Origin of the sequence: Streptomyces sp. NPDC085932 (genome assembly GCF_044540525.1) — a bacterium.
Classification (GTDB): domain Bacteria; phylum Actinomycetota; class Actinomycetes; order Streptomycetales; family Streptomycetaceae; genus Streptomyces; species Streptomyces levis.
In genome coordinates, this window is sequence record NZ_JBITSJ010000004.1 from 208,647 (window position 1) to 432,882 (window position 224,236).

Below are 224,236 nucleotides of genomic sequence, written 5' to 3' on the forward strand. Positions count from 1 at the left end.
CGCCGGTGCGCCCCGGCTCGCGCCCGGCACCGGCCCGGACCACCGTCGCGGCGCGCGCCGGATTGCCGAAGTCACCTGTTGACGGCCGCAGTTGCCGGAGTCACGACGGAACGGCGCTCCGCCCGGGTCGTCTTGTCCTACAGGCACGCGAATGTGCCCGAACACACGCGATTCGGTGCGACATCCGTACGACGGGTCCTCCGTACGGGAACCCCGGACAGCGGAACGCGGGGCCCGCCCCAGGTGCGGACCCCGCGCGCGGTGGTTGCGGCTTCCCCGTCGGGTGAGCGGCCGGCCCGGGTCGGTTCCCCGGGTCAGCTGCCCCCGCCGCCGCAGCCACCGCCCCCGCCGCAGGACGACCCGCCTCCGCAGGACGAGCCGCCGCCGCAGGAGCTTCCCCCGTGGTGGCTGTCGCCGCCGGACGAGCCGGAGTCGCCCCCGCCCGCCCACCAGCTCGCGCTGCCGCTGTCGCTGGACGACCTGCTGGACGCCCGCGCCCCGCTCCGCGTCGTCCCCACGGGACGGCGGGAACCGCCCCTGCGGGCGAGCGACACCAGCGCCCCCACGAACAGGACCCCGATCACCGCCAGGATGATGCCGAAGACCATGGCGCCACCCTCCTTCCGTTTCCCCCGAAGCGGCCCCCCGTGGGCGCCTCGCTCTAGCGTGACCGGGAGATTCCCGACCCCCGACCGCGCCAAAGCAGAGTTGAGGAACTCCAGAGCTTCGGCGCAGGATGAGCCGCATGACCTCCAGTGCGCGCCCCCTCCTCAACCGCCGGCTCGCCGAGTTCGGGACGACGATCTTCGCCGAGATGTCGGCCCTGGCCCTGAGCACCGGGGCCATCAACCTCGGGCAGGGCTTCCCCGACACCGACGGCCCCGAGGAGGTCAGGGAGGCGGCCGTACGGGCACTGCGGGACGGCCGCGGCAACCAGTACCCGCCGGGCCCGGGCGTGCCCGAGCTGCGCACCGCGATCGCCGCCCACCAGCAGCGCCGCTACGGACTGTCCTGGAACCCCGACACGGAGGTCCTGGTCACGGCCGGCGCCACCGAGGCCATCGCCGCCGCCCTGCTGGCACTGGTGGAGCCCGGCGACGAGGTGGTCGCCCTGGAGCCGTACTACGACTCCTACGCGGCGTGTGTCGCGATGGCGGGCGGGCGCCGGGTGCCGGTGACGCTGCGCGCCGACGTCGAGGAGGGCCGTTTCCGGCTGGACCTGGACGAGCTGCGGGACGCCGTCACCGACCGCACCCGCCTGCTGCTGATCAACACGCCGCACAACCCGACCGGCACGGTCCTCACCCGGGCGGAGCTGGCCGCGATCGCCGAGCTGGCGGTGGAGCGGGACCTGCTGGTGGTGACGGACGAGGTGTACGAGCACCTGGTCTTCGACGACGCGGAGCACGTGCCGCTGGCGACCCTCCCGGGGATGCGCGAACGCACGGTCACCATCTCCAGCAGCGGGAAGACGTTCTCGTTCACCGGCTGGAAGGTCGGCTGGGTGACGGCCGCCCCGGAGCTGATCACGGCGGTCCGCTCGGCGAAGCAGTACCTCACGTACGTCTCGGCGGGGCCCTTCCAGTACGCCGTCGCGGAGGCGCTCGCCCTGCCGGAGTCGTACTTCACGGACTTCCGCGCCGACATGCTGGCCAAGCGGAACCTGCTGGCGGCGGGCCTGCAGGACGCCGGGTTCCGGGTCTTCCGCCCCTCGGGCACGTACTTCGTCACCACCGACATCCGCCCGCTCGGGGAGAGCGACGGCACGGCCTTCTGCCGCGCCCTGCCGGAACGCGCGGGCGTCGTGGCCATCCCCAACGCGGTCTTCTACGACCACCGCGCGGAGGGCGCCCCGTTCGTGCGCTTCGCCTTCTGCAAGCGGACGGCGGTCCTGGAGGAGGCGGTGCGACGGCTCAAGGGCGTGGCGAGCGCCTGAGGAACGGAGCTGCCGGCGTAGGCGTGAGCCCGAACGGCGTGAAAAGGCAGACGGCGCGTGCGGCGCGCACCGTGTGCGTGCGCGCCGACGCGCCGTGAGAGGTCGCTCGGGGTCTACTCGTCGTCCTCGGGCTTCTCCGCCTCGTTGATCTCCTGCTCCAGGCCGAGCTGCTCGACGAGCCACTTGTCGAACTCGATCGCGGCGCGCACCCAGCTGACCGTCGAGGAGACGAAGTGCTCCAGGCTCACGCCCATGCCGATCAGCATCTGGGCCTCGCCGATGAGGCGGACCGTGCCGTCGTCGTGGGTGTGGCTGTAGACCTTGGGCCACAGGGTGCGGCGGTTCCAGTCGTCGATGGACTCCAGGATCTGCGGCTTGGCCTCGATCTCGTGGGGCCGGTCGTAGAACGTCCGCACGGAGAAGACCTGCTGGTCTCCCTCTCCACGGAACATGAAGTAGGTGCGGAACTGCTCCCACGGCGCCGCGAGGTCTCCCTCGTCGTCGACGACGTACTTGAGCTCCATCTGGTCGAGGAGCTGCTTCACGAGGTCCTGATCCGGGACGACGGGGCCCGCCGGTCCTTGCGGCTGCGGCTCGGGCTGGCCCCCGAAGTTCGGAATCGAGGACGGGTCGATGGTCACCGTGAATTTCCCTTCGTACGGATTCCGCCATCCTCCCCCATGCGGGGAGGGGGGTGGCAAGCCCCGACTGACCCTGTCAGCCCACGGCTGACACGATCCGGTCAACCGCAACCTCCGGGTGCCGCAGCCCGTCTCCCCCAAGGGTGGACGACAGGGGGCGGTGGCCGTGGTGGAAGCGGGGCGAGGACGTACCCGGTGGGGGCTGGTCCTGCCGTTCGTGGCGCTGCCGGTGCTCGTGCTCGGGTTCCTCGTCCTGGGCCTTTTCATGTGGGCCTGGTCGGACGAGAACGACGAGAACGGGGACGACCGCTCCGGCGCGGCGGCCGGCGTTCCCTGCGCGGAGGCCCTGGCGTTCGGCGGCGCCGCCCGTCCGGCCGGCGCCGAGGCGCGCGAGTGCACCGTGCAGCGGGGCATCGACACCGCGTACTCGGCGGTGCTGCGGATGCCCCGCGCGGACGTGCGCGGCTGGCTGCGTGCGACCTACCCGGACGCTCCGGCGCCGCGCACGGGGGGCGGCGACTGCGGGGCGCTCTGCCTCGACGTGACCCACGAGGACGGCCTGCCGGGCACCGCACGGGCGCACGTGGTGCAGGTGCGGGTGGAGCACGTGAACGCCGAGACGGCGCTGGTGCGCTTCTCGGCGTTCACGATGTGACCCTCGGGGCCGGGCCTCCTACAGCGTCTTGCCCGTGGCCGGGCCCACCAGGAGCCCGTCCTCGAAGCGGTCCACCCGGACCGTGTCGCCGTCCTTGATCTCCCCGGAGAGGATCTCCTTGGCGAGGCGGTCGCCGATGGCCGACTGGACGAGCCGCCGCAGCGGCCGGGCCCCGTAGGCCGGGTCCAGGCCCTCCTCGGCGAGCCAGGCCAGAGCCTCCGGCGTGATGTCGAGGGCCAGGCGCCGCTCCGCGAGGCGCTTGGCCAGACGGTCGATCTGGAGCTTGGCGATGCGCTCCAGCTCCGGCTTGGTCAGCGCCGCGAAGACGACCAGGTCGTCCAGGCGGTTGAGGAACTCCGGCTTGAAGGAGCTGCGCACCACCTCCAGCACCTGCTCCTTCTTCTCCTCCTCGCTGGTGATCGGGTCGACCAGGAACTGGCTGCCCAGGTTCGAGGTGAGCACCAGGATCGTGTTGCGGAAGTCGACCGTGCGGCCCTGCCCGTCGGTGAGGCGCCCGTCGTCCAGCACCTGCAGCAAGATGTCGAAGACCTCGGGGTGGGCCTTCTCGACCTCGTCCAGCAGGACGACGGAGTACGGCCGCCTGCGCACGGCCTCGGTGAGCTGGCCGCCCTCCTCGTAGCCGACGTATCCGGGCGGGGCGCCGACGAGGCGGGCCACGCTGTGCTTCTCGCTGTACTCCGACATGTCGATGCGGACCATGGCCCGCTCGTCGTCGAAGAGGAAGTCGGCGAGGGCCTTGGCGAGTTCGGTCTTGCCGACGCCGGTGGGGCCGAGGAAGAGGAAGGACCCGGTGGGCCGGTCGGGGTCGGCGATCCCGGCGCGCGAGCGGCGCACGGCGTCGGACACGGCCCGTACGGCCTCGCTCTGGCCGATGAGCCGCTTGCCCAGCTCGTCCTCCATGCGCAGCAGCTTCTGCGTCTCGCCCTCCATCAGCCGCCCGGCGGGGATGCCGGTCCAGGAGGCGACGACGTCGGCGATGTCGTCGGCGCCGACCTCCTCCTTGACCATGGTGTCCTTGGCGACCTCCTCCTCGGCCTGGGAGGCGGCCTCCAGGTCGCGCTCCAGGGCCGGGATCTCGCCGTACAGCAGCTTGGAGGCGGTGTCGAAGTCGCCGTCGCGCTGGGCGCGTTCGGCCTGCCCGCGCAGTTCGTCGAGGCGTTCCTTCAGCTCACCGACGCGGTTGAGGGACTGCTTCTCCTTCTCCCAGCGGGCGGTCAGGCCGCGCAGCTCCTCCTCCTTGTCGGCGAGGTCGCGGCGCAGCTTCTCCAGGCGCTCGCGGGAGGCCGCGTCGGTCTCCTTGCCGATCGCCAGCTCCTCCATCTTCAGCCGGTCCACCGCGCGCTGGAGCTCGTCGATCTCGACGGGCGAGGAGTCGATCTCCATGCGCAGCCGCGAGGCGGCCTCGTCGACGAGGTCGATCGCCTTGTCGGGCAGGAAACGGGAGGTGATGTACCGGTCGGACAGCGACGCGGCGGCGACGAGCGCGCTGTCGGCGATCTGCACCTTGTGGTGGGCCTCGTAGCGGCCCTTGAGTCCGCGCAGGATCGCGATGGAGTCCTCGACGGACGGCTCGGCGACCAGCACCTGCTGGAAGCGCCGCTCCAGGGCGGGGTCCTTCTCGATCCGCTCGCGGTACTCGTCGAGGGTCGTCGCGCCGACCATGCGCAGCTCGCCTCGGGCCAGCATCGGCTTGAGCATGTTGCCGGCGTCCATGGCGGAGTCGCCGCCGGCCCCGGCGCCCACGACGGTGTGCAGCTCGTCGATGAAGGTGATGATCTGGCCGTCGGAGTCCTTGATCTCGGCCAGGACGGTCTTCAGGCGCTCCTCGAACTCGCCGCGGTACTTGGCCCCGGCGACCATGGCGCCGAGGTCGAGCGCGACGAGCCGCTTGTCCTTGAGCGACTCGGGCACGTCGCCCTTGACGATCCGCTGGGCGAGCCCTTCTACGACGGCGGTCTTGCCGACGCCGGGCTCGCCGATCAGCACGGGGTTGTTCTTGGTGCGGCGGGACAGCACCTGCACCACGCGCCGGATCTCCTGGTCCCGGCCGATGACCGGGTCGAGCTTGCCCTCGCGGGCGGCGGCGGTGAAGTCGGTCCCGAACTTCTCCAGGGCCTTGTACTGGCCCTCGGGGTCGGCGGTGGTCACGCGGCGCTGTCCTCGCGTCTTCTGGAAGGCGGCCTGGAGCTTCCTGGCGTCGGCGCCCTGCTGGGAGAGCACCTCGCCGGCCGCGCCGCCCTTGGCGGCGATGCCGATGAGCAGATGCTCCGTGGAGAGGTACTCGTCGCCGAGGTCCTTGGCGCGGGTCTGTGCGTCGGCGACGACGGCGAGCATCTCGCGGTTGGGCTGGGGCGGCGCGACGGTCGACCCGGTCACGCTGGGCAGCCCGGCGAGCACGCGCTCGGCGCCGGAGCGCACGGCGGCCTGGTCGGCGTCGACCGCGGCGAGCAGGTCGGTGATGTTCTCGTTGTCCTGCCCCTGGAGCAGTGCGAGGAGCAGGTGGGCGGGGGTGAGGTCGGGGTGTCCCTCGGTCACGGCCCGGTTGCTGGCAGCGTTGATCGCGTCCCGGCTCCGGTTGGTCAGCTCGGCGTCCACGTTCGCGTTCTCCTCCTTGCACTGACCCGAACGACTTACACAAAGTTGAGTCTACTCCACTCAAGGCAGTACCGGGGAGGCGCAGGAGCTAAGTTCCGGACCATGGCGACCAAGTACTCCGTCGATCCGGGCGCCCCGGACCCGTCGTATCTCGGCTTCTGGCGGGAACGGCACCTGTGCACCCTGACGACGCTCCGCCCGGACGGCACTCCGCACGTGGTACCCGTCGGGGTGACATACGATCCCGCGGCCCGGCTCGCTCGGGTCATCACCAACAGGACGAGCGCGAAGGTGCGGCACGTGCTGGCCGCCGGGGACGCGGGGGCGGCGGTCGCCGTCTGCCAGCTGGAGGGCCGGCGCTGGGCGACACTGGAGGGCCGGGCCTTCGTCCGCACGGAACCGGAGCGGGTGGCCGAGGCGGAACGCCGCTACGCGGAGCGCTACGGGCGGACGCCCTCGCCGAATCCGTCACGGGTGGTCATCGAGATAGAGCTGACGCGCGCACTGGGGCGCGGTTGAGCGAAGTGAACATCCACACCGGTGATCGACTGGTTCCGGCCACACGGGAAGCGGGTGGATGCCCGGAAATGTCCCCACAAACTGCAGCGGCGTCACCGTGTTCAGGTCACGGTGACGCCGCTGCGGGGGGAAGCACCTGAGCGATCTGTTACGACGGGGGAATCGCGTCAGGCACTGCGGGGGGTGGCAGAGATGGTCCGCGGGACAGGGGAGTCGGCCTCCACCTGCTGATGGTCCCGCTGGTCCAGGTTCACAAAGATCATTCCGTACCGCACGGCGCATCGCACTGGCTGCGGCGCCCCCCGAGGCCGCCGCAGACACCGGTACGCCCGCACGTCTCCGTCCTCGTCCCGCGTGACGACGACCGGCTCACCGAACACGGTCACCATCAGCGAGTCACCGCTGTGGGGGATGGCGGTGACCAGGTCGATGAAGTGCCAGCCGGAGCGGTAGGCGGTGGCCATTTCACGGCGGAAGGAGCGGTCGTCGGGTGGAGTGGTCACGGTCAGCTCCCCGCTCCGTCGACCCCGGGGCTCGGCCACTGGGTGTTGTCAGCGACTGCCGCGTTCACAGCCACCGCCGGCCACTGCGTGTTCGCCCGGGTTCCGCTCTCCTCATCGGAGAAGCCGCTCAGTACACCGAGGGCCACGACGGCGGAGAAGGCGGCGACAAGCACCGAGCGAAGCATTTTGTTACGCATAGTCGGCTTCGTCCTCACTTGAAGGTCCCCTTTTCCCCCGTCGAGTACGACGATGGCTCATTCGGGCACGTCATGGCCACACAATCGATGCATCATGTTCCTGCATGTTCAGGACCCTGGGGGGTGGAGATTTGGCAACGAATCCGACAAGAGAGACACATCCCCATGCGATGACCGAGTGGTGCGAGGAGGGAGGCCGTCTGTACGCCTCCGCTCTGCGTACCGGACGCATCGCACGCGCGGAAGTGGAGTCGGCGCCTTGCCTGGTGGAGTTCGACCTCCTCCACCCCGACCCGGACGACCCCGACTGGCTGCGTCCGGTGCCCCCGGTCATCGCCCTGTCCCGGCAGCTGGGTCCGCTGGAGAGCGAGATCGCCCAGCGCAGGCGCCTGGCCGTCGACCTGGCGGAGACCTTCCAGCCTTTCATGGCCATGGGTACCCACACGGCGTCCAGCGACTCCATCACCGTCCTCGAAGGCGGTGAACGCATCAACGCCGCGCTCAACCTGGCCACCGCCCAGTGCCAGGCGGAGCTGCTGACGGTGCAGCCCAGCGACCGTGTCTCCGAGCGCAGCCTGCTGCGCAGTCTCGAACGCGACAAGCCCCTGATCGACCGCGGCGTCAAGGTGCGGAGTCTGTACCAGCACACCGCGCGGTACAACCCCGAGAAACTGGCCTACGTGGCGCGGCTGTCCGAGGGGAAGGTGGAGTACCGCACCATCGACGAACTCGTCGAGCGCCTGATCATCTGCGACGAGACCGTCGCCTTCATCCCCGCGCGCGACGACCAGCAGATCGCTCTGGAACTGCGCCATCCCGGGCTCGTGCGCTACCTCATCAAGGTCTTCGAGTACCTCTGGGACCGTGCCGTGCCCATGAGCACCGGCGCACCCTACGAGGCGGCGTCCGACGGCATCACCGAGATCCAGCACTCCATCGCCAAACTCCTGGTGGAGGGCCACGTGGACGAGGCCATCGCCCGCCGCCTCGGCATGAACGTGCGCACCTGCCGGGCCCACATAGCCAAGCTGGCCTCGGCCCTGGGCAGTGGCAGCCGGGCCCAGCTGGGCTATCTCATCGCCCAGTCGGGGATCCTGCAGCAGGACCACTGAACAGGAGGAAGCCCCGGGTGACTTCGGCACCACACCCCCCGCACGCCCCGGAGGACCTGTGCCGTGCCGGCACGGAACTGTACGAACGTGCCCTGCGTGAGGGCCGCGTGGACACCGGCGAGGCCCACGCCGCCCCCTGTCTGACGGACTTCGGCCTGCTGCAGCCCGCCGTCGACGATCCGCACCGGCTGGAGCCCGTCGCGCCGGCCGTGGCCCTGCACCGGCTGCTGCGGACCAGCGCCGAACGCATCGCCCGGGAACGGCGACGCGAGGAGCGGCTGGCCGAGACCTTCGAAGCCCTCATGACCGTCGAGGGGTACGGCACGGCCGCGGACACCACGCCGACGCTGCGGCTCCTCAGCGGAAAGGACACGATCAACAGGACACTCACCGAGGTGCTGACGCACGCGTCCCGCGAACTGCTGACCATCCAGCCACGCGCCGGTCTGCCGCCGCAGCGCGTCGAAGCGGCCTACGCCCTGGCCATCCGCCGCGACCAGACGCTGCTGGACCGGGGCGGACGCATCCGCACCCTCTACCCGCACACGCTCCGCCACTCCCCCACGACCGTCGCCTACCACGACCGGCTGGACGGCGACGTCGAGGCGCGCGCCCTGGACGAGATCACCGACCGGCTCATCCTCGTGGACCGGGAGGTCGCCTTCATCCCCGCCGACGGCAGCCGGGACCTCGCACTGGAGATCCGCCACCCGGCCATCGTCCGGTTCCTGGCCACCACGTTCGACCGCCTCTGGCGCCTGGCCACCCCGGTGTTCCCCGAAGCCGCCCCCCAGCCCTCCCGCGACGGCATCACCCCCCGCCAGCGCGCCATCGCCACCCTCCTCGTCGAAGGGCACACCGACGCCGTCATCGCCGACCGGCTCGGGATGAACATCCGCACCGCCCGCGTCCACATCGCCAAACTCGCCGCCACCCTGGGCAGTCAGAGCAGGGCCCAGCTCGGGTATCTCATCGGGCAGTCCGGGATTCTCGACCCGGAAGACTGACCTGCGGGGCGGCGGCGCCCTGTGGAGGCCCGTCCAGGCCCGCCTGGGCGATGCGCACGCCCAGCTGGGTACGGCTCGCCGCCCCCAGCGTCTCCGACAGCCGCGCGATGTGCGCCCGGCAGGTACGGACGCTGATCCCCAGGCGCTCCGCGATCACCGCGTCCTGGTGGCCCTCCGCCAGCAGCGCCGCGATGGACTGCTCCCGGTGGGAGATGCCCTCGATGCCGGTGTCGGGCAGCGGGGCCGTCAGCGGGATCGCCAGGCGCCACAGCCGCTCGAAGACCGTGACCAGATACTCGATCAGCGCGGGGTGGCGCAGCTCCAGCGCCATCGTCCGGTCGGTGTTGGCGGGGATGAACGCCACCGTCCGGTCGAACAGGATCAGCCGGTCGATGACCTCGTCCAGCGTGCGCGCCTCGACCGCGTCGCCCATCAGCTCCAGGTACGTCAGCAACCCCTGTCCGTGCCGGGCGACATGGGTGTACAGGTCCCGCATCCGTACCCCGCGGCCCCGCAGCGCCAGCGCCCGGTGCAGCCCTTCGGAGAGTTCCGCCTCGCGGCGGATGCCGCCCGGCTGCACCGTGAGCACCTCGGTCGTGCACGCCTGGGTCGCCTCGTCCATTGCCGCCTGGATCCGGGCGAGTCCGTCCAGGACCCGGATCGCGGGGCCCTCCGCGGCCGCGGCGGCCGGCTGTACCTGGCGGCCCAGCCCGGCGTACCGCTCGAACGCGGCCACGGCCGAACCCACCCGCCGCTGACTCGCGCTGACCTCGTCGTACATCCCGCGCAGCAGCCGGGTCATGACCTCCTGCGGAGAGGTCGGCACCAGCCAGTCCATGTCGTCCGGGTCGGGGTGCAGCAGGGCGAGTTCCAGCAGGCAGGGCACCGGCTCCGCGTCCCGGCGCGCGACCCGGCCCCGCCGTACGGCCCGGGAATACACGCGATCCCCGGCCTCGCACAGCCGGTCGGCACCGTGAGGATGCTCCTCCGCCCCGTGCCCGGCCATCGCCCGTTCCACCCCCGGTTACGCCGTCTTCCGCAGCGCAACTATGCGCGGCCGGGACCTGCTCCGCAACACGGCTCCCCCGGGCCGGAGTTCTCTCACGTGCCGTCAGGTCTGTGCCCCCGCTCGGTCCCACCTGGCTTGTTGCCGCACCAGGGGGTGCCGAACGCGCAGGCGATGTGCGACCTTTTGTGATCACGGGCCGGGCCCGCCTGCCCGGCGAGGGGGGAGAGATGAACGACCCGGGGCAACCGGCCGACCGCCGGCGGCTGCCCGCCGTGGACGCGCTGCGGGGCTTCGCCCTGCTGGGCATCCTGGTGGTCAACAGCGCGCAGATGATGAGCCCTTGGGAGGCGGAGGGGTTCCGCGACCCCGGCGCGACGCCCGTGGACCACGTCGCCGTCTGGCTGGTGACGGCGCTGGCGTCGAGCAAGTTCTACCTGCTGTTCTCGTTCCTGTTCGGTTACAGCTTCACGCTGCAGGCGGTCTCCGCCGAGCGGGACGGCGGGTCCGTCACCGCGCGCTTCCTGCGCCGGTCCCTGGGCCTGGTGCTGCTCGGCCTGGCACACGCCGTCCTGCTGTACACCGGCGACATCCTCATGACCTACGGCCTGCTGGGCCTGGTCCTGCTGTGGGCGCGGCGGATCGCACCGGCCACGGCCGTGAAGGCCGCCGCCTGGATCTACGGCGTGTTCGGCGTCGTCCTCGTCGCGCTGGGGGCACTCACGACGGCGGTGGACGAGGAGGAGCCCGTGCCGCACAGGACGATCGCCGACGCCGTGGCGGCCTACCGCGGCACCGCCGGCACGGTCGTACGGGAGAACCTCGACCGGCTGCCGCTCACCCTCGTCGCCGTGCTGCTGATGGCCCCGGGCGTGCTGGCTGCCTTCTTCCTCGGCCTGGCGGCGGGCAAGCGGGGTCTGCTCGCTCCCGGCGGGGTGGGCCGCGCCCGGCTGCGGCGGACCGCGGTCGCCGGACTGGCCGTCGGGATCCCGGGGGCGGTGTTCTTCGCCTCCGCCGCCCAGGGGCCGCTGGAGGACCGCTGGCACCTCCTGGGCGTCGGCGTGGGCACCCTGACGGCGCCGGCCCTGTCGGCCGCCTACGCGTGCCTGCTGCTGCTCCTGCTGGACTCCCCGCGGGGAGACCGGGTGCGGCGCCTCTTCGTCCCGGCGGGCCGCCTCGCGCTCACGAACTACCTCGGGCAGTCCCTGATCGTGATGTGCGCGGCGACGGCGTACGGCCTGTCCCTGTACGGGCGCCTGGGCGCGGCCGCCGTGCTGCTGCTCGCCCTCGCCGTGTACGCGCTCCAGCTGGCCCTGAGCACCGCGTGGCTGCGGCGCTTCCGGCACGGGCCCGCCGAATGGCTGCTCCGGGCGATCACCCTGGCGCGCCGCCCGGGACGGACCCGGGCCCCGCACGCACCGGAACCGGCTAGTTGAGACCGGCCGCCTGGCACGCCGCCTTGTACTTGGTGGTGCAGATGTCCGACACCTTGTAGATGTCGTCGGCCACGACCGTGTCCTCGATGTTCTCCTTGGTCAGCGCCACCACCGGCACGAGCTGGGCCGGAATGCCCTTGTGCGTGGGGCTGTCGACCTTGTCGCGGGTGAGCGCGGCGAACTGGATGTCGCGGCCCTGCACCTTGGCGACGGCCATCTCCGCGGCGTTCTCCGCCTCCTGCGGGTACGACTTGTAGACGCTCATGTACTGCTCGCCGGCGAGGATCCGCTGCACGGCCGCGAGTTCCGCGTCCTGGCCGGTGATGGGCGGCAGGTCGGTCACGCCCGCGGCCTCCAGGGCCTTGACGATGCCGCCGGCCATGCCGTCGTTGGCCGAGTAGACGGCCTTGATGTTGTCCTTGCCGATCTTCGCGATCGCCTCGGCCATGTTGGCCTCGGCGTTCTCCGGCTTCCAGTCCTTGGTGTCGAAGGACTGCGCGATCGTCACCTTGCCGTTCAGCTCGGACATCGCCCCGGCCTTGAACTGCTTGGCGTTGGGGTCCGTCGACGAGCCGTTCATCATGACGATCTTGTCGGACAGGCTCGCCTTCTCGCCGATGGCCTCCAGCAGCGAGCGCCCCTGGACCTCGCCGACCAGTTCGTTGTCGAACGAGATGTACGCCTCGATCGGCCCCTCGGCCAGCCGGTCGTAGGCGATGACCGGGATGCCGGCCTCCTTGGCCTTCTTCACGCCGTCGGCGATGGCGTGCGAGTCGACCGCGTCCAGCAGGATCACGTCGACCCGGTCGTCGATCATCTTCTGCATCTGGCTCGCCTGCTTGTCGGCGTCCGCCTCGGCGTTGGCGTACTCGACGCGGCCCTTGTCGTTGGTGAGCGACTCGACCTTCCGCTTGATGATCGGGTAGTCGAAGTTCTCGTAGCGCGTGTTCGCCTTCTCCGGCAGCAGCAGGCCCACCGTGATGTCGTTGCCCTTGGTCGGGCTCGCGTCGTCACTGCTCCCGGTCGCGTTGAGCACGCCGCAGCCGGCGAGCGTGGCGGAGATCGTGGCGGCGGCCACGGATATGGCGATACGACGACGCATGCGGAAGCTCACTTCGCGTGTGATTCGGACGTGGGCACAGCATTGCGGCCCATGTGTCTGAAAAGACAACGCGGACGCGCCCCCCACCGTCAAGCGGAACCACTTAACGAGATGACAACACCACGCTCCGCAGCAGTTGTGAAGACTCTGCGGAATCATCTTCAAGTCCCGCGCACGGCCCGGTCATCGAGAGGGAGGGGCGCGAAAACGCCCGCAACGCAGACAAGGCACGCGAAAGGGGCCGGGAGTCGACTCCCGGCCCCTTTCCGCGCGATGAGCGCGTCAGTCGGACTGCTGCTGCCGCTTCGGCCGCCACACCACCAGCGCGCTGGTCTGCTGCACCTCCTGGTACGGCACCAGGTCCCGGCGGTACGACGCGTGCACCGCCGCCTCGCGCTGGCGCATCGCCGCCGCGGCGCCGTCGAGCGCGTCCTCCAGCTCGGCCACCCGGGCCTGGAGGGCCGCGACCTGGTTCTCCAGTTCGATGATGCGCTTGATTCCGGCCAGGTTGATGCCCTCGTCCTGCGACAACTGCTGCACCTGGCGGAGCAGTTCGATGTCGCGGGCCGAGTAGCGCCGGCCCCGGCCGGCCGTGCGGTCCGGGGACACCAGGCCCAGACGGTCGTACTGGCGCAGGGTCTGCGGGTGCAGGCCGGACAGCTGGGCCGCCACCGAGATGACGTAGACCGGGGTCTCCTCGGTCAGTTCATACGGGTTGCGTCGACGACCGTCCATCTGACTCATGCTCCCTTCGCGGCCTGGAACAGCTCCGCCCGCGGGTCCTCACCCGCGGTCGCCTCGCGATACGCCTCGAGTGCGTCACGAGCCTTCCCCGTCAGGTCCTTCGGGACACTCACCTCGACGGTGACCAGGAGGTCGCCGCGGGTGCCGTCCTTGCGGACCGCGCCCTTGCCCCGGGCGCGCATCGTACGGCCGTTCGGCGTGCCGGGGGGCAGCTTCAGCGTGACGGGCGGGCCGCCGAGCGTCGGCACCCGGACCTCGCCGCCGAGGGCCGCCTCGGTGAAGGTGACCGGGACGGTGACCGTGAGGTTGTCGTCCTTGCGGCCGAACACCGGGTGGGAGTCGACGTGCACGACCACGTACAGGTCGCCCGCCGGGCCGCCGCGCTCGCCCGGCGCGCCCTTGCCCCGCAGCCGGATCCGCTGGCCGTCGCTGACGCCGGCCGGGATGCGCACCTGCATGGTCCGCGAGGACTTGGCCCGGCCGCTGCCCTTGCAGACGTCGCAGGGGGTCTCGGCGATCAGGCCGCGGCCCTTGCAGTCGGGGCAGGGGTCGGTGAGCGAGAAGCCGCCGCCGCTGCCCCGGGCGACCTGCCCGGTGCCGACGCAGGTCGGGCACACGCGCGGCGTGCCGTTCTTGTCGCCGGTGCCCGAACAGGCCTTGCAGGGCGACTGCGAGGACATCCGCAGCGGGACGGTCGCGCCCTCGATGGCCTCCGTGAAGCTGAGCGTGACCTCGGACTCGATGTCCTGGCCGCGCCGGGGCTGGGTCCGCGTGCCCGGGCCGGCACCGCCGCGGTTGAACAGGCCCCCGAAGACGTCACCGAGGCCGCCGCCGAAGCCGCCGGCGCCCTGGCCCCCCTGGCCGCCCCCGAAGAGGTCGCCCAGGTCGAAGTTGAAGGAGCCGCCCGCGCCGCCGGGCCCCGGGCGGAAGCCGCCGTTGCCGAAGAGGGCGCGCGCCTCGTCGTACTCCTTGCGCTTCTTGGGGTCACCGAGGATGTCGTTGGCCTCGGAGATCTCCTTGAAGCGCTCCTCGGCCTTGACGTTTCCCTTGTTGGCGTCCGGGTGGAACTCGCGGGCGAGCTTCCGGTACGCCTTCTTGATCTCGGCCTCGGTGGCGTCCTTGGGGACGCCGAGGACCTTGTAGTAGTCCTTCTCGATGAAGTCCTTGGTGCTCATCCTCGACGCCCCTCCTTCCCTTCGTCCACGTCAGCCCTCGTCCGGGCCACCGCTCTCCTTGTCGTCGGCTTCGGCGGACTCCTCCGCCTTGACCGTCTGTGCCCCCGGCTGGGGTTCGGCCACCGCCACCCGCGCGGGGCGGATGGTGCGCTCGCCGATCCGGTACCCGGGCTGCAGAATCGCCACGCAGGTCGTCTCGGTGACGTCCGGTGCGTAGCTGTGCATCAGGGCTTCGTGGATCGTCGGGTCGAAGGGCTCGCCCTCCTTGCCGAACTGCTGCAGGCCCATCTTCGCCGCGGTGCTCTCCAGCGACTCGGCGACGGACTTGAAGCCGCCGACCAGTTCGCCGTGTTCGCGTGCGCGGCCGATGTCGTCGAGCACGGGCAGGAGCTCGGTCAGGAGGTTCGCGATGGCGATCTCCTTGACCGCGATCCGGTCGCGCTCGACCCGGCGGCGGTAGTTCTGGTACTCGGCCTGGAGGCGCTGGAGGTCCGCGGTGCGCTCACCGAGCGCGGTGCGTACCTGGTCCAGCTGGGCCACCAGACCGGCGTCCTGGCCCGTGTCCCCGGCCGGGGCCGCCTTCTCCTCCGGGGAGGAGGAGGCGGCCTTCGGCTCGGCGTCGTCGGAGGTGGCGCCGGAAGGGACGTCGGGCTGCTGCTCGTCGAAGCCCGGGGTCTCCTCCGTCACGCGGCACCGTCCTTCCGGTCCTCGTCGACGATCTCGGCGTCGACGACGTCGTCGTCGGCCTTGGCGTCACCGGCACCCGCGCCGGCTCCGGCGGAGGCACCGCCGGCGGCCTGGGCGCCCTGGGCGTCGGCGTACATGGCCTGGCCCAGCTTCTGGGAGACGGCGGCGACCTTCTCCGTGGCGGTGCGGATCTCGGCCGTGTCCTCGCCCTTGAGCTTCTCCTTCAGCTCGGCGACGGCCTCCTCGACCTCGGTCTTGATCTCGCCCGGGACCTTGTCCTCGTTGTCCTTGAGGAACTTCTCGGTCTGGTAGACGAGCTGCTCGCCCTGGTTGCGGGACTCGGCGGCCTCGCGGCGCTTGTGGTCCTCCTCCGCGTAGCGCTCGGCCTCCTCGCGCATGCGGTCGACCTCGTCCTTCGGCAGCGAGGAGCCGCCGGTGACGGTCATCTTCTGCTCCTTGCCCGTGCCCAGGTCCTTCGCGGTCACGTGCATGATGCCGTTGGCGTCGATGTCGAAGGACACCTCGATCTGCGGGACGCCGCGGGGCGCCGGGGGCAGACCGGTCAGCTCGAACATCCCGAGCTTCTTGTTGTACGCCGCGATCTCGCGCTCGCCCTGGTAGACCTGGATCTGCACGGACGGCTGGTTGTCCTCGGCGGTGGTGAAGATCTCGGACCGCTTGGTCGGGATCGTCGTGTTCCGCTCGATGAGCTTGGTCATGATGCCGCCCTTGGTCTCGATGCCGAGGGACAGCGGGGTGACGTCGAGGAGCAGGACGTCCTTGACCTCGCCCTTGAGGACACCGGCCTGCAGGGCGGCGCCGATGGCGACGACCTCGTCCGGGTTGACGCCCTTGTTGGCGTCCTTGCCGCCGGTCAGCTCCTTGACGAGCTCGGCGACGGCGGGCATGCGGGTCGAGCCGCCGACCAGGACGACGTGGTCGATCTCGCTGATGGAGATGCCGGCGTCCTTGATGACGTTGTGGAACGGCGTCTTGCAGCGCTCCAGCAGGTCCGCGGTCAGCTGCTGGAACTGGGCGCGGGTGAGCTTCTCGTCGAGGTGCAGGGGGCCCTCGGCGGAGGCGGTGATGTAGGGCAGGTTGATCGAGGTCTCGGTGGACGAGGACAGCTCGATCTTCGCCTTCTCGGCGGCCTCGCGCAGACGCTGCAGGGCCATCTTGTCCTTGCCCAGGTCCACGCCGTGGCCGGACTGGAACTGCTGGACCAGGTAGTCGACGATGCGCTGGTCCCAGTCGTCACCACCGAGGTGGTTGTCACCATTGGTGGCCTTCACCTCGACGACGCCGTCGCCGATCTCCAGCAGCGAGACGTCGAACGTACCGCCACCGAGGTCGAAGACCAGGATGGTCTGGTCGTCCTTGTCGAGGCCGTACGCCAGCGCGGCGGCGGTCGGCTCGTTGACGATGCGCAGCACGTTCAGACCGGCGATCTCGCCGGCCTCCTTCGTGGCCTGGCGCTCGGAGTCGTTGAAGTACGCCGGGACGGTGATGACCGCGTCGGTCACCTTCTCGCCCAGGTAGGCCTCGGCGTCCCGCTTCAGCTTCTGCAGCACGAACGCGCTGATCTGCTGCGGGTTGAAGGGCTTCCCGTCGAGCTCGATCTTCCAGTCCGTGCCCATGTGGCGCTTGACGGAGCGGATGGTCCGGTCCACGTTCGTGACCGCCTGGCGCTTGGCGACCTCGCCGACGAGCACCTCACCGTTCTTCGCGAAGGCGACGACGGACGGCGTGGTCCTGGCGCCCTCGGCGTTGGTGATGACGGTGGGCTCGCCGCCCTCCAGAACGCTGACGACGGAGTTAGTCGTGCCCAGGTCGATGCCGACCGCACGTGCCATGGTTGATTCCTCCAGCTGACTTGAGTGGAACGGACTCAAGTGTGCACGACGGCTCCCCACCGGTCAACAGAGCTGAGTCGACCGGGCTCAACTCTTATCCGTTCCTTACACGCAATGGCGCTCCGACCTGCGGCGATACTGAGCGTCGAGCGGCGTACACGGGCACACGGGAGAGGGACAACACCACCAGCAGTGCCCCGCCCCCCACCCACCACAGCGCGTCGCTCCCGACCCGCTCGGCGTGCGCGAGTACCCCGACGAGCGCGCCGGACAACGCCGCGAGGCCCAGCAGCAGGGTGATGCCCGGCACGGTCAGCCCGAGCCGCCGCAGCCGGTGGGCGAGATGGTCGGGGGCGCCGCGGGCGGCGGGCCGCCCGCCCAGCCGCCGGGTCAGCAGCACCAGCACGGCGTCGGCGCTGGCCAGGGCGGTCAGCGCGAAGAGGACCCCCGCGCTCTCCGCGAGCCCGAACCCGGCCCGGACATGCACCAGGGCGAGGGCGATCACGAACCCCGCGGACATGGACCCGCAGCTGCCCAGGCCCGCGCGCGCGGGGTGCCAGTTGTGCAGCAGGAAGCCGGTCAGCGCGGCGGCCAGCATGCTCATCAGCCCGGCGACCCCGTCCATGACGTCGACCGCCGCACAGGCCGCCGCCCCGAAGGCGCCGACCACCCCGGCCGTCCCGGCGAGCCCGTCGGCGTGGTCCAGCCCCCGGAAGGCGAGGGTCACCCCCACGGCCCAGACGACGGCGAGCAGCCCGGGCAACACGCCCGTCTCCCCGTACGGCACGACGCAGGCGGCGGCCACGGCCGTGCCGCCGGCCAGCACCCGCCGCCGCAGCCGCCACACGTCGTCGACCAGCCCGAGCAGGGCGACGAAGCCGCCGGCGACGAGCAGCCCGCCGATCCCGCTCCCGGCCGCGCCGCCCCACTCCTCGACCCCGGCCACCGCCCCGGTGACGGCCACGACGGCCACGCCGCCGGACAACGGCACCTCCCGCTGCCGCCGCCGCTCGACCAGCCGCAGCCGCAGGGCGGGGATCCGCAGGGCGGCCGCGAGCAGGGCGGTGAGGAGGAGGGCGGTGGCGGCGGCAGCGATCCCGTAGAGCACGGATATAAGTTAGGCGTCACTATGACAATTCGGTACGAATAACACGACGGGATCGCGGCCGGATTCCGCAGCGCTTCTGAGGCAACCCTCAGCGATTCAGATCACTGCCCACCCGGCTACAGTGCGGCGGAAGATAGGGGTAGTCTCAGACGGACTGCATAAGTTACCGCTTAGTAATTTCGGGGAACCCTCGGAGACGACAGGTCACCCCGACGAAACCCCTCGCAGGCCCGAGGAGCCCCCATGCAACTCGCCGCGATCATCGTGTCGCTGGTACTGACCGTGGTCGGCGTCGCGCTGCTCGCACGCGCGATCGGCCAGTTCGTCCGGTACTTCAAGCTGGGCCAGCCCGTGCCCGCCGGTACCCGGACCGACAACCCCTACCAGCGCAGCGTCACGCTGGTGAAGGAGTTCCTCGGCCATACGCGCATGAACCGGTGGGGCATCGTCGGCATCGCGCACTGGTTCGTGGCGATCGGCTTCCTGACGCTGCCGCCGACGATCATCACCGCGTACGGCCAGCTGTTCCAGGCCGACTGGATCCTGCCGGTGCTCGGCGGCTTCCTCCCGTACGAGCTCTACATCGAGTTCATCGCGGCCATGACGACCCTCGGCATCGCCACGCTGATGGTGATCCGCCTGCTGAACCTGCCGTCGCGCCCGGGCCGCAAGTCCCGTTTCGCCGGCTCGAAGATGGGCCAGGCGTACTTCGTCGAGTACGTCATCCTCACCATCGGCCTGGCGATCTACGTGCTGCGGGGCCTGGAGGGCGCGCTGCACCACGTGGACCACTACGAGGCCGCGTACTTCGCCTCGTACCCGCTGGTCCTGGCCTTCAAGGGCCTGAGCGTCGCGGCGCTGCAGAACCTCGTCTACTTCTTCGCGATGATCAAGCTGGGCACGACCATGATCTGGATGATCACGGTCAGCCTGAACACCAACATGGGCGTGGCCTGGCACCGCTTCCTGGCGTTCCCGAACATCTGGTTCAAGCGCAACGCCGACGGCTCCACCGCGCTGGGCGCCCTGCAGCCGATGACGTCCGGCGGCAAGCCGATCGACTTCACCGACCCGGGCGACGACGACGTCTTCGGCGTCTCCCAGGTCGAGCAGTTCTCCTGGAAGGGCCTGCTGGACTTCTCCACGTGCACCGAGTGCGGCCGCTGCCAGTCGCAGTGCCCCGCCTGGAACACGGGCAAGCCCCTCTCCCCGAAGCTGCTGATCATGTCGCTGCGCGACCACGCGCACGCCAAGGCGCCGTACCTGCTGGCCGGCGGCGGCAAGACGATGGAGGGCGAGGAGAAGGCGTCCGAGGAGCAGCTGGCGGGTGTGCCCGCCGCCGCCCTGGCGGAGGCCGAGCGTCCGCTGGTGGGCACGCTGGAGGAGAACGGCGTCATCGACCCGGACGTCCTGTGGTCCTGCACCACCTGCGGCGCGTGCGTCGAGCAGTGCCCGGTCGACATCGAGCACGTCGACCACATCGTCGACATGCGCCGCTACCAGGTGATGATCGAGTCCGCGTTCCCGTCCGAGGCGGGCACGATGCTCAAGAACCTGGAGAAGAAGGGCAACCCCTGGGGCCTGGCGAAGAAGCAGCGCCTGGAGTGGCTCAAGGAGGTCGACTTCGAGGTCCCGGTCGTCGGCAAGGACATCGAGGACCTGTCCGAGGTCGAGTACCTCTACTGGGTCGGCTGCGCCGGCGCCCTGGAGGACCGCGCCAAGAAGACCACGAAGGCCTTCGCGGAGCTGCTGCACATCGCGGGCGTCAAGTTCGCGATCATGGGCGGCGACGAGAAGTGCACCGGTGACTCCGCCCGCCGCCTGGGCAACGAGCCCCTGTTCCAGGAGCTCGGCATGGAGAACGTCATGGCGCTGAACATGGCGTTCGGCGAGGAGATGGACGACGACGGCAAGGTGACGCCCGAGTCGGCGAAGCCCAGGTCGGCCAAGAAGATCGTCGCCACCTGCCCGCACTGCCTCAACACGCTCGGCAACGAGTACCCGCAGCTCGGCGGCGACTACGAGGTCATCCACCACACACAGCTGCTGCAGCACCTGGTGGACGAGGGCAAGCTCATCCCGGTCACGCCGGTCGAGGGCATCATCACGTACCACGACCCGTGCTACCTGGGCCGCCACAACAAGATCTACACGCCGCCGCGCGAGATCATCGCCGCCGTCCCCGGCGTCCGCAACGAGGAGATGCACCGCCACAAGGAGCGGGGCTTCTGCTGTGGCGCGGGTGGCGCGCGGATGTGGATGGAAGAGCGCATCGGCAAGCGCATCAACAACGAGCGCGTGGACGAGGCCCTGTCGGTCAACCCCGACATCGTCTCGACGGCCTGCCCGTTCTGCCTGGTCATGCTCACGGACTCGGTGAACGGCAAGAAGAACGAGGGCAAGGCGAAGGAGTCCATCACCGTCGTGGACGTCGCCCAGCTCCTGCTGGACTCGGTGAAGACCCCGGTCCCGGCGGAGCCGGAGGACACCGACGGCGACGACGAGCCCCCGGCGGGCACGGCGGACTCGGAGAACGCGCCGGAGCCGGAGCCGGTGAAGTAGCCGGTTCCCCCGAGCACTTCAGCCGAGTACGACGCCCTCCGCCCGAGTCATCGGGCGGAGGGCGTCGGCGTTGTCGCCGGACCGTCGGCGTGGAGGTGGCGGTGTCAGGCCCCCGCGGAGGGAGACCCCGCCCTCCCCAGCAGGCGCTGCCCGAGAGTCCTGCCGGTGGGGTGGATGAGCACGCGGCCGTGGGTCTTCTGGCCGGTCAGTTCCACGCGTAGCGTCATCGGCGTGGCGGACGGTGCCGGAGGTTGCCGGTGCTTGATCCTGCTGTGCGTCAGTTGCAGGCCGTCCGTGTCGACCACGATGCCCGGTCTCGTGATCAGGGTCAGGGTCTTGCCCGTCATCGCCACCTCGATCCGCAGCGTGTCGTGCGTGAGCACCGCTTCGGTGAAGTCGAGCGTCACCTTGCAGAACGTCACCGCGAGCTCCAGCCGCCGCGGCACCACCCAGCGCCCCGCACGCACGATCGGGCCGCTGTGGACCTGCTCGATGCGGACGACGTCCTTGGCCTCGGTGCCGGCCGCCAGGGCGGGTGGGAGGTCCGCGGTGAGCGGCGCGAGTTCCCGCAGGGTGCGCGCCGACAGGGCCGTCTCCAGGCGCTCGTCCAGCTCCTCCGCGGTCAGCAGGCCGTCCCCCGCCGCGATGCGCAGGACGTCCACCACCCGGTCCCGGTCGGCGTGCGAGGCGCGCAGGTCGGGCGTGGCGCCGGGGCCGGACCGGCTCCCGAAGGGCGAGATCTCTCCCGGCATGCTTCCGTCCTGCTTCCGTCCTGATCGGGGTGAACGTCGACGCGCGACGCGAACAGCGGCACCCATCATGCCGAGGCCCGGGCGGGTCAACAACCACGTGACAGCGGGCCCTCGCGGCAGGGTCGCGCGGAGAGGGGCTCGCCCTCCCGTCCCGCTGACCCTGAACCTAGAATCGAACGCATGAACGATCCAGAGTCGCGGCTCGCGCTGCTCCGTTTCCTGGAGCGCGTGCAGGAGCGCGACCTGGCACGCACCCGTCGGTGGATCGCGGACGAGGAGCGCCGCCAGGCGGAGCGGCGGCACGGCCTCCTGGCCCGGCCGCCCGCGCCCGACTGGCTGATCGAGCGCGGGCTGTCCGGCCAGGAGGCCGTGTACGTGCACGTCGGCGGCTGCTGGAACGCCGGGCAGCGCAGCCGGGGCGTCGACCGCGATCACGCCCGGCGGGCCCTGGCCGAGGGCGTCAAGGCCTGCCCGCAGTGCCGGCCGGACACGGCCCTGGGCTTCGTGGACGGGTAGCGGGTCCCCGCCGGGCGCCTCGGATGCCCGGCGAGGTCACCGCGCCCCGCGCGCCCCTCAGCGCCCGCCCCATCCGCACCTGCCTGCCTCAGCGCCCCACCCGCACCACCTGGGACGTGGCGCCGCGGAACGACTCCGTCTCCTCGAAGCGCGCCCGGTACGAGCCCCGCCCCGCGTCCGGCAGGTCCGCCGAGAAGGCGTACCCCTCACCGGACCACTGGGCCTCCACCGTGCGCAGGTCCGTCCAGCGCTTGCCGTCCCGGGAGTACTCGACGTGCACCGGGACGGTGCCCGGCGTCCAGCCGTCGGGGAAGTCCATGGCGCCCTCGACGTGCACGCCGCCGCCCTGCGCACGGCCGGCCGAGAAGGACGTGAAGACCGAGGCGCGCAGGACCTTGATCTCCGCGCTGTTCCTGGAGGCCGGCGCGATGAACGGGTCGTCGCTGTGGGAGGCCACCCGGAACGTGCCGGTCTCCCAGGGGGCGTGGGTGAAGCTGATCCTGCCGTCCGCCCCGGTGGTGAAGTAGCCGACGCTCGCGAACTGCCCTCCGGCCGACGGCTCGAACAGCACACCGCCGCTCTGGCCCTCGAACGGCACCCAGCCCTGCGGCGTCTCACGCTCCAGCGTCGCCGTGATCGTGACCTCCTCGCCGAGGTCGATCGTCCGGGCCGCCGCCGGGGCCTCGATCGTCCAGCGGGTGGCCACCTGCCGGATGCCGATCTGCGTGGGCGAGGACTCGCCGTGGAGGACGTACGGGTTGGCGTTGTCGTGCCGGTAGACCGCCTGGACCGGGACGGCGTCGTTCACGGTGACCGTGCCGGAGAAGTGGCCCTGCGCGTCGGTGCGGACGGTGCTCTCCGTCCAGTGGTCGACGTCGAGGTCGACCCGGTGGCCGGCCAGCGGTTTCAGCTCGCGGGTCCCCGGCCAGCGTCCCTTCAGCGTGCCGTCGATCCGCACCTGGCGGTCGTCCGTGTCGATCTCCGTGCGGTCGGTGCGCACGTCCTCGAACACGGCCGCGACGTAGTAGGCGAGCGTGCCGGCGGAGTTGTCCACGGTGCGGTCGCCGTCGGCGTCCGTGGCCTCGACGCGGACGTCGTAGGTGCCGAGGGCGGGCAGGTCGAGCGGCTGCCTCGTGTGCCACACGCCGTCGTCCGCCGTGCCGTGGGCCAGGGTGAATTCGTCGAAGTCGACGACGGCGACCTCCTGCTGCGTGGCCGCCGAGACGAGGTGGGCCCGGATGCCCGTGACGGCGCTGTCGGAGCGGATGCCGATCTGCAGCGTGCCGAGGTCACCCGAGACGCTGTTCGCGTAGCGGATGTCCGGCGCCTGCCCCTCCGCCCCCTCCGCCGCGTACGCCGTCGGCCCCCCGGTCAGCAGGAGCGCGGCGGCCGTACCGATGGCAGCACAGGCCGCCCGAGTTCTGAACAAGGTCCCCCCACAGGAACGCGTCGAAGGCCGCCCCGCCAGGTCGGGCGCGGCCGAACGCCCTTTCTACCGCAGGGTGGTGACAACGGTCCTCCGGGTTTCCCGGCCATGACCCCGGTTGGCCCCCCGGACCCGACCCGAAAACAACCGAACCCACGTACAACCCTTACGTCCCCCCGCAGGTCTCCTGATCGCCGACCGCCCATGAACGCCCGGACAACTCCCGGCGAACGAGGACGACCCCGGCGCCTCATCGACCGTGGATGCCCGCCAGGCACCCGCACGCCGCAGGAGACCCGCATGAACCAGCCGCCCCGGCCGTACGGCCGCCCGCGCAGCGCACCGCGCGCCCGCCCGCGCACCGCACCGCGCGCCACACCACCCAGCGGCACACCCCACCGGGCCTCCACACCAGCCTCCACACCCACGCCCCCGGCCGGCCACGGCACCCCCGCCGCCTGAGCCCTTCCGCCCCACCCCCGACCCGGAGCCCCGCCTTGCGCAAGCGCACCCTCGTCCTGGCCGCCGCCCTCACCACCGGCCTGCTCACCGCCTCCCCCGCCGCCACGGCCGCACCCTCCGGCCTCTCCGGCGACTTCAACGGCGACGGCTACCGCGACGTCGCCATCGGCGCGTTCGCCGCCGACGTCGGCTCGGTGCACGGCGCCGGTGCCGTCGTCGTGCTGTACGGCTCGTCGTCCGGCGTGTCCGCGGCCCGCAGGACCGTCATCACGCAGGACTCCGCCGGTGTCCCTGGCGCCGCCGAGGAGGACGACCGTTTCGGCTCCAGCCTCGCCGCCGGCGACCTCGACCGCGACGGCTACTCCGACCTGGTCGTGGGCGCCCAGTACGAGGACATCGGCGACCGGGACGGCGTCGGCTCCGCCACCGTCCTCTGGGGCGGCAAGTCCGGCCTGTCCGGCGGCAAGGGCCTGTCCCAGCCGTCCGACCTCACCGAGTGGGGCGGCTTCTCCTCCGGCGTCGCCACCGGCGACTTCGACGGGGACGGCGCGACGGACGTGACGATCACCGGCCAGTCCCGCACCCGCCTCTACAAGGGCCCCTTCACCCGCACGAGCGGCCCCGCGAGCCACACCAGCCTCGGCACGTTCGGCTCGACGTACGAAGTGTTCGCCGGCGACCTCAACCGGGACGGCGACGCCGAGCGCGTCTACCCCTTCCTCGTCGACGGCGACCCGGGCGGCGACATCGCCTTCCACGGCTGGACCGGCACCAAGTACGCCGCCACCGACCTGCCGGACGCCGACGGCGAGCAGGGCACCATCGCCGACGTCAACGGCGACGGCTACGGCGACCTCGTCCTCGGCGACTACCAGGACCCTCGGCCGGAGAAGCCCGGCGGACACCAGGGCGGCCGGATCACCGTCTGGTACGGCGGCCCGTCCGGCCCCGACCCGGCGCAGAAGCCGACCGTGATCCACCAGGACACCGCGGGCGTGCCCGGCGCGGGCGAGACCGGCGACCTGTTCGGCTCGGCACTGTCCGCCGGGGACGTCAACGGCGACGGCTACGCCGACATCGCGGTCGGCGCCTGGGGCGAGGACATCGGCTCGGTGGAGGACGCAGGCTCGGTCACCCTGCTGTTCGGCTCCGCCGGCGGCCTCACCGGCACCGGCGCGAAGTCCTGGTCGCAGGACACCGCCGGCGTCCCCGGCAGCAACGAGACCATGGACGCCTTCGGCATGACGGTGCGCCTGGTCGACCTCGACAAGAACGGCAAGGCCGACCTGGTCACCGGTGCCGGCTACGAGAACGGCTACGGCGCGGTCACCGTCCTGCGCGGCTCCGTCTCCGGCCTGACCACCTCCGGGTCGCTGTTCGTGTCGGCCCGCGACGTCTCCCTCAAGGGCGGCGCCGCCTTCGCCTGGGCCATCGCCCAGTGACCCACCCACGACTCCCCAGCGAGGCACCCACCCCCATGCGGACCCGCATCACCGCCGTCCTGCTCGCGGCGGCCCTGACCCCGCTCACCCTGACCGTCTCGGCCCACGCCGCCACCGCCGCCGCCCCCTGGGACTTCAACGGCGACGGCCGCACCGACCTCGCGATCGGCGCACCCGGTGCCACCGTCTCCGGCAAGGCGAAGGCGGGCGCGGTCTCCGTCGTCTACGGCAGCGCCGGCGGGCCGAAGACCTCCACGCGCACGCTCCTCACCCAGGACACGGCCGGCCTGCCCGGCGCCGCCGAGGCCGACGACGCCTTCGGCTCCGCCCTGGCCTCCGCCGACCTCAACCGGGACGGCTACGCCGACCTGCTGATCGGCGTGCCCGGCGAGGACGCGTACGACACCAACAACGGCACCGTCACCCTCGTCTGGGGCTCCGCGTCGGGCCTGAGCGGCGCCCGCTCGCTCCACAGCCCCTTCGACCGGGACTACGACCGCTACGGCCAGACCCTCGCCGCAGGCGACTTCGACCACGACGGCGACCCCGACGTGGCGGTCGGCTCCACCGGCCCGGTCACCCTCACCCTCGTCAACGGCCCCGTCACGAAGACCGGTTCGCCGAACGGTGCCTCGGGCTCCCGCAACGACTGGTGGTCCTCCGCCACCGGCGTCACCCACCTCTCCTCCGGCGACGTCACCGGCGACGGCCACCCCCACGTCGTCCTGCACGGCCGCGCCGCGCACAACGGCGCCGCCACCACCGCCCTGGCCGACATGGAGATCGGCAACTACAACGACTGGCTGCAGAACCTGCCCGGCGGGTTCGTCTCGGCCGTCGGCGACATCGACGACGACGGCCACGACGACATCGCCGTCGGCAACGACCGGGAGGCCTCCGCCGACCCCGGGGGCGCCCTCGGCGGCAAGGTCTCCGTCGTCTACGGCGGACCCGCGGGCCTCGACCCGGACCGCGCCCCGCTCGTCCTCACCCAGGACACCGCCGGGGTGCCCGGCGCCGCCGAGAAGGGCGACCGCTTCGGCAGCGGCGTCGCGCTCGGCGACGTCAACGGCGACGGCTTCGCCGACCTGGCGATCGGCACCGCGGGCGAGAACTCCGCCTCGGGGGCCGTCACCGTGCTGTACGGCTCGGCGTCGGGCCTGACCACCAAGGGCGCGGTGTCCTACACCCAGAACACGGCGGGCGTGCCCGGCGCCTCGGAGAACGGCGACCGGTTCGGTGAGCGCGTCACCCTCAGCGACCACACCGGGGACCGCCGCGCCGACCTGTCCGTCTCCGCGCCGGGCGAGAACGCCGGCGACGGCGCCGTCTGGTCGCTGCGCGCCACGGCCACCGGCCCGACGACGTCCGGCGCGACGAGCTTCGGCCCGGGCACCACGGGCGTCTCCACGGCGGGCACGCCGGGCTACGGCACCGCCCTCACCTCCTGATCACCGACGCTCGCACCACGTCCTCGCGGCCGACCCCGCACCCGCCCCACACCCCCCACCTGGAGGTTCCCCTCATGCGCAGGCAGACCGCGGCCGCACTCGCCGCCGCCCTGCTCACCGCCGGTCTCGCCCCGCTGACCCTGGCGGCCCCGGCGTCGGCGGCGCCCGCGAAGCACGCCGACGACTTCAACGGCGACGGCTACCGCGACCTGGCCACCGCGGCGCCCTACACGCCGGTCGCCGGCAAGACCGACGCGGGCGCCGTCGTCGTCACCTACGGCTCCGCGAACGGCATCGCCGCGGCCCGCCGTACCGTCCTCACCCAGGACAGCGCCGGCATCCCCGGCACCGCCGAGCAGGGCGACCGCTTCGGCAAGGCCCTCGCCTCCGGCGACCTGAACGCCGACGGGTACGCCGACCTGGTCGTCGGCAGCGTCGGCGAGGACGTCGGCTCCGACGCCGACGGCGGCTCCGTCACGGTCGTCTGGGGCGGCAAGAACGGCCTGTCCGGCGGCAAGGGCGTCGCCGACCCGGCCGTCTCCGCCCACGACGAGTACGGCATGTCCCTCGCGGTCGCCGACTTCGACGGGGACGGCCGCCCCGACCTCGCCGTCGGCAGCACCGGCAGCGACGTCTGGATCCACCGGTACTTCACCAAGACCAACGGCTCGACGTCCCGCTCCGAGCTCGCCACCGGCCTGCGGGGCGGCGCGGGTCTGGCCGGCGCCCAGAGCCTCGCCGCCGGTGACATCGACGGTGACGGCACCGACGACCTGGTCGCCACCGGCAGCCAGGCGTCGGACTACGAGGACGGTGCCATGGTCTTCCTCGGCGCCGCCTCCGGCCTCACCCGCCAGACGTTCCTCAAGAGCGGCGGCTGGGAGCTGGCCACCGTCGGCGACCTGAACGACGACGGCCACGACGACGTCGTCACGGCCGACTACGGCGGCGACGCCAAGAGCCTCGGCGGCTCGGTCAGCGTGTACCCGGGCGGCCCCGACGGAGCCCGCACCAGCCCCCAGGTCACGATCGACCAGGACACCCCCGGCGTCCCCGGCGCGGACGAGGACGGCGACTGGTTCGGCAACGACCTGTCGATCGCGGACGCCGACGGCGACGGCTACGGCGACCTGGCCGTCGGCACGATCCACGAGGACGTCGGCACGGCGAACATCGCCGGCGGTGTCACGGTCCTGCGCGGCTCGGCCACCGGTCTGACCACCACCGGCGCCCGCTCGTTCACCCAGAACACGGCCGGTGTCCCCGGCACCGCCGAGAGCGCCGACCGCTTCGGCGCCTCGGTGCGCCTGTCCGACCTCACCGGCGACGGCAAGGCGGACCTGTCGATCGGCGCCGACGGCGAGAACCACCCCTCGGGCGCCCTCTACAGCCTGCGCGGTTCGGCCTCGGGCATCACCACGAAGAACGCGGTCAGCTTCGGCCCCGGCTCGCTCGGCATGTCGACCACCGGCTACCTCAGGCTCGGCCAGGACATGCTCTAGCCACCGCCCCGGCCACACCACCGGTACCTCGCCGGCACCTCACGGCGAGGCCCGTACGGCCGAACCCTGACGGCTCACGGACACCCAAGGGCCCTGCCCCTTAAGGGATGTCACAGCTCGGCCGCAAAGCCGGGCCCGGATGCCCGGGCCCGGCACGCCACCGCCCGGGACCAGGTACGTTCGAAGACGTGGCTGGATTCAGGATCGGACGCGGCCGGAACAACGGCGCTCCTCAGACGCGACCGCAACACCCTCCGTACGGGCAGCAGACGCCGCAGGGGCCGTCGTACGGCTACCCGCCGGCGCCGCAGCCGTACCCGCAGCAGCAGCCGTACGGCAACGGCGGCGGCCCCACCTGGCCGCAGTCGAACGCCGGCCCCGGCGGCAACCACGGCGGCCACGGCGAGCCGGAGTACTTCGGCGACGGCGCGTACCCGCCCGGCCCCCAGGGCCCGCACGACCCGTACGCGGCGAACAACCCGGGCCACACCCAGGCCTTCTCGGTGGGCGAGGACCCCTACACCCAGGGCGACACCTACCGCGCCGGCTCGGCGGCCCCGCCGCCCGGCCCGGTCGGCCCGCGCCTGCACTGGAAGGCCCTGCTGAGGGGGATCGTCCTCGCCCCGAACCAGACGTTCCTCCAGATGCGGGACTACACGATGTGGGGCCCGGCCCTGATCGTCACGTTCCTCTACGGCCTGCTCGCCGTCTTCGGCTTCGACGGCGCCCGCGCGGATGCGATAAACGCCACACTGTCGAACGCGGTGCCGATCGTCCTGACGACGGCCGTCGCGATGGTACTGAGCGCGTTCGTCCTGGGCGTGGTCACCCACACCCTGGCCCGCCAGCTCGGTGGCGACGGCGCCTGGCAGCCCACGGTCGGCCTGTCCATGCTGATCATGTCCCTCACGGACGCGCCGCGCCTGGTCGTCGCGATGTTCGCCGGCGGCGACGCGACGTTCGTGCAGCTGCTGGGCTGGGCGACCTGGATCGCGGGCGGCGCGCTGCTGACCCTGATGGTCAGCCGCTCCCACGACCTGCCCTGGCCGAAGGCCCTGGGCGCGTCGGCGATCCAGCTGATCGCCCTGCTGTCGATCGTGAAGCTGGGCACGGTCTGAGAGACCGCGCGGACGACGAAGGGGCTCCCCGCCGGGGAGCCCCTCTTCTCATGACGGCACCGGACGTCAGGCGTCGAGCACCTGCCCGGCCCGCCGCACCACGGGCGGTTCCACGCTCCACGGGAAGTTGATCCACTCGTCGGTCCGCTTCCACACGTACTCGCACTTCACGAGCGAGTGCGACTTCTCGTAGACGACGGCGCTGCGCACCTCGGCGACGGTGTCGAGGCAGAAGTCGCGCACCAGCTTCAGCGTCTTGCCGGTGTCGGCGACGTCGTCGGTGATCAGCACCTTCTTGCGGGAGAAGTCGATCACGTTCGGCACCGGGGCGAGCATGACGGGCATCTCCAGCGTGGTCCCCACACCGGTGTAGAACTCCACGTTCACGAGGTGGATGTTCTTGCAGTCCAGGGCGTAGGCCAGACCACCGGCCACGAAGACACCGCCGCGGGCGATGCTGAGCACGATGTCGGGCTCGTAGCCGTCGTCGGCGATCGTCTGCGCGAGCTCGCGCACGGCGAGGCCGAACTGCTCGTAGGTGAGGTTCTCCCGCACAGGGCTCATGCTGCTGTCGCTCATACCTGGGTCCGATGGAAGTTGAGGAAGGACCGGGAGGCGGTGGGCCCCCGCTGTCCCTGGTACCGCGATCCGTACCGCTCACTCCCGTACGGGAAGTCGGCGGGCGACGTCAGCCGGAACATGCACAGCTGCCCGATCTTCATGCCCGGCCACAGCTTGATCGGCAGCGTGGCGAGGTTGGACAGCTCCAGCGTGACGTGCCCGCTGAACCCGGGGTCGATGAAACCGGCGGTGGAGTGCGTGACCAGCCCCAGCCGCCCCAGCGAGCTCTTCCCCTCCAGCCGGGAGGCGAGATCGTCGGGCAGCGTGATGACCTCGTAGGTGCTGGCCAGCACGAACTCGCCGGGGTGCAGGATGAACGGCTCGTCGCCCTCCGGCTCCACGAGCCGGGTCAGATCGCTCTGCTCGATGGCCGGGTCGATGTGCGGGTACCGGTGATTCTCGAACACCCGGAAGTAGCGGTCGAGACGCACGTCGATGCTCGACGGCTGCACCATCGCGTCGTCATACGGATCGATGCGTACCCGTCCGGCGTCGATCTCGGCCCGGATGTCCTTGTCTGAGAGAAGCACGCCCCGAGGATACGCAAGGCGCGCGGAGCGCCCGCAACCGGACACCACCGCGCGCCTGCACTGCCGCTACCTGCTACCTGCTACTGCTCGCTGTGTCCGCTGCTACTGCTTCTGATAGCTGACGGGCACCACGCTCCGGAGCCGCGCGCATCGCGGGCACCGAACCAGGCGCCCGGGGCCGAGCCGCTCGGCCTGCTGCATCGGGAACGAAGCGGTGGTGAACACGTGCCCATCGGCACAACGGACGACGGTGCGCTCCATCAAGTCCAAGAGTCCCTTCCCCAAGAGCCGCGTCCGGCTGCTGCTCGCCTGACGACAAAAGCCACAGTACGGGATCAAAGGGACGGCCCTCCAGGCGGCACTCCGATCCCGCCCGGCCCCTCCTCGACGCCCACACGGTACGCCCCAACTCCGTTCCCCCGCAGCCGCATCTCATCCCTGAAAGACCATCAGGCCCCACGGTGCGGACACCGGGAGCCTGGCATGAGGTAGAGTGGGCGAGCATTCGGACACCGACTCCGGTCGGCGTCTTACGCGGGTGTAGTTTAATGGTAGAACATCAGCTTCCCAAGCTGAGAGCGCGAGTTCGATTCTCGTCACCCGCTCCACGTGAACCCCTAGGTCAGAGGCCTAGGGGTTTTTTTGTGCGGTGCATCAACCCCAGCCCCACACGCAGCTTGCTTTCACCACAACAACTGGCGCCTAGCCCCTCGTCGGCGAACGAGCAAGGTCGGTGCCCCCAAGCGCACTATGGAGTCAGCAGCAGAGGGAGGGCGCGTCATGAGCAGGAAGCACCGCGCTCCGGACCCTCAGTCGTGGGGTCCACGCCATCCGCAAGAGCCAGTGCCACCGCCAGGGGCTTGGCCGGGACCTGAGGGCTCAGGTCCGCCTCAGCACCCGCACCAGAGAAGAACGGCACCCCCACCAAGAAGACGGCGCCGGGTCTTCCTGTGGATCTTCCTCGCCGTGCAGATCCTGTTCTTGATCTGGGTGATCGCGGGCGCCGCGATCACCAGCGGCACACCCGAAGAATGCCACGGCCTGACGGGCGACAATCTTGAGCTGTGCGAGGACGCGCATGACCTCGGGACCACCATCGGTGTGGGCCTGATCGTCGCATTTTGGGTGGCCACCGACTTCATCCTGGCTCTGACGTACGCCATTTACCGACTGGCCAGCAGGCCACGACAGGACTGAGGTCCACACGCCACCCCGCCTATGGACCGAGCCGGCGCGGAGTCCTTCGCGATCAGCAGATGAGGCGAATCCGACCAAGCGGCTCACGGCAGTGCAGAAGCGACCCCGCCTTCGGGCCAGGCATCGGCCACCAGGAAGGAGACGACGGTTCCGCCGAACCGGCTCGGTGCGGCGTGCCACGACTCGGCCAGCGAATCGACCAGGAGAAGTCCACGCCCGTGGGAGTCGTTGGCGTCGGGATGCCTCAGCCGCACGTTCGCCGGAAAGCCGGGGTTGTGCACGTCGACTCGGAGCGAGGTCCCCTCACGGAACCACTCAACCCGTACGAGCCAGGGTTCGTCCGACCGGCCGTAAGCGATGGCGTTGGTGACCAGCTCCGAGATCATCAGCACGCAGTCGTCGACGGAGCAGGCCGGGTTGTACGGGGCGATGAACTTGCGGAACCAGCGCCGAGCCCGCGGTACGGACTCAGCGACAGGGTGCAAGGTCATCGCACCGAGACGCGGTGACTCCTCAGACGGGTAGCGGTCGATCATGTAGGCCATGGGTGCTCACTTCCTGCCGCTGCCGTCGCAGTCGAGGCAGCGCCGCTTCGATGTGGCGCGGGCGCGGTCGGCAGCGGTGGCAAGCGCCAGGGTCGTACGCAGCCGACGCGCTTCCAACCGCGCCCCCGGCAACCCAGGCAAAGTAAGTGCGTGCCCTGATCCGGCCGCTGACTCGTCACACCGCGCCTCCTCCCAGTGAAGTGGCCTTAGCCACTTGCTGGATAGTGGCATTAGCCACTTAGGAGGCGCAAGCGATTCGCCGCAACTGGCCCCCTCAGGTGAGGGGGTAGCCCTGCTCGAACGCCCAGCGATGCGGCGGGTAGGTGGCCTCAGCGAACTCCAACGGCCGGTCCTGGAGGTCGAAGACGACATGGTGCACGATCAGCACAGCCGAGCCGGCCGCAAGCTGAAGGTCCTCGGCCTCCTCCTCCGTCGCCTCCCGCGCACACACGCGGTCTTCCGCGTAACTCCCCTGCCGTCCGGTCATGTTCTCGACGTACAGCAGCGTCCCCTCTTGGATCCGCTCCGGCTCCAGAAGCTTCGGCGCCCGTTGACCGACATCCGGAGCGAACCACGAGGTGGACAGCGTGATCGGCCCGTCCTGGTTGTTGGTCACCCGCCGCCGGTGCACCGCCCGACGATCCTTGACCAGGCCCAGCGCCTCAGCCACATGGTCCGGAGCTTCCAGCCAACCGGCAGAGGTGATCACGGCGTACTCCCCGGGCGTGTAGATCTTCCCGGTCTGCCGAGCGCGCCCGTACAACTCGCGGGCCCGCCGGTTGACTTCAAGGCTCCGCACATACGTGCCCGACCCCTGACGCTTCTCGACGAGCCCTTGATGGCTCAGCGCCTCCAACGACCGCGCGGCCGTGGGCCGCGACACCTTCCAGTCCGCTGCCAACTGCCGTTCGGACGGCACTTCGTCCCCCGGTCGCAGGTCACCCCGAAGAATCTGATCACGGATGTAGTGCGCGATCTGGAGATACTTCGGCTGAGCCTCCTCGATCTGCGGCATCAGTCCTCCTCACCCAAGGCGAGCCCCAGGCGAGTAGGCGGGTACCCCGCTACCGAGCTGAGGCCTGCTTCTCGACACAAGTGGCTATGGCCTCTAGCCACTATAGGGTGAGTGGTCAACCCCCTACCCCGTAGGCTGATCCGCATGACGCGGTTGATCGTCGCAGCAGGAGGAGGGGGCGACGCAGTCGCCGCCGCAATGATTCACGCCGCCCTCTACGGCGACGAGGACCAGGCGGTGATCCTCACGTACGCGTGGGACCGCCTCTTGGTCGACCCCGTACCGGGCCCCAGAGGACCAGACAACTTCACCGGTCTCCTGCCCCTCACCCCAGCAGTCTGGGCAGTGCCGGCCGAGGCCCGTCCGATCGCTCCGGCAGGCTCGACTCTCCCCCGACTTGCAGCAGAGCTCGGGCACACGTTCGCGCTGATCGATCCGCGCGACGGAGTCGAGGGCGTCACCCGCCAACTCGAAGAGCTCGTGGACCACTTGTCACCGGCCTCAATCGATCTCCTAGACGTAGGTGGCGACATCCTCGCCCGCGGCGATGAACCGACGCTGAAGAGCCCACTTGCCGATGCCATCACGCTCGCCGCGTGCTGCCAGGTGAACGCTCCTGTCCGCCTCCTGGTAGCGGGCCCCGGCCTCGATGGCGAACTCCCTCTCGACGAACTGCGCGGCATGCTCGGTCCGCTCCTCTACACCCTCGTCGCGAAGGACACCGAGCCGATCAGCTCGGTCCTGGAATGGCACCCCTCTGAGGCAACCGGGATGCTCGCAGCGACAGCCCGAGGCGTACGCGGCACCTGCGAAATGCGAGACGCCGGCCTTCCAGTCCCCCTCACCGATGAAGGCCCGACGGTCCATGAGGTCGACCTGGACGAGGCGCTCACCCGCAACCAGTTGGCACGCGCCATCCTGACGACCGCCACCCTGGACGAGGTCGAGACACACAGCCGCGAGATCTGCGGCTACTCGGAGATCGACTACGAGCGCAACAAGGCCACGTGGCTCAAGGACCAGCCACCGGTGCAGCTCGCCCCAGAGGCCGTACTGTCTCAACTCGACCAGTTCGAGGCCGAGGCCCACAGCCGCGGGGTCACACACACGACGTTCCGCCGCATCACTGAGGCCTTGAACCTCAACGGCTCCTTGCGCGAGGACCTGCGCCGGCTGCTCATCAACAGCCGTCCGAAGCAGTACGACGCGCCCTTGTGGCGCATCACAGCCGCTACTGAGTAACAACCTTCTTCACTGGTTCAAGGCGGCTCGCTCCGCTCCCCGCGCGCGGCCCGGCCCCCGGCCGGGCCTGCGCTCCTGTCTCCGCCCCGCTCCAGCCCGGCCGGCGACCGTGCTGCGCGCACAGCAGTCAGCCACCTGATGCCAGAGAAGGGGTACGTCGTGGCTGGGGCGGTCGGCTCCACGGCTTTAGGCAGCCACTTTGGCGCGAGCCTCGAAGATCATGGCCCCAACGTCGTGCTTTACCGGGCAGGTCCACAGACTGCCCGACGCGCCGGAAGCCTACGGGGCCATGATCACTCGCGCCAAAGCAGCTCCAGCCCAAAGCCGCTCCGCCGACCTGTCTCTCAGCCCGACCCGAGCAACCGCCGAAGGAATCGGGGCAACCCGCCTTCGGTAGGACAGAACCTGTGCTAAGAAACTGCCATGCGTGACTTTTCAGTGCTATCCGACGTCGAGTTCGAAGAGCTTGCCGGCGACTTGCTGGGAGCCGAAGTAGGCGTACCCGTGGAACGGTTCGCAGCCGGAGCCGACGGCGGCATCGACCTGAGGTGGAACGCAAGCGGTATAACTACCATTGCTCAGTGCAAGCACTACCTTAGATCTTCCTTCTCTCAACTATATGCCGCAGCTGAGAAGGAGGTCGAGAAAGTCAAAAAACTGAACCCTGGCGCTTATCACTTTATCACCACCCTCGACATCTCCGCGTCACAGAAAGAACGAATCTACGCTCTATTTTCGGAATGGATGTCCGGTCCTGAATACGTTCTAGGCGGAAGAGATATCGATGCCCTCATCACACGCTACCCGGATATAGAACGGCGCCACGCAAAACTTTGGGTTTCAACCGGAATGCAGCTGTTCTGGAACCTGCATTCCGATATCGCGAACCGCGCCGAAGCGCTGCGGCAGCGAATCGAAAAGTCGATGCCAAGGTACGTAGTCTCGTCATCATATGGGCCAGCTCGCCGCTTGCTCGATGAGCACAATGTCTGCCTGATTTCTGGCCCGCCCGGAATCGGAAAAACGACTCTGGCACAGATGCTTATCGCCGAGCATATTTCAGTCGGTTATGAGCCAATCGAAGTGTCTGCCGACATCAATGAAGCATGGGTGGCACTAAGTAGAGACACCAGCCAGATTTTCCTCTATGACGACTTCCTAGGGCAGATTACATTCTCGGAACGCCTGGCCAAGAATGAGGATAAACGCCTTTCCGACCTTATCGAGAAACTGTCTTCAGGGCATTCTTCGAAGAAGCTAATCTTGACCACTCGGGAATATATCCTACGGGACGCAAGACTAAGCTACGAGAGACTCGGCGAGCTCGACAGCAGGTACCAATTTGTCCTTGAATTGAAAGCGTACAGCAAAGCAGACAAGGCCCAAATTCTTTACAACCATCTATGGCACTCTGACGTGGCTGCATCGTGTCTGCGGGAAATCGCCAAGGGTGGGTACAAAGAGATTTTAAACCATCGATCTTATAACCCTCGCCTCGTTGAATACTGCACAGGGAAAGCGTTCGATACTCAATCACCTGGATATCTTTCCCGCTTCAAGGAAAGTCTTGATCATCCTGAGAGAATCTGGCGTGTCGCTTTTGAGGAGCACCTCACTGACGAACAGAGACTGCTTGTCTTGGTGCTGAGCACTCTTCCAAGGCGTGTCGCGATTGACGTTCTCCTGGAGGCTCACCAATCCCTTTGTAGTAATTTGGGAGTCCTGAGTACAGAATCCAGCTTTCGGAGAGCACTAGAAGTCCTAGAGGGCACATTTGTTGCAATTTCAAGAAATCGCGACAGTGATACGACAATTCAGCACGCCAATCCATCAGTGACTGAATTTGCGCTTTTCAGAGTTGCATCGGATCGAAAAGTGCTGGAAGCAATCGTTGCATCCGCCGTCTCTTTCGATCAGTTGACCGAGCTTTTCCTTTACGCGCGGGGCGGGTCCTTCATCTATCAGGGAAATCCCAAACTGATGACAGCCTTGAAGAATATGAAGGAGAAGTTCACAGCGGCCATGAGTGCGTCATTCGACTCACCGTCACTGCAGCAAGAGAAGGCATGGATCCCAGGTGTCGGAATAACGAGAGTTGATCCGACAGGAAAACTAGATGAAAGGGTTGGTATCTACCTCCAAGTCGACAAAGAATGGCACGTTGGAGATGAAGCAATCAGAGTGGTAGTGGAGCGACTTCTAGGTCAATGGCGCAATCACAAGGGGGATAAGGCAGAGGCCTCAAGTACATTCACTCTTCTGTCATCTCATCGCTCCGCAGACCATTACATGGGTGAAGCCCATGAGGTGTTTCACGACTGGCTTGGGTCTACTCTAGACACCGCCGAAGATTGGCGTCACTACATCGATCACCTTTCAGACCATGATCGGATTAACCTGCAAGATGAGTGGGACATCGCTGATCGTTTTGAGCGATTTATGGAAGACGAAATAGTATCGAGCGGCCCCCACCCGTCCAATCTAGATGACATGAAGTCAATTGCCGATGAATTCGGCCTACATGAGCTTTCGGAAAGAATTGACGAAGTCATCGCTGCGGAGGCCGAGCCGGACGATGATTACGAGCGTCCCGACGGTTTCAGAGAGGGTGGATACGTGACGGAGTCATATCTGGAAGGGCTCTTTGGTCGATTGGCCGAGTAACCCGTGCCGGCGGTCCGGGGCCTAGTTGCTAGCCGACCCGTCTCAGTTTCCGTCTCATTCAGCCCCGTTCACGGCCGTTCAGGGGTGACCCGGAAACGTCTGGGCGTCGGCAGACGGTCGCCCATGAACGTAGGCGAACGGCCCCGTCCGAGGCACACGAGCCCACCAACACAGTTGGAAAGAGTGTCGGCGCAACTCCTCACGAGTTCACATCCCGTGCCCTCCGCCACGGCTAGCCAGCCAAAACGAAGGTCCCGACCGTTGAGTGGTCGGCGCCTTTTTCGTTACTCAGTCGTACACGACTTCTTGTAGGTGCGGGTCGCTGACACCGGTCCACCCGTTGTAGCCGAAGCCTTCGCTGTCAGCCATGTGAACCAGGAGCTTGAGGCTTTCCTCCAGCAGCTCAGGGCTGCCATCAAAGAGCGTTTGGCGCATCTCGGCGTCGCGGGTGATAGCGACCAGTGCCGGCTCGGTGCGCTGCGTCATATACCGGGCGAAATTGGTATAAAAGTTACGGGTCGCCGCCTTGCCTGTTACTCCCATAACGACTAGCGCGCCAAGCGCGTCGAACTGGCACAGGCTGTTGAGCACGGCGTCGTCGTCAGGTGAGGCATCAGGATGAAGGGCTGGCACTTCCCGGACAGTGTTATGGGCCGCCGCGATCAATCCCGAGCTGTGCGAAGCACCGGAAGCAAGCAGACCGGCGCGGGAAGCCGTCGTCAAACCGTGTCGAAGCCAACTACCGAACCATTCGAAGCCCTGGTTAGTTCCACGTCGGTCCGCGAGTATGCGGACCGCTGGCCAGTCTTGGAGCCGAACAGCAAGACCGCCAAGCCCATAGACCCGCTCCAGCACGGACAACCACAGTCGCGGCCCACTGAGGGAATCTTGAGCAGACTCAGGAAGATCATTGCCAAGGTTGTAGATGGAGAGCAAGGAGTCCGTGCCCTTGGCGGCCCACTGCGCTCGCTCGTGGACGAGGCTCAAGGCAGTGAGACTGGCCACGCGGTTCAGGAGGGTGGGCAGATCTTCAGGCTTGTTGGTGAGAAGCTCGCGGGCCTGTGCCGGGGCAGATAGCAAGAACTGTCGAAGCGGGATGTCATCCTCGGCACGGAGGTACTCCAGCACCGCGGCCTCGAACACTTCCTGGTCCAGCTGCCAGGTGAGAGCCGAGACCGATCGTTGACGTACGCGCTGGGCAGCAGCTCCGATAGCTCCCTGTGCTTCCAGTTCCTGGCGCAGCTCCCGCCGCCAGGCCTCCTTACGAGACGCGATGGCCCGCTGCCACACGCCGACCACGTCACTCTGCTTCCACCGCTCACTGGAAGTGCCATGTCGCACGAAGACGTCACCAGCACGAAAGACAGTGACCTGCTTCTTGCCGTCCTGGTAGGTGCCTTCGACCTGGAAGACACAACACCCGTCCGCACTGGGGGCGACGTAGAGCAGAACGAGCCACTTACCGTCGAGACAGTGGGCAGCCGTGTGGAGCGTGAGCGTCGGGATGTACCTCTGCAACTTAGGTCGCAGCGTCGCCTCGTCGAAACTACGAGTCTGGTCCCCAGAGAGCCGACCAGTGGGGTTGCCGTGATCATCGGCGCCGATGACGAGGTATCCACCACTGGGCTCGGCCTGCATAGCTGCAACGTCCTTGGCGATGTCTACCAAGTCACGCCGCTCGGACAGGTTGAGCGCTTCTTTGTAGTCGAGAGCTCTCTGTTCCGCCCCTTCTGCCAACAGCTCCCGCAGCTTTTCCTCAGTCACCACAGGCTCTACGACCACAGCCACGCGCCAGCCCCCATCCGCACAGTCCAACTGCCGCATGTAGAAGGACTCATCTTAGGAGTACTACCGGGCTCGGAGTGTTCTTCGGTGGGCTTTCGACGAGTCGTCGTTGCCGCACCACAAGCGCACCAGATCGAGCGGGGAACTACGGGGAATCACGGTAAGCAGGCCGGCCTACGGAGGCTGCCCTCTAGCTGTACGCCCAGGTCAGCGCCCAAACCGTCCGCAAATGACCGCAGCTTCCCAGGCTGAGTGTTTGAGTTCTGCGCGCCTGGTTCGGCGTGTCGGCATCCGCTCACAGAGCCCTATCCCGGAGGCATGCGGGTGGTTTCGGCTCAGGTCACCGTCGGCTCCTGGGCCCGCCCCCACGCGTCGAGGATGAGTTTGCGGTCCAGGGTCGGGGCCCGGACCGCTACCGCCGAGCCCGGGGGGTCCTGGCACATCAGGACTCGGGCCGTGGGGAGGATCACTCCGCCTTCCAGGTCGCCGAGGAAGATCAGCTGGCGGTCGTGGAGTTGTCTGCGGTCGCCGGGGTGCATGATCCTGACCTCGCAGTGCTGGCGGGCGAAGGCCCTGATGTCGGCGGCCGTCCACGCCGTGTCGTTCTTGTTCTTGGCGACCAGCAGCCGCAGCGGTGTGCGGCAGGTGGCCCGTACGGCCGCGACGAAACGCAGGAGCGGCTCCGGCTTGACGGCCATGTAGCGGTCGACCCACACGGCCTCCGGGACTCCCGACAGGGGCCCGCAGAAGGTCTTCACGGACTCCTGCCAGGTGGCGGGCCAGGTGGGTGCCCGGCCGTCCAGTGTGGCGCGTGCCGCTTCCGAGTGCAGGGCGCGGACCACCCCGTAACGCCGCTCGTCCGCCGGGACCAGCAGCGGGGCCAGGGCCTCGACGGCGGAGTCGTCGCCGGGCAGGGCGGCCGGCCCCTCACGCACGACGCGTTTGATCCAGGTCGCCGCCTCCCACGGCACGTCCTCGACCCACTTGGGGGCGAGTGCCTCGGCACTGTCGCGCACCTGGTGGAGGGCGGCGCGTCCCAGGACCTGGACCACCTTCGCCAGCAGCGCCGTGTTCCCGCCGACGGCCTCCGCGGCCTGCGGCGAGCCCACGCAGTCCATCGCCTCGAAGTCCGCTTTCTCCGCGACCGGCAGCGCCACGACGCGGGCGCGGGCCACCAGCGGGGAGCCGGTGGAGACCAGGTGCATGCTGCGTCCCCACCGGCCGGTCAGGAGCGCGCCGACGTCCAGCGCGCCCTCGCCGTCGACCAGCAGGCGGAGCAACTGCCGCTGCAGCCGCAGGCCGTGGGTGTTGCGCAGCGCGTGGGGATAGTCGTCGAAGAGCAGATGGGCCGCGCCGTGCCGGTCCAGAGCCTTGCGGACGCCCTCCCGCAGAGCGGTGGTGCGTTCCTGCTGGTTGTCGTCGGTGAATTCGCGCCCCCGGGCGCACACGCTGGTCTCTCCCGGTTCGCGCGCCACCGCCTCCAGCAGGACGGTCTTGCCGGTGCCGGGGACGCCCCGGACGATGAGCGTCTCGCCGTCGATGAGGTACCCGCAGACCTGGTCGACCCAGCGGCGCTGGGTGGGTAAGAGCCGCATCAGGACCTCACTTCAGCACCAGGTCGCGCATGGCGTGGATCCGCGGGGCCCACTTCTCGTCGGTGATGCCGTACGACACCAGGTGCGCGGCCATCTCGGGCTCGCTCTCCGCCCAGTCGCGCGCGTCCCGCTGCTCCGCCGGGTCCTCCGACCACAGCAGGGGCAGCATGGCCGCCTCGTCGCCGAACCAGTCCGTGAAGGACTTCAGCACGTCGGCGACCTCGGAGCGCGGAGTGTTGGGCCCGCGCAGGTGCAGGGCGCCTTCCAGGTCCGCCACGGGAACGTGCCAGGGGATGACGTCGTCCGGGCGTCTGCGGGCCGCGGCGGAGCACGCCTTGCGCGTTAACAGGGGGTGTCCGCCGAACTCGCGGAAGAGGAAGTCGATGGTGGCGGGGTCCCGGTAGCGCAGCCCCATGCGCTTGCCGAGGCTGCGCACCATCTCCTGCATCTCGTCCTTCTTCATGGGGGACAGGAAGGAGAGGCGGACGAACTTGTAGAGGAGGTTGTCCCGCCCGTCGACCAGGGGGCGCTCGAAGATCGCGGGATCCACGCCGGCGCACACGATGCCGATGCCGTCCTTGTCCTCGGCCTCGCGGCGCTGGATGATCCCGCGCAGCTGGGTGAGGCAGCGCAGCAGCGCGCGCGCCTCGTCCACCTCCAGGTTGGAGCGGCCGGGCCAGGCCTGGTCGATCTCGTCGACGAACATCTCCAGGCGGTCGTCGAGGGCGTCCAGCAGGATGTCCAGGTCATTGATCCAGTGCGTGGCGAGGTTCGCGACGGGGTGCGGCCGGCCGTCGCGGGTCAGGGAGGTCAGGCGGGGCGCGATCCCCTTCCTGTTGCGCACCAGCTTGTGGCACTCCACCAGCAGACTGAGCTGGAACTGCTCGGCCGTCAGTCCGCTGATGTCCAGCCGGACGACGGGCTTGCCCTTCTCCGCGCGGTGCTTCTCCACGTAGTTGAGCAGCGAGGTCTTGCCGGCCTTGCGCAGCCCGAAGATGCCGACGGACTGGCCCCGGTCCAGGGCGAAGTCGAGTTCGCGCACTTCGGCGCGGCGCCCGTAGAACGCCGCCGGTTCGGTGATGGGCTTGGTCAGGTCGTAGTGGTCATGGGTGACCATGATCTGCGCGATGCGTTCGCGCAGGCTGATCAGACGCCCGTCGCCCAGGAGCTCGTTGGAGTCGATGGTGAGGATCGGCAGCTGGCCGCGGCGCCGGCGGACGAGTTTCTCCGCGCCGGCGTCCGGGGTGAGAAGGATCGCGAAGTCGGGATCCAGCCGGGCCTCTCCCTTGCGCAGGCGCTCGGCGATGGTGTCGAGGGTGCGCGGTTCGACCCTCTCGTACGAGGCGGACAGGCACAGGACTTCGAGGTGCAGGTCGAAGGTGTCCCGGACGTTCTCCGGCAGGGTGATGTAGATCCACCACCGTCGGCCGTCCTTCTGGTCCTCCACGAACCGGTAGGGCTCCGCGCCCATTTCATGGAGCAGCTTGTTGAATTCCCTCCCCCCGAGGACCCTTCGCTCGAACTTCGCCTTGTGCCCGGCGAGGACTTGCTGGTTGTGAGTGCTGGCCACATACGCCTCTCAGCGAGCCGACTTTCCCGGATCGTACGTCGCACAAAGGCACAAGGAGGCCTCTTCGGCGGTATCCGGTGACAAGGGCTGGATAGGTGACAAGAGCTGGCCGGATGGCCACGGCTGGACCGGGGCGGGCAAGCGTCTCGCGGTCACGGCCCGGCAGGAGCCGGGACTCCGGCTGCCGGCGCGTTCTCCGCCGCCTCGACCGCCGCGCCGGGTCGCTGGCCCGGGATGTGGTCGTCCACCACCGGCTTGCCCATCACCGCGGCGATGTGTTCCTGGAGCACCTTCCGCCGGGCCTCGAAGAAGGCGTCGAAGTCGTCGGCCCGCATCAGCCCGGGGTCCGCGAGGTGGGTCCTGACGCGTTGTTCGACGCCCTCCGGGCTGGTCTCGGCGGCCTTGGCGAGCCGCTGCAGGTATTCGGAGGGGGCGTGGCCGCCGATGATCCGGTTGGTGCGCGCCGTCAGCGGTGTCTTGTTGACGATGGAGTTGTAGACGGAGCGCTCGTACCCGTTCTTCTGGCACCACGTCTGGGGGAAGATGTGGTGGATGTCCATCGCCTCGTCGAAGTAGACGCTGACCTCGGCCTTTTCGCCGGTGCGCCAGTCCGCGGCACCCGCCTTGAGCAGGAGCGCGTAGATGCCCTTGTACGCGGCGCTCTGCCGGGTGCGCAGGGTGAGCAGGCGGCTGGCCGCGAACTGGGCCTGGGTGACCGTGCGAGGTTCCTGCGCAGAGCCGCGGATCCAGTCGACGACGTCGGGGAGGTCGAGGTTGAACCGGGTCTCGGTCGTTCCGCCGTACAGTTCGCCGAAGACTCCGCACCAGTACCAGCGGGCCAGTTTCTCCTGTGCGCCCGCGGTCTCCGCGTCCTTGCCGGCCAGGGCGAAGATCGCGGCCAGCGGGATCAGTTGCGTGCCGTACGGAAGGAACCGGGTGTCGAAGACGAACTGCTGGCGCAGGAACTTGGCGGCGGCCTTGAAACCGGCGACGACGCCGGGCGCGTAGCGCCGGTAGTCCTCCAGGCTCAGCACGAGCATGTCCTTGCGCTTGCAGCCGATGCGCGGCAGGCGCTCCTCCTCCGTCCCGGCCTCCTGCTCCCGGCGGCGTCGCTCGGCGGTGGCGAGGAGCGTGACCGCCTGGAGGAAGTCGGTGTTGGAGACGTCGCGCAGGATGGCGTACTCGGGTGCCTCCCAGGCGGAGCGGCACTCGTTCCAGTGGTGGCGCAGATCGAACTCGTCGGCGGCGTAGGTCGCCGTCAGCAACTCGAAGACGGTGAGGGTGACTCCGCCCGTGTTGACCTTCTCGAAGACCTGGCAGACGGCCTGGCGCGGGGTGCCCTTGCCGAGTTCGATGACCGGGAAGTGGTAGAGGTCGAAGGACCGGATGAAGCCGTCCCGGAAGCCGTACCAGAGCTCCATCGCCTCCGGTGCGAAGCCCCAGTGGCGGGCGAAGCCGTCGCCCCAGGAGTTGTCGAAGAGGGAGCGCATCGGGAAGACGCGGTGCCGGTACTCCGCCTCCCGTGTGGAGTAGTCCTCCAGGACCTCGCCCCGGAAGTTGACCACCTTGCGTGTGGGCGGGATGAAGCGGATCGCTTCCTCGCGGTCCTCGTTCTCGTCGAGTGCCTTGACCATGTCGACGTAGAACCAGCCGCTGACCCGGCGTTTGCGCTCGTCCTGGGTCTCCACGGGGCTGTCCATGGCGAGCGACTGGAAGAGGGAGGTGAGCCGTTGCTGGCCGTCGAGCACCAGCGACTCGGGCTGGACGTGGTCGCCGGGGGCCGCCCCCTCGATCGGCCGGTACTTGAACCGGACGTCTCCGCCGCCCTGGAGCAGCATCACGGTGCCGATGGGGTAGTTGAGGGAGACGGAGGCCAGCAGACTGGCGATGTTGGGCCAGGGCCAGACCCAGCCCCGCTGGAACTCGGGCAACTGGATCTTCCCCGCCTCGACCTGCCCCAGGAGATCCCGCAGGGGGCGCTTGTCGATGCTGAAGGTCTCGGTCGCCACATCTCCTCCTTGTGCAGGACGTACGTCCCATGGCTTGCCGTCCCTACACTGCCCGAGCCCCTGCCGTTCGGTCTCCTTCTTGGTCATTTCGGTGACTTCGGAGGCCCGGGGGACCACCGGTTGTCGACCTGGCGTTCGACCGGCTTGGTGATCGGCGGCTGCGGATCGCGGTACGGCGTCGCGGCGATCGGCTGCTCACGTCGCTGGACTGGGCCGGCGGACGGGTCCGGTGACCGAGGGCGGTCCGGTGACCGAGGGCGGTCCGGTGACCGAGGGCGGGTCCGGCGGCGGGCTCCGGCTCGGTTACCGGCCCCGCGGTCGCGCACGCCTGCTTGCCTGAAACGGCCATGCCCGCTTCAGAAGGGTCGCTGATGAACTGGTTCGCGAGGAGCAGGGTCGCCACTTCGGCGGGATCTTCGATCGGGGTGAGCGCGGTCGTGAGGGCAGCTGCCGAGGTGGACAGGCCAGAACAGCGGATCGTCGAGGTATGCCGTGCCCGGGACCAGGGGGCCGGCCCGGGACCAGGGGGCCGGCCCGGGACCAGGGGGCCGGCCCGGGACCAGGGGGCCGGCCCGGGACCAGGGGGCCGTCTTCGTATCCGGGGATCTTCAGCATCGGAGGATGGCGACAGACCCGCGCCTGGGCCTCCTGCGGTGTGAGACCCGGCCCGGTGGGAACCCCCAAGGGGAGGAGGGCCTGCACGGCCGTCGGCCGGCGAAGCAGTGAGCGCGACTCCGTCTGCGGTCCGGACTCATCGGCCCCGGGGCGGCGCCATCTTCCCTCCCGGAGAGAGTGTCACCATCATGACCAGCAACACCACGGTCCGCCCCCCACCCGCGCGAGCGTCCGGCAGTGACTTCGCCCGTCTGTCCCGGAAAATCGCCGATGCCGGGCTGATGGGGCGCCGTCCCGGCTACTACGCGCTGCGGATGACGATCGTGACCGGTCTCTACGCCGGCGGCTGGGCGGCCGTCGCGCTGCTCGGCGACAGTTGGTGGACCCTGGCGGTCGCCGCCTTCCTGGCCGTCGTGTTCGGCCAGGTCGCCCTGCTCGCGCACGACATGGCCCACCGCCAGGTGTTCCGCCGGCGCCGGGCCAGCGAGGTGTCCGGCCGGATGGCCGGTGCCGGTATCGGGATGGGCTACGGCTGGTGGCAGGACAAGCACACCCGCCACCACGCCAACCCCAACCACGAGGAACTCGACCCTGACCTCGACCCCGACCTGCTGGTCTGGTCCCAGGACCAGGCCCGGGCCGCCACCGGGCTTCCCCGCCTGATCGGCCGCTGGCAGGCGTTCCTGTTCTTCCCGCTCCTCACCCTGGAAGGCTTCAACCTCCACGTGTCGAGTGCGAGGGCGCTGGCCAATCGCTCGCTCAAGCACCGGGGGCTCGACGGGGCGCTGCTGTTCGGGCACTTCGCCGTCTATCTGGGCGTCCTGTTCTGGCTGCTGCCGCCCGGTATGGCGTTCGCCTTCCTCGCCGTCCACCAGTGCCTGTTCGGCGTCTACCTGGGCTCCCTCTTCGCGCCCAACCACAAGGGCATGCCGATCCTGAAGGGCGAGGACCGCCCGGACTTCCTGCGCCGCCAGGTGCTCACCTCGCGCAACGTCAGCGGCGGCCACCTCACCGACATCGCCCTGGGCGGGCTGAACCACCAGATCGAGCACCACCTGTTCCCCAGCATGCCCAGCCCCAACCTGCGCAAGGCCCGGACCATCGTCCGGCGCTACTGCGAGGAACTGGGGGTGGACTACGTGGAGACCGGACTGATCACCTCCTACCGGCTGGCCCTCGTCAGTCTCCATCAGGCGGGAGCACCGCTGCGTGACGGCGCCCGGGTCTCCTCGTAGGAGTTCCGCCGCGTGATGTCCGGGGTGCCTTCGCGGGCCCCGCCCCGGCCCTGGCGTGGTCACCCGCCCGCGGTGGTGGGGACCCGCGGGGGCCGGGGGCGGACCGCGTGGGTCTCATGGAGCACGGAGCCCGAGCCGGTGATCTCGATGATGCGGGTCAGGATCGGCGGCGGGTGGTGCAGTCGCAGGGTCGCTCCGTCCTCGGTGGCCAGCCATGACGCCGTGAGAAGGACGTTGAGTCCGCTGACGTCGCAGAAAGTGACGGCCGTGAGGTCGACGTCGGCGGTGCGGATGCCGTCGTGCAGGCACGCGGCGAGTGCCGTGAGCACGAGCGGGGCGGTGGTCCGGTCGATCTCGCCGGTGAGGATGACCCGCGCGCGGGTGGCCTGGTCCTGCCGGTGGACGTTCAGGCGTGGAAGGGGCATGGCTCCTCGGTTCGACGTGCGCAGCAGACGTCGGGGAGTGCGGCGTGGTGGGTGCCGGGTGGGCCGGTGCGGTCCGGGTCCGGCCCTCGGGCATGCCGCCGGTCCGCCGGCCGTCTGCCGCCGTTCCGCGTCGTGCGGTGGCGGTGGAGCGGCCGGTCGGACAACCGGGAGTGAGTGTCAGCGGGGACTGGGCGGTCGGCCGGGGCGGGGTCCGTCGTCGTGACGGTCGCGGTCGCCTGCGGGGGCGATCGCCGCGGCCCTGCCGTGGGCCTTCCGCGGAGCCGACGGGGCCGGACCGGGGGCAGGTATCCCGGAGCGGCCGTAGTGGAAGGCCGTGGCTCGGTCGCTGTGCTGCGCGTTGAGCAGGCGGATCAGGAGCGTCCCGAAGGCGATCAGTGCCAGGATCGCCACCACGGTCACGAAAGTCGCCATGGCCCTCACCTCCCCGTCGGAGGAGGCGCCACGGGGGCGGTGACGGCCGGGACCCCGCGACGAGCGGCCGGATCGCGGGCCTCATGGCCCCCTTCGGAGTCCCAGACCGCTTCCACGGCCCGGTCCGAGTCGGACGCCGTCCGCGCCACGCGCCGGTCGGTCACGGGCGCCGTCCGCGGGTGCGCCACCTCTGCCCTCGACGCCGCCTCATCCCCCGACGCCGCCCCTGACCTCGACGCCGCCTCTGCCATCAACCGGCTCGCGGTCGATGTGCCCAGGGGGTCGCTCGCGGCGGCCATCAGCCAGGCGGCCTCGGCGGGAGGTGTCTCCGGCGGGATGACCAGGAGGTTCCAGCGGCCCGCGCGGTACGAGAGCAACAGCAGCTCGTGCGGGTCCTGTTCGGCGAGGAACCAGCCCACCTTCACCGTGTGTCCGGCGACGGGCACCTTGCGCGGCACCACCGGCCAGTGGGTGGGATTCACCGTGATGCGGGTGATCCGGCCCCACTGCGGGTCCAGTACGGCCGCCAGGGCGGGGAGTTCGGCCCCGAGCTCGCGGGAGTGGGGCCACCACGCGCCGTCCAGCAGAGCCGGTGCCGGACCGGCGGGAGCCAGCGACAACCGGAGAGAGGACGAGGAGGAAGACGAGGGGAACGAGCGGTCGTCGGCCTCGGCTGTCGGCGGAAGGGAAATGGTCGCATTCATGACGCGGACCCTGCCCCCGGACCGGCCGAAACCGGCCCGGTGTATTCGATCGCCGAAAACGACACGAGCCTGGAAGCCGGTGCACGAAATATCCTCGGTGATTCGAGCCTACTCCTCGGACGGACCGAACGGACCGAACGGACCAGGCGGATCGGGCTGACAGGGCTGACAGGGCTGACAGGGCTGACCGAACGAGCCCGACCGACCTGTGCGGCCCCACGGCCCGCGGCACGGTCCGGCCCTCTCCTCAGGGAGTAGCGTGAAGGCATCGGGAGCTTTCACACATCGGCTCCGATGCCGGTGTCGCTCCCGGTGAGCGACGACACCGGGCCCCTGCCCCCGGCGGGAGCCCGGAGACGGGTCCGCGCCATGTCCGTGACCGACTTCCCTCCCCCGCTCCGGGCCGTCCCCTTCCGGGCCCCGACCGCGCGCCTGGCACTGCGGCCCGAGGACGCTCCCGCGGGGCGCGGCGGTCCGGACGGTGTGTGGTGGCCCCGTTCCCGTGACCTGCCTCGCGAGCTCTCCGCCCTGGCGGACGTGCTGGATCCGCTGTGGGGGCGGATCGACCGCGTCACGGTCGACCCCCGCCACTGGCAGGACATCCCGGCCCCGGTCGTCGTCAACGGCTATGCCGTGCAGGTCGGTCGGTTCGCTTCCGGGCCGGCTTCGCACGGGATCACGCTGCTCTCCTGCTCAGCGGGCCGCTGGAACCTCCTCGTGATCCCTCCGGAGACCGAGGCGTCTTCCGCCGCCCGGTTGATGGTCACCGTGAGCGCGTACACCGGCCCGTCGACGACCGGGCGTTCGTGACCCGCTCGGTGCGACGCCCCGGCCGTGGTCGTCGTGTCGGCCGTACGGGCGGGTGTCTCTCGGGGGACCATCGGGGTGGCGAGGTGCCGGCTCATCGGAGGCGGGCACGCCGGCGGTCTCCGAGGGGAGGCCGCCATGACGGAGGGCGGCGTGGTGGAGGATGCGGTGCCCGGTGCGCAGGGGCAGGGGCGGCCGCCTGCCGGGCCGGAGTTCTGGCGGCATGTCGTCGAGCAGCTGAGCACGGCCCTGATGGTGGTGGACCCGGCCGGACGGGTCCTCGCCGTCAACCCGGCCGCCGAACGGCTGTTGGACCGGGACGCCGCCACGGTGCTGGGGCAGGACGCGCACGAGTTGCTGCACCGGGAGGCGGACGGCGGCACGCTGTTGCGGGAGCAGTGCCCGCTGCTCCGGGCACTGGTCGAGGGAACCGTCTCGCGCGGGGAGGGTGACAGGTACCGGCGCGGAGACGGCCGTCTGATCACGATCTCCTGGTCCGCTTCCCCCCTGACGGACGGCGGCTCCTTGCGGGGCATGGCCGTGCTGTTCCACGACGTGACGGGCGACCGCAGCGCACGCCGGCAACGGGCGGCGTACACGAGTGCTCTGGAGGACCTCAACGAGCGGCTGACGCTGGTCGCGGAGATCACCGACGTGCTGGGCCAGACCCTGGAGACCGACGAGGCCCTGGCCCGGCTGGGCCGCCTGCTGGTGCCCCGCCTCGCCGACTGGGCGGCGGTGGACCTGCGGACCGGTTCGGGGGAGGTCCATCGGGTGGCCGTGACCGGACCCGTGGGCCGGGACGCCGGGCTGGAGGGCGGCCGCGAGCGCCTTCCGGAGACGGGGGAGACGGACCGCTCACCCCTCGTCCGGGTGCTGCACGGAGGTGATCCCGCGCTGCAGAACGAGCGGGACGAGGCGGAACCGGCGGAGCCGCCCGGCTCCGCCCTGGCCGCCCTCCACCGCGACTTCCTGCGGACGGTGCGCGCGACGTCCGCCCTCACGGTGCCGCTGGGTTCCCGGCAGCGGATCACCGGGGCCCTGACGCTGGCGCGCACCGACCCGGCCCACCCGTTCGACGCCGAGAACCTGGAAGTGGTGAGCGACATCGGCCGCCGGGTCGGCCTGGTCATCGACAACGCCCGCCGCTTCGGCCGGCAACGCGCCGTCGCCGAGGCCATGCAGCGCAACCTGCTGGCCCCGCCGCCGCAGCCCGGCCGTCTGCGGCTGGCGGCCCGCTACCAGCCCGCCCCGGCGGGGTCCCAGGTGGGCGGTGACTGGTACGACGCCTTCGAGCGGAAGGACGGCACGCTCGCACTCGTCATCGGCGACGTCGTGGGCCACGACCTGACCGCGGCGGCCGGGATGGCCCAACTGCACGGCATCCTGCGCTCCCTGGCCTGGGACCACGACGGCCCGCCCGGCGCCGTCGTCGACCGTCTCGACGAGGCCATGCCCGCCATCACCACCGTCCCCATGGCCACCCTCGTCCTCGCCCTGCTGGAGGGCAGCCCGCACACGGGGCCGTGGACGCTGCGGTGGACCAGCGCGGGGCATCCGCCGCCTCTGCTGCTGACCCGGGACGGACAGGGGCGTTACCTCGAAGCCGGGCAGGGGCTGCTCCTGGGCACGCCTCCGGGCACCGGCGGCGGCAGCCGGCCCAACGCCACGCTGCCCTTGCCGCCGGGTTCCACCCTGATCCTCTACACCGACGGCCTGGTCGAGATCCCCGGCAGCGACCTGGACACCGGCCTGGCCCATCTGCGTCGCCACGCCCTGGCCCTCGCCGACGCCCCGCTGGACACACTCTGCGATCACGTGCTCGCCCGGATGCCGCCGGGCAGCACCGATGACGTGGCTCTGCTCGCCCTGCGGCTGCCGATGCCGTGACGTGCCGCGGGCGACAAGGGCGGGGGTCGGCCGACGGCGGCCGACACGCATTCAGGCCCCGAGGAGCAGAACGCGCAGCGGGCTGCGCGCGGACGCGTACGTCCGGGGCGCGTCGCCTTCGGCGCACCGCTACCCCCAGGACCGCAGTGCCTCGGTGGTCCTGCTGTCGGAGCGTCTCACGAGCATGACGCCGAGTGCGGCACCGTGGTCGGTGAGCAACCGCTTCTGCAGGCGCCGGGCCAGGTTCCAGGGACGGTCCTGGTTCTGGCTGCGCACCCGGGGCGGGACGAGAATCACGGAGACGGCGAAGAGGCGGCCGGAGGCCGCGGTGCGCAGCAGGCTCCCGGGAAGGTGCCCGTCGAAGCCCTCCCACCAGGGCCCGTCGCCGCGTACGGGGAAGCCGTAGGCGCACCCGGTCAGCTCCGTGGACTCGGCGATCACCAGCTCGAATCCCGGGCGCCGCAGGTCCGCCGCCAGCCGTCGCAGGAAGGCGCTGCGGGCCTGGTTCCACGCCCAGGGTCCGCCGCCCGAGGTCCGCGCGTACAGGTCGCCCAGCTCTCCCGACCGGTCCTCGATCTGGCCTCGGGTCAACTCACGGACACGTTCGCCCGCGCGGGGCGACGCACCTCGCTCCGGCCGCGGCCGACGCTGCTTCGGTGTGCCGGGCCGGTGCGGCCGGGCAGGGTCCCCGGGGAGCTCGGTGGTGGTCGGCGGAACCGGGACATTCAGGGTCATGGGACCAGCCCTGCCCCGGGCGCGGGCGGGCCCGGCCCGGTGTCGTCGATCGCCGGGGGCGGCACCGGTCATCGGAGCCGGTGCGCAAGGAGCTCCCGGTGTCTCCACGGTACTCCCGGCCGCGCGGGCCCTGCGGTGGACGGCATGGGCCGACGGGAGCGGGGCGGTGAGGCGGGGCCATCGCCGCCGCGGGCCGGGGCCGTGCGGGGCGGCGGAGTACGGTGGACGTACTGAGGGCATGTCGCACACCGGCTTCCGCGCCGGTCTCGTCCTCGGCGCGACAACTCGCCGGAAGGCCCGCCGTACCGCGAGGTCTCCCGAGACAGGTCGGCATGATGCCCTCGGCCCAGGAGCCCGTCACCGTTCCCCCGCCGCGCCCCTCGGCGCCGGTGTCCTCCTCTCCGGCTCGTCCTTCCCGGGACTCCCGCCTTCGCACGGGCGGGGGGACCGGCGTGGGGCGGGACCCTCGTGCCGCCGGCCCACGGCCGGAACCGGACCCGCGCGGAACCGTTCTGCTGTTCTTCACCACCGGGGCCGTCGCCCCTTGGCACGGCGAGGCCGTGCGTCCGGCCGGCTGACCGGTGGGACGCGACCGCACCACCCCCGCCCGGCAGTACCTGTCGCGTGCCCCGTACCGGTCGACCGGCTCAGCTCGGCCCGCTCGGCGACCCGGGACCGCCGCGCCCGACCCCCAACCGGACGCTTCACCAGCCCGAAGGACTCGTCGTGACCGCCACTGCACCACCGTCGCCGCCCACCGGCCCGCACCTCCGTCTGCGCCTCGCACCCGACAGTGCGCTGCCACGCCGGCTCGACGGTGCGTGGTGGCCGCGCTCCTACGACCTCCTGGCGGAGCTGCCGCAGTTGCTCGCCGGTCTGCCGAGCGCCTGGGGTCACGTCACCGGCGTCACGGTGAACGGGGCGGCCTGGTCGGCGGCACCGGGCCGGATGCTCGTGTGCGACAGGGTCGTATGCCTGCGCCAGGCCGCCGGGCGGCATGCCCCGGACACCGTGGTCCTGCTCACCCCCGGCCACGGCCGCTGGGACCTTCTGGTCGTGCCGCCCGACACCACCGAGGAGGACGCCGAGCCGCTCATGACCACCGCGCTGGGTCACGGGACCTGAGGGCGGGTTTTTCCGGCGGCCGGTGAGGGCCGTCCCAGGGCCCCCTCGGAAGGCCCTCCTCGGAGGCCCCCCTCAGGGGGCCGTCCTCCCGGATCCGGTGTCGATGAGGATCTGTTCCGCCCCGGTGAGGTTGTCGGTCCGGACCGCCTGGGCCATGGCGGCGTGCGCGGCCTCGGGTGTCGCGTCCGGCGGGACCACCAGCAACGAGAGGATGTCCTCGTCCGCCCTGGTGATCAGGACGGTGTCGTCACCGACCGCGAACGAGTCGATGTGCACCACGCGGTCGTCGACGACGATCCGCGTCGGGAGCCCTTCCCAGGCCCCGGCGTCCAGCCCCACCCGGGCGACGGGTCCGAGGTGTGCGGTGAGCGCCCCGACCAGGGCGGGCAGCTCGGCACCGATGTCCCGGGACCGCGGCCACCACGCGCCGTCGAGGACGCCCTCGCGCGACTCGGTCGTCGCCAGCCGGAGCAGTGCGCTCCCCGGCCGCACGCCGGGGTGGCCGGGGAGCGGCACGGGGGGCGTCCCAGGGGGTGTGTCGGAGTCGACCATGATGAGCCGCCCGTCTTCGAGGTTCGGCGTGTCCCGGGAGCCTTGGCGGGGATCGGGAGCCTTGGCGGGGATCGGGAGGTGCCCTCACCACGCTACTCCGTGCGGCACGCGGAACGGGGGCCCGGCGCATTCGGGCGGGCGGCCTCCGCCCGGGGCCGGTGCCACGTTGACACGGATCGTCGCCGGACGTTGACTGGCGGCAGGGCGCAGGGCCGTGAAGGGCAGGGCCGGCCGGGTTCCGGCAGCCTGAAGCAGACCGCCGAGAAGACCGAGGGCGTCTTCGGGCGGCGACCCCATCTCCACGGGAACGGTGCACACGACGATGTACGACCAGACACGCGCCCAGCAACCGTCCGACCGGACCCCGGGCTCCGCCGGACGCCGCACCCAGGGACCGGAGCCGCTGCTCTCGTCCGACGAACGGGACAGGATCGCCCGGCGCCTCGGACACGCCGTCAACACCTTCGCCGACGCCCCCGACGAGGCCCTGACGGAGGCAGAGAGCGCCTTCGACGAAGCGACCGCGGCACTGGTCGACGCCCTGGCGGAACGGCGGCGCGTCCTGCGTGCGGCCTGGCAGGACCAGGACACCGAGGCCCGGTCCGCCGAACTCCGGATCGCCCTGCGGGAGTACCGGGAGATCACCGGGCGGCTGCTGCGCGCGTGAGCGGTGCGGCGTCGCGGCCGCGAACGACGTCCGACGGCCGCCGCCGCTCGTACGCTCCACGACGGCGGCCGTCCGAGGCTCCCCGCGCGGCCGGTTCCCCCTGCTCGGGCGCGCGATCGGGAGCCGTGTGCCCCGCATCGGACCGTGCGACGGCACGCGGGAGGTGACCGTGCCGGTCTCGCGACGAGGGGAAGCGGGTCGAGGCGAGCACGGACGCCGCCCGCGACGGGCGACGAAGCCGGCTGCTCGCGAAGGTTGCGAATCGATCCTTGCCCGGGGCTCGGGCACGGGCAGCCCTCGGGCTGCCGGACGGCGTGCGTTCCTGGCGGAACCTGTGCACGGCGAACTGCCGCAAGCCTAGGTGCACTTGCTCGGGAGGAGAAGTCTTCGGCGGATGTGGCCGGACACCGCCCCGTCCGTTTCCGGTTGGCGATCACGGGCCCGGGGCATCACGAGGGGGCAGGCCCGGCCGGACAGGACGTTCCGCGGCCGGGCGAGCGGTCACGGCCATGGTGGTCGGGTGACCCAGGAGGGGAAGTGATCCGCCATGCGTACGCATCGGCGTACCCATCGGCGTTCCGCACGAGTCGAGTACCACCTGCCGGACGAGGCCCAGTCGGCGCGCCGGGCAAGGAGGCTGACCGCACAGTTCCTGGCCCGGCCGGCCCTGCGAGCGGGGGGACTCGACGCCGGGCAGATCGGTGACGCGGCCCTCATCGTCTCCGAATTGGTCACCAACGCCACACGGCACGGGGGCAGTTGCCGCCTGTGCCTGCACGTGTCCGAGACCCAGGTGACCGTCGAGGTCTACGACGGCAGCCCCGGGCGGCCCGACGTACGGCCGCTGACGACGTGGGGTGAGAGCGGGCGGGGCCTCGCCATGGTGCGGTGCCTGGCACAGCGCCTCGACATCGCTCGCGTCGCCGGGGGCGGCAACAGGGTGCGCGCGGTGCTGGCCCTGTGACCTCTCCGGGCGGACCTCTCCGGGCGCCGCACGGCGGCCCGGCGGCGGTCAGACCGGTTCCGGTTGGGGTTCCGGACGGGGGGCGGGGGCCGGGGCCGGGTCCCAGCGTCGGGTCGTGCGGATGTAGCCGTAGATGACCGAGGTCATCGCCAGGACGAGGAGGGGGCCGGACATCTCCGGGTGGCGGGCCATCTCCATCGGCAGGTAGCGGTAGGAGAGCAGGAGCGCGACGAAGACGGTCGTGCCGTAGGCGACCAGCCGGATGCCCGGACGGTCCCAGCCGCGGTCGGCGCAGCGGACGGCCGCCTCGACCGTGAGGGCGAAGACGACGCCGGCGACGAGGTCCACGCCGTAGTGGTAGCCGAAGCCCAGGGTCGCGGTGAGCGTGGCGATCAGCCAGAACGTGCCCGCGAAGCGGAGGAGCCGGGGGGCCCGGCGGGTGTGGATGTAGATCGCCAGGGCCCAGGCCGTGTGCAGGCTGGGCATGCAGTTGCGCGGGGTGATGCCGTCGTAGGTCATCGGCAGCGGGGTGGTGAGCGGCGGCGGGGTGTGGGGCCAGAGGTCGGCCACCGCCCATTCCACGCCGCCGGTGCCGGAGGCGCCCGGGCCGTAGGCGAAGACGGGTCCGACGACCGGGAAGAGCATGTAGACGGCCGGGCCGAGGAGGCCGATCAGCAGGAACGTGCGGACCAGGTGGTGGCGCGGGAAGCGGCGTTCGGTGACGACGTGGCGCAGCTGGTAGCAGGCGACGACGATCGCGGCCACGGCCAGCTGGGCGTACACGAGCTGGGTGACGTGGGGGCCGATCGGGGCGGTGGCCCGGAGCATCCGGCCCACCAGCCACGACGGCTCGCCCAGCGCGTGGTCGGCGACGGCCACGTACTGGTCGAGGACCGTCGGGCGGGTCTTCGCGGTGATGAACAGCCAGGTGTCGCCGATCTTGCGGGCGGCCACCAGCAGCAGGCCCAGGCCCACGCCCTTGAGGAGCAGGACGCGTTCGGGGCCGGTGCGGCGGGTGAGGGCGACGACCGCCGTGCCCAGCATCACCCACAGCGCGCCCGTGCCGAAGGCGATGCCCTCGGGTATCTCGGCGCCGGCCGCCCAGCGGACGAGCGCCAGGACGGTGTCGACGCCGAGCGCCGTGCCGGCCGCGAGGAACCGCTGGCGCCAGGTCAGCACCACCATCATCAGCGCCAGACCGCCGTAGAGCGGGCCCGACTTGGGGGCGAGGACGAGGGCCGCCAGCTGGTTGGTGATCGGGCCGGGTTCGCCGTAGTGCCGGGAGGCGATCTCCAGGGCGACGAGGAAGGCGCACACCACCGCGCCCGCCGCGGCCCACAGCATCGCGCGCCCGTGGCGCCACGCGACCAACGAAGTCCTGCCGCTCATCCGCGAAGACACCCGCGATGCTCCAGTTTTTGATCCTTTGATGAGGTCGAACATGTTATCGGAGGACTGCCGCCGGGTGGCCGGAACGGTGGGAACGGCCGCTTCGACGCGAGGTGGACGGCCTGCGGCTTCCGCGGTCGATCATGAACCCAACAACTGCTACGATCCGGCCACTCACCTGGGGGGGTGTCCGAAACGCCGACTGCCGCAGGAGTCCGTCCTGCGCCGCGGCCGCGCGCATGCCTGCCCCGCCATGCCTACATTCCCGAAGAGGTCCTGCATGGGCAGACGCGCGCTCGTCCGAGGCGCCACCGCTGTCGCCGTTTCCTGCGCACTCGCCGTCGGCATCGGTTCGCTGAGCGCCGGCAGCGCGCACGGCGAGACGGTCGCCGGAGAGGTGGTCGTGCCGGCCACCACGGCAGCCGTCCCCTGGACGAGCCTGCTCAGCGCGGGGCCCTCGGGCTTCCTCCGCTACGAGCAGGGGCGCGGTCACCTGTGGACGAGCTACGCCGGCGCCGACACGGTCGTCGACGCGGCCGGCTGGGACTCGTACGGCACCACCGCCTCGGGCGCGGGCACGGACGTCGTCGCCCGGTACGACCAGTCGGCCCGGACCGTGACCCTGCGCGACATGGCCTCCGGCGAGGTCCGCGAGGTGGCGCTCCCCGAGGGGCACACGTACTACAGCACCCTCGGGTCGACGGTCGTCACGACCACGGGAAAGCCGGGCACGGACACGGTGCTGCACCTGCTGGACCCCGGCGAGGACGGCTCGGTCGCCGACCGCACGGTGACGGGCCTGCCCTCCGGCAGCTACCTGTGGCACTCGTCGCTGAGTGACGCGCGCGGGCAGATCGTGCGGTACCGCACGGGCGACGACGAGTTCACCGGCTGGCTCGACGTCGCGCAGGGGCGGCTGACGACGCTGCCGTACGCGGTGCAGGCCTGGTACTCCCTCGTCGCGCTGAGCTCCACCCACCTGGTGTGGTGGCACGACGGCACCCTGTTCACCGTCTCGCGCCAGGACCTGACGGCCGCCCCGACGAGCAGGCCGCTCGCCGATGTCGAGCAGGTGCTCGGCCTGGTCGGCGACACCGTGATCGTGTCCCGGTACGACGCGCCCTACGGCCGCAACAGCACCCACCTGCCGGTCTCCCGGGTCGACGCCGTCCCGCTCGACGGCTCCGCGTCCCGGACGATCCTGGCCCGCACCTCCCGGCAGGCCATGCCCACTCCGGACGGCGGGCTCCTGGTACCGGGCGGTGCCGACCCCGACCAGTGGGGCGTCTCCCTCGTCGAGCCCACCGACGGCGGCGGGGTCACCGTGCGCAGGGTCGCGGACGCCTCCCCCCGGCGGGCCGCCCACACGGTCTCCCGGCTGACCCTCGCCCAGGGGCGGCTGACCACCGTGGAGGAGGACCCCGCCGGGGAGTGGACCTATCTGCACGCCCGTGACACCGGGGCCACCGGCTCCCCCGCGGCGGGCACGCGCGTCAACCGGGGCCGCCTCGACCTGCTGCACTACGGGCAGGGCGGCCCGCGCCTGCTCGACACCGGCGACGGCCGGACGATCGTCTCCGGCTACGGCACGGAGACCGAGGCGCAGCCGCGCGTGCTCGGGCCCGCCCAGTCGATGCCCGGCACCCGGATCGACAGCTCCCGCGTCTACCAGACGGCGGCCGCGGCCAGTGGCCGGTTCGCCGCCCTGAGCGGACCGTGGGACAGCGCCGGGGTGGTCCAGACCCGGATCGTCGACCTCGACTCCGGGCGCACGGTGTACACGACGACGGAGCAGGTGCGGGCGCTGTGGGGCACCACGGCGTGGGTGTCGTCCGGCAAGAACGGCGTCGTCGCGGTCGATCTGCTGACTGGGCGTGAGGGCGAGTTCGTGTCGTTCGGGCGGGGCTGCCTGCTCAACGACTTCCAGGCGGTGGGCCGCTGGCTGCTGTGGAACTGCGTGCTGAACTCGGAGGGCATGGGCGTCTACGACACCGTCACCAAGCGGAACCAGACGCTCGTCTCCGGCCCCGACTGGGAGCAGGCGCAGCTCGGTGACGGCTTCGTCGCGACGGCCGAGGCCGGGCGGCTCAAGGTGATCGACGTGCGCGGCGAGACGCCCGTGGCGCACACCGCCGGGAACTTCGAGGGGCTGGGCCTGCAGTCCTGGGACGTCGACCCCTACACCGGCGTGATCGCGCAGCTCCGCTCCGACCACTCCGTGCGCCTGACCCCCAGCGGGGTCCCCGTCTCGCCCCTGGTGCAGCGGGACGCCACCGTCGCCGCCTCGGCGGACGTCAAGGGCGGTGCCGCGGCGTGGAGTCCGAAGTGGTGGCTGAACAAGCCGGCCGCCTCCTGGAAGCTGGTGATCGGCACGAAGGCCGGTACGGCCGTGCGCACCCTCACCGGCGGCCAGGCCCGCGGGGTGGTGGCCCCGGTGTGGAACGGCAAGGACGGCGCCGGCCGGCTGGTGCCCAACGGCGCCTACACCTGGACGCTGACCGTCACCCCCGCCGACGGGCAGGGCGCGGCGCTGACGAAGTCGGGCACGGTGAAGGTCACCGGCGCGGCCGCCGCGTGGCGGGACTTCGTGGGAGCGGACGGCTTCGGCGAGCTGCTGACGCTGAACGGCTCGGGCGGGCTGACGTACCAGTACGGCTCCGGCACCGGGGCGTTCACCGGCAGGACCACGGGCTCGGGGTGGCCGACGACCGTGAAGGCGGTGCCGTTCGGCGACCTGAACGGGGACCGGTGCAACGACGTGCTGGTGCGGTTCGGCAGTGGGGCGCTGCGTGCCTACCGGCCGGGGTGCGGCAAGGCGGTGACCCCGTCGACGGCGTACACCTCGCTGGGCACGTCCGGCTGGACCCAGTACGACGTGCTGACCTCGCCGGGGGACGTCAGCGGTGACGGGCGTGCGGACCTGGTCGCCCGCCACGCCACCACCGGGGACGTCTACCTCTACAAGGCGACGAGCACCGGCAAGCTCGCCACCCGGGTGAAGATCGCGTCCAAGTGGACGGGCTACAAGAAGGTCCTGGGCGCCGGCGACCTCAACGGCGACGGCCACGGCGACCTGCTCGCGCAGGACAAGTCGAACGAGCTGTGGCGCTACGACGGCACGGGCGCGGGCGGTTTCAAGGCCCGGGTGAAGGTGTTCAACGACTGGGGCGCGTCCTACGACTCGGTCGTGGGCGTCGGCGACCTGACCGGCGACGGCCGGGCCGACCTGGTCTCCCGCGACACCTCGGGCAACGCCTGGCGCAACAACGGTGACGGCAAGGGGTCCTTCGGCAGCCGCACGAAGATCGCGACCGGCTGGCAGGGGTACAAGGGGCTGTTCTGAGGGACGACTTCACCGCGGGCTCGCGCACCGGGTGACATGGGAACGCGGCAAGGGGGCATTCGGACAATCGAGCCGGACGTGAGACCACGGGCGGCTCGTTCGGTCCGTGTCATCGACAACTGGGAGTCTCCCATGACGAGTTACGGCAGTTCCCCTGCCGCGTCCTCCGGATCGCGCACCAACGGCATGGCGATCGCGAGCCTGTGCTGCGGCATCGTCGGGCTGTTCATCCTGAACATCATCCTCGGCCCGCTGGCCATCGTCTTCGGTGTCGTCGCCCGCCGTCAGGGTGCCGGGAACGGGGCCGGGATGGCGAAGGCCGGCATCATCCTCGGCATCGTCGCCGTGGTGCTGTGGCTCGTGATGCTGGCGGTCGCCAGCAGCAACGGCGGGTTCAGCTGGTACGTGGGCGGCTAGCGTCCGTCCGGGCGGACGACCGCGCGAGGAGCGCGAGCGGGTGGGCACCGGCAGGTCAGGGCCGGTGCCCACCCGCTGTGCTGTCCGCACTCCCTCCCTCGCCGGGTTCTCTGCCGCACCAGGGTGGTCACATACCCCCTGGGGGTATACATTGGGAGTCATGGACCACACCACGCACGACTCGGCACATCACGCGTCCCACGACGACGCCCGTGCGGGCGCCACCTGGGGCATGGCGGTCAAGGCGACCCTGCACTGCCTGACCGGCTGCGCCATCGGCGAGATCCTCGGCATGGTCATCGGGACCGCGCTGCTCTGGGGCAACGTCCCCACCATGGCGCTCGCGATCGCGCTGGCCTTCCTGTTCGGCTACTCCTTCACCCTGTTCGCGGTGGTGCGCGCCGGGCTGAGCCTCAAGGCCGCGATCAAGGTGGCGCTGGCCGCCGACACGGTCTCGATCGCCGTCATGGAGCTCGTCGACAACACGATCATCGCCCTGACCCCGGGCGCGATGGACGCCCATCTGTCCGACGGGCTGTTCTGGTCGGCGCTGCTCGGCGGGTTCGCGGTCGCCTTCCTGGTCACCACGCCGGTCAACAAGTGGATGATCGGGCGGGGCAAGGGGCACGCCGTGGTGCACGCCCACCACTGACGGGCGGGCGTCCCCCGCCCGGATACGGGCGGGGGGTATATTGCCCGTGTCGTCCACGACGGAGGTCCAGTCACCGTGGCCGTGAGCCGGTCCGTACGAGCGGCGGGCGCCCTCGGGCACCTGCTGCTCGTCGTCGTGCTCGCGCTCGGCGTGTTCGTCATGCACACCGTGGGCCACCCCACCGAGGCGCACGGCTCCGGGACGGGGCAGGCCTCGCACGGGGCGGCCGCCCTGACGCAGCCGGCGGCGGGGGAACGGCCCGCCGCCCACGGCTCCGAGGACCCGCCGCCGCACGCCGCTCCCGCCGGGCACGCGGGGCGCGTGGACACCGCTCCCGCCGGGCACGCGGGGCACGCGGCCTCCACCGACCGGCCCGTCGGCGCCGGGGACATGGCCACCCTGTGCGTGGCGGTCCTGCTCGCCGCATGGGTGCTGGCCGCCCTCGTCCGGTCGGCGCTGGCCCGGGACCCCGACGGGCCGGCGCGGCCGCGGGCCCAGAGGGGCGCGGTGGCGCGCCCCGACCCTCCGCCCCGCGGCCCCGATCTCACCCGGTTGTCGGTCCTCCGGCTGTAGGCCGAGACACCCTCGCGGGCGCGCTCCTCGCGCGGTCCCGCCGTCTCGCCCACCCGAGAACAGCCCGAAGACCAGACGACTCCGAGGTGAAAGACCACCATGACCGCCTTCACGCGCGCCCTGCGCCGTACCCCCGTCCGACGTGCCGCCGCGGCGGCCGCCCTCACGGCGGGAGCCCTGCTGCTGGCCGCCTGCGGCAGCGGCGACGACACGAGCGCGTCCCACCACGGCGGCACCGGCCCGTCGGCCACGGCCGACGCCGGTCCGGGCGCCGGATCCAGCGCCCCGGCCGGTGCGTTCAACGACGCCGACGTGCGGTTCGCGCAGCTGATGATCCCGCACCACGAGCAGGCCCTGGAGATGTCCCGGCTGGCCGACGGACGGGCCGCCGACGCGGAGATCGAGGACCTCGCCCGGAAGATCGAGCAGGCCCAGGACCCCGAGATCAGGACGATGAAGGGCTGGCTCACGGCCTGGGGCAGGCCCACCGCCGCGCCGTCCGAGCCCGGCACGGACCACGGCGGCGGTCACAGCGGCGACGGCATGATGAGCGCGGCCGACATGACCGAGCTCAAGGCCCTGAAGGGCGAGGCGTTCGACAAGGCCTTCGCCCAGCTGATGATCGACCACCACAACGGCGCGATCACCATGGCCGAGGACGAGCGGCGCGAGGGCGAGAACCCCGACGCCAAGAAGCTGGCGGGGGCCATCGTCAAGGGCCAGTCCGCCGAGGTCGAGCAGCTGAGGGGCATCCTCGATCGGCTCTGACCTGCGGTGCGGCGGCCGGACCCCGGGACGGTGACCCGGGGTCCGGCCCCGTCGCGCCCGTCAGGCCGCCGCCTCCACCGAGGCGCCTGCGGGAGCGGCGGCGGGGACGACGCGCCGGCGGCGGGCCGGGCCGAGGACCGGGTGGGCGACGCCCCAGGCCGCGCCCTTGCACACCAGTTCCTTGTAGCGGGCGGCGAACCGGCCGGTCAGGGCCGCGTCGACGGCCCGGTCGTCGGCGGTGACGTACTGGATCAGGCCTTCCGCGCGCCCCAGCGAGATGCACTGGTTGAAGTACCGGATCGACACGTTCGGGAGCTTTCCGCCGGTCAGGCGGGCCGCGATGGCGTCGGCGGCCTGCCAGGCCATGGGCACGCCCGAGGCGCAGGACATGCGCAGCGGCTTGCCGCCGGGTCCCGTCGCGAGGGCCGCGTCGCCGACGGCGTACACGTCCGGGTGCGAGAGCGAGCGCATGGTCCGGTCGACCAGGATCCGGCCGGTGTCGGTGACCTCCAGGGCGCTGGCCCGGGCGAGGGGGTGGACGGCGAAGCCCGTGGTCCACACGGTGACGGCGGCGGGCAGCGAGGTGCCGTCGGCGGTGGTGACGTGGCCGGCCGCGACGGAGGTGACCTCGGTGTGCTCGTGCACGGTGATGCCCAGCTTGTCGGTCACCTTCCGCAGGTGCCGGCGCCCCCGGGGCGACAGCCAGTCGCCGAGCCCGCCGCCCGCGGCGAGGGCGACGTCGAGGTCCGGCCGGGCCTCGGCGATCTCGGTCACGGCCTCCAGACCGGTGAGGCCGCCGCCGACCACGACGACGGGCTGCCCGGCGTCGAGGCGGGCCAGGCGCTCGCGCAGCCGGAGCGCTCCCGGACGCCCGGCGATCTCGTGGGCGTGCTCGGCGACACCGGGCACGCCTCCGTCGTTCCAGCCGCTGCCGAGCGCGTACACGAGGGTGTCGTACTCCAGCTCCTCGTACGCCGGCTCCACGGACTCCGGCTCCCCGGACGCCGGCCCGGACACCGGCCCCCCGGACGTGGCGGTGACGGTGACGGTCTTGCGCTCGACGTCGACGGCGGTGACCTTCGCCAGCTTCAGTGCGACGCCGGTGCCCCGGAACATCTCGCTGAAGGGCCGGGGCGTCAGGTCCTGGCCGACGGCGAGCTGGTGCATCCGGACGCGCTCGACGAAGTCGGGCTCGGCGTTGACGAGGGTGATGGCGACGTCGTCGCGGTGCAGCCGCCTGGCGAGGCGGCCGGCGGCGACGGCGCCGGTGTAGCCGGCGCCGAGGACGATGATGCGGTGCTGCATTTCCTGGCTCCTGTCGTCTGCGGATTCACCCCTTGAACCGGGTGGTCCGCCGTTCCCTGACAGAAGTACGGTGTGAAGCAGGTCACATCACGACGGGCGGCGTCAGAAGATCGTGACCAGGGGTTCGCCGTGGTCGGCGGCCGCCCACCGCCGGGTCGCGCGTTCCAGCTTGTCGGGGTTGACCTGGCTGCGGAACGCGGCGATGCCGTCGGCCGTGATCTCCAGGCTGATGACGCCGAAGACCCGGCCGTCGACGACCGCCAGGAGCGCGGGGCCGCCGTTGACCGTGGTCGCGTGGACGTCGACCGCGCCGCCGGCGATGGCGCGCTGGGCCTTGCCCGGCTTGAACATGCCCCGCAGGAACGTCGCGACCGCGAGGGCGCCCTCGAACGCCCGGGCGCGGGCCGGGACCTTGCCGCCGCCGTCGCCGATCGCCACGGCGTCCTCGGTGAGCAGCCGGACGAGCGGTTCGGTCCGACCGCTGGTGGCGGCGGCGAGGAACTCGTCGATGACGCGCCGCGCGGTGGCCCGGTCGACCTCCGCGCGGGCCTTGCCGGCCGCTACGTGCTGCTTGGCACGGTGGAAGATCTGCTGGCTGGCGGCCTCGGTGACGTCGAGGATCCCGGCGATCTCCCGGTGCGGGTATCCGAAGGCCTCCCGCAGCACGTACACCGCCCGCTCGTTGGGCGTCAGGCGCTCCAGCAGGGTGAGGACGGCGTAGGAGACCGAATCGCGCTGTTCGGCGGTGTCGGCGGGGCCGAGCATCGGGTCGCCGTCGAGCAGCGGCTCGGGGAGCCACTGGCCCACGTAGGTCTCGCGGCGGGCCCGGGCCGAGGTGAGCTGGTTGAGGCACAGGTTGGTGAGCACCTTCGTCAGCCAGGCCTCGGGCACCCGCACGCGCTCGACGTCGGCGGCCTGCCACCGCAGGAACGTCTCCTGCACGACGTCCTCGGCCTCGCTCGCCGAGCCGAGGAGCCGGTAGGCCATGGCCTCCAGGCGGGGCCTGAAGGCTTCGAACCGGTCCACGTCGTGCGCGGTCAGGGGCATGGTCCGGATCCTAACGCCCGCCCGCCGGCCGTCCGTCGTACGGCCCGGCGCCGGGACCGCCGTCGGGCCGCGTGCCGCCGGGGGCGAGGCGGCGGTAGGCGGCCCGGGCGTGCGCGACGCGGGACAGGGCCGTGCCGACCAGGGCGGCGGCGAGCAGGCAGGCGAGCCAGGTGGTGTCCCGGTGGCCGGCCCAGGTGAGGGTGCCCATGGGCGGGATGCCGAAGGCGTTGAGGAACAGCCAGCACAGCACGGCCGTGCCGGGAGCCGCCGTGAAACGGGCGCACAGCCCGAGCACGGCGGCGAGCAACGACAGCGCGCCCAGAACCAGTTCGGGCCGGCCGGGCCCGACCACACCGTTGAGGAGCGCCACGAGCACCAGCGCGCCGCCGAAGGCCCCGGCCCAGACCAGGGGCGTCGCCACGGGCTGGGGGACGGGCCTGACTCCGGCCCTCAGGGGCATCCACTCGATCATGCCGGCGGTTCCTTCCGCTCTCCTGCACAGGGATTGTGCCCCCGCCTCCGGTCCGCCGGGCGCGGCCGGGGGATATGCCGCCTTTGCCCGGTCGTCATCCGGCCGTTCCCGGCGTGCGGCCCCGCGGTCGCTCAACCACCGGCCGGGGCCGCACTCTTGAGGCTGTCCGGCGCGGGGGCGGTGGTGCGGCGGTCCAGGCGCCGGGCGAGGGGCTCGGTCCAGCGGGCGGCGAGCGGGCCGACGACGACCAGGATCAGGACGTAGGCGGTGGCCAGCGGGCCGACCCGCGGCTCGGCGCCGACGGCGAGCCCGGCGATGACGATGGAGAACTCGCCGCGCGCGACCAGGGTGCCGCCCGCGCGCCAGCGGCCCCGGGGCGAGATCCCGGCGCGGCGGGCCGCCCAGTACCCGGTGGCGATCTTCGTGAGGGTGGTGACGGCGGCGAGGGCGAGCGCGGGCACCAGCACGGGCGGGATGTCGGCCGGATCGGTATGCAGGCCGAAGAAGACGAAGAACACGGCGGCGAACAGGTCCCGCAGCGGGGTGAGAAGACTGCTGGCCCCCTCGGCGACCTCGCCGGACAGCGCGATGCCGACGAGGAACGCGCCGACGGCGGCGGAGACCTGCAACTGCTGGGCGAGGCCCGCCACCAGGAGGGTCAGGCCGAGCACGGCCAGCAGCAGCATCTCGGCGTTGTCCGAGGAGACCGCGCGGCTGACCAGACGGCCGTGCCGCAGCGCCACGTAGAGGACCGCGCCGACGGTGCCGAGGGAGACGAGCAGGGTGAGCGCGCCGCCCGCGAGGCTCACCCCGGCGAGCAGGGCCGTGAGGATGGGCAGGTAGACCGCCATGGCCAGGTCCTCCAGGACCAGCACGCCGAGCACGACGGGCGTTTCGCGGTTGCCGAGCCGGCGCAGGTCGCCCAGCACCTTGGCGATCACTCCGGAGGAGGAGATCCAGGTGACGCCGGCCAGGGCGACGGCGGCCACCGGGCCCCAGCCGAGCAGCAGCGCCATCGCGGCCCCCGGCAGGGCGTTGAGGACCAGGTCCACGGCACCGGAGGGGTACTGGGTCTTGAGGGTGGTGACGAGTTCGGAGGCGCTGTACTCGAGGCCGAGCAGGAGCAGCAGGAGGATGACGCCGATCTCGGCGCCGGTGGCGACGAAGTCCTCGCTGGCCCGCAGCGGCAGGATGCCGCCCTGGCCGAAGGCGAGTCCGGCGAGCAGGTAGAGGGGTATGGGCGAGAAGCCCACCCGTCCGGCGAGGCGTCCCAGCAGTCCCAGCGCGAGGATGATCGCGCCGAGTTCTATGAGCATGGCGGTGGTGTCGTGCACGGGCGTCTGACCTCCGGTGTCCGGGTCTGCGGCGTCTGTGCCTTGGCGGGTGCCGACGGCCGGGGCGTGGTGCGCCGGCCCGTCGTGAGGTGCGGGCGGGTGGGCGGCGGTGTCCGACACGGGCCGGTCACCGGGGCGGGTGCGGTGGGGCGGTGCGCGCCCCCGGGGCAGCCGGTGCGCGCGGCGGATCGTGGCGGGCGGGCCCGGGCGGCTTTCGGGGGTGGCCGGGCGGACCGTGGACGGGACGCTCGCGCTACGGTCCGGGTTGCCGCACGGGCGGTCCGGGCTGCCGCACGGGCGGTCCGGGCTGCCGCGCAGGCGGTCCGGGCCGTCGGGAGAGGTCCCGGGTCACGTGGTGGTGCCGTGGGTCACCGGCCTCGGCCGGCATCGGCTCCGGGGCGTCGCCTCGGCGAGGGTGAACCGCTCAGCCGGCGGTGCGGCCGGTATCAGGGACGCCGTCGCGGGCGGCGTTGCGGACGCGTACGCGAACCACTCGACGCATGTCACGCCCCCCTCGTCCCGGCCCGGGAACCGGGCGCCCCTTGTCCTGCGACGAGCGCGACCACGCTCATCAGAGCGTAAGAGCTCGGTAAAGGAGTTTAGCGCACACCCACAGGCGATCTTCGCAAACGCGTTCTGTCCGGACCTCGTCAGCCGGTCCCCGACCGGCCGGTCAGGACGTCGAGTTCGGCGGCGAAGAGGAGCTCCGGGTCGAAGCCCATGCCGGTGTAGTGGCCGGCGAGCTCCAGGGAGAGCACGCCGTGCATCCGGGTCCAGAAGGCCAGGGCGCGGCGGAGGGTGGCGGGCGGTGCGGGGTGGCCGGCCGCCCAGGCGCGGTGGGACGCGAGGTGCTCGTCGAACGGGGTCGCCGCGCCGTCCGGGGGCGCGGGCAGCGCGGCGCAGGCGTCCAGGAGGGTCGCCATGGTCTCGGCCGCGATCGCGGTGATGTCGTCGGGCGCGTGGTAGCCGGGCACGGGCGTGCCGTAGACGAGGAAGTAGCGGTGCGGATCGGCCAGGGCCCAGCCGCGCAGGGCGTGCGCGAGCGCGATCAGGTCGGGGCCGTGCTCCGCGGCGGCAGCCCGGAAGGTGTCGGCGAGGCTCCGGTACGCGTCCCTGACGAGCTCGGTGATCAGCTCGTCGCGCCCGCCGAAGTACCGGTACAGCGCCGGGCCGCTCATGCCCATCTGTTTCGCGATCGCGTTGAGGGAGAGCGCGGACGCGCCCGCCGCGGCGATCTGCTCCCACGCCCGCGCCTTGATCTCCGCGCGGACCTGGGCGCGGTAGCGCTCGCGCGGGCTCTTCGTGGCCTCCACCTCGGTCATGGTTAGAGGCTATCACTGAAGTTATTGACACTCGCCACACCAGCGGGTTACAACTTCTAACGAACACGAGAACCAGTCACCATCACGTCAGCGGAGGCGTCATGAACACCGAAGAACTCGTCGAGGTCGTACTGCCGGGCAAGGTCGAGCCCGAGGGGCTGGAGATCCGCCACGGCGCCGTCCCCGCCCCCGGTCCCGGCCGGCTCGTGATCCGCACGGAGGCGACCGGCGTCTCCTTCGCCGAGCAGCAGATGCGCCGCGGCCGCTACTACGACCAGCCGCCGTTCCCGTTCGTCCCCGGTTACGACCTCGTCGGCAGGGTGGTGGCGGCCGGCGAGGGCGTGGAGCCCGGTCTCGTCGGCACCCGGGTCGCCGCGCTCGTCAAGGTCGGCGGCTGGGCCAGCCACGTGCCGGTCGACGCGGCCGACGTGGTCCCGGTGCCCGAGGGGATCGACGCGGCGGAGGCGGAGACCCTCGTCGTCAACGGCGTCACCGCCTGGCAGATGCTGCACCGCAAGGCCCGCGTCCGCGCGGGACAGACGGTCGTGGTGCACGGCGCCAACGGCGGTGTCGGCTCCGTCCTGGTCCAGCTCGCCCTGGCCGCCGGCGCCCGGGTGATCGGCACGGCCTCCGCGCGCCACCACGACGCCCTGCGCGCGCAGGGGGTGGTCCCCGTCGACTACCGCGCGCCCGGCCTCGCCGCCCGGATCCGCGCGCTCGCCCCCGCCGGGGTGGACGCCGTCTTCGACCACGTCGGCGGCAGCGGCATCGTCGACTCCTGGCGCCTCCTCGCCCCCGGCGGCACGCTCGTCTCCTACGGCAGCGCCTCCACCCGGGACGCCGAAGGGTCCAAGCAGTGGCCCGTGCTCAAACTGCTGCTGCGGGTGTGGCTGTGGCACGCGCTGCCCAACCGGCGCCGCGCCTTCTTCTTCAACGTCTGGGCCGGCCGGGCCCTGGCCGAGGACCGCTTCCGCGCCCGGCTCCGCACCGACCTCGGCCAGGTCTTCGCCGCCCTGCAGCGGGGCGAGGTCACGGCCCGGATCGCCGCGCGCCTGCCCCTCACGCGGGTCGCGGACGCCGTACGGCTGGCCGAGTCCGGCACCGTCAACGGCAAGGTCGTCCTCATCCCGTAGCGGCCTCCGCGGCACACCGTCCCGCCCGGCACCTCACCACCCCGAGAGGAACACCATGTCCGCCACCGGCACCTCCCCCGCCTCGCGCTCCCGCGCCCGCACGGCCGTGCTCACCGCCGCCCTCACCCTCGCCACCGCCCTCGCGGGCACCGTCCCGGCCGCCGCCCGGGCCACTCCCGCACACCAGGACGGCACGGCCCGGTGCGCGGGGCGTGGCGTGGACCGCGACGCCCTCATCCGCTACGAGTCCGACACCGTCATCAGGGCGTCCCTGCGCACGGTGTGGAAACTGCAGACCGACGTGGAGCGCTGGCCGGCCTGGCAGCCGCCGGTCACCTCCGCCGAACGCCTCGACGCCGGGCGGCTGCGCGAGGGCTCCCGCTTCCACTGGACGACCCCCGCCCCGGCCACCCCGACCACTCCCGCCACCACCCTGGCCATCACCTCCACCGTCCGCGCCCTGCGCCCCCACGACTGCGTCCTGTGGAGCGGCCCCGCGATCGGCGAGGGGCTGCGCATCGACCGGGGCGTCCACCTGTGGACGTTCCGCGAGGTCCCGGGAGGTGTACGGGTCCACACCGAGGAGACCTGGACCGGCCCCCAGGTCGAGGCGGACGTCCCGACGGCGACGGCGGCGCTCGGAGCGGGCCTGGAGGCGTGGTTGCGGGACCTGAGGACGACGGCCGAGGCGCGGGAGCGGCCCGTTACCGTGTCCGTCAGCCGGTAGCCGCCGGCCGACGGCCGGCCGTCGGCACGGATCGGCACGGATCGGCTCGGGACGGGGGCGGGCGGGATGGCGGGCTTGCGCGGAAAGCTGCGCGGAGGATGGGGGCGGCTGCGGGGGCGCGCCGCGGCCAGGCCGCTCCTGGTCGATCTCGGGATCGCCCTGCTCGTGCAGGGCGCCATGACGATGCCGTTCCTGGTACCGCGCGATCCCGCGCTGCCACCGGCGACCTGGGGGGCGTACGGGCTGAGCACCCTCACCGTGCTGCCCCTGGTCTGGCGGCGGCGCGCCCCGCTCACCGTGCTGTTCGCGGTGCTGGCCGCGAACGCGCTGTACCGGCTGACCCTGGACGGACCCGGGCAGCCCCTGCCGTACACGGGCCTGGTGGCCGTGTACACCATCGCCGCCCTGTCGCCCGCGCCGCGGCGGCTCCTCACCGGGCTCCTGCTGCTGGTCGCCGTACCGGCCGGGGTGTGGCTCAACACCCGGACCGCGCGCGAACTGACCTTCTCCTGCTTCGTGTTCGCCGCCGCCTACGTCTTCGGGCGGCTCACCGACGCCCGGCAGCGCGCGCACCGCGTCGAGGCCGAGCGGGCCGCCGCCCGCGAACGGGCCCGGATCGCCCGCGAGATGCACGACATCCTCTCCCACGCGGTGAGCCTGATGATCGTGCAGGCCGAGGCCGGCCCCGTGGCGGTGCGAGCCGCTCCCGAACGGGCCGAGGCCGCCTTCGACGCCATCTCCGCGACCGGCCGGGACGCCATGGCGCAGCTGCGCCGGATGCTGGGCGTGCTGCGCGACGGCGACGAATCCGACGGCTCCCCGCGTGCCCCGCAGCCCGGTCTCGCCGAACTCCCCGCCCTGCTCGACCGGGTGCGCGGCAGCGGCCTGGACGCCCGCCACCGCGCGGCGGGCCGCGTCCGCCCGGTCCCGGAGGCGGTCGGGGCCACCGTGTACCGGATCGTCCAGGAGGCCCTGACCAACACCGTCCGGCACGCCGGCGCCCGTACCGTGACCGTGGAACTGGACTGGGAGGAGCACGAGTTGGGGATCCGGGTGGCGGACGACGGGTGCGGGCCGCGGCCCGGGGCGGCACGCGGGGGCGGACACGGGCTGGTCGGCATGCGGGAGCGGGCGGCGGCGCACGGCGGCACCGCGGTCGCCGGGGCCGGCCCCGACGGCCGGGGCTTCGAGGTACGCGTCCGCCTCCCCCTGACCCCGGCCGCCACGGAGGGGGCGCGGTGACCATCCGGGTGGTCGTGGCCGACGACCAGGAGCTGGTGCGCAGCGGCTTCGCCCTGATCCTGGACGTGCAGCCGGACATCGAGGTCGTGGCGGAGGCGGCCGACGGGGCCGAGGCCGTCGAGGCGGTGCGGCGGCACGCGCCGGACGTGGCGCTGCTGGACATCCGGATGCCCCGCATGGACGGCATCGCGGCCTGCCGGGCGATCAGCGCGGCCGGGAACTGCCGCACGGTGATGCTCACGACCTTCGACTCCGACGAGTACGTCTACGAGGCACTGCACGCGGGCGCCGGCGGGTTCCTGCTGAAGGACGTCCGGCGGGACGACCTCGTGCACGCGGTGCGGGTCGCCGCCCGGGGCGACGCGCTGCTCGCGCCCACCGTCGCCCGGCGCCTGGTCGAGCAGTACACCCGGCCTCCCGCCGCCCGGCCCCGCAGGCCCGACCCCCGGCTGGAGGTGCTCACGGCACGCGAACGCCAGACGCTGCTACTGCTCGCGCGCGGCCTGTCCAACGCCGAGATCGCCGCCGAACTGGTGGTGAGCGACCACACCGTCAAGACGCACGTCGGCAACGTGCTCGCGAAGCTGGGGCTGCGGGACCGGATCCACGCGGTGATCTGCGCCTACGAGACGGGCCTGATCGCGGCCGGGGAGCCCCGCCCGGGGGAGCCGGAACGGCGCGTTCCTCCCCCGCGCCGGTGAGCCGCCCGCGTCCGCGAACCGCTCGCGCGGGCGATCCGCCGGCCGTGGCCGCCGCGAAGGATGGAGCCGTACCCGACGACGGCTCACCATCACGGAGTTGACCATGAGAACCCGTACCGCACTGCTGGCCGCCGTGCTCGCCGCGGGGGTGGCGGCCGGACCGTCCGTCCTGCCGGGCCCCGCCCACGCCGCGCCCGCCGTGGCCTCCGCCCGCTCCCCGCACGCCGCCCTGGAGGCGGCCCTGGCCGGTCTCCCCGACGCCGACGCGACCGCGGCCCTCGTCCGGGTCGGGGGCACGGAGGGTGTCTGGCGCGGCAGTTCCGGCGTGCACGACCTGCGCACCGGCCGGCCGGCGGATCCGGCGGCCCGGTTCCGCGCCGGGTCGGTGACCAAGGTCTTCACGGCGGCCGTCGCCCTGCAACTGGCCGCCGAGGGACGGCTGGACCTCGACCGCACCGCCCGCTCCTACCTGCCCGGCCTGATCCCGGCGTCCTACGCGGGCGTGACCGTACGGCAGTTGCTGAACCACACGCACGGCATCCCGGCCCCCGACTTCCCCGGCAGCACCGTCGAGGAGTGGTACGCCCAGCGCTTCCGGGTCCACGACCCCCGGGACATGGTCCGCTCGGCGACCGCGAAGAAGCGGGAGTTCGCACCGGGCGAGCGGCAGCACTACCTCAACATCGGCTACACGATCACCGGTCTGCTCATCGAGCGCGTCACCGGCGACAGCTACGAGCACCAGCTCGCCCGCCGGGTGCTCCGTCCGCTGGGGCTGCGGGACACGTACTCCCCGGGGACGAACCCGCGCATCATCGGCCCGCACAACCACGGCTACCAGCGGATGCGGCTGGACGACGGGACGACGGGGCTGCGCGACGTGTCCGTGTGGACGAGCACGGACGGCTGGGCGGCCGGTGACCTCGTCTCCACCACGGAGGACCTCGAACGGTTCACCCGCGCCCTGTTCCGGGGCCAGGTCGTGCGCGGGCCGCTGCTGGAGGAGATGTTCACCCTGCCGAAGGTGACCGACCTCTCCAGCGGCGAACCGGCCGCGTACTCGGTGGGCCTGTCCATGAAGGTGCTGGGCGGACGCGAGGTGTGGGGCAAGACCGGCGGGCGCTGGGGCTACAACGCGGCCATCGCCTCCACCCGCGACGGCTCGCGCACCCTCGTCTACGGCGTCAACTCCACCGACGCCAAGGGCCGGGAGATGAACAGGGTGGCCGAGCACCTCATGGTGGCCGCCTACGGCAGGCCGTAGGCCGGCCCCTCACACCGGGGGTGTCGCACGGACCAGGCCCGTCTGGTACGCGATGACGACCAGCTGGGCCCGGTCGCGGGCGCCGAGCTTGGTCATCGCCCGGTGGATGTGGGTGCGCACGGTCAGCGGGCTGAGCACGAGGTCGTCGGCGATCTCGGCGTTGGAGCGGCCCTCCGCGGCCAGGGCCATCACCTCGCGTTCGCGGACCGTGAGGTCGGCGAGGCGCTCCGGCGGCGCGGCGTCCGCGCCGGGGGCCGGTGCCATGAGGAAGCGGGTGATGAGGGAGCGGGTGGCGCCGGGTGACAGCAGGGCCTCTCCGGAGGCCACCGTGCGCAGGCCGGCCAGCAGGGTGTCGGCGGTGACGTCCTTGCCGAGGAAACCGCTGGCCCCGGCGCGCAGGGCCTGGGCGACGTAGTCCTCGGTCTCGAACGTGGTGAGGATCAGCACGCGCGTGGCGGACAGCTCCGGGTCCGCGCACAGCGTGGAGGTGGCGGCCAGGCCGTCGGTGCCGGGCATGCGGATGTCCATCAGGACGATGTCGGGGCGGTGGGCGCGGGTGAGCTCCACCGCCTCCCTGCCGTCGGAGGCCTCGGCGACGACCTCCATGTCGGCGCAGGAGTCGATGAGGATGCGGAAGGTGGCCCGCAGCAGGGCCTGGTCGTCGGCGAGCAGCACCCTGATGCTCATGCGTTGGTTCCTTCCGGGGAGTGGTCGGCGGGCTGCAGCGGCAGTGCGGTGGTGACCTCGAAGCCGCCCTGGGGGCGGGGCCCGGCGCACAGGTCGCCGCCGATGGAGCGGGCCCGTTCGCGCATGCCCATGACGCCGAACCCGGCGCGGCCCCGGGCGGCCTCCGGCTTGCTGGGGCCGTCGTTGGTGACGGTGATCAGCAGCCGGGCGCCGGTGTAGGCGAGCCGCACGTGGGCGGCCTCGGCGGCGGCGTGCTTGGTGACGTTGGTGAGCGCCTCCTGCACGATCCGGTACGCGGTGAGGTCCACGCCCGGCGACAGCGGCTGCGGCTCGCCCTCGGTGCTGACGGCGACCTCCAGACCGGCCGACTCGCACGCCGCGACCAGCTCGGGCAGCCGGGCCAGTCCGGGTGACGGCTCCAGCGGGCCGCCGCCGTCAGGGTCGTCGTTCTCGCGCAGCAGCCCGAGCGCGGCCTTCAGCTCGCGCAGCGCGGCGGAGGTGGTGCCCGCCAGGTCGGTGAGGATCTTCCGGCTCTGCTCGGGGCTGGTGAGGGCGAGGTGGGCGGCCGTGCCGGCCTGGGCGTTGGCCAGGGCCATGTGGTGGGCCACCACGTCGTGCAGCTCCCGGGCGATGCGCACGCGCTCCTCGGTGACCCGCAGCCGGGCCTCCTCCTCCCGGGTCCGCTCGGCGTGCTCGGCCCGGGCCTGCACGGCGTGCAGGTAGGCGCGCCGCATCCGCGTCATGTTGCCCGCGGCCAGGGGCAGCAGCAGCCAGAAGAACGGGCCGATGGTCCGCAGCAGCAGCGACAGGTGGTCCATGGAGTCCGCGAAGACGGCCGCGGTGATCACCGCCAGCATGGTGACGACTCCGTACACGCGGATGGTCTTGCGCGGGGAGACCGTGGCGAACCAGTACAGCGCCGCCATGATCGGCGCCAGCAGCAGCGGCGTGAGCAGGTAGCCCATCGCGATCACCGCCACCGTGCAGGCCGTGTTGGCCAGCACGACGATGCGCGGGTAGGCGCGGTGCTTGAGCAGGAACAGGCAGGCCACACCCATGACGGCGACCCCGGTCGCGTCCTGGTCGGGCGGGCTCGCGCTGGGCAGGGTCAGGGAGGTGCCGTAGGTCGCGCAGGCCATCAGCGCCAGGGCCGTCGCCAGGTCGACGAGGAAGGGGCGGCGGTGGGCGAACTCCTCCAGGCGGTCCGCGTAGCGCCGCTCCGGGCTGGTGGTCATGGGCTCTCCGGTCGGTGGACTGTCACCATCGTGGTCGATGCCGGGTGGGGACGCCCGGGGGCCGCCCGTGTCCTTCGCCACGAGCGGCCCGGGGACGGATCCTCCTCAGGTGCGCGCCGGCTCCAGGTCGGGGGCACCGTCCGGGGCGGGTTCGGCCGCCGGCCGGGTGAGGGCCTCCCCCTCCACGTCCACCCGGGGCAGCAGCCGGTCCAGCCACTTCGGCAGCCACCAGGCCTTCTCGCCGAGCAGGGCGAGGACGGCCGGCACGATCGCCATGCGGACGACGAACGCGTCGAACAGGACAGCGGTGGCGAGCCCGAAGCCGATCATCTTGATCATGGAATCGCTCTCGCCGACGAACCCGGCGAACACCGCGATCATGATCAACGCGGCGGCCACGACCACCCGGGCGCTGTGCCGGAAGCCGGAGACGACCGCCCGCTCGGGCGTCTCGCCGTGGACGTGGGCCTCCCGCATCCGCGAGACGAGGAACACCTCGTAGTCCATCGCCAGGCCGAAGACGATGCCCACCAGGAAGATCGGCATCAGGCTCATGATCGGGCCGGTCTGCTCCACGCCGAGCAGCTCGGCGCCGTGCCCCTGCTGGAAGACCATCACGACCGCGCCGAGCGAGGCCAGCACCGACAGCAGGAACCCGAGCGCCGCCTTCAGCGGGACGAGCAGCGACCGGAAGACCACCAGCAGCAGCACGACCGCCAGGCCGACCACCACGATCAGATACGGCACCAGCGCCGCCTGCACCTTCTCCGCGATGTCGATGTTCATGGCGGTGGTGCCGGTGACCTCGTAGCTCGCCCCGGTGTCCTGCTCGACGCCGGACCGCTCGCCCCGGATCGTCGTCACCAGGTCCTCGGTCTTCTCGTCGGTCGGCGCGGTGGACGGCACGACCGAGAAGACGGCGGTGTCGCCGGCGTCGTTGAAGCGGGCCGGGGAGACGGACACCACGCCCTCGGTGGCGCCGATCTTCTCGGCGACCGTGGCGGCCGCGGTCTTCGGGTCGGCGGCTCCCCCGGCGTCCACGACGATGGTCAGCGGTCCGTTGAAGCCCGGCCCGAACCCCTCGGCGAGCGCGTCGTAGGCCCGGCGTTCGGTGGTGGAGACCGGCTTGGCCTCGTCGCCGGGCATGCCCAGCTGCAGGCCGGTCACGGGCACCGCCAGGGCGCCGAGGCCCAGCACGCCCAGGACCAGCACGGGCAGCGGGCGGCGCAGGACGTAGCGGGCCCAGCGGGTGCCGCCGTTGGACTCGGTGCCGCCCTCGATCCGGCCGCTCCTGCGGGCCTTGCGGGTCAGCACGGCGTTCGGCCAGAAGCCGAGGAAGGCGGGCACGAGGGTCAGCGCGATCAGCACGCCGACGACGACGGCGCCCGCAGCGGCCAGCCCCATCTTGGTGAGCATCGGGATGCCGACGACGGCCAGCCCGGCCAGCGCGATGACGACGGTGAGCCCGGCGAAGACCACGGCGGACCCGGCGGTGCCCACGGCCAGCCCGGTCGCCTCCTGCGGCGTGCGCCCCTTGGCGCGCTCCTCGCGGTAGCGGGAGACGACGAACAGCGCGTAGTCGATACCGACGGCCAGGCCCAGCATCGTCGCCAGGGTGCCGGTGGTGGTGGACAGGCCGAGGGCGCTGGACAGGGCGAGGATCGTGGCCATGCTCACACCGATCCCGATGACGGCCGTGAGCAGGGGCAGCCCCGCGGCGGCCAGCGAGCCGAAGGTGACGAGCAGCACGACCGCGGCGATCGCGACGCCGATCACCTCGGCGGCGCCGCCCGGCCCGCCCTCCTCGGCCAGCGCGGTGCCGCCGGCCTCCACGGTCAGCCCGGACTCCCGGGCCTGGTCGATCGTCTTCTCCAAATGGCTGCGGCTGGCGTCGGTGAGGTCCGCCGGGCCGACCTTGTAGGTGACGGTCGCGAAGGCGGTCGAACCGTCCGAGCTGATCGCCTTCGCCCGGAACGGGTCGACGGCGCTCGCGACCTGCGTCCCGTCGCCCAGCCCGGTGACGGCCTTCTCTATCGCCTCCTTGTTCTCGGCGGCGGTCACCTTCCCGCCCTCCGGCGCGATGAACACGACCCGGGCGGTCGCCCCGTCGGCGCTGGCTCCGGGGAAGCGCTCCTCCATCAGGTCGAACGCCTTCTGGGACTCGATGCCGGGCATCGAGAACTCCTCGTCGACGGCGCCCGGAGCCTTGAGGGCGCCCAGCCCCACGGCGGCCAGGACGGCCGCCCAGACCAAGGCGACGTACCAGCGTCGCCTGAAGGCCAGACGGCCCACTCGGTACAGGAAAGTTGCCACGGCAGGAGGTCTCCACATCTCGTGTCGATCGTCCGCCCAGCGTCTCCGCCCCAGGGCCCTCCCGTCGTCGTGCGGCTGCCGACAATCCGGGGTACTCGCCACGCAGTAGAACCGGCACCCGGGTCCGCCTCGGGTACGAGATTTCCCGAGCCTTCCTCCGCCCCCTGTGCTACCGTCGTTGTTGTTGCAGTTTTGGTTCCCAGAGACTTCGAGTGCTCTATCGACCTTTTGTCGACGAGCACTCTTTTTTGTTTCCGAGGATTTTCGGATCTCTCCACAGGGTGATCATTTCGGCGACTACGGGTCCGCAAGGTGCGGGCCCTGAGTACTGCCCCTCAAGGGAGATTCATATGGCTACCGGCACCGTGAAGTGGTTCAACTCGGAAAAGGGCTTCGGCTTCATCGAGCAGGAGGGCGGCGGTCCCGACGTGTTCGCCCACTACTCGAACATCGCCACCTCGGGCTTCCGTGAGCTCCAGGAAGGCCAGAAGGTCACCTTCGACGTCACGCAGGGCCAGAAGGGCCCGCAGGCCGAGAACATCGTTCCCGCCTGACGCGGACGCGTCTGCCCTGACCGGGGCCCGCACCCCTCGCGGTGCGGGCCTCGGCTCGTTTTCTCCCACTCCGGCTCGCTCTTGCGAATCCTGCGGCCCTCCGGTGCCGTCGCGCATTCCCCGATACGTGCCGCATCGAGGAAGGTTCCCCCATGGACCGCACGGCTCGCAGGAGCAACAACGGCTCCCCCCGCTCCCGCAACGGCGGGTTCCGGCCCCGCAAGGGGGCAGGCCAGAGCGCCGGCTCCCGCACGGCGAACGGTGGCCACGGCGCCCAGCGCCCCGGCCCCGCCCGCGAATTCGCACCGCCCGCCACCCTCACCCCGGCGCTGCCCGCCGTCGCGGCGTTCGCCGAGCTGGACCTGCCGCCGCGGCTGCTGGCCGCGCTGGGCGCCGAGGGCCTGACCGAGCCGTTCCCGATCCAGGCCGCGACCCTGCCGAACTCGCTGGCCGGCCGGGACGTCCTGGGCCGCGGGCGCACCGGCTCGGGCAAGACGCTCGCCTTCGGTCTCGCCCTGCTGGCCCGCCTCGACGGGCAGCGGGCCGAGCCCCGGCAGCCCCTGGCGCTCGTCCTGGTGCCCACGCGGGAACTGGCCCAGCAGGTCACCGACGCCCTCACGCCGTTCGCCAAGGCGCTGCGGCTGCGGCTCGCGACGGTGGTCGGCGGGCTGTCGATCGGCCGTCAGGCGAGCGCCCTGCGCGCCGGTGCCGAGGTCGTCGTCGCGACGCCCGGCCGGCTCAAGGACCTCCTGGACCGCGGCGACTGCCGGCTGGACCAGGTCGGCGTCACGGTGCTCGACGAGGCCGACCAGATGACCGACATGGGCTTCATGCCGCAGGTGACCGCCCTGCTCGACCAGGTGCGCCCCGGGGGCCAGCGGATGCTGTTCTCGGCCACCCTGGACCGCAACGTGGACCGGCTGGTGCGGGCGTACCTGCACGACCCCGTGGTGCACTCGGTCGATCCGTCCGCGGGCGCGGTCACCACGATGGAGCACCACCTGCTGCACGTGGACGACGACGACAAGCACGCCACCACGACCCGGATCGCGGCCCGTGACGGACGCGTGATCATGTTCCTGGACACCAAGCACGCCGCCGACCGGCTGGCCAAGAAGCTGCTGGCGGTCGGGGTGCGCGCCATGGCGCTGCACGGCGGCAAGTCGCAGTCGCAGCGCACCCGGACCCTGGCCCGGTTCAAGGACGGTGACGTCACGGTCCTGGTGGCCACCAACGTCGCCGCGCGCGGCATCCACGTGGACAACCTCGACCTGGTCGTCAACGTCGATCCGCCCGCCGACCACAAGGACTACCTGCACCGGGGCGGCCGCACGGCGCGCGCCGGCGAGTCCGGGACCGTCGTCACGCTGGTCCTGCCGCACCAGCGGCGCGAGATGTCCCGGCTGATGACCGACGCCGGCATCACCCCGCGGGTCACCCGGGTGGGCCCGGAGGAGGCGGAGCTGAGCCGCATCACGGGTGCGCGGGAGCCCTCGGGCGTGCCCGTGGTCCTCACCCCGCCGCCCGCCGAGAACCGGCCCGCCCGCTCGCCTTCCGCCGCGGGCAGCCGGCGGGGCAGGCCGCCCCGGGCCCGCCGCCGCTGACCGCTGCCGTCATGCGGTGCGGGCCGTCCAGGGGGACGGGCTCGCCGAGGCCTGCGCCGCCGCCGGGCGCTCAGGCCCGTTCCACGCTGCCGTCCCGCGCCCTCTCGTGGGCGGCCAGTTCGTGCGCGCCGCCCTCGAAGGCCGGGCCGCAGCCCGGTGGCAGGCGCTCGACGACCCGCGCGACCGCGACCCGCGCACAGCCGGTCTCGGTGATCCGCGGGCTGCTGCGGCTCGGGCCCTCCACGCGGTACCGGCCGTCCGCCGACGTGCCGATGTACGGGACGTCCCAGGTGGGGGGATGTTCCGTGCACCGGCTGAAGTGCAGCTCCCACATGCCGGCCCAGGGGTGCAGCCGGCGCAGGAGCGGCTCGGTGTGCGCCACCCGTACCAGTTCCGCGAAGGCTTCGGCGAGCGGTGAGGCGTGGCGTGCGGCGGCCTCTTCGGCCCGGGCCAGGAGGGTGCGCCAGGCGCCCGTGGCCGGGGGCGGACCGGGTGGGTGTGCCACGCGCTCAACCACCCCTGCGCGCGGTGCTCTCCCGCACCACCAGCCGCGTGGGCACCAGCGTCGTCCCGTGCCCGCCGCCCGCGGAGCCGCCGCCCGCTGCGCCCCCCTCGCGCATCCTGCGCAGCACCCCTTCCACGCACAGCCGCCCCACCTCGGCGAAGTCCTGGTGGACGGTCGTCAGGGGCGGGAGGAAGGACGCCGACTCGGGGAGGTCGTCGAAGCCGACGACGCTCACGTCGTCCGGGACGCGGCGGCCCCGCTCGTGCAGGGCGCGGAGCAGGCCCAGGGCCATCTGGTCGTTGGCGGCGAACACCGCCGTGCAGCCGGGCTCGTCGGCGAGCAGCAGGCCGGCGCGGTAGCCGGACTCCGCCGACCAGTCGCCGCGCACCGGGGGCGGCGCCGGGCGGCCCGCCTCGGTGAGCGTCGTGCGCCAGGCGTTGGCGCGGCGCTGGGCGGCGAAGGAGTCCTCCGGGCCCGCCAGGTGCCACACCGTCTCGTGGCCGAGGCCGAGGAGGTGGTGTACGGCGTCCCGGGCGCCGCCCGCCTGGTCGGTGTCGACGACGGGGTAGCGGTCGCCCGCGTCCGAGTCGGCCACCACCACCTGCACCCCCGGCGGCAGGGAGACCGTCGCCGCGTCGAGCAGGTGGATCTCCATGATGACGATCACGGCGTCCACGGCCAGTTCGCCGAGGCGGGAGAACGCGCCGTTCACCTCGTCCTGGGTGGGGACGGCCACCGGCAGCAGCGTGACGGCGTAGCCGTGCCCGGCCGCGGAGGTGGCGATGGCCTCCAGGGTGCGGATGTTGCCCAGGGTGGAGAGGGAGAACGTGATCACCCCGAGGGTGCGGAACTCGCCGCGGCGCAGGGCCCGGGCCGCGCTGTTGGGCCGGTAGCCCAGTTCACGCATGGCGGCCAGGACCTGGCGGCGGGTGTCCTCGGTGACTCCGGCGAAGCCGTTCGAGACGCGGGAGACCGTCTGGGAGGAGACCCCGGCGAGCCGGGCCACGTCGGCCATGGAGGCGCCCTGGCGGGGGCGGGCCGCGCGCCTTCTCGTGCGGCTCGTGCCCCCCGGTTCGCTCTCGCCGTCCACTGCGGCCACCTGCCCCTCGCTTCCCCCGCCGCCCGCCCGGCGTGAACTTTCGGTCCGGAACGACTCCTTGACCCCTGAGATTCGGACAGTGTAGACATCGCGCCAGCGGATGTTTACGTAAACATCGGCGAGCCCGTACCGCCCGGGAAGCCCACATCACCGGACCGATCACCTCACCCGGACCCCGATCTCTGCGTCCGCCGGGACGCGCGGCACGCAGAAGAGCTGGAGTACTCGAGATGGCACACCGCACCCGCAGGCGAAGGCTCCTCGGGGCCGTCGGCGTCACCGCCGTGGCGACCGGAACCCTCCTGGCCACGGCGACCCTGCCGGCCGCCCACGCCGAACCGCCGGCCGCCCGAGCCGAACCGCCGGCCGACCGTGCCGCCGCGGGCGTCACCGTCCGGCCGGACCCCTCCTACGCGGGCGAGAGATTCGAGGGCTGGGGCACCAGCCTGGTCTGGTTCGCCAACGCCACCGGCGACTACCCGCCCGCGATACGCGAGAAGCTCTACCGGCTCCTCTTCGGCGACGAGGGCCTCGCGCTGAACATCGCCCGCTACAACATCGGCGGCGGCAACGCCCCGGACGTCAAGGACTACCTGCGCGCGGGCGGCGCGGTCGAGGGCTGGTGGAAGGCCCCGGCCGGCACCACCCGCGAGGACGTCGACTGGTGGGACGCCGAGGACCCGGCCGACTGGAACAAGGACGCGGACCGGACGCAGCGCTGGTGGGTCGACCGCATCAAGAAGGACATCACCCACTGGGAGACCTTCAGCAACTCCCCGCCCTGGTTCATGACCGAGAGCGGGTACGTCTCCGGCAACTTCGACGCCGGCGAGGACCAGCTCAAGCCCGAGTCGGTCGAGGACTTCGCGCGGTACCTGGTGGGCGCCACCGAACGGCTGGAGAAGGCCCACGGCATCGAGGTCGACACGCTCGACCCGTTCAACGAGCCGAACACGGACTACTGGGGCACCAGGCTGGGCCCGGACGGCGAGCCGGTCGGCGGCCGCCAGGAGGGCGCGCACATGGGCCCCGAGCTCCAGCAGAAGGTGCTGCGCGCACTGGCCCCGGTGCTGGACGAGTCCCGCTCCGGCGCGGAGATCTCCGCGATGGACGAGACGAACCCGGGCATCTTCGCCACCAACTGGAACTCCTACCCCCAGGAGATGCGCGACCTGGTCGGCCAGATGAACGTCCACACCTACGGCACCGGTCAGCGCACCACCGTCCGGGACCTCGCCAAGGCGGCCGGCAAGCCGCTGTGGATGAGCGAGGTGGAGGGCGACTGGGGCGACGGCCAGAGCTTCACGGACATGCGGCCGGGCCTCGGTCTCGCCCAGCGCATCGTCGACGACCTGCGCGAACTGGAGCCGCGGGCCTGGGTGTTCTGGCAGCCCGTCGAGGACTACGACAACATGAAGCCGGGCGGCGAGTCCGCCAAGGGCGGCAACTGGGGCGAGATCCAGCTGCCGTTCAGCTGCACGGCCCGGGACACGCTGGAGACCTGCCCCGTCCGCACGAACACCAAGTTCGACACCGCCCGCAACTTCACGCACTTCATCAAACCCGGCGACCGGTTGATCAAGACCGACGACACGTCCAGCACCGCGGCCGTCTCCCGCAAGGGCGACGCGGCGACCGTCGTGCACGTCAACAGCACCGCCGAGGCGCGCGAGGTCACACTCGACCTGTCGAAGTTCGGCCGGGTCTCCTCCCGCGCCACCGTCACCCCCGTGGTGACCAGCGCCGACGGCAAGCTGGCCAGGCAGCGCCCCGTCCGCGTCACCGGTGAGCGGGCCACCGTCCCCGTGCCCGCGCAGTCGGTGACGTCCTTCCTCGTCCAGGGCGTCTCGGGCGTCGCGAAGGACGCGGCGGAACTGCGCAAGGGCCACACGTACCGCCTGACCGGCGTGCAGAGCGGCAAGGACCTCACGATCGCCGGCAACGGCACGGGCCTGGTCGTCCGCGGCGCCGCGGCCGGTCCGGCGGGCTCCCGCTGGACGGTGGAACAGGTCCGCGGCGCCGACCACCGCAGGCGCTACGTCCTCACCGAGTCCGCGTCGGACAAGCGCCTCGCCGTCCGCGGCGGTGCCCTGGTCGCCGAGCCGGACACGGGCCGCCGGGACAGGGCCGCGCAGTGGATCGCCTCCACGACCGGCGACGGCACGTGGACCCTCGTCAACGCCGCCACAGGCCAACTCCCGGACGTCTCCGGACAGTCGACGAACGAGAACGCGCCGGTCGGCGTCTGGCAGCCCAACTCGGGCGCGAACCAGCGCTGGAGGGTGACGGAGGTGACGGAGCCGAGGAAGTAGCCCCGGGGCCCCCGTCACCGGGCGGGGGCCTCAGTCCCGGCCGCTCCCGGCGGCGGGCGGGGTGAACTCCGGCTGGTCCAGTACCCGGAGCCAGCTGCCGTCGGGCTGGCGGCGGACCACCTGGGCGCGGGCACCGGTGCCGTCCTTCGGCGGGGTCGACGTCAGGGCGAGGTCGCCGCTGATCAGCGTCGGCAGGGGGGTCTCCGGCTCGAACCGGGGGCGGTCGGCCAGCACCTTCTCCCACAGGGCGCGGATCGCCTCCCTGCCCACCGTCCGCCGGCCGGGCGGATAGGCCAGCACCGCGTCCTCCTCGTAGAGGGCGGCGACCCCGGCCGCGTCACCGGCGTTGGAGCGTTCGACGAAGAGGCGGGTGAGGTCCTCGGGGCGCATGGCCTTCTCGTACACGGGTCTCTCTCCTCCGGTGGGCTCCTCGGACGCCTTCAGCCTCGTCCCCGGTTGACCAGAAGTCCAACAGCTGGTTCTGCTGACCACTAGAATTTTCAGTCATGGAGCTGAGGCAGCTGGAGTACTTCGTCGCCGTCGCCGAGGAACGGAATTTCACGCGGGCCGCGGAGCGGGTGCACATCAGCCAGTCCGGTGTCAGCGCCCAGATCCGCAGGCTGGAGCGGGAGCTCGGGGCCGATCTGTTCGACCGGTCGGCGCGCACCGTCACCCTCACCCCGGCGGGACGGGCCGCGCTGGACCACGCCCGTGCGGCGCTCGCGGCGGCCGGCGCGGTCGGGCAGGCGGTGGGCGAGGTGACCGGCCTGATCCGGGGGCGGCTCGGGGTCGGCATGGTCGTCGGCTGCACGGTGACGCCCCTGTTCGAGGCACTGGCCGCGTTCCACCGGGCCCACCCGGGCGTGGAGATCTCCCTGCTGGAGCGGAACTCCGACCGGCTGGTCGAGGCGGTGCGCGCCGGTGACCTGGACGTGGCGCTCGTCGGAACCGCGGAGACGCCCGAAGGGCTCGACGCGCTGACGCTCGTCAGCGAACGGCTCGTGGTGGCCGTTCCGCCGGGCCACCCCCTGGCGGACCGGCGGCGCGTCACGCTGGAAGACGTCACCGCCCACCCGCTCGTGTGCATGCCGCCGGGCACGGGCCTGCGCACCCTCCTCGACCGGGCCTGTGACGCGCGTGACCTGCGCCCGGCGATCGCGCTGCAGGCCGGCGCCGCGGACGCGGTCAAGGATCTGGCGGCCCGCGGCCTCGGCGTCGCGGTCCTCAGCGCGTCGATGGCGGAAGGGCCGGACGAGCGCCTCGTCACCCGCACGATCGCCGACGTCACCGATCCCGCACTGCTGGCGCTGGTGTGGAGGGGGACGTCGGGACCGGCGGTGCGGGAGTTCCTCCGGGTGGCGCGGGGGGTGTTCGGGGGTGGGGCGGACGGCGAAGTCCGCCCGTCGCTGCCCGACGCGGGCGGTCCCGGGGGGAGCGGCTAACGTGCGCGCACCGCGCGGAAGCGGTCCGTCGCCCCCACCACCGCCCCCGTCGAGGTGCTCCCGGACAGCCCGTGTCCCTCGTCGCCGATCAGTACGAGCTCGGCGTCCGGCCACACCTGGGCCAGCCGCCACGCCACGTCCGGCGGCCCGCTGATGTCCATGCGGCCGTGGATCAGCACACCGGGGATGCCGGCGAGCCTCCCCGCGTCACGCAGCAGCGCTCCGTCCTCCAGGAAGGCGGCGTGCCGCCAGTAGTGCGTGACGAGGCGGGCGAACCGGAACCTGAAGCGCGGATCCTCGAAGCGCGGGTCGGGCCGGTGCCCGGGGTGGGTGGACACGTGCACGTCCTCCCAGCGGCACCACTCCCGTGCGGCCCGCTCCCGCACGGCCGGATCGGGATCCGCGAGCATCCGCGCGTACGCGTCGGCGAGATTCCCCTCGCGCTCCTCCTCCGGGACGGTGTCCCGGAACCGGGCCCACTCCTCGGGGAAGACGCGCCCCATGTCGCGCGTGACCCATTCCACCTCGCGGCGCGTGGTGTTGGTGACGCTGAAGAGCACCAGCTCGCTCACCCGCTCGGGGTGCCGCTCGGCGTAGGCCAGCGCGAGCGTGACGCCCCAGGAGCCGCCGAGGACCAGCCACTCGTCGACGTCCAGGTGCTGCCGCAGCAGTTCGATGTCGGCGATCAGGTGCCGGGTGGTGTTGGCGGCGAGCGAGGTCTCCGGATCCGCCGCGTCCGGTGTGCTGCGCCCGCACCCGCGCTGGTCGAACAGCACGACACGGTAGGCCGCCGGGTCGAACAGCCGCCGCCAGAACGGCCCCGCACCGGACCCGGGCCCGCCGTGCAGCACCAGCGCGGGCTTGCCGGCGGGGTTGCCGCAGGTCTCCCAGTGGACGAGGTTGCCGTCGCCGACGGCGAGCATGCCGTGGGCGTACGGCTCGACGGCCGGATAGAGCTCGGACATGTCGGACGTTCCTTTCCGGGACAAGGGGCTCCGCAAGTGAACACCCACTCAACTACCGCCGGGTAATGCAAAGATCACGTCCCAAGATGCCGACAATCCCGTCCCGGCCGCTGTCTTGGGCCTGGCCTGGCCGGAAACTGCCACCGACCGACTCGATCGACCGACCAGTTCGATCGACGACCGACCGACCAACCGACCGAGCGCCGGGTCGACACCCGGCGCCCGAGGGGGAAAACACACAGTGAGAACAACAGAACACGGCGAACGCCGGTCCGGTGCGCCCGCGCGCAGACGCCTGCCCCGGCTGCGCACGGTCCTCGCCGCCGCGCTCACGCTGGCCGTCTCCGGCGCCGCCGCGCCGCAGGTGATGGCGGCGCAGCCCACCGCGACCGAGCCGCAGCCGACCGTGCCGAGCCTGGCCTGGACCGACTGCCAGGGCGGGTTCGAGTGCGCCGACGCCCAGGTGCCGCTGGACTACCGCGACCCGCAGGGCAGGACCATCACCCTGGCGGTCGTGCGCAAGAAGGCCGCGGACCAGGGCGCGAAGAAGGGCACCCTCTTCCTCCAGCCCGGCGGCCCGGGCAACTCCGGCGTCGACTTCGTGCGCAACAACTACGCCGACCTGCCGGCCTCCCTGCGCGACAACTTCGACGTCTTCGGCTACGACGTGCGCGGTGTCGGCCGGAGTTCACAGGTGGTGTGCTGGGACGACCCGACGTACACGCAGGCCGTCACCGCCGCCAAGGGCGCCCCCGGCCCGGACGCCTACGAGCCCGCCGTGCGCCAGGCCGCCTCGTTCGTCCAGGGCTGCCAGGACAACGCGGGCGGCATCCTGCCGTACGTCGGGACCGGGTACGTGGCCCGGGACATCGACCTGCTGCGCCAGGCGCTCGGGGAAGACCAGCTGACCTACTACGGGCGGTCGTTCGGCAGCTACATCGGGACCGTCTACGCCGCCATGTACCCCGAGCGCGTGCGCGCCCTGGTGCTCGACGGCGGCTACGACCCGGACCACTACGCGAAGAAGCCGTACGCCTACGACCGGCCCCAGTACCTGGCGCTGGACGGCGCCATGGGCCGCTTCCTCGACTGGTGCAAGACCGACCAGGCCACGTGCGGATTCGGCGACGGCGACCCCCGGGCCGCGTTCGAGAAGCTCAAGGCCGACCTGGACGCCAACCCCGTGCCGACCGCGAACGGCGGGCAGGCCAACGGCTACACCCTCGTGTACCGCCTGATGTTCAACATCAACGAGGGCAAGGTCATCTGGCCCTCCCTCGGCCAGGCCCTGCACAAGGCGCAGCAGCGTGACAACACCTCGTTCCTGCTGCGGCCGCCGTCCCCGGCCAGCTACGACTTCCTCAACCCGAACGTGGCCGTCGAGTGCGTCGACAAGGACTACCCGCGTGACCCCGGCCTGCTGAAGCGGCAGGTCACCCGGAACGCCGAACTGGCGCCGCTGCTGGGCCCGGCCATGGCGTACGGCCCGCCCACCTACGACCACCAGCACGCCACCGCCTGCGTCCAGTGGACCGGTGAGAAGCCCAGCCGCTACGCCGGTTCCTTCCGGGCGAAGGGCTCCGCGCCGATCCTGGTCCTCGGCACCACCGGCGACCCGGACACCCCGTACCAGGACGCGGTGGCCCTGTCCCGCAAGCTCGACAACGGCCGGCTGCTGACGTTCCGCGCCGAGGGGCACACCGCCTTCGGCCGCAGCGCCTGCGCGACGGACGCCGTGACCGGCTACCTCGTCGACCTCAAGGTCCCGGCGCGCGGCACCACCTGCGCGGACGAGACCCAGCCGCCGTCCGCCACGCCGAAGAAGGCCCCCTCGGGCACGACCCTCGGTGAGCTGCGCAACGGCGTCAACGAGCGGCTCGACCGCATCGGCACCCTGCGCTGACCCGTCCCGCCCCGGACCCCGGACTCCCCGTACCGCACGGGGAGTCCGGGGTCCTCCTCTGTCCGCCGCGCGCGCCCTCTCACACCACGTGCGACTCGGGCCGGACGGTGGCCCCGGTCCGGAAGCGGTCGGCGCCGAGCGGTGTGACGTCGACGCACGGGGTGCGCTCCAGGCAGAGGTCGCGGACGACCTCGCCGACCGCCGGCGCCTGGAGGAAGCCGTGGCCCGAGAACCCGGTGGCGTACAGGAAGTTGACGACCTCGGCGGAACGGCCGATGAGGGCGTTGTGGTCGGGGGTGACCTCGTAGAGCCCGGCCCAGCCGCCGGCCGTCTCCAGACCGGCCAGGGCGGGGGCGCGGTGGCGCACCGCCTCGCGGAACAGCTCCAGCCAGTGCGGTGTCCAGGTGGTGTCGAAGCCGTCCGGTTCGCGGGGGTCGGCGAGGCCGAACAGCAGCCCGTCGTCGCTGTTGTGGAAGTACGCCGAGGACGCGAAGTCGATGGTGAAGGGGATGCGCGGGGCGGGGGGCACGAGCGGCACCGTGAAGGCCAGCTGGCGGCGCACCGGCCGTACGGGCAGCGGGACCCCGGCCATGGCGCCGATCCGCGCCGACCAGGCGCCGGCGGCGCAGACGACCGTGGCGCACTCGATCCGGCCGCGGTCGGTGTGCACGGCGGTGACCCGGTCGCCGGTGAGGTCCATCCCGGTGACGGTGGTGTGCGTGGCGAGGACGACCCCGGCACGGGCCGCCGCCCGCGCGTAGCCCCGGACGACGCGTCCGGGCCGGGCGTGGCCGTCGTCCGGCGAGTACGCGGCGGCCACCAGTCCGTCGGTGCTGACGTAGGGGCACAGCCCGCGGGCCTCGTCGGGGCCGGTCATGCGGCTGGGGACGCCGAGGGAGTTCTGCAGCCGGACCCCCGCCTCGAAGTCGGCGGCCTGCCGCTCGTCGGTGAGCAGGAACAGATAACCGACGGTGTCCAGCCGGATGTCGGCGCCGGGGCGGTCGGGGAAGTCGCGGAAGGCGCGCAGGCTGCGCCGGCCCAGTTCGATGTTGAGCGGGTCGGCGAAGTGCGCCCGCACCCCGCCGATTGGCTTGCCGGAACTGCCCTCGCCCAGTTCCCCGCGCTCCACGACGACGATGTCCCGCACCCCGGCCTCGGCCAGGTGGAAGGCGATGCTGGTGCCCATCACGCCCCCGCCGACGATCACCACGCCGGCGGTGCGGAGCACGGTGGCGAAGGCGGATGGAGAGGAGGAGGTCAACGGGCCGTCCCTTCCGCTGGGTTGGCGTGCTGCGCGTCCTGGGCCATCGTCCGCCGGTCCGGGGCCGGGGCCGCCCGGCCTCCGGGGACTTTACCATCTCTTTACAACCCGTCCGGTCCCGGCCTCGTCTCTCCGCACGACCTGTTCACCGACCTGGGAGTGCGACTCCATGCGCCGAACCGTCCTTGGCCTGCTGGCCCTCACGGGCACCGCCGTACTGATGGGCACGGGGCCCGCGTTCGCCGACGGGGCGACGACCCCGAGCCCCGTCCCGTCGGCCGCCGAGCCGACCACCCGCCCGGAGGCGAGCGACACGCCGAAGCCAGCCGCGCCCGCCGAACGCAACCGGACCGCCCGCCCGGCCCCGAGCGCCGAACCGACCCGGGCCCCCGCGCGGGACCAGGTGTCCGTCGTGCCGAGCGGCGCGCCCGACACCGGGGTGGCGACCGGGTCCGCGGGCTCCGGCACCGACGGCGCGGCGATCGGCGCGGGCGCCGCCGCGGTGCTCCTGGTGGGTGGCGGCACGGTGTTCGTCGTGCGCCGCCGGGCGAGCGGGGTATGACCGCGTTCTCCAGGCGCGCGTTCACGGCCGCGGCCCTGGCGTCCGTGCTGACGGCCTGCGGCGGGGGAACGCCGGCGCCCTCGCGCGCCACCGCGACCGCGCCGTCACCGCGGCCGGGCGCGGGGGGCGGGAGCCCGCGCCCGGCCGCGGGGTCCCGCCCCTCGGCCGGCCCGGCCCCGGTCCGGCTGATGGTCCCGGCGATCGGCGTCGACACCCCGGTCATGCCGCTGGGCCTGGCGGCGGACGGCACCGTGCGGGTGCCGCCCGTCGAGCCGGACGACCGGGTGGGCTGGTACCGGCACTCGCCGGTGCCCGGCCGGACCGGACCGTCGGTGCTCCTCGGCCACGTCACGGTCGGGCGGTACGGCGACGGCGTCTTCCGCCACCTGGCGCGGCTGCGCCCCGGGGACCGGATCGAGGCGCGCCTGGAGAACGGCACGGCGGCGGTCTTCGCCGTCACCGCCGTGCGGACCGTCCCGAAGGACGACTTCCCGGTGGACGACGTCTACGGGAACGTGGACCGCCCGGAGGTACGGCTGATCACCTGCGGCGGAGCGCGTACCGGCGACGGATACGCGGACAACGTGATCGTGTTCGGTGTGCAGGACGCCGCCGAGTCCCCCACCTCTGGAGAGCGTTGAAACGGTCCCGCGAGAAGGCCGCGTCCGAGCTGTTCGCCGCCCTCTACCCGCGTCTCGCCGGCTGGTGCCGGCGGCTCGTCGACGACGACGAGACGGCCCACGAGATCGCCTCGGAGGCGTTCACCCGGCTGTGGGCCCGCTGGACGTCCGTCGAGGAGCCGCGCGGGTTCCTCTACGTCACCGCGGCCAACCTGGTCCGGGACCACTGGCGCAAGCTGGAGCGCGAGCGCCGGGCCCTGCACCGCGTCACCTCGGAGGCCGCGGTACGCCCCCACCCCGAGCAGGCCGACCCGTCGGTGCGGCTGCTGGTGCAGGCGCTGCCGGAGCGACTGCGCGTCCCGATCCTCCTCCACTACTACGCTGACATGCCGGTCCGGGAGGTGTCCGCCCTGACCGGGCGCAAGGAAGGAACCGTCAAGGCCGATCTGCACGCGGCCCGGGAACTGCTCCGCGTCCATCTGAGGAGAAGCCTTGACCACACGCCTTGACGACGTCCCGGGCGAGCCGGAGTCCGGCCCCGACGACCCGCTCGCCGTGATCCTGCGGCCCTCCTCACCGGACTACCTGGGGGCGCCGCCCGGGCAGTTCGAGGCGGTCCGCCGCCGGGCCACCCGCCGGCGTCTGCTGCGCACCGCGGCGGGAGCGGGCCTGTGCTGCGCGGTGGCCGCCCTCGTCGTCCTGCCGACGCGCCTGAGCGGGCCCGAGGCGCCCGCCCACCCGACCGTTCCGATGGCCCCGCCGCCGCCCCGGGCGCCCGCGACCACGGCTCCCCCGGCCCCCTCCCCCTCCGCGTCGGACTCCGCCCCGGGCTCCCCGTCGGAGCGCTCCGGGACGCCCGCTCCCGGCACGGGGAACCCGCGCACCGAGACCGCCGCTCCCACCAGCCCCGGCACGGCCGCCACCCGCTCCGCCGCTCGCGACGAGAGCACGCGGCCCACGCCCGACGCGCCTTCGGCCACACGGGCCTCGGTCCGGCCCGTGCCCTCGGCGGCCCGCACGGGCGGACGGTGACGGCGGAGCCGGACACCGGGGGAAAGGGTTTGCGGAACCTTTGCCCGGGGGCCGGGCGTTGGGAGGGTGTGCGCGCGTGAGCGGGTGCGTCCTTTGATGCTGACGAATACCGAGGTGACGGCAATGGCAGTGTGGGACCGGCTCAAGGATCAGGCCAAGGCTCTCCAGCAGGGTCAGGCCGGACACGGCGCGAGCGGCGGGCACGGCGGCGGCCACGGCGCTCCGAGGTCCGGCGGGGGCGGCAAGGCCCAGCTGATCGGCCTGTTCAAGACGCAGCTCGGGTCGCTGAAGAACGAGCTGAAGAGCGGTGCCTACCGGGACGCGAGCATGGCGATGTGCGCCTTGGTCGCGGCGGCCGACGGACAGGTGGACGCCTCCGAGCGCCAGCAGGTCGAGTCGATGATCCTGAGCAACGACGTGCTGCAGAACTTCCCGCCGGAGCAGTTGCGCCAGCGGTTCAGCAAGCACGTCGACCAGCTGACGGCGAACTTCCAGCACGGCAAGGCGGAGGCGATGCAGGAGATCGCCAAGGCCGCCAAGAAGCCCACCGAGGCGCGGGCCGTGATCCAGACCGGCATGGTCATCGCCGGTGCCGACGGCCACTTCTCCCAGGCCGAGGCGCAGGTCCTGCGCGAGGCCTGCGCGGCGCTGGGGCTGTCCCCGGCCGAGTTCCAGCTCTGAGTCAGCGGGCGCGCAGGGCGTCCACGGCCAGGCGGGCCGTCGTGCCGATGACGGCGTCGGCGGCGGGCAGGAGCGCAGAGGTGCGGGCCGTGCGGGTGAAGACGGCGACGGCGTAGCGGCCCCCGTCGGGGTACTCGACGACGCCGACCTCGTTGCGCACGGTCGGCAGGCTGCCCGTCTTCCCCGCGACGTGCACGTCGTCGAAGGGGAAGCCGGAGGCCAGCCGATGCGGCCACACCTGCAGTCCCAGGATCCGGCGGATGGCCGCGCCGTGCTCCGGCGGGCACGCCTCGTCGCGCCAGACGGCGGCGAGCAGCCGGGTCATGTCGCGGGGCGTGCTGCGGTTGGTGCGGGCGGGGTCGAGCGCGCGGAGCCGGGTGACGACGTGCGGGTCGGCCAGCGCCCCCGCGCCACCCGGCCCGGCGTCCTCCTTGATCGTGGCGAGGAGCTCGCCGAAGGTGTGGACGGCGTGGGTGTGCGCCAGGCCGAGGCGGGCCGTGGCGTCGTTGACGGCGTCCAGGCCGACGCGCGTCAGCAGCAGGTCGGCGGCGGCGTTGTCGCTGACGGACATCATCAGATAGGCGAGGTCCCGCAGGGACAGCCGGGCCCCGTCGAGCATCGCGGCGAGCCCCGTCGGGCCGGTGGTGCGGCCCTGCGGCGGGCACTCGACCTGCTCCGTGAGGTCCAGCAGCCCCTGGGCCGCCCGCTGGTGCAGCGCGACGAGCAGGCACAGCTTGTGGACGCTGGCGGTGCACACGGGCTGGTCGGCGCCGGCGTCGACGTGCGCGCCGGAGTCGATGTCGACGGCGTGCAGGCGGCCGGTGACCCCGGCGTCGGCGAAGGCAGCGTGGATGCGGGCGAGGACGTCGGTCACAGCCAGTACTCCGAGGCCGGGCGCAGATGGAGCGGGCGGGAGGGCAGGTCGGGGGTGGCACCGGCGGTGCCGCGCAGCGCGTGTGCGGCGGCCTCGGCGAACGCGCCGACGGCCGCGTCGCCCCGCCCGCCGGGCCAGGCGACGGAGTGCCGCAGCGCGAGCGGGCCACCGGTGAGCGGACGCCACACCACGCCGCCGTCCGCGCCCGGGGCCGCCCGGCGCTCCGCGTGACCGTGCGCGTCCCGAGGGCTGAGGGCGACCGCCCGCGCCGACAGCACCAGACCGCGCACGAAGCTGACGCCCTGGGCGTGGCGCACGGCGGGCGGGGTGTAGCCGTTGCGGGCGCAGGTGGTCAGGAGGTCGTCGTAGACGGCGGGGGCGGCCGCGCGGGGGAAGAGGATCAGGTCGTGTCCGGTGAGGGAGGCGAGCGGGACCTCGTCGAGCCCGGCCACGGCCGCGTCGGCGGGCAGCAGCACACCCAGTTCGCGGCGGAGCACCGGCCCGAGCTCCAGCCCGGAGACGTCGCAGGGGTGGTGGATGAGCCCGACGTCCAGTTCGTGCGCGGCGAACCGCTCCAGCTGCTGGGCCGTGGACAGTTCGTGCAGCTCCAGCTCCAGGCCGGCGGCGCCCTCGGCGAACGCCGTGAGCAGCGCGGCGACCGTCTCGCCGGAGACGTCCGGGGGCAGCGCGGCCCGCAGCAGTCCGGTCTCGCCGTCGCGGATGCGGCGCGCGGTGGCCAGCAGCGCCTCGGACCGGGCGAGGACCTCGCGCGCCTCGGCCAGCAGCAGCGTCCCCGCCTCGGTGATGGTCACCTGCCGGCTGGTGCGTTCGAACAGCCGGACGCCGAGGTGTCTCTCCAGCCGCTGGATGCGCTGCGAGAGCGGCGGCTGGGCCATGCCGAGCCGAGCGGCGGCACGGCCGAAGTGTGACTCTTCTGCAACAGCCACGAAGCACTCCAGGTGCCGCACCAGGTCCACGAGCAGCGATCATATCGGCTGGATATCGATCCGACACCGATAGCGGTCTTGGACAGGGTGCCGGGCCGCTGCTGTCCTCGGCGCATGGACACTCACACCCACCACACGGGCGTCACCACCGGCACACCGGGACCGCGCCGCAGGGCCGTGCGGGCCGTCGTCGCGGGGGCGGTGGTGCTCGCCGCCGTCGCGGGCGGGGCGTACGCGGCCGGACTCGGGCCGTTCGAGCGGGACACCGGTCCGGACCCGGCGGCCGGGAGACAGGCCCGCGCGTTCCTCGCCGACTGGGCCGCCGGCCGCGTACCGGCCGCGGCGGACCGCACGACCAGCCCCGGCACGGCGCGGCGGGTGCTGGACAGCTTCACCACCGGGCTCGACATCAGTGAGCCGAAGCTCACGCCCGGTACGGCGACCGAGACCGGGGACGGCACGGTCACCGTCCCCTTCACCGCCCGGATGCCCGTCACCGGCCTGGGCACCTGGACCTACTCCTCGAAGCTGCCGCTGCGCGAGCAGGGCGACGGCACCTGGAAGGTGGACTGGAGGCTGTCCCTGGTTCATCCGCGGCTGAGCGAGACGGAGAAGTTCCGCCTGGAACGGGAGGAGACCGAGCCCCCCGAGGTCACCGACCGGGACGGGACCACCCTGTCCGCCGCCGACCACCCCTCTCTGGCACCGCTGATGACCCGGCTCGCCGGGGGCGGCGACACGGGCACCGGCGCGCGGGGCGCGATCCGCCTGGTCGACCGGGCCACGGGGAAGGTGGAACGCACCGAGGCCTCCTTCGGCGCGAAGACGGTCCGCGCGGACGAGGGCCCGGTGGCCACGACCCTCGACGCCGACTGGCAGACCGCGGCGGAGCGGGCGCTCGCGGCCCACGCCGACGGCAGGAACGCCGCGCTGGTCGCGCTGCGCGTCGACGACGGCGAGATCCTGGCCGTGGCCAACTCCCCGGCGTCCGGCTTCAACCGCGCGCTCTCCGGCACCTACGCGCCCGGCTCCACCTGGAAGATCGTCACCAGCAGCGCCCTGCTGCTGAAGGACGCCGTCGCGCCGGACGACGTGGTGGACTGCCCCAAGTACCTCACGGTGGGCAAGCGGTTCCAGAACGTGGAGCTGTCCGAGCACCCGGGCGCGACCTTCCGCACGGACTTCACCGAGTCGTGCAACACCGCGTTCATCAGCCTGCGCGACCGGCTGGACGACGGGGAGCTCGGCGAGGTCGCCCGCCGGTACTTCGGCGTCGGGCAGGAGTGGCACGTCGGGGCACCCACGTTCGACGGTTCGGTGCCGGTGCCGAAGGACGAGACGGAGAAGGCCGCCTCGATGATCGGGCAGGGCCGGGTGCAGGCCAACCCGCTGATCATGGCGTCCGTGACGGCGACGGCGGTGTCCGGCACGTTCCACCAGCCCTCGCTCACCGCCGGCACCGAGGACACCACCGAGACGACCCCGCTGCCCGAGGACGTCGTCACGCAGCTGCGTGCGATGCTGCGGGCCACGGTCACCGACGGCACCGCGAAGGTCCTGGCCGGCCTGCCCGGCGACGTGGGCGCGAAGACCGGCACCGCCGAGGTCTCCGACGACCAGGACAACAACGGCTGGCTCGTCGCCCACCGGGGCGGCGTGGCCGTCGCCTGCGTCGTCGAGGAGGGCGTCACGGGCGGCGGCTCGGCGGGACCGGTCGTCCACGACCTGCTGGCCGCGGTGCCGGACGACTCGGAGTGAGAGCCACCGCCCCGGCCGGCCGCCGGTCCGCCGGCCCCGCTTGGGGAAACCTGGAGCGCGGGTCCGGCGCCCGGGCCGGCGTCCGCGCCCTCGCACCACCGGAACCGGCGCCACGGCCGTGCACCGCGCCGCGACCGCCCCTGCCCGCACCACACACCTGCCCGCCCGACACACCTGCCCGCACCACACACCTGCCCGCCCGACACACCTGCCCGCACCACACACCTGCCCGCACGTCACACCTGCCCGTGTGCCGCCCGCCCCGCGTCGGCAGGGCACCGAGTGAGATGAGCATCCGCATGCCCCTCGACCGGCCCGTGTCCTCCCGCCGCTCCTTCCTGGCCGCCGCGGCGCTGCTGCCCCTCCCCCTCGCCGGCTGCGGCGCGGGGGAAAGGCCCGCCGGCCGCCCCGACCGGGGAGCGACGGCCACCTGGTCCGCCCCGCCGCCGAGCCGCCCGCCGGTGCACCGGCCCCGGTTCGCGGACCTGGAGCGCGCGTACGGCGCCCGGGTCGGGGTCCACGCCCTCGCCACCGGAACCGGCGCCACGGTCGTGCACCGGGCCGGGGAACGCTTCGCGTTCTGCTCGGTCTTCAAGGCCCTGGCCGCCGCGGCGGTGCTGCACCACCGCTCCCCGCACGACCTGGACCGGCGCGTCGCCTACACCCGGGCCGACCTGCGCTCCACCACTCCGGTCACCGGCCGGCACCTGGCGACGGGCATGACCCTGCGCGAACTCTGCGACGCCGCCGTCCGCTTCAGCGACGGCGCGGCCGGCAACCTGCTGATGCGCGAGATCGGCGGCCCGCGGGAGCTCACCGCCTACCTGCGCGGCCTCGGCGACCGCACCAGCCGCATGGACCACTACGAACCCGAACTGCACGACGTCCCGCCGGACGACCCCCGCGACACCACCACCCCCGAGGCGATCGCCACCGACTTCCGCAGGCTGCTGCTGGGCACCGCCCTGCCCGCCCGCGACCGCGCGCTGCTGACGGACTGGCTCTCCCGCAACGCCACCCCGGTCGGCGCCCGGCGCATCCGGGCCGGGCTGCCCCGCGGCTGGCGGGTCGCCGACAAGACCGGCACGGGCCACTACGGCCGCGCCAACGACGTCGCGGTGATCCACCCGCCCCACGGCGAGCCGCTCGTCCTCGCCGTGCTGACCGACCGCCCGGGCCGCGGCGCCGAGCCCTCGGACGCCCTGATCGCCGAGGCGACCCGACGGACCGTCGCCGCCCTCGGCCTGTGAGAGCGGCCCGGGCTATAACGGGGCCATGATCTATCACGTCGTACCGAGCACCGTCTGGCACACCGCGTCCGGTGGGCCGTACGCCCCCGCCTCCCTCGCCGAGGAGGGCTTCGTGCACTGCTCCCCGGACGAGGCGACCACCCTGGCCGTCGTGAACGCCTTCTACCGGGACGCGCCCCGGCCCCTGCTGGTGCTCGCGCTCGACGAGACGCGGCTGACCGCGCCGGTGGAGTGGGAGGCGGCGGCCCCGGCGCCCCCGCCCGGGGTCTCCGGGGACACGCTGTTCCCGCACGTCTTCGGCCCGCTCGACCGCGACGCCGTCGACCACGTCCTGGAGGTGCGGTGGGACGGGGAGGGCCGGGCCTCGGGACTCGGTACGGCAGGATGACCGGATGACCGTTCAGGAGACCTCCGGCACCGCACCCGCGCCCGCTCCCCGCCCGGCCGGGGACGCGGCGCGCTGGGCGATCGTGGCCCTCGCCCTCGCCGGGGGCGCCTGGGCCGTCCGGGCGGTCTGGCATCTGCGGCTGTCCCTGGCGGGGCAGCCGGCGTCCGGCCCACCCGACCAGGGCGGCGGCACGCACCGCCCGCTGACCGCGCTGGAGGACTCCTACCACCAGGTCGCCTCGGCGGGCGGCGTCCTCACGGCCGTCTGCGCCGTGGTGTTCCTGGTCTGGCTGGACCGGGTGCGGGACAACGCCCGGGCCCTGTCGGGCGCCGCGCCGCGCCACGGCTCCTTCTGGTTCCTCCTGGGCTGGGTCGTGCCCGTCGCCAACCTGTGGATACCCCGGGGCGTGGTCGCGGACGTCCATCGCTCGGTCTTCCCCGAGCGGCGGCTGCCCGCCGTCGTGAACTGGTGGTGGGCGCTGTGGCTGGCGGGCCTGGCGGGCAACGCCGGGATCCTCTACGCCGACGACACGGACGAGATCATCGCCCGGGCCTACTCCGGCGTCCTCCCGCTGCTCGCCGCCGATCTGGCCGTCGTGGCGGCGGCCGTGGCCGCAGCCCTCATGGTGCGCACGCTCACGGCGGCGCAGGAGGAGGCCCTCGCCGGCACCGGTCACTGAGCCGCCGCGCGCGGCCGGTACACCGACACGGCGAACGACGCGGTCACCCGCACCGGCGGCACCGCCCGGCCGACCCGCTCCCGCAGCCGGGCCGCGTCGAGGTGGTGCGCGGTGGGGCTCATCGCCACCAGGCCGACGACGTCCTCCGCCGTCAGGGCCGGGGTGAACTCCAGGGACTCGGTGCGTTCGAGCCGGAAGGCGGCCGACAGGGTCCGGCGCAGGCGTTCCTCCTTCCTGGGGTCGACCGCCAGCAGCCCCAGGGGCTCGCGCAGTTCGCGCAGGTGCCGTGCCGTGGGCGTGACGACGAGCAGGGCACCGTCCGGGGCCAGGACGCGGTGGAACTCCGGGCCGTTGCGGGGCGCGAAGACGTTGAGGACGAGGTGGGCGCAGCCGGTGCGCACGGGCCAGGGCCGCCAGACGTCCCAGCCGGCGGCCTCCGCGCGGGGATGGGCCCGGACCGTGGCGCGCAGGGCGGCGGGGGAGGTGTCCAGGCCGACGCCCAGGGCGCCGGGGAGGGCGTCCAGGACGGCGGCCAGGTGGTGGCCGGTGCCCGCGCCGGCGTCCAGCACGGTGGCGTCGGCCGGGGCCAGGCCGGCGGCGAGGTCCGCGAGGGCGCGGGCGAGCGGGTCGTAGTGCCCGGCGCGCAGGAAGGCGGCGCGGCTGCGGATCATCGCGGCGGAGTCGGCGCTCGGGGCGCGCCGGTGGCCGGTCAGCAGGCTCACGTAACCGTGACGGGCGATGTCGAAGGTGTGCCGCGCGGGGCAACGCAGGGCGCCGTCGGCACGGGTGAGCACGGAGCGGCACAGGGGGCAGGTCAGGACGGTCAGCAGCCGGTCGGAGGGCAGGCGGGCGGGACCCGAGGGCATGGCGGTGCTCCTGGACGACGCGGCGCGGCGACGGCCGGGCCGCGTACGGGCGGTGGACGCGAGTCACCGGCGTCCGCTTGGGGGCGGACATGCCGGGGACGGCGACGCGCGGGTGCACGTCGCCGTCCTCACCGCGGTGTCAGAGGAAGCAGTGCGGCAGGGCGTTGCATGCCAGGGCCATACGGCCAGGCTACCCGGCGGCGGTGCGCCGTGATCAGGGCGCGTGGTGACGAGCGCGCCCGCGAACGCCGGCGGCCCGCACCCGATACCGGGTGCGGGCCGCGCAGGTGCCGCTGTGCCTGGCCGGTCCGGCGTCGGCCGTGAGACGCCATGTCAGGGCCGGGCAAGCCGCAGTGACGCCGTGTCAGGCCTCGTCGGTGGTGCCGCAGGCCGGACCCGGCGTCAGCCGCAAGGACACCCGTCAGGGCATGGCGTCAGCCGCAAGGACACCCGTCAGGGCATGGCGTCAGCCCTGGTCGCGTGAGCGGAGCTTCAGGCGCGGTCCGAAGCGGAAGGCCGCGAAGCCCACCGCCGCCAGCGCCGCGGCCGCCGCGGCGAGCAGGCCGATGCCGCCAGCGCCGGTGGAGGCGAGGCTGCCGCCGGCGACGTCGGTCGACGTGCCGCCCGTGGTGGTGCCGCCCGTGGAGGTGCCGTCACCGCCGGTCGTGCCGCCGGTGCTCGCCGAGGGGCTGGGCTCCGCCGAAGGGCTCGGGCCGGCCGACGGCTCGTCGCCCGGGCCCGGGTCCTGCGTGCCGTCGCCGGGGACCACCTCGACCGCGAACTGGGTCATGGCGCCGCCGACCGACGCGGTCACCGTGTAGGTGCCCGTGCCCTCACCGGCCGTCAGGGCCGGGGCCGTGGCGCCGCCCTGCTCGTCGGTCTCCACGCGGACGACCCGCTCACCGTCGGCGAAGCGGGGCGCGTCCTCGCTCTCGTCCTCGACCCGGAACTCGACCTCGGTGCCGGCCGGTGCCGCGGCACCCGACTTGACCACCTTGGCTTGCAGGGCCTCCTCGAAGTCGGCGCCCTGTTCGGCCCGCTGGTCGTCGCCGCCCGCGACGGAGACGGTGTACGCCGAGTCCTTCACCGTCACGGAGAAGACCGTCGAGACGCCGCCGACCGCCGCGCGGACGGTGAACTCGCCCTCCTTGCCGCCCACCTGGACCGGCTGGGACGCGGCCCGGCCGCGCGCGTCGGTCGGCACCACGAGCTCGGTGGAGTCGACGCCGCCCTTGACGTAGAAGAAGGCGCCCTGCTGGTCGGGGTCCTCGATGGTGAAGGTGACGGAGGCGTTCTCCACGGCGTTGCCCGCCTCGTCCCGGGCCACGACGGCCAGTGGGCCGGCGGCACCGCCCGGCTGGACGGTCTCGTCGGTGCCGGAGACCTGGACCAGTTCGGCGATGGCGGGGGTCTTCCACTGGAAGACCACGCGCCCGGTGCCGGAGCGGTCGGTGTTGACGCCGCCCTCGGCGATGCCGCCGCGCACCGGCTCGCCGGAGGGCGCCCAGAACGGGTCGGTCTTCGCCGGGGGCACCGTGCGGCTGCCGGTGAGCAGCCGGGCGTCCGTCACCCGGTCGGGGTCGACGTAGCTGCTGCCGCCCGCACCGCTGCCGATGGCGCCCCGCTCCTCGTCGGTGCCGCCGCCACCGCCGCCGCCCGCGTGGCCCGCGCCGCCGCCACCGCCGTGGCCGTGCGCGCCGGAGCCGCCCGCGCCGCCCTTGCCGCCGCCGGACGCGTCGGCGCCGGAGGAGCCGTTGCCGCCGCCCGCGCCGCCCTCGGCACCGGCCGCGCCCTTGCCGCCGCGCTCCGACTCGGTGTCGTCCTGGCCGCGCTCGCCGCCGCCGGGGCCGCCGTGGCCGGCGTCCACGTCGCCGTACCCACCGCCGCCGCCACCGGCCGCGATGAGCAGCGGCTCGCCGTCGGCGGTGCGCACGCCGGTGCTGTTGCCGCCGGCCGCGGCGGAGCGGCCGCCGCCCGCGCCGCCGAGCGCGTCACCGAAGCGCTGGTCGCCGACCGCGACGGACAGCTTCTCGCCGGGCGTGACGCCGAGCGTGCCCGCGGTGTAGCCGCCCGCCCCGCCGTTGGCGAAGGGCGTGCCCTCGCCGCCCTGGCCCCAGGCGCGCACGTCGAGCGCGGTGACACCGGCCGGGACCTGGAAGGTCTCGCGGGCGCCCGCCGGGTCGAACAGCCGGCAGCCGGAGAACCCCTCCGTCGGGGTGCACGCCTTCCCGGCGCGCACGTCGCCGCCGGCGGCCGTGGCGGCGGAGGCGCCCGTCAGGGCGGTGCCGCCGGTCAGGGCCAGCAGGGTCAGGGCGGCCGCGCCGCGCCGGAACCGGGCACGCCGCGGCACGGCGGCAGGGTGATGCGTCAAGGGAACTCCCCCACTCGTCACAAGCTCCCCCCCTGGGAGCCAGACATCGCTCGATCAGAATCGAACAAGACTCGCGGGACAGCTGATCAAACTTGAGGCCGGCGGTCAACTGACATGAACGCGGCGGGCGTCACCGCCCCCGCGGCCCCGGCGGGCGGGACGGGAGGAGCGGGCTCGCGAGCACCACGTGCGGGGACGGGAAGGCCGGACCGGGCTCCCGAGCGGCACACGCGGGGACGCGACGGCCCGAGCCGGCCTTCCTCTGGCCGCAATCTGCCACCCGGCACCCCGCGGCGCCTCCCGGGCGGGCCCGAACGGGGAGGGCGGGGCGCGGCTGCGATGATGCGCTCATGTCGACCCTCGCCACTGTCGCGGTCCTGGCCCTGGCCGCGCTCCACGCCTACATCCTGGTGCTGGAGATGTTCCTGTGGACCACGCCCCGGGGCCGCGCCGCCTTCGGCACCACGCCGGAGTCCGCCGAGGCGACGAAGGCCCTCGCCGCCAACCAGGGCCTCTACAACGGCTTCCTCGCCGCGGGTCTGCTCTGGGGCGCGCTCGCCGCGGACCCGGTGGGCTTCCAGGTGTCGGTGTTCTTCCTGGTGTGCGTGGCGGTCGCGGGGGTGTACGGCGCCGCCACCGCCAGCCGGAAGATCCTCTTCGTGCAGACCGTTCCGGCGCTGGTCGCGCTCGCCCTGGTGCTGGTCGCGCACTGAGGGCGCACCGCTCACGCGCCCTGGGTGACGGCCTGCTCCATCAGCCGGCCCGCCTCGGCCCGAGCCGTCCCGGGCGGCACCACCAGCAGGTCCCAGCGGCCACGGCCGGGGGCGAGCAGGCAGACGGTGTCGGTGGCGGTGGGCGAGTCCCTGCGGCCCACGTGCACGGCCTGGCCGGCCACGTCCACCCGCTCCGGGCAGTCGAGCCAGACGTCCCCGTGGACGAGGACGCTGCTGATCCGGCCCCAGGCGCTGGGCAACCCGGCGAGCAGCCCGGGCAGTTCCGCGGCCAGGTCGTAGGAGCGGGGCCACCACGCCCCGTCGATCTTCCGGGCCGTACGGCGCTCGCGCGGCTGGTCGGCGAGCCTCAGCCGGGCCCCGGACGGGGCGGGGACCTGGGGTGGGGGCGAGGAGGCGGACGTCATGGGGGCTCCTGCTGCGGACGGGGAGGCAGCCGCGGACCGTGCGGCCATCGCTGTGCGACCTACCCCGGTTCCTCCACCGTACCCGCGCGGCGGCCCGGGAGGCGGGGCCCTCCCCACCGCCACCTGGGGCACCGGACATTCCGGGCGCTTTATATCAAGGTGTCGGCGATAATCGGAGCATGAATACGGCAACGTACGAAGTGCTGGCGGCGTCGTCAGACCACGCGGTCGCCGTGACCATCGCCTTCATCGCCGGTCTGATCGTGGCCTGCGCCCTGATCTGGGGCGTGCGCGTCGGGATGCGGGTGATGGACAAGGACACCCACCACCCCGACCCCGCGGAACAGCCCCACCTGCCGGAGACCGGCCCGGTCCGCGAGATGCGGGAGATGCGGGAGCCCGACGACGTGCCGGTCATGGACCGCGACGGGCGCCGGCTGCTGCCGCACGAGCTGCACCGCGCGAGCACCAGGACCGGCAAGGACCAGAAACCGCGCCGCTGGTCGCCCGGATCCAGCGGGTCCTTCGGCGGCGGCGGCCTCGGACGCACGTGATGCCGTGAGCCGTGCGTCCCGCACGGCTCCCCCGGGAGGCGAGATGGCTGCCCGACACCGCACGCGCGGGGCGACGGCCGGGGCCGCCCTGATGCTCGCCCTGACCGGTGTGCTCGCCGGCTGCGGCGGCGACTCCCCCGGGGACACCGCGCGCAGGGCGGAGTCCGCGGTGGGGTCGATCGCCTCGCGGGCCACCGAGGCCGTGGAGTCCGCCGCGGCCGAGGCCGAGCGCCGGCTCGGCGACATCCAGGACGGCGTCGACGTCAAGGGCGACGTGCGGGCCGGCGAGCCCGTGACCGGCTCCGACGGCCGGGTCCGCAGCGAGGTCACCGTCCGCAACACCGACGACGCGGCCCGCTCCTTCGCCGTCCAGGTCGACTTCGAGGACTCCGGCGGACGGCTGGTCGACACCGTGATCGTCACGGTGGGCCATGTGCAGCCCGGCCAGTCGGCCACGGCCACCGCCCGCAGCACCCACGACCTCTCCGGCGACGTCCGGGTCGAGGTGGCCCGGGCGGTCCGCTACTGACGTCCCGCGGCGGCCTCCGCCACCGCGATGTCGATCTGCTCGCTCATCGCGCTCACCCCGTTCAGGGTGGCCACCGCCTGGAGGCGATGGGCGCCCACCGGCAGGGCCGGGCCCGGCGTGCACGCCCAGGTGCCGTCGGGGCCCGCCGTGGCCGCGCAGGCCTCCCGCTCGTCCTGGTCACGGACGGTGACGCGGGCACCGGGATGAGCCGTGCCCGAGATCTCCGGCCGCGGGGCCAGCGGCACGCCGGACAGCGGGCGGGCCAGCACCGGCCCGGCGAGCCCCACGGTCACCACGCACCGGCCGGTGGCCCGCCGTGCGCCCTGGGCGTCGGTGACGCGCAGGGCGCAGTCGCGCAGGCGGGTGCCGGGCACGGCGTCCGCGGGGACCGCCAGCACGAAGGGGACGGCGCGGTCCGGCGCGGCGGTGCCGCCGGTGAGGGTGTAGGACGCGGTGCGCCCGTCGGCGGCGACCGACCCCCGGTGCCCCGGGGCGTCGAGCGGCGCGCCCGTCACCCGTGCGCCCCGGGGCGCGATCAGCGTCACCGTGGCGCCCGCCGGGACGTCCGGGACGCCCACGACCTCGACGACGCCCTCCCGGCCGGGCGCGATGACGGCGGCCCCCCACAGCGGTACGTCGTCCCGGGCCGCCGCCGGGGGACCGCCCAGGGCGAGCACGCCCGCGACGACCACCCCCGGCACGGCTGCCGACCTGCTGGACCTGTTCATCGCGGCGAGGCTCCTGTCCGGACACGGCCTGTCGGGGACACTCCGCCGACGATCCTCGCGGCCGCCCCGGCGCACGGCACCCGCTGCTCACCCACGCGAGTGGCCCCGCGCCCCACCGGGGGTACGGGGCCCTGCGCGGTCGGCGGGACCTACCTCCCCAGCCACACCGTCGTGTCCGGGCCGAGCCGCCCGTCCTCCAGCGGCGCGCTGCTCAGCAGCACCTCACCGGCCGGCAGCGGGACCGCCGCCGCGGACAGGTTCGTCACGCAGCGCCAGCCCTCACTCCGGTCGAACTGCAGGACCCCGTCCGGGCTGTCCGCCGCCCAGGTCAGCTCCTCACCGTCGAGCAGCTTGCGGCGCAGCCGCAGTGCCGTGCGGTACAGCTCCAGGGTCGAGCCCTCGACCCCGTCCTGCGCCTCCACGGCGTAGGCGGCGAAGCCGGGCGGCTGCGGCAGCCAGGCCCCACCGGGCCCGAAGCCGTACGACGGTCCGGCCGTCGTCCAGGGCAGGGGCACGCGGCAGCCGTCCCGCCCCTTGCGGACCCGGCCGGTCTGTTCCCAGATGGGGTCCTGGAGCACCTCCGTGGGCAGGTCGGCGACCTCGGGCAGTCCCAGTTCCTCGCCCTGGTAGAGGTAGGCCGAGCCGGGCAGCGCCAGCATCAGCAGCGTGGCCGCCCGGGCCCTGCGCAGCCCGGCCGCCTCGTCGACGGCCGGGGCGCGCCCACCGGAGAGCAGCCAGGCGTTGAGGTCGGTGTCCGGCGGGAGCATCAGCCGGGAGGCGTGACGGATCACGTCGTGGTTGGACAGCACCCAGGTGGCCGAGGCACCGGCGGCCCGGGCCGTGGCGAGCGAGTCGGTGATGACCTGCCGCAGCTCCTCGGCCTCCCAACGGGCCTGGAGGTACTCGAAGTTGAAGGCCTGGCCGAGTTCGTCCGGGCGGGCGTACAGCGCGCGCCGGGCGCCGGGCACCCACGCCTCGGCGACGGCCATGCGGGGCGGGCGGTACGCGTCCAGGATCTTGCGCCAGTCACGGTAGATCTCGTGCACGTCGTCCCGGTCGTAGAAGGGGTGCGTGCCGGACGGCAGTGCGGTGAGCGCCTCCTCGCGGCTCAGCTCGGGCCGGCCGAGGTCGCGCAGCGGTTCGCTCAGGTCCTTGACGAGGGCGTGGGCGACGTCGACGCGGAAGCCGTCAACCCCGCGGTCGGACCAGAAGCGCAGGGTGGTGCGGTGGTCGGCGCGGACCTCCTGGTTCTCCCAGTTGAGGTCGGGCTGTTCGGGGGCGAACAGGTGCAGGTACCACTGCCCGTCGGGCACCCGCTTCCAGGCGCTGCCGCCGAAGACGGACTGCCAGTCGGTGGGCGGGAGTTCGCCGTGCTCGCCGCGGCCGTCGCGGAAGACGTACCGGTCGCGGGCGGCCGAGCCGGGGCCGGAGTTCAGGGCCTCCTGGAACCACACGTGCTGGTGCGAGGAGTGGTTGGGCACGATGTCGACGATGACCTTCAGCCCGAGGCGGTGCGCCTCGGCGACCAGCGCGTCGAAGTCGTCGAGGGTGCCCAGGCGCGGGTCGACGTCCCGGGGGTCGGCGACGTCGTAGCCGCCGTCGGCGAGTTCGGACGGGTAGAACGGGCTCATCCACAGGGCGTCCACGCCCAGCGCGGCGAGATGGCCGAGGCGGCGGGTGATGCCGCGCAGGTCGCCGAGTCCGTCACCGTCGGCGTCGGCGAAGCTGCGGGGGTAGACCTGGTAGACGACGGCCTGCCGCCACCAGTCGGGGTCGCGGGACGACAGGTCGAGGGTGGAACGATCGGTCACGCGGTCTCCTTTGCAGGGCATACGGGCGACAGCATTAAATCTGTCCAGAATGCCGGAAAAAGGAACCATCATGTTGGTCGGAGTGATCCATTCCCACTGTGGTGGAAGTGTGAGGGAGGGGTAACTTCCTTTGCGTTCCCGCAGGTTGACAGTGTGCTGCGGCGCCGCCACCATGAGGACGCACTGAGGCGCATGTGACCAATGAGCCCAGTGTTTCTCCGACCACTCACCCCGGTGCGGCCCCGGCAGCCGCGCGCCGCGCGCTGCCCGCATGCCGCCACCCGGGTTCCGGCACACGCCAAGAAACGGGATACCCCTATGTCCATAGCGAGACGTGCCACCGCACGCCGCCTGCTGGGGACGGGCGCCGCGGCCCTCGTCCTGTGCGCCGCCTCCGCCACCACCGCGTTCGCCCACGGGGCGCCCGGCGGTGACGGCTGGTCGTCCGGCGGCAGCTACAAGCCCGGGACGGGCGCGGGCACGGAGACGGGGACCGACCGCTGCCAGTTCTCGCTCGACGGCACCACGTTCACCGACTCGGTCAAGGTCGACGACCAGAACCTCAAGCCCACCGAGGACGGCAAGGTGCACATCAAGGTGCGCGCCGCCGGTGACGCGGCCGGCTGCACGGCCTCCCTCGCCTCCTACCTGGCGCACGGCCCGACCTTCGCGACCTCCGGCGAGCAGGTGTTCGTCGACTTCGATACGGTGACGGTCAAGCCGGGCGGCACCGACTCGCTCGACATCGCCATCCCCGACAAGGGCTGCTTCGGGCAGATCGACCTCTACCGGGGCGCGGTGAAGTTCGACGGCGAACTCGACGCCAAGGACGGCTTCGAGCACGGCGAGCTGCCCAAGGGCCCGGACCGCCCGGTCATCAAGGACAAGCTGATCGCGGCCTGGAACGGCGGCACCGAGGACTGCACGAAGCGGCCGCCCGCGGAGGAGGAGCCGCCCGCCTCCACGCCGCCCGCGACCCCGTCGCAGCCGGCCGAGGGCACCACCCCGCCGGCGTCCCCGTCCGAGCCGTCGGAGCCCTCCGCCCCGCCGTCCGAGGACACGGACAGCCCCACCCCGAGCGCCTCCGAGTCGACGCCCACCGCCCCGAAGCCGAACGGCGGTGGCGGTGACCTCGCCGAGACCGGGGCCGACGGCAACACCGGCCCGATCGCCCTCGGCGCGGCGGCGCTGCTCGCGGGCGGCGCGGCCCTCGTCGTGACGACCCGCCGCAGGGCGAAGCGGAACGCGCCGGGCGCCTGATCCGCGTGCGGTGACGCCCCCGCGCTGTCGTCCGGCGGCGACAGCGCGGGGGCGCCCTCGCGTGTGCGGTGCCAGGAGGTGTCCGGCCTAGAGCGTTCCCTCGACGGTCGCCAGGTACAGCTTCACGTAGCGCTCCACGTCCACGTCCAGCCCCACGTCCACCAGCGGCTGTTCGCGGGTCCCCTCGTGCAGTTCGGACTCGCCCGGGCGCGGGCGGCGGTCGACGATCGTCATGCCGCGCGTGGGGCCGGGCGCGAGGGAGACGTCGACGGGGAGGCGGTGGGTCGTCAGGCCCTCCGGGTCGGCGACCGCGCAGAGCGCCCCCGCGTCGCCGAGACCGCCGGCCGTCTCGGCGGGGTCGTCGGGACGGCTGCCGGGGTGGGCCGGGCGGTGGGCGAGCAGCTCACCGGCCAGCCGGGCCCCCGGCTCGGCGCTCGCGCGCAGCCGTCGCACCTGCTCCGCCGGGACGACGACCCGGGTGAACACGTCCAGCCCGTACATCGTGATCGGCACCCCGGCGGTGAGCAGGATCGCGGCCGCCTCCGGGTCGTGCCAGACGTTGAACTCCGCGACGGGCGTGGCGTTCCCGGTCGCCGCGGCGCCGCCCATGAACACGATCCGCTCGATGTTGCGCACCACCTCCGGATGGGTGCGCAGCAGCAGCGCGATGTTGGTGAGCGGCGCGGTAGGCACCAGCGTCACCGGGCGCGGGGCGGCGAGGATCTCCCGCCGCAGCAGCGTCACGGCGTCCACGCCGGCCGGCTCGCGCGCCGGTTCCGGCAGCCCCAGGTCGCCCATGCCGTCGGCGCCGTGCACGTGCCGGGCGGAGCGGGGCGCCTCGATCAGCGGCCGCTCGGCGCCCCGGGCGACGGGGATGTCGGGCGCGCCCGCCTGCTCCAGCACGGTCAGGGTGTTGCGCACGACCCCGTCGACGTCGGTGTTCCCGGCCACGCAGGTGATCGCGCGGACGTCGAGCGCGGGATGCCGCACGGCGAACAGCAGGGCGAGGGCGTCGTCGACACCGGTGTCGCAGTCGATGATCACCGGGATGCGCTGTCCGTCCGTCACGGCGAGGGCTCCTTCCACCGGGTGCGCGCGGGGCCTGCACCAGCGACCTTACGGCCTGCCCCGCGCACGGCCCGGGCGGTCCGGCCCCCGGACACCGGCTCAGGGCTGCCGGACCGCCGTGACGTCGAACTCCAGCGTCACCTTCCGCCCGATCATGGCTCCTCCGCCGCTGACGCCCCAGTCCGCGCGGTCGATGACGGCCCTGCCCAGGAAGCTCGCCCGGAAGCTGCCCGAACTGTCGGCGCCGGCGCCGGTCAGCGTGAAGTCCACGGTGACCGGCCTGGTCACGCCGCGCACGGTCAGGTCGCCGGTCACCTGGAAGCCGGTCGGGCCGACCTGCTCCACGCCGGTCGAGGCGAAGGTGAGGACCGGGTGGGTACCCACGTCCAGGAAGTCGCCGCCGCGCAGATGCTCGTCGCGCTTGCGGTTGCGGGTCCGCACGCTCGCCGTGCGGACGGTGAGCCGCACGGAGGAGGCGGACGGGGTGCCGCCGTCCAGCCGTGCCCCGCCGTCGAACGCCTCGAAGTCGCCGCGCACCTTGGACACGAGCGCGGCCCGGGCCGTGAAGCCGATGCGGGTGCGGGCGGTGTCGAGGACGTAGTCGCCGGTCACTTCGCCGAGTGGGGTCGCCGTGGTCATGCTCGCTCCCGGAGTAGGAAGGGGGTCTCACCGGTACGACGGGACAGCCCCGCGGAATGTGAGGCCCGGCGGAACGACGTCACATCCCGGGGCGACGTCACATTCCGGGGCGCCGTCCCGTCGTACCGGTGAGGGCGCCCGCTCGGTGCGGGCGTCCACGACCGAGGGAGCCGTGCGCACCGTGACCACACCGCCCGAGCCGGCCGACGACCTGAGCGTGCTCACCCGGGAGCGGCGGCATCTGCTCAACCTCGCCTACCGGCTGCTCGGCTCGCTCGCCGAGGCCGAGGACGTCGTGCAGGAGACCTACGCCCGCTGGTACGCCCTCTCCCCGCGGCAGCGGGAGGAGATCGCCTCGCCCGGCGGCTGGCTGACGACCGTCGCCGGGCGGATCTGCCTCGACCTGCTCGGCTCGGCCCGGGCCCGGCGGGAGCGGTACGTGGGCGAATGGCTCCCGGAGCCGCTGCCCGGCCGGAGCGAGTGGGTCAGCGGGCGGTGGGACGACGGCACGGCCGAACCGGCCGACCCGGCCGAGCGGGTCACCCTCGACGAGTCGGTCGGCATGGCCTTCCTGGTGGTGCTGGAGTCGATGACCCCGGCCGAGCGCGTCGCGTTCGTCCTGCACGACGTGTTCCGCTACTCGTTCGCCGAGGTCGCCGCGATCGTCGGCCGCACCCCGGCCGCCTGCCGCCAACTGGCCTCCTCGGCCCGCCGCCGCCTGCGCGCCGCCGGGCCCCCGGCGGCTCCGGCGGCCGGGCAGGCCGAGGTGGTCAGGGCGTTCAAACGGGCCTGGGAGGACAAGGACATCGCCGGTCTCATCGGGGTGCTGGCGCCCGACGCCACGGCGACCGGCGACGGCGGCGGCCTCGTCCCGGCCGCCCCGCGCCCGGTGCGGGGCGCCGAGCCCGTCGCCCGCTTCCTGGTGGAACGGGCCGGTGCGGTGTCCGGCATGACCCTGCGGGAACGGACGGTCAACGGCCGCCCCGGCCTGGTGGCCCGGCTCGACGGCGCCACGGTGTCGGTCCTGGCCTTCGACATCGCGGACACCCGGATCCACCACATCTGGGCAGTCCTGAACCCCGACAAACTCCGCCCATGGCTCCCCTGACACCACCTTGCCCCCGAACACCCGCCGCGCGCCCGGGGCGGGGCGGGGCGGGGGCCAGGGGTGGATTCACAGGGTGGTGCTTCGGGTGGTCACCTGGGTGGTGATGTGGGTGAGGAGGGCCTCGGCGGGCTGGGGGGCCGGCCGGTGGCCGTCGCGGAGGCGGGGGGCCACCAGGCCGGCGGCGGCCTCGCGGGGACCGATGACCGCCTGGTACGGCACCAGCCGGGCCGCGCGGACCCGGGCCGCCAAGGTGCCCTGGCCGGGGTCGGCGACCTCGGCGCGCAGGCCCAGGTCGCGGGCGCGCCGGGCCAGCGCGTGCGCCTGTTCGGCCTGCTCGTCCCCCACCGGCAGGACGGCCAGTTGCACCGGGGCCAGCCAGGCCGGGAACGCACCGCCGTGGGTCTCGACGAGATGCGCCACCGCGCGTTCCACGCTGCCGATGATGCTGCGGTGCACCATGACCGGGCGGTGCCGCCCGCCGTCGGGGCCGATGTAGTGCAGGTCGAAGCGCTCCGGCTGGTGGAAGTCGATCTGGACGGTGGACAGGGTGGCCTCCCGCCCCGCCGGGTCGGCGATCTGCACGTCGATCTTGGGGCCGTAGAAGGCCGCCTCGCCCTCGACGGCCTCGTAGGGGACGCCGGAGCCGTCCAGGACCTCCCGGAGCAGCGCGGTGGCCCGCCGCCACAGCTCCGGGTCGGCCACGTACTTGCCGCCCTCACCGGGCAGGGAGAGCCGGTAGCGGGCCGCCTCGATGCCCAGGTCCGCGTAGGCGCGGCCGATCATCTCCAGCGCGGCGCGGGCCTCCGCCACCGCCTGCTCCAGGGTGCAGAAGATGTGCGCGTCGTTGAGGGTGATGGCCCGCACCCGGGTCAGTCCGCCGAGCACCCCGGACAGCTCCGAGCGGTACATGCCGCCCAACTCGGCCATCCGGAGCGGCAGTTCGCGGTAGCTGCGGGCGCGTGAGCGGTAGATCAGCGCGTGGTGGGGACAGAGACTGGGACGCAGCAGGACCTGTTCGGCGCCCAGCTCCATCGGCGGGAACATGTCGTCGCCGTAGTGGTCCCAGTGGCCGGAGATCTCGTACAGCTCGCGTTTGCCGAGGACGGGCGAGTACACGTGCCGGTAGCCGGCCCGCCGTTCCGCGTCGCGGATGTACTCCTCCAGGGTGTGCCGCACGATCGCGCCGTCGGGCAGCCAGTACGGCAGCCCCGCGCCCATCAGCGGGTCGGTGTCGAACAGTTCCAGTTCACGGCCGAGTCGGCGGTGGTCGTGCATCGTGGCTCCTCCGGATGCGGGTTCCGGAGCGAGCACCGCGCGACGAAGCCCCGGGGCACTCGCCCCGGGGCTTCGGACGTCTACGTCAGCTGTCAGCGCGCCGGGACACTCTCCGGCGTCGTCGTGGCGGACGGGAACGGCTGGACGCGCTGCATGGGCGTGACGGTAGCAAGGGGACCGGACGCGGGGCCACGGCTTTTCGGGCGGCGTCCCGTCCGGCAGCCGCCCCCGCTCGCCGGGTACGGCGTTCCCCTCGCGCGTCCTACGGCATCCAGGTCCTCGGGCCCGCACGACACGCCTCCGCGGCCGCCCCCGCTCACCCGGACGGCCCGTCGCGCTGGTGGGCCGGCGGTCGCGGTGGTGCCGTATGAGCAACGCTCCGATCTTGGTCAGCCCGGCCCGCCCACCAGGAGGCACTCCGATGACCCACCCTCCGGCCACCGCCCGTGCCCTCCTCGTCCCCGTCCTGGCCCTGACCGCCCTGGTGGGCACGGCCGGGTGTGCCCTCCAGGACGAGCCGCGGCCCAAGTGGTTCTCGGCGTCCGCCACCGCCTCCCCCGCCTCACCCGCCGCCGAGCAGCCCGCCGGGCCGGGGGACGGCCTCACCGAGGCGCAGGCGCAGGCGGCGCTGCTCACCGAGGCCGACCTCGGGGAACCGTGGGGCCCGACCCGGGGTGCGCGGACCTGGCGGGACGGACTGCTGAAGGCGACCGCCGAGGACCCCGAGTGCGGGCGGCTGCTGGACGTCCTCTACACCGAGGAACTGTTCGGCGCCCCCGAGGGTCCCGGTGCGACGGCCGCGTTCGACGCCGCCGACACCGACGCCCAGTTGCGCTACCGGGTCGCCGCCCACCCCCCGGCCGTCGTCGACCGCACCCTGGACTGGCTGCGGGAACTGCCGCGCCGGTGCGGCGAGTTCACCGCCTCCACCACCCGTGGTGGTGTCCAGGGCGTCCAGGTCGGCGACCTGCCGCTGCCGCCGGCCGGGGACGCCCGCCAGGCCCTGCGGATCACGCTGGCCGGCGAGACCGAGGAGGGGGAGCTGACGTACCTGACGATGGACATCGCCGGCGTGCGCGTCGGCGCGGAGGCAATCGTCGTCACGCACGGCGGGCTCGACGAGGTGGACCCCGAGGTCACACGGGAGACCGTGCGGCTCGGCGCCGAACGCCTGGCGGAACTCGCCCGGCGGGGCCGCGCCCAGATCTGACCACCGGCCCGCGCCGCGGTCCACCACACGGGGCGGTCCCCCCGCGGCCGTGTCAGTCCGGTCCGACCGCAGGCGCGCGCCACCGACAGCCGCGCGCGGGGCGGTCTTTCTCGCGGCCGTCTCGGTCCTGTCCGACCCGTATGTGCGCGCCCTATGTGCGGGCCGTATGTGCGGGCCGTATGTGCGGGCCGTCTGCTGCCGCGCGGGACGGTCCCTCGCGGCCGTGTCAGTGGCTGTCCGACCGCACACGCGGCCCGCCGGCAGCCGCGCGGGGCAGTTTTGTCGCGGCCGTTCCGGTCCTGTCCGATCGCAGGCGCGGTCCCCGCGGCCGTGTCAGTCCTGGTCGAAGCGTCTGCGGTGGGCGATCACGTCGCGGGCCACGTCCAGGGCCGTGCGGCCGCGCGCGAAGGCGTCGCCCCGCAGCCGCGCGAGCGCCACGTCCGTGCCGACGCCCAGCTGCGCCATGATCATGCCGACCGCCTGGTAGACCTCGTCGTGGGCCGAGGCGAGACCGCTCAGCCAGGGCTCCGCGTCCTGCGCCCCGGAGTCGTCGCCGCGCGGCAGTGCCATCAGGGCGACGGTCATGACCCCGGCCACCAGCCGGGCCACGTACAGCTGGCGGTCGGTGAGCCCGCCGGGGGTGTCGCGGTACAGGTCGAGGGTGCCGACGCACACCGCGTCGCTGCCCAGCGGCACCGCGTACACCGCGCGGACCCCGGCCGCGGTGGCCTGCTGGGCGAAGACCGGCCAGCGTCCGGCGTCCCGGCCGCTCGTCAGGTCGCAGGCGAGCACGGGCGCCCCGTCCTCCAGCGCGCTCTGACACGGGCCGTCGCCCAGGGTGGCCTGGATCTGCGCCAGGTGCGCGGCCTGCGGACTGCTCGCGCTCAGCTGCACGGGCATCCCCTCGCTGCGCAGCGACACACTCGCGCCGGTCACCGGCAGCAGTTCGACGGCCACCGCGCACAGCCGCCCGGGCACCTCGCCCGGCTCGGCACCGCGCACGCCCCGGGCGATCACGTCGGCGGCCCGGACCCCGTCCAGGTCGAGGTCGCCGCCCCCCGGGCCCGGTGCGCCCGGGTCGTCACCCGTTGCGCCGTGGGGGTCGTCCCTGGGCCGCACGGCCACCGCCTCCTTCGATCACCGCGGCCTGCACATCACCGGACTCGCGGGCGGGCGCACATGCGGGACGGCCGGCCGCAGCCCGCCCGGCCCACCGGGGCCGGGCCCCGGCACTCGCCCGGAATGTGCCCCGACTACCCGTGGCGGATGCAACGAAACCCGGGCGGGGCCACGGCCGGCGGGGCCGGGCCGCCCGGCGTCCTGGCGCTCGTCAGCGCTGCTCGTAGGGGTTGCCCGGCTGCGGCACCGGCCGGACCGACGTGGCGTCCACGACCGGCGGCCAGGCGGCGTCCGAGCCGAGGGCGCCCTCGGGGTGCCAGGTGCCGGTGACCGACACCCAGGTGTCGACGGCCGGGGCGTCCGCGCCGCGCACCTCGGCCTTGGCGGTGCTCGCGTCGGCGGCGCAGCAGGAGACGAGGAGGCGGGTGACGTACCAGGTGCCGTCGGCGTCGCGGGTGACGAAGCCGGTGAGCCGGACCGTACGTCCCCGCAGGGAGTGGCCGCTGTCGTAGACCGCCCGGGAGCCGAACTCCCCGAGGGTGAGGTCGACCGGGTTTCCGTCCGGCAGCGCCGGAAAGGTGCCGACGCCCTGCGCCGCCCGCCGGGCCGCATCGCGTTCGGCACTGTAGGAACCGAGGGCGGGCGGCGGGAAGAGGAGCAGCGCGGCAGCGGGAAGAGCGAGCAGCCAGGCGACGCGGGGACCGTGGGTGTGCTCGTGCACGGGATCCCGGTCACCGTGCCGGCCGGCACCCCGAGCGGGGTCGTGTCCGGCGTCCCGGTGACCTTCGCGAACGGGGTCGCGGTCGGCGTGCCGGCGGTCGTCGTCGGCGGTCCGGGCGTGGGCGGTCCGGGCGGTCACCCCCGCCAGCAGCACCAGCGCCGCCCCCGACACCACCAGGTAGGGCCGCAGGCCCGGCTGGACGTAGCGCAGGTACAGGTCGCTGAAGAGGGACACCCGCAGGATCGCCGCTCCCACCAGCGCGAGCAGCACCGCCGGTCCGTAGCGCCTCACAGCAGCCACCACCCCACCAGGACGCTGCTGCCCACCGCCACCACCCAGGTCGCGGCCGAGAACCGCACCGCGAAGGACCGGCCGAACGTGCCCGCCTGGAGCGCGATCAGCTTCAGGTCGACCATCGGCCCGACCACCATGAACGCCAGTCGCGCGGTCGGCGAGAAGCCGCTCAGCGACGCCGCCACGAACGCGTCGGCCTCGCTGCACACGCACAGCACGACCGCCAGCAGCGCGAGCAGCAGCACCGACAGCCAGGGCGAGCCGGTGAAGACCTCCAGCACGGACCGGGGCACGACGACGGCGAACGTCGCCGCGGCCGCCGCGCCCACCACGAGGAAACCGCCCGCGTGCAGGAAGTCGTGCTGGAGACCCGCGGCGAAGGCACGCGCCCCGCCACCGGACCCGGGCCCGGCGCTGCGCCGCGGCAGCCGCAGCCACTCCTGTCTGCCGAACCGTGCCCACAGCCAGCCCATCGCCACGGCCGTACCGAGCGAGGCGACCAGCCGGCCCACGACCATCGCGGGCTGCCCGGGGAAGGCGATCGAGGTCGCCACCAGGACGACGGGGTTGATCGCGGGCGCCGACAGCAGGAAGGTCAGCGCGGCGGCCGGGGCGACGCCCCGCCGCATCAGGCTCCCCGCCACCGGTACGGACGCGCACTCGCAGCCGGGCAGCACCACTCCGGCCGCCCCCGCGACCGGCACGGCGAGCGCCTCGCGGCGCGGCAGCAGCCGGGTGAAAACCCGCTGCGGCACGAACGCCCCGATCGCGGCCGACACCACCGTGCCCAGCAGCAGGAACGGCACGCCCTGGACGGTGATCGCCGTGAAGACGGTCCACCAGGCGGCGACCGGCGGGGTGTACAGGTCGAGCGCGACCAGCGGCCCGAGCACCGACCCCACCGTCACCACGGCGATCAGCGCGGCGCCCCCGAGGACGGCGTACACCAGCGCCCGCAGGCCCAGCCGTATGCCGTCGGCCACCGTCCGTTCGTTCTCCACGCGCCCCGCCCCGGTCGTTCACGTCCCGCGAGGAGGCTAACCCGCACGGCTGTGCGAGGACCGCGGTTCCGCCCGGCGGGGGCTGAGCCGGGGCCGTGTCCTCACAGCGGGGGCTGTGCGGGGGCGGGTCCGAGGGTGGTGGTGCCGGGGGCCGTGCGGTGCCCCAGGCCCGTCCGGTAGGCGTCCAGGGCGGCCTCCACCCGGCCGGTGCGCCGCAGCAGGTCGCCCAGCAGCCGGCACAGGTCGGCCAGGTCGCCGGCGGCTCCGGCCCGTTCCAGCAGGCTCAGGGCGCGCACGTAGTGCTCCTCGGCGTCCTCCGTGCGGCGGGCGTCCTCGGCGATGATGCCGAGCAGCCGGTGCGCAGCGGCGGCGTGCACGGCGCCCCGCTCGGGGGACAGGTGCCCGAGCACGTCGTGCAGCAGGGCCGCGGCCTCGTCGGACCTGCCGCGCTTGTGCAGCACGTCGGCCAGCTCGACGGCGACCTGGCTGCTGTAGAGGGCGGCGCGCTTGGCCGTCAGCATGCCGAGGGCCTCGCGCAGCTCCTCCTCGGCGCGCTCCAGCTGCCCGTCCTGGGCGTAGACGTAGCCGCGCATCCAGTGGCAGTTGGCGAGTTCCGTGCGGATCTGCAGGCCCCGGTACAGCTCGGCCGCCTTGGCCAGCGAGGCGTCGGCCTCGGCGAGCCGTCCCTCGGCGACCAGGGTGCGGGCGACCGAGCGGTGCATCCGGGCGACCAGGGCCGGGTCGCCGGACTGGGGGGCGAGCGCCAGGGCGAACTCGGCCGCCTGGGCGGCGCGGGCGTGCGCGCCCATGTCCATGTACGGGCCGATGGCGCTGGCGTAGAGCAGCAGCAGGGCGTCCGGGTCGTGCAGGCCGCCGCGGTTGAGTTCGTCGAGGGCGGTCTCCAGCAGGTAGACGGCGTACCGGAGTTCGCCGGCGAGGTAGTGCGCGACGGCCCGGCCGCGCAGGGCGGGGACCCGGGCGGGCAGCGGCGCGCCGGCCAGGCAGGCCTCGGCCCGCTCGAAGTACTCCCGGCCCGGCTCCAGCTCGCCGGTCTCCAGGGCGCACTCGCCGAGCCCGAGCAGGGCGGCGGACCGCTCCTCGGTCAGGCCGTGCGTCTCCGCCTCGGCGAGCAGCTCGGCGTACTGCGCGGCCGCGGCCTCCGTCTCGCCGACGGCGAGGGTCCGCTGGGCCTCGGTCAGCCGCAGCCGCAGCTCGGTCACCAGCCGCGCCGAACGCCCGGTGGCGAGCTCGTCGAAGGCGACGCCTAGCCGGCCGGCGAGATGGCGCAGGGCGTCGTCGGAGGGCCGCACCCGGCCCGACTCCAGGGTCGAGATGTAGGCGGGGGTGTACACGGGCTCCGCCAACTGCCGTTGCGTCAGTCCCCGTTCGACCCGCAACCGCTGCACCCGGCGACCGATGGTCCCCGGGTCGTCACGCTCCCCCACGCCCGCTCCCCCCACGTCAACTCCCCCTGCGCCTCTTGCCGTTCGGCCTGGACAGCCCCTAGGTTAAACGGAGTGTTAAGCCGAATTGTCGAAGACGCTTAATACGCTGCCGCCGTAGTCGCCGCCCCTGTTGCGAGGTCGCCGTGCTCGAACGCACACGCACCGCCGAGCGGTACGCCCGAGGCTTCGCCGCCGCCCTGGTCGCCATGGCCACCCTGCTGCTGGCGGCCAACGCCGGGCCGGCGCAGACGGCGGACGCCCGGCCTCCCCGCCCCGCGACCCCCGTGACGGACTCCGGGGCGGCCACAAGCCACTGACCGTCGGGCTGTGGCACCCCGGACGTCCGTGCCGGCCGGTCACGATCACGGCACCGGCGGCATCGGGTCCGCGACGGAGGCGGGCAGGACGGTCCGCTCGGGCGGGCCGGGAACGTCCCGCGGGGGCAGCCGCAGGTAGGCGGTGATCTGCTTGCCCGAGGCGCGGGGTGCGACGGCGACCCGGTGACTGACCTTGTGCACCAGCCGCCAGCCGTGGCCGCCGAAGCGACGCGGGTCGGGCGCCCGGGACGCGGGCCGGCCGGGGGAGGTGTCCCACACGGTGATGGCCAGGTGGTCCCCGGAGAGCCGCAGGGCCATCCCGCAGGGTCCGGGCGCGTGCTTGACGGCGTTGGTGACCAGCTCGCTGATCGCGAGCTCTGCGTCCTGGACGGTCGGGGCCGGCATCTCGGTGCGGCCGGTTCGTGCGGCGTGGGCGAGGACGGCGTGCAGGGCACGGCGCGCGTCGACGGAGCGTGCCGAGCCCTCGGCCCAGGCCACGCCGTAGTGCAGCGTGGCGTGCGTGCCTGGGTCCTGCGCATCTGCCGCCTGATTCCTAAGCGGGATGGCCATGCGGACTCTTTCGTTGTGGTCGCCGTTCGGCGGCTTTCCGCGGTGCGTTTACCCGGCCACCGGCCGGCCACACGGCGGCGGCGTGCTCAAGGTGTCTCGGTCTGGTCGTCCCGGATTTTGCGGGCGACGTCGCGGAGCTTGACGTTGTGGTGCTGGGAGATGCGGCGCAGCACGGCGAAGGCGTCGTCCTCGCTCATCCGGTGGCGTTCCATGAGGATGCCCATCGCCTCGCCGATGGCGTGCCGGGTGTCCAGGGCGTGCTCCAGCTGGTCGATCGTGCGGGCACCGGCCAGGGCCACGGCGGCGTGCGAGGCGAGCAGCCAGGCGGCCGTCTCGATGTCCTTGTCGAAGGTCCCCGGCCGGCGGGCGTACAGGTTCAGCGCGCCGAAGTCCTCGTCGTCGGCGTAGAGCAGCACGCCGGTCATGCTGCCGATGCCGAGCTCGCGGGCCGCCGCCGCGTAGCGCTCCCAGGTGGGCTGGGGCCGGGTGAGGTCCGCGATGCGGTAGACGCGCTCGCCGTCCTTGCGGCGGGCGAGGTCGAAGCAGGGGCCCTCGCGCAGCTCGCCCTGCAGGCGGTCGGACTCGCGGACCATGTCACCGCAGGCGGCCAGGGTCACGGCCCGGCCCTTGCGCACGGCGAGGATCCCGGCCGCGTCGCACCCGTCGACCAGCCGGACCGCCGCCGCGGCGATCTCGTCCAGGGTGGCCTGGACGGAGTCCTGGGCCAGCAGGTCCCGGGCGAGCAGCGCCATCCGCTCGGCGTACTCACGCCACTCCACCGCCACCACCGCCTCGTCCCGGTCCCGGTCCCGGTCACAGTACCTCCGTGACCTTGCGGGAACAGGCCGCCGGAGCACGGCCCGCGGCGCGGTCAGGTCATTCGGTGGCCCGCGGGACACACGGCGCTGTCGGGCGCGATCCAGGCCCGGCAGTAGGGGCAGGAACGGATCCGGGCCAGGGAGGTCAGGGCCGGCTGCACCGCCCCTCCCACCGTCCGCTTCGCCCGGCACGACACCACGGTCAGTCTCCTCAGCAGCAGACCGGCGACACCGGGCACGCCCACGTCCTTCCCTCCGGCGGGGCACGGCCCGCACACACTCCACGCTCGCTCACGTGTTCCCACTCGCGCGCCGTCCACACCCGTGAGGACGTCAGCCGGGCAGCAGTTTCCGCAGGGCCTCGTCGAGGTTCTCCGCCACCTGGGCGTCCCCCGGCCGTCCTGGCCCGTACAGGGCGTCCAGTTCGGTGACGAGGGTCCGGGTGACGGCCCCGTACAGGGGCGTGCGCGGGCGCTGCACGGCGCCGCGCAGGGCGGGGAACAGGATGTCCCGGGAGTAGCTGACGCCGTCCAAGCGGTCGGGCGCCTTGAGTTCGGCGCTCTCGCCGGTGGGGGACGCCGACGGGCTCGCGGTGAACGCGGAGGCGTGGCGGCACTCGGGGGAGCCGCCGGGATCCTCGTAGGCGGAGGTGCGGGTCGCCGCGAACCCGGCGCGCAGCAGACAGCGCTCGCTGTCCGGGTCCGTCAGGAACGCGATCAGCTCGGCGGCCTTCGCGGCCCGCTGCTCGGACGCCGAGGAGGTGACGGCCAGGTTCTGCCCGCCGAGCACCGCCTTGCCGGGCAGCCGGGCCACCCCGAGGTCCTCCCCGAACCTCTCGTACAGCACCGGGTAGACGTACGGCCAGTGCCGCAGGAAGGTCGTGCGGCCCTCCGCGAAGGCGCTGAGCGATTCGGCCTCACGGGACGCGGAGGCCTCGGCGAGCATGTACGGCGGGGCCGTCCGCTCCCGCAGTTCGGTCACCCCCGCGGTCAGCTCCCCCACGTCGGCGGTGTACCGCCCCTCCTCGTCGGTCAGCTCGAAGCCCGGGACGGCCGAGGCGAAGGCCTCGACCGCGTTGACCGTCCGGCCCTCGTAGGCGGCGAGCTGGGTGGTCCAGCCGTCCTCGTAGTGCCGCGGCCGCGGGCGGTCGTTGACGGCGTCGATCAACTCCCGCAGCTCGCTCCAGGTCACCCCGCCGCTCAGTTCGGTCCGGGAGGCACTGGCGTCCCGCAGGTGGTCCTTGCGGTAGTAGAGCAGGCCCACGTCGCTGTTGAACGGGACCGCGTACCGCTCGCCGTCCCAGAACGACGTCGCGTCGACGGACCGGATGAGGTCCGCGGGCTCCTTCACCGCCGCGCCGGTCAGCGGGCGGATCAGGCCGGCCTCGGCGAACTCGGGGATCCAGGTCACGTCCAGGTTGACCACGTCGTACTCGGCGCTGCCGGACTGGAGCGCGCCGAGCAGCTGGCTGCGCTGCTGGTCGGCCGAGCCGGGCAGCTCGACCAGGCGGGCCCGGTGGCCGTGCTCCCCCTCCCGGGCGTTCCAGGCGTCGATGAGCTGCTGGCGGACCCCGTTCTTGCCGGTGACGTCCTGGCCGCTGGCGACGACGATCCGGGGCGGGTCGGCGCGCGGCGGCTGCTGCCCCGCGTCGCCGCCGGTGCAGGAGGCGAGCGCGGCCAGGGACAGCAGCGACAGCGCGGCGGCCGTCAGGCGGCGGGCGGCGGGCCCTCCTCGTGATCCTGTCATTCCTCCCCCGTTCCGATGCGGGCGACCTCGTCGTGCAGGGACGGCACCAGGTCGTCCCCGGCGTCCAGGCAGCGGCCCCGGCCCGCCTCGGCGATCCGGGTGGCGGGACGGCCCTGGTCGCAGCCCGCGCTGCTCAGGGACACCATGGCCACCGGCACACCCGCGCCCGCGGCCCGGTCGAGCACGTCCTGCAGCGCCCGGCCGGTCAGGCGGGTGTCGTCCTCGCCGTCGGTGAGGTACACGATCAGCTGCGGCCGCTCGTCGTCCGCGCCGCGCTCCGCCATGAACTCCAGGGCGTCCAGCAGGGCGGCGGCCGGGTCGGCCTCCGCGTCCCGCCACCGGCCGCCGTCGAGGGCCCGCTCGGCGTCGGCCCGCTCGTGCGTCCCGAAGCGCAGCAGCGGCGTGTGGGTGCGGCCGCCGACGCCGTGCACGGCCCACACCCCGTACTCGTCCTCCCCGCCGAGCCCCGGCAGGGTCTGCTTCAGGATGCCCGGGCCGCCGCTGTCGCCGTCCCACCGGCCGGCCATGGAGCCGGAGCTGTCGAGGAGGTACAGGACCCGGCCGGGCCCGTGCGCGTTGGCGTACCGCTCCAGCGCCCGGTCCATGTCCGGGGCTCTGGCCGGTTCCGCCGGGCGCACGGACGCGGTGAGGCCGTCCGGCACCTGCCGTGTGCCGAGCAGACGGCGCTCACCGGTCGCGGACCGGAAGCCGTGCTCCCCGAGGACCGCCAGGCCGCCCTCCCCGGTCAGCCAGGCGCGGAAACGGTCCACCGCGTCGTCGCGCGCCTCGGCGTCCCGGTCGCCGTCCTCCCAGCGCACCCGCACGAACGCCGGCTCCAGACCGGGTACGTCGTCGGGGTAGGCGGCCACACGCGGGGCGCGGGTGGCCGGGTGACAGCCGATGCCGCTGCGCAGCAGGAACTCCGGCACCAGGGCCGCGCTGCGGTCGTCCACAGCGTCGTCGGCGGGCAGCGCGCACAGCAGCCGCACGGCCGACGGCTCGGGCTGTCCGGCCCGGGTGACGCGCTGCTCGGCGCCCCGCGCGTCGGCCCGCTCGCCCTGCAGACCCAGGGTCGCCAGCAGGGCCGCGTCGGTGAACTCCGGGTCGGGGCGGCGCAGTTCGGCGCGGGCGTCGGCCTGTTCGAGGGCGGTCACCAGCTCGGACAGGGACCGTCCGGTCGGTTCGAGACCGGCGTCGAGGGCCTTCGGCACGGCCAGGACGACCGGCGAGTACGCGATCGTCCCGGCCGCGGGCTCCAGCCGGGCGAAGACCCGCTCCTCCCCGGCCGCGACCCCGTTGACCCGGTCGACGTCGGCGCGGGTCGCGGGGATCCACACGTCCGGCTGCGGACCGATGTCCCGCTGCGGGTTGTCGTCCTCCCGCGGCTGCTGCCAGGCGTCGGTCCGCTCGCCCAGCGCCCGCACCACATCGGCGGCGCCCGCGCTGTTGACCGTGACGCCGCTGCGCCGGCAGCCGTCGCCGGTGGTGTTGGCGGCCGAGGCGACATAGGCGTCCGCGGCCGCCCGCAGCGCCGGCTCCAGATCGGGATCGGTGAGGACACGCACCTCCAGGGAGGGTGCGCACGGGCGCGCTTCGCCGACCAGGGCGAAGAGGCCGTAGCCACCGGCGCCGGTGGCGACCAGGGCCAGCAGCAGGGTCAGCGCGGTCCTGCCGAGCCGGTCGGCGGCGGCCCGGAGGCGCTTGCGCAGCCGCGACAGGTACGGGCGGATCGGCTTCGGCGGGGGCGGGGGCGGAGGAGGCGGGGGCGGGACCGGACCCGCGGCCAGCAGGACGTCCGCGTCCGGGTTCCACGGCGGGGCCAGCGCCTGCGGCTTCTGCCGGTCGTTGTCCTCAGCCTCGTACCCGGCGTCGGCCATCCGCTGCTTCAGCGCGGGGTACAGCGTGGACAGCCACACCGGCCCGCCCTCGTCGAGGACGCGCACCAGCTCCCGGGTGAACGGCGTCGCCACGTCCGCGTCCCCGCCCAGGATGCAGCGGTTGGGCTGCACGCTCATCAGGAGGAGGATCTTCTCCTTGCTCTCCGGCGGGGCCTCGAAGCGGTGCCAGATCGCCGCCGCGTTGCCCGCGTAGCAGCAGTCCAGGACCACCAGCACCTTCTCGGCGCGGCTCTCGGGCGCGCAGAGCTCGCCCAGCACGCCGGCGAAGCTCACCGCACCGGGCAGCTCCTCGCCCGCGACCACCCGCGCGGTGCGCATCTGAAGGTGCAGCTTGTGGGTGGAGGTGTCCGTGACGACGGCGTGCCCGGCGAAGTAGAGGAGCAGCAGTCCCTCGGTCTCGCGGACGGCGCGGCGCAGTTCGCTGGTGAAGTCGTCCGGGGCGGGCGAGGCGAGCACCCTGATCTCGCCCGCGCGGAACACCCCGCCCCGGTGCAGTGCGTCCTCCAGGGTCCTGCGGTTGTGGAGCACGGCGGGGAGCTGGCCCGACACGCCCTGCGGATCCGGTGCCGTGTGGTCGTACTCGGACACGCCGGCCAGCAGCGCCCTGTTCCGTCTGCCGCGCGGGTCGAAGCGGCTCACCGGACTACTCCCCGTCGGGGCCCAGTGGGCGTATCTCCGTGTCGGGTTCGCCGCCCTGGAGCCTGCGGCGGTTGTTCTTCCAGGTCTTCACGGCCCGGTTGGTGTACTCGGTCAGCGCCACGACCGTCGCCACGTCGCTGAGCAGTTGGAGCACGAGTTCGATGTCGGGCCCCAGGCGGCCCTTCTGCCCGTCCGTCCGGGTCCGCTCCTCGATGCGCAGCTGCTCGCCGGAGATCAGGTCCTCCAGCGGTTCGTCCCGCTCCAGCCACGCCTTCAGGGCTCTGACATCGTCCGCGGTCGCGCCGTCACCCAGCCGGACGCGTACGCCTAAGACAGCCACTTGGTCCCCCTCTGTCATGACGGTCATCATGACACCGGGTCAGGCCCCGGCGGCAGACCTGTGACATGACCTGCGCCGGTGACTGCACGCCCCCTTCACGCCAGGCGCACACGGCGCACGCGTGCTCAGCCCTGGGTCTGCAACTGCCGCAGCTGGCGCTGCACATGGTCCAGCGCCCCTTCGCGCCGGCCCGGCACCCGGCCCCGCAACGCGGCGAGCGCGGAGCCCAGTTCGCGGGCGCCGGCCGGGTCCCGCACCTGGCCCCACTGGTGGTGGGCGCGGTCGGCGGCGGCCTCCACGGCGGGGGAGTCCGCCGCCTGCCCGGCGTTCAGCCGGAGCGTGGCGACCGTCAGCCAGGTGCGGCAGCTGCGGGCCGCGTCCCCGGCGAACATCGCCAGGTCGGCCCGGACTTCGGCCCAGTGCAGGGCCTCCTCCGAGGCCGGGCCGTGCGCGGCGACGGCTGCCTGCTCGTACCGGGCGGCGAGCGCGTCCGCCTCGGAGTGCCGGCCGGACTGCACGGCGGCCGTGAGGGCGGCGTGCGGGTCCCCCGCCGCCGGGCCGGGCGTGCTCAGCACCAGGTCCGTGCCCGCGCTCTCCGGGGCGATGCGGGCCAGCGCCTGCTGGTGCAACTCCTCGGCGGGCGGCCGGAATCCGCTGCGCAGGATCGTCGCGACGGCCTTCATGTACGCGGGCGCGGCGACCGTGCGCCGGGACGGGGGCGGGGCGATGCGACCGTGAACGGCGTTGCCGCGGCCCGCGTCCAGCGGGGTGCCGCGCAGCAGTCCCCAGGTCTCGGCGTCGGCGTGCAGGTCGAGCAGGAGGGTGGTGGCCCCGGCCGGCCGCAGCCGCAGTTCCTCCCGGAACCAGTGCCAGGGGAAGGCCGTGTAGCGGACGGTGGAGGGGGTGGTGCGGGCCAGCGCCAGGTGGGGCAGGCGCTGGCGGCGGTCCAGCTGGAGCTGCCCGGTGACGTAGACGGTGAGCGGGCCCGGGGCGGCCGCGGCGGCACGCAGGCGGGTCAGGACGGCCTGCGGCTCCAGCGGATCGGCCAGTTCGACGACGTTCGCGGTGTCCGTGCCGGACAGCACGGCGGGCGGCACGGCGGCCAGGACGGGGAGCACGGAGGCGGCGTCGACCAGACGCCCCTTGCCCACCGGCGAGGCCGCCAGCAGCAGCACGGTCCCGGGCATCGTCCCTCCCCCTGTGTCGATCACGTACGGCAGCACCGTAACCGCTGCGGCTGCAAAGGGAGGCCCCAGCACCGCAAACGCCCGCCTTCGGGTACTTCGCCCCGGGGCCAGCGCCCAACACCCTCAGGGGCGCGGGGAACTGCGCGCCCGGCCACGACGAGCCCCGCACCCCGCCGCCCCCACCAGCCCCTCCACGGACCCGACACGGCGCCCGGAGCAGGGCCCAACACCCTCAGGGGCGCGGGGAACTGCGCGACCAGCCACCACGAAACCCGCACCCCGCCCCCCACGGCACCCCTCACGGCGCCCCCGCCGGCCCCTCCGGCGCGGCTCGGCGGCGGCGGACCGTGAAGATCGTCGTGTCGTCGGCGAGGCGGCCGCCGCAGTGCCGCAGGGTGCCGTCCCGCACCAGGGCGGCCAGCCGGGCCGGCTCGGCCGCGCCCGGGTCCTCGGCCACGGCCCGGGCCACCTCGCGGGCGAGCGCGTAGAACGCCCCGGTGCCGTCCCGCGCCTCCGTCACACCGTCGGTCACCAGCAGCAGCGTCTCGTCGGCGGCCACCCGCACGCGCCGCGCCCCGGGCGGCCCCGGTCCGAGGTCCCCGAAGCCCAGCGGCAGCCCCGCCCCGGCCGGCAGGGCGCGCACCCCGCCCGGCCCGACCGCGAGCGGCGGCTCGTGCCCGAACACCAGGACGTCCACCGCCTCGCGGTCGTCGTCGGGGAAGCCGAGCAGGACGGCCGTGGCGAACCGGTCGCCGTCGGAGCGGCCCAGGGCGACCGTGTGCCCTCGGTGCCGGATCATCCGCGTCTCCAGCCGCTCCGCGACGGTCGTGAGGCCGGCCTCGTGGTACGCGGCCTCCCGGAACGTGCCGAGCAGCGCGGCCGCCGCCTCCACGGCCCCGAGGCCCTTGCCCTGCACGTCCCCGACCAGGACGCGGGTGCCGTGCGGGCCGGGCTGGATGTCGTAGAAGTCGCCGCCGACGCGGGCCTCGGCGTCGGCGGTGAGATAGACGCCGGCGTGGTCGAGGCCGCCCCAGCCCGGCGGCAGCGGGCGCAGCACCGTGCGGCGGATGGTCTCGGTGACGGCGCCCATGCGCAGCACGCGCCGCTCCTCGCGCACCCGGACGACGCAGGCCAGGGTGGCGAGGATGCCGCCGAGGGCGACCAGGACGAAGTCGGCGAGTCCGGCCTGGTACTCGTGCGGCCAGGCACCGTCCACCACGACGTACGTCACCAGCGACGCCAGGGCGAACAGGGCCGTGCCCCACACCCCGCAGATCGCGGCGGCGATGCCGGGCACCAGCACGATCCAGGAGATCATGCGGAACTCGCCGGTGGTGTGGTAGTCCGCCACGGCGATGGCGACGAGCAGCACCAGCGGCGGCAGCCAGGCCACGCGGTGCCCGCGCAGCCGCAGCAGCTCCTGCCGCCGCACGGGGTCCCGGCCGCCGGCCTCGGGGTACTGGTCGAGCGGGCCGTGCCCCCCGCGGTGGCGCCTCACGGGCCCAGCGAAACACGGGGCCGGGCGGCCCGCATCCGGTCGGCGCGCGCCGCCGACTTGCCCACGGCGCCCCGCCGGTGTGCCCTGGAGACCAGGGCAGGGACAGAGAGGAGAGCTGTCATGGCTCACGCGGCACCCGCCTCACGCAGGATGACCACACCGCGGCGCAGGCCCGACGTCTTCAGTGCCCGGACCCACGCGGCGGCGGCGGTGGCGCTGCCCGTCGTGCTCGGGCTGATCTACGGCTTCTGGGCCGCGGCCAACCGGCGTCACGGCGGGCCCATCACGGGCTGGAACCTGCTGTTCGGCTTCCTCACGGCGCTGGTCTTCGCGGTGGTGTTCGCCGCCGTGTGGCGGCTGGCCCCGCGGCTGCGCCGCGAGCTGCACGCGCTGGCCTGGTTCGCCTTCACGGGCTGCGCGATCGGCTTCCTCGTCAGCCAGTCCGGCGAGTCCGTCCTGAAATCCGCCGGGGTGGGCCTGGTCGTCGGGGTGGGGGTCCTGCTGACGATGTTCTACCGCTACTACACCCACGAGGACGCGGAGGGCCACCGGCTGGACTGACCGCCCCGCACACCGCCTCCGCACCCCGACCCCGCACACCGCCCCGGTCGTCGGGCCGGGGCGAGCGCGCCCGCGGCGAGCAGGGCCTCCCGGCCCGGAGGCACCGCCCCGGAGGCACCGCCCCGGAAACACCGCCCGGAAACACCCGTTCGGGTGAGGGCCCCACCGGCGGTCGGAACACCCGGGTCCGGATACTTTCCGCAGGTGGGGCGTCCGTCCGGCCGCGGCGGGTGGCCCGAATGCAGTCGTCCCGCTCGCGCCCCACGCCCGGCGGGCCTTGCCTGGAAGGGTGCCCGAGACGGACCGGGCGCCCGTCCCCGCGGCGGCGCCCCCACGCGCGCGGAACGCCCTGTCGGCCGTTCTGCTCGCCCTCGCGTGCCTGCTGGTGCCCTTCGGCGCGCTGGCCTCCTGGGCGGCGCACGGGCCGGCCGACACCGGCCGCTGGGTCCGGACCATGGCGCCGCTCGCCGACGACCCGGACGTGCGGGGCGCGGCCGCGGACGCCCTCGGGGACGGCGTCCTGCGCGCTGCGGGACCCGAACTGCCTGGCAGCGCCGGGCCCTTCGTGCACGACGCGGCCCGCTCGTTCACCCGGACCGAGGCGTTCGCCACGGCCTGGGCCGCCTCGAACCGGGCCGTCCACGCCGCCGTGCTGCGCGCCCTGCGCGCCGACGCACCGGCCGCCCCGGTCACCGTCGACCTCGCACCCGTCGTCGACCGGGTCAAACACCGACTCACCGAGGACCACGTGCCCTTCGCCCACCGCATCCCGGTCACGCACACCCGCGTCCCGGTGCTCCCGGCCGGCGACGTGGACCGACTGCGCAAGGGGTACCAGGTGCTGGACGCCGCCTCCTTCTGGCTGCCGCTCGCCGCGGCCTGCTTCGCCGTCGCCGGGATCGCCGTCGCCGCGTGCCGCCGCCGCGCGGTCACCGCCCTCGGCCTCGGCACGGCCCTGGGCGGGGCGCTGCTCGTCCTCGCCGTGGCGGTCGGCCGCCGTCTCACCCTCGCCGACCTGCCCGACGCGTTGCGGGGCCCGGCCGCGGGCGCCGTCTACGACGCCCTGACGGCCACCCTGCGCACGGTGTCCTGGCTGCTGTGCGCCCTCGGCCTCGCGGTGGCGCTCGGCGGGTGGCTCACGGGCCGCTACGGTCCCCGGCTCGCCGCGCGGCGACGCGCGCGAGGGTCCGCAGGGCCCGCCGCAGATCCGGCTCCGGAGCCGACGCGAGCCCGAGCCTGACCGCGTCCGGCGTGTGCCCGGGGGCGACCGCGAAGGCGGGCCCGGGCGTGACGGCGATGCCGTGCGCCGCGGCGGCGGCCGTGAAGGTGTCGGCGCGCCACGGCGCGGGCAGCTCCCACCAGGCGAAGTAGGCGTGCGGGTCGGACCGTACGGCGAACCCCGCGAGCTCCTCCGCGAGGATCCGCTGCCGCCGCCCCGCGTCCGCCCGTTTGGCCGCGACCAGCCGGGCCACCGTCCCCTCGGCGGCCCACCGCACGGCCGCCTCCAGCGCGAACCGCCCCGCGCTCCAGCCGCCCGAGCGCACCGCGTGGGCCACGGCGCCCACCCGGTGCGGCGGCACGACGAGGAAACCGACGGTGAGCCCGGGGGCGACCCGCTTGGAGAGCCCGTCGACGACATGGGTGAGGGCCGGGGCGTGGGCGGCGAGGGGGACACCGGGCTCGTGCAGGAACGACCAGATGCGGTCCTCCACGACCGGCAGGTCCAAGTCGCCGAGTACCTGCGCGAGTTGCCGCATCCGGGGTCCGCTCGTCGTCAGCGAGGTCGGGTTGTGCAGGGTCGGCTGCACGTACAGGGCGGACAGCGGTGCCGTGCGGTGCGCGGCGGCGACGGCGTCCGGCAGCAGCCCGGCCGGGTCGCCCGCGAGCGGCACCAGCGTGATGCCGAGCCGCGCCGCGATCTCCTTGACCAGCGGATACGTCAGCTGCTCCACACCGACCCGGCCACCCGGCCGGACCAGGGAGGCCAGGACGGCGGCGATGGCCTGACGGGCGTTCCCCGTGAACAGCAGCCGTTCGGGGCCGGGGCGCCAGCCCGGCGTGGCGAGCAGGCCGGCGGCGGCCTCCCGGGCCTGCGGGGTGCCGGTGGCGGCCGCCGGTAAGAGCGCCTCGGCCAGCACGTCGGGGCGCAGCAGCGGGGCGAGCACGGGCGCGAGCAGCTCCGGCTGGCCGGGCGCGGAAGGGTAGTTGAGTTCCAGGTTCACCGGTGCGCCGGTCACGCCGGACTCGACGAGGGCCTGTCCCGCCGGCCCGTCCGGGGCGGCCCGGACGAACGTGCCGCGCCCGACCTCCCCGACGACCAGCCCCCGCCGCACGAGTTCGCCGTACACCCGCCCGGCTGTCGACGGGGCGATCCCCCGCCTGCGGGCGAACACCCGCTGCGGCGGCAGCCGTTGGCCCGGCTTGAGCCGTCCGCCGGCGATGTCCTCGGCTATCCGGTCCGCGATGCGCCGGTAGTCACCCATCGGTCGGCCTCCCCCTCGCTCCCCTCGGATTGCACCGAGAGCAAAGATCCTATTGCACCGAGTAGTTGGGCCTGCCTAGGGTCGACGCATGGCACCCTTCCTCGCATATGAGGACAAAGGCCCCGCATCCTCCCGGCAGCCCCTTGTCCCCCCGACTCCCCTGGTCCTGGTCCACGGACACCCCTTCGACCGCACCATGTGGGCCCCGCAGCTGGAGACGTTCGCGGCGACCCGCCGTGTCGTCGCCCCCGACCTGCGCGGCTACGGCGCCTCCCCGGCCACCCCGGCCCTGCGGGACTTCTCCGGCTTCGCCCGGGACATCGAGGCCCTGCTGGACGAGCTGGGGGTGGACTCCTTCGTCCTGGCGGGCCTGTCCATGGGCGGCCAGATCGTCCTGGACTGCTACCGCCTGTTCCCCGAACGCGTCCGGGGGCTGGTCCTCGCCGACACCTCCGCCGCCCCGGAGACCCCCGAGGGCGTCCGCGCCCGCGACGCCATGGCGGACCGCCTCCTCGCCGAGGGGCTGCGCGGCTACGCCGACGAGGTCCTGGAACGGATGGTCGCCCCGTACGCGTCCGCCGAGGTCAAGGCCCACGTCCACGGCATGATGACGGCCACCTCCCCCGAGGGCGCCGCCGCGGCCCTGCGCGCCCGCGCCCGGCGCCCCGACCACCGGCTCCTGCTGCCCCGCGTGCGCGTCCCGGCCCTGGTCGTCGTGGGAGCCGACGACACCTACACGCCCGTCGCCGGCGCCCGCGCCCTGCACGCCGCCCTGCCCGACGCCACGCTGCACATCGTCGAGGGCGCCGCCCACCTGCCGAACCTGGAACGCCCCGAGGTGTTCGACACGGCACTGGAGGCGTTCCTGGCCCGCGTCGACGCCCGGCAACCTTCCTCCGCCCCACCCCGTCTCTGAGGGAGAATCCGGACATCCCCCTCACGAACGGAGCCGGGACGTGGACACCGCCGCTGCCGAGTGGACCGCCACCGACGACGGGCCGGAGCACCGCCCGCCCGGGCGGCGCCTCGCCGCCTGGTGCGCCGGCCTGCTGTGCGCGGCGGTGAGCGTGGTCGTCGGCTTCCGCATGGCCGACAGCGACGGCATCACGCCCGTGCCGCAGTTCCTCGCCTTCCTCCCCTGGCTGCTCGTGCCCACCGCCCTGGCCCTGCTGCTCACGCTGCTGTCCCGCTGGTGGACCGGCACGGCCTGGGGGGTCCTCCTGCTCGGCCTGCTGGCCTGGTACATCGAGCCGTACGGCACGAGCGACGACCCCACGGGCCGTCCCGTCGCCGAGCTGCGCGTGCTCACCTCCAACGTCGAGTTCGGCCAGGGCACCGGCTCCCTGGTCGCGGCGGTCCGCCGCGAGAAACCCGACGTCGTCTTCGTCCAGGAATGCGACCACGCCTGCGACGCGCAACTGAAGGCCGACCTCGCGCGGGACTTCCCGCACCGCCGGGCCGTCGAGGGCGGCGGCTCCGAGGGCTCCGTCATCCTCAGCCGCTTCCCGCTGACCCCCACGGCCGGCGTCCGCGGCACGATGGGCATGCCCGGGGCGGTCGCCGACGTGGACGGGCACGCCGTCCGGCTCCAGCTGGCCCACCCGATGCCGCCGCTGCCCGGCCAGGTCGACCTCTGGCGCCGGGAGCTGGCCGGACTGCGCGACGCGGCCGCGGCCGACCGCTCCACCCCCCTGATCCTGGCCGGGGACTTCAACGCCTCCCAGGACCACGCCGCCTTCCGCCGCATCCTCGACACGGGCCTGCGCGACGCCTCCCGCCTGGACGGCGCCGACCGCACCGCCACCTGGCCGGCCCCCACGGCTCCGACCCTCGGCGTGCAGATCGACCACGTGCTGCTCTCACGCCACTTCGCGGCCGACCGCACCCGGATCCTGGACCTGGCGGACACGGACCACCGGGCGGTGGTCACGGACCTGACGCTGCACGCGCCCCGGTGACGGTGAAGGTGCCGGCGAAGACGACGGCGAAGGTGACGCGAAGGGGGGCGCCCCCACGGACGCCCCCCTCTCCACGCTCTCGCCGCGCCGGTCCGGTCCGGTCCGGTCAGACGCCGATGTCGCAGCCGTCGGCACGCCACACGGACACCACGGCCGGGCGGACGTACGACCCGGGCCCGTCGGGCCAGGTGCTGGCGGGCTTCTCCACGGACGCGCCGTCGATCTCGCCCGGGTGCTGCACGGCGACCAGGACGCGCCGCTCCTGGATGATCGGCCCGCAGGTCTCGGCGCCCTTCGGCACGGTCAGGAACTGCTTGAGCTCACCGCGCCGCTCGCCCCGGGTCGCCACACCGAACAGGCCGTCGTGCGAGCCGAGCTGGGCGCCGTCGGTGGAGATCCACAGGTTGCCGTAGGGGTCGAAGGCGACGTTGTCCGGGCAGGAGATGGGGCTGACGCCCTCCTTGGGGAAGCCGGCGAAGTAGGTCGCCGGGTCCTCCGGGTCACCGGCGACGAGGAACAGCGACCAGGCGAACGTCGTGCTCTCCGGCCGGTTCCAGCGCTCGGTGAGCTCCAGGACGTGCCCGTGCTTGTTGGCGTGGCGCGGGTTGGCCTCGTCCGCCTTGGGGTTGGAGCCGACGCCCCGGTTGGAGTTGTTGGTGAGGGCGACGTAGACCTTGCCGGTGACCGGGTTGGGCTCGATGTCCTCGGGCCGGTCCATCTTCGTGGCGCCGACCTTGTCACCGGCGAGCCGCGTGAAGACGAACACCTCCTCCGCGCTCATCCCCTCGACGTGCGAGACGGCTCCCCTGGCGGTGGCCGTGGCCAGCGGGATCCACTGGCCGCTGCCGTCGAACTCCCCGTCGTTCGGGAGCTTGCCCGTGCCGTCGATCTCGATGGCCGGGGAGTCGCCGGTGAGCTTGGCGACGTACAGGGTGCCCTCGTCGAGCAGGGAGAGGTTGTGCTCGCGCACGGACCGCGAGGTGCCGTGTTTCATCCGCTTGCTGCTGACGAACTTGTAGAAGTAGTCGAACCGCTCGTCGTCGCCGGAGTACACGACGGGACGGCCGTCGTGCGTGAGCCGCACGGTCGCGGCCTCGTGCTTGAACCGCCCGAGAGCGGTGTGCTTGCGGGGCGTGGAGGCCGGGTCGTACGGGTCGAACTCCACGACGTAGCCGAACCGGTGCACCTCGTTGGGCTCCTGCGCGACGTCGAACCGCTTGTCGAACCGCTCCCACTTGCGCTCGGTGGCCCCGGTCCCGATGCCGTACCGCTTGTCCGTCGCGCGGCTGCTGTTGGCGAAGTACTGGTTGAAGTTCTCCTCGCCGTGCAGGGTCGTGCCCCAGGGGGTGACGCCGCCGGAGCAGTTGTTGAGGGTGCCGAGCACCTTCGTGCCGCTCGGGTCGGCGGAGGTCTTCACGAGGTCGGAGCCGGCGACGGGCCCGGTCAGCCGGAACTCGGTGGTGGCGGTGACGCGCCGGTTGAGCTGGTGCCGGGAGACGGCGGTGAGCCTGCCGCTCCTGCGGTCCTCCTCCACGACGACGGCGGACAGCCCGTGCGCGGCCCAGGCGATCTCGACCTGCTCGCGGGTGGGGTTGGCGGCGTCGTACCCGCGGAACATGAGCACCTCGTCGGTGTACTCGTGGTTCGCGACGAGCAGCTGCCGGCCCCGCTCGCCCGGCAGCGGGAGCAGCGCGAGGAAGTCGCAGTTGTACCCGAACTGCCCGGCCTGCGCCTTGGCGCTCTGCTTCTCCGGGTCGAAGGCGGGAGCACCCCGCAGGATCGGCTCGCCCCACCGGATGACGACGTTCTGGCGGTAGCCGTCCGGCACGGTCACGGCGTCGGCGGTGTTGGGCGCGACGGGCGCGAAGCGCAGGCCCCGGGCCCCCTTCGTCCTGCTCCGCGCGGCCTCACGGGCGGCGGCGGCCGGGACGGCGCCGGCCTGCGGGGCCTGCGCGACACCCACGGCGCCCGCTCCCGCGGCGGCCACGGTCACCACGGCCGCGGCGCGCATCATCGAACGGCGGCTGAGGGCACCGGCGATCACGTCGCCGACGTACTCGTTGGAGCTGGTGTTGGGCACCTCGTGGAAGCAGGCGTCACCACACCGGAATCGACAGGTCATGGCGGACCGGCCGCCAGGGTGTGAATCGGACGGCGTTCCGATCAACGGCAGCAGCTTGCGCACTGTGTTCTCTCCTTGGATGCCCTGGGTGTCAGCGTGACCGTAGGGGCACATACGTGCGGGAGCCGGGCGCCCCGATGAACAACGAGTGAACCCGTGGCTGCCGTACGGGGGTTGCACTCCTTCAGCCCGGCGACACCTGAGCAGGCCGGATGTTCCCCTTGACAGCGGGAATCCCGCCCAGCAGACCCTGCCCAAGATCACCCAGGAGGGCCGCTAACCTTACGTGTCCGTCCTGGCCAGGGATTGACGGGCTTCAACTCACGCGAAGGGTTGCGCGCACATGGGCATTCTCACTCGGTTGCGGAACGCGTTCGGACGGTCCCGCAAGTCACGGACCGCCGAGGCGGAGGGTGCGGCGCGGACGACGGAACCGACGACCACCACACAGGCACCGGCCGAGCAGCCCTCCCCCACGGAGGCGGCCGAGCCCCGGGTCCCGTCCCCCTCCCCGGAACCCGACCCCGCCCCCACGGCGACCGTCCCCGAGCCCCGCGACGAGCACGACCTGGTGTCGCTGGCGTTCGACAACGTGACGGTGCCGCGTCCGACGCGATCGGGTGAGGAGCCGTCGCCCGCACCGCGGAAGCGGGAGGAGGAGACGCCGGAACCGGCGGACGGATCCGAATCCAAGCCGGTCAGGGAAGCGGTGGTTGCCGAGCCGGAGGCTGCCGAGGAGCCGAAGGCCCCGGAAGCGGAGCACGTCGAGGAGCCGGACATCGCCGACGAGCCCACCCCGGCGAAGCCGGCGGCGGCCGAGGACCCGGTGATCGCGGAGAAGCCCGAGCCCACGGAGGCGCCGGAGGCGGAAGCCGAGGTCGAGACCGAGACCGACAAGCCCGCGGAAGCGGAGCCGAAGCCCGAGCCCACGGAGGAGCCGACGCCCACCGAGGCACCGAAGGCGGCCGCGCCGCAGACGGAGGTCCAGGCGGAGGCAAAGGCTGAGGCACCGGTCACGGAGCCGGAAGCCGAGACCGAGACCGAAACCGACAAGCCCGCGGAAGCGGAGTCGAAGCCCGAGGCGACGCCGGAACCGGCGGCCGAGGCCGACGAGACCCCCGAACCAGTGGCCGCCGACGGCGACGAGGCCCCGCAGGGACCGCCGGCACCGGACGACGAAACCCGCACGGGTGCCGACGAGGCCCCCGAACCCGCGGCCGCCGACGGCGATGAAGCCCTGCAGGGGCCACCCGCACCCGACGACGAAAGCCGCACGGGTGGTGCGGGTGGGGACGACACGGCCGAAGGCGAAGCCGAGGCCGAGGCCGAGCAGCCCGGCCCCGAGGCCAAGCCCGCCCTCACCCTCGCTCAGCTCAAGAACGCCGCCCCCGCCCTGGCCACCGCCTACCGCGCCGCGGCCACCACCCTCAAGACCCACTCCCTCACCGGCACCCGCGCCAAGGTCTACCTCGTCCTCGACCGCTCCGCCTCCATGCGCCCGTACTACAAGGACGGCAGCGCCCAGGCCCTCGCCGAGCAGACCCTCGCCCTCGCCGCCCACCTCGACCCCGAGGCCACCGTCCCGGTCGTCTTCTTCTCCACCGAACTCGACGGCACCGGCGAGCTCACCCTCACCGACCACGAGGACAAGATCGACACCCTGCACGCCTCCCTCGGCCGCATGGGCCGCACCAGCTACCACGCGGCGGTGGAGGCGGTCCTCGCCCACCACGACAAGGCGACCGCGGACACCCCCGGCCTGCCGGCCCTGGTGGTCTTCCAGACCGACGGCGCCCCCGACGCCAAGACCCCCGCCACCCAGGCCCTCACCGACGCGGCCAAGACCCACCCCGCCGTGTTCTTCTCCTTCGTCGCCTTCGGTGACCCCGAGAACAAGGCCTTCGACTACCTCCGCAAGCTCAAGACCCCCAACACGTCCCACTTCCTCGCGGGCGAGACCCCGCGCGAGCTGACGGACAAGGAGCTCTACGAGGGCGTACTCGCGAACTGGCGCCCGTAGACGTACCCCGCGCTCGCACAGACCCGCAGACCCCTCAGCCCCCTCGGGGGGTGGACGGCGCCCCCACAGCCCGTCCACCCCCCGAAACGCGTGTGAGTCGATCTTCAGCCGCCCAGTAGGATTTCGACCATGGCGGCCACTGGATCCGAGAAGCAGGGGGCGAAGGCGTACTACGTCTCGACCCCCATCTACTACGTCAACGACGCTCCTCACCTGGGCCACGCCTATACGACCGTCGCAGGCGACGTGCTCACCCGCTGGCACCGTCAGCGCGGCGAGAAGGTGTGGTACCTCACCGGCACGGACGAGCACGGTCAGAAGATCATGCGCACGGCCGAGACCAACGGGGTCACCCCCCAGGCGTGGGCCGACAAACTCGTCACCGAAGCGTGGAAGCCGCTCTGGGAGCACCTGGAGATCGCGAACGACGACTTCATCCGCACCACGCAGAAGCGGCACACCGACCGCGTCCAGGAGTTCGTCCAGGACCTGTACGACAAGGGCGAGATCTACAAGGGCGGCTACGAGGGCCCGTACTGCGTCGGCTGCGAGGAGTACAAGCTCCCCGGTGAGCTCCTCGACGGCGAGGGCGAGTACGCGGGCCAGAAGCTCTGCCCGATCCACAAGAAGCCGGTCGAGATCCTCAGCGAGGAGAACTACTTCTTCAAGCTGAGCGAGTACGGCGAGAAGCTCCTCGCCCACTACGAGGCGAACCCCGGCTTCATCCAGCCCGAGTCCGCGCGCAACGAGGTCGTGAACTTCGTGCGCCAGGGCCTGCAGGACCTGTCCATCTCCCGCTCGACCTTCGACTGGGGCATCCCGATCCCGTGGGACGACAAGCACGTGATCTACGTGTGGGTCGACGCCCTGCTGAACTACGCCACGGCGGTCGGTTACAACGAGAACCAGGCGAAGTTCGAGGAGACCTTCCCGGCCGACGTCCACCTGGTCGGCAAGGACATCCTCCGCTTCCACGCGGTGATCTGGCCCGCGATGCTGATGGCGCAGGGCCTCCCGCTCCCCGGCAAGATCGCGGCCAACGGCTGGCTGATGGTCGGCGGCGAGAAGATGTCGAAGTCGAACCTGACCGGCATCAAGCCGCAGGACCTGACCACGCACTTCGGCGTGGACGCCTACCGCTGGTACTTCCTGCGCGCGATCGCCTTCGGCCAGGACGGCTCCTTCTCCTGGGAGGACTTCTCCGCCCGGTACACGAGCGAGCTGGCGAACGACTACGGCAACCTCGCCTCCCGCGTCGCGGCGATGGTCGGCAAGTACTTCGGCGGTGAACTGCCGGCGTCGGCGGCCGACGGCGAGGCGGAGGAGGCCATCCACGCCGGCCTGGCCAAGGCCGTCTCGGAGGCCGACCGGCGGATCGGCGAGGAACTGGACTTCCAGGGCGGCATCCTGGCGGTCTTCGACTTCGTCAAGCAGGTCAACGGCTACATCACCGAGCAGGAGCCCTGGAAGGTCGCCAAGGACACGTCCGACGAGGGCCGGGCCCGCCTGGCGACGATCCTCTACACGGCCGCGGAGTCCCTCCGGGCGGTGGCGGTCCTGCTCAACCCGGTCATGCCGGAGACGTCCCGGAAGCTCTGGGAGTCGCTCGGCGCGGAGGCCTCCCTCGGGGCCCTCGCCGACCAGCGGATCCAGGAGGCCGGTGACTGGGGCAGGCTCCCGGCCGGCACGACGGTCACCAAGGGCGCCGTCCTCTTCCCGCGCCTGGAGGAGAAGCCGACGGCGTAACAGCCGTAACACGCTCGCTACAGCCACGCGCCCGGGAGAACGAGGACCTTCTCCCGGGCCCGTCGCTTTGCGAAGATCGCGTGAGGAGCGGCGCCAAGGCCGCCGCCACACACACGGGGGGACCACCCATGGCACTGTTCGGCAACGCCCACACCGTCGACCCGGCCTCCGCCCAGCAGGACTACGCCCGCCTCCTCGGCCATGGCGAACAGGTCCACGCCGCGTTCCTGCTGATCCGCGACACGATCCTCTTCACCGACCGCCGCCTGATCCTCGTCGACAAGCAGGGCATCACCGGCAAGAAGGTCGAGTACCACTCCGTGCCCTACCGCAGCATCACCCACTTCTCGGTGGAAACGGCAGGCACCTTCGACCTGGACGCAGAACTCAAGATCTGGATCTCCGGCACCCCCACGCCCCTGCAGAAGACCTTCACCAAGGGCGTCGACATCTACGAGGTCCAGGCGATCCTGACCCAGTTCGTCGCGCGCTGACGGTCATGGGCCCGGCGAGCAGCGCTGATCAAAGCCGAAGGGCGCCCGGGGAGACCCCGGGCGCCCTTCGCGTCGGCGCGGCCTACTTCGGCTGCGGCTTCCGCACCGACAGGTGCAGCTCCTTCAGCCGGGCCTCCTCCAGCTCCGTCGGTGCGCCCATCATCAGGTCCTGGGCGTTGCCGTTGAGCGGGAAGGCGATGGTCTCGCGGATGTTGGGCTCGTCCGCGAGGAGCATGACGATGCGGTCGACGCCGGGGGCGATGCCGCCGTGCGGCGGGGCGCCGAAGCGGAAGGCGCGCAGCATGCCCGCGAACTTCTCCTCGACGGTCTCGCGGTCGTAGCCGGCGATCTCGAAGGCCTTGAGCATGATCTCCGGCTCGTGGTTCCGGATCGCGCCGGAGGACAGCTCGACGCCGTTGCAGACGATGTCGTACTGCCAGCCCAGGATGTCGAGCGGGTCCTGGGTCTCCAGGGCCTCCAGGCCGCCCTGCGGCATGGAGAACGGGTTGTGCGAGAAGTCGATCGCGCCGGTCTCCTCGTCCTTCTCGTACATCGGGAAGTCGACGATCCAGCAGAACCGGAAGACGCCGTCCTCGAAGTGCCCGGCGCGCTTGGCCGCCTCGACCCGGACCGCGCCCATGATCTTGGAGACCTCGTCGAACTCGCCCGCGCCGAAGAAGACCGCGTGGCCGGCGGCGAGGGAGAGCCGCTTGGTGAGCTCCGCGACGTCGTCCTCGGTGAGGAACTTCGCGATCGGGCCCGACAGCGAGCCGTCCTCGCCGACGCGGACCCAGGCCAGACCCTTGGCGCCCTGCGAGACGGCGTAGTCGCCGAGCTGGTCGAAGAACTTGCGCGGCTGGGCGGAGACGTCCGGCACCGGCAGGGCGCGCACGTGCTTGCCCGCGAAGGCCTTGAACTCCGAGCCCTCGAAGATGTCGGTGATGTCGACGAGTTCGAGCTGGGCACGCAGGTCCGGCTTGTCGGAGCCGTACTTCAGCATCGCCTCGCGGAACGGGATCCGCGGGAACGGCGAGGTGACGTGACGGCCGCCGCCGAACTCCTCGAAGAGCTCGGTCATCAGCTTCTCGACGGGCTGGAAGACGTCCTCCTGCTCGACGAAGCTCATCTCGATGTCGAGCTGGTAGAACTCGCCCGGCGAACGGTCGGCGCGGGCGTCCTCGTCACGGAAGCAGGGCGCGATCTGGAAGTAGCGGTCGAAGCCGGAGATCATCAGCAGCTGCTTGAACTGCTGGGGGGCCTGCGGGAGGGCGTAGAACTTGCCCGGGTGCAGGCGGGAGGGGACGACGAAGTCGCGGGCGCCCTCGGGGGAGGTCGCGGACAGAATCGGCGTCGCCATCTCGTTGAAGCCGAGGGCCGTCATCTTGTGACGGATGGCGGAGATGACCGCCGTGCGCAGCATGATGTTGCGGTGCATGCGCTCGCGGCGCAGGTCGAGGAAGCGGTACTCCAGGCGCCGCTCCTCGTTGACGCCGTCCTCGGTGTTGATCGTGAACGGCAGCGGGGCGGCGGCGCCGAGCAGTTCGACCTCGCCGACCTCGACCTCGACCTCACCGGTCGGCAGGTCGGGGTTGATGTTCTCGGCGCCCCGGGAGACGACCTTGCCGTCGACGCGGACCGTCGACTCCTTGGAGAGCTTGTCGAGGGCCTCGTAGGCGGGGGTGCCGGGGCGGGCCACGAGCTGCGTGATGCCGTAGTGATCGCGCAGATCGATGAAGAGGATGCCGCCCAGGTCGCGCCGATTGTGCAGCCAGCCACTCAGCCGGACGTCGGTGCCGACGTCAGAGGAGCGGAGCTCGCCGCAGGTGTGGGACCTGTACCGATGCATCGTCGTTCATCCAGTCTTCGCTGATCGGGGTCTGTGTTTCACGTGAAACTGGTCCCCAGCGTACCGGGCAGGCGAAGATCGGCTCTCCCGAGTTCTCCGCGCGTGACGATCGAGCGCGCTTCCGCTTTCGGTGGCAGTGTTCGAGTGCGTCTTCTTAAAGTGGGGCAATGCGCACTGGCGAGCCCCTGCCCGCCGTGGGGGAGGCACTGGCCGCCCTCGCGACCGGCCTGTGGCACTGGGACACCGCCACCGGGCTGGTCACGGTCGACGCCGAGGCGGCACGGCTGCTCGGGCTGCCCGCCGAGCAGGTCACCCTCACCGAGGCCCAGGCCCGGGCCCGGTTGCATCCGGTCGACTGGAACGAGATCACCGGCGTGATCCAGCTGGCCGTCGCCGAGGGGACCCTCGCGGAGGTGCGGATCCGGATCATGGACGAGATGGGCCGGGTCGTCCGGGTCGTGCGCAGCCGCTCCAAGCCGGCCTTCGACCGGGCCCGCAAGGCCTACGTGCTGATCGGCACGCTCCAGGAGGTCACCGAGCCGACGCCGGGCACCCCCGCCGGGCGCAGCGCGGTCACCGGCGACTGGCGGCGCTCCCGGGAGGCGTTCCTGCTGGACGCCGGACGGGCCCTGGCCGAGGCGCGTTCCACGCAGGAGGTCCTGCGGGTCACGGCGAATCTGTCGATGCCCGGCTTCTCCCCGGACGGGCTGGCGGTGTTCGGCGTGGAGGGCGACCGGCTGACGGTCATCGGCCATCACGGGCAGCAGCGGGGCACGGAGAGCCCCTTCTCGGACATGCCGCTGGACACGGACTACCCGGCCGCCGAGGTGGTGCGGACCGGCCGGGCCCTGTATCTCTCCTCGCCCGAGCAGTACAAGGCCCGCTATCCGCTGACCTGGCCGCTCGCCGAGCGGTTCGGCCGCCGGTCCTGGGCGTTCCTGCCGCTGACCGTGGCGGGGCGCACGATGGGCGCGTGGATGGCGGCGTTCACCTACCCGGTCGCGTTCACCCCGGACGAGCGGTCCGTGCTGGCGACGGTGGCGCGGATGCTGGCGCAGGCGCTGACCCGCGCGGGGGTGGCCGAGAGCGAGCGGGCCCTGACCGACGGGCTGCAGCGCACGATGCTGCCGAGGCTCGGCTCGCAGCGCATCCCGGGCATGAGCGTCGCCGCCCGCTACGTGCCCACCGGCGGCGGCCTCCAGGTCGGCGGCGACTGGTACGACGTGATCCCGCTGCCCAGCGGGCGGTTCGCTCTGGTCATCGGGGACGTCCAGGGGCATGACGTGCGGGCGGCGGGGCTGATGGGCCAGCTGCGGATCGCCCTGCGGGCCTACGCCTCGGAGGGCCACCGCCCGGACGCGGTGCTCTCCCGCGCCTCCCGCTTCCTGCACGGCATCAGCGACGAGGACCCCTACGACCCGCGCTTCGCCACCTGTGTCTACGTGGAGGTCGACCCGGCCTCGGGGCTGCTGGACATCGCCCGGGCCGGGCACCCGGATCCGGCGATCCGGATGGCCGACGGCACGGTGCTGACCCGGCCGACCTCGGGCGGCCTGCCGCTGGGCATCGACCCGGACGCCGACTACCCCACGACCCGGCTCGCGCTGGAGCCCGGCGAGACCATGCTGATCTGCACGGACGGCCTGATCGAGACCGGCGGTCACGACCTGGACAGCGGCTGGCGGCGGCTGCGCGTGATCCTGGAGGAGCACAAGGGCGATCTGGAGGAGCTCGCCGACACCCTGGTGCAGGCCGTGCACGGGCCGTCCTCGCACCACACCACCGGTCCGCTGGCCGACCGCCGCGAGGACGACATCGCGATGCTGCTGCTGAGCCGGGACGGCGAGGGTTGCGGCTGCGGCGACACCATGGCGGCGGCACCGCCGGTGCGTCGCTCGGTGCAGACGGTCGCCCAGGCCGAGCCCGAGCGGATCGCGGTGGCCCGGCAGCAGCAGCGGGAGCTGCTGCACGACTGGGCCTCCCCCGACCAGGTCGACTCCGCCGTGCTGCTGGTGTCCGAGCTGCTGACGAACGTCCTCGTGCACACCGATTCCGACGCACTGCTGGTCACCGAGATCACCGGTGAGGTGGGGGAGCGGCGGCTGCGCATCGAGGTCACCGACGCGGGCGACGATCTGCCGCACAAGCGCAGGCCCGGGGAGCTGGCGTCCTCCGGCCGCGGCCTGGTGCTGATCGAACTGCTCGCGCACGCCTGGGGCGTCGACCCGCGCGGCGAGGGGAAGAGCATCTGGTTCGAGCTCTACGAGTCCGTGAACGGCTCGGGAGACGGTTCCTGGTCGCCGTGACCGGGCCCCGCCGTCAACACGGCGAGCCCGATACACCCTTTCGCGTGACCGCCGAGTGAGTGACGACGACGCCCTTCACACCGCCTGCACGATAAGTCCCCTGGCCGCATCCCGACCGCAGGCAAGGAATTCGCATGGGCAAGTCCGCATCCCGGGAGGACCGGGGCAAGAGGTCCTCCTTCTCGGTGTCGTACGAGGGCGGCGGCCGACGCGATCCCTCCGCCCAGGTGAAGCTGGGACGCCTGTCGTACAAGGGCCCCGCCACCGCGATGGTGGCCGTCACCGTGGTGGCCGTGCTGGGCGTGGTGGGCTACCTGTGGCTCGACGGCCGGGGCACCCCGTCCGGCGCGGGGGCCGGACCGGGCACGAGCGTGACGCCGAGTACGTCCGCGACCGCCGGCCCGGGCACGGCGTCCGCGACCACGGGCTCCACGGCGCCGCCGGCGCCCGTCGCCTCCGGTCCGTCCGCCTCCCCGCCGGGCGCCGCGGCCCCGGCGGCCGACACCGACGCGGGCGGGGTGGCCGTGCGCGAGCACCGCAAGGTGGTGCTGCGGTCCGCGGGCAATCTGGACCTGGATTTCACCAACCGGTTCTCCGACATCGCCTCTTCGATGTCGCAGAACGACGGCTGGTCCATCACCGGCGACAACGGCGATCTCGCCACCGTGGAGGGGCCGGCGACCGCCGGGAGCTGCGCCGCGGCCACCGACTTCGGTTTCACCATCGACCGGAAGAACATCCGCAAGGGCCTCACCGCCTGCGTGCTCACCGACGAGAACCGGGTCGCCTCCCTGACCGTCCTCGGCTGGCAGACGGACGACAACGGCTTGTCGTCCGTCACCATGGACGTCACCACCTGGGAGAACTCCGAGGCGCAGTGACGGCCGTCAGTCCTGCGGACCGCTCTCGGTCATGCCGTGCACGGCCGGAACCGTGCCCAGGCGGCCCTTCTGGAAGTCCTCGAAGGCCTGCATGAGCTCGTCCTTGGTGTTCATCACGAACGGGCCGTAGTGCGCCATCGGCTCGCGGATCGGCTGCCCGCCGAGCAGGACGACCTCCAGGTCCGGCGTGTGGGAGTCCTGCTTCTCGTCCGCGCGGACGGTCAGCGAGGAGCCCGCGCCGAAGACCGCGGTCTGGCCCGTGTGGACCGGCCGGCGGTCCGTGCCGACGCTGCCGCGCCCGGCCAGCACGTACGCCAGGCCGTTGAAGTCCTCGCGCCAGGGCAGGGTCAGCTCCGCGCCCGGCGCCAGCGTGGCGTGGATCATCGTGATCGGCGTGTGCGTGATGCCCGGACCCTGGTGCCCGTCCAGCTCACCGGCGATGACCCGCAGCAGCGCGCCGCCGTCGGGGGTGGTGAGCAGCTGGACCGAGCCGCCGCGGATGTCCTGGTAGCGGGGGGCCATCATCTTGTCCTTGGCCGGGAGGTTCACCCACAGCTGCAGGCCGTGGAAGAGCCCGCCGGACATCACCAGGTGCTCCGGTGGGGCCTCGATGTGCAGCAGGCCCGAGCCCGCGGTCATCCACTGGGTGTCCCCGTTGGTGATGGTGCCGCCACCGCCGTTGGAGTCCTGGTGGTCGAAGATGCCGTCGATGATGTAGGTGACGGTCTCGAAGCCGCGGTGCGGGTGCCAGGGGGTGCCCTTGGGCTCTCCCGGCGCGTACTCCACCTCGCCCATCTGGTCCATCATGATGAACGGGTCGAGGTGGCGGTAGTTGATCCCCGCGAACGCCCGGCGCACCGGGAAGCCCTCGCCTTCGAAACCGCTCGGGGCGGTCGTGACGGCGAGCACGGGACGTGCCACGGCGTCGGCGGGAGCGGTCACGCGGGGCAGCGTCAGCGGGTTCTCGACGGTCACAGCAGGCATGTCGGTTCCTCCTCGTGTACGCCCACTTTAGTTGAGCGTTGAACTTTCTGCCACCCCAAACAGAGAAAACCGGGAGGGCATTCCCGGGCGACGGCGAAGCGAACCACGCCGGACCGGCACCGCGCGAGGGCCGGTACCCCCCGGGGGGATACCGGCCCTGGCCCATCGCCCTCAGGCGGCCGGCTGGACCTCCTTGTTCTCGGCCTCGACCACGTCGGCCTTCCGGTCCCGCATCACCAGCGTGGCGACGACCGCCGCGGCCAGGACGCCGACCGCGCTGATGGCGAAGGTCGTCGACATCGAGGCGGTGAAGGCCTCCCGGGCCGCCCGCACCAGGCCCGCGTCCCCGCCGGCGACGGCGAGCGCCCCGCCGATGGACTCCCTGGCCTGCCCGGGGGCACCGGCCGGCATGGCGTCGGCGTAGCCGCTGGAGAGCAGCGAGCCGAGGATCGCGATGCCGAGGGCGGTGCCGGACTGCTGGATGGTGTCGTTGAGGGCGGAGCCGACGCCCGCCTTCTCCTCCGGGATGGTGCCCATCAGCGCGGCCACGGCGGCCGGCATGGCCAGACCGGCCCCCAGGCCCAGGATCCCGAGCGCCACGGCCGGGACCGTGAAGCCGCTGTCGGCGGTGAGCGTGGTCAGCAGCCCGAAGGAGACGGCCATCAGCAGCATCCCGCCGAGGATGACGAACCGGTTGCCCGCCTTCACGGCGAGCTGTGCCCCGGCCGCGTTGCCGGCCAGCGCGGCCACGGCCAGCGGCAGGAAGGCCAGGCCCGCCTTGATCGCGGACCAGCCGAGCACGAACTGGAGGTACTGCGTCAGCACCAGCAACAGCCCGGCGTTGCCGATCTGGACCAGGGCCAGGGAGAGCGAGCCGCCGCTGAAGTTGCGGTGCCGGAAGAGGACCAGCGGGACCATCGGCGCGCCCGTGACGTTCTGCCAGACCACGAAGCCGGCCAGGGCCGCCACCGCGCCGGCCAGGACGAGGAGGGAACGGCCCTCGAAGGCGCCGTGCTGCGGGATCTCGATGATCCACCAGACCAGGGCCGTCATGCCCACCGCCGACAACACCGCGCCCAGCGGGTCCGGCTTCTGCCAGGGCGCCTTCGACTCCGGCATCAGCAGCACGCCGGCCAGCAGCGCGAGACCGACGATCGGCACGTTGATCAGGAAGATCGCCTGCCAGGCGAAGTGGTCGATCAGCACGCCGCCGAGGACCGGGCTGCCGACCAGCCCCAGCATCGACACCGAGCCCCATGCCGCCATCGCCTTGGGCCGCTCGTCCTCGTCGAAGACGGTGATCAGGATCGACAGCGTCGACGGCATGATCAGCGCCCCGCCGACGCCCATCGCGATGCGCACCGCGATCAGCTCACCCGGCGTGGCGCAGAACACCGCCCCGAGCGAGGCCGCCCCGAACAGCAGCAGCCCGACCAGCATGACCCTGCGGCGCCCGAACCGGTCCCCGAGGCTCCCCGAGGTCAGCAGCAGCCCGGCGAAGACCAGGACGTAGGAGTCGAGGATCCACTGCGTCTCCTGGGCGCTCGCCCCGAGGTCCTCGGTCAGCGCGGGCACCGCGACCGTCAGCGCCATGTTGTCGACGACGAGCACCAGCGTGCTCAGGCACAGCACGATCAGGATCCACCAGCGGCGTGGATGGCGAGCGTCCATGTCCTCTTCCCCTCCTGCGAACACCGTTCCATCGATGCGAACACTGTACGCACAGCGGAACACCGTTCGCAACGGACGAGTTCTGTACGCTGATCGCGCACGCCGTTCGCACGAGGCCCGGAGGAGCCGCGATGAGCAGGAGCAGGACGCCGGACGGGAACCCGATCCCGTCCGTGTGGGCCCGTGAGCAGCGCCGTGCCGACCAGCCCGCGCTCAGCCGGGACGCGATCGTGCGCGAGGCGATCGCCATGCTCGACGCGGACGGTGTCGAGGCGCTCAGCATGCGCAAGCTCGGCGCCCGTCTGAACGCCGGCGCGACCTCGCTGTACCGGCACGTGGCGACGAAGGACGAGCTGATGGAACTGGCGGTGGACGAGGTGACCGCCGAGGTCCACGTCCCGCCGGCGGACAGTCCCGACTGGCGGGAGGCGGTCACCGAGGCCGCCCGGTCCTTCCGCAGGACGGCGCTACGCCATCCCTGGCTGCCACTGGTGCTGGGCCAGGCCGGGCTCGCCTACCTGGGCCCGAACTACATGAACTTCTCCGAGCGGCTCGCGGCGCTGTTCACGGCGGCCGGATTCCCCGAGCCGAGCCGTGCGATCGAGACCGTCTTCTCGTACGTCATGGGCATGAGCAGCACGGAGGCCGCCTGGCTCACCACGGTCGCCCGCTCCGGCGAGACCGAGGCCGACCTCATCGCCCGTCTCATGCCCGCGGCCCAGCGGGCCGCCGCCGGCCACGCCCACCTGGCCGTTCCGCACGCGGAGGTCGAGGAGGCCACGACCGACCCGGCCGCCCTGCGCGACATGAAGTTCGCCTACGGCCTGGACGTCGTCCTGGACGGCCTGGCCCTGCGCCTGCCGAGGAGCTGACGGCGCGGGTTCAGCCGCCCGCGGAGCGATGGCGTCTGGCCGTCCGCAGAGCGATGGCGTCTAGCCATACATCCGGCGCATCGCGAACTCGACCATCTGCTCCACGGCCTTGGCGTCGAACACCATGCGGTGCTCGCCCTCCATGTCGAGGACGAAGCCGTAGCCCGTGGGCAGCAGGTCCAGCACCTCGGCACCGGTGATCACGAAGTACTTGGACTCCTTGCCCGCGTACCGGCGCAGCTCCTTGAGCGTGCTGAACATCGGGATCACCGGCTGCTGCGTGTTGTGCAGGGCGAGGAAACCGGGGTTGTCGCCGCGCGGGCAGTACACCTTCGACGTGGCGAAGACCTGCTGGAAGTCCTCGGCCGCCATCTGTCCCGTGGTGAACGCGCGCACGGCGTCCGCGAGGGAGGGCGGGGACGGCTCGGGGTACAGCGGCGGCTGCTGCCCGTACCCGCCGGACATCGGCTGCTGCGGAGGGGCGTACTGCGCTTGCGGGCCCGCTGTCTGGTCGTAGCCGTACATGAGCGCAAGCGTACCGAGAGCGGCCGGGCGGGCGGGCCGGTATCCGGCCCCCGGAAACCGACAGCGACTTGACAGCCGCGGGCCCGTGGATCGCCGGGGCCACCGCTCGTAGCGTCGAGTCATGGACGGACGCCACGACGAGGGCCCGCACGAGCACGACCGGGGCCTGACCCACGACCTGCCCGTGCTCGCGCGGCGCAGGATGATCCGGCTGATGGCGGGCGCGGGCCTGGTCCCGCTGGTGGGCTGCACCGCCGACGGCAAGCCCCCGGCGTCGGCCTCGCCCTCCGGGCCGGCGTGCGCGGAGATCCCGCAGGAGACGGCCGGGCCCTTCCCCGGGGACGGCTCGAACGGGGTGAACGTGCTGAAGGAGAGCGGCGTGGTGCGCAGCGACATCACCCGCAGCTTCGGCCGGTCCGCGGGCGGCACCGCGCGGGGGGTGCCGCTGACGGTCACCCTCACGGTGGTGGACGCCGCCTCCGGCTGCGGGACCCCGAAGCGCGGCGCGGCCGTCTACGTCTGGCACTGCGACCGGGCCGGCGCCTACTCCCTGTACTCGGACGGGGTCACCGAGGAGAACTATCTGCGGGGGGTGCAGGAGACGGACGACCAGGGCCGGGCCACGTTCACCAGCGTCTTCCCCGGCTGCTACCAGGGCCGCTGGCCGCACGTCCACTTCGAGGTCTTCGGCAGCCTCGCCGACGCCACGGCGGCCGGCTCGGTCACCGGCACCTCGCAGCTCGCCTTCCCCCGGGAGGTCTGCGAGGCGGTGTACGCGACGGAGGGCTACGAGCGGAGCGTGACGCACCTGAGCGGTCTGTCGATCGAGACGGACGGCGTCTTCGGCGACGGCCACGACCAGCAGCTCGCCACGGTCATGGGCGGCGTGGACGAGGGCTTCAGGGCGTCGCTGACCGTGCCGGTATGAGCCACGCGTCACAGATGACCGGATCGGGGTTGCCTCTTATTACCGACGGGTAGCATCATGTGTAGCTACTTGTTGGTACGTGAACTAGCGCGAGGATCCAGTGCCTCGCCGATCTCTCTACGGAGCCGGGAGCCGTCGCCATGGGGCACTACAAGTCGAATCTCCGCGACATCGAGTTCAACCTCTTCGAAGTACTCGGGCGCGACAAGGTCTACGGCACCGGCCCGTTCGAGGAGATGGACGTCGAGACCGCCAAGAGCATCCTGGAGGAGCTGACCCGCCTCTCGGAGAACGAGCTGGCCGAGTCCTTCGCCGACGCCGACCGCAACCCGCCGGTCTTCGACCCGGAGACCAGCACCGCCCCGGTCCCGGCGTCCTTCAAGAAGAGCTACCAGGCCTTCATGGACTCCGAGTACTGGCGCCTCGGCCTGCCCGAGGAGATCGGCGGCACCACCGCGCCCCGCTCCCTCATCTGGGCCTACGCCGAGCTGATCCTGGGCGCCAACCCGGCCGTGTGGATGTACTCCTCGGGCCCGGCCTTCGCCGGCATCCTCTTCGAGGAGGGCAACGAGGTCCAGAAGCACATAGCCAAGATCGCCACGGAGAAGCAGTGGGGCTCCACCATGGTCCTCACCGAGCCCGACGCGGGCTCCGACGTGGGCGCCGGCCGCACCAAGGCCGTGCAGCAGGAGGACGGCTCCTGGCACATCGAGGGCGTGAAGCGCTTCATCACCTCCGGTGAGCACGACATGTCGGAGAACATCCTCCACTACGTGCTGGCCCGCCCCGAGGGCGCGGGACCCGGCACCAAGGGCCTGTCCCTGTTCCTCGTCCCGAAGTACCTCTTCGACTTCGAGACCGGCGAGCTGGGCGAGCGCAACGGCGTCTACGCCACCAACGTCGAGCACAAGATGGGCCTGAAGGCCTCCAACACCTGCGAGATGACCTTCGGCGACCAGCACCCCGCCAAGGGCTGGCTGATCGGCGACAAGCACGACGGCATCCGCCAGATGTTCCGCATCATCGAGTTCGCCCGCATGATGGTCGGCACGAAGGCGATCTCCACGCTGTCGACCGGCTACCTGAACGCGCTGGAGTACGCCAAGGAGCGCGTCCAGGGCCCGGACCTGGCCAACTTCATGGACAAGACCGCGCCCAAGGTCACCATCACCCACCACCCGGACGTGCGCCGCTCGCTGATGACGCAGAAGGCGTACGCGGAGGGCATGCGCGCCCTGGTGATGTACACCGCCTCGATCCAGGACGCCATCCAGATCAAGGAGGCCGCCGGCGAGGACGCCACCGCCGAGCACGCGCTGAACGACCTGCTCCTGCCGATCGTCAAGGGCTACGGCTCCGAGAAGGGCTACGAGCAGCTCGCCCAGTCGCTGCAGACCTTCGGCGGCTCCGGCTTCCTCCAGGAGTACCCGATCGAGCAGTACATCCGGGACTCCAAGATCGACACCCTCTACGAGGGCACCACGGCCATCCAGGGCCAGGACTTCTTCTTCCGCAAGATCGTCCGCAACCAGGGCGCCGCGCTGAACTCCCTGGCCGAGGACATCAAGAAGTTCCTGGCGCTCGGCACCGGCGGCGAGGAGCTGGCGGGCGCCCGCGAGCACCTGGCCAAGGCGGCCGTGGAGCTGGAGGCGATCGTCGGCCTGATGCTGACCGACCTCGCGGCCACCGAGCAGGACGTCAAGAACATCTACAAGGTCGGGCTGAACACCACCCGCCTGCTGATGGCCTCCGGTGACGTCGTCGTCGGCTACCTGCTGCTCAAGGGCGCCGCGATCGCCGCCGAAAAGCTGGAGACCGCCTCCGCCAAGGACAAGGCCTTCTACACCGGCAAGATCGCCGCCGCGAAGTTCTTCGCCGCCAACGTCCTGCCGGGCGTCACGCTGGCCCGCAAGGTCGCCGAGGGCGTCGAGCTGGACCTGATGGAGCTGGACGAGGCCGCGTTCTGATCCGCACGCCCTTCGCACGAGGGCCCGTTCCCCTGCACCGGGAACGGGCCCTCGTCCGTCGTTAAGGTGAAGGCATGACCGAACCAGCGCGCTTCGACCGCGGCCACACCGACGACCTCATGACCTTCCTGGCGGCCAGCCCCACGCCGTACCACGCCGTGGCGAACGCCGCCGAGCGGCTGGAGAAGGCCGGCTTCCGGCAGGTCGCCGAGACGGACGCCTGGGACGGGACGAGCGGCGGCAAGTACGTACTGCGCGGCGGCGCGATCGTCGCCTGGTACGTGCCGGAGGGCGCCGCGCCGCACACGCCGTTCCGCATCGTCGGCGCCCACACCGACTCCCCCAACCTGCGCGTCAAGCCGCTCCCCGACACCGGGGCGCACGGCTGGCGCCAGGTGGCCGTGGAGATCTACGGCGGGCCGCTGCTCAACTCCTGGCTCGACCGCGACCTCGGCATCGCCGGCCGCCTCACCCTGCGCGACGGCTCCACGCGCCTGGTCGACGTGGACCGGCCGCTGCTGCGCGTCCCGCAGCTCGCCATCCACCTGGACCGCTCGGTGACGGCCGACGGCCTCAAGCTGGACAAGCAGCGGCACATGCAGCCCGTGTGGGGTCTCGGCCGCGACGTGCGCGACGGCGACCTGATCGCCTTCCTGGAGGAGACCGCCGGCATCCCAGCGGGCGAGGTCACCGGCTGGGACCTGATGACGCACTCCGTGGAACCGCCCGCCTACCTGGGCCGCGACCGCGAACTGCTCGCCGGACCGCGCATGGACAACCTGCTCTCGGTGCACGCCGGCACGGCCGCGCTCGCCGCCGTCGCCTCGTCGTCCTCGCAGCCGGCGTCCATCCCCGTCCTGGCCGCCTTCGACCACGAGGAGAACGGCTCCCAGTCGGACACCGGCGCGGACGGGCCGCTCCTCGGCAACGTGCTGGAACGCTCGGTCTTCGCACGGGGCGGCTCCTTCGAGGACCGGGCGCGCGCCTTCGCCGGCACCGTCTGCCTGTCCTCGGACACGGGCCACGCCGTCCACCCCAACTACGCGGAGCGGCACGACCCGACGCACCACCCGCGCGTCAACGGCGGCCCGATCCTCAAGGTCAACGTCAACAACCGCTACGCCACGGACGGTTCGGGCCGCGCGGAGTTCACGGCGGCCTGCGAGGCGGCGGACGTGCCGTTCCAGTCGTTCGTCTCCAACAACTCCATGCCCTGCGGCACCACGATCGGCCCGATCACCGCCGCCCGGCACGGCATCCGGACGGTCGACATCGGCGTCGCCATCCTGTCGATGCACAGCGTCCGCGAACTGTGCGGCGCCGACGACCCGTTCCTGCTGGCGAACGCCCTGACGGCGTTTCTGGAGCGGTAGCCGGCGGCGTCCCGCGGAGGTGGAACGGGCCGCGGCCGCATGGGTGTTCGCCCCCGGGGTACCCGGTGTTCCGGGACCGGACCGACCGGACCGTACAGGGAGGCGACACACATGGGCCTCGGCGGATGCATCATCCTCATCGCCGTGGGAGCCATCCTCACGTTCGCGACCGACTGGGACATGGAGGGGGTCAACCTCGACCTGGTCGGAGTCATTTTCATGATCGTCGGACTGATTGGCGTCACGGTCTTCAGCAGCATCTACCGGCGCAGGCGCGTGGTCGTGCCACCGTCGGCGGGCGTCGTCGACGACCCGGCCGCCCACCAGCGCCGCGACGGCTACAACGGCGGGTACGGGGTGTGACGCCGGACGATCAGGCGTCCGTCCCGGCCAGCACCAGGGAGAGCCGGCCGGTCCCCGTCCCCGCGAGGCGCACCGGCATGCCCCAGTCCTGCTGATGGACGTGACAGGCCGGGAACTCGACGGCCGGGTCGTCGTCGCAGGACGCGGCCATCGCGGAGACGTGCAGCACGCCCTCCGGCACGGAGGGATCCAGGTCGAGGGCGCGGGGCAGTTCCGTCCCCGCGCCCTCGCCTTCGCGTAGCAGCTCCGGCGGGGTCGACGAGACCAGCAGCCGCGTGGCGGGGCCGTAGCGGTCGTCGAGCTTCTGCCCCGCGGGGGCCTGGAAGACGACGTCCAGCCGCAGCCGCCCCGGGGCGACCTCGGTCGGCTCCCGCCGGGTGCGGTGGGTCACGTCCGGGACCTTCACCGCCTCCTCCGGCAGCCGCAGCCGGGTCAGCCGGTGCCGTGCCGACTCCACGACCACGATGTCGTCGCCGTCCAGCACGGCGTCGCTGGGCTCGCGCAGGTCCGTGGCCAGGGTCGTCACCTCACCGGTCGCCGGGTCGTAGCGGCGCAGGGCGTGGTTGTAGGTGTCGCTGACGGCGACCGAGCCGTCGGGGAGGGCCGTGACGCCCAGCGGATGCTGGAGCAGGGCCTGCGCGGCGGCGCCGTCCCGGTGGCCGAAGTCGAACAGGCCCTGGCCGACGGCGGTGTGGACCGAGCCGTCGGGATCCACCCAGCGCAGCGCGGACGTCTCCGAGTCGGCGAGCCAGAGCCGCTCGGGCGTGGCGGCGAGGCCCGAGGGCTGCGCGAACCAGGCCTCCTCCCCGGGTCCGTCGACCAGCCCCTCGTCGGTCGTCCCGGCCATGACGCACACCGTCCCCTCCTGGGGGTCGTACGCCCACAGCTGGTGGACCCCGGCCATGGCGATCCACAACCGGCCCCGCCACCAGGCCACGTCCCAGGGGGAGGACAGGTCGACCTCGCGGGCCGGGCCCGAGGTGGGGGAGCCCCGCCACCACTGCCGGCCCGTGCCGGCGAGGGTGGTGACCTCGCCGGTGGCGAGGTCCAGTCGCCGCAGGGCGTGGTTGACGGTGTCGGCGACGACCACCGACCCGTCGTCGAGAAGGGCGAGCCCTTGCGGCTCGCTGAACGTTGCCGTGGCGGCGGACCCGCCGGCGAAGCCCCGGGTGCCGGCGCCGAATACGCGCACCACGCTCTCCCCGTCCGCGGCGAGTTCCACCAGCCGGTGCCGGGTCGTGTCGCTCACCAGGAACGTCCCGCCCGGCAGCAGCACCGCCTTGCCCGGGAAGCGCAGCACCGTGGGCTCCGGCTCCGGCGCCACGTACGGTCCGTCGCCGCGCCGCAGGGTGCCCTTGGCGGTGTGCTCCTCCTCCAGCTCCCCGACCAGCCGCTCGATGGCGTGCACGTGCCCCTCACCGGCGTGCTGGGCGACGACGTACCCCTCGGGGTCGATCACCACGAGCGTCGGCCAGGCACGCACGGCGTACTGCTTCCACGTGGCCAGCTCCGGGTCGTCGAGCACCGGGTGCTCCACCCCGTAGCGCTCCACGGCGTCGGCGACCGCCCCGTGCTCCGCCTCGTGCGCGAACTTCGGGGAGTGCACCCCGATGACGACGACCGTGTCCCGGTGCTTCTCCTCCAGCTCGCGCAGCTCGTCCAGGACGTGCAGGCAGTTGATGCAGCAGAAGGTCCAGAAGTCCAGGATGACGATGCGTCCGCGCAGGTCGGTGAGGCTGTACCGGTGTCCGCCCGTGTTCAGCCAGCCGCCCTTGCCGGTCAGTTCGGGGGCGCGGACGCGGGCGCGTCGGGGTGCGGCGTCGTTCATGACCCCAGGGTGTCATCCGGCTCCGGCGCCCGGTCGAGGGCGTGACCGGTCGTGGCGTCCACGTGGTCCGGTACCTCGTCGTGGCGGTCGCCGACGGTGAGGGTGCCGGTGGGTTCGAACATCAGGATCGCGGTCGGGACGGGTGCGTACGGCCGGTGCTCGGTGCCGCGCGGGACGGTGAAGACACTGCCCGCGGGCAGGACGACCGTGCGCTCGCCGGCCGGTTCGCGCAGGTTTATGCGGAGTTCGCCGTCGAGGACGAGGAAGAACTCGTCGGTGTGGTCGTGGACGTGCCAGACGTGTTCGCCCTCGACCTTGGCGATCCGGACGTCGTAGTCGTTGACGGCGGTGACGATGCGCGGGCTCCAGTGGTCGGAGAAGGAGGCCAGGGCGTGGGCGAGGGAGACGGGTTCCGGAGTCATGAGGTGATCCTCCGGGGTTCCGGGCGGTCCGCACGAGTGCTAGGAATCGCACATGTCGCAAGGATCGTCGCAGCGCCCGCACCCGCATCCGCTGCGGAGGACCGCGCAGCGCCCCCACCGGGTCGCCGTGATCGTGGACGAGGGCACCAACCCTTTCGAGGTGGGGGTGGCCACCGAGCTGTTCGGGCTGCCGAGGCCCGAACTGGGGCTGCCGGGGCCGCTGTACGAGGTGACGCTGTGCGGGCCCGCGCCGGAGATCCGGATGAACCACGGCTTCTGCACGCTCACCGGCGTCCCGGGCCTGGACGCCGTGGACGGGGCGGACACGCTGGTGGTGCCCGGCCGTCCGGACAACGTCGTGCCCCGGGTCCCGGCCGTCCTGGACGCCATCCGGCGCGCGCACGCGCGGGGCACCCGGGTCGTGAGCTTCTGCACGGGCACCTTCGCGCTCGCCGAGGCCGGACTGCTGGACGGCCGGCGGGCGGCGACGCACTGGCGCTGGGCGGACGCCTTCCGACGGCTGCACCCGCGGGTGCTGCTGGAGCCGGACGTGCTCTTCGTCGACGAGGGCGACGTGCTCACCGCGGCGGGCAGCGCGGCCGCGCTCGACCTCGGGCTGTACGTCTGGCGCCGTGACCACGGCGCGGAGATCGCCAACCACGTCTCGCGCCGGCTGGTGTTCGCCGCGCACCGGGACGGCGGGCAGCGGCAGTTCGTGGAACGGCCGGTGCCCGACGTGCGGGACGCGTCCCTGGCGCCGCTGCTGGCGTGGGCCGAGGAGCGGCTGGCCGAGCCGCTGACGGTGGCGGACCTGGCCGCCCGCGCGCGGGTCAGCCCCGCCACGCTGCACCGCCGCTTCCGCGCCCAGCTCGGCACGACCCCGCTGGCGTGGCTCACGGCCGAGCGCGTGGCGCTGGCCTGCCGGCTGATCGAGCGGGGCGAGGAGCGGCTGGAGGTGGTGGCGGCCCGGAGCGGTCTCGGCACGGCCGCCAACCTGCGGGCGCGGCTGCGGCGGGCGACCGGGCTCAGCCCGTCGGCCTATCGGCGGCGTTTCGGCGGCGGCGGCGGGGAAGCCCTGGTCCCATGAGATTCCTCGTGTACGACCGGCTCCTCGGCTTCGGTGACGACTACTGGATCGAGGACGAGCACGGCGCCAAGGTGTTCCTCGTCGACGGCAAGGCCCTGCGCCTGCGCGACACCTGGGAGCTGAAGGACCCCCAGGGCCACGTCCTGGTCGACATCCACCAGAAGATGCTCGCCCTGCGCGACACGATGGTGCTCCAGCGGGCCGGTGAGCCGCTGGCGACCATCCGCCGCAAGCGGCTGTCCCTGCTGCGCAACCACTACCGGGTGTCCCTGGCCGACGGCAGCGAACTGGACGTCAGCGGCAGGATCCTGGACCGGGAGTTCGCCGTCGAGTACGACGGTGAGCTGCTCGCGGTGATCTCCCGGCGGTGGCTGACGCTGCGGGACACCTATGGCGTGGACGTCGTGCGCGAGGACGCGGACCCGGCGCTGCTGATCGCGGTGGCGGTGTGCGTGATCCACCTGGCGGAGAAGGAACGGGAGGACTGAGGACGCCCGGTCACGCCCGGTCAGGGCCTGCGCGGCGGCTGGAGTCCCAGGATCCGGTCCTTCAGTGCCGGGAACTGCTCGCGGGTGGTGGCGACCTTCCCCGGGTCGAACTCCACGGTGAGGACCTCCTCGTCCGCACCGGCCTCGGCCAGCACCTCGCCCCAGGGGTCGACCACGATCGAGTGGCCGGACTGGGGGACCCCGGCGTGTGTCCCGGCCGTCGCGCACGCGAGCACGAACGACTGGTTCTCCACGGCCCGGGCCCGGGCCAGCAGCGTCCAGTGGGACCGGCGGCGCTCGGGCCAGCCCGCCGACACCACGAGCGTCTCGGCCCCGGCGTCGACGAGCCCGCGGAAGAGTTCGGGGAAGCGGAGGTCGTAACAGGTGGCAAGGCCCAGGTTCGTCGTGGGCAGACGGACCGTCACCAGTTCGCCGCCCGCGCCCATCAGCACGGCCTCGCCCTTGTCGAAGCCGAAGCGGTGGATCTTGCGGTAGGCGGCGGCCAGGTCGCCGGAGGGCGAGAAGACGAGGGAGGTGTTGTACAGGGGGCCGTCCGGGTCCCGCTCGGGGATGGAGCCGGCGTGCAGCCAGACGCCCGCGTCGCTCGCGGCCTTGGCCATCGCCTCGTAGGTGGGCCCTTCGAGCGGCTCGGCCTCCGTGCCGAACGCGTCGTAGGCGAACGCACCCGTGGTCCACAGCTCCGGCAGGACGACGAGGTCGGCGCCCGCCTGGTCCCGGACCAGGGAGGCCGCCCGCCGGCGGCGCGATTCGACCGATTCGCCCTCGTCTACGGCGATCTGGATCACAGAGGCGCGCACACTACCACCGTCCTGGCATTCGAGCCGTCCACACGGGCCTACGATCGTCACACGAAAGCACTGCCGGGGTGCCTCACAGCAGCGTAACTTAGCTCGCAAGACGCCCGCCGACAGCCGCCACCTCCCACTGGCAACGCCGCCACCACCTGCCCGTGCACCGACCGCCGAGGGGTCCCGTTCCGTGAGTCTGCATCCCACCCTCCAGCCCTACGCCGACGCCTGGACCCACTCCATCGAAGCGATATCCGAGCTGGTCCAGCCGCTCGCGGAGGCCGAATGGAACCGGCGGACGCCGTGCCCGGGGTGGTCGGTGCGGGACATCGTCTCCCACGTCATCGGCCTGGACTGCGAGATGCTCGGCGACCCGCGCCCCATCCACACGCTGCCGCGGGACCTGTTCCACGTCACCAACGACCACCAGCGCTACATGGAGATGCAGGTCGACGTCCGCCGGCACCACACGGCGCCGGAGATGACCTCCGAGCTGGAGTACGTGATCATCCGCCGCAACCGCCAGCTGCGCAACGACTCGCGTGACCCGGGCGCGAAGGTGCGCGGGCCGCTCGGGGCGGAGCTCACGCTGGAGGACTCCATGCGGCGGCACGCCTTCGCGGTGTGGGTGCACGAGCAGGACCTGCGCACGGCCCTCGGCCGGCCCGGCAACCTCGACTCCCCCGGCGCGCACGTCACCCGGGACGTGCTGCTCGGTGAACTCCCGCGCGTGGTGGCGGAGGACGCGCAGGCGCCGCGCAGCTCGGCGATCGTCTTCGACGTGCACGGCCCGGTGGAGTTCCTGCGCACGATCCGCGTCGACATCAACGGCCGCGGCACCCTGGAGACGGCCCCGGCCCTGGGACCGGCCGCCACGCTCACCCTCGACTGGGAGACCTACGTCCGCCTGGCCTGCGGCCGGGTGACGCCCGAGGCGGTCTCGGACCGGCTGAAGACGGAGGGCGACCCGGACCTCACGGCGGCGATCCTGCGCAACTTCACGGTGACGCAGTGACCCGGCCGCGGGCAGGCGTGCCGCCGGGGTGATGGGGAGCCGAGAGTGCGGGCTCGGGAGAGGCACCTCGGCGCACCGAGCTGCGCACCCACCCGGCCCCGGCACGACACCCCGCCCCCTGCACCCGCCTCCCGGCTCCCGGCTCCCGGCTCCCGGCTCCTGGCTCCGGAAAATCCCGTGCCGGCGTCCCGTCGCCCGCCGTAGCGTCCCCTGCCATGACCTCACCGCCCGGCCGCTCCGGCCGCCTCACCTTCCACGGCCCCCTGTCCGAGACCCGGGCGGACGCCCTCGTACGACGCCTCGCCGCACACGCCACGGGCACCGTCCTGGACATCGGCTGCGGCCGGGGCGAGCTCATGCTGCGCCTCCTGGCCGCCGTGCCGCGGGCGACGGGCATCGGTATCGACCTCGACGCCGAGGACCTGGCGCGCGGCCGGCAGGCCGCCGAGGCCCGCGGCCTCGCCCCCAGGGTCCGCTTCCTGGAGGAGTCCGCCACCGGCACGCCGCACGGCCCGGCCGACCTCGTGCTGTGCGTGGGCGCGAGCCAAGCCCTCGGCAGCGGTCCGGCCGAGGCGCTCGCCGCGCTCCGCCGCCTCGTCGCCGACGGGGGCCGGGTCCTGCTCGGCGAGGGCTTCTGGCAGCGCACGCCGACCGCCGCCGAACTGTCCCGCATGTGGCCGGGCGCCGCCGCCACCGACCACCCCGGCCTGCCGGGCCTGATCGACCTGGTGATCGCGGCGGGGTTCCGGCCGGAGTGGGCGGAGACCGCGAGCCTCGACGAGTGGGAGGCGTTCGAGTCGGCGTACCTGGCGGACACCGAGGTGTGGCTCGCCGAGCACCCCGGCCACCCGCAGGCCGAGGAGACCCGGCGGCGGGCCGACCGGCACCGCACCGCCTGGCTCACCTACCGCGGCGTCCTCGGGCTCGCGTACCTCACGCTCGTGCCCGTGACGGCCCGTTGACCGGGTGAGAGGCGACCGGGTGACCAGGCGACCGGGTGACCAAGCGGCCGGGTGACCAGGCGGCCGGGTGACTACGCCGGGACGTGCACGGTCTCCACCCGGCTCGCCACCAGCCGCTCCCGCTCCCGCCGCGCCGCCCGCCTGCGCAGCCGCAGGATCTGCGTGACGCCGAGCGCCTGGAGCACGAAGACGGCGGAGAAGGCGACCGTGTAGTCGTCGCCGGTGGCGTCCAGCAGCACGCCGATCGCGAACAGCGTGGTCATGGACGCCACGAAGCCGCCCATGTTGGTGATGCCGGAGGCGGTGCCCTGCCGCTCGGGCGGGTTCGCCGGGCGGGCGAAGTCGAAGCCGATCATCGACGCGGGCCCGCACGCCCCGAGTACCGCGCACAGGGTGATCAGCAGCCACATCGGGGCGTGCGGGGCGGGGTGGAGCAGCGTCGCCGCCCACAGGGCCGCCGTCGTGCCGACCGTGCCGAGCGCGAGCGGCAGCCGGGCCCCGTGGTGCCGGGCGATGATCTGGCCGTAGACCAGGCCGACGACCATGTTGGACAGCACCACCAGCGTGAGCAGTTCACCGGCCGTCGCCCGGGACAGCCCCTGCGCCTCGACCAGGAACGGCAGGCCCCACAGCAGCAGGAACACCATCGCCGGGAACTGGGTGGTGAAGTGCACCCACAGGCCCAGCCGCGTCCCCGGCTCCCGCCAGGAGGCGGCGATCTGGCGCCGTACGTAGGCCGCGCCCCGGTGCGGGACCGGCTGCGGTTCGTGGCCCTCCGGGTGGTCCTTGAGGAACAGCAGGACCAGCACGAACACCACGGCTCCCGCGGCGGCGCTGCCCGCGAAGGCGGCGGTCCAGCCGACGCCGTGCAGCAGCCGGGCCAGGACGAGTGTGGAGACGAGGTTGCCCGCCATGCCCACCAGACCCGCGAACTGCGCGACGAGCGGCCCCCGCCGGGCCGGGAACCACCGGGTGCCCAGCCGCAGCACGCTGATGAACGTCAGGGCGTCACCGCAGCCGAGCAGCGCCCGGGAGGCGAGCGCCATGCCGTACGACGGGGAGAACGCGAAGCCCAGCTGCCCGGCCGTGAACAGCACCGCGCCGAGCGCCAGCACCTTCTTGGTGCCGAGCCGGTCGACGAGCAGGCCGACGGGTATCTGCATGCCCGCGTAGACCAGCAGCTGGAGGATGGAGAAGGTGGACAGGGCCGAGGCGTTGACGTGGAAGCGGTCGGCGGCGTCCAGGCCGGCCACGCCCAGGGACGTGCGGAAGATGACCGCGACGAAGTAGACCGAGACGCCCACGCCCCAGACGGCCAGGGCCCGCCGCCCGCCTGGGGGTGCCCCCTCCGCGGGAGGGTCGCCGGGCAGCGCGGGGGAGCTCATCGGACCTCCCCCCGGGCCAGGTGGGAGAACCAGCCGACGTGCCGGTGGACGAGCCCGACGGCCGCCTCGGCGTCCCCGGCGCGCAGTGCGTCGAGGATCTCCTCGTGCTCGGCGAGGGTCTTGGCGATGCGGTCGGGGTGGGAGTGCATCACGGCCACGCCCATGCGCAGCTGACGGTCGCGCAGCTGGTCGTAGAGGCGGGAGAGGATCTCGTTGCCGCCACTGCGGACGATCTCGGCGTGGAAGCAGCGGTCGGTGACGGCGGCCCCGGCGAGGTCGCCGGCGGCGGCCTGCCTCTTCTGGCGGGCCAGCAGCTCCTCCAGGCGCTCGATGAGCCCGGGGGGTGCCGGCACGGCCTTGCGCGCCGCGTGCTCCTCGACGAGCAGCCGGGTCTCCACGACGTCGGCGATCTCCTGCGCGGAGACGGGCAGGACCAGGGCGCCCTTCTTGGGGTAGAGCCGGATCAGACCCTCGGCCTCCAGCCGGAGCAGCGCCTCGCGCACGGGCGTGCGCGAGACCCCGACGGCCTCGGCCAGCTCGCCCTCGGTGAGGAGCGTCCCGCCCTCGTAGCGGCGCTCCAGGACGCCCTGTTTGACGTGGGTGTAGACGCGGTCGGCGGCGGGAGGTTGCTTCACGGCCAGGGTCATGCGGACAGCATAGATACATCACGTGCGCATGGATGCATCCGTCCAGTATGCGGACTTGTATGTCACACATCTGTGGCAAAGCAGGGGTCCCGCCCGGTGTGAGCACAACCAACTGTGCTACTTACAAGTCAGACACGTGCGGCCCCCTTTCCCCTCGTCCTCAACTCGGCCGCACCGTTGGGGCATTCAACGCAATCGGGGTACTTGACTTGATAACCGGCATTAAGGGCACCCGTTTCCGCAGAGCCGCGGCCGTCGCCGTGACCACCGGCGCCATGCTCGCGACCGGAGCCCTCACCACCACGCAGGCGCAGGCCGCCGCCACGCCCTCGATCGCCGCCAAGGGCGGCTACGTGATGAACAACGCGACCGGCAAGTCGCTCTACACCAAGGCGGCCGACACGCGCCGTTCGACCGGCTCCACCACCAAGATCATGACCGCGCTGGTGGTGCTGAAGCAGTCGAACCTCAACCTGGACAGCAAGGTCACGGTCCAGAAGGCGTACAGCGACTACATCGTCGACAACAACTGGGCGTCCAACGCCAAGCTGATCGTCGGCGACAAGGTCACCGTCCGCCAGCTGCTGTACGGGCTGATGCTGCCGTCCGGCTGCGACGCGGCGTACGCCCTCGCCGACAAGTTCGGCTCGGGTTCGACGCGGTCGGCGCGCGTGAAGTCGTTCATCGGCAAGATGAACACCACCGCCAAGAGCCTGGGTCTGAAGAACACCCACTTCGACTCGTTCGACGGCATCGGCAAGGGCGCCAACTACTCCACGCCGCGCGACCTGACGAAGCTCGCCAGCGCGGCGATGAAGAACTCCACGTTCCGCACGGTCGTCAAGACGAAGAAGTACACGGCCAAGACGACCACCAAGTCCGGCGGCACGCGGACGATGGCGCCGTGGGAGAACACCAACCCGCTGCTCAGCAGCTACTCCGGCGCGATCGGTGTGAAGACCGGCTCTGGCCCGGAGGCCGGCTACTGCCTGGTCTTCGCCGCCACCCGCAACGGCAAGACGGTCATCGGCACGGTCCTGGCCTCGACCAGCGCGACGGCCCGCAAGTCGGACGCGACGAAGCTGCTCAACTACGGCTTCACCAAGTAGGACCGCTCGACGGCGAAGGGGGCTCACCGCGTCGGCGGTGAGCCCCCTTCCTCGTGTGTGCGCCGGCTACGCCCAGGTGATCAGCCGCTTGGGCTGCTCCAGGACCGCCGCCACGTCGGCCAGGACCTTCGAGCCCAGCTCGCCGTCGACCAGGCGGTGGTCGAAGGAGAGGGCCAGGGTGGTGACCTGACGGGGCTTCACCTTGCCCTTGTGGACCCAGGGCTGGAGCTTGATGGCCCCGACCGCGAGGATCGCGGACTCGCCCGGGTTCAGGATCGGCGTGCCCGTGTCGACCCCGAAGACGCCGACGTTGGTGATCGTCACCGTGCCGCCCTGCATGGCCGCCGGGGACGTCCTGCCCTCCCGCGCCGTGGCGACCAGCTCGCCCAGCGACTCGGCCAGCTGCGGCAGCGTCTTGGCGTGGGCGTCCTTGATGTTCGGCACGATCAGGCCGCGCGGGGTCGCGGCCGCGATGCCCAGGTTCACGTAGTGCTTGACCACGATCTCCTGAGCGGCCTCGTCCCAGGACGCGTTGATCTCCGGGTTGCGCTTGATCGCGACCAGCAGGGCCTTGGCGATCAGCAGGAGCGGGTTCACGCGCAGGCCCGCGAACTCCTTGTCCTGCTTCAGCTCCTCGACCAGCTTCATCGTGCGCGTCACGTCGACCGTGACGAACTCGGTGACGTGCGGCGCGGTGAACGCCGAGCCGACCATCGCCGCCGCCGTCGCCTTGCGGACCCCCTTGACCGGGACGCGGGTCTCGCGCGCGGTGTCGTAGGAGGCCGGGGCGGCGGCCGGGGCGGGCGTGGGCGCCGGCGCCGGCTCGGTCGCCTGCGGCGCGGCGGTGGCCGCGGCCACCGCCGCGTGCACGTCCTCGCGGGTGATGATGCCGTCCGGGCCGGTCGGCACGACCGTCGTCAGGTCGATGCCCAGGTCCTTGGCCAGCTTGCGGACCGGCGGCTTGGCCAGCGGGCGGTCCGCGCCGGCCGGGGCCGGAACGGTCGCCGGGGCCGGGACGTTCGCGGCCGGAGCCGCCGGCGCGTGGCCGTTCAGCTCCGTCTGGATCGCCGTCGAGGCCTGCTGGACGGGGACCTCCGGGCCCTTGCGGGGGCGGCGGCGGGTGGACGAGGTCGCCACCCCGTAGCCGACGAGGACCGGCTGGCGGCCGGAGCCCTGCGGCTTCGGCTCCGCCGCGGCCTCGGCGGCCTCAGGCTGCGGCTCGGCGACGGGCGCGGGGGCGGCGCCGCCGCTCACGTCGACCGCGATGATCGACGTGCCCACGTCGACCGTGGTGCCCTCCGGGAAGTGCAGCTCCCGCACCACCCCGTCGTAAGGGATGGGCAGCTCGACGGCCGCCTTCGCCGTCTCGACCTCGCACACGACCTGCCCGTCGGTGACCGTGTCACCGGGCTGGACGTACCACTTGAGGATCTCCGCCTCCGTGAGCCCCTCGCCCACGTCGGGCATCTTGAACTCGCGCACGGACGCTTCCGTCATCGTCGTCACGACCCTCTCCTCAGTACGCCAGCGAGCGGTCGACGGCATCCAGCACCCGGTCCAGGTTCGGCAGGTACTCCTCCTCCAGGCGGGCCGGCGGGTACGGGGCGTGGTAGCCGCCGACCCTCAGCACCGGGGCCTCCAGGTGGTAGAAGCAGCGCTCCGTGATCCGGGCGGCGATCTCCGCGCCGGAGCCGAAGAACACCGGCGCCTCGTGGACCACGACCAGGCGGCGGGTCTTCTCCACCGACGCCTGGATCGAGTCGAAGTCGATCGGCGAGACCGAGCGCAGGTCCAGGACCTCCAGGCTCTTGCCCTCCTCGGCGGCCGCGTCGGCGGCCTCCTGGCAGAGCTTCACCATCGGGCCGTAGGCGGCCAGCGTCAGATCGGTGCCCTCACGGACCACCCGGGCCTTGTGCAGCGGGCCCGGGATGGCCTCCGTGTTGACCTCGCCCTTGTCCCAGTAGCGGCGCTTGGGCTCGAAGAAGATCACCGGGTCGTCGCTCTGGATGGCCTGCTGCATCATCCAGTACGCGTCCGAGGCGTTCGACGGGCTGACCACCTTCAGGCCCGCCACGTGCGCGAACAGCGACTCGGGGGACTCCGAGTGGTGCTCGACCGCGCCGATGCCGCCGCCGTAGGGGATGCGCACGACGACGGGCATCTTGACCTTGCCCAGCGAGCGGGCGTGCATCTTCGCGAGCTGCGTGACGATCTGGTCGTACGCGGGGAAGACGAAGCCGTCGAACTGGATCTCCACCACCGGGCGGTAGCCGCGCAGGGCCAGGCCGACCGCCGTGCCGACGATGCCCGACTCGGCGAGCGGGGTGTCGATGACGCGGCTCTCGCCGAAGTCCTTCTGCAGGCCGTCCGTGACGCGGAAGACGCCGCCGAGCTTGCCGACGTCCTCGCCCATGATCAGGACCTTGTCGTCGGACTCCAGGGCGCGGCGCAGCGACTCGTTGATCGCCTTGGCCAGTGCCATCTTCTCGGCCATCTCAGTTACCCCCCTCGTCGGCGAACGACGCCTGGTACGCGGCGAACTGGGCGCGCTCCTCGTCGACGAGCGCGTGCCCGTCCGCGTAGACGTTCTCGAAGATCGCGAAGTGGTCCGGGTCCGGCATGGCGCGGACCGCCTCGCGTACTCGCCTGCCCAACGCCTCGGACTCGGTCTCCAGTTCCGCGAAGAACGACTCGTCCGCGTGGCCCGAGGCCTCCAGGTACCGGCGCAGGCGCAGGATCGGGTCCTTGGCCTCCCAGGCCTGGCGCTCCTCGTCGCCCCGGTAGCGGGTGGGGTCGTCGGAGGTGGTGTGGGCGCCCATGCGGTACGTGAACGCCTCGACGAGGGTGGGGCCCTCACCGCTGCGCGCCCGCTCCAGCGCCCAGCGGGTGACCGCGAGGCAGCCGAGCACGTCGTTGCCGTCGACCCGGACGCCCGGGAAGCCGAAGCCCTGGGCGCGCTGGTAGATCGGCACGCGGGACTGCTTCTCGGTCGGCTCGGAGATGGCCCACTGGTTGTTCTGGCAGAAGAACACGACCGGGGCGTTGTAGACCGCGGAGAAGGTGAACGACTCGGCCACGTCGCCCTGGCTGGAGGCGCCGTCGCCGAAGTAGGCGATCACCGCGCTGTCCGCGCCGTCCTTGGCGACGCCCATCGCGTAGCCGGTGGCGTGCAGCGTCTGGGAACCGATGACGATCGTGTAGAGGTGGAAGTTGTTGCCGTTCGGGTCCCAGCCGCCGTTGTTCACGCCGCGGAACATGCCGAGCAGGTTGGTCGGGTCCACGCCGCGGCACCAGGCGACGCCGTGCTCGCGGTAGGTGGGGAAGACGTAGTCGTCGTCGCGCAGGGCCCGGCCGGAGCCGATCTGGGCGGCCTCCTGGCCGAGCAGCGAGGCCCACAGGCCCAGCTCGCCCTGGCGCTGCAGGGAGGTCGCCTCGGCGTCGAAGCGGCGGGTGAGCACCATGTCGCGGTAGAGGCCGCGGAGCTCTTCCGGGGTGACACCGGCGACGTACTTGTCGAACTCGGCGTTCTTGACGCGCTTGCCCTCGGGCGTCAGCAGCTGCACGAGCTGGGGCTCGGTGCCCTTCGCGCCGGCGTCCTTCTTGGCGGTGGTGCGGGTGGTGCGCTTGGTGCCGGTGGTGCCGGCCTTGCTTCCGGCGCTGCGTCGCGGTGTGCGCGCGGCAGTGCTCTCCACGGTCACGTGTGCTCCTCCGTCGGTCCGGCCCCCGGGGTTGCCGGTAGGCCAGTGCGGCTCACCTGTTCTCGGCCCACGGGACACGGGGTGGGTGCCACTCGGCCGGGAACAGGCGTGACAGGTGCCCCGGCGAGCGCCCTGCAGAAAGCACGTTACCCAGTGCGCCACATTTCTGTGAAACCCCTCCTGACCTGCGATTTTGCTTGGATATCCAAGTAAATCGGGAAGGCGGCGAAGGGGCCCTGGTCACAGCCTTGCAGGAGGCCGGAGCTACCGCACGTTAACCCGGTGACCCAGGTCACGGGAAGAGTTCTTTTCTCGGCGTGCCCGAACGACGCGCGCGCGTGGGCCCCGTCTCCGGGTCCCACGCGCGCGTGGATCATGTTTTTCGCCGCGGCGGTCAGGTACCGCCCTCGCCGCCCGGACCGCCGACGACGCCGGTCGTGGTGCCCGCGTCGGTGCCGCCGGCGGTGTCGCCGGTCGGGGTGCCGCCCGGGTCCGTGGGCTCCTCGTCGGTCGGCTCGCCGGTCGGCTCCTCGGTGGTCGGCTCGCCCGTCGGCTCGCCGGTGGGCGACTCGGGAGCGCTCTGCGACGGCGTGGAGGAGGGCGTGTAGGACGGCGTCCAGTCGCCGTTGCCGTTACCGGTGCCGGTGCCGTCGTCCGTGGACGTGTCGGTCGGCTCGTCGGTCGGCTCGTCGCTCGGCGTCTCGCTGGGCGTCTTGTCCTCGGCCGTCTGCGAGGACGTCGGCGACTGCTTCTTGCCCGGGTCGTCCTGGCCGTCACCGGTGTTCTGCAGGGCCAGGGCGACGCCCGCCGCGATAGCGATCACCGCGAGCACGGCGAGGATCCACAGCTTGCCGCGGCCGCTGCCCCGGTTGCCCTGCCCCTCGAAGCCGCCGTCGTCCCCGTTGCCGTAGCCGGCGGGGAGGATGGGCGAGGGGATCTGGGTGGTGCCGGAGGCGTCTCCGGGGTGGCCCATCACGGCCGTGCCGGCGAAGCCGCCCGAGGGGGTGTGCCGGCCTTCGTGCAGGTCGACCGGGCCGGTGTTCCAGGTGCCGGTGTGACCGCCCTGGTCGTAGAGCATCTGCAGCGCGTACTGGACCAGTCCGCGCATCTCCTCGGCCGTCTGGAAGCGGTCGTCGGGCTCCTTGGCCAGCGAGCGCATGACCAGGCCGTCCAGCTCCGGCGGGCAGGCGTCGGAGGCCTCCGACGGCGGGGTCGGGATGTCCTGGACGTGCTGGTAGACCACCGACAGCGGGGTCTCGCCGGTGAACGGCGGGCGCAGCGAGAGCAGCTCGTAGAGCAGGCAGCCCGTGGCGTACAGGTCGGAGCGGTGGTCGACGGCCTTGCCGAGGGCCTGCTCGGGGGAGAGGTACTGCGGGGTGCCCATGACCATGCCGGTCTGCGTCATCGTCGTGGACGCGCCGTGGAGGGCGCGGGCGATGCCGAAGTCCATCACCTTCACGGCGCCGTTGTGCGTGATGATGACGTTGGCGGGCTTGATGTCGCGGTGCACGATGCCGTGCTGGTGCGAATAGGCGAGCGCCTCCAGCACACCGGAGACGATGATCAGCGCCTGCTCGGGGCCCGGCGCCTCGGCGTTCATCAGCAGGTCGCGGATGGTGCGGCCCTCGACCAGCTCCATGACGATGTACGGCACGGACTGGCCGCCGACGAAGTCCTCGCCGGAGTCGTACACGGCGACGATCGCGTGGTGGTTGAGACCGGCGACCGACTGGGCCTCGCGCGTGAAGCGCGCCTTGGACACCGGGTCCTCGGCGAGGTCGGAGCGGAGCAGCTTGACGGCGACGGTGCGTCCGAGGCGGACGTCCTCGGCGGCGAACACCTCGGCCATGCCGCCCCGGCCGAGTCTGCGGGTCAGCCGGTACCGGCCGTCCCCGACCAGCCCGCCGTTGCCCCAGAGCTCAGGCGCGTCCGACATGCCGCCGCCGGACGCCTCGGGGTCGGACGGGCCCTGAGCGGCCTGCTGCTGTGCCATCAGTCCTCGCCGTCGTTTCTGCCCGCGGTGCGCGCGGTGTTGTTACGGTCTCCGTCGGCCACGCTACAGCCTCCGCGCAAGCCTCCGGTCCGAGACGGGTGCCAGGACCGGCACGAGACGGACGGGCCATGAAACCTTCACCCCGTGCCGTCGTGCAAATTCTGTGTACCGGCCGTACGCCCCCTGTAACGCTTCCGCGACGCTTCTTTCGCGTACGGTCACGGAACGGGCACCGAGCTTGACGTGTCAGTGCCCTGGGGCAGACTTGGCCGGGAATGGCGGTTTGGATCAGCGACAGTCGGCGGCGCCTGCAGGGGCTACGGGGGACGGGGAACATGAGCCAGGACGGCGCACAGGGCCAGTACACGGGGCGGGCGCTCGCCAATGGCCGCTATCAGCTGCGTGACCTGCTCGGCCAGGGCGGCATGGCCTCGGTGCACCTCGCGTACGACAGCGTGCTCGACCGGCAGGTCGCCATCAAGACACTCCACACGGACCTCGGCCGGGAGCAGGCGTTCCGCGAGCGCTTCCGCCGCGAGGCCCAGTCCGTGGCCAAGCTCACGCACACCAACATCGTCTCGGTCTTCGACACCGGCGAGGACACCCTCGACGGCATGACGACGCCGTACATCGTCATGGAGTACGTCGAGGGACGCCCGCTCGGCTCGGTCCTCGACGAGGACGTCCGGCAGCAGGGCGCGATGCCCGCCGACAAGGCGCTGAAGATCACCGCCGACGTGCTCGCCGCCCTGGAGATCAGCCACGAGATGGGCCTGGTCCACCGGGACATCAAGCCGGGCAACGTGATGATGACCAAGCGCGGCGTGGTCAAGGTCATGGACTTCGGCATCGCCCGCGCCATGCAGTCGGGTGTGACGTCGATGACGCAGACCGGCATGGTCGTCGGCACCCCGCAGTACCTCTCGCCGGAGCAGGCCCTCGGCCGCGGCGTCGACGCCCGCTCCGACCTGTACTCGGTCGGCATCATGCTGTTCCAGCTGGTCACCGGGCGGCTGCCGTTCGACGCCGACTCGCCGCTGGCCATCGCGTACGCGCACGTGCAGGAGGAGCCGCCGGTCGCCTCCACCATCAACCGGGCGCTGCCGCCGGCCGTGGACGCGCTGATCACCCGCGCCCTGAAGAAGAACCCGAACGAGCGCTTCCCGAGCGCGGAGGCCATGCGCGGCGAGTGCCTGCGGGTGGCGGCGTCCTTCCAGGCCGCGCCGCCGAGCATCGTGCCGGGTACGCAGGCGCAGAGCGGGGCGGGCGTCGGCTCTGCCGTGTTCCCGCCGGTCGACCAGGCGACGCCGGCCCCGTCGGGCCAGGTGCAGACGCCGTACCAGCCGACCCCGCCGCCCAACCCGTACGGCACGCCGGCCCCGTCCCCGGCCTACGGCTATCCGCAGCAGGGCGGCTACCAGACGCCGAACCCGGCCGCGTACTCCCCGCAGCCCGGGCCGTCGACCCCGCCGCCGTACAACCTGACGCCCCAGTCCGGGACCGCCCCCTCGGGCGGCGGCCGGAGCAACAAGCCGGTGATCATCGGCTCGGTCATCGTGTCGATCGTCGCGGTGGGCGGCCTGGTCACGGCGTTGCTGATGAACGGCGGCGGCGAGGACGACAAGGGCGGGGGCGGCAGCTCGGCCAGTGCGTCGGCGTCCGCGGAGAAGAAGCCCGGCTACCGCGCCCCGGACCCGACGAAGACGATCGAGGCCGAGGAGTGCACCGAGCCCCAGGAGTCGTACAACGACCCCGAGAAGATCGAGATCCCGGACTTCAAGTTCAAGAACATCCAGTCGGTCAAGGCCTGCGCCCAGGCGGCGGGCTGGCAGATCGACACCAAGAACGTCGACGAGAACACCTACGGCGAGGGCACGGTGATGAACCAGTTCCCGTCCAAGGGCACCGACGTCGACCCGGACGACATGCCGACGATCGAGCTCAACGTCTCGACGGGCAACCCGCCGTCCTGACGCCCCGGACGGTCCGGACATGAGGAAGGGCCCGGCGGCTCCGGCCGCCGGGCCCTTCTCGTCCGTGGGACTGCGCCCGAGGTCTACAGGTACGGGCCGCCGGAGCGGCCGCCGGGTTGCTGCTCGTCGAGGCCCTCGTGGCCGACGCCGGGCGGAAGGGCGCGGCGCATCTGCTCCAGCTGGGCGCGGGCCGCCATCTGCTGGGCGAACAGCGTCGTCTGGATCCCGTGGAAGAGCCCCTCCAGCCAGCCGACCAACTGGGCCTGCGCGATACGCAGTTCCGCGTCGCTCGGGGTGCCCTCGTCCGTGAACGGCAGGGAGAGCCGCTCCAGCTCCTCGACGAGCTCGGGCGCCAGACCGTCCTCCAGCTCCTTCACCGAGCTGGCGTGGATCTCCTTGAGCCGGACCCGGCTGGCCTCGTCCAGGGGAGCCGCGCGCACTTCCTCCAGCAGCTGCTTGATCATGCTGCCGATCCGCATGACCTTCGCGGGCTGCTCCACCTGCTCCGTGACCGGGGTCTCGCGGGAGTCCTCGTCCCCACCGCCGCCGCCGAGCGCCATGCCGTCCTGGCCCACGACCAGGATCTGCGGGTTCTCCGGCGACCTTTCGTTCCTCGGCATCTCCATGCGGCCATTCTCTCGCACGCCCGCACCTCGCCGGTGCGGTGCCCCCGGGTGAGGCCGGTTCGCCGCCGTTCCGCCCGTCGGCCGAACCCGGAGTGCCGCGCGGGCGGGGTGGTGTGAGGCTGATGACCTCGACAGGACCCGACTTGCCGTTACTGCCCCACCGGGCACGGCGGGAGGGGGTCACCCACGTGACTCCATGGCTACGCGCACTGCGGGTGGCGGGACTGGTGCTCGCCCTGGGGGCGGGTGCGGTCGTCGCACCGTACGGGGCCGTGCGGTCCCACGCCGCCGTGCCGACCGACGACGAAGTGACCGGTGCGGGGGCCGTCGCCGCCCCGTCCGCCCGGCCGGCCCCGTCCGGGACGGGAGAGCCCTCCCGGGCCGGGAGCCGGGCGGGCGAGGGGCGGGAGCGGCCGGGGCGGCCGGAGAGCACCGGGGAGGAACCGGACGCCGGCCGCAGCGCCGCGCCCGAGGCGTCCCGCGAGGCCCTCCCGCCGCCCACCGCACCGGCGGAGCCGCCCGTGCGGGAGGCCGCCGCCGCCCGGGCCGACCGCCCCGTCGGCCCGGTCCTGCGGATCCTGCCGCTGGGCAGCGGGCTGGTGCTGATCGGCCTCGGTCTCGCCCTGGCGTTCGTCGGACTCCGGCTGCGGCGCCCGGGCCCCTACTAGGCCGTGTCCGCGGCGCTCCGCGGCGTGATCAGCAGCACCTTGCCGATGTGGCCGCTCTCCTCCACGACCCGGTGGGCGGTGGCCGCCTCCGGCATCGGCAGCTCACGGTCGACGACCGGGCGCAGCCGGCCGCCGGCGAACAGCGGCCAGACGTGTTCGCGGACGGCCGCGACGATGGCCGCCTTCTCCTCCCGCGGCCGGGCCCGCAGGGACGTGGCGGTGACGGCGGCCCGCTTGGCGAGCAGGGCGCCGATGTTCAGCTCGCCCTTGACGCCGCCCTGCATGCCGATGATCGCGAGCCGGCCGTTGACGGCCAGCGCCCTGACGTTGCGCTCCAGGTACTTGGCGCCCATGTTGTCGAGGATGACGTCGGCCCCGGCGCCGTCGGTGGCCTTCCTGACCTCCTCGACGAAGTCCTGCTCGCGGTAGTTGACCAGGATGTCCGCGCCCAGCTCGGCGCACCGCTCCAGCTTCTCCTTCGTGCCTGCCGTGACGGCGACCCGGGCGCCGACGGCCTTGGCCAGCTGGATGGCCATGGTGCCGATGCCGCTGGAGCCGCCGTGCACCAGCAGCGTCTCGCCGGGACGCAGGTGGGCGACCATGAAGACGTTCGACCAGACCGTGCAGACCACCTCGGGCAGCGCCGCGGCCTGCTTCAGGTCCACGCCCTCGGGCACGGGCAGCAGCTGCCCGGCCGGGACGGCCACCTTCTCGGCGTAGCCGCCGCCGGCCAGCAGAGCGCACACCTCGTCGCCGACGTTCCAGCCGGAGACGCCCGGGCCGATGCCGGCGATCCGCCCGGAGCACTCCAGGCCGGGGTAGGGGGACGCGCCGGGCGGCGGGTCGTAGAAGCCCTGCCGCTGCAGGAGGTCGGCGCGGTTGACGGCCCCGGCCGTCACCTCGACCAGGACCTCGCCCTCGCCGGGCACCGGATCGGGGACCTCGTCCCAGACCAGCGCCTCGGGCCCACCGGGTTCGGGAATCGTGATCGCATACATGTAGGGGACGCTACCCCTAGGTCCCGGGACCGAGTCCGGTCCGTCGCCGGGCCGGTGTCCGCTGGTCCCTTGGTCCGGTCCTCGCGAAAACCGGTGTGCGGGACCGATGAGTTTGCGCGACGGTAAAGGTCTCCCCATGCGTAGCCCCCGTGCACCGGAAGGACCCGAAGCATGAGCACGCAGACGTCCGGCCTGGCGATCGAGACCGCGGGCCTGGTGAAGACCTTCGGCGAGACGAGGGCCGTCGACGGCGTCGACCTGGCCGTGCCCGCGGGCACGGTCTACGGCGTCCTCGGCCCGAACGGCGCCGGCAAGACCACCACCGTGAAGATGCTCGCCACGCTCCTGCGGCCCGACGGCGGCCAGGCGCACGTCTTCGGGCACGACGTCGTCCGTGAGGCCGACGAGGTGCGCGGCCGGGTCAGCCTCACCGGCCAGTACGCCTCGGTCGACGAGGACCTCACCGGCACGGAGAACCTGGTCCTGCTGGGCCGGCTGCTCGGCCACCACAAGAAGGCCGCCCGGGACCGCGCCGCACAGCTGCTGGAGGCCTTCGGGCTCACGGAGGCGGCGGCCAAGCAGGTCAAGCAGTACTCGGGCGGCATGCGGCGCCGGATCGACATCGCCGCGTCCATCCTCAACACCCCCGACCTGCTCTTCCTGGACGAGCCGACGACCGGTCTGGACCCGCGCAGCCGCAATCAGGTGTGGGAGATCGTGCGGGCGGTGGTCGCCCAGGGCACCACCGTGCTGCTGACCACGCAATACCTGGACGAGGCCGACCAGCTGGCGTCCCGGATCGCCGTCATCGACCGCGGCCGGGTGATCGCCGAGGGCACCAAGGGCGAGCTGAAGTCGTCGGTGGGCGCCGGATCCGTCCACCTGCGGCTGCGCGACGCCGACCAGCGGCCCCTCGCGGCCGATCTGCTGCGCCGGACGCTGGACGCGCGGGTGCAGCTGGAGCCCGACCAGGTGGCCCTGACCGCCCGTCTCGGCACGGCGGCGAACGACGACTCGGCCGCCGAGCAGGCCGCCCGCGCGCTGAGCGAACTGGCCCGGGCCGGGATCACCGTCGACAACTTCTCCCTGGGCCAGCCCAGCCTGGACGAGGTGTTCCTCGCGCTCACCGGGCACGACACGCACGACTCCCCCGAGCACTCCACCGACCGGAAGGACGAGGTGGCGGCATGAGCACCGCGACGACCACCGAGAGCAAGGAACTCGCCCCCGTCAGCACCGAGTCCCTCGCCGCGCTGCTCATCGCCAAGGAGCGGCCGCCCCGGCCCAGCGCCTGGTCGGCGTCGATGACCTTCGGCTGGCGGGCGATCCTGAAGATCAAGCACGTGCCGGAGCAGCTCTTCGACGTCACGGCGTTCCCGATCATGATGGTGCTGATGTACACGTACCTGTTCGGCGGGGCGCTGGCCGGCTCGCCGAAGGAGTACATCCAGTTCCTGCTGCCGGGCATCCTCGTGATGTCGGTCGTGATGATCACGATGTACACGGGCGTCTCGGTGAACACCGACATCGAGAAGGGCGTCTTCGACCGGTTCCGCAGTCTGCCGATCTGGCGGCCGTCGACCATGGTCGGCTATCTGCTGGGCGACGCCCTGCGGTACACGATCGCCTCGGTCGTGATGCTGACCGTCGGCATGATCCTCGGCTACCGGGCGGACGGCGGCGTCGGGGGAGTGCTCGCCGGGATCGCGCTGCTGGTGCTGTTCTCGTTCGCCTTCTCGTGGATCTGGACGATGTTCGGGCTGCTGCTGCGCACCGAGAAGTCGGTGATGGGCGTCAGCATGATGGTGATCTTCCCGCTCACGTTCCTGTCCAACGTCTTCGTCGACCCGAAGACCATGCCGGGCTGGCTGCAGGCCTTCGTCAACAACAGCCCCGTCACGCATCTGGCGTCGGCGGTGCGCGGTCTGATGGCCGGTGACTGGCCGGCCGCCGAGGTCGCCTGGACGCTGGGCTGGGCCGGGCTGTTCGTGCTGGTCTTCGGGCCGGTCACGATGCGGCTGTACAACCGCAAGTGACGCCTGCGGACGGGACCGGCCCCCGCGCACTCGCCTCGTGCGCGGGGGCCGGTCCTGTGTCGTCCGGGGGCGGGGACGCCGTCAGTCGCGGTGCATGGGCCGGATGTCGGGGGTGACCTGGGTCGCCGGTGTCTTGCGGACGATCGTGATGAGCCGGTCGGTCAGCTCCAGCCTCCCCACGGCCGGGTCGTCGTAGCCGAGCACCCGGTGTCCGCGTATGACGCTGACGACCAGGTCGGCGACCTCGCGCGGCGTCTTGCCCACCTCGGCCTTGACGACCGGGCGCTCGACCAGGTCGAGGCCGGTGCCCTGCTGGATGAGGTCCTCCATCACCATGCCCGCGGACGGGCTCAGTACGGAGAGGCCGAGCAGCCGGCCGGCGGCGCTGGCGCTGGTGATGACGGCGTCGGCGCCGGACTGCTTGAGCAGCGGCGCGTTCTCCTCCTCGCGCACCGCGGCCACGATCTTCGCCCCGCGGTTGAGCTGCCGGGCCGTCAGCGCCACCAGCACCGCCGTGTCGTCGCGCTGGGTGGCGATGATGATCTGGCGGGCCTTGTGCACCTCGGCCCGCTTCAGCACCTCGCTGCGGGTCGCGTCCCCGACGATGCCGGCGTAGCCCTCGGCGGTCGCCGCGTCTATCACCTTGGAACTGGGGTCGACCACGACGACCTGCTCCTTCTTCAGCCCCGTCGCGCAGACGGTCCGGATCGCCGACCGGCCCTTGGTGCCGAAGCCGATGACGACGGTGTGATCGCGCAAGGTGGACCTCCAGCGGGTCAGTCGCCACTCCTCGCGGGTGCGCTCGGTGAGGGCTTCGAGGGTGGTACCGACCAGGATGATCAGGAACAGCACGCGCAGGGGCGTGACGACGAGAATGTTCGTGAGCCGGGCGCTTTCGCTGGCCGGCGTGATGTCACCGTAGCCGGTGGTGGAGAGGGTGACCGTCGCGTAGTAGAACGCGTCGAGGAGGCTGATGCCTCCGCCCGCGTTGTCGTTGTAGCCGTCGCGGTCGGCGTACACGATCAGTGCGGTCGCGACGAGGACCACCAGGGCCATGGAGAGCCGTTTGGCGACCTGGCGGAACGGGTGTTCCACCACCTTCCTCGGGAGCTTCACCCGATGAGTCACCAGATGCTCGTCGGCCTGGCGGGCGATCGCGTCCTGGCCCGGAAGTTTCACGTGAAACACACCCCGATTCCTGCGGCCGCCCAGGGCAGGTCCAGCAGTTCCGCCTCCTGCCCGGCATGTGCGCCGCCGGGCGGTACGACGGCCAGCGCGTCGGCCGCGGCGATGCCGCGCAGCATGGCCGGGCCGTTGTAGTGCAGCGGCACGGCCTGGTCGCCGCGCAGGACGACGGGCACGAGCCGCGTGTCGTGCGGGTGCCCCTGGACGCCGTCCCGCAGCGGCACGGTGTAGGCCTCCGGGGCCGGGCGGGCGGCGAGGATCCGCAGCAGCGGCTCGGCGAGCGTCAGCAGTCCCGAGACGGCGGCGAGCGGGTTGCCCGGCAGGCCGACCAGGTGCTGGGTCTCGGTGGTGCGTGCCAGCAGCATGGGGTGGCCGGGGCGGACCTTGACGCCGTCGACGAGGAGGTCGGCACCGAGCCGGCGCAGCGTGGGGTGGACGTGGTCGACGGGGCCCGCCGCGGTGCCGCCGGTGGTGACGACGAGGTCGGCCTCGGAGGTGCCGATCGCCTCGTGCAGGGCGTCGGCGTCGTCGCGGACGCGCCGTACGGCGGTGACCTCGGCGCCGAGCGCCCGGAGCCAGGGCGGCAGCATCGGGCCGAGGGCGTCCCGGATCAGCCCGTCGTGCGGCAGCCCTTCGGTGAGCAGCTCGTCGCCGAGGACGAGGACGTCGGCCCGGGGGCGCGGGACGGCGGTGACGGTGTCGTATCCGGCCGCCGCGGCCAGTCCCAGGACGGCCGGGGTGACCAGGGTGCCGACGGGCAGCAGCTGGTCGCCGGTGCGGCATTCCTGGCCGCGCGGGCGGATGTCCTGGCCGGTCATCACGTCCCGGGTGGCGTGGAGGCGGCCCTTGTCGTCGGTGCGGCCGTGCTCGGTGCGCAGGACGGCGGTGGTGTCCGGGGGGATGCGGGCGCCGGTGGCGATCGGGACGGCCTCGCCGTCGGTGAGGGGCGCCGGTCCGGCGTGCCCGGCCAGGACGCTCTCGTCCCGGACGGACCAGGGGGCGGGGCCGGCGACCGCCCAGCCGTCCATCGCCGAGGTGTCGAAGGAGGGGAGGTCGGTGAGGGCGTCGAGCGGGACGGCCAGGGTGAGGCCGAGGGCGGCGCCCAGGGGCACGGAGACGGGGGCGCGGCGGGCGGCCCGGACGGCGGTGCGCGCGGCCCGTTCGGCGACCGCACGGGCCTCCGGCCAAGGGGTGGCGCGGTGCCGGTCGGAGGGGGCGGGGGCGTCCTGCCGGGGAGGGGTGGGGATGCCGTCCGTCCCGCCCCGGGCGGCGGGGCCGCGCGCGTGGTGACCGCTGCTGTCGTTCACGAGGGCGAGCACCTCCTCGACGTCGAGGTCCTCGGCGTCCTCGCCGGTGCGGCTGCCGGGCGGGGTCATCCGGCGTCCGGCCGGGTGTCCGGGGTGGCGTCGGGGGCGACGTCGGCCCGGGCGGCGGTGGGCGCGGGCGGCGCGGCGTCCGAGCCGTTCTCCTCGGCCCAGCGCGCGGCGAGCGCCGCGGCCTTGCGGGCGGCCTCGGCGACCGCCTCGGGGCCGCCGCCCGCCCGGGCGGCGGCGTAACCGACCAGGAAGGTGGTCAGCGGCGCCGCGGGCCTGGCCACTCCGTGCGCGGCGTCGCGGGCGAGGTCGAGCAGGCCGCGGGTGTCGACGTCGAGGTCGATGCCCAGTTCGTCCTTGACGGCGGAAATCCATTCATCCAACACGTGCCCATGCTCCCTGATACGTGCCCTGGCGGTGGCGATGTCGTCCCAGGTGTCGCAGTCGAAGGACGCGACGGGATCGGCGATACGGGTGAGGTGCAGCTCGGCGACGAGGCGCCGCAGCGGCAGACCGTGCGGCGAGCCGTGCCGGACGGTGAGGAGCGCGAGCGTCTCGCGCAGGCGCGCGGCCCGGTACGCGGCCACGAGCGGCTGGTCGCGGCCGTCGGGGTCGGTCAGCAGGACGCCGTCGGCGCCGCCCGCGCGGAGCGTGTCCAGGAGCCGGCCGACGGTCCCCGCGTCGAGGAAGGGCAGGTCGGCGGAGACCACGACGACGTGCTCCGCGGTGGTGTGCCGCAGCCCGGCGTCGAGCGCGGCGAGCGGGCCGCCGCCGGGCGGGTCCTCATGGGCCCAGGTCACGGGGCGAGGGACCGGGCGGGGGGCGGCGACCACGACGGTGGTCCGCGCGGTGGCGCAGGCCGAGAGCACCCGGTCGAGCAGGGGCCGCCCGCCCACGCGCACCCCGGGTTTGTCCGCGCCGCCCAGACGCCGGGCGGCACCACCGGCGAGCACGACGGCGTCGTACGCGCCGGGTGCGCCGGGTGCGCCGGGTGCGCCGGGTGCGCCGGGTGCGCCGGGGTGCTGGTGTGCGGTCACCCCCCGAGTATGCGTGCCCCCGCGATCACACGGAACGCGGGGGAAGCGACGCGATCACGAGCGACAGCTCGCGGGAGGAACAGGAATCACAGCGTCCGCAACAGCACCGCCGGCTGTTCCACGCAGTCCGCCACGTACCGCAGGAAACCGCCCGCCACGCCGCCGTCGCACACCCGGTGGTCGAAGGTGAGCGAGAGCTGGACGACCTGGCGCACCGCCAGCTCGCCCTCGTGCACCCACGGCTTGGGGACGATGCGGCCGACGCCGAGCATGGCGGCCTCGGGGTGGTTGATGATCGGCGTCGAGCCGTCGACGCCGAAGACGCCGTAGTTGTTCAGCGTGAACGTGCCGCCGGTCAGCTCCGCCGGCGTCAGCGTCCCGGCCCGGCCCGCCTCGGTCAGCCGGGCGAACTCCGCGGTCAGCGACTCGGCGTCGCGCGCGTGCGCGTCCCGGACGACCGGTACGACGAGCCCGCGGTCGGTCTGCGCCGCGAAACCCAGGTGCACGTGGTCGAACCGGACGATCTCCCTGGCCTCCGTGTCGACCGTGGCGTTGAGCTCGGGGAAGCGGGCCAGGGCGGCGGTGCAGATCCGGGCCAGCAGGGCCAGGAGGGAGATCTTCGGGCCACCGGCCGCGTTCATGGCCGTGCGCGCCCGCATCAGCTCCGTGGCGTCCGCGTCCACCCAGCAGGTCGCGTCCGGGATCTCCCGGCGGCTGCGGGACAGCTTGTCGGCGACGGCGCCGCGCACGCCCTTGAGCGGCGTGCGGATCTCGCCGGTGGTGGCGGAGGACCGGGTCGCCGGGGCGGCCGGGCCCGCGGCCCGCGCGGCACCGGCCGCGTCCGCCGGCTGCGGTACCGGCGCGTGCGGCTGCGGCACGTGCGGCTGCGCCGCCGGTGCCGCCGTGCTGCCCCGGCCCGCCGCGCGCAGCGCGTACTCCACGTCCGCCCGCAGGATCAGTCCGTCCGGGCCGGAACCCGTCAGCTCCCGCAGGTCGAGGCCGTTCTGCCGGGCCAGCCTGCGCACCAGGGGCGAGATCACCGGGACGGGGCCGTCGTCGAGGGCGACAGCGCCCGCGTGCCCGTTCACGGGGCCGCTGGTGCCGTCGGCCACCGCCGGTACGGCCGCGTCGATACGTGCGGTCCCGGCCGCTCCGGCCCCGGCCACCCGGGTTTCGGCCGCTGCCGTACCGCCGCCCGGGGCCGCCCCGGCCCCCGCGGTGGCGGACGTCACCGGCCGGCCCGGCCGCACCCTGCGGCGCCGCGCGGGGGCCTCGGACGTGCCGTAGCCCACCAGGACGTTGCCCGAGCCCTCGCCGCCGGACCGGGACGGGCTCCCGGCGCCGGGGTCCGCGCTGCCGCCGGACGGCGACCGCTCCCCGACCGCCACCGTGATCAGCGGGGCCCCGACGGGCAGCTCCTGGCCCTCCTCGCCGAAGCGGGCCGTGACCACGCCGCCGTAGGGGCAGGGCACCTCGACCATCGCCTTGGCCGTCTCGACCTCGACGACCGGCTGGTCGATGGCGACGACGTCGCCGACCTCGACCAGCCAGCGCACGATCTCCGCCTCGGTGAGCCCCTCACCGAGGTCGGGCAGCTTGAACTCCAGCACCTGTGCCATCAGCTCTCGGCCTCCCACTGCAGGCGCCCCACGGCGTCCAGGATCCGGTCCACACCGGGCAGGTGGTGGCGCTCCAGCATCGGCGGCGGGTACGGGACGTCGAAGCCGGCCACGCGCAGCACCGGCGCCTCCAGGTGGTGGAAGCAGCGTTCCGTCACCCGGGCCGCGATCTCCCCGCCCGGGCCCCCGAAGGAGCCCGACTCGTGGACCACGACCGCGCGTCCCGTCCGCCGCACCGAGGCGCACACCGTCTCGTCGTCGAACGGCACCAGCGAGCGCAGGTCGACGACTTCGAGGTCCCAGCCCTCGGCCCGGGCCGCCTCGGCCGCCTCCATGCAGACGGGTACGGACGGCCCGTACGTGATGAGCGTGGCGCTCCGGCCGGAGCGCCGCACCACCGCGCGGCCGATCGGTTCAACGGGCGCGGGCTCCTCGGGGTTCCAGGAGTCCTTCGACCAGTAGAGCCGCTTGGGCTCCAGGAAGACGACCGGGTCGTCGGAGGCGATGGACGCGCGCAGCAGCCCGTAGGCGTCGGCGACGGTCGCAGGCGTGACGACATGGAGCCCCGGAGTCGCCATGTAGTACGCCTCGGAGGAGTCGCTGTGGTGCTCGACGCCGCCGATGCCGCCGCCGTAGGGGACGCGGATGGTGAGCGGCAGGGGCATCGCGCCGCGGGTGCGGTTGCGCATCCGGGAGACGTGCGAGATCAGCTGCTCGAACGCCGGGTAGGCGAACGCGTCGAACTGCATCTCCACGACCGGGCGCAGGCCGTACATGGCCATGCCGACGGCCGTGCCGAGGATGCCCGCCTCGGCCAGCGGGGTGTCCGTGCAGCGGTCCTCGCCGAACTCCTCGGCGAGTCCGTCGGTGACGCGGAAGACGCCGCCCAGGGTGCCGACGTCCTCGCCCATGACGTGCACGGCGGGGTCGGCGGCCATCGCGTCGCGCAGCGCGCGCGTGAGGGCCTGGGCCATGGTGGCCGGCTTGACGGCGACGGTGGTCATCGGTGCGTGCCCTCCTCGGCCTCGGCCTCCAGCTCGGCCCGCAGCTGCTCCCGCTGCTCGCGCAGCTGGGGCGTGGGCTCGGCGTAGACGTGGGCGAACAGGTCCATCGGGTCGAGGACCGGGTCCTGGTTCATCTGCTCGCGCAAGGAGGCTGCCATGGTCTCGGCGTCCTGGCGGGCGGCCTCGATGCCGGCTTCGTCGAGCAGGCCGCGCGCGGTCAGCTCGCGCTCCAGCAGCACGATCGGGTCGTGTTCGCGCCAGGCCTCGACCTCGGCGTCGCCGCGGTAACGGGTCGCGTCGTCGGCGTTGGTGTGGGCGTCCATGCGGTACGTGATCGCCTCGACGAGGGTGGGGCCGCCGCCCGCGCGTGCGTGGCGCACGGCGTCGGAGAGGACCTCGTGGACCGCCGCGGCGTCGTTGCCGTCGACCAGGCGGCCAGGCATGCCGTAGCCGACGGCCTTGTGGGCCAGCGACGGGGCCGCGGTCTGCTTGGCGAGCGGGACGGAGATCGCGAAGCCGTTGTTCTGCACGAGGAAGACGACCGGGGCCTGCCAGACGGCCGCGAAGTTCAGCGCCTCGTGGAAGTCGCCCTCGCTGGTGCCGCCGTCGCCGACCATGGCCAGCGCGACCACGTCGTCGCCCTTGAGGCGGGCGGCGTGCGCGAGGCCCACGGCGTGCGGCAGCTGCGTGGCCAGCGGGGTGGACAGGGGGGCGACCCGGTGCTCGTACGGGTCGTAGCCGGTGTGCCAGTCGCCGCGCAGCAGCGTCAGCGCCTGGGCCGGCTCCACGCCGCGGGCGACCACGGCGAGGGTGTCGCGGTAGCTCGGGAAGAGCCAGTCGCGCTCCTGGAGCACCATCGCGGCGGCGACCTCGCAGGCCTCCTGGCCGGTGGTGGAGGGGTAGACGGCGAGGCGGCCCTGCTTGGTGAGGGCGGTGGCCTGCGCGTTGTACCGGCGGCCGCGGACCAGCTGGGCGTACAGCGTCCGCAGCAGCTCCGGGTCGGCCTTGGCGGCCGCCTCGGTGCCGAGGACACGGTACGGCTCGGCGTCGGGCAGCAACGGCGCGGGATCCGTCCGGGGCTGCCATGCGGGCGGCGGGGTCGGCTGGTACGCGCCCCGCTGCTCCATGACCGTCATGACGGCACCTCCTCGTGGGAGCGGCTTGGAGGCACGTCGCCTGTGACGCGCCTCACCTACCGATTGTTCGGTCGTCGGCACATTTTGGCTACGGGTGGCCTCAGGCTGTGGACAAACGGTTCTCCACAGCCTGAGATGGACGCAGTACGTCCATCACCGGGAGGCGGGCGCAGGTGGCATCTGAACAAATGGCCGACGGCCGCGACGACGGAGGCACCCCTCCGGCCCGGCCGCTGGACGCCATAGATCAGGACATCCTGCGCATGCTCCAGGCGGACGGCCGCGCCTCGATACGGTCGGTCGCCGAGCGCGTCCACGTCTCGCGCGCCAACGCCTACGCCCGGATCAACCGGCTCGTCGAGGACGGGGTGATCCGCGGCTTCGGTGCCCGCGTCAACCACGAGCGGGCAGGTCAGGGGACCTCCGCGTACGTCACGCTGAAGATCGTGCAGAACTCCTGGCGCACGGTCCGCGAGCAGCTTCGGCAGCTGCCCGGCGCCTCGCACATCGCCCTGGTGGGCGGGGACTTCGACGTGCTGCTGCTGGTGCACGTCTCGGACAACCGGGCGCTGCGCGAGCTGGTGCTGACCCGGCTCCAGGCGATCCCGGAGGTGCTGAGCTCGCGCACGCTGCTGGTCTTCGAGGAGGAGGACCTGGAGCCGCAGGGCTGAGCCGGGCCGCTCCCGCGTGACGCAGCCCCTCCCGCGTGATTCAGCCGTTCCTGCGGAGTCCGCCGTTCTTGCGGAGTCCGCCGAACGCCAGCTGCACCACCGCGTCGGCCACCTCGCGCTCGCCCATGCCGCGGCCGTCCGGCCGGTACCACTCCACTATGGAGTTGATCATCCCGAAGACCAGCCGGGTCACCAGCCGGACCTCCACGTCCTCGCGCACGTCCCCGTCCGCAGCCGCCGCCTTGAGCAGGTCGGCGACCCGGTGGTCGAAGTCGCGGCGCCGCTCCAGGGCCCACCGCTCGGTGTCGGTGTTGCCGCGCACCCGCAGCAGCAGCGTCACGTAGGGCAGTTCGGCCATGAGGACCTCGACCATGCGCCGCACGACGTACTCCAGCCGTTCGACGGCGCTGCCCACGCGCGCGTGCTCCTCGTCGAGGATGCCGAAGAGACCGTCCAGGGCCCGGCTGACGGCCCGGCGCAGCAGTTCCTCCTTGCCGGTGACGTGGTGGTAGATCGAGGACTTGGAGATGCCGGCCGCCTTGGACAGGTGCTCCATGGAGGTGCCGTCGTAGCCGCGCTCGTTGAACACCCGGACCGCGACGGACAGCAGCGTGTCGGGGGTGTAGGTGTCGCGCCTGGCGGTGGTCATGAGGCGTTGCCCTCCCGCTGGTCGGAGGCGTGGGCGTGGCGGTACAGCGCGAGGGACGGCGCGTAGCGCCCCGAGGGGTCGCGCAGGTGCAGGTCGTCCAGGAGCGCGTAGGCCCAGGAGCGGCCGAGCCTGCGGCTCCACTCGAAGGGACCCAGAGGGTAGTTGACACCGAGGCGCATCGCGGTGTCGATGTCCTCCTCGGTGGCGACGCCCTTGGCGACCGCGTCGTGCGCGAGGTCGATGATCCGGGCGACCGTGCGGGCGACGATCATGCCGGGCACGTCGCCGATGACGGTGACCTTCTTGCCGAGCGCCTGGAAGAGGCCGACGGCCTCGGCGAGGGTCTGCGGCGCGGTGTCCTGGGAGGCGGACAGGGCGATCCGGGTCGCCTTGCGGTAGTCCAGGGCCAGGTCGAAGTAGACGACGTCCCGGAACTCCACGGAGGTCTGCCCGTCGGCGAGGGCCAGCTGGCCGCCGCTCGGCAGCACCAGCCGGGTGCCGTTGTCCTCGTCCTCCTCGCGGACCTGGACGCCCGCCTCCCGGATCATCGCGAGCAGGTCGCCGGCCGGCCCGAGGTCGCCCTCGGCGACGACGTACGCGGGCGGCTGCCGCCGCTCCGCCGTGTCCGGCTCGGGGCGCTCGGCGCCGTCCCCGTGGTCGTACCAGCCCTGGCCCGTCTTGCGGCCCAGCCGGCCGGACTCCACCAGACGGCGCTGGGCGAGAGACGGAGTGAAGCGCACGTCCTGGAAGAAGGACTCCCAGACCGAGCGCGTGACGGACTCGTTGACGTCCTGGCCGATCAGGTCGGTCAGCTCGAACGCGCCCATGCGGAAACCGCCGGACTCGCGCAGCACGGCGTCGATGGTGGCCGGGTCGGCGCCCTGCGCCTCGTACACCGCGAAGGCCTCGGCGTAGAAGGGCCGGGCGATGCGGTTGACGATGAAGCCGGGGGTGTCGGCGCAGGCGACGGGCGTCTTGCCCCAGGCGCGGGCGGTCTCGTACGCGCGCGTGGCGTACGTGACGTCGGTGGCGAAGCCGGAGACGACCTCGACCAGCGGCAGCAGCGGGGCGGGGTTGAAGAAGTGCAGGCCGACGAAGCGGCCCGGGACGCGCAGGGCGCCGCCGATGGCCGTGACGGACAGCGACGAGGTGTTGGTGGCGAGCAGGCAGTCGTCGTCGACGATGCCCTCCAGCTCGCGGAACAGCTCCTGCTTGACGTCCAGCCGCTCCAGGACCGCCTCGACCACCAGGGCGCAGTCGGCGAGCTCGGCGAGGGTCTCGGCGGGCAGCAGACGGGCCCGGGCGGCGTCCCGGTCGGCGGCGGTGAGCCGCTCCTTCTCGACGAGCCGGTCCAGCCGGGCCCCGATCGCGTCGGCCGCCTGCCGCGCCCGCCCCGGGAGGGCGTCGTACAGCCGTACCGGATGGCCCGCGACCAGCGCGACCTGGGCGATTCCCTGGCCCATGGTGCCGGTGCCGACGACGGCCACGGGGCTGCTGAGGTCGAGTGCTGTCATGTGCGCGATCCTCCCGCACGGGGTTTTCCACAGATGCGGCGGACCCCCTTGAACCGACCGATCGTTCGGTTACTCTAGCTCTGTCCGAGTGTTCCTGCCCAGGTTTCTGCCCAGGTCATGAACTCGACGAGGAGTTCTTGAGACGAGGAGTTGGTCACCCATGACCGCCGCACTCTCGGCGCACGAGCTGATCGCCCGGCACCGGTCCACCCTCGACCAGGCGCTGGAAGCGATCCGCACGCGCGCGTACTGGTCCCCGCACCCCGAGCACCCGAAGGCCTACGGGGAGAACGGCAGCCTGGACGCGGCGGCGGGCAAGGCCGCCTTCGACGCCCTGCTCGGCAGCCGTCTCGACCTCGGCCAGCCCGGGACGGACGACTGGGTGGGCGGCGAGACGTCCCCGTACGGCATCGACCTGGGCGTGACGTACCCGCACGCGGACCTCGACGTGCTGCTGCCCGCCATGAGGGCCGGGCAGCGGGCCTGGCGGGACGCGGGCGCCGAGCAGCGCGCGGTGGTCTGCCTGGAGATCCTCAAGCGCATCAGCGACCGGACGCACGAGTTCGCGCACGCGGTCATGCACACCTCCGGCCAGGCCTTCATGATGGCGTTCCAGGCGGGCGGCCCCCACGCCCAGGACCGCGGCCTGGAGGCGGTGGCGTACGCGTACGTGGAGCAGGTGCGCACGCCCGACAACGCCGAGTGGACCAAGCCCCAGGGCAAGCGCGACCCGCTGGCACTGACCAAGCAGTTCACGCCGGTCCCGCGGGGCATCGCCCTGATGATCGGCTGCAACACCTTCCCGACGTGGAACGGCTACCCGGGCCTGTTCGCCTCCCTCGCCACCGGCAACGCGGTCCTGGTCAAGCCCCACCCGCGCGCGGTGCTGCCGCTCGCGCTCACCGTCCAGGTGGCCCGCGAGGTGCTCGCCGAGACGGGCTTCGACCCGAACCTGGTGGCGCTGGCCGCCGAGCGCCCCGGCGAGGGCATCGCCAAGACGCTCGCGCTGCGCCCCGAGATCCGGATCATCGACTACACGGGCTCGACGGAGTTCGGCGACTGGCTGGAGGCCAACGCCCGCCAGGCGCAGGTCTACACGGAGAAGGCCGGCGTCAACACGGTCGTCGTGCACTCCACGTCCGACTACAAGGGCATGCTCTCCAACCTGGCGTTCTCGCTGTCCCTGTACAGCGGCCAGATGTGCACGACCCCGCAGAACCTGCTGATCCCGCGCGAGGGCATCGCCACGGACCAGGGCCCCAAGTCGTACGACGAGGTCGCCGCGGACCTCGCCAGGGCGGTCGACGGGCTGCTGGGCGACGACGCCCGGGCCAACGCCCTGCTGGGCGCGATCGTCAACCCGGACGTGAAGGCCCGCCTGGAGGCAGCGGCCGGGCTGGGCGAGGTCGCCCTGGCCTCCCGGGAGATCACCAACCCGGACTTCCCGGGGGCGGTCGTGCGCTCGCCCGTCATCGTGAAGCTGGACGGGGCCAAGCCGGACGCGGAGGCCGCGTACATGAGCGAGTGCTTCGGGCCGGTGTCCTTCGCCGTGGCCGTCGACTCGGCCACGGACGCGGTGGAGCTGCTGCGGCGGACCGTGCGCGAGAAGGGCGCGATGACCGTCGGCGCGTACACGACCGACCCGGAGGTCGAGGAGGCCGTGCGGGAGGCGTGCCTGGAGGAGGCGGCGCAGCTGTCGCTGAATCTGACCGGCGGGGTGTACGTGAACCAGACGGCCGCGTTCTCCGACTTCCACGGGTCCGGTGGGAATCCGGCGGCCAGTGCGGCGCTGTGTGACGGGGCGTTCGTGGCCAACCGGTTCCGGGTGGTCGAGGTGCGCAGGGAGGCCTAGGAGCCCGGGGGGGGCGGTGAGTAGCGCGAGTGCCGGTGGTGCGTGGTTGCTCGCGCGGTTCCCGCGCCCCTACAGGGGCGCTGCGAAACCCGCGCTCCAGTGGTACAGGGTCATGGCCACGCTGGTCGCCAGGTTGTAGCTGCTGACCTGGGGGCGCATCGGCAGGGACAGCAAGTGGTCCGCCCGCGCGCGCAGTTCGGGTGACAGGCCCGCGCGTTCGGAGCCGAACGCGAGGACGGCGTCGTCGGGGAGCGTCACGCCCCGCAGGTCGTCGCCCTCCGGGTCCAGGGCGAAGAGGGGCCCGGGCGGCAGTTCGCCGACCGTCAGGCGCTCCACCGCCGTCGCGAAGTGCAGCCCCGCGCCGCCGCGCACGACGGTCGGGTGCCACGGGTCGACCGTGCCCGTCGTCACCACTCCGGTCGCGCCGAGGCCCGCGGCCAGGCGGATCACCGCTCCCGCGTTGCCGAGGTTGCGGGGATTGTCGAGCACCACCACCGGGGCCGTGCGGGGCGTACGGGCCAGGCGCGCCAGGTGGGACTCGCGCGAGGGCCGTACCGCCAGGGCGGCCACGGCCGTGGGGTGCGGGCGCGGCACGAGCGAGGTGTAGGTCCCGTGCGGGACCTCCGTCAGCAGCGCGGCCAGCGCGTCCCGCACGTCCGGGGCCAGCTCGTCCGCCAGGGCGAGCGCGGCCGTCCGGTCCGCGGTGACCGCCACCGGCACCTCGGCGCCGAACCGCAGCGCGTGCTTGAGGGCGTGGAAGCCGTCGAGCAGGACGGTGGTGGCGGCGAGCCGGTGCCAGTCGGCGACGGGGTCGGTCATGCCCCGAAGCCTACGTGCGTGGTCTCGGGGCTCTCCCGGCCGCGCTGCCCGGGCACGCGCACCCGCTCGGCCCTCCGGCGCAGGACCCGGTCCCGGGCGCGGGCGGTCCAGGAGCCCAGGCGGCGCAGGAACGCCGTGGGCAGGAACACCGCGTCCGCCGCGATCATCGCGAGCGAGAAGAACGGCAGGCCGAGGACGACCGCGATCGCCGCGTGCTCGATGATCATGACGGCCAGCAGGACGTTCTTCACCCGCCGGTTGAACAGCGTGAACGGGAAGGCGACCTGGACGAGGACCGTCCCGTAGGTCACGAGCATCACGAGCGTGCCGCTGGCGGTGAGCAGGTCGGCGAGGGCCGGCCACGGGGAGAAGGACTCCAGCTGGAGCGGGTAGTAGACGGCGGTGCCGTCCTGCCAGCGGGAACCCTGGATCTTGTACCAGCCCGCCGTCGCGTAGATCAGGCACGCCTCGGCCATGATCACGAGCAGGGCGCCGTTGTGCACGACGTCGGCGACGACGTCGAGCACGATCCGCGGCTCGCCCGAGCCGGCCCGGCGGCCGGCCAGCCACCACAGGGCCTGTGCCGTCCACACGGTCCACAGCAGGGCCGGGATCAGCCAGTCACCCTGCATCCGGCCGGCCAGGGTGACGGCGAGCAGCGCGCAGCCGAGCACGGCCCACAGCGCCGGTCCCGTCCGGTCGGTGACCCGCTCGCCGCGTATCCGGGCCGCCCGGGCCCGGGCGGCCCGGCGGGCGTCCAGCGACCAGACCTGGGCACAGCGCGTGAACACCAGGTAGATCGACATCAGGTGCAGCACGTTGTCGCCGCCGTCGCCCATGAAGACGCTGCGGTTCTGCAGCGACAGCACGCCGGCCATGAACAGCACCGACATCGTGCGGGTGCGCCAGCCCAGCAGCAGCAGGACGCTCGCGAGGACGGCCAGCGCGTAGACGGTCTCGAACCAGACGCGGCCGTCGAACCACATCAGCGCGGTGAAGGCGCCGTTCGTGCCGATCAGCTGCTCGGCGAGGTCCCGGCTCCACGGGCCGTCCGGGCCGTAGAGCTCCTGGCGGTGGGGGAACTCGCGGAGCAGGAACAGCAGCCAGGTGGCGCTGAAACCGATGCGGATCACGGCGGTCTGGTGAGGGCCGAGGGCGGACTCGGTGACCCGGGCGATGCCGCGCGAGAGCGCCAGCGTGAAGCGGTTCACCGCACGCCTCCCAGGGCCTCGTCGCGGGGCACCTTCCACCACGGCAGCTCCCGGTAGGACGGTGTCGTGGTGACCTTCTCCCGGCTCCACTCCGGCGGGGGCACGTTGCTGGTGCGCGAGCGCACCTGCACCCGCTCCAGGACACCGCCGTCCCCGGTCGTGGCCCGCACCGCGTCGTTGCGGTCCAGGCGCAGGACCGCGATCCGGCGCAGATACGCCTCGGAGAGCGCGCCGCGCAGGCCCACCGGGCGGTTCTGGCTGTCGTGGGTGGCGACGTAGAAGTCCCAGGCGCGGCGCAGTTCGTTCTGCTGGGTGTGGCTGGGCAGCGGGTTGCCGTCGATCGCCCGGCCGTCCTCGGCGGACAGGTCGTACCAGCCGCTGGTGATCGTCATGCCGTCCGTCCCGCGCACCGACGCCCTGACCTGCACGGAGATGTTCTGCTGCAGCGGGTTGGGGGCGAAGAGCTTCCAGTTCTGTTCGAACTCCGGATAGATCCAGTCGTCCACGGCCTCGCCGTGCTCCCTGCTGACGGTGTTCGCCGGCGCCACGTGCAGGAACGTCATCCCGACGTGCACGCAGACCCCGACCGCGACGACCGCGAGGGCCAGCGCGACGACGATCCGGTAGGGCAGAGACAGCACGGCGATCCCGGCGAGGGAATCGCCCGGGGGTTGCGAGCCCGAGGACGTCCCGGACCACCCGGACGGCGAGCCCGGCTCGGGGGGCGGGCCTGACTCGGGCGACCGAACCGACTCGCGCGGCGGACCCGGCTCGGACGGGCGAACCGACTCGCGCGGCGGACCCGACTCGGGCGGCGGACCCGGCTCGCGCGGCGGACCCGACTCGGGCGGCGGACCCGGCTCGCGCGGCGGATCCGACTCGGGCGGCGGACCCGGCTCGGGCGGGCGAACCGGCTCGGGCGGCGGCCCTGGCTCGGGCGGGCGAACCGGCTCGGGCGGCGGGCCCGGGTGGGCCGGCGCGTCCGGGCCTTTCCGGGCGGTCGAGCCCTCGTCGTACGCGTCCATTCCGCCCCGTTCCACGATCCCGGTCCGTCGTTTCCGTCCGCCCGGCCGCGAGGGCGTCGCACCGCACGCGCACCACCGCGCGATCCCGGCACCGGCACGGTACTCAGGCCACCCACCCCGGCACAGCCCCTGCCGACCGGTCCGGGCCGTGGCCGTCGCCACACCCCGCAGGCCGACCGTACGGTCCCCCGGCCCCACCCGGGCCACGATCCCCCGCCCCACAGAGGACCCCCGCAGGTTATCCACAGGGCGCCCCGGCCGGTCGTCCCGAGGAGTGACACCCTACGGCGCCCGCCCGTACGCCCATTCCCTTCTCCTAGAACCTGTTCTATCTTGACGCACCGTCAGCTCGACGGGATCGCCGGAAGGACGGGCACCGTGGACTTCACCTTCTCCGAGGAGCAGCAGGCGGCGGCCGAGGCGGCGAAGGGCGTGTTCGCCGGGGTCGCCCCCGACGCCGTGCCCAGCCCGGCCCTCACCCCGGGCGCCGTCGCCGAGACGTACGACCGCGCGCTGTGGGACCGGCTCGCCGACGCGGACCTGCTGAGCCTGCTGCTCGACGAGCGCTACGGCGGGGCGGGCCTGGACGCCGTCGCGCTCTGCCTGGTGTTGCGGGAGTCGGCCCGGGTGCTGGCCCGGGTGCCGCTGCTGGAGAGCAGCGCGGCCGCCGCCACCGTGCAGGCCCACGGCAGTGCGGAGACGGCGTCCGCCCTGCTGCCCGGGGCCGCCCGGGGCGAGACCGTGCTCACCGTCGCCGCGCACGGCCGCACCGGCCACGACCCGGCCGAGCTGGCCGTGACCGCCCGCCGGGACGGCGGGGCGTGGGTGCTGGACGGGGTGCAGACGGCGGTGCCGTGGGCCCACGACGCGGACGTCACGCTGGTCCCCGCGCACACCGGGACCGGCCGGACCGTGCTCGCCCTGGTCCCCCGCGGACACGAGGGCACCGTCCTCGCCGAGCAGTTCTCCACCAGCGGCGAGCGCCTCGGCGAGCTGCGGCTGGAGTCGGCGCGGTTCGCCGCCCGGGAGGTGATCAACGCCGAGGGGGCGTGGGACGGGCTGCGGGACCTGCTGGCCACCGGGACGTGCGCGCTGGCGCTCGGGCTCGGGGAGCGGGTGCTGCGGATGACCGCGGACTACGCGGGCCGGCGGGAACAGTTCGGGCACCCCATCGCGACCTTCCAGGCCGTCGCCGTACAGGCGGCCGACCGCTACATCGACCTGCGCGCGATGGAGGCCACGCTGTGGCAGGCCGCGTGGCGGATTGCCTCGGGAGCGCCGGGCGCGCTGCCCACCACCGGTGACGTGGCCGTCGCCAAGATCTGGGCGGCGGAGGGGGTGCGCCGGGTGGTGCAGACCGCGCAGCACCTGCACGGCGGGTTCGGCGCCGACGTGGACTACCCGCTGCACCGCTATCACGCCTGGGCCAAGTACCTGGAACTGTCGCTCGGCCCGGCGGCCGCGCACGAGGAGGCCCTGGGCGACCTCCTGGCAGCACATCCCCTGGCCTGAGCCCGGGCGCGGGATCCCGTCACCCCACCGCCCGGTCCCCGGCGAACCTGCTCGCGGCCCCGACGGATCCCGCACACGCGGCAACCCTGCGCGTACGGCGGTGGGCCTTCATGCGGTGGGCCTACAGGCCGGGGGGTCTACAGAACGGTGGGTCTACAGGACGAACCCGGGCTGTCCGTCGTCCGTCACGACGGGACGGCCCGCCGCCTCCCACACCTGCATGCCGCCGTCGACGTTCACCGCGTCCACGCCCTGCTGGGCCAGGTACATCGTGACCTGGGCACTGCGGCCGCCGGAACGGCAGATCACATGCACCCGGCCGTCCTGCGGGGCGGCCTCGGTCAGCTCGCCGTACCGGGCGACGAACTCACTGATGGGGATGTGCAGCGCCCCTTCGGCGTGCCCCGCCTTCCACTCGTCGTCCTCCCGGACGTCCAGCAGGAAGTCGCCGTCCTTGAGGTCCGCGACCGCGACGGTGGGTACCCCAGCTCCAAAACTCATGCGTCCGACGCTACCCGAACCCACCCCCGGGGCGGCCGGGACGCCGGTCAGCCCGTGCCGTCGCCGAGCAGCGCGGTCAGCTCCGTCTCGCGCTCACCGACCTGCGTCAGCAACTGCTGCCCGATCTCGTCCAGGAGGCGGTCGGGGTCGTCCGGGGCCAGCTGGAGCATGTGGCCTATGGCGCTGTCCTCCAGCTCCCGGGCGAGCAGGCCGAGCATCTCCTTGCGCCGGTCGAGCCATTCGAGGCGGGCGTACAGCTCCTCCGCGCGGCTCGGGACCCGCTTCAGCTCGGGCCCCTTGGCCCATTCCTCGGCGAGCTCGCGCAGCTCCGCCTCGTCGCCGCGGGCGTAGGCGGCGTTGACGCGGGTGATGAACTCCTCGCGCCGCTCGCGCTCCGCCTCCTCCTGCGCAAGGTCGGGGTGGGCCTTGCGGGCGAGGTCGCGGTAGAGCTTGCGGGCCTCCTCGCTGGGGCGGACACGCTGCGGGGGCCGGACCGCCTGGTCCGTGAGCATGGCCACGGCCTCCGGGAACAGGCCGCTGTCGTCCATCCAGCCGTGCAGCAGCTCCTCCACGCCGGGGATCGGCGCGAGCCGGGCCAGGGCCTCGTCGGCCCGGCGCCGGTCCTCGGGGTCGCCGCTGCGGGCGGCCCGGGCCTGGAGGATCCGGGCGTCCAGCTCCTCCAGCCGGGCGTAGAGCGGACCGAGCTTCTGTTCGTGGAGCCGGGAGAAGTTCTCGACCTCGACGCGGAAGGTCTCCACCGCGATCTCGTACTCGATCAGCGCCTGCTCGGCGGCCCGTACGGCCCGCTCCAGCCGCGCCTCGGGGCGCGCCGCCTCGTCCTCGGGCGTCACCTGTTCCTCACCGGCGCCGCCACCACCCTGCTCAGCTTCCGGGGTCGTCACCCGACCAGCCTAGGCCACGGCGGGACCGGGCCCGCGCGCCTGCCCGCCGCGCGTCACACACCCGTCCCCGCCACGCGTCAGGCCCGTCCCCGCCGCGCGTCAGGCCCGTCCCCGCCGCGCGTCACACACCCGTCTCCGCCGCGATCTTCCCCGCGCGCACCGCCGCCACCAGATCCGCGTGGTCCGCCTCCGTGCGGTCGGCGTAGGCCACCGCGAAGGCGGCCATCGCCTCGTCCAGCTCCTCGTTCTTGCCGCAGTACCCGGCGACCAGCCGCGGGTCGGCGCTGTGGGCGTGGGCCCGGGCGAGGAGGGCGCCGGTCATACGGCCGTAGTCGTCGAGCTGGTCGGCGGCCAGGGCGGCCGGGTCGACGCTGCCCTTGCGGTTGCGGAACTGGCGGACCTGGTAGGGGCGTCCGTCGACCGTCGTCCAGCCGAGCAGATTGTCGCTGACGACCTGCATGCGCTTCTGGCCGAGCACGACCCGGCGGCCCTCGTGTCCGGCCTCGGGCGGCTCGAAGCCGGCCGTCACCAGATGCGGCACCAGCGCCGACGCCCGCGCCTCCTTCACCTGCAGCACCAGCGGCTCCCCGCGGTGGTCCAGGAGCAGCACCACGTAGGACCGGGTGCCGACGCTGCCGGTGCCGACGACGCGGAACGCCACGTCGTGCACCGCGTACCGCGCGAGCAGGGGCAGGCGGTCCTCCGGCAGGGTGCCGACGTACTCCTCCAGGGACGCCGCCACCGCCGCGGCCTCCTCGTCCGGGACGCGGTGCAGCACCGGCGGGGCGTCGACGAAGCGGCGTCCGCCGTCCTCCGTGGCCTCGGTCGACTTGGCCGCGAAGCGTCCGCTGGTGTTGAGGCGGGCCTTCTCCGAGACGCGCTCCAGCGTGCCGAGCAGGTCGTGGGCGTCGGTGTGGGAGACGAGCTCCTCGTCCGCGATGGCGTTCCACGCGTCCAGGACCGGGAGCTTGGCCAGCAGCCGCATCGTGCGGCGGTAGGCGCCCGCCGCGTCGTGGGCCGCCTTGCGGCAGGTGTCCTCGTCGGCGCCCGCCTCCCGGCCGGCCAGCACCAGGGAGGTCGCGAGGCGCTTGAGGTCCCATTCCCAGGGGCCGTGCACCGTCTCGTCGAAGTCGTTCAGATCGATGACCAGGCCACCGCGCGCGTCGCCGTACAGGCCGAAGTTGGCCGCGTGGGCGTCGCCGCAGATCTGGGCCCCGATCCGGGTCATGGGGGTACGCGCCAGGTCGTGCGCCATGAGGCCGGCCGCGCCGCGCAGGAACGTGAACGGGCTGGCGGTCATGCGGCCCACCCGCAGGGGCGTGAGCCCGGGGAGCCGGCCGCGGCCCGACTCCTCGACCGCGCTCAACGCGTCGGGCCGGGAGGGGTCCGGGTCGAACGTGGCGTGCGCGCTGCGCGGGACGCGCTCGCGCAGGGCCTTGCCCTCGTCCTTGGGCGAGCCCGCGGAGGGCCACTCCGCGAAGCCGCGCACCCGGGGCAGCCTGGGTGCCGTCCCGTCCCCGCCGTTCTTCCCAGCCACCGTTCCGGTCATCGCGACCGCCTCCCCCGTACGCGCACGAACATCAACTCGTGCCGACCGTACAACCGGCGGCCGCTGCGCGTCAGACCCTGTGGACAACTCCACCGCTGTGGACAACCGACGATCAACCGGCCGTCCGACGGAGAGCGTCCTACGCCCCCGAAGGCGCCCGCGCCGGCACGGCACCCTCCTGCCCGGCCACCTGTTCCCGCCCAGGTACCGGCTGCGGCTCCCCTGGTTCCCGCACCGGACCCGGCTGCGCCTCCCGCTCCTCCACCCGCGCCTGCGCCAGCACCCGCTGCGCGCGGTCCGCCGAGATGTCGAGGCGCGCCAGCACCGCCGGGACGGCGATGCTCGGCAGGAAGTGCTCGAACATCACCACGACGCGGCGCTCCAGGTCCTGCCGCTGACAGCGCAGCTGGGACAGCAGCTGCACCCCGGAGAAGCTGCCGACCAGCAGCTCCGCCGTGTCCGCCACGTCGACGTGCGGCAGCAGTTCGCCCTGGGCCTTCGCGTCGCCCAGCCGCTGCACGTTCTGGTCGATCCACATCCGGAAGGCCGGTGTGCGGTCGAGGTCCATCGCTCCCTGGTCGAGGGCGAGCCCCACACTGGCGCGCACCAGCGGCTCGGACCGCAGGCGGCGGGCCAGCGCCAGCCCCGAGTCGACGAGTTCCTGGAGCTTGCAGGCCTGCGGCGGGAGCGTGATCGCGAGCTGTTCCTCGAACACCCCGATCGCCAGCTCCTCCTTGGAGCCGAAGTGGAAGTACAGCGCGCCCTTGGTCACGCCCGCGCGGTCCAGGATCTCCCCGATGGTCGCCGAGGTGTAGCCGCGTTCGTCGAAGACGGCCGCCGCCGCCTCCAGGATGGTCCGCCGGGTGCGGATCGCGCGCTCCTGTCGCGCCATCGGGTGCCTCCTGATCTTTGTCGATCCCTGTCAACTCGCTGTGCGGCGAGGGCGCGAGAGCCTGTCCCAGCGGATTGCTCACCCTTTGAAAAAAACCGGCTCGTCCGTATCTTAGTCAGACGTCGACCCCAGCCAGGCAGCCGATCCCGGGGGTTCCCATGCTGCGGACAGGCCCTTCGAGCGCACTCACGGACGATCAGACCGGACGAACGGCCCGCCCGGCAAACGCAACCGCGTCGGTCGTCGAGAACGCGCCACACAGGACCGTCACGAAGGAACTCGCCCACCGCACCACAGAGACCGACGTCTTCCCCACCCGGTGGCGCCGCATCTCCGACACCCGCTTCCGCTTCACCGCGCACTGGCCGGCCGCCCACCCCTTCTTCGGCCCCGCCGACGGCATCCACCAGGATCCGATGATCGTGGGCGAAACGTTGCGGCAGGCCTCGATGGTGCTCGCGCACGCCGAGTTCGGGGCCCCTGCGGACACCCACTTCGTCATGTGGGACCTCACGGTCTCCACCGACCCCGGGGCCCTGCTGCTGGCGGACGCCGCGGAGCCGGTCGTCGTGGACGTCGTCTGCTCCGAGATACGCCGCCGTGGCCGCGGCCTGGCCGGCATGCGGACCACGATGGAGTTCCGCCGCGCGGGCCGGTTCGTCGGCCGCGGCACCGGCAGCACCGGCTGCACCTCGCCGCTCGCCTACCGCCGCCTGCGCGGAGGACAGTTGGACGCCATGGACAAGCCCGTGCCGGCGCTGCCCGGCATAGCGCCCGGGCTCACCGGCCGCGCCAACCCCGAGGACGTCGTCCTCGCACCCGGCGACGGGCCCGGCGTCTGGCACCTGCGCGTGGACACCGGCCACCCCGTCCTCTTCCCCCGGCCCAACGACCACGTGCCCGGGATGGTCCTGTTCGAGGCGGCCCGCCAGGCAGCGGCCGCCGCGTCCGGCGTGCGCCCCTTCCTGCCGCGCGCGATGACGGTCACCTTCGCCCGGTACGCCGAACTGCACAGCCCCTGCCGGCTGGAGACCGAGGTGCTCGAGGAGAGCCCCGGGGAGGTGACCGTCCTCGTGTCCGGGCGGCAGGACGGCGAGTCCGTCTTCACCGCCCGCCTGACCTCCGCGCGGCCCCGGCCGGTACGGTCCCTGTCGTGACCGTCACCTTCCTGATCACCGGCCCGAGCGGCTTCGTCGGCAGCCGGGTGGCGGCCTCGGCCCGCCTCCGCCCCGGCGTCCGCGTGCGGCTGCTGTCCCGGCAGGGCGCCCACGGGGACGCCGCGCCCGACGTCGTCCACGGCGACCTGTCCGACCCGCCCTCCTTGCGCGGCGCCTGTGCCGGCGTCGACGTACTGGTGCACTGCGCCTCGCGGATCGGCGGCGACGCCGCCACCGTCGCGGCCGTCAACGACCACGGCACCCGCGCCCTGGTCGAGGAGGCCGTGCGCGCCGGAGTGCGCCGGATCGTGTACGTGAGCACGGCCGCCGTCCACGGCCGGGGCCCCTTCCGCGGCGTCCGCCCCGGGGACGTCCCGATCGCGCCCGCGTCGGCCACCAGCCGCACCCGCGCCGCCGCCGAATCGCACGTCCTGGACGCGGGCGGCCTGGTGCTGCGGCCCCACCTGGTCTACGGCGAGGGCGACCGCTGGGTCGTCCCCGGACTGGCCTGGCTGCTGGACGAGTTGGGCGCGACCGTGACCGGCTGCACGGCGCTGCAGTCGATGATCGACGTCACCACCCTGGGCCACGCGGTGGTGGCCGCCGCACTGTCCCCGGCGCACGGCGGCGGCGCGCACTACGTCGGCCACCCCGAGCCGGTGCCCCTGTCCGAACTGCTCGGGGCCGTGCGCGAGGAGCTGGGGGTGCCCGGCGGCGGTGCGGCGGTGGACGTCGCCACCGCCCTGGACCGGGCCGCCGGTTCCCCGCGCGCCCTGCATCACCTCGGCATGCTCACGGTCGACCACTGGTTCGTCGACGACGGGTTCTGGAAGGACCTCGACTGCCCGCCCGGGGACGGGTTCGCGGCCGGGTTCAGGCGCGCGGCACCCTGGTACCGCTCGTTCCTCGCGGACCGGACAGCTTCCTGATCGCCTCCGCCTCCTCGGGGCGCGGACCCTCGTCACGGCCGTGCAGCAGCACCGGCAGCGTCTCGTGGCCGGTGGAGATGATGGAGCGCAGCCGCTTCGGCGGGCGCGCCGGATCGGCCAGGGCCAGCCGCGGGAACCGCTCGAACAGGGACGTCAGCGCCACCGTCGCCTCGGCCATCGCCAGGGGCCGGCCCAGGCAGTGGTGCACGCCGTGCCCGAAGGACACGTGGTCGCGGCTGGTCGCGCGCGTGACGTCGAACCGGTCGGCGTCGGGCCCGTGCCGCTCCGGGTCGCGTCCGGCGCCGGCGAAGGAGACGACGAGCGGGTCGCCCCGCGGGATGGTCAGACCCGGCCGGATCTCGATGTCCTCCACGGCGTAGCGCAGGCCCGACATGGCACCCGGCGCCTCGTACCGCAGCGACTCCTCCAGGGCGTCCTCCCAGGTCGCCCGGCCGGAGCGGACGAGCTCCAGCTGGTCGGGGTGGGTGAGCAGGCTGTGCACGGTGTTGTCGATGAGGTTCACGGTGGTCTCGAAGCCCGCGGTGAGCAGCAGGATCAGGTTGTCCATCAACTCCTGTTCGCTGAGGCTCCCTTCGTCGCGGGCGGCGATCAGGGCCGTCGTCAGGTCGTCGGCCGGGTGCGCCCGCTTGTGCTCCAGGAACGCGGTCAGCGTGGCGTAGAGGTCGACCCCGTTGGCCTGAGCGTCCTCCAGGGAGATCGCCGTGTCGAAGAAACGGCTGATGATGCGGTAGAGGGCCAGGCGGGGACCGTCCTCGCCGGGCGGTACGCCGAAGAGCTCGCACACCACCTCGTGCGGCACCGGCGCCGCGAACGCCGCGCGCAGGTCGACGACTTCGCCCTCCGGCAGCCGCTCCAGGTCGTCCAGGGCCCGGTCGACGATCTGCCGCACGCGCGGCAGCAGCGCGTCCACGCGGCGTTTGGTGAAGGCGGCGGCCATCGGTTTGCGCAGCCGGCTGTGGTCGTCGCCGTAGGCGGTGACCATGTTGCGCACCGAGACCCAGATGGCCAGCGGCCAGGTGCGGGAGATGTCCCCGTTGATCCAGGCCGGCCAGTGCCGGTAGGCGTCCTTGCTGGTCTCGGGTCCGGCCAGGAGCCGTTTGTTCAGCTCCAGGCCGTTGATCCACCACGCCCGTACGCCGCCCGGGAGTTCCACCTCCACGGCCGGGCCCCGGGCGCGGATCCGGGCTATCTCGTCGTAGAGGTGCTGGCCGGACGGGTCGATCGTCAGGAAGGGGCAGGCCGGTTGTGCCATGGGGCGTCGCTCCTCGGTTCGCTGGTCTGGGAGACCATCGTCCGATCCGGGCGCGGAAAAAACTTGGCAACCGGTTTGTTCCGGTCATCCGCCGCTGCCGTCGACGGGCCGACGCGGGTGCGACCGGGGCGCGGCTACCGCAGGGCGAGCCGAACCGGAACCGCCTCTTCCAGAGCCGCATCGGCCCCCGGGGCCCGCTGGTCCGCCTCCGGGGCCCTCTGCTCCGGCTCGCGGCCCGCCGGGTCCAGGACGGCGGCGAGGTGCGGTGCGGCCACGCAGGGCAGCAGCAGGTGCCACAGGTCGGTCAGCGAGGGGCGGGCGAGCCAGCCGTGGTCGTCGCGGGCCAGCACCTCGATGCCGGTGGTCGCGGCGAGGACGACGGCACCGGTGCGCGGCGGCGCCACCCCGGCGGCCAGTTCGCCCCTCCGCTCCGCCTCGTCCAGCAGGTCGTGCACGCACGCCCGCCACTCCCGGCGCAGGTCACGGGCCCGCCCGGCGGCCGCCTCGGCGTTGAGCCGCAATCCCGCCCGGACGACGACGTCGGCGCGGAGCAGCCGGGCGACCCGGTGGGTGACGTCCACGAGGCGCTGCAGGGCGCACCCGTCGCCGGTGCGGCCCGCCAGCGCCACCCGGCGCAGGGCACGGGCGGCCTCCTGCTCCACGGCGTCGGCCACGGCGGCCTTGTTGGCGAAGTGGAAGTGCAGCGCCCCGGAGCTGACCCCGGCTCCCGCGCTGATCTCCGCCAGGCTGGCCCGGTCGTACCCGCGGGCCTCGAACTGCTCGGCCGCCGAACGGATCAGCGCGCGACGGGTCCGCACGGCCCGGTCCTGTTTGGTCACCCGTGGCTCCCCTGCAGGGCTCTGAATGGCGACGCAATGAAACCAAGTCGCCGGTTTTTCCACAACGCGCCCCCGGCCGGCGGCCGTCGGAGGGCTCCCCTACGCGCGCAGGTACGCCAGCACCGCCAGCACCCTGCGGTGGGTGTCCTGCGCCGGGGGCAGGTCCAGCTTGGTGAGGATGCCCGAGACGTGCTTGCCCACGGCCGCCTCGGAGACCACCAGCCTGCGGGCGATCGCGCTGTTGGACCGGCCCTCGGCGATCAGCGCCAGCACCTCCCGCTCGCGCGGGCTGAGCCGCTCCAGCGGGTCGCGGCGGCGCCGCAGCAACTGCCGTACCACCTCGGGGTCGACGACCGTGCCGCCGTCGGCCACCTCGCCGAGGGCCGTGACGAACTCCTCGACCTGGCCGACGCGGTCCTTCAGCAGGTAGCCGACGCCCGTGCCGTCGCCGGAGTCGAGCAGTTCGGCGGCGTAGCGGCGCTGCACGTACTGGCTGAGGACCAGCACGGGCAGTGTGGGCCGCTCCCGGCGCAGCCGCACCGCCGCGTGCAGGCCCTCGTCCTGGAAGCCGGGCGGCATCCGCACGTCCGTCACGACCACGTCCGGGTCGTGCTCCCCGACGGCGGCGACCAGGGCCTCGGCGTCGCCCACCGCGGCGGCGACCTCGTGCCCGCAGCGGCCGAGCAGCCCGACGAGTCCGTCCCGCAGCAGCACGCTGTCCTCGGCCAGGACGACCCGCAGCGGGCGGTCAACGCGCAGGGTCACAGGGGATCTCCACACACAGCAGGGTCGGTCCGCCGGGCGGGCTGGACAGGGCGAGTCTGCCATCGAGCACCGACACCCGGTCGGCGAGTCCGGTCAGCCCGCTGCCCTGCCCTGCCCGCGCGCCGCCGCGTCCGTCGTCGCGGATCCGCAGCGACAGCCGGCCGTCGTGGTGCCCGCCGCTGACCTCGGCCCTGGTCGCCCCGCTGTGCCGGGCCACGTTGGCGAGCGCCTCGCACACCACGAAGTAGGCGGTGGCCTCGACGGCCGGGGAGAGCCGCACGGACAGCTCCAGGTCGACGTCGACCGGCACGGCCGAGCGGTCGGCGGCGTCACAGACGGCGGCTTCGAGACCGTAGTCGGCGAGGACCTTGGGGTGGATGCCGTGGATGAGTTCGCGCAGCTCCGCCAGGGCCGCCCCGGCCTCCTCGTGCGCGGTGGCGAGCTGGTCGGCCAGCGGGCCGGGCGGGGCGTCGAGACGGGCCAGGCCGAGCGTCATCGTCAGGGCGACGAGCCGCTGCTGGGCCCCGTCGTGCAGATCGCGTTCGATGCGCCGCCGCTCCGCCTCGAAGGCGTCCACCAACCGCGCCCGGGAACGCGTCAGTTCGACCACCCGGGCCCCCAGGCCCACCTCCCGGGGCGCGACCAGCAGCCGGGTCAGTCCGGCCCGGGCCCCGGCCGCGACGCCCAGCAGATAGCCGCCGGGGACGAGCAGGATCAGCCCGAGGACGGCCCAGCCGCCGGCGGCCGGCCAGCCGGTGACCAGCCACAGCTTGAGCACCTTCGCCTCGCCGGAGACGCCCAGCAGCACCGGCGTGAGCAGCACGGACAGCGGGGCCAGCAGGCCGACGGCGAGCACCAGGGCGTCCACCGGCCACAGCAGCCCCGCGAACAGCAGCACGTGGCCGAGTTCCCGCCAGGTGGCCCGTTCCCGCAGCCGCGTCGACAGCCAGGCCCGCAGCCCCGGTGTTCCGGGCGGCTCGTGCGGGTCGGGCGCCGGCTCGGCGTCGACCAGCCGCAGCCGCAGCCGCTCCACCGCCGCCACCGGAAGACCCGCCAGGGCGGTGGCCAGCAGCAGCGGGATCCCCACCAGGGCGAGCGCGAGCACACCGCCGGCCACCGCCGACAGCACGATCCCCACGAGCACGAAGGCCCCGGCGACCGCGCCGGTGAGCAGGTAACCGGCGGACCGCCAGGGCCACGCCGACAGCGGGTAGCCGGGGCGGGCCAGGGCCTGCCACACGTTCGAAGGGCGCATGGGGATCACCGTAGGAGCCCGGCCCTGGCCCGGCCATGGGTGTGGACGGAGGTCCGGGGGTAGGCCTGGCCCTACCCCAGGTGTAGGCCCCACCGCACTGCGCCGGACCGCTCCCGCCGGGTTTCGTGGTGGCGGCACCGACCAGCGGTGGCCCAAGTAGGTCCGCACCAGGGGGATTTCATGACGTACGACGCCGTCCGGCTCGACTCGGTCACCAGGAGGTACGGGAAGGTGACCGCGCTCGACGCGGTCTCGCTGGTGCTGCCCGCCGGGAGCTTCACCGCCGTCATGGGCCCGTCCGGCTCCGGCAAGTCCACGCTGCTGCAGTGCGCCGCGGGCCTGGACCGGCCGGACTCCGGCACGGTCACGGTGGGCGGCACGGAGCTGACCGGCCTGAGCGAGCGGCGACTGACGCTGCTGCGCCGCGAGCGGGTCGGGTTCGTCTTCCAGGCGTTCAACCTGCTGCCCTCGCTGACCGCCGGGCAGAACGTGGCCCTGCCCCTGCGCCTGGCCGGCCGCCGCGTTCCGAAGGCGCTGGTCCTCCGGGCGCTGGAGCAGGTCGGACTGGCCGACCGGTCCCGGCACAGACCCGGGGAGCTCTCCGGCGGCCAGCAGCAACGCGTCGCCCTGGCACGGGCGTTGGTCACCCGCCCGGCGGTGCTGTTCGCCGACGAGCCGACCGGCGCGCTGGACACCCGCACGGGCCGGGAGGTGCTCGGGCTGCTGCGCGGCATGGTCGACGGCGAGGGCCAGACGGTCGTCATGGTCACGCACGACCCGGTGGCCGCCGCGTACGCCGACCGTGTGGTGTTCCTGGTCGACGGCCGGATCGGCGCGGAACTGACCGGCGCCGACGCCGGCACCGTCGCCGCGCGCATGACCCGTCTGGAGGCCGCCCCGTGCTGAGCGTCGTCCTGCGCACCCTGCGCGTCCGCCGGACCTCCCTCACGGGCGCTTTCGTCGCGCTCGCCCTGGGCGTGGCCCTGCTCACCGTCATGGGCCTGGCCCTGGCCTCGTCGGCGTCCGCCCCCGAGCGGGCACCCGAGCGGTTCGCCGCCGCGCCGGTCGTCGTGACGAGCCGGGACACCGTGCGCGTACCCACCCCGGCCGGCGAGCGCACGGCCCGGCTCGCCCACCCGCGCCCGATCCCCGCGGGCACCGTGGCCCGGCTGCGCGCGCTGGGGCCGGTGGTGACGGACCGGTCCGCCACCGGCGTCCACCGGCTGGGGATCGAGGCCGACCCGGCGGCCGTCCGGGAGGCGGTGGGCGACAGCGCCCGCGTCCTCACCGGGCCCGCCCGCCGCCTCGCCGGACCCGGGCCGGAGCGCGACCGCGAGGCGCTCACCGCCATGAACGCCCTGTTCGGCACCGCGGGCGGGGTCAGCGCCTTCGTGTCGGTGTTCGTCGTGGCGTCCACCTTCGCCTTCGCCGTGGCCCAGCGGCGCCGGGAGTTCGCGCTGCTGCGCACGGCCGGGGCCACCCCGGGCCAGATCCGCCGGACCGTCCTCGCCGAGGCCCTGGCCGTCGGCACCCTCGCCTCCGCCACCGGCTGCCTCCTCGGCTCCCTCACCGCGCCGCTGCTGGCCGCCCGAGTGGTCCGGGCGGGCCTGGCACCGGCCTGGTTCACCGTCGGGGAGCACACCTGGCCGTACCACGCGGCCTTCTGGACGGGCCTGTTCGTCGCCCTGTGCGGGGCGGCCGCCGCCTCCTGGCGGGCCGGGCGCACGGCCCCCGCCGAGGCCCTGCGCGAGGCCTCGGCGGACCGGGGCCGGATCACCCGGGGCCGCCTGCTCTGCGGCACGGCCCTGCTGCTCACCGCCGCCGTCACCCTCGCCCTGTCCCTGACCGGCGACCCGGGCGAACTGCTGCACCGCAAGAGCCACATCAGCCGCCCCATGCTGCTGATCACGGCGGCGGCGCTGCTGTCCCCGCTGTGCGTGCGCCCCCTGGTGGGGCTGCTCACCCGGCTGCCGGGCGTCTGCGCCCTGCTGGTGCGCGAGACCACCGCCGCCGCGGCCCGCCGCACCGCCGCGCTCGCGGCTCCCGTCCTGATCACGGTCGCCCTGGCGGGGTCCCTCCTCGGCACGACCGCGACCCTGAACCGGGCCGGGGCGGCCGAGGCGCGGGAGCGCACCACCGCCGCGTTCGTCGTGACCCCGGCCGGCGACGCGGGCTTCGACGCGACGGCCCTGCGGCGGCTGCGGGCGGTGCCGGGCGCCGTGGTGTCGCCCTCGTCCGCGACGGCCGTCCACGTGCTGGAGGACGGCGTGGCCCTGATCCGCTCCGAGGCCCGGGCCGCGGCCCCCGCCTCCCTGGCCGCCACCGCCCGCCTGCCCCTCGCCGCGGGCCGGGTGGACGACCTCGACGACGACTCGATCGTCGTCAACGAGGAGTGGCGGCGGCACCGGGTCGGCGAACGGGTCCGGGTCTGGCTCGGCGACGGCACCCGGCGGACCCTGCGGATCGCCGCGGTCATGACCACCGGCACCGGCGACAACGGCGCCTACGTCACCCCGCGCAACGCCCGGGGCGCCCCCGTCGACCGGGTCGACGTGGCCCTGGCCGAGGGCGCGGACCCGGAGGCGGTGGCCACCGGCCTGCGCGCAGCGGCCGGCACCGGCCGGGTCCTCACCCGGGACGCCTGGCTGCGGGCCACCCACCCCGGGACCGAGCGCACCACCCGCCTGGGGCTCCTGCTGGTCCTCGGCATCGCCCTGCTCTACACCGGCATCTCGGTGGCGACCACCACGGCCATGGGCCGGTCCGACCGCGTCCGGGACCTGGCCGTGCTGCGGCTGACCGGGGCCACGCGGTGGCAGGTCCTGCGGCTGACCGCGGCCGAAGCACTGACGGTCGTGGCGGCGAGCGCCCTCCTCGGCCTGCTGGTCACCGGCGTCAACCTGGCCGGGGTGACGGCCGCCCTGGCCCTGCAGTCGGCCCCGCCCGCCCTCGCCCTCCCGTGGCCCGCCCTGGGCGCGACGGCGGCCGCCTGCGCGCTGCTCGCCGTGGTCTGCGCGGTCGTTCCCACGGCCCTCGCACTGCGCCGCCCGGCGGCGGACCTGGCGGGGATCCGCGAGTGAACCGGGCCCGGACCGTGGATCTCATCATGAGACCGACGACGGGAACCGCCCTACAGTGGAGCCCATGCGACGGACCTCGTTCGGCGACCGGCCCTGCTCGATCGCCCGCGCCGCCGACCTCCTCGGCGACGCCTGGACCCTGCTGGTGCTGCGCGAACTCTTCTACGGCGAGTCCCGCTTCGACGGTTTCATCGGCACCCTCGGCATCGCCCGCAACACCCTCACCGACCGGCTGCGCCGCCTGGAGGCCGAGGGCCTGATCGAGCGGCGGGCGTACCAGAGCGAGCCGGTGCGCCACGCGTACCTGCTGACGGACAAGGGCCGCGACTTCTTCGGCGTGCTCGCCGCGCTCAGCGCCTGGGGCGACCGCTGGCTGGCCGGCGACGCGGGCGCCCCGGTCGTCCTGCGCCACATGCCCTGCGGCCACGACACCGAGGCCCGGGTCGTCTGCTCCCACTGCGGCGAGCCCCTGCACCAGCGGGATCTGACCGCCCGCACCGGCCCCGGCTACCCGGACCGCCTGCTCGGCGACCCGGTCGTGCGGGCCCGCTTCGGCACCGGGCGCCCCCTGGGGGACGACGGTTCCGGGCGGGCCTGACACCGCGCCGCCCCCGGCCCGCCCCCGCTCGTGAGATAGCTCACGGGCGGGACCGGAGCCGCCGGACCGGGCTGTGCGGAGCCTCACCGGATCACGGGAAACAAGAATCGGGCCCCTGTGGTGACTTGCGTCACCACAGGGGCCCGATTCGCTGTGCGCGAGGGGGGAGTTGAACCCCCACGCCCTTGCGGGCACTGGAACCTGAATCCAGCGCGTCTGCCTATTCCGCCACCCGCGCATTGGGTGTGTCCTGGGCTCCGGCCCCTTGGGGCTGGCGCCTTCCGACACCCAGAACATTAGCACGCTGGACGGGGTGGGTTCACATCCCTTCTTCCCGCAGGCAGCGGCCCCGCCGAACCATCCGTGGCCCCGCCACGTATCAACGCGTGCCGCTTCACGTATCAACCTCGTACCGGTACCCGCTTCCTCCCCACGAGGCGGTCCGGGTCCACAGCCGGGTGCGGGACACTGGTCTCCGGCCGCCTCTACGATCCATGGCGGGAGTACCTGAAGCGGTTGCGCGCGGCAGTACCCCGGCAGGAGTTCGAAGGGGAGCTCCACAGGGAACTTCGTCATGCGTCGACACCCGTCGGCCGGCCTGACAGGGGGAACCAGCCGATCGACCGGCGCGTGGATACGATCAGTAAGCAGTACCAGGCAAGTGGCCCGCAGGGCAGTACACAGGACGGCAGCGACGGAGGAGGTGCCCCATGGGAGTCCTGAAGAAGTTCGAGCAGCGTCTCGAAGGTCTGGTCAACGGCACCTTCGCCAAGGTGTTCAAGTCCGAGGTCCAGCCCGTGGAGATCGCGGGAGCGCTCCAGCGTGAGTGCGACAACAACGCCACCATCTGGAACCGCGACCGGACGGTCGTCCCCAACGACTTCATCGTCGAGCTGAGCACGCCGGACTTCGAGCGGCTCAGCCCCTACTCCGGCCAGCTCGGCGACGAGCTCGCCGGCATGGTGCGCGACTACGCCAAGCAGCAGCGCTACACCTTCATGGGCCCGATCAAGGTGCACCTGGAGAAGGCGGACGACCTGGACACCGGCCTGTACCGGGTGCGCAGCCGTACGCTCGCCTCCTCCAGCAGCCAGCAGGGCGGCCCGGGAGCGGGCGCCGCGCCCGCCGCTCCGGCCGGCCGCCCCGGCGGCTACGGCTACCCGCCGGCCGCCTCCCCCGCGGGCGCCCCGCCCATGCCGGCCGCGCCGCCGCCCGGCGGCCGCCCCGGCGGGTACGGCTATCCGCCGGCCGCGGGCGCCCAGCGGCCGCCGGCCGCCCCGGCCGCCGGCGGACGCACCCGCCACTGGATCGAGATCAACGGCACCCGCCACCAGATCTCCCGCCCGACGCTCGTGCTGGGCCGCAGTACCGACGCCGACGTGCGGATCGACGACCCCGGCGTCTCCCGCCGGCACTGCGAGATCCGGACCGGAACGCCCTCGACGATCCAGGATCTCGGATCCACCAACGGCATCGTGGTGGACGGGCAGCACACCACCCGCGCTACGCTCCGCGACGGCTCGCGGATCGTCGTGGGCAGCACCACCGTTATCTATAGGCAAGCCGAAGGGTGAAGCGGGGGCAATGTCAGAGCTGACCCTCACGGTCATGCGGCTGGGGTTCCTGGCCGTACTGTGGCTGTTCGTGATCGTGGCCGTGCAGGTCATCCGAAGTGACCTGTTCGGTACGCGGGTCACCCAGCGCGGATCGCGCCGCGAGGCCGGCCGCCAGCAGCAGGCCGCCCGCCAGGCGCCGCCGCAGCAGCGCCAGCAGTCCGGCGGCGGCCGGCGCGGCCGCAACGCCCCCACCAAGCTGGTCGTGACCGAGGGCACCCTCACCGGCACGACGGTCGCGCTCCAGGGCCAGACCATCACCCTGGGCCGGGCGCACGACTCGACGATCGTGCTGGACGACGACTACGCCTCCAGCCGCCATGCCAGGATCTACCCGGACCGCGACGGCCAGTGGATCGTCGAGGACCTCGGCTCCACCAACGGCACGTACCTGGACCGGACCCGGCTGACGACTCCCACACCGATTGCACCGGGCGCGCCGATCCGCATCGGCAAGACCGTCATCGAGCTGCGGAAGTAGTGCTACATCATGGATAGGCGCGAGCGGAGCGAGCACGCAGTGGCGGGCCCCACCCCGGGCCCCGGCGCGCTCCCGACCGGAGGGTGGGCAGTGTGGCTCGACACGACCGGCTGTACCCGGAGCCGACAGGCGAGGTGCGCATGAGTCTGTCACTGCGCTTCGCGGCCGGATCGCACAAGGGCATGATCCGGGAGGGCAACGAGGACTCCGGGTACGCCGGCCCGCGCCTGCTCGCCATCGCCGACGGCATGGGCGGTGCCGCCGCCGGTGAGGTCGCCTCCTCCGAGGCCATCTCCACCATCGTCGCCCTCGACGACGACGTCCCGGGCTCCGACCTCCTCACCTCGCTCGGCACGGCGGTGCAGCGCGCCAACGACCAGCTGCGCTCGATGGTCGAGGACGACCCCCAGCTGGAGGGCATGGGGACCACCCTCACCGCCCTGCTGTGGACCGGTCAGCGGCTCGGCCTGGTGCACGTCGGCGACTCCCGCGCGTATCTGCTCCGTGACGGGGTGCTCACGCAGATCACCCAGGACCACACCTGGGTGCAGCGCCTGGTCGACGAGGGCCGCATCACCGAGGAGGAGGCGACCACGCACCCGCAGCGCTCGCTGCTGATGCGCGCCCTCGGCTCCGGGGACCACGTCGAGCCGGACCTGTCCATCCGCGAGGTCCGCGCCGGCGACCGCTACCTGATCTGCTCCGACGGCCTGTCCGGGGTGGTGTCCCACCAGACGCTGGAGGACACCCTCGCCAGCTACCAGGGCCCCCAGGAGACCGTCCAGAACCTCATCGAGCTGGCGCTGCGCGGCGGCGGTCCGGACAACATCACGGTCATCGTCGCCGACGTCCTCGACCTCGACACCGGCGACACCCTCGCGGGGCAGCTCTCCGACACCCCGGTCGTGGTCGGCGCCGTCGCCGAGAACCAGCACCAGCTGCACGACAACGGCATCATGCAGACCCCCGCCGGCCGCGCCTCCGGGCTCGGCCGCCAGGGACAGGGCGGCGGGGGCGGCGAATTCGGCCCGCCCGGCTCCGGCGACACCACCGGCTACATCCCGGCGGCCGGCTTCGACTACGACGACGGCGACTTCACCAAGCCCCGCAAGAAGGGCCGCTGGCTGAAGAGGTCCCTCTACGGCGTCCTCGCCCTGGCCGTCGTCGGCGGCGGCCTGTACGGCGGCTGGCGCTGGACGCAGACGCAGTACTACGTCGGCGCCGAGGACGAGCACGTCGCGCTGTACCGGGGCATCAGCCAGGACCTGGCGTGGGTGTCGCTGTCGAAGGTCGAGAAGGACCACCCCGAGATCGAACTCAAGTACCTGCCGCCCTACCAGCAGAAGCTGGTCAAGGCGACGATCGCCGAGGGAGACCTGAAGAACGCCCAGGCGAAGATCGAGGAACTGTCGGTGCAGGCCTCCGCGTGCAAGAAGGAGGCGCAGCGGCGCGAAGCCGAGAGCAACAACGCCAGGACCGGCGAAGGCGAGGCCGGGGGCACCACGGGAACCACTCCCGCCTCCTTCACGTCCAAGGCCACACCGACGCCGAACCCGTCGAACCCGTCGGGCTCGCCGTCGGCGCCTGAGAAGTCCACGCCCCCGACCACGACCGCACCCACTCCCAGCCCCGGCCCCAGCCTCTCGGAGGAAGAGCAGAAGGTCGTCTCGCTGTGCGGTAAGCAGTAGGCAAGCCGTGAGAGGCCCCGTCACACGATGAGCAGTACTTCCAACTCGCCGACGCACCACACGTCCACCATCGGCGCGATCGGCGCCCCGAGCCGCCGCAACACCGAGCTGGCGCTGCTGGTGTTCGCCGTCGTCATCCCGGTGTTCGCCTACGCCAACGTCGGACTGGCCATCAACGACTCGGTGCCGCCGGGCCTGCTGAGCTACGGTCTCGGACTCGGCCTGCTCGCCGGCGTCGGCCACCTGGTCGTACGGAAGTTCGCGCCGTACGCGGACCCGCTGATGCTGCCGCTGGCGACGCTGCTGAACGGACTCGGCCTGGTCGTCATCTGGCGGCTGGACCAGTCCAAGCGGCTCAGCAACTACGCCGAGGCCGCGCCGCGCCAGCTGCTGTACTCGGCGATGGGCGTGGCGCTGCTGGCGGTCGTGCTGATCTTCCTCAAGGACCACCGCGTCCTGCAGCGCTACACGTACATCTCCATGGCCGGTGCGCTGTTCCTGCTGATCCTGCCGCTCGTGCCGGGCCTCGGCGCGAACATCTACGGCGCCAAGATCTGGATCAAGATCCCCGGCCTCGGCACGCTGCAGCCCGGTGAGTTCGCGAAGATCGTGCTCGCGGTCTTCTTCGCCGGCTACCTCATGGTCAAACGGGACGCGCTGGCCCTGGCCAGCCGCCGCTTCATGGGCCTGTACCTGCCGCGCGGCCGTGACCTCGGCCCGATCCTCGTGGTCTGGGTCATCTCGATCCTCATCCTGGTCTTCGAGACCGACCTCGGTACGTCCCTGCTGTTCTTCGGGATGTTCGTCATCATGCTGTACGTCGCCACCGAGCGGACCAGCTGGATCGTCTTCGGTCTGCTGATGTCCGCGGTCGGCGCCGTCGGCGTGGCGAGCTTCGAGCCGCACATCCAGACGCGAGTGCAGGCCTGGCTCGACCCGATGCGCGAGTTCGAGCTGTCCCGCGCCGGCGTCCAGGACGGCGTCGTCCACTCCGAGCAGGCCATGCAGGCGCTGTGGGCCTTCGGCTCCGGCGGCACCCTCGGCACCGGCCTCGGGCAGGGCAACTCCGACCTCATCGGCTTCGCCGCCAACTCCGACTTCATCCTCGCCACCTTCGGCGAGGAACTCGGGCTGGCCGGCGTCATGGCGATCCTGCTCCTGTACGGCCTGATCATCGAGCGGGGTGTGCGCACCGCGCTCGCGGCCCGCGACCCGTTCGGCAAGCTGCTGGCCATCGGCCTGTCCGGCGCCTTCGGCCTCCAGGTCTTCGTCGTGGCCGGCGGTGTCATGGGCCTCATCCCGCTGACCGGCATGACGCTGCCGTTCGTGGCCTACGGCGGTTCCTCCGTGATCGCCAACTGGGCGCTGATCGGCATCCTGCTGCGCATCAGCGACACCGCCCGACGCCCGGCCCCCGCTCCCGCCGCCAACCCCGACGCCGAGATGACCCAGGTGGTCCGCCCGTCATGAACAAGCCCCTGCGCCGGATCGCGATCTTCTGCGGCCTGCTCGTGCTGGCACTGCTGATCCGCGACAACTGGATCCAGTACGTCCAGGCCGACGAGCTGAGGACCGACCCCAAGAACCGCCGCGTCATCATCGAGCGGTACGCCGCCCCGCGCGGCGACATCATCGTCGGCGGGAAGCCCATCACCGGGTCGGCCGAGACGTCGGGCAGCGACTTCAAGTTCAAGCGGACCTACAAGGACGGCCCGATGTGGGCGCCGGTCACCGGGTACGCCTCGCAGGCCTTCGGCGCCACGCAGCTGGAGTCCATCGAGGACGGCATCCTCACCGGCAACGACGACCGGCTGTTCTTCCGCAACACCCTCGACATGCTCACCGGCGAGAAGCAGGGCGGCGGCAACGTCGTCACGACGCTCAACCCCGCCGCGCAGAAGGCCGCGTTCAACGGCCTGAAGCAGCAGGGCGGCAAGGGCGCGGTCGTCGCCCTGGAGCCGTCGACGGGCAAGATCCTGGCGCTGGCCTCCTACCCGTCCTACGACCCGTCGTCCTTCGCCGGGAACTCCACGACGACGGACACCAAGGCCTGGCAGAAGCTGCAGAAGAAGAACAACCCCGCCGACCCGATGCTCAACCGGGCGCTGCGCGAGACGTACCCGCCCGGCTCCACCTTCAAGGTGGTCACCGCGGCCGCGGCCCTGGAGAACGGCCTGTACACGGACCCGGACGCCAAGACGGACTCGCCCGACCCCTGGGTCATGACGGGCACCACCACCAAGCTGCCCAACGAGGGCAACATCCCCTGCAAGAACGCGACGCTGCGGGTGGCGCTCCAGTACTCCTGCAACACCGTCTTCGGCAAGATCGGCTCCGACCTCGGCAACGAGAAGATGCTGAAGGAGGCGCAGGAGTTCGGCTTCGGCGAGGAGCAGTTCACGCCGGTCCGGGCCAACGCCTCGGTCTTCTCCGACGACATGAACCCCTCGCAGACCGCGCTGTCCTCCATCGGCCAGTTCAACACCGCCGCGACGCCGCTGCAGATGGCCATGGTCGCCTCGGCCGTCGCCAACGACGGCAAGCTGATGAAGCCGTACATGGTCGACGAGCTCCAGTCGCCCGGCCTGGACCCGGTCGAGAAGACGGACCCGGAGGAGCTGAGCCAGCCGCTGTCCCCGGAGAACGCCCAGATCCTGCAGTCGATGATGGAGACCGTCGTCGAGAAGGGCACCGGCTCCAACGCCAAGATCGACGGCGTCAAGGTGGGCGGCAAGACCGGTACCGCCCAGCACGGTGTGGACAACAGCGAGAACCCCTACGCGTGGTTCATCTCCTACGCCAAGAACTCCGACGGCAGCGCACCGGTCGCCGTCGCGGTCGTGGTCGAGGACGACAACGCCGTGCGTGACGACATCTCCGGCGGCGGCCTCGCGGCACCGATCGCGAGGAACGTGATGGAGGCGGTCATCAACGGCAAGAAGTGACCCCGCTCACGTCTGCTTCACATCGGTGCACGTTGCGATACCGGTCCTGTATCGGCTGACGGGCTTGGCCAGGTCACACAAAGCGAGCCGGGTACGGTAGGCCCGGACGGCAGCCTCCGACCGTACAAGCGTGCCGGTCGGGACCGACGGAGAGGGCTGGTAGGTAGCTATGGAAGAGCCGCGTCGCCTCGGCGGCCGGTACGAACTGGGCCAGGTGCTCGGGCGTGGTGGCATGGCGGAGGTCTACCTCGCGCATGACACCCGCCTCGGCCGCACCGTGGCGGTGAAGACGCTGCGCGCGGATCTCGCGCGTGACCCTTCCTTCCAGGCCCGGTTCCGCCGGGAGGCCCAGTCGGCCGCCTCGCTCAACCATCCCGCGATCGTCGCGGTCTACGACACGGGCGAGGACTACATCGACAACGTGTCGATCCCGTACATCGTCATGGAGTACGTGGACGGCTCGACGCTGCGTGAGCTGCTGCACTCCGGCCGCAAGCTGCTGCCGGAGCGTGCCATGGAGATGACCATCGGCATCCTGCAGGGCCTGGAGTACGCCCACCGCAACGGCATCGTCCACCGTGACATCAAGCCGGCGAACGTCATGCTGACGCGCAACGGCCAGGTCAAGGTGATGGACTTCGGCATCGCCCGTGCCATGGGTGACTCCGGCATGACGATGACGCAGACCGCGGCCGTCATCGGCACCGCCCAGTACCTTTCCCCGGAGCAGGCCAAGGGCGAGCAGGTCGACGCCCGCTCGGACCTGTACTCCACGGGCTGCCTGCTCTACGAACTGCTGACGGTCCGCCCGCCGTTCGTCGGCGACTCCCCGGTCGCCGTGGCGTATCAGCACGTGCGGGAGGAGGCCCAGGCCCCGTCCGTCTTCGACCCCGAGATCACGCCCGAGATGGACGCGATCGTGCTGAAGGCGCTCGTCAAGGACCCCGACTACCGCTACCAGTCGGCCGACGAGATGCGCGCCGACATCGAGGCCTGCCTCGACGGCCAGCCGGTCGCGGCGACGGCCGCGATGGGCTCGGTCGGGTACGGCGGCTACCCCGACGACCAGCCGACGACGGCCCTGCGCGCCGACTCCGGTGCCGGTGCCACGTCGATGCTGCCCCCCATGAACCCGGACGACGGCGGCTACGGCTACGACGAGCGCCCCGACCGGCGCCGCGGGCAGCAGCGCAAGTCCAGCACCTCCACGATCCTGCTGGTGGTGGCGGGCATCCTCGTCCTGGTCGGCGCGATCCTGATCGGCCGGTGGGCGTTCAGCGGCGACGGTGCGAGCGACGACACCCTGCCGGCTCCCAACTTCATCGGCGAGACCGAACAGAACGCCCGCAAACTGGCGACCAACTCCGACCTGGAACTGACGTTCTCGAAGAAGCCCTGCGAGAACCAGGCCAAGGGCAACGTCTGCTCCCAGGACCCCAAGGCCGGCACGGACGTCCAGAAGGGCGACACCATCGCGCTGGTGGTCTCGACCGGGGCGCCGAAGGTGGCCGTGCCGAGCGTCGTCGGCAAGAGCCTCGACGACGCGAGGGCCACGCTGGAGAGCGACAAGTACGAGTTCGAGGTCGAGACGAAGAGCAGGGAGTCCTCGGAGGACCCCGGCACCGTCCTGGAGCAGGACCCGGAACTGGGCGCGGAGGTGGAGAAGGGCTCCACCATCACCCTCGTCATCGCCAAGGCGGAGGCGAAGTCCACCGTCCCGGACGTGCTCGGCCAGAGCTGTGACGCGGCCAAGCAGCAGATGCAGGCCAGCGACCTGGTCGGCACCTGCACCGAGGTCGAGACCGACGACGACAACCAGGTCGGCAAGGTCATCGCGACCACCCCGCAGGCCGGCACCTCCGTCGACAAGAACTCGTCGGTCACCCTGCAGATCGGCAAGAAGAAGCAGGAACAGCAGAAGACGCGCGTCCCGCAGGTCGTCGGCCAGACCGTCGGCCAGGCCAAGCAGACGCTGGCGGCGGCCGGCTTCACGAACATCCAGTTCGCGAACGGCAGCGACCAGAGCGACAACGCCCTCGTCACCGGCCAGGACCCCCAGGGCAACCAGGAGGTCGACAACCCGGGAGGCACCACGGTGACGCTCCAGACCGTCGGCTTCGGCGGCAACAACAACGGGGGCAACAACAACGGCGGCGGCGGCAACGGCGGCATCTTCGGCGGCCTCAACGGCGACGACTGACGCACCCCGCTCATGCGAGAGCCCCGGCACCCTGAGGGTGCCGGGGCTCTCGTGCACTGCCGGGACGGGTCTCCGGGTCAGCGCCGGGTCAGCGCAGTTCCTTCGGTGGGGTCCGGTCCTCGTCGACCTTCTCGACGCGCTCCAGTTCGCCCCACACGACGTAGCGGTACGTGCTCGTGTAGACCGGTGTGCACGTCGTCAGCGTGATGTAGTGGCCCGGCTTCTTCCGGCCGGACTCCTTCGGGACGTTCGAGAGGACCTTGACGTTGAACTTGGACGTCTCGGGAAGGATCGCGTAGGTCTTGTAGACGTACCACTTGTCCTTCGTCTCGAAGACGATCGGGTCGCCCTTCTCGATCTTGTCGATGTTGTGGAACTTGGCGCCGTGCCCGTCGCGGTGCGCGGCGAGGGAGAAGTTGCCGGGCTTGCCCGACATCGGCAGGGTCGCCTTGACCGGGTCGGTGTAGTACCCGGCGACACCGTCGTTGAGGATCTTGTTCGAGGTGCCCTTCTCGACCAGAACCTCGCTGCCGCTCATCGCCGGCACGTGCAGGAAGCCGATGCCGTTCTTGGTGTCCAGCGCCCCCGGACCGCCGCGGCCGCGCGCCCAGTCGTCACGGACCTGGTCCGCCTGCTTGCCGGCCGCGCGGTCCGCGACGACGTTCGTCCACCACAGCGAGTAGACGACGAACAGGCCGAGGACCAGGCCCGCCGTGATGAGAAGTTCCCCGAAGAAGCTGACCACCCTCGCGATCGGGCCGGGCCGGCGGCGTGCCGCCGGCGGCCGGGACGCCGTGCCGGTGTGGTCTTCGTGCTCCGTGTCGGTGGTCGCTGCCACTGGTCATCTGCCCTTAACTGACGAGCGCATCCGGCTTGCCCTTGCTGCGCGGCCGTTCCTCGACCATCTTGCCCCAGACGATCATCCGGTACTTGCTGGTGAACTCCGGCGTGCACGTGGTCAGCGTGATGTAGCGGCCGGGCTTGGTGAACCCGGACCCCGTGGGGATCGGATTCAGGACGCTCGTGTTGCTCGGTGACGTCACCGGCAGGATCGAGGCCATCTTGTAGACGTAGTACTCGTCCTGCGTCTCCACGACGATCGGGTCGCCGGGAGCGAGCTTGTTGATGTAGCGGAACGGTTCGCCGTGGGTGTTGCGGTGCCCCGCGAGCCCGAAGTTCCCCGTCTTGTCGCCGGGCATCGCGGTCTTGAGCGCGCCTTCGGCGTAGTGCCCGACCATGCCCCGGTCGAGCACGCCCTTGCTGCTGGTGCCCTCCGCGATCGGCACCACCACGTCCAGCTTGGGGATGTGCAGGATGGCGAAGCCCTGCCCCGGCTCGAAGACACCCGGGTTGCGCTTGCCGCTGGCCCAGTCGTTCTGGAGGCTGCTGGCCTCCTTGCCGGCCTGGGCGTGCGCCCGGACGTTCGTCCACCACAGCTGGTAGGTGACGAACAGCAGCATCAGCACACCGGTGGTGATGAACACCTCGCCGATCGCCCGGCTGGCCACGACCGCCGCGCCCGGTTTGCGGGCCCGCGCCTGCCGCCGCGCCTCGACGCGTGACAGCGGAGCCCGGGCCCCTTCCCGGCCTGTGGCGGGCGCCGAGGCCTCCGCGGCGCTCCCATGGCGCCCGTGACGGCGTTTGGCGGCCTTCCTGCGGGCCGCGCGGCCTCCGGGGGCGGGACCGCCCTGCCGCGCGCGGGAAGCGGCCCGGGAGCCCGGTATGGGCTCTCCCGGAGCCTCCCCGTCCGCGGGCTGCGGATCCGGTATCCGCAGCGCCACCGTCTCCTCGTCGACGGGCGGCAGGAAGGACTCCCCGGCACCGGCCCCGTACGCCGCTGTGTACGGCCCCGGATCCGGCTCCGGCACGAAGGGCTGCGGCCCCGGCTCGTGGGGCTGCGGCCCCGGCTCGTAGGGCTGCGGCCCCGGCTCGTAGGGCTGCGGCCCCGTTGCGTGGGACCGGGCCTCCGGCCCCTGCGCGTAGGGCTGCGCCTCCGGCGAGTACGGCGGTGTCCGCGGCTGCCGCCCCGGCCGCGGATCCGCGCCGTACGCCCCGCCCGACCAGTCCTCCGACGCACCCGGCACCCCGTACGACTGCTGCCCGTACGAGGTGTCGGACTCGCGCTCGGGGCGCAGCGCGGTCACGCCGTGGCCCTGCCCACCACCGGGGCGAGCCCGGCCGACCTCGCCACCGCGCCCTGGTCGCCGCACTCCACCAGCCAGTTGGCCAGCATCCGGTGCCCGTGTTCGGTCAGCACCGACTCGGGATGGAACTGCACGCCCTCGACCGGCAGTTCACGGTGCCTGAGGCCCATGACGATGCCGTCGTGCGTGCGGGCCGTGACCTCCAGCTCGGCCGGAACCGTCGCCGGCTCGGCGGCCAGGGAGTGGTAGCGCGTCGCCGTGAAGGGCGACGGCAGGCCCGCGAAGACGCCCCCGCCGCTGTGCTCGACGAGCGAGGTCTTGCCGTGCAGCAGCTCGGGCGCCCGGTCCACCACACCGCCGTACGCCACCTGCATCGACTGCATGCCCAGACAGACGCCGAAGACGGGCACACCGGTCGCGGCACAGTGCCGGACCATGTCCACGCACACCCCGGCCTGCTCGGGCGTCCCGGGCCCCGGGGAGAGCAGGACCCCGTCGAAGCCGTCCTGGGCGTGTGCCGTGGAGACCTCGTCGTTGCGCAGGACCTCGCACTCGGCGCCCAGCTGGTACAGGTACTGGACCAGGTTGAAGACGAAGCTGTCGTAGTTGTCGACGACGAGAATGCGCGCGCTCACTGGTTGTCCACCGTCACATCGTTGAAGGGCAGCAGCGGTTCCGCCCACGGGAAGACGTACTGGAAGAGGACGTAGACCACGGCCACGACCAGGACGAGCGAGATCACTGCCTTCACCCACGTGTTCCCCGGCAGATGCCGCCAGATCCAGCCGTACATGCCGTCCCTTCCGTCGTACCACGGCACCAGACCCACGCCGTACAGCCACCAGACTAACGGCGCAGCGCCTCAGGTTTCCCGGCCTCCACGGGCTGGGTGGAGTCCAGGTGCGCCCAGACGATCAGCCGGTGGCTGTGCCCCCACTCGGGTTCGCACGTGGTGAGCGTCAGATACCGGCCCGGACGCGTGTACCCGGAAATACGGGGGAGAGGGTCGATCACCTCGATGTCGGAGGGCACTGTTTTGTACGGGCCTTTGTCGATCCGGTACGTGAACCAGGTCGTGCCGTCCGTCAGCACCACCGCGTCCCCGCGCCTCAGCCGGGGAAAGTCCTTGAAGGGGTCGCCGTAGGTGCGGCGGTGGCCGGCGACGGCGAAGTTCCCCCGCTGCCCGAGCTGGGCGGTCTCCGCGTAGTGGCCGAGCCCCTTCTTCAGGGTGGAGGTCGCGGTGCCCTCCAGCACCGGTTTGTTCCACGTGAAACCGAGCCGCGGGATGTACATGATCGCGAAAGGCCTGCCCTTCACGTAGGGCTCGGGCTTCTCGGGGCCCGCCGGTGAGGCGTCACGCGGCGGGCGGGGCTTCGACCACTCCTCGCGGAGCAGGTCGATCTGGTCGTCCATGACGCCGTCGGCCCGCACGCCCGTCCAGAAGAGCACGTAGACGACGAACAGCACGATCAGGGTGCCGACGGTGAGGCAGAGTTCGCTGAGGGTCCTGACGATCACGCGCACCGGCGGCTCCCCCGGCCTGGGCTGCTACTCCACGGGCTTCGCGTAGTGCAGATCCACTGTGCCCGAGTAGCCGGGCAGAGTCACCGGGCCGTTCTCCTCGACTTTCCATCCGAGCCCGTAGACATTGACGTAGACCATGTAGTTCTGGATCGCCGGGGACGCCGCGAGGGCCTTCCTCAGCTTCCCGGGGTCACCGACCGCGGTGATCTTGTACGGCGGCGAGTAGACGCGGCCCTGGAGGATCAGGGTGTTGCCCACGCAGCGCACCGCGCTCGTGGAGATCAGCCGCTGGTCCATGACCTTGATGCCCTTGGCTCCGCCCTGCCACAGCGCGTTCACCACGGCCTGCAGGTCCTGCTGGTGGATGACCAGGTAGTCGGGCTGCGGCTCGGGGTAGCCGGGCAGCTTGGCGGTGGCGTCCGGCGGGGCGTCGTTGAGCGTGACCGTGAGCGAGTCGCCCGTGAGCTTCTGCGTGCCGGCGCGCTTCTCGAGGGCGGCGAGCTTCTCGTCCTCCGCCTTGGTGGAGCCGTCGTCCCGCTCGGCGAGCGCCTCTATGTCCTTGCGCAGGGCACCGTTGGTCTCGTCCAGCTCGCCGTTGGCCCGGCTGCGTTCCTGGATCAGGTCGGACAGCTTCAGCAGCGAGGTGTCCGAGCGGATGTTGGTGCCCTTGGCGGTGTTGAAGCTGGTGAAGAAGATCAGCCCGGCCAGGGCGAAGACGGCTGCCGTGAGGATCCGCACGGGCCGGAAACGGCGCGCGCGCTCAGGGGTGGATCCCGTCCCGGGGGAGTCGGCAGAATTGCTCAACGTACCCTTATCTCCTTCGGCGCGGCGGAAGCACTACGCTAACGGACGCCCGGGGGAGCATTCGGAGTCCCCTTACGCTGCCCCGAGACCGACCCAGTTACCTGCGCGGCCACGCAGCGCATCGACAGGAGAGACCCTCGTGCCGAAGTCACGTATCCGCAAGAAGGCCGATTACACGCCGCCGCCGTCGAAGCCGACGACCGCGATCAAGCTGAACAGCCGCGCCTGGGTCGCACCGGTCATGCTGGCCATGTTCCTCATCGGCCTGGCCTGGATCGTCGTCTTCTACGTCACCGACGGCTCGCTGCCCATCGACTCCCTGGGCAACTGGAACATCGTGGTGGGCTTCGGCTTCATCGCCGCCGGATTCGGCGTCTCGACCCAGTGGAAGTAGCGGTCACCGGAAGGTGAACGCAGCTCTGCCCAGGGCTGTTCGCTGATTTATCCACAGCGGTTATCCACATGGGGAAAAAGAAAGACGATCTGTGGATAACTCGTCGGGCGTTGACGCCGGTATGACGGAAGTACCGCGACTCGAAAACATGTTCGCCCCCTGGCTGACCTGCGGAAACACGGGTCGGTGACAGGGGGCACATGTGTTCCCGCACACTGTGCACAAGATCCGGCACCCGCTGTGGACAACGGGCGCGCTCAGCTGAGCTGGGCCGTCCTCAACACGGTCACCAGCACCACGACCGCCAGGACCAGGGCACACGTGCCGTACTGGATCAGCGCCCGGCGCTCACGCGGTGCGTGGACCATGGCGTATCCGATGACGACACCGGCGACGAGGCCGCCGATGTGGGCCTGCCAGGAGATGTTGAAGCCCGGGCTGAAGGTGAAGATCAGGTTGATCGCCAGCAGCGCGATGATCGGCCGCATGTCGTAGTTGAGCCGGCGCATCAGCACGGCCGTGGCGCCGAAGAGGCCGAAGATCGCGCCGGAGGCGCCGAGCGTGGCCGTGTTCGGCGCGGTCAGCAGGTAGGCCAGCGCGCTGCCCGCGAGGCCCGAGACGAGGTAGAGCGCGAAGTAGCGCACACGCCCCAGGGCCGCTTCGAGGGGGCCGCCGAGCCACCAGAGACTGAGCATGTTGAACGCGATGTGCCAGATCTCCTGGTGCGTGAAGACCGACGTCACCATGCGGTACCACTCGCCTCCCGCCACACCCTGGGTGGGAGTGAAGGGAGCGGGCGGCCAGGCACCGAGCAGGACGAGGTCGCCGAGGAGCGACTCGTGGACCTTGACGGCGATGAAGACCGCCAGGTTGATCCCGATGAGGATCTTCGTGAGCAGGCGGGGATCGGAGGCGATGGTGCCGCCCGCCAGGGTCCGGGGCATCGAGGCCGAGGGGGCGTGCCCGGTGCCGGAGCCGGTGCGGACGCACTCGGGGCACTGGAAACCGACGGAGGCGTTGACCATGCACTCGGGGCAGATCGGGCGCTCGCAGCGGGTGCAGCGGATGCCCGTCTCACGGTCCGGGTGGCGGTAGCACATGGGGACGCTGTGGGCGTCCTGCGGGCTGCCCGCAGCCTGCTCGTCCATGGGATCCCCTCGGTCGTGGTGGAAAAAGCCCGCCCTGCCCATCCCTACGGATGAGCAGGGCGATTGGTTCCCTGCGAAGGCCCCGGTGGGCGCCTCAGCGGGTCTCGATCACGACGGACTCGATGACCACGTCCTGCAGCGGGCGGTCGGTGCGCGGGTTCGTCTGCGTGGTGGCGATGGTGTCCACGACCTTCTGGCTGGCCGCGTCGGTGACCTCGCCGAAGATGGTGTGCTTGCGGTTCAGCCACGCCGTCGGGGAGACGGTGATGAAGAACTGCGAGCCGTTGGTGCCCGGGCCGGCGTTGGCCATCGCCAGCAGGTAGGGCTTGTCGAAGCGCAGGTCCGGGTGGAACTCGTCCTCGAACTGGTAACCGGGACCGCCGGTGCCGTTGCCCAGCGGGTCACCGCCCTGGATCATGAAGCCGCTGATCACCCGGTGGAAGACCGTGCCGTCGTAGAGCCTGTCCGTGGACTTCTGGCCCGTCTCCGGGTGCGTCCACTCCCGCTCGCCCTGGGCGAGCTCGACGAAGTTCTTGACCGTCTTGGGGGCGTGGTTCGGCAGCAGCCGGACCTCGATGTCGCCGTGGTTGGTCTTCAGGGTGGCGTAGAGCTGCTCAGCCACGATCTGCCTTCCGTTGTCTTTCTGTGACTCCCTGATCCTCGCATGGACGGGCCCCCGCGTCGCCCGGCCTCGGCGCAGCGGGGGGAAACCCTCGGCGGGCGGTCACAGAAAACCGGTCGAGTAGTCCCGGGGCGGGGGCGCGCCGCGACGATCCGTGGCATTGTCGACGACAAGCTCCTGTTGCCCCCTTTTCATCCGCTCTCGCACGTGATCGGCACTGGATGCCGGTTTCCGTGACCCGGATGCCCGCCCGCGCATGCCTGGTAGTGCACCCGGAGGCATGATCCGTAAAAGGGTGGAAAGTCGAAATACCGTACGCCACCGAGGAGGAGGAACCCGTGACCCGCATCGACAGCGTGCGCGCCGCGACTGGTTCGGCGAAGGACAGCGTGCTGCACGCCGCGGAAGTGGTGGCGCCCTACGCCGACACGGCCAAGGACAGGGCCGCGCACTACGCACACGAGGCGCGCGTACGGCTGGCGCCCAAGGTGACGCAGGCCGCCGGGCAGGCACGTGTCCAGTACGGCGCCCATGTGCAGCCCTATCTGGAGCAGGCCCGCTCACACGTGCCGCCGAAGGTCGACCAGGCCGCCCACGAGGCCGCCGTCCGCACCCGCAAGGCCGCCCGTCAGGCGGCGGAGTACTCACGGCCGAGGCTGGAGCAGGCGATGGCCGCGGCCGTGCCCGTGACGAGCGAGGCCGCCGCCCGCAGTGCGGCCGCGATGGCCGCGCTGCGCGGTCAGGTCTCGTCGAAGGAGATCCAGAAGCTGGTCCGCCGGCAGGAACGGCGGGCGAGGGCCGGTAAGGCCGTGAAGACGCTGGTGATCCTCGGCGCCCTGGCGGGCGGTGCTTTCGCCGCGTGGAAGTGGTGGGACAAGCAGGCCAACCCGGACTGGCTCGTCGAGCCGCCTGCCGCGACGGAGGTCCCCGAGTCCAACCGCCTGTCCGCCGTGGACGGCACGGGCCAGTCGGCTCTCGACCCCGAGGTCCAGGCCAAGGAGGCCGAGGAGGAGGCCGCCCAGCGCGACGACCGTTCCTGACCGTCGCCGAACAACAGCACGGCGGGGCGGGAGACTTGAGGGCATCCCTCGGGTCTCCCGCCCCGCCGCGCTGTTTCACGTGAAACACCCGCGCCCGCGGGGACGGACGCACGAAAAAACGCCCTCCGTATCTGCGTTTCCGCAGCTCGGAGGGCGTTTGCCGTGGAGCCTAGGGGAGTCGAACCCCTGACATCTGCCATGCAAAGACAGCGCTCTACCAACTGAGCTAAGGCCCCGGAAGAAGACGTCCGACCGGAGATGTCTCGTCCCGGCGGGCGTCGGAGACCAGAGTACCGGGTCACCCCCGTGATTCCGCAAAAAGATGGGGGGTCCCCGTCGCCGACCACTCTCCGTAAGATGCTCGGCGTGGTTCGCTACCGCGAACCGCCGTACTCGGGGAAGCGATGGGGAGACGCAATGGACGCCGCACAGCAGGAAGCCACCGCAAGAGCGCGGGAACTGCAGCGGAACTGGTACGGGGAGCCGCTGGGGGCGCTCTTCCGTAAGCTCATCGACGATCTTGGTCTCAACCAGGCTCGTCTCGCGGGGGTGCTAGGGCTGTCCGCGCCGATGCTGTCGCAGCTGATGAGCGGTCAGCGGGCGAAGATCGGCAACCCCGCCGTGGTGCAGCGGGTGCAGCTGCTGCAGGACCTGGCGGGGCAGGTCGCGGACGGCAGCGTCAGCGCGGCCGAGGCCACCGAGCGCATGGAGGAGATCAAGAAGTCGCAGGGGGGCTCGGTGCTCAGCAACACCACCCAGACGACGAGCAGTTCCGGGGCTCCCACGGTCAAGCGGGTCGTCCGCGAGATCCAGTCGCTGCTGCGCTCGGTGGCGGCCGCGGGCGACATCATCGACGCCGCCGACACCCTCGCCCCGACCCACCCGGAGCTGGCAGAGTTCCTCCGGGTCTACGGCGCCGGCCGCACCTCGGACGCCGTCGCGCACTACCAGTCCCACCAGAGCTGATCTCCCCCGTCCGGCCACCGAAGGGGGTTCGGCCGTCGGCACGGGGTGAGGTGACGGGGGTGCGTCACGGTGACGGGGGCGCGTGACGGTGTGACGGGGGTGGGTCACGGTACGGGCGGACACGAGGGGGCGTGTCCCGCACGGGGGACCGTCGGAGAACCGCAGCACTCGCCGCGGAGCACCGCCGGGGGAGTCGCAGTGCTCGCCGCGGGGGAAGCAAGGGGGGAGACCACAGGGGGAGGAGCGACGTACAGCCATGGGTGAGGTCTTCGCCGGCCGGTACGAACTGGTCGACCCGATCGGACGCGGAGGCGTCGGCGCGGTCTGGCGCGCCTGGGATCACCGCCGTCGCCGTTACGTGGCCGCCAAGGTCCTGCTGCAGAGCGACGCGCACTCGCTGCTGCGCTTCGTCCGTGAGCAGGCCCTGCGGATCGACCACCCCCATGTGCTCGCCCCCACCAGCTGGGCCGCCGACGACGACAAGGTCCTGTTCACGATGGACCTGGTCGCCGGGGGATCCCTGGTCCATCTCGTCGGGGACTACGGCCCCCTGCCGCCGGCGTTCGTCTGCACGCTGCTCGACCAGTTGCTGGCGGGGCTGGCCGCGGTGCACGCGGAGGGCGTGGTGCACCGGGACGTGAAACCGGCCAACGTGCTGCTGGAGGCCACCGGCACGGGCCGGCCACGCCTGCGGCTGTCCGACTTCGGCATCGCGATGCGGCTGGGCGAGCCCCGGCTGACCGAGACCAACCTCGTGGTGGGCACGCCCGGCTACCTCGCGCCCGAGCAGCTGATGGGCGCCGAGCCGGACTTCCCCGCCGACCTGTTCGCCGTGGGGCTGGTCGCGCTGTACCTGCTGGAGGGCGCGAAACCGGACAGCAAGGCGCTGATCCAGTACTTCGCCGAGCACGGCACGCCGGGAGCGCCCAAGGGCATCCCCGAGCCGCTGTGGCAGGTGGTCGCCACCCTGCTGCAGCCCGACCCGGAGGCGAGGTTCCGAACGGCGACGGGGGCACGCAAGGCGCTCGCGGCCGCGGCGGAGCTCCTCCCCGAGCCGGGCCCGGACGACGAGCTGATCGAGATCTTCGACCAACTCGGGCCGCTGCCGAAGGGGTTCGCCCCCGACGGGCCACTGGAGCGGGCCCGGAGGCTGGGGCCGGAAGCGGACCGGACGCCCTCGGAGCCGGGGAGCGACGGCAGCTCGTCGGGTTCGGCAGCAGGCGGGGGCCCACCGGCGGCCCCGCAACGAGAAGCGGCCTCACGGCAGGAAGCGGCGGCCCCGCAGAGAGAAGCCCGGGCTCCGGCCGGAACGACGTACACGGGACCCCGGCAGCACGCCGACGCCTCCGTCCAGGAGAACGACCGGCCTGACCCGAGCGCCGACTCCGCCCTCCCCGACCCCCGGCACGTCCCCGGCCCGCCACCCGCCCCCGCTCCGCAGCCCTCCATGTCGGACACCGGCAGCTTCCACCTGCCGCCCCCGCAGCCCACGGCCACCTCCTCCCCCACACCGGATGCACCCCACCAGGCGCGAGGTCAACTCCCTGACCACCGGCCCCAGTTCTCCCCCCACGACCACACGTACCCCCGGCCCGTGGCCCAGCCGCTCCCCCCGGCGTACCCGAGCCCGCACCTGCCCCCGGCCCAGCCGCACCGCGCCGACGCCATCACCGCCTCGTACACCGCCCACAGCCCGCAGGCCCCGCCGGTCACCGGCAGCCCGCAGGCGTCCCGGCACCGGGCACCACGGCCGACCCGCCCGGGCCCCCCGGCCAAGGTGGCGATCCCTCTGCTCCTGCTGGCCCTGGTCTGCTACGCCGTGGGCTTCTGGGCGCTGACCCGCATCTGAGGCCGTGGCCCAGGGCGACACCGCGTGCAAGCCACCGGGGCAACCCGGGTGCGAGCCACCGGAGCGACGGCTGGGTGCGGGCCAGGGGCGACATCCGGGCACCGGCCTGGCACGACGGCCCGGTGCGGCTACGCGGTGCGGCTACGCGGCGCTGCGGCGCCGGGCCACCAGGGTCCACACCCCGAGCCCCACGAGCAGCGCGCTCCCGGTGCCGATGCCGCCCACGGCGACCACCCGCATCGCGGTGTCGTCGCCCGAAGCGGGCACACCTTCCGCCGCCGCCTCCCGGTCCTGCTCCGAGACGTCGAAGACGCCCTTCGGCCGGGACTCCCCCGCGTACCCGGGCCCCCTCAGGGGCTCGCCGCTCACCCGCACGCGCAGCGTCATCTTGAACGGCCCGTCACCGAAGCTGTCGGCGACGTCCCGCGCGAGATGGGCGACGAGGTAGTAGGAGCCGGCGAAACGCATCGTCCCGACCTGGGCCACGGCCCCGTAGCGGTTGGCGTGGTCGACCGGCGGCAAGGGCGGCAGGCTGCCGGACGCCTGATCGCCGTTGTAGCCGACGCTCACGCCGGCGGCGCGGCCGCGCGCGGGGTTGTACAGGGCCAGGTCGAGAGCGCCGGACGCGTAGCCGGTACCGGCGGAGTCGGAGCTGCCCAGGTCGGCCGTCACCGCGAGCTGCTGGCCCCAGTCGACCGGCACGGCGTAGAACAGCGTCTCGCCGGGCCGGATGTCGTCGCGCCAGACACCCTGGTCGAGGGGGGTCGCCCCGGTGAATCCCGCCCCGCCGTGCCGGGACTCGGGGTCGCCCTGGAGCGGCTGGGGGGTGGCGGAGTTCCACACCTGGGGCGCGCCGGTCGCCCCGGTCTTGGCCGGCGGTGGCTCGGTCGTGGTGAGGAGTTCCAGGTCCCAGGCGCCGGGCGAGGAGCCCTCGCCCTCGGGGTCGGCGCGCTCGACGGACACGTAGTACGCGCCGGCCTCCTGGCACAACGACTTGGTGGGGGAGATCTCGCGCACGCCCCACGCGGCGATCGGGTGAGGGCTGCGCCCGGCGCCGAAGCTCGCCGTGTCGCCGGAGCAGGAATGGCCCTCGGCGTCCTGCACGGACACCTTCAGTCCGTCGATGACGGAGACGGTGCTGTCCGGGGGAGGGACGGCGGTGACGGAGACGTACGCGCTGGACGTGCCGTCGAGCTGGAGGCGGTAGTTGACCTTGCCGCTGTCCGGCAGCGAGCTCCGATAGGCCGTGCCGGGTTCCAGGCGAACGGCGTCGGCGGTGCTGCGCGCTCCCTCGACGCTGCGGGCGCCCTCGGCGAAGGCGTAGGGGCTCGGTGCGGCCGCCCGGACGGAGTCATCGGCGGCCCGCGCGGCCGGGGCCGGTCCCACAGCGGCCGTCGTCCCCAGCACCAGGGCGACGGCGCCCAGGCGCACGGCCGTCGACGACCGGCCGCGCCACGCCCCCGCACGCCGCTCGCGCGCCGTACACCACCGTCCCCTCACGCGCCACCTCTCACCGTCGCCGGACCTCGGAACCGTGAACCGGGGCCCATCCTGCCTCGCCGCGCGGGCTCACGACCGGCCCTCGGCACACAAAACCCCGACCGCGAGGCGGCCGGGGTGTGCTCGAAAGGGGTTGTCGTGACTCACGAACCCGTGGGCACGGAGTCAGTCGCCTCCGTCCACAGATCCTGCTCGGCGCGATCCGCCTGGATCTGGCGGTACACGAGGAGCCCGCCGATGGCGGCCAGTGCGACCAGGAGAAGCTTCTTCACCGCGCGACCTCGTCTTTCCTTGACGTAGGGGACCTCTGGCGCCCGACTATACACACCGACCGATACCGATCGGTGACCTGCTCCGGCTGTCAACTCCCGTCCCGGACACCGGGATAGAAGCGGAGTTCACCGCTCCGATCGGAGGGTGATCACACCCGGACTCAGGGTTACTTCGACCGCTCTCCTCCCCTCTCCTCACGTTTTCGGCCCTCTTGCGTCCATCCGGGTGGTGTTCATCAGAACATCGCCGCGCCACGAGCCGAGGTCCACCACTTCCCGGCCCCCATACACATCATGAGGAAAGTACGCAAATCGCCCAACCCGAAAGTGAGGGGCCATGGCCCGGAACAAGGTCATGAAGCTGTGGACCGCGATCGTCACCGCCTTCCTCGCCCTGTGCACGGCGCTCGGATTCATCACCACGACCGCCGCGGCCGCCGTACCGCAGGCCGAGCAGAAGCGCAACAGCGGCGAGCGCATCCCGCACCAGCGGACGGCGCCGGCGGCCGCCCCCTGGTCCCAGGCGAGGGCCCTGCCCCCCACGATGAAACAGCGCATCCGCGCCGAGGCCCACGGCAAGTCCCCGCGCTGCCGCCACCGCTCCCTCACCGACTCGACGGCGACGACCACGACCGACTGCGCGGACGGCGACACGGACGACGAGGGCGACCCCGCCACCGCCCACCTCACGCCCCTCAAGCGCTGACCGCCCGGTCCCTGGTACGTCCTGGCGATCTTGCGTACCCCCACGACCCACCAGAGACCCGCAAGACCCCGGCCGCTCCCCGGCCGGGGTCTTCGCACGTCCGGTCCGCGACCTGCCGTCACTCCCGATGCGCAGCCTGAGCTCTGGCTCCCTGTCCCATGGAACGCACGATGGCGGCTTTCTCTTCTCCGAGGACCTCTTCGTGCGCGGGCTGCAGCACGATCGGAGCCCCCGCCCCGTCCAGGAG

At 72.7% G+C, this 224,236-nt stretch carries 203 protein-coding genes and 3 tRNA genes; 96 read left to right on the forward strand and 110 right to left on the reverse strand.

Annotated features, from left to right (window positions below; genetic code table 11):
- Positions 1-314: 314 nt before the first annotated feature.
- The gene (locus tag ACIGAQ_RS21225) at positions 315-608 is read right to left on the reverse strand and encodes a hypothetical protein (protein ID WP_311678063.1); all 294 of its coding nucleotides are present in this window, start codon (positions 606-608) and stop codon (positions 315-317) included.
- A 128-nt stretch (positions 609-736) separates the two neighbouring features.
- Between ACIGAQ_RS21225 and ACIGAQ_RS21230 the strand changes: the two genes are divergently transcribed.
- Positions 737-1,936 (forward strand): pyridoxal phosphate-dependent aminotransferase, encoded by a 1,200-nt coding sequence (locus ACIGAQ_RS21230; protein ID WP_311678064.1) that lies wholly within the window; start codon positions 737-739, stop codon positions 1,934-1,936.
- Positions 1,937-2,049: 113 nt separating this feature from the next.
- Here ACIGAQ_RS21230 and ACIGAQ_RS21235 read toward each other — a convergent pair whose 3' ends face one another.
- Complete coding sequence (locus ACIGAQ_RS21235) at positions 2,050-2,577, reverse strand: YbjN domain-containing protein (RefSeq protein WP_037765125.1); 528 nt, start codon at positions 2,575-2,577, stop codon at positions 2,050-2,052.
- A gap of 160 nt (positions 2,578-2,737) precedes the next feature.
- Here ACIGAQ_RS21235 and ACIGAQ_RS21240 point away from each other — a divergent pair, with 160 nt between their 5' ends.
- The gene (locus tag ACIGAQ_RS21240; protein ID WP_399784965.1) at positions 2,738-3,232 is read left to right on the forward strand and encodes a hypothetical protein; all 495 of its coding nucleotides are present in this window, start codon (positions 2,738-2,740) and stop codon (positions 3,230-3,232) included.
- An 18-nt stretch (positions 3,233-3,250) separates the two neighbouring features.
- On the opposite strand, the gene clpB is transcribed toward ACIGAQ_RS21240, so the two are convergent.
- Positions 3,251-5,848 carry an ATP-dependent chaperone ClpB gene (clpB, locus tag ACIGAQ_RS21245; protein ID WP_399784968.1) on the reverse strand — a complete coding sequence of 866 codons (2,598 nt, stop codon included), beginning with the start codon at positions 5,846-5,848 and terminating at the stop codon, positions 3,251-3,253.
- A gap of 102 nt (positions 5,849-5,950) precedes the next feature.
- Here clpB and ACIGAQ_RS21250 point away from each other — a divergent pair, with 102 nt between their 5' ends.
- On the forward strand, positions 5,951-6,367 hold the full coding sequence (locus ACIGAQ_RS21250) for a TIGR03618 family F420-dependent PPOX class oxidoreductase (RefSeq protein WP_311678071.1): 417 nt from the start codon (positions 5,951-5,953) through the stop codon (positions 6,365-6,367).
- Between the two features lie 167 nt (positions 6,368-6,534).
- On the opposite strand, the gene ACIGAQ_RS21255 is transcribed toward ACIGAQ_RS21250, so the two are convergent.
- Entirely contained in the window at positions 6,535-6,870 is a 336-nt protein-coding gene (locus ACIGAQ_RS21255) for a hypothetical protein (RefSeq protein ID WP_094054633.1), read from the reverse strand.
- A gap of 367 nt (positions 6,871-7,237) precedes the next feature.
- Here ACIGAQ_RS21255 and ACIGAQ_RS21260 point away from each other — a divergent pair, with 367 nt between their 5' ends.
- Together ACIGAQ_RS21260 and ACIGAQ_RS21265 are read left to right on the forward strand one after the other, a co-directional pair.
- On the forward strand, positions 7,238-8,179 hold the full coding sequence (locus tag ACIGAQ_RS21260) for a helix-turn-helix transcriptional regulator (RefSeq protein ID WP_311678073.1): 942 nt from the start codon (positions 7,238-7,240) through the stop codon (positions 8,177-8,179).
- 17 nt (positions 8,180-8,196) lie between these two features.
- Positions 8,197-9,186, forward strand: coding sequence for a LuxR C-terminal-related transcriptional regulator (locus ACIGAQ_RS21265; protein WP_362276310.1), 990 nt, complete (start codon positions 8,197-8,199; stop codon positions 9,184-9,186).
- Here the strand turns inward: ACIGAQ_RS21265 and ACIGAQ_RS21270 are convergent.
- On the reverse strand, positions 9,149-10,192 hold the full coding sequence (locus ACIGAQ_RS21270; protein ID WP_362276307.1) for a helix-turn-helix transcriptional regulator: 1,044 nt from the start codon (positions 10,190-10,192) through the stop codon (positions 9,149-9,151). The genes ACIGAQ_RS21265 and ACIGAQ_RS21270 overlap by 38 nt on opposite strands.
- 230 nt (positions 10,193-10,422) lie before the next feature.
- Here ACIGAQ_RS21270 and ACIGAQ_RS21275 point away from each other — a divergent pair, with 230 nt between their 5' ends.
- A complete protein-coding gene (locus ACIGAQ_RS21275; protein ID WP_399784973.1) occupies positions 10,423-11,628 on the forward strand; it encodes a DUF418 domain-containing protein in 1,206 nt (401 codons plus the stop codon).
- Here the strand turns inward: ACIGAQ_RS21275 and ACIGAQ_RS21280 are convergent.
- The 6 genes from ACIGAQ_RS21280 to ACIGAQ_RS21305 all read right to left on the reverse strand — a co-directional run bounded on the left by ACIGAQ_RS21280 (position 11,621) and on the right by ACIGAQ_RS21305 (position 18,297).
- Complete coding sequence (locus tag ACIGAQ_RS21280) at positions 11,621-12,730, reverse strand: sugar ABC transporter substrate-binding protein (RefSeq protein ID WP_394814157.1); 1,110 nt, start codon at positions 12,728-12,730, stop codon at positions 11,621-11,623. The genes ACIGAQ_RS21275 and ACIGAQ_RS21280 overlap by 8 nt on opposite strands.
- Positions 12,731-13,012: 282 nt before the next feature.
- Positions 13,013-13,465, reverse strand: coding sequence for a heat shock protein transcriptional repressor HspR (locus tag ACIGAQ_RS21285; protein ID WP_010032111.1), 453 nt, complete (start codon positions 13,463-13,465; stop codon positions 13,013-13,015).
- Positions 13,466-13,470: 5 nt separating this feature from the next.
- Positions 13,471-14,649, reverse strand: a complete 1,179-nt coding sequence (gene dnaJ / locus ACIGAQ_RS21290) for a molecular chaperone DnaJ (RefSeq protein ID WP_311678081.1) — start codon at positions 14,647-14,649, stop codon at positions 13,471-13,473.
- A gap of 30 nt (positions 14,650-14,679) precedes the next feature.
- Positions 14,680-15,336 (reverse strand): nucleotide exchange factor GrpE, encoded by a 657-nt coding sequence (gene grpE / locus ACIGAQ_RS21295; protein WP_311678082.1) that lies wholly within the window; start codon positions 15,334-15,336, stop codon positions 14,680-14,682.
- The gene (dnaK, locus tag ACIGAQ_RS21300) at positions 15,333-17,189 is read right to left on the reverse strand and encodes a molecular chaperone DnaK (protein WP_311678084.1); all 1,857 of its coding nucleotides are present in this window, start codon (positions 17,187-17,189) and stop codon (positions 15,333-15,335) included. Before dnaK ends, grpE begins: the two co-directional genes overlap by 4 nt.
- A 94-nt stretch (positions 17,190-17,283) precedes the next feature.
- Complete coding sequence (locus tag ACIGAQ_RS21305) at positions 17,284-18,297, reverse strand: MraY family glycosyltransferase (RefSeq protein ID WP_399784979.1); 1,014 nt, start codon at positions 18,295-18,297, stop codon at positions 17,284-17,286.
- A 243-nt stretch (positions 18,298-18,540) separates the two neighbouring features.
- Here ACIGAQ_RS21305 and ACIGAQ_RS21310 point away from each other — a divergent pair, with 243 nt between their 5' ends.
- Positions 18,541-20,859, forward strand: coding sequence for a (Fe-S)-binding protein (locus ACIGAQ_RS21310; protein ID WP_362276294.1), 2,319 nt, complete (start codon positions 18,541-18,543; stop codon positions 20,857-20,859).
- Between the two features lie 104 nt (positions 20,860-20,963).
- Here ACIGAQ_RS21310 and ACIGAQ_RS21315 read toward each other — a convergent pair whose 3' ends face one another.
- On the reverse strand, positions 20,964-21,611 hold the full coding sequence (locus ACIGAQ_RS21315; protein WP_399784982.1) for a DUF1707 domain-containing protein: 648 nt from the start codon (positions 21,609-21,611) through the stop codon (positions 20,964-20,966).
- A 180-nt stretch (positions 21,612-21,791) separates the two neighbouring features.
- Between ACIGAQ_RS21315 and ACIGAQ_RS21320 the strand changes: the two genes are divergently transcribed.
- Positions 21,792-22,127 carry a DUF6233 domain-containing protein gene (locus tag ACIGAQ_RS21320; RefSeq protein WP_094054617.1) on the forward strand — a complete coding sequence of 112 codons (336 nt, stop codon included), beginning with the start codon at positions 21,792-21,794 and terminating at the stop codon, positions 22,125-22,127.
- Positions 22,128-22,215: 88 nt separating this feature from the next.
- Here ACIGAQ_RS21320 and ACIGAQ_RS21325 read toward each other — a convergent pair whose 3' ends face one another.
- Entirely contained in the window at positions 22,216-23,556 is a 1,341-nt protein-coding gene (locus tag ACIGAQ_RS21325) for a hypothetical protein (protein WP_399784986.1), read from the reverse strand.
- A gap of 297 nt (positions 23,557-23,853) precedes the next feature.
- On the opposite strand from ACIGAQ_RS21325, the gene ACIGAQ_RS21330 reads away from it, so the two are divergent.
- From ACIGAQ_RS21330 to ACIGAQ_RS21350, 5 genes are all read left to right on the forward strand, one after another.
- Positions 23,854-24,015: a hypothetical protein gene (locus ACIGAQ_RS21330; RefSeq protein ID WP_399784989.1), complete on the forward strand. Its 162-nt coding sequence runs from the start codon at positions 23,854-23,856 to the stop codon at positions 24,013-24,015.
- Between the two features lie 35 nt (positions 24,016-24,050).
- Positions 24,051-25,457 carry an FG-GAP-like repeat-containing protein gene (locus tag ACIGAQ_RS21335; protein WP_399784992.1) on the forward strand — a complete coding sequence of 469 codons (1,407 nt, stop codon included), beginning with the start codon at positions 24,051-24,053 and terminating at the stop codon, positions 25,455-25,457.
- A 35-nt stretch (positions 25,458-25,492) separates the two neighbouring features.
- A complete protein-coding gene (locus ACIGAQ_RS21340) occupies positions 25,493-26,908 on the forward strand; it encodes an FG-GAP-like repeat-containing protein (protein WP_399784994.1) in 1,416 nt (471 codons plus the stop codon).
- A gap of 74 nt (positions 26,909-26,982) precedes the next feature.
- Positions 26,983-28,410, forward strand: a complete 1,428-nt coding sequence (locus tag ACIGAQ_RS21345) for a VCBS repeat-containing protein (protein ID WP_399784997.1) — start codon at positions 26,983-26,985, stop codon at positions 28,408-28,410.
- Between the two features lie 107 nt (positions 28,411-28,517).
- Positions 28,518-29,528 carry a Yip1 family protein gene (locus ACIGAQ_RS21350; protein ID WP_399784999.1) on the forward strand — a complete coding sequence of 337 codons (1,011 nt, stop codon included), beginning with the start codon at positions 28,518-28,520 and terminating at the stop codon, positions 29,526-29,528.
- A 66-nt stretch (positions 29,529-29,594) separates the two neighbouring features.
- Here ACIGAQ_RS21350 and ACIGAQ_RS21355 read toward each other — a convergent pair whose 3' ends face one another.
- Positions 29,595-30,092 carry a phosphoribosyltransferase gene (locus ACIGAQ_RS21355; protein WP_311679252.1) on the reverse strand — a complete coding sequence of 166 codons (498 nt, stop codon included), beginning with the start codon at positions 30,090-30,092 and terminating at the stop codon, positions 29,595-29,597.
- An 11-nt stretch (positions 30,093-30,103) separates the two neighbouring features.
- Positions 30,104-30,679: a dCTP deaminase gene (dcd, locus tag ACIGAQ_RS21360; RefSeq protein WP_094054610.1), complete on the reverse strand. Its 576-nt coding sequence runs from the start codon at positions 30,677-30,679 to the stop codon at positions 30,104-30,106.
- 534 nt (positions 30,680-31,213) lie between these two features.
- On the opposite strand from dcd, the gene ACIGAQ_RS21365 reads away from it, so the two are divergent.
- Both ACIGAQ_RS21365 and ACIGAQ_RS21370 read left to right on the forward strand, forming a co-directional pair.
- Positions 31,214-31,287 (forward strand) — tRNA-Gly (locus tag ACIGAQ_RS21365).
- Positions 31,288-31,645: 358 nt separating this feature from the next.
- On the forward strand, positions 31,646-31,876 hold the full coding sequence (locus ACIGAQ_RS21370) for a hypothetical protein (RefSeq protein ID WP_399785002.1): 231 nt from the start codon (positions 31,646-31,648) through the stop codon (positions 31,874-31,876).
- Between the two features lie 83 nt (positions 31,877-31,959).
- Here the strand turns inward: ACIGAQ_RS21370 and ACIGAQ_RS21375 are convergent, their stop codons facing one another.
- A complete protein-coding gene (locus tag ACIGAQ_RS21375) occupies positions 31,960-32,421 on the reverse strand; it encodes an ATP-binding protein (protein ID WP_362276261.1) in 462 nt (153 codons plus the stop codon).
- Positions 32,422-32,695: 274 nt separating this feature from the next.
- Positions 32,696-33,436 (reverse strand): GntR family transcriptional regulator, encoded by a 741-nt coding sequence (locus ACIGAQ_RS21380; protein ID WP_399785005.1) that lies wholly within the window; start codon positions 33,434-33,436, stop codon positions 32,696-32,698.
- 144 nt (positions 33,437-33,580) lie between these two features.
- Between ACIGAQ_RS21380 and ACIGAQ_RS21385 the strand changes: the two genes are divergently transcribed.
- Both ACIGAQ_RS21385 and ACIGAQ_RS21390 read left to right on the forward strand, forming a co-directional pair.
- A complete protein-coding gene (locus ACIGAQ_RS21385; RefSeq protein ID WP_399785008.1) occupies positions 33,581-34,678 on the forward strand; it encodes a DUF1152 domain-containing protein in 1,098 nt (365 codons plus the stop codon).
- A gap of 423 nt (positions 34,679-35,101) precedes the next feature.
- Positions 35,102-37,342 (forward strand): hypothetical protein, encoded by a 2,241-nt coding sequence (locus tag ACIGAQ_RS21390; RefSeq protein ID WP_399785011.1) that lies wholly within the window; start codon positions 35,102-35,104, stop codon positions 37,340-37,342.
- A gap of 288 nt (positions 37,343-37,630) precedes the next feature.
- On the opposite strand, the gene ACIGAQ_RS21395 is transcribed toward ACIGAQ_RS21390, so the two are convergent.
- The 4 genes from ACIGAQ_RS21395 to ACIGAQ_RS21410 form a co-directional block, all read right to left on the reverse strand.
- On the reverse strand, positions 37,631-39,130 hold the full coding sequence (locus ACIGAQ_RS21395) for a helix-turn-helix domain-containing protein (protein ID WP_399785014.1): 1,500 nt from the start codon (positions 39,128-39,130) through the stop codon (positions 37,631-37,633).
- A gap of 332 nt (positions 39,131-39,462) precedes the next feature.
- Positions 39,463-40,722, reverse strand: a complete 1,260-nt coding sequence (locus ACIGAQ_RS21400; protein WP_399785017.1) for an AAA family ATPase — start codon at positions 40,720-40,722, stop codon at positions 39,463-39,465.
- A gap of 7 nt (positions 40,723-40,729) precedes the next feature.
- Entirely contained in the window at positions 40,730-42,292 is a 1,563-nt protein-coding gene (locus ACIGAQ_RS21405) for a hypothetical protein (protein ID WP_399785020.1), read from the reverse strand.
- 152 nt (positions 42,293-42,444) lie between these two features.
- Positions 42,445-44,301 (reverse strand): DUF262 domain-containing protein, encoded by a 1,857-nt coding sequence (locus tag ACIGAQ_RS21410; protein ID WP_362276235.1) that lies wholly within the window; start codon positions 44,299-44,301, stop codon positions 42,445-42,447.
- An 803-nt stretch (positions 44,302-45,104) separates the two neighbouring features.
- On the opposite strand from ACIGAQ_RS21410, the gene ACIGAQ_RS21415 reads away from it, so the two are divergent.
- A complete protein-coding gene (locus ACIGAQ_RS21415; protein ID WP_362276229.1) occupies positions 45,105-46,151 on the forward strand; it encodes an acyl-CoA desaturase in 1,047 nt (348 codons plus the stop codon).
- A gap of 59 nt (positions 46,152-46,210) precedes the next feature.
- Here ACIGAQ_RS21415 and ACIGAQ_RS21420 read toward each other — a convergent pair whose 3' ends face one another.
- From ACIGAQ_RS21420 to ACIGAQ_RS21430, 3 genes are all read right to left on the reverse strand, one after another.
- Complete coding sequence (locus ACIGAQ_RS21420; protein ID WP_362276226.1) at positions 46,211-46,576, reverse strand: STAS domain-containing protein; 366 nt, start codon at positions 46,574-46,576, stop codon at positions 46,211-46,213.
- A gap of 177 nt (positions 46,577-46,753) precedes the next feature.
- Positions 46,754-47,008 carry a hypothetical protein gene (locus ACIGAQ_RS21425; protein ID WP_362276223.1) on the reverse strand — a complete coding sequence of 85 codons (255 nt, stop codon included), beginning with the start codon at positions 47,006-47,008 and terminating at the stop codon, positions 46,754-46,756.
- Positions 47,009-47,013: 5 nt separating this feature from the next.
- On the reverse strand, positions 47,014-47,712 hold the full coding sequence (locus tag ACIGAQ_RS21430) for a DUF5994 family protein (RefSeq protein ID WP_362276220.1): 699 nt from the start codon (positions 47,710-47,712) through the stop codon (positions 47,014-47,016).
- Positions 47,713-48,081: 369 nt separating this feature from the next.
- Between ACIGAQ_RS21430 and ACIGAQ_RS21435 the strand changes: the two genes are divergently transcribed.
- Both ACIGAQ_RS21435 and ACIGAQ_RS21440 read left to right on the forward strand, forming a co-directional pair.
- Positions 48,082-48,522 carry a DUF5994 family protein gene (locus ACIGAQ_RS21435; RefSeq protein WP_362276218.1) on the forward strand — a complete coding sequence of 147 codons (441 nt, stop codon included), beginning with the start codon at positions 48,082-48,084 and terminating at the stop codon, positions 48,520-48,522.
- Between the two features lie 135 nt (positions 48,523-48,657).
- The gene (locus ACIGAQ_RS21440; RefSeq protein WP_399785026.1) at positions 48,658-50,409 is read left to right on the forward strand and encodes a SpoIIE family protein phosphatase; all 1,752 of its coding nucleotides are present in this window, start codon (positions 48,658-48,660) and stop codon (positions 50,407-50,409) included.
- 129 nt (positions 50,410-50,538) lie between these two features.
- On the opposite strand, the gene ACIGAQ_RS21445 is transcribed toward ACIGAQ_RS21440, so the two are convergent.
- Entirely contained in the window at positions 50,539-51,000 is a 462-nt protein-coding gene (locus tag ACIGAQ_RS21445) for a hypothetical protein (RefSeq protein ID WP_399785029.1), read from the reverse strand.
- A gap of 870 nt (positions 51,001-51,870) precedes the next feature.
- On the opposite strand from ACIGAQ_RS21445, the gene ACIGAQ_RS21450 reads away from it, so the two are divergent.
- The gene (locus ACIGAQ_RS21450; RefSeq protein ID WP_399785032.1) at positions 51,871-52,269 is read left to right on the forward strand and encodes a DUF5994 family protein; all 399 of its coding nucleotides are present in this window, start codon (positions 51,871-51,873) and stop codon (positions 52,267-52,269) included.
- A 72-nt stretch (positions 52,270-52,341) separates the two neighbouring features.
- Here the strand turns inward: ACIGAQ_RS21450 and ACIGAQ_RS21455 are convergent, their stop codons facing one another.
- Complete coding sequence (locus tag ACIGAQ_RS21455; RefSeq protein WP_399785035.1) at positions 52,342-52,821, reverse strand: DUF5994 family protein; 480 nt, start codon at positions 52,819-52,821, stop codon at positions 52,342-52,344.
- A gap of 322 nt (positions 52,822-53,143) precedes the next feature.
- Between ACIGAQ_RS21455 and ACIGAQ_RS21460 the strand changes: the two genes are divergently transcribed.
- Both ACIGAQ_RS21460 and ACIGAQ_RS21465 read left to right on the forward strand, forming a co-directional pair.
- Positions 53,144-53,488 carry a hypothetical protein gene (locus tag ACIGAQ_RS21460; protein ID WP_362276205.1) on the forward strand — a complete coding sequence of 115 codons (345 nt, stop codon included), beginning with the start codon at positions 53,144-53,146 and terminating at the stop codon, positions 53,486-53,488.
- A 547-nt stretch (positions 53,489-54,035) separates the two neighbouring features.
- Positions 54,036-54,452 (forward strand): ATP-binding protein, encoded by a 417-nt coding sequence (locus tag ACIGAQ_RS21465; protein WP_399785039.1) that lies wholly within the window; start codon positions 54,036-54,038, stop codon positions 54,450-54,452.
- Between the two features lie 48 nt (positions 54,453-54,500).
- Here the strand turns inward: ACIGAQ_RS21465 and ACIGAQ_RS21470 are convergent, their stop codons facing one another.
- Positions 54,501-55,841, reverse strand: coding sequence for a phosphatase PAP2 family protein (locus ACIGAQ_RS21470; RefSeq protein ID WP_399785042.1), 1,341 nt, complete (start codon positions 55,839-55,841; stop codon positions 54,501-54,503).
- 280 nt (positions 55,842-56,121) lie between these two features.
- Here ACIGAQ_RS21470 and ACIGAQ_RS21475 point away from each other — a divergent pair, with 280 nt between their 5' ends.
- The 5 genes from ACIGAQ_RS21475 (at position 56,122) to ACIGAQ_RS21495 (ending at position 61,594) form a co-directional block, all read left to right on the forward strand.
- A complete protein-coding gene (locus ACIGAQ_RS21475) occupies positions 56,122-59,184 on the forward strand; it encodes an FG-GAP-like repeat-containing protein (RefSeq protein WP_399785044.1) in 3,063 nt (1,020 codons plus the stop codon).
- Between the two features lie 132 nt (positions 59,185-59,316).
- Positions 59,317-59,601 (forward strand): DUF4190 domain-containing protein, encoded by a 285-nt coding sequence (locus tag ACIGAQ_RS21480; RefSeq protein ID WP_094054577.1) that lies wholly within the window; start codon positions 59,317-59,319, stop codon positions 59,599-59,601.
- Positions 59,602-59,761: 160 nt separating this feature from the next.
- Positions 59,762-60,253, forward strand: a complete 492-nt coding sequence (locus ACIGAQ_RS21485) for a DUF4396 domain-containing protein (RefSeq protein ID WP_362276197.1) — start codon at positions 59,762-59,764, stop codon at positions 60,251-60,253.
- A gap of 75 nt (positions 60,254-60,328) precedes the next feature.
- The gene (locus ACIGAQ_RS21490; protein WP_362276195.1) at positions 60,329-60,826 is read left to right on the forward strand and encodes a hypothetical protein; all 498 of its coding nucleotides are present in this window, start codon (positions 60,329-60,331) and stop codon (positions 60,824-60,826) included.
- 99 nt (positions 60,827-60,925) lie between these two features.
- The gene (locus tag ACIGAQ_RS21495) at positions 60,926-61,594 is read left to right on the forward strand and encodes a DUF305 domain-containing protein (RefSeq protein ID WP_399785048.1); all 669 of its coding nucleotides are present in this window, start codon (positions 60,926-60,928) and stop codon (positions 61,592-61,594) included.
- A gap of 60 nt (positions 61,595-61,654) precedes the next feature.
- Here ACIGAQ_RS21495 and ACIGAQ_RS21500 read toward each other — a convergent pair whose 3' ends face one another.
- From ACIGAQ_RS21500 to ACIGAQ_RS21520, 5 genes are all read right to left on the reverse strand, one after another.
- Positions 61,655-62,899: an NAD(P)/FAD-dependent oxidoreductase gene (locus tag ACIGAQ_RS21500; RefSeq protein ID WP_399785051.1), complete on the reverse strand. Its 1,245-nt coding sequence runs from the start codon at positions 62,897-62,899 to the stop codon at positions 61,655-61,657.
- A 102-nt stretch (positions 62,900-63,001) separates the two neighbouring features.
- Positions 63,002-63,946 carry an RNA polymerase sigma-70 factor gene (locus ACIGAQ_RS21505; RefSeq protein ID WP_311682353.1) on the reverse strand — a complete coding sequence of 315 codons (945 nt, stop codon included), beginning with the start codon at positions 63,944-63,946 and terminating at the stop codon, positions 63,002-63,004.
- Positions 63,947-63,956: 10 nt separating this feature from the next.
- A complete protein-coding gene (locus ACIGAQ_RS21510; protein ID WP_311682355.1) occupies positions 63,957-64,418 on the reverse strand; it encodes a hypothetical protein in 462 nt (153 codons plus the stop codon).
- Positions 64,419-64,549: 131 nt separating this feature from the next.
- Entirely contained in the window at positions 64,550-65,752 is a 1,203-nt protein-coding gene (locus ACIGAQ_RS21515; protein ID WP_362276187.1) for a cation:proton antiporter, read from the reverse strand.
- 650 nt (positions 65,753-66,402) lie between these two features.
- Positions 66,403-67,074: a TetR/AcrR family transcriptional regulator gene (locus tag ACIGAQ_RS21520; RefSeq protein ID WP_399785056.1), complete on the reverse strand. Its 672-nt coding sequence runs from the start codon at positions 67,072-67,074 to the stop codon at positions 66,403-66,405.
- A gap of 101 nt (positions 67,075-67,175) precedes the next feature.
- On the opposite strand from ACIGAQ_RS21520, the gene ACIGAQ_RS21525 reads away from it, so the two are divergent.
- The 5 genes from ACIGAQ_RS21525 (at position 67,176) to ACIGAQ_RS21545 (ending at position 72,141) form a co-directional block, all read left to right on the forward strand.
- On the forward strand, positions 67,176-68,207 hold the full coding sequence (locus ACIGAQ_RS21525; RefSeq protein WP_311682360.1) for a medium chain dehydrogenase/reductase family protein: 1,032 nt from the start codon (positions 67,176-67,178) through the stop codon (positions 68,205-68,207).
- Positions 68,208-68,262: 55 nt separating this feature from the next.
- On the forward strand, positions 68,263-68,934 hold the full coding sequence (locus ACIGAQ_RS21530) for an SRPBCC family protein (protein ID WP_399785060.1): 672 nt from the start codon (positions 68,263-68,265) through the stop codon (positions 68,932-68,934).
- A gap of 66 nt (positions 68,935-69,000) precedes the next feature.
- Positions 69,001-70,176: a sensor histidine kinase gene (locus ACIGAQ_RS21535; RefSeq protein ID WP_399785063.1), complete on the forward strand. Its 1,176-nt coding sequence runs from the start codon at positions 69,001-69,003 to the stop codon at positions 70,174-70,176.
- Positions 70,173-70,877 (forward strand): response regulator, encoded by a 705-nt coding sequence (locus tag ACIGAQ_RS21540; protein ID WP_399785066.1) that lies wholly within the window; start codon positions 70,173-70,175, stop codon positions 70,875-70,877. The genes ACIGAQ_RS21535 and ACIGAQ_RS21540 overlap by 4 nt, the downstream gene beginning before the upstream one ends.
- Before the next feature lie 103 nt (positions 70,878-70,980).
- The gene (locus ACIGAQ_RS21545; RefSeq protein ID WP_399785068.1) at positions 70,981-72,141 is read left to right on the forward strand and encodes a serine hydrolase domain-containing protein; all 1,161 of its coding nucleotides are present in this window, start codon (positions 70,981-70,983) and stop codon (positions 72,139-72,141) included.
- A 9-nt stretch (positions 72,142-72,150) separates the two neighbouring features.
- Here ACIGAQ_RS21545 and ACIGAQ_RS21550 read toward each other — a convergent pair whose 3' ends face one another.
- From ACIGAQ_RS21550 to ACIGAQ_RS21560, 3 genes are all read right to left on the reverse strand, one after another.
- Positions 72,151-72,828, reverse strand: a complete 678-nt coding sequence (locus tag ACIGAQ_RS21550; RefSeq protein ID WP_362276173.1) for a response regulator transcription factor — start codon at positions 72,826-72,828, stop codon at positions 72,151-72,153.
- Positions 72,825-74,063, reverse strand: a complete 1,239-nt coding sequence (locus ACIGAQ_RS21555) for a sensor histidine kinase (protein ID WP_399785072.1) — start codon at positions 74,061-74,063, stop codon at positions 72,825-72,827. Before ACIGAQ_RS21555 ends, ACIGAQ_RS21550 begins: the two co-directional genes overlap by 4 nt.
- A gap of 105 nt (positions 74,064-74,168) precedes the next feature.
- Complete coding sequence (locus ACIGAQ_RS21560; protein WP_399785075.1) at positions 74,169-76,376, reverse strand: MMPL family transporter; 2,208 nt, start codon at positions 76,374-76,376, stop codon at positions 74,169-74,171.
- Between the two features lie 350 nt (positions 76,377-76,726).
- Between ACIGAQ_RS21560 and ACIGAQ_RS21565 the strand changes: the two genes are divergently transcribed.
- Positions 76,727-76,930: a cold-shock protein gene (locus ACIGAQ_RS21565; protein WP_003991681.1), complete on the forward strand. Its 204-nt coding sequence runs from the start codon at positions 76,727-76,729 to the stop codon at positions 76,928-76,930.
- 152 nt (positions 76,931-77,082) lie between these two features.
- Positions 77,083-78,534, forward strand: coding sequence for a DEAD/DEAH box helicase (locus ACIGAQ_RS21570; protein ID WP_362276165.1), 1,452 nt, complete (start codon positions 77,083-77,085; stop codon positions 78,532-78,534).
- 70 nt (positions 78,535-78,604) lie between these two features.
- Here the strand turns inward: ACIGAQ_RS21570 and ACIGAQ_RS21575 are convergent, their stop codons facing one another.
- Together ACIGAQ_RS21575 and ACIGAQ_RS21580 are read right to left on the reverse strand one after the other, a co-directional pair.
- A complete protein-coding gene (locus ACIGAQ_RS21575) occupies positions 78,605-79,039 on the reverse strand; it encodes a DUF6193 family natural product biosynthesis protein (protein ID WP_399785079.1) in 435 nt (144 codons plus the stop codon).
- Positions 79,040-79,043: 4 nt separating this feature from the next.
- Positions 79,044-80,054 carry a LacI family DNA-binding transcriptional regulator gene (locus ACIGAQ_RS21580; protein WP_399785882.1) on the reverse strand — a complete coding sequence of 337 codons (1,011 nt, stop codon included), beginning with the start codon at positions 80,052-80,054 and terminating at the stop codon, positions 79,044-79,046.
- A 314-nt stretch (positions 80,055-80,368) separates the two neighbouring features.
- On the opposite strand from ACIGAQ_RS21580, the gene ACIGAQ_RS21585 reads away from it, so the two are divergent.
- Complete coding sequence (locus ACIGAQ_RS21585) at positions 80,369-82,450, forward strand: RICIN domain-containing protein (protein WP_399785082.1); 2,082 nt, start codon at positions 80,369-80,371, stop codon at positions 82,448-82,450.
- A 30-nt stretch (positions 82,451-82,480) separates the two neighbouring features.
- On the opposite strand, the gene ACIGAQ_RS21590 is transcribed toward ACIGAQ_RS21585, so the two are convergent.
- Complete coding sequence (locus tag ACIGAQ_RS21590) at positions 82,481-82,840, reverse strand: nuclear transport factor 2 family protein (RefSeq protein ID WP_311682881.1); 360 nt, start codon at positions 82,838-82,840, stop codon at positions 82,481-82,483.
- Positions 82,841-82,956: 116 nt separating this feature from the next.
- On the opposite strand from ACIGAQ_RS21590, the gene ACIGAQ_RS21595 reads away from it, so the two are divergent.
- Positions 82,957-83,892 carry a LysR family transcriptional regulator gene (locus ACIGAQ_RS21595; protein WP_399785085.1) on the forward strand — a complete coding sequence of 312 codons (936 nt, stop codon included), beginning with the start codon at positions 82,957-82,959 and terminating at the stop codon, positions 83,890-83,892.
- Here ACIGAQ_RS21595 and pip read toward each other — a convergent pair.
- Complete coding sequence (gene pip, locus ACIGAQ_RS21600; protein ID WP_311682376.1) at positions 83,889-84,857, reverse strand: prolyl aminopeptidase; 969 nt, start codon at positions 84,855-84,857, stop codon at positions 83,889-83,891. The two genes, ACIGAQ_RS21595 and pip, sit on opposite strands and share 4 nt — an antisense overlap.
- Positions 84,858-85,224: 367 nt before the next feature.
- Between pip and ACIGAQ_RS21605 the strand changes: the two genes are divergently transcribed.
- Entirely contained in the window at positions 85,225-86,760 is a 1,536-nt protein-coding gene (locus ACIGAQ_RS21605) for an alpha/beta hydrolase (protein ID WP_362276564.1), read from the forward strand.
- Between the two features lie 79 nt (positions 86,761-86,839).
- Here ACIGAQ_RS21605 and ACIGAQ_RS21610 read toward each other — a convergent pair whose 3' ends face one another.
- Positions 86,840-88,021: an NAD(P)/FAD-dependent oxidoreductase gene (locus ACIGAQ_RS21610; protein WP_399785088.1), complete on the reverse strand. Its 1,182-nt coding sequence runs from the start codon at positions 88,019-88,021 to the stop codon at positions 86,840-86,842.
- 169 nt (positions 88,022-88,190) lie between these two features.
- Here ACIGAQ_RS21610 and ACIGAQ_RS21615 point away from each other — a divergent pair, with 169 nt between their 5' ends.
- The 5 genes from ACIGAQ_RS21615 (at position 88,191) to ACIGAQ_RS21635 (ending at position 90,916) form a co-directional block, all read left to right on the forward strand.
- The gene (locus ACIGAQ_RS21615) at positions 88,191-88,583 is read left to right on the forward strand and encodes a sortase-dependent protein (protein ID WP_311682380.1); all 393 of its coding nucleotides are present in this window, start codon (positions 88,191-88,193) and stop codon (positions 88,581-88,583) included.
- Entirely contained in the window at positions 88,580-89,224 is a 645-nt protein-coding gene (locus ACIGAQ_RS21620; RefSeq protein WP_362276148.1) for a class F sortase, read from the forward strand. Before ACIGAQ_RS21615 ends, ACIGAQ_RS21620 begins: the two co-directional genes overlap by 4 nt.
- A complete protein-coding gene (locus ACIGAQ_RS21625) occupies positions 89,221-89,712 on the forward strand; it encodes an RNA polymerase sigma factor (RefSeq protein WP_094057990.1) in 492 nt (163 codons plus the stop codon). The genes ACIGAQ_RS21620 and ACIGAQ_RS21625 overlap by 4 nt, the downstream gene beginning before the upstream one ends.
- Entirely contained in the window at positions 89,696-90,235 is a 540-nt protein-coding gene (locus ACIGAQ_RS21630) for a hypothetical protein (protein ID WP_399785093.1), read from the forward strand. Before ACIGAQ_RS21625 ends, ACIGAQ_RS21630 begins: the two co-directional genes overlap by 17 nt.
- A gap of 123 nt (positions 90,236-90,358) precedes the next feature.
- On the forward strand, positions 90,359-90,916 hold the full coding sequence (locus ACIGAQ_RS21635; protein WP_311682384.1) for a TerB family tellurite resistance protein: 558 nt from the start codon (positions 90,359-90,361) through the stop codon (positions 90,914-90,916).
- A gap of 1 nt (position 90,917) precedes the next feature.
- Here the strand turns inward: ACIGAQ_RS21635 and ACIGAQ_RS21640 are convergent, their stop codons facing one another.
- Together ACIGAQ_RS21640 and ACIGAQ_RS21645 are read right to left on the reverse strand one after the other, a co-directional pair.
- On the reverse strand, positions 90,918-91,790 hold the full coding sequence (locus ACIGAQ_RS21640; protein ID WP_362276142.1) for a serine hydrolase: 873 nt from the start codon (positions 91,788-91,790) through the stop codon (positions 90,918-90,920).
- On the reverse strand, positions 91,787-92,767 hold the full coding sequence (locus tag ACIGAQ_RS21645) for a LysR family transcriptional regulator (protein ID WP_399785098.1): 981 nt from the start codon (positions 92,765-92,767) through the stop codon (positions 91,787-91,789). The genes ACIGAQ_RS21640 and ACIGAQ_RS21645 overlap by 4 nt, the downstream gene beginning before the upstream one ends.
- Before the next feature lie 84 nt (positions 92,768-92,851).
- Between ACIGAQ_RS21645 and ACIGAQ_RS21650 the strand changes: the two genes are divergently transcribed.
- The 4 genes from ACIGAQ_RS21650 to ACIGAQ_RS21665 all read left to right on the forward strand — a co-directional run bounded on the left by ACIGAQ_RS21650 (position 92,852) and on the right by ACIGAQ_RS21665 (position 96,812).
- Positions 92,852-94,495, forward strand: a complete 1,644-nt coding sequence (locus tag ACIGAQ_RS21650; RefSeq protein ID WP_399785100.1) for a penicillin-binding transpeptidase domain-containing protein — start codon at positions 92,852-92,854, stop codon at positions 94,493-94,495.
- A 299-nt stretch (positions 94,496-94,794) separates the two neighbouring features.
- A complete protein-coding gene (gene bla / locus ACIGAQ_RS21655) occupies positions 94,795-95,745 on the forward strand; it encodes a class A beta-lactamase (protein WP_399785887.1) in 951 nt (316 codons plus the stop codon).
- A gap of 25 nt (positions 95,746-95,770) precedes the next feature.
- Positions 95,771-96,133 carry a DUF952 domain-containing protein gene (locus ACIGAQ_RS21660; protein ID WP_362276132.1) on the forward strand — a complete coding sequence of 121 codons (363 nt, stop codon included), beginning with the start codon at positions 95,771-95,773 and terminating at the stop codon, positions 96,131-96,133.
- A 4-nt stretch (positions 96,134-96,137) separates the two neighbouring features.
- Positions 96,138-96,812 (forward strand): DUF4328 domain-containing protein, encoded by a 675-nt coding sequence (locus tag ACIGAQ_RS21665; protein ID WP_311682391.1) that lies wholly within the window; start codon positions 96,138-96,140, stop codon positions 96,810-96,812.
- On the opposite strand, the gene ACIGAQ_RS21670 is transcribed toward ACIGAQ_RS21665, so the two are convergent.
- Positions 96,806-97,678, reverse strand: a complete 873-nt coding sequence (locus ACIGAQ_RS21670; RefSeq protein WP_399785105.1) for a putative RNA methyltransferase — start codon at positions 97,676-97,678, stop codon at positions 96,806-96,808. The genes ACIGAQ_RS21665 and ACIGAQ_RS21670 overlap by 7 nt on opposite strands.
- Before the next feature lie 466 nt (positions 97,679-98,144).
- Complete coding sequence (locus ACIGAQ_RS21675; RefSeq protein WP_399785107.1) at positions 98,145-100,049, reverse strand: hypothetical protein; 1,905 nt, start codon at positions 100,047-100,049, stop codon at positions 98,145-98,147.
- Between the two features lie 350 nt (positions 100,050-100,399).
- Between ACIGAQ_RS21675 and ACIGAQ_RS21680 the strand changes: the two genes are divergently transcribed.
- A complete protein-coding gene (locus ACIGAQ_RS21680) occupies positions 100,400-100,762 on the forward strand; it encodes a DUF1304 domain-containing protein (RefSeq protein WP_311682395.1) in 363 nt (120 codons plus the stop codon).
- Positions 100,763-100,773: 11 nt separating this feature from the next.
- Here the strand turns inward: ACIGAQ_RS21680 and ACIGAQ_RS21685 are convergent, their stop codons facing one another.
- Entirely contained in the window at positions 100,774-101,187 is a 414-nt protein-coding gene (locus ACIGAQ_RS21685) for a DUF5994 family protein (protein ID WP_311682396.1), read from the reverse strand.
- 179 nt (positions 101,188-101,366) lie between these two features.
- On the opposite strand from ACIGAQ_RS21685, the gene ACIGAQ_RS21690 reads away from it, so the two are divergent.
- Both ACIGAQ_RS21690 and ACIGAQ_RS21695 read left to right on the forward strand, forming a co-directional pair.
- Positions 101,367-101,741, forward strand: coding sequence for a DUF6479 family protein (locus tag ACIGAQ_RS21690; RefSeq protein WP_399785110.1), 375 nt, complete (start codon positions 101,367-101,369; stop codon positions 101,739-101,741).
- A gap of 43 nt (positions 101,742-101,784) precedes the next feature.
- Entirely contained in the window at positions 101,785-102,270 is a 486-nt protein-coding gene (locus ACIGAQ_RS21695; protein WP_399785113.1) for a hypothetical protein, read from the forward strand.
- Here ACIGAQ_RS21695 and ACIGAQ_RS21700 read toward each other — a convergent pair.
- Both ACIGAQ_RS21700 and ACIGAQ_RS21705 read right to left on the reverse strand, forming a co-directional pair.
- On the reverse strand, positions 102,264-102,998 hold the full coding sequence (locus tag ACIGAQ_RS21700) for an Ig-like domain-containing protein (protein WP_311682399.1): 735 nt from the start codon (positions 102,996-102,998) through the stop codon (positions 102,264-102,266). The genes ACIGAQ_RS21695 and ACIGAQ_RS21700 overlap by 7 nt on opposite strands.
- Positions 102,999-103,147: 149 nt before the next feature.
- Positions 103,148-104,809 (reverse strand): glycoside hydrolase family 13 protein, encoded by a 1,662-nt coding sequence (locus ACIGAQ_RS21705; protein ID WP_399785116.1) that lies wholly within the window; start codon positions 104,807-104,809, stop codon positions 103,148-103,150.
- A 318-nt stretch (positions 104,810-105,127) separates the two neighbouring features.
- Here ACIGAQ_RS21705 and ACIGAQ_RS21710 point away from each other — a divergent pair, with 318 nt between their 5' ends.
- Complete coding sequence (locus ACIGAQ_RS21710) at positions 105,128-106,069, forward strand: LAETG motif-containing sortase-dependent surface protein (RefSeq protein WP_399785119.1); 942 nt, start codon at positions 105,128-105,130, stop codon at positions 106,067-106,069.
- Between the two features lie 87 nt (positions 106,070-106,156).
- Here the strand turns inward: ACIGAQ_RS21710 and ACIGAQ_RS21715 are convergent, their stop codons facing one another.
- Positions 106,157-107,137, reverse strand: a complete 981-nt coding sequence (locus ACIGAQ_RS21715; RefSeq protein WP_311682402.1) for a nucleoside hydrolase — start codon at positions 107,135-107,137, stop codon at positions 106,157-106,159.
- A 99-nt stretch (positions 107,138-107,236) separates the two neighbouring features.
- On the reverse strand, positions 107,237-107,776 hold the full coding sequence (locus tag ACIGAQ_RS21720; protein ID WP_399785123.1) for a YceI family protein: 540 nt from the start codon (positions 107,774-107,776) through the stop codon (positions 107,237-107,239).
- 181 nt (positions 107,777-107,957) lie between these two features.
- Here ACIGAQ_RS21720 and sigJ point away from each other — a divergent pair, with 181 nt between their 5' ends.
- Positions 107,958-108,884 carry an RNA polymerase sigma factor SigJ gene (gene sigJ / locus ACIGAQ_RS21725; RefSeq protein WP_362276112.1) on the forward strand — a complete coding sequence of 309 codons (927 nt, stop codon included), beginning with the start codon at positions 107,958-107,960 and terminating at the stop codon, positions 108,882-108,884.
- 66 nt (positions 108,885-108,950) lie between these two features.
- On the opposite strand, the gene thrS is transcribed toward sigJ, so the two are convergent.
- On the reverse strand, positions 108,951-110,159 hold the full coding sequence (gene thrS / locus ACIGAQ_RS21730; RefSeq protein ID WP_399785126.1) for a threonine--tRNA ligase: 1,209 nt from the start codon (positions 110,157-110,159) through the stop codon (positions 108,951-108,953).
- Positions 110,160-110,580: 421 nt separating this feature from the next.
- Here thrS and ACIGAQ_RS21735 point away from each other — a divergent pair, with 421 nt between their 5' ends.
- A complete protein-coding gene (locus tag ACIGAQ_RS21735; protein ID WP_399785129.1) occupies positions 110,581-111,369 on the forward strand; it encodes a hypothetical protein in 789 nt (262 codons plus the stop codon).
- Positions 111,370-111,702: 333 nt separating this feature from the next.
- Here the strand turns inward: ACIGAQ_RS21735 and ACIGAQ_RS21740 are convergent, their stop codons facing one another.
- The 4 genes from ACIGAQ_RS21740 to ACIGAQ_RS21755 all read right to left on the reverse strand — a co-directional run bounded on the left by ACIGAQ_RS21740 (position 111,703) and on the right by ACIGAQ_RS21755 (position 115,949).
- The gene (locus ACIGAQ_RS21740) at positions 111,703-112,494 is read right to left on the reverse strand and encodes a GAF and ANTAR domain-containing protein (RefSeq protein ID WP_394814259.1); all 792 of its coding nucleotides are present in this window, start codon (positions 112,492-112,494) and stop codon (positions 111,703-111,705) included.
- Positions 112,495-112,699: 205 nt separating this feature from the next.
- Positions 112,700-113,500 carry a TIGR03943 family putative permease subunit gene (locus ACIGAQ_RS21745; protein ID WP_399785889.1) on the reverse strand — a complete coding sequence of 267 codons (801 nt, stop codon included), beginning with the start codon at positions 113,498-113,500 and terminating at the stop codon, positions 112,700-112,702.
- A complete protein-coding gene (locus ACIGAQ_RS21750) occupies positions 113,497-114,504 on the reverse strand; it encodes a permease (RefSeq protein ID WP_311682408.1) in 1,008 nt (335 codons plus the stop codon). Before ACIGAQ_RS21750 ends, ACIGAQ_RS21745 begins: the two co-directional genes overlap by 4 nt.
- Before the next feature lie 101 nt (positions 114,505-114,605).
- Complete coding sequence (locus ACIGAQ_RS21755; protein ID WP_311682409.1) at positions 114,606-115,949, reverse strand: tetratricopeptide repeat protein; 1,344 nt, start codon at positions 115,947-115,949, stop codon at positions 114,606-114,608.
- Between the two features lie 143 nt (positions 115,950-116,092).
- Between ACIGAQ_RS21755 and ACIGAQ_RS21760 the strand changes: the two genes are divergently transcribed.
- A complete protein-coding gene (locus ACIGAQ_RS21760; protein ID WP_362276099.1) occupies positions 116,093-116,266 on the forward strand; it encodes a hypothetical protein in 174 nt (57 codons plus the stop codon).
- A gap of 45 nt (positions 116,267-116,311) precedes the next feature.
- On the opposite strand, the gene ACIGAQ_RS21765 is transcribed toward ACIGAQ_RS21760, so the two are convergent.
- The 8 genes from ACIGAQ_RS21765 to ACIGAQ_RS21800 all read right to left on the reverse strand — a co-directional run bounded on the left by ACIGAQ_RS21765 (position 116,312) and on the right by ACIGAQ_RS21800 (position 124,962).
- On the reverse strand, positions 116,312-116,836 hold the full coding sequence (locus ACIGAQ_RS21765; RefSeq protein WP_399785135.1) for an ATP-binding protein: 525 nt from the start codon (positions 116,834-116,836) through the stop codon (positions 116,312-116,314).
- 86 nt (positions 116,837-116,922) lie between these two features.
- On the reverse strand, positions 116,923-117,588 hold the full coding sequence (locus ACIGAQ_RS21770; RefSeq protein ID WP_399785892.1) for a GAF and ANTAR domain-containing protein: 666 nt from the start codon (positions 117,586-117,588) through the stop codon (positions 116,923-116,925).
- A 119-nt stretch (positions 117,589-117,707) separates the two neighbouring features.
- Positions 117,708-117,893: a hypothetical protein gene (locus ACIGAQ_RS21775; RefSeq protein ID WP_399785138.1), complete on the reverse strand. Its 186-nt coding sequence runs from the start codon at positions 117,891-117,893 to the stop codon at positions 117,708-117,710.
- A 94-nt stretch (positions 117,894-117,987) separates the two neighbouring features.
- Complete coding sequence (locus ACIGAQ_RS21780; RefSeq protein WP_399785141.1) at positions 117,988-119,400, reverse strand: extracellular solute-binding protein; 1,413 nt, start codon at positions 119,398-119,400, stop codon at positions 117,988-117,990.
- A complete protein-coding gene (locus ACIGAQ_RS21785; protein WP_399785143.1) occupies positions 119,397-121,937 on the reverse strand; it encodes a substrate-binding domain-containing protein in 2,541 nt (846 codons plus the stop codon). The genes ACIGAQ_RS21780 and ACIGAQ_RS21785 overlap by 4 nt, the downstream gene beginning before the upstream one ends.
- Before the next feature lie 4 nt (positions 121,938-121,941).
- Positions 121,942-122,277 (reverse strand): hypothetical protein, encoded by a 336-nt coding sequence (locus ACIGAQ_RS21790; protein ID WP_311682422.1) that lies wholly within the window; start codon positions 122,275-122,277, stop codon positions 121,942-121,944.
- Between the two features lie 125 nt (positions 122,278-122,402).
- Positions 122,403-123,464, reverse strand: coding sequence for a hypothetical protein (locus ACIGAQ_RS21795; protein ID WP_399785146.1), 1,062 nt, complete (start codon positions 123,462-123,464; stop codon positions 122,403-122,405).
- A gap of 298 nt (positions 123,465-123,762) precedes the next feature.
- Entirely contained in the window at positions 123,763-124,962 is a 1,200-nt protein-coding gene (locus ACIGAQ_RS21800; protein WP_399785149.1) for a PP2C family protein-serine/threonine phosphatase, read from the reverse strand.
- 120 nt (positions 124,963-125,082) lie between these two features.
- Here ACIGAQ_RS21800 and ACIGAQ_RS21805 point away from each other — a divergent pair, with 120 nt between their 5' ends.
- Complete coding sequence (locus ACIGAQ_RS21805) at positions 125,083-125,523, forward strand: hypothetical protein (RefSeq protein ID WP_311682426.1); 441 nt, start codon at positions 125,083-125,085, stop codon at positions 125,521-125,523.
- 289 nt (positions 125,524-125,812) lie between these two features.
- Positions 125,813-126,763, forward strand: a complete 951-nt coding sequence (locus ACIGAQ_RS21810) for a hypothetical protein (RefSeq protein ID WP_399785152.1) — start codon at positions 125,813-125,815, stop codon at positions 126,761-126,763.
- On the opposite strand, the gene ACIGAQ_RS21815 is transcribed toward ACIGAQ_RS21810, so the two are convergent.
- Positions 126,660-128,006 (reverse strand): PLP-dependent aminotransferase family protein, encoded by a 1,347-nt coding sequence (locus ACIGAQ_RS21815; RefSeq protein WP_399785155.1) that lies wholly within the window; start codon positions 128,004-128,006, stop codon positions 126,660-126,662. The two genes, ACIGAQ_RS21810 and ACIGAQ_RS21815, sit on opposite strands and share 104 nt — an antisense overlap.
- An 88-nt stretch (positions 128,007-128,094) precedes the next feature.
- On the opposite strand from ACIGAQ_RS21815, the gene ACIGAQ_RS21820 reads away from it, so the two are divergent.
- Positions 128,095-128,922 carry an alpha/beta fold hydrolase gene (locus ACIGAQ_RS21820; protein ID WP_399785158.1) on the forward strand — a complete coding sequence of 276 codons (828 nt, stop codon included), beginning with the start codon at positions 128,095-128,097 and terminating at the stop codon, positions 128,920-128,922.
- Positions 128,923-128,962: 40 nt separating this feature from the next.
- A complete protein-coding gene (locus ACIGAQ_RS21825) occupies positions 128,963-129,964 on the forward strand; it encodes an endonuclease/exonuclease/phosphatase family protein (RefSeq protein ID WP_399785161.1) in 1,002 nt (333 codons plus the stop codon).
- A 106-nt stretch (positions 129,965-130,070) separates the two neighbouring features.
- On the opposite strand, the gene ACIGAQ_RS21830 is transcribed toward ACIGAQ_RS21825, so the two are convergent.
- Positions 130,071-132,149 carry a PhoX family protein gene (locus tag ACIGAQ_RS21830; RefSeq protein WP_399785164.1) on the reverse strand — a complete coding sequence of 693 codons (2,079 nt, stop codon included), beginning with the start codon at positions 132,147-132,149 and terminating at the stop codon, positions 130,071-130,073.
- Between the two features lie 280 nt (positions 132,150-132,429).
- On the opposite strand from ACIGAQ_RS21830, the gene ACIGAQ_RS21835 reads away from it, so the two are divergent.
- From ACIGAQ_RS21835 to ACIGAQ_RS21845, 3 genes are all read left to right on the forward strand, one after another.
- Positions 132,430-134,106, forward strand: a complete 1,677-nt coding sequence (locus ACIGAQ_RS21835) for a VWA domain-containing protein (RefSeq protein ID WP_399785167.1) — start codon at positions 132,430-132,432, stop codon at positions 134,104-134,106.
- Positions 134,107-134,235: 129 nt separating this feature from the next.
- Entirely contained in the window at positions 134,236-135,852 is a 1,617-nt protein-coding gene (gene metG / locus ACIGAQ_RS21840) for a methionine--tRNA ligase (protein ID WP_399785170.1), read from the forward strand.
- A 128-nt stretch (positions 135,853-135,980) separates the two neighbouring features.
- A complete protein-coding gene (locus ACIGAQ_RS21845; RefSeq protein ID WP_351350218.1) occupies positions 135,981-136,346 on the forward strand; it encodes a PH domain-containing protein in 366 nt (121 codons plus the stop codon).
- A gap of 82 nt (positions 136,347-136,428) precedes the next feature.
- Here ACIGAQ_RS21845 and aspS read toward each other — a convergent pair whose 3' ends face one another.
- Positions 136,429-138,192 carry an aspartate--tRNA ligase gene (aspS, locus tag ACIGAQ_RS21850; protein ID WP_362276064.1) on the reverse strand — a complete coding sequence of 588 codons (1,764 nt, stop codon included), beginning with the start codon at positions 138,190-138,192 and terminating at the stop codon, positions 136,429-136,431.
- 167 nt (positions 138,193-138,359) lie between these two features.
- Between aspS and ACIGAQ_RS21855 the strand changes: the two genes are divergently transcribed.
- Positions 138,360-140,498, forward strand: coding sequence for a SpoIIE family protein phosphatase (locus ACIGAQ_RS21855; protein ID WP_399785173.1), 2,139 nt, complete (start codon positions 138,360-138,362; stop codon positions 140,496-140,498).
- A gap of 134 nt (positions 140,499-140,632) precedes the next feature.
- Positions 140,633-141,379, forward strand: coding sequence for a hypothetical protein (locus tag ACIGAQ_RS21860; RefSeq protein ID WP_399785176.1), 747 nt, complete (start codon positions 140,633-140,635; stop codon positions 141,377-141,379).
- Between the two features lie 6 nt (positions 141,380-141,385).
- Here ACIGAQ_RS21860 and ACIGAQ_RS21865 read toward each other — a convergent pair whose 3' ends face one another.
- On the reverse strand, positions 141,386-142,363 hold the full coding sequence (locus tag ACIGAQ_RS21865) for a pirin family protein (protein ID WP_311682443.1): 978 nt from the start codon (positions 142,361-142,363) through the stop codon (positions 141,386-141,388).
- Positions 142,364-142,534: 171 nt separating this feature from the next.
- Positions 142,535-144,034: an MFS transporter gene (locus tag ACIGAQ_RS21870; RefSeq protein ID WP_399785179.1), complete on the reverse strand. Its 1,500-nt coding sequence runs from the start codon at positions 144,032-144,034 to the stop codon at positions 142,535-142,537.
- Positions 144,035-144,165: 131 nt separating this feature from the next.
- Between ACIGAQ_RS21870 and ACIGAQ_RS21875 the strand changes: the two genes are divergently transcribed.
- Positions 144,166-144,906: a TetR/AcrR family transcriptional regulator C-terminal domain-containing protein gene (locus ACIGAQ_RS21875; protein WP_399785182.1), complete on the forward strand. Its 741-nt coding sequence runs from the start codon at positions 144,166-144,168 to the stop codon at positions 144,904-144,906.
- A gap of 60 nt (positions 144,907-144,966) precedes the next feature.
- Here the strand turns inward: ACIGAQ_RS21875 and ACIGAQ_RS21880 are convergent, their stop codons facing one another.
- Entirely contained in the window at positions 144,967-145,431 is a 465-nt protein-coding gene (locus ACIGAQ_RS21880; RefSeq protein WP_094057835.1) for an SseB family protein, read from the reverse strand.
- Between the two features lie 121 nt (positions 145,432-145,552).
- Between ACIGAQ_RS21880 and ACIGAQ_RS21885 the strand changes: the two genes are divergently transcribed.
- The 4 genes from ACIGAQ_RS21885 to ACIGAQ_RS21900 all read left to right on the forward strand — a co-directional run bounded on the left by ACIGAQ_RS21885 (position 145,553) and on the right by ACIGAQ_RS21900 (position 150,062).
- Positions 145,553-146,359, forward strand: coding sequence for an intradiol ring-cleavage dioxygenase (locus ACIGAQ_RS21885; RefSeq protein ID WP_399785186.1), 807 nt, complete (start codon positions 145,553-145,555; stop codon positions 146,357-146,359).
- 140 nt (positions 146,360-146,499) lie between these two features.
- Positions 146,500-148,326 carry an acyl-CoA dehydrogenase gene (locus ACIGAQ_RS21890; protein ID WP_399785189.1) on the forward strand — a complete coding sequence of 609 codons (1,827 nt, stop codon included), beginning with the start codon at positions 146,500-146,502 and terminating at the stop codon, positions 148,324-148,326.
- A 74-nt stretch (positions 148,327-148,400) separates the two neighbouring features.
- The gene (locus tag ACIGAQ_RS21895; RefSeq protein ID WP_362276045.1) at positions 148,401-149,699 is read left to right on the forward strand and encodes a M18 family aminopeptidase; all 1,299 of its coding nucleotides are present in this window, start codon (positions 148,401-148,403) and stop codon (positions 149,697-149,699) included.
- Positions 149,700-149,810: 111 nt separating this feature from the next.
- The gene (locus ACIGAQ_RS21900; RefSeq protein WP_311682453.1) at positions 149,811-150,062 is read left to right on the forward strand and encodes a DUF6458 family protein; all 252 of its coding nucleotides are present in this window, start codon (positions 149,811-149,813) and stop codon (positions 150,060-150,062) included.
- A 10-nt stretch (positions 150,063-150,072) separates the two neighbouring features.
- Here ACIGAQ_RS21900 and ACIGAQ_RS21905 read toward each other — a convergent pair whose 3' ends face one another.
- Both ACIGAQ_RS21905 and ACIGAQ_RS21910 read right to left on the reverse strand, forming a co-directional pair.
- A complete protein-coding gene (locus ACIGAQ_RS21905) occupies positions 150,073-151,890 on the reverse strand; it encodes an NHL domain-containing thioredoxin family protein (protein WP_399785194.1) in 1,818 nt (605 codons plus the stop codon).
- The gene (locus ACIGAQ_RS21910) at positions 151,887-152,312 is read right to left on the reverse strand and encodes a cupin domain-containing protein (protein ID WP_399785196.1); all 426 of its coding nucleotides are present in this window, start codon (positions 152,310-152,312) and stop codon (positions 151,887-151,889) included. Before ACIGAQ_RS21910 ends, ACIGAQ_RS21905 begins: the two co-directional genes overlap by 4 nt.
- A gap of 52 nt (positions 152,313-152,364) precedes the next feature.
- Here ACIGAQ_RS21910 and ACIGAQ_RS21915 point away from each other — a divergent pair, with 52 nt between their 5' ends.
- Together ACIGAQ_RS21915 and ACIGAQ_RS21920 are read left to right on the forward strand one after the other, a co-directional pair.
- Complete coding sequence (locus tag ACIGAQ_RS21915; protein WP_399785199.1) at positions 152,365-153,399, forward strand: GlxA family transcriptional regulator; 1,035 nt, start codon at positions 152,365-152,367, stop codon at positions 153,397-153,399.
- Positions 153,396-153,887, forward strand: coding sequence for an LURP-one-related family protein (locus ACIGAQ_RS21920; protein ID WP_362276031.1), 492 nt, complete (start codon positions 153,396-153,398; stop codon positions 153,885-153,887). Before ACIGAQ_RS21915 ends, ACIGAQ_RS21920 begins: the two co-directional genes overlap by 4 nt.
- A 20-nt stretch (positions 153,888-153,907) precedes the next feature.
- On the opposite strand, the gene ACIGAQ_RS21925 is transcribed toward ACIGAQ_RS21920, so the two are convergent.
- The gene (locus ACIGAQ_RS21925) at positions 153,908-154,705 is read right to left on the reverse strand and encodes a carbon-nitrogen family hydrolase (RefSeq protein ID WP_399785203.1); all 798 of its coding nucleotides are present in this window, start codon (positions 154,703-154,705) and stop codon (positions 153,908-153,910) included.
- A gap of 181 nt (positions 154,706-154,886) precedes the next feature.
- Between ACIGAQ_RS21925 and ACIGAQ_RS21930 the strand changes: the two genes are divergently transcribed.
- Both ACIGAQ_RS21930 and ACIGAQ_RS21935 read left to right on the forward strand, forming a co-directional pair.
- Positions 154,887-155,711, forward strand: a complete 825-nt coding sequence (locus tag ACIGAQ_RS21930) for a maleylpyruvate isomerase family mycothiol-dependent enzyme (RefSeq protein WP_311682465.1) — start codon at positions 154,887-154,889, stop codon at positions 155,709-155,711.
- Between the two features lie 215 nt (positions 155,712-155,926).
- A complete protein-coding gene (locus tag ACIGAQ_RS21935) occupies positions 155,927-156,673 on the forward strand; it encodes an SAM-dependent methyltransferase (RefSeq protein ID WP_399785206.1) in 747 nt (248 codons plus the stop codon).
- 71 nt (positions 156,674-156,744) lie between these two features.
- On the opposite strand, the gene ACIGAQ_RS21940 is transcribed toward ACIGAQ_RS21935, so the two are convergent.
- Together ACIGAQ_RS21940 and ACIGAQ_RS21945 are read right to left on the reverse strand one after the other, a co-directional pair.
- A complete protein-coding gene (locus tag ACIGAQ_RS21940; protein WP_399785209.1) occupies positions 156,745-158,058 on the reverse strand; it encodes a nitrate/nitrite transporter in 1,314 nt (437 codons plus the stop codon).
- Positions 158,055-158,705: a GntR family transcriptional regulator gene (locus tag ACIGAQ_RS21945; RefSeq protein WP_311682472.1), complete on the reverse strand. Its 651-nt coding sequence runs from the start codon at positions 158,703-158,705 to the stop codon at positions 158,055-158,057. The genes ACIGAQ_RS21940 and ACIGAQ_RS21945 overlap by 4 nt, the downstream gene beginning before the upstream one ends.
- Positions 158,706-158,914: 209 nt before the next feature.
- Between ACIGAQ_RS21945 and ACIGAQ_RS21950 the strand changes: the two genes are divergently transcribed.
- Positions 158,915-159,814 carry a D-alanyl-D-alanine carboxypeptidase family protein gene (locus tag ACIGAQ_RS21950; protein WP_399785212.1) on the forward strand — a complete coding sequence of 300 codons (900 nt, stop codon included), beginning with the start codon at positions 158,915-158,917 and terminating at the stop codon, positions 159,812-159,814.
- A gap of 66 nt (positions 159,815-159,880) precedes the next feature.
- Here the strand turns inward: ACIGAQ_RS21950 and ACIGAQ_RS21955 are convergent, their stop codons facing one another.
- The 4 genes from ACIGAQ_RS21955 to ACIGAQ_RS21970 form a co-directional block, all read right to left on the reverse strand.
- Positions 159,881-161,311 (reverse strand): dihydrolipoamide acetyltransferase family protein, encoded by a 1,431-nt coding sequence (locus tag ACIGAQ_RS21955; RefSeq protein WP_399785895.1) that lies wholly within the window; start codon positions 161,309-161,311, stop codon positions 159,881-159,883.
- Between the two features lie 19 nt (positions 161,312-161,330).
- On the reverse strand, positions 161,331-162,308 hold the full coding sequence (locus tag ACIGAQ_RS21960; RefSeq protein ID WP_311682477.1) for an alpha-ketoacid dehydrogenase subunit beta: 978 nt from the start codon (positions 162,306-162,308) through the stop codon (positions 161,331-161,333).
- Position 162,309: 1 nt separating this feature from the next.
- Entirely contained in the window at positions 162,310-163,512 is a 1,203-nt protein-coding gene (gene pdhA, locus ACIGAQ_RS21965) for a pyruvate dehydrogenase (acetyl-transferring) E1 component subunit alpha (RefSeq protein WP_311682478.1), read from the reverse strand.
- A 394-nt stretch (positions 163,513-163,906) separates the two neighbouring features.
- The gene (locus ACIGAQ_RS21970; RefSeq protein WP_399785216.1) at positions 163,907-165,505 is read right to left on the reverse strand and encodes a protein kinase; all 1,599 of its coding nucleotides are present in this window, start codon (positions 165,503-165,505) and stop codon (positions 163,907-163,909) included.
- Positions 165,506-165,840: 335 nt separating this feature from the next.
- Here ACIGAQ_RS21970 and ACIGAQ_RS21975 point away from each other — a divergent pair, with 335 nt between their 5' ends.
- Positions 165,841-167,478 (forward strand): protein kinase, encoded by a 1,638-nt coding sequence (locus ACIGAQ_RS21975; RefSeq protein WP_362276010.1) that lies wholly within the window; start codon positions 165,841-165,843, stop codon positions 167,476-167,478.
- Between the two features lie 83 nt (positions 167,479-167,561).
- Here ACIGAQ_RS21975 and ACIGAQ_RS21980 read toward each other — a convergent pair whose 3' ends face one another.
- Positions 167,562-168,104, reverse strand: a complete 543-nt coding sequence (locus ACIGAQ_RS21980) for a bacterial proteasome activator family protein (RefSeq protein WP_399785220.1) — start codon at positions 168,102-168,104, stop codon at positions 167,562-167,564.
- 188 nt (positions 168,105-168,292) lie between these two features.
- On the opposite strand from ACIGAQ_RS21980, the gene ACIGAQ_RS21985 reads away from it, so the two are divergent.
- Entirely contained in the window at positions 168,293-168,772 is a 480-nt protein-coding gene (locus tag ACIGAQ_RS21985; protein ID WP_399785223.1) for a hypothetical protein, read from the forward strand.
- Here the strand turns inward: ACIGAQ_RS21985 and ACIGAQ_RS21990 are convergent.
- Positions 168,769-169,770 carry an NAD(P)H-quinone oxidoreductase gene (locus tag ACIGAQ_RS21990; RefSeq protein ID WP_311682487.1) on the reverse strand — a complete coding sequence of 334 codons (1,002 nt, stop codon included), beginning with the start codon at positions 169,768-169,770 and terminating at the stop codon, positions 168,769-168,771. The two genes, ACIGAQ_RS21985 and ACIGAQ_RS21990, sit on opposite strands and share 4 nt — an antisense overlap.
- A 171-nt stretch (positions 169,771-169,941) precedes the next feature.
- Here ACIGAQ_RS21990 and ACIGAQ_RS21995 point away from each other — a divergent pair, with 171 nt between their 5' ends.
- Together ACIGAQ_RS21995 and ACIGAQ_RS22000 are read left to right on the forward strand one after the other, a co-directional pair.
- The gene (locus ACIGAQ_RS21995) at positions 169,942-170,961 is read left to right on the forward strand and encodes an ATP-binding cassette domain-containing protein (protein ID WP_311682488.1); all 1,020 of its coding nucleotides are present in this window, start codon (positions 169,942-169,944) and stop codon (positions 170,959-170,961) included.
- Positions 170,958-171,806, forward strand: a complete 849-nt coding sequence (locus tag ACIGAQ_RS22000) for an ABC transporter permease (RefSeq protein WP_311682490.1) — start codon at positions 170,958-170,960, stop codon at positions 171,804-171,806. The genes ACIGAQ_RS21995 and ACIGAQ_RS22000 overlap by 4 nt, the downstream gene beginning before the upstream one ends.
- A gap of 81 nt (positions 171,807-171,887) precedes the next feature.
- Here ACIGAQ_RS22000 and ACIGAQ_RS22005 read toward each other — a convergent pair whose 3' ends face one another.
- The 6 genes from ACIGAQ_RS22005 to pdhA (ACIGAQ_RS22030) form a co-directional block, all read right to left on the reverse strand.
- Positions 171,888-172,985 carry a potassium channel family protein gene (locus ACIGAQ_RS22005; protein WP_311682493.1) on the reverse strand — a complete coding sequence of 366 codons (1,098 nt, stop codon included), beginning with the start codon at positions 172,983-172,985 and terminating at the stop codon, positions 171,888-171,890.
- Positions 172,982-174,367: a molybdopterin molybdotransferase MoeA gene (locus ACIGAQ_RS22010; protein ID WP_399785228.1), complete on the reverse strand. Its 1,386-nt coding sequence runs from the start codon at positions 174,365-174,367 to the stop codon at positions 172,982-172,984. Before ACIGAQ_RS22010 ends, ACIGAQ_RS22005 begins: the two co-directional genes overlap by 4 nt.
- Complete coding sequence (locus ACIGAQ_RS22015; RefSeq protein WP_399785231.1) at positions 174,364-175,341, reverse strand: NTP transferase domain-containing protein; 978 nt, start codon at positions 175,339-175,341, stop codon at positions 174,364-174,366. The genes ACIGAQ_RS22010 and ACIGAQ_RS22015 overlap by 4 nt, the downstream gene beginning before the upstream one ends.
- A gap of 86 nt (positions 175,342-175,427) precedes the next feature.
- Positions 175,428-176,960 carry a dihydrolipoamide acetyltransferase family protein gene (locus tag ACIGAQ_RS22020; protein ID WP_399785234.1) on the reverse strand — a complete coding sequence of 511 codons (1,533 nt, stop codon included), beginning with the start codon at positions 176,958-176,960 and terminating at the stop codon, positions 175,428-175,430.
- On the reverse strand, positions 176,960-177,964 hold the full coding sequence (locus ACIGAQ_RS22025; RefSeq protein ID WP_399785237.1) for an alpha-ketoacid dehydrogenase subunit beta: 1,005 nt from the start codon (positions 177,962-177,964) through the stop codon (positions 176,960-176,962). Before ACIGAQ_RS22025 ends, ACIGAQ_RS22020 begins: the two co-directional genes overlap by 1 nt.
- Positions 177,961-179,100 (reverse strand): pyruvate dehydrogenase (acetyl-transferring) E1 component subunit alpha, encoded by a 1,140-nt coding sequence (gene pdhA / locus ACIGAQ_RS22030; RefSeq protein WP_399785240.1) that lies wholly within the window; start codon positions 179,098-179,100, stop codon positions 177,961-177,963. The genes ACIGAQ_RS22025 and pdhA (ACIGAQ_RS22030) overlap by 4 nt, the downstream gene beginning before the upstream one ends.
- Positions 179,101-179,288: 188 nt before the next feature.
- Here pdhA (ACIGAQ_RS22030) and ACIGAQ_RS22035 point away from each other — a divergent pair, with 188 nt between their 5' ends.
- Positions 179,289-179,771 carry an Lrp/AsnC family transcriptional regulator gene (locus ACIGAQ_RS22035; RefSeq protein WP_311682889.1) on the forward strand — a complete coding sequence of 161 codons (483 nt, stop codon included), beginning with the start codon at positions 179,289-179,291 and terminating at the stop codon, positions 179,769-179,771.
- A 40-nt stretch (positions 179,772-179,811) separates the two neighbouring features.
- Here ACIGAQ_RS22035 and ACIGAQ_RS22040 read toward each other — a convergent pair whose 3' ends face one another.
- Together ACIGAQ_RS22040 and ACIGAQ_RS22045 are read right to left on the reverse strand one after the other, a co-directional pair.
- The gene (locus ACIGAQ_RS22040; RefSeq protein WP_311682505.1) at positions 179,812-180,420 is read right to left on the reverse strand and encodes a TetR/AcrR family transcriptional regulator; all 609 of its coding nucleotides are present in this window, start codon (positions 180,418-180,420) and stop codon (positions 179,812-179,814) included.
- A complete protein-coding gene (locus ACIGAQ_RS22045) occupies positions 180,417-181,934 on the reverse strand; it encodes a 3-hydroxyacyl-CoA dehydrogenase (RefSeq protein ID WP_311682507.1) in 1,518 nt (505 codons plus the stop codon). Before ACIGAQ_RS22045 ends, ACIGAQ_RS22040 begins: the two co-directional genes overlap by 4 nt.
- Before the next feature lie 160 nt (positions 181,935-182,094).
- Between ACIGAQ_RS22045 and paaN the strand changes: the two genes are divergently transcribed.
- Complete coding sequence (gene paaN / locus ACIGAQ_RS22050) at positions 182,095-183,786, forward strand: phenylacetic acid degradation protein PaaN (RefSeq protein WP_399785244.1); 1,692 nt, start codon at positions 182,095-182,097, stop codon at positions 183,784-183,786.
- A gap of 69 nt (positions 183,787-183,855) precedes the next feature.
- Here the strand turns inward: paaN and ACIGAQ_RS22055 are convergent, their stop codons facing one another.
- Genes ACIGAQ_RS22055 through ACIGAQ_RS22065 form a run of 3 tightly spaced genes read right to left on the reverse strand, consistent with a single transcriptional unit; the run spans position 183,856 to position 186,841 of the window.
- On the reverse strand, positions 183,856-184,605 hold the full coding sequence (locus ACIGAQ_RS22055) for a TrmH family RNA methyltransferase (protein ID WP_399785247.1): 750 nt from the start codon (positions 184,603-184,605) through the stop codon (positions 183,856-183,858).
- Entirely contained in the window at positions 184,602-185,816 is a 1,215-nt protein-coding gene (locus ACIGAQ_RS22060) for an HTTM domain-containing protein (protein WP_399785250.1), read from the reverse strand. The genes ACIGAQ_RS22055 and ACIGAQ_RS22060 overlap by 4 nt, the downstream gene beginning before the upstream one ends.
- Positions 185,813-186,841 (reverse strand): DUF5819 family protein, encoded by a 1,029-nt coding sequence (locus ACIGAQ_RS22065; protein WP_399785253.1) that lies wholly within the window; start codon positions 186,839-186,841, stop codon positions 185,813-185,815. The genes ACIGAQ_RS22060 and ACIGAQ_RS22065 overlap by 4 nt, the downstream gene beginning before the upstream one ends.
- Positions 186,842-187,219: 378 nt before the next feature.
- Here ACIGAQ_RS22065 and ACIGAQ_RS22070 point away from each other — a divergent pair, with 378 nt between their 5' ends.
- Positions 187,220-188,353, forward strand: coding sequence for an acyl-CoA dehydrogenase family protein (locus tag ACIGAQ_RS22070; RefSeq protein WP_399785898.1), 1,134 nt, complete (start codon positions 187,220-187,222; stop codon positions 188,351-188,353).
- A gap of 153 nt (positions 188,354-188,506) precedes the next feature.
- Here the strand turns inward: ACIGAQ_RS22070 and ACIGAQ_RS22075 are convergent, their stop codons facing one another.
- The 4 genes from ACIGAQ_RS22075 to ACIGAQ_RS22090 all read right to left on the reverse strand — a co-directional run bounded on the left by ACIGAQ_RS22075 (position 188,507) and on the right by ACIGAQ_RS22090 (position 192,197).
- Positions 188,507-188,854, reverse strand: a complete 348-nt coding sequence (locus ACIGAQ_RS22075; protein WP_094058009.1) for a rhodanese-like domain-containing protein — start codon at positions 188,852-188,854, stop codon at positions 188,507-188,509.
- A gap of 47 nt (positions 188,855-188,901) precedes the next feature.
- Positions 188,902-189,756, reverse strand: a complete 855-nt coding sequence (locus ACIGAQ_RS22080) for a hypothetical protein (protein WP_399785257.1) — start codon at positions 189,754-189,756, stop codon at positions 188,902-188,904.
- A gap of 121 nt (positions 189,757-189,877) precedes the next feature.
- The gene (locus tag ACIGAQ_RS22085; protein WP_362275975.1) at positions 189,878-191,305 is read right to left on the reverse strand and encodes a DUF2252 domain-containing protein; all 1,428 of its coding nucleotides are present in this window, start codon (positions 191,303-191,305) and stop codon (positions 189,878-189,880) included.
- A 139-nt stretch (positions 191,306-191,444) separates the two neighbouring features.
- The gene (locus tag ACIGAQ_RS22090; protein WP_399785260.1) at positions 191,445-192,197 is read right to left on the reverse strand and encodes a ScbR family autoregulator-binding transcription factor; all 753 of its coding nucleotides are present in this window, start codon (positions 192,195-192,197) and stop codon (positions 191,445-191,447) included.
- Positions 192,198-192,355: 158 nt separating this feature from the next.
- Between ACIGAQ_RS22090 and ACIGAQ_RS22095 the strand changes: the two genes are divergently transcribed.
- A complete protein-coding gene (locus ACIGAQ_RS22095) occupies positions 192,356-193,354 on the forward strand; it encodes a ScbA/BarX family gamma-butyrolactone biosynthesis protein (RefSeq protein WP_399785263.1) in 999 nt (332 codons plus the stop codon).
- Complete coding sequence (locus tag ACIGAQ_RS22100; protein ID WP_399785266.1) at positions 193,351-194,283, forward strand: NAD-dependent epimerase/dehydratase family protein; 933 nt, start codon at positions 193,351-193,353, stop codon at positions 194,281-194,283. Before ACIGAQ_RS22095 ends, ACIGAQ_RS22100 begins: the two co-directional genes overlap by 4 nt.
- On the opposite strand, the gene ACIGAQ_RS22105 is transcribed toward ACIGAQ_RS22100, so the two are convergent.
- The 4 genes from ACIGAQ_RS22105 to ACIGAQ_RS22120 all read right to left on the reverse strand — a co-directional run bounded on the left by ACIGAQ_RS22105 (position 194,228) and on the right by ACIGAQ_RS22120 (position 198,415).
- Positions 194,228-195,556, reverse strand: a complete 1,329-nt coding sequence (locus ACIGAQ_RS22105) for a cytochrome P450 (RefSeq protein WP_399785269.1) — start codon at positions 195,554-195,556, stop codon at positions 194,228-194,230. The two genes, ACIGAQ_RS22100 and ACIGAQ_RS22105, sit on opposite strands and share 56 nt — an antisense overlap.
- A gap of 134 nt (positions 195,557-195,690) precedes the next feature.
- Complete coding sequence (locus ACIGAQ_RS22110) at positions 195,691-196,395, reverse strand: ScbR family autoregulator-binding transcription factor (protein ID WP_399785272.1); 705 nt, start codon at positions 196,393-196,395, stop codon at positions 195,691-195,693.
- Positions 196,396-196,494: 99 nt separating this feature from the next.
- The gene (locus ACIGAQ_RS22115) at positions 196,495-197,154 is read right to left on the reverse strand and encodes a response regulator transcription factor (RefSeq protein ID WP_362276549.1); all 660 of its coding nucleotides are present in this window, start codon (positions 197,152-197,154) and stop codon (positions 196,495-196,497) included.
- Positions 197,144-198,415, reverse strand: coding sequence for a sensor histidine kinase (locus ACIGAQ_RS22120; RefSeq protein ID WP_399785275.1), 1,272 nt, complete (start codon positions 198,413-198,415; stop codon positions 197,144-197,146). The genes ACIGAQ_RS22115 and ACIGAQ_RS22120 overlap by 11 nt, the downstream gene beginning before the upstream one ends.
- 180 nt (positions 198,416-198,595) lie before the next feature.
- On the opposite strand from ACIGAQ_RS22120, the gene ACIGAQ_RS22125 reads away from it, so the two are divergent.
- From ACIGAQ_RS22125 to ACIGAQ_RS22135, 3 genes are all read left to right on the forward strand, one after another.
- Positions 198,596-199,321, forward strand: coding sequence for an ABC transporter ATP-binding protein (locus tag ACIGAQ_RS22125; RefSeq protein ID WP_399785278.1), 726 nt, complete (start codon positions 198,596-198,598; stop codon positions 199,319-199,321).
- A complete protein-coding gene (locus ACIGAQ_RS22130) occupies positions 199,315-201,495 on the forward strand; it encodes an FtsX-like permease family protein (protein WP_399785281.1) in 2,181 nt (726 codons plus the stop codon). Before ACIGAQ_RS22125 ends, ACIGAQ_RS22130 begins: the two co-directional genes overlap by 7 nt.
- Positions 201,496-201,559: 64 nt before the next feature.
- Positions 201,560-202,093, forward strand: coding sequence for a winged helix-turn-helix transcriptional regulator (locus tag ACIGAQ_RS22135; protein ID WP_399785284.1), 534 nt, complete (start codon positions 201,560-201,562; stop codon positions 202,091-202,093).
- 154 nt (positions 202,094-202,247) lie between these two features.
- Here the strand turns inward: ACIGAQ_RS22135 and ACIGAQ_RS22140 are convergent.
- Positions 202,248-202,331 (reverse strand) — tRNA-Leu (locus ACIGAQ_RS22140).
- A 472-nt stretch (positions 202,332-202,803) separates the two neighbouring features.
- Between ACIGAQ_RS22140 and ACIGAQ_RS22145 the strand changes: the two genes are divergently transcribed.
- The 6 genes from ACIGAQ_RS22145 (at position 202,804) to pknB (ending at position 211,020) form a co-directional block, all read left to right on the forward strand.
- Complete coding sequence (locus ACIGAQ_RS22145; RefSeq protein WP_311682542.1) at positions 202,804-203,667, forward strand: DUF3662 and FHA domain-containing protein; 864 nt, start codon at positions 202,804-202,806, stop codon at positions 203,665-203,667.
- 10 nt (positions 203,668-203,677) lie between these two features.
- Positions 203,678-204,187 (forward strand): FHA domain-containing protein, encoded by a 510-nt coding sequence (locus ACIGAQ_RS22150; protein ID WP_094054765.1) that lies wholly within the window; start codon positions 203,678-203,680, stop codon positions 204,185-204,187.
- 140 nt (positions 204,188-204,327) lie between these two features.
- A complete protein-coding gene (locus ACIGAQ_RS22155) occupies positions 204,328-205,875 on the forward strand; it encodes a Stp1/IreP family PP2C-type Ser/Thr phosphatase (RefSeq protein WP_311682545.1) in 1,548 nt (515 codons plus the stop codon).
- A gap of 27 nt (positions 205,876-205,902) precedes the next feature.
- Positions 205,903-207,345, forward strand: coding sequence for an FtsW/RodA/SpoVE family cell cycle protein (locus tag ACIGAQ_RS22160; protein WP_094054767.1), 1,443 nt, complete (start codon positions 205,903-205,905; stop codon positions 207,343-207,345).
- Positions 207,342-208,820, forward strand: coding sequence for a penicillin-binding protein 2 (locus ACIGAQ_RS22165; RefSeq protein ID WP_362275949.1), 1,479 nt, complete (start codon positions 207,342-207,344; stop codon positions 208,818-208,820). The genes ACIGAQ_RS22160 and ACIGAQ_RS22165 overlap by 4 nt, the downstream gene beginning before the upstream one ends.
- A gap of 169 nt (positions 208,821-208,989) precedes the next feature.
- Positions 208,990-211,020, forward strand: coding sequence for a Stk1 family PASTA domain-containing Ser/Thr kinase (pknB, locus tag ACIGAQ_RS22170; RefSeq protein WP_399785289.1), 2,031 nt, complete (start codon positions 208,990-208,992; stop codon positions 211,018-211,020).
- A gap of 88 nt (positions 211,021-211,108) precedes the next feature.
- On the opposite strand, the gene ACIGAQ_RS22175 is transcribed toward pknB, so the two are convergent.
- The 6 genes from ACIGAQ_RS22175 to ACIGAQ_RS22200 are packed head-to-tail and all read right to left on the reverse strand — an operon-like array spanning position 211,109 to position 215,492.
- On the reverse strand, positions 211,109-211,858 hold the full coding sequence (locus ACIGAQ_RS22175) for a class E sortase (RefSeq protein ID WP_362275945.1): 750 nt from the start codon (positions 211,856-211,858) through the stop codon (positions 211,109-211,111).
- A 13-nt stretch (positions 211,859-211,871) separates the two neighbouring features.
- Positions 211,872-213,164, reverse strand: a complete 1,293-nt coding sequence (locus tag ACIGAQ_RS22180; protein WP_399785292.1) for a class E sortase — start codon at positions 213,162-213,164, stop codon at positions 211,872-211,874.
- On the reverse strand, positions 213,161-213,799 hold the full coding sequence (locus ACIGAQ_RS22185; protein WP_311682558.1) for an aminodeoxychorismate/anthranilate synthase component II: 639 nt from the start codon (positions 213,797-213,799) through the stop codon (positions 213,161-213,163). The genes ACIGAQ_RS22180 and ACIGAQ_RS22185 overlap by 4 nt, the downstream gene beginning before the upstream one ends.
- A complete protein-coding gene (locus ACIGAQ_RS22190; RefSeq protein WP_033309918.1) occupies positions 213,796-213,993 on the reverse strand; it encodes a hypothetical protein in 198 nt (65 codons plus the stop codon). The genes ACIGAQ_RS22185 and ACIGAQ_RS22190 overlap by 4 nt, the downstream gene beginning before the upstream one ends.
- A 17-nt stretch (positions 213,994-214,010) precedes the next feature.
- Entirely contained in the window at positions 214,011-214,688 is a 678-nt protein-coding gene (locus ACIGAQ_RS22195) for a class E sortase (RefSeq protein ID WP_311682560.1), read from the reverse strand.
- A 24-nt stretch (positions 214,689-214,712) separates the two neighbouring features.
- Positions 214,713-215,492: a DUF881 domain-containing protein gene (locus ACIGAQ_RS22200; protein WP_399785296.1), complete on the reverse strand. Its 780-nt coding sequence runs from the start codon at positions 215,490-215,492 to the stop codon at positions 214,713-214,715.
- Positions 215,493-215,631: 139 nt separating this feature from the next.
- Here ACIGAQ_RS22200 and crgA point away from each other — a divergent pair, with 139 nt between their 5' ends.
- Complete coding sequence (crgA, locus tag ACIGAQ_RS22205) at positions 215,632-215,886, forward strand: cell division protein CrgA (RefSeq protein WP_311682564.1); 255 nt, start codon at positions 215,632-215,634, stop codon at positions 215,884-215,886.
- Between the two features lie 257 nt (positions 215,887-216,143).
- Here the strand turns inward: crgA and ACIGAQ_RS22210 are convergent, their stop codons facing one another.
- Positions 216,144-217,034 carry a rhomboid family intramembrane serine protease gene (locus ACIGAQ_RS22210; protein WP_362275934.1) on the reverse strand — a complete coding sequence of 297 codons (891 nt, stop codon included), beginning with the start codon at positions 217,032-217,034 and terminating at the stop codon, positions 216,144-216,146.
- Positions 217,035-217,128: 94 nt separating this feature from the next.
- Positions 217,129-217,656, reverse strand: a complete 528-nt coding sequence (locus ACIGAQ_RS22215) for a peptidylprolyl isomerase (RefSeq protein ID WP_094054779.1) — start codon at positions 217,654-217,656, stop codon at positions 217,129-217,131.
- Between the two features lie 338 nt (positions 217,657-217,994).
- Here ACIGAQ_RS22215 and ACIGAQ_RS22220 point away from each other — a divergent pair, with 338 nt between their 5' ends.
- Positions 217,995-218,696: a DUF5324 family protein gene (locus ACIGAQ_RS22220; protein ID WP_311682571.1), complete on the forward strand. Its 702-nt coding sequence runs from the start codon at positions 217,995-217,997 to the stop codon at positions 218,694-218,696.
- Between the two features lie 163 nt (positions 218,697-218,859).
- On the opposite strand, the gene ACIGAQ_RS22225 is transcribed toward ACIGAQ_RS22220, so the two are convergent.
- Positions 218,860-218,932, reverse strand: a tRNA-Ala gene (locus tag ACIGAQ_RS22225).
- Between the two features lie 181 nt (positions 218,933-219,113).
- Between ACIGAQ_RS22225 and ACIGAQ_RS22230 the strand changes: the two genes are divergently transcribed.
- Together ACIGAQ_RS22230 and ACIGAQ_RS22235 are read left to right on the forward strand one after the other, a co-directional pair.
- The gene (locus ACIGAQ_RS22230) at positions 219,114-219,662 is read left to right on the forward strand and encodes a DNA-binding protein (RefSeq protein ID WP_067018270.1); all 549 of its coding nucleotides are present in this window, start codon (positions 219,114-219,116) and stop codon (positions 219,660-219,662) included.
- A 256-nt stretch (positions 219,663-219,918) separates the two neighbouring features.
- Positions 219,919-221,511: a protein kinase gene (locus ACIGAQ_RS22235; RefSeq protein WP_399785301.1), complete on the forward strand. Its 1,593-nt coding sequence runs from the start codon at positions 219,919-219,921 to the stop codon at positions 221,509-221,511.
- Between the two features lie 141 nt (positions 221,512-221,652).
- Here the strand turns inward: ACIGAQ_RS22235 and ACIGAQ_RS22240 are convergent, their stop codons facing one another.
- On the reverse strand, positions 221,653-223,011 hold the full coding sequence (locus ACIGAQ_RS22240; protein ID WP_399785304.1) for a hypothetical protein: 1,359 nt from the start codon (positions 223,009-223,011) through the stop codon (positions 221,653-221,655).
- Positions 223,012-223,154: 143 nt separating this feature from the next.
- The gene (locus ACIGAQ_RS22245) at positions 223,155-223,283 is read right to left on the reverse strand and encodes a DLW-39 family protein (protein ID WP_003999697.1); all 129 of its coding nucleotides are present in this window, start codon (positions 223,281-223,283) and stop codon (positions 223,155-223,157) included.
- 337 nt (positions 223,284-223,620) lie between these two features.
- Between ACIGAQ_RS22245 and ACIGAQ_RS22250 the strand changes: the two genes are divergently transcribed.
- On the forward strand, positions 223,621-223,989 hold the full coding sequence (locus tag ACIGAQ_RS22250; protein ID WP_311682581.1) for a DUF6344 domain-containing protein: 369 nt from the start codon (positions 223,621-223,623) through the stop codon (positions 223,987-223,989).
- The last annotated feature ends 247 nt before the right edge of the window (positions 223,990-224,236 follow it).

Excerpts from the sequence above, each read along its gene's own strand:
- ACIGAQ_RS21475 (WP_399785044.1), top strand. The coding sequence starts at position 56,122 with ATGGGCAGACGCGCGCTCGTCCGAGGCGCCACCGCTGTCGCCGTTTCC.
- ACIGAQ_RS21620 (WP_362276148.1), top strand. The coding sequence starts at position 88,580 with ATGACCGCGTTCTCCAGGCGCGCGTTCACGGCCGCGGCCCTGGCGTCC.
- bla (WP_399785887.1), top strand. The coding sequence starts at position 94,795 with ATGCCCCTCGACCGGCCCGTGTCCTCCCGCCGCTCCTTCCTGGCCGCC.
- ACIGAQ_RS21460 (WP_362276205.1), top strand. The coding sequence starts at position 53,144 with ATGTACGACCAGACACGCGCCCAGCAACCGTCCGACCGGACCCCGGGC.
- ACIGAQ_RS21695 (WP_399785113.1), top strand. The coding sequence starts at position 101,785 with ATGGCTGCCCGACACCGCACGCGCGGGGCGACGGCCGGGGCCGCCCTG.
- ACIGAQ_RS21735 (WP_399785129.1), top strand. The coding sequence starts at position 110,581 with ATGACCCACCCTCCGGCCACCGCCCGTGCCCTCCTCGTCCCCGTCCTG.
- ACIGAQ_RS22125 (WP_399785278.1), top strand. The coding sequence starts at position 198,596 with ATGACGTACGACGCCGTCCGGCTCGACTCGGTCACCAGGAGGTACGGG.
- ACIGAQ_RS21615 (WP_311682380.1), top strand. The coding sequence starts at position 88,191 with ATGCGCCGAACCGTCCTTGGCCTGCTGGCCCTCACGGGCACCGCCGTA.
- ACIGAQ_RS21500 (WP_399785051.1), bottom strand. The coding sequence starts at position 62,899 with ATGCAGCACCGCATCATCGTCCTCGGCGCCGGCTACACCGGCGCCGTC.
- ACIGAQ_RS21525 (WP_311682360.1), top strand. The coding sequence starts at position 67,176 with ATGAACACCGAAGAACTCGTCGAGGTCGTACTGCCGGGCAAGGTCGAG.
- ACIGAQ_RS21330 (WP_399784989.1), top strand. The coding sequence starts at position 23,854 with ATGAACCAGCCGCCCCGGCCGTACGGCCGCCCGCGCAGCGCACCGCGC.
- ACIGAQ_RS21285 (WP_010032111.1), bottom strand. The coding sequence starts at position 13,465 with ATGGACGGTCGTCGACGCAACCCGTATGAACTGACCGAGGAGACCCCG.
- ACIGAQ_RS21455 (WP_399785035.1), bottom strand. The coding sequence starts at position 52,821 with ATGGTCGACTCCGACACACCCCCTGGGACGCCCCCCGTGCCGCTCCCC.
- pdhA (WP_399785240.1), bottom strand. The coding sequence starts at position 179,100 with ATGACGGTCATGGAGCAGCGGGGCGCGTACCAGCCGACCCCGCCGCCC.
- ACIGAQ_RS21390 (WP_399785011.1), top strand. The coding sequence starts at position 35,102 with ATGCGTGACTTTTCAGTGCTATCCGACGTCGAGTTCGAAGAGCTTGCC.
- ACIGAQ_RS21660 (WP_362276132.1), top strand. The coding sequence starts at position 95,771 with ATGATCTATCACGTCGTACCGAGCACCGTCTGGCACACCGCGTCCGGT.
- ACIGAQ_RS21820 (WP_399785158.1), top strand. The coding sequence starts at position 128,095 with ATGGCACCCTTCCTCGCATATGAGGACAAAGGCCCCGCATCCTCCCGG.
- ACIGAQ_RS21260 (WP_311678073.1), top strand. The coding sequence starts at position 7,238 with ATGACCGAGTGGTGCGAGGAGGGAGGCCGTCTGTACGCCTCCGCTCTG.
- ACIGAQ_RS21765 (WP_399785135.1), bottom strand. The coding sequence starts at position 116,836 with ATGGCCATCCCGCTTAGGAATCAGGCGGCAGATGCGCAGGACCCAGGC.
- ACIGAQ_RS21550 (WP_362276173.1), bottom strand. The coding sequence starts at position 72,828 with ATGAGCATCAGGGTGCTGCTCGCCGACGACCAGGCCCTGCTGCGGGCC.
- ACIGAQ_RS21680 (WP_311682395.1), top strand. The coding sequence starts at position 100,400 with ATGTCGACCCTCGCCACTGTCGCGGTCCTGGCCCTGGCCGCGCTCCAC.
- ACIGAQ_RS22045 (WP_311682507.1), bottom strand. The coding sequence starts at position 181,934 with ATGACAGCACTCGACCTCAGCAGCCCCGTGGCCGTCGTCGGCACCGGC.
- ACIGAQ_RS21915 (WP_399785199.1), top strand. The coding sequence starts at position 152,365 with ATGTCGCAAGGATCGTCGCAGCGCCCGCACCCGCATCCGCTGCGGAGG.
- ACIGAQ_RS21905 (WP_399785194.1), bottom strand. The coding sequence starts at position 151,890 with ATGAACGACGCCGCACCCCGACGCGCCCGCGTCCGCGCCCCCGAACTG.
- ACIGAQ_RS22085 (WP_362275975.1), bottom strand. The coding sequence starts at position 191,305 with ATGACCGGAACGGTGGCTGGGAAGAACGGCGGGGACGGGACGGCACCC.
- ACIGAQ_RS21415 (WP_362276229.1), top strand. The coding sequence starts at position 45,105 with ATGACCAGCAACACCACGGTCCGCCCCCCACCCGCGCGAGCGTCCGGC.
- paaN (WP_399785244.1), top strand. The coding sequence starts at position 182,095 with ATGACCGCCGCACTCTCGGCGCACGAGCTGATCGCCCGGCACCGGTCC.
- ACIGAQ_RS22150 (WP_094054765.1), top strand. The coding sequence starts at position 203,678 with ATGTCAGAGCTGACCCTCACGGTCATGCGGCTGGGGTTCCTGGCCGTA.
- ACIGAQ_RS21995 (WP_311682488.1), top strand. The coding sequence starts at position 169,942 with ATGAGCACGCAGACGTCCGGCCTGGCGATCGAGACCGCGGGCCTGGTG.
- ACIGAQ_RS21425 (WP_362276223.1), bottom strand. The coding sequence starts at position 47,008 with ATGGCGACTTTCGTGACCGTGGTGGCGATCCTGGCACTGATCGCCTTC.
- ACIGAQ_RS21835 (WP_399785167.1), top strand. The coding sequence starts at position 132,430 with ATGGGCATTCTCACTCGGTTGCGGAACGCGTTCGGACGGTCCCGCAAG.
- ACIGAQ_RS21315 (WP_399784982.1), bottom strand. The coding sequence starts at position 21,611 with ATGCCGGGAGAGATCTCGCCCTTCGGGAGCCGGTCCGGCCCCGGCGCC.
- ACIGAQ_RS21980 (WP_399785220.1), bottom strand. The coding sequence starts at position 168,104 with ATGGAGATGCCGAGGAACGAAAGGTCGCCGGAGAACCCGCAGATCCTG.
- ACIGAQ_RS22120 (WP_399785275.1), bottom strand. The coding sequence starts at position 198,415 with ATGCGCCCTTCGAACGTGTGGCAGGCCCTGGCCCGCCCCGGCTACCCG.
- ACIGAQ_RS21385 (WP_399785008.1), top strand. The coding sequence starts at position 33,581 with ATGACGCGGTTGATCGTCGCAGCAGGAGGAGGGGGCGACGCAGTCGCC.
- ACIGAQ_RS21465 (WP_399785039.1), top strand. The coding sequence starts at position 54,036 with ATGCGTACGCATCGGCGTACCCATCGGCGTTCCGCACGAGTCGAGTAC.
- ACIGAQ_RS21400 (WP_399785017.1), bottom strand. The coding sequence starts at position 40,722 with ATGCGGCTCTTACCCACCCAGCGCCGCTGGGTCGACCAGGTCTGCGGG.
- ACIGAQ_RS21795 (WP_399785146.1), bottom strand. The coding sequence starts at position 123,464 with ATGCCCGGGACCGTGCTGCTGCTGGCGGCCTCGCCGGTGGGCAAGGGG.
- ACIGAQ_RS21865 (WP_311682443.1), bottom strand. The coding sequence starts at position 142,363 with ATGCCTGCTGTGACCGTCGAGAACCCGCTGACGCTGCCCCGCGTGACC.
- ACIGAQ_RS21910 (WP_399785196.1), bottom strand. The coding sequence starts at position 152,312 with ATGACTCCGGAACCCGTCTCCCTCGCCCACGCCCTGGCCTCCTTCTCC.
- ACIGAQ_RS21650 (WP_399785100.1), top strand. The coding sequence starts at position 92,852 with ATGGACACTCACACCCACCACACGGGCGTCACCACCGGCACACCGGGA.
- ACIGAQ_RS21595 (WP_399785085.1), top strand. The coding sequence starts at position 82,957 with ATGGAGCTGAGGCAGCTGGAGTACTTCGTCGCCGTCGCCGAGGAACGG.
- ACIGAQ_RS21635 (WP_311682384.1), top strand. The coding sequence starts at position 90,359 with ATGGCAGTGTGGGACCGGCTCAAGGATCAGGCCAAGGCTCTCCAGCAG.
- ACIGAQ_RS21565 (WP_003991681.1), top strand. The coding sequence starts at position 76,727 with ATGGCTACCGGCACCGTGAAGTGGTTCAACTCGGAAAAGGGCTTCGGC.
- ACIGAQ_RS21700 (WP_311682399.1), bottom strand. The coding sequence starts at position 102,998 with ATGAACAGGTCCAGCAGGTCGGCAGCCGTGCCGGGGGTGGTCGTCGCG.
- ACIGAQ_RS21470 (WP_399785042.1), bottom strand. The coding sequence starts at position 55,841 with ATGAGCGGCAGGACTTCGTTGGTCGCGTGGCGCCACGGGCGCGCGATG.
- ACIGAQ_RS21960 (WP_311682477.1), bottom strand. The coding sequence starts at position 162,308 with ATGGCCGAGAAGATGGCACTGGCCAAGGCGATCAACGAGTCGCTGCGC.
- ACIGAQ_RS22025 (WP_399785237.1), bottom strand. The coding sequence starts at position 177,964 with ATGACCACCGTCGCCGTCAAGCCGGCCACCATGGCCCAGGCCCTCACG.
- ACIGAQ_RS21430 (WP_362276220.1), bottom strand. The coding sequence starts at position 47,712 with ATGAATGCGACCATTTCCCTTCCGCCGACAGCCGAGGCCGACGACCGC.
- ACIGAQ_RS21580 (WP_399785882.1), bottom strand. The coding sequence starts at position 80,054 with ATGGCCGACGTGGCCCGGCTCGCCGGGGTCTCCTCCCAGACGGTCTCC.
- ACIGAQ_RS21555 (WP_399785072.1), bottom strand. The coding sequence starts at position 74,063 with ATGACCACCAGCCCGGAGCGGCGCTACGCGGACCGCCTGGAGGAGTTC.
- ACIGAQ_RS21880 (WP_094057835.1), bottom strand. The coding sequence starts at position 145,431 with ATGTACGGCTACGACCAGACAGCGGGCCCGCAAGCGCAGTACGCCCCT.
- ACIGAQ_RS21770 (WP_399785892.1), bottom strand. The coding sequence starts at position 117,588 with ATGGCGCTGCTCGCCCGGGACCTGCTGGCCCAGGACTCCGTCCAGGCC.
- ACIGAQ_RS22035 (WP_311682889.1), top strand. The coding sequence starts at position 179,289 with ATGGCCGACGGCCGCGACGACGGAGGCACCCCTCCGGCCCGGCCGCTG.
- ACIGAQ_RS21380 (WP_399785005.1), bottom strand. The coding sequence starts at position 33,436 with ATGCCGCAGATCGAGGAGGCTCAGCCGAAGTATCTCCAGATCGCGCAC.
- ACIGAQ_RS21440 (WP_399785026.1), top strand. The coding sequence starts at position 48,658 with ATGACGGAGGGCGGCGTGGTGGAGGATGCGGTGCCCGGTGCGCAGGGG.
- ACIGAQ_RS21345 (WP_399784997.1), top strand. The coding sequence starts at position 26,983 with ATGCGCAGGCAGACCGCGGCCGCACTCGCCGCCGCCCTGCTCACCGCC.
- ACIGAQ_RS21885 (WP_399785186.1), top strand. The coding sequence starts at position 145,553 with ATGGACGGACGCCACGACGAGGGCCCGCACGAGCACGACCGGGGCCTG.
- ACIGAQ_RS22095 (WP_399785263.1), top strand. The coding sequence starts at position 192,356 with ATGCTGCGGACAGGCCCTTCGAGCGCACTCACGGACGATCAGACCGGA.
- pip (WP_311682376.1), bottom strand. The coding sequence starts at position 84,857 with ATGTCCGAGCTCTATCCGGCCGTCGAGCCGTACGCCCACGGCATGCTC.
- ACIGAQ_RS21690 (WP_399785110.1), top strand. The coding sequence starts at position 101,367 with ATGAATACGGCAACGTACGAAGTGCTGGCGGCGTCGTCAGACCACGCG.
- ACIGAQ_RS21340 (WP_399784994.1), top strand. The coding sequence starts at position 25,493 with ATGCGGACCCGCATCACCGCCGTCCTGCTCGCGGCGGCCCTGACCCCG.
- ACIGAQ_RS21355 (WP_311679252.1), bottom strand. The coding sequence starts at position 30,092 with ATGAGCCCTGTGCGGGAGAACCTCACCTACGAGCAGTTCGGCCTCGCC.
- ACIGAQ_RS21250 (WP_311678071.1), top strand. The coding sequence starts at position 5,951 with ATGGCGACCAAGTACTCCGTCGATCCGGGCGCCCCGGACCCGTCGTAT.
- ACIGAQ_RS21685 (WP_311682396.1), bottom strand. The coding sequence starts at position 101,187 with ATGACGTCCGCCTCCTCGCCCCCACCCCAGGTCCCCGCCCCGTCCGGG.
- ACIGAQ_RS21860 (WP_399785176.1), top strand. The coding sequence starts at position 140,633 with ATGGGCAAGTCCGCATCCCGGGAGGACCGGGGCAAGAGGTCCTCCTTC.
- ACIGAQ_RS21935 (WP_399785206.1), top strand. The coding sequence starts at position 155,927 with ATGACCTCACCGCCCGGCCGCTCCGGCCGCCTCACCTTCCACGGCCCC.
- ACIGAQ_RS22250 (WP_311682581.1), top strand. The coding sequence starts at position 223,621 with ATGGCCCGGAACAAGGTCATGAAGCTGTGGACCGCGATCGTCACCGCC.
- ACIGAQ_RS21815 (WP_399785155.1), bottom strand. The coding sequence starts at position 128,006 with ATGGGTGACTACCGGCGCATCGCGGACCGGATAGCCGAGGACATCGCC.
- ACIGAQ_RS21720 (WP_399785123.1), bottom strand. The coding sequence starts at position 107,776 with ATGACCACGGCGACCCCACTCGGCGAAGTGACCGGCGACTACGTCCTC.
- ACIGAQ_RS22160 (WP_094054767.1), top strand. The coding sequence starts at position 205,903 with ATGAGCAGTACTTCCAACTCGCCGACGCACCACACGTCCACCATCGGC.
- ACIGAQ_RS22155 (WP_311682545.1), top strand. The coding sequence starts at position 204,328 with ATGAGTCTGTCACTGCGCTTCGCGGCCGGATCGCACAAGGGCATGATC.
- ACIGAQ_RS21420 (WP_362276226.1), bottom strand. The coding sequence starts at position 46,576 with ATGCCCCTTCCACGCCTGAACGTCCACCGGCAGGACCAGGCCACCCGC.
- ACIGAQ_RS21520 (WP_399785056.1), bottom strand. The coding sequence starts at position 67,074 with ATGACCGAGGTGGAGGCCACGAAGAGCCCGCGCGAGCGCTACCGCGCC.
- ACIGAQ_RS22000 (WP_311682490.1), top strand. The coding sequence starts at position 170,958 with ATGAGCACCGCGACGACCACCGAGAGCAAGGAACTCGCCCCCGTCAGC.
- ACIGAQ_RS21530 (WP_399785060.1), top strand. The coding sequence starts at position 68,263 with ATGTCCGCCACCGGCACCTCCCCCGCCTCGCGCTCCCGCGCCCGCACG.
- ACIGAQ_RS21990 (WP_311682487.1), bottom strand. The coding sequence starts at position 169,770 with ATGTATGCGATCACGATTCCCGAACCCGGTGGGCCCGAGGCGCTGGTC.
- ACIGAQ_RS21280 (WP_394814157.1), bottom strand. The coding sequence starts at position 12,730 with ATGCGTCGTCGTATCGCCATATCCGTGGCCGCCGCCACGATCTCCGCC.
- ACIGAQ_RS21545 (WP_399785068.1), top strand. The coding sequence starts at position 70,981 with ATGAGAACCCGTACCGCACTGCTGGCCGCCGTGCTCGCCGCGGGGGTG.
- ACIGAQ_RS22105 (WP_399785269.1), bottom strand. The coding sequence starts at position 195,556 with ATGGCACAACCGGCCTGCCCCTTCCTGACGATCGACCCGTCCGGCCAG.
- ACIGAQ_RS21900 (WP_311682453.1), top strand. The coding sequence starts at position 149,811 with ATGGGCCTCGGCGGATGCATCATCCTCATCGCCGTGGGAGCCATCCTC.
- ACIGAQ_RS21845 (WP_351350218.1), top strand. The coding sequence starts at position 135,981 with ATGGCACTGTTCGGCAACGCCCACACCGTCGACCCGGCCTCCGCCCAG.
- ACIGAQ_RS22230 (WP_067018270.1), top strand. The coding sequence starts at position 219,114 with ATGGACGCCGCACAGCAGGAAGCCACCGCAAGAGCGCGGGAACTGCAG.
- ACIGAQ_RS21535 (WP_399785063.1), top strand. The coding sequence starts at position 69,001 with ATGGCGGGCTTGCGCGGAAAGCTGCGCGGAGGATGGGGGCGGCTGCGG.
- ACIGAQ_RS21230 (WP_311678064.1), top strand. The coding sequence starts at position 737 with ATGAGCCGCATGACCTCCAGTGCGCGCCCCCTCCTCAACCGCCGGCTC.
- ACIGAQ_RS22075 (WP_094058009.1), bottom strand. The coding sequence starts at position 188,854 with ATGAGTTTTGGAGCTGGGGTACCCACCGTCGCGGTCGCGGACCTCAAG.
- ACIGAQ_RS21875 (WP_399785182.1), top strand. The coding sequence starts at position 144,166 with ATGAGCAGGAGCAGGACGCCGGACGGGAACCCGATCCCGTCCGTGTGG.
- ACIGAQ_RS21320 (WP_094054617.1), top strand. The coding sequence starts at position 21,792 with ATGAACGATCCAGAGTCGCGGCTCGCGCTGCTCCGTTTCCTGGAGCGC.
- ACIGAQ_RS22145 (WP_311682542.1), top strand. The coding sequence starts at position 202,804 with ATGGGAGTCCTGAAGAAGTTCGAGCAGCGTCTCGAAGGTCTGGTCAAC.
- ACIGAQ_RS21890 (WP_399785189.1), top strand. The coding sequence starts at position 146,500 with ATGGGGCACTACAAGTCGAATCTCCGCGACATCGAGTTCAACCTCTTC.
- ACIGAQ_RS22055 (WP_399785247.1), bottom strand. The coding sequence starts at position 184,605 with ATGACCGACCCCGTCGCCGACTGGCACCGGCTCGCCGCCACCACCGTC.
- ACIGAQ_RS21350 (WP_399784999.1), top strand. The coding sequence starts at position 28,518 with ATGTCACAGCTCGGCCGCAAAGCCGGGCCCGGATGCCCGGGCCCGGCA.
- dnaK (WP_311678084.1), bottom strand. The coding sequence starts at position 17,189 with ATGGCACGTGCGGTCGGCATCGACCTGGGCACGACTAACTCCGTCGTC.
- ACIGAQ_RS21275 (WP_399784973.1), top strand. The coding sequence starts at position 10,423 with ATGAACGACCCGGGGCAACCGGCCGACCGCCGGCGGCTGCCCGCCGTG.
- aspS (WP_362276064.1), bottom strand. The coding sequence starts at position 138,192 with ATGCATCGGTACAGGTCCCACACCTGCGGCGAGCTCCGCTCCTCTGAC.
- ACIGAQ_RS21855 (WP_399785173.1), top strand. The coding sequence starts at position 138,360 with ATGCGCACTGGCGAGCCCCTGCCCGCCGTGGGGGAGGCACTGGCCGCC.
- pknB (WP_399785289.1), top strand. The coding sequence starts at position 208,990 with ATGGAAGAGCCGCGTCGCCTCGGCGGCCGGTACGAACTGGGCCAGGTG.
- ACIGAQ_RS21920 (WP_362276031.1), top strand. The coding sequence starts at position 153,396 with ATGAGATTCCTCGTGTACGACCGGCTCCTCGGCTTCGGTGACGACTAC.
- ACIGAQ_RS21940 (WP_399785209.1), bottom strand. The coding sequence starts at position 158,058 with ATGAGCTCCCCCGCGCTGCCCGGCGACCCTCCCGCGGAGGGGGCACCC.
- ACIGAQ_RS21270 (WP_362276307.1), bottom strand. The coding sequence starts at position 10,192 with ATGGCCGGGCACGGGGCGGAGGAGCATCCTCACGGTGCCGACCGGCTG.
- ACIGAQ_RS21590 (WP_311682881.1), bottom strand. The coding sequence starts at position 82,840 with ATGCGCCCCGAGGACCTCACCCGCCTCTTCGTCGAACGCTCCAACGCC.
- ACIGAQ_RS21780 (WP_399785141.1), bottom strand. The coding sequence starts at position 119,400 with ATGACAGGATCACGAGGAGGGCCCGCCGCCCGCCGCCTGACGGCCGCC.
- metG (WP_399785170.1), top strand. The coding sequence starts at position 134,236 with ATGGCGGCCACTGGATCCGAGAAGCAGGGGGCGAAGGCGTACTACGTC.
- ACIGAQ_RS21895 (WP_362276045.1), top strand. The coding sequence starts at position 148,401 with ATGACCGAACCAGCGCGCTTCGACCGCGGCCACACCGACGACCTCATG.
- ACIGAQ_RS21945 (WP_311682472.1), bottom strand. The coding sequence starts at position 158,705 with ATGACCCTGGCCGTGAAGCAACCTCCCGCCGCCGACCGCGTCTACACC.
- ACIGAQ_RS21605 (WP_362276564.1), top strand. The coding sequence starts at position 85,225 with ATGGCGGCGCAGCCCACCGCGACCGAGCCGCAGCCGACCGTGCCGAGC.
- ACIGAQ_RS21585 (WP_399785082.1), top strand. The coding sequence starts at position 80,369 with ATGGCACACCGCACCCGCAGGCGAAGGCTCCTCGGGGCCGTCGGCGTC.
- ACIGAQ_RS22010 (WP_399785228.1), bottom strand. The coding sequence starts at position 174,367 with ATGACCCCGCCCGGCAGCCGCACCGGCGAGGACGCCGAGGACCTCGAC.
- ACIGAQ_RS21225 (WP_311678063.1), bottom strand. The coding sequence starts at position 608 with ATGGTCTTCGGCATCATCCTGGCGGTGATCGGGGTCCTGTTCGTGGGG.
- ACIGAQ_RS21485 (WP_362276197.1), top strand. The coding sequence starts at position 59,762 with ATGGACCACACCACGCACGACTCGGCACATCACGCGTCCCACGACGAC.
- ACIGAQ_RS21510 (WP_311682355.1), bottom strand. The coding sequence starts at position 64,418 with ATGATCGAGTGGATGCCCCTGAGGGCCGGAGTCAGGCCCGTCCCCCAG.
- ACIGAQ_RS21375 (WP_362276261.1), bottom strand. The coding sequence starts at position 32,421 with ATGGCCTACATGATCGACCGCTACCCGTCTGAGGAGTCACCGCGTCTC.
- ACIGAQ_RS22090 (WP_399785260.1), bottom strand. The coding sequence starts at position 192,197 with ATGGCGCGACAGGAGCGCGCGATCCGCACCCGGCGGACCATCCTGGAG.
- ACIGAQ_RS21435 (WP_362276218.1), top strand. The coding sequence starts at position 48,082 with ATGTCCGTGACCGACTTCCCTCCCCCGCTCCGGGCCGTCCCCTTCCGG.
- ACIGAQ_RS22040 (WP_311682505.1), bottom strand. The coding sequence starts at position 180,420 with ATGACCACCGCCAGGCGCGACACCTACACCCCCGACACGCTGCTGTCC.
- ACIGAQ_RS22235 (WP_399785301.1), top strand. The coding sequence starts at position 219,919 with ATGGGTGAGGTCTTCGCCGGCCGGTACGAACTGGTCGACCCGATCGGA.
- ACIGAQ_RS21870 (WP_399785179.1), bottom strand. The coding sequence starts at position 144,034 with ATGGACGCTCGCCATCCACGCCGCTGGTGGATCCTGATCGTGCTGTGC.
- ACIGAQ_RS22065 (WP_399785253.1), bottom strand. The coding sequence starts at position 186,841 with ATGGACGCGTACGACGAGGGCTCGACCGCCCGGAAAGGCCCGGACGCG.
- ACIGAQ_RS21975 (WP_362276010.1), top strand. The coding sequence starts at position 165,841 with ATGAGCCAGGACGGCGCACAGGGCCAGTACACGGGGCGGGCGCTCGCC.
- ACIGAQ_RS21495 (WP_399785048.1), top strand. The coding sequence starts at position 60,926 with ATGACCGCCTTCACGCGCGCCCTGCGCCGTACCCCCGTCCGACGTGCC.
- thrS (WP_399785126.1), bottom strand. The coding sequence starts at position 110,159 with ATGCACGACCACCGCCGACTCGGCCGTGAACTGGAACTGTTCGACACC.
- ACIGAQ_RS21805 (WP_311682426.1), top strand. The coding sequence starts at position 125,083 with ATGGCTCACGCGGCACCCGCCTCACGCAGGATGACCACACCGCGGCGC.
- ACIGAQ_RS21955 (WP_399785895.1), bottom strand. The coding sequence starts at position 161,311 with ATGACGGAAGCGTCCGTGCGCGAGTTCAAGATGCCCGACGTGGGCGAG.
- ACIGAQ_RS21670 (WP_399785105.1), bottom strand. The coding sequence starts at position 97,678 with ATGCCCTCGGGTCCCGCCCGCCTGCCCTCCGACCGGCTGCTGACCGTC.
- ACIGAQ_RS22135 (WP_399785284.1), top strand. The coding sequence starts at position 201,560 with ATGCGACGGACCTCGTTCGGCGACCGGCCCTGCTCGATCGCCCGCGCC.
- ACIGAQ_RS21970 (WP_399785216.1), bottom strand. The coding sequence starts at position 165,505 with ATGGCACAGCAGCAGGCCGCTCAGGGCCCGTCCGACCCCGAGGCGTCC.
- ACIGAQ_RS21570 (WP_362276165.1), top strand. The coding sequence starts at position 77,083 with ATGGACCGCACGGCTCGCAGGAGCAACAACGGCTCCCCCCGCTCCCGC.
- ACIGAQ_RS22020 (WP_399785234.1), bottom strand. The coding sequence starts at position 176,960 with ATGGCACAGGTGCTGGAGTTCAAGCTGCCCGACCTCGGTGAGGGGCTC.
- ACIGAQ_RS22165 (WP_362275949.1), top strand. The coding sequence starts at position 207,342 with ATGAACAAGCCCCTGCGCCGGATCGCGATCTTCTGCGGCCTGCTCGTG.
- ACIGAQ_RS22210 (WP_362275934.1), bottom strand. The coding sequence starts at position 217,034 with ATGGACGAGCAGGCTGCGGGCAGCCCGCAGGACGCCCACAGCGTCCCC.
- ACIGAQ_RS21310 (WP_362276294.1), top strand. The coding sequence starts at position 18,541 with ATGCAACTCGCCGCGATCATCGTGTCGCTGGTACTGACCGTGGTCGGC.
- ACIGAQ_RS21710 (WP_399785119.1), top strand. The coding sequence starts at position 105,128 with ATGTCCATAGCGAGACGTGCCACCGCACGCCGCCTGCTGGGGACGGGC.
- ACIGAQ_RS21505 (WP_311682353.1), bottom strand. The coding sequence starts at position 63,946 with ATGCCCCTGACCGCGCACGACGTGGACCGGTTCGAAGCCTTCAGGCCC.
- dnaJ (WP_311678081.1), bottom strand. The coding sequence starts at position 14,649 with ATGAGCACCAAGGACTTCATCGAGAAGGACTACTACAAGGTCCTCGGC.
- ACIGAQ_RS21480 (WP_094054577.1), top strand. The coding sequence starts at position 59,317 with ATGACGAGTTACGGCAGTTCCCCTGCCGCGTCCTCCGGATCGCGCACC.
- ACIGAQ_RS21665 (WP_311682391.1), top strand. The coding sequence starts at position 96,138 with ATGACCGTTCAGGAGACCTCCGGCACCGCACCCGCGCCCGCTCCCCGC.